Below are 230,686 nucleotides of genomic sequence, written 5' to 3'. Positions count from 1 at the left end.
CGGACCGACACCTCGCTGCCCGTCCCGGTACCGGAGAAGGCTCCTGCCCGGCGCACCGAGAAGGCGCCCGCGCCCCGCCGCCCCGACCCCAAACCGGTCAAGGCGAAAGACGCCAAAGAGCCCAAAGCCGTTTCGGTACGCCGTCAGAAACTCAAGTTCAGCGACCGCGACCCGGCGATGGAACTGGCGATCAGCGAGATCGCCGGGCACCTGACGTTCACCCAGAGCACCGTCACCGCGTGGTACCACCTGCCCGAGGTGCGCTGGGCGTTCCGACCCGACGCCGAACGCGAGGCGCTGCTCAGCGCGATCTCCGAGCAGTACGCCGGACTCGCCGGTTTCCGCCTGCACCTGCGCCGCACCACCCGGCCGTTCCCGGCCGACGAATGGGCCCGCACGGTCGACTCGTTCACGCCCAAACCGCTGCCCGACGTGCACGGCGGCACCTCCTGGTCCGACCACCTGGTCGCGGCGCAACGGCACCTGCTGTCGGTGAACCACGCCGAAGGCCAGACGTACCTCGGCGTGACGTTCGCGCGGCGGTCCCTCGGCGACACCTTCTCCGAACGGATCCTGCGCGTCTTCGGCCGGGGCACGTCCGACGGCGAACGGCGCAAGCTCGGGCGTACCGTCGAACAGTTCGACGAAGTGCTCAACGCGTTCGGCATGCGGGGCCGCCGGGTCACCCCGCAGGAACTCGAGTGGCTGCTCTACCGCTCGGTGGCGCTCTGCATGGCCCCGCCCGGCCTGCTCTCCCCCGTCTCCAACGGGCACTGGGAGACCGGTGACCTGCTCGCCCTCACCGAACAGGTGGAGCGCTACCGCACGCCGTACGGCTCGACGGTGAAACTCGTCAACCGGATGTCCGGCGAGGAACGACACGTCGCCGTCCTGTCCGTCGGCCGGATGGAACCGCTGGAGATCCCGGAGAAGCACGAGCCGTGGATGCACTTCCACGAGCGCCTGCCCTGGCCGATGGAACTCTCGTCCCGGATCGACATCCTCGGCTCGAACAGTTCCTTCAACAACCTCGAACACCGGCTCCGCATGATCCGGTCCCAGCAGCTCGACTACGCCGAACACGGCATCGACGCGCCCCCCGAGTTGGAGCGCCTCGCCAAGCGGGCCCTGGTGATCGGCGACGAGATGACCACCGGCCTGCCCACCGACTCGGCCCGCGCCCACGGCTGGCACCGGATCGCGGTCGGCGGCGCCACCCGCGAGGAATGCCTGGAACGGGCCCGGCGGCTCATCCAGCTGTACTCCCGGGAACTCCGCATCTCCCTGCAACACCCGAAGAACCAGGACCAACTGGCCCGGGAATTCATCCCCGGCGAGCCGATCGCCAACACCGGATACGTACGCCGGATGCCGGTCAAGCTGCTCGCGGCGGCCGTCCCCCAGGCGGCGTCCACGGTCGGCGACCGGCGCGGCGACCTGATCGGGCGGACCGCGGGCACCTGCCGGCGCCCCGTCTTCCTCGACCTGCACTTCCCGATGGAGGTGCGGGAACGCTCCGGACTCGGCGTGTTCGTCGCCGAACCCGGAGGCGGCAAGTCGACCCTGATGGGTGCACTCGGCTACCTCAACGCCCGCCGCGGCGTCCAGGTGACCCTGCTCGACCCGTCCGGGCCCCTCGCCCGGCTGTGCCAGATGCCGGAACTCCGGCCGTACTCGCGGGTACTGAACCTGACCGGCTCCGAACAGGGGACGCTGGCGCCGTACGCGCTGATCCCCACCCCGGTCCGGTCCGAGTTCACGACCGGCCCCGCCGGCGACCGGGAATACGAGATCGCAGTCTCCAACGCGCGGGCCGAACGCCGCATGCTCGTCCAGGACATCTGCTCGATGCTGGTGCCGCCGCAGGTCGCCAAGGAGGCCTCCACGGCCACCCTGCTCCGGCACGCGGTCCGACAGGTCCCGGCGGAGGAGACGTCCACGCTGGACGACGTCGTGCGTACCCTCCAGAACCTCGACAACGACGAGGGCAAAGAACTCGCCAACCTGCTCCTCGACACCGCCGAGATGCCGCTCGCACTGCTGTTCTTCGGGCACCCGCCGCCCCACCTGCTCGGCGCCGACTCGGCGCTCACCGTCATCACCATGGCCGGCCTGCGCCTCCCCGACCTCAAAATCGAGCGGGAATACTGGTCGGCCGAAGAATCACTGGCGCTGCCGATGCTGCACACCGCACACCGGCTCGCCGTCCGCCGCTGCTACGGCGGCTCCATGTCGTCCCGCAAAATGGTCGGCCTCGACGAGGCCCACTTCATGGAGGGCTGGCGTTCCGGGCGTTCATTCCTGGTACGCCTCGCCCGCGACTCCCGGAAGTGGAACCTCGCGGCGCTGGTCGCCTCGCAGAACCCGCGCGACATCCTCGGCCTCGACGTGCAGAACCTCGTCTCCACCGTCTTCGTCGGCCGTATCGCCGAAGACCAGGAGATCGCCTCCGAGGCACTCCGGCTCCTGCGAGTCCCGGTGCACGACGGGTACGAGGCGACCCTGGCGTCCCTCTCCCAGGTCGACACCTCGTCCCAGAACCGTCTGGGCTTCCGGGAATTCGTGATGCGGGACGTGGACGGGCGGGTCCAGAAGGTAAGAGTCGACGTGTCGTACGTCGACGGGCTCCTTGAACATCTGGACACGACACCGGGGGTGCCGCCGCCGGCGGTCGTACCGCTCCCGTCCGACCTGGAGGTTTGAGATGGTGAGGCGGGGGCTGGCACTGATCACGACGATGTTCGTGGTGGTCGTGGGGTCGATCGTCTGGGCGGTGGCGGCACCGCAGGGCGCGTTCGCGGCGCCGGCGCGCGCCCCCGGCGGCCTATGCAGCACCGAGGAGTGGTCCCAGGACATCCCAGGCTGCGTAAAACGCCTAGCAGCGGTCAGCAGCACACGGGCCCAATGCCTCGATCTCCCGGCGCCTAGTACTCCGGATTCAGGACTAGCGGGATGGTTCGCGGAACGGCCGTCTTCCTCCACTAAGCCTGGCCCTCAAGGCATCTATAGCAGATACGGCTACGCCGGATACAGCTATACAACTTACGACCTAGACAGCGCCTGTGCGGCAACTATCGTCGATACGGACCATAAGGTCGAGACGACCATAGCCAACGGCGAATTCATGATCGCAACAGCGATCATCGGAGCTTCTAACGCCCTTCGCGAACGCGCCTGGGACCCTCAGGAACTTTGGGGCTGGTCTGACCCCCTCGTCCAGCAGGCCACAACAGCGGTATACGAAAAAGTATTCACAGTATTCGGCACTATCACCTTAGCAATCATTGGCCTGTATCTAATTTGGCGCTCACGTCAGGCAGAGATGGGAGCAGCCACTACCACCGTCGGTTGGGCTATCCTAATCATGGTGGCGGTCACTGCAATCGCAGCCTGGCCTGTAAAATCCGCAAGCATTGCCGACCAGAGTCTCATAACAACGTTAAATGTTGTTCATGACGCCGTGGGACCAAGGCCTGCCGATGGCGATGCCAGCGCGGGCTGCAAACTGGGCAATCCCGATGCTTGCAAGGATAACCGGCCGCCCGCCGTCCGCGCGAGCGACACTGCCGCCGAAACCATGCTCTACAGGAATTGGCTGCGCGGAATTCTTGGATCAGCCGATAGCGAAACGGCTCAAAAGTACGGTCGCGCCCTCTATGACGCACGGTCACTAACCTGGGCTGAAGCACAGAGAATCCGAGAAAATCCCGACACTCGCTATGCGACATTGCAGGCCAAAGGCGATCAATGGCGAAAGGTCGCTGAACAGATCAAGAGCGAAGACCCTGAAGCCTACGAGTATCTTCAGGGCGTTAATGGAATGGAACGCATCGGGGCTGGTTTTATCGCAGTCCTCGCCGCAGCCCTCTTTGCCATGTTTGATCTGACTGCTTCGATCCTTGTTCTGCTTGGTTTCTTGATTTTTCGATGGGCCGTTATCGCTGCGCCTATTCTTGGCACGATTGGGTTGCTTCGGCCGGCCAGTGCTGGGATTCGGCGGCTGGGGAACGCGGTGGTGGCCGCGGTGTTCAATATTGCGATCTTTGGCACCGGCGCCGCGATCTACCTGTTCGCCGTTGATCTGATCATGAATACGGCCAGCCTGGCGGGCTGGTTGCAGGTGGTGCTGGTGTGGCTCACCGGCGTGGTCGGGTGGCTGCTCCTCCGGCCCTACCGGCGGATCACGCAGCTCGGCGGCAAGGACGGTGCGGCGGCGATCGCTTCCGGCGGGTCCTGGCATCGCCGGTTCTTCCGGGACATGCGGGAAGCGGCCAAGCTCGAAGTCGCCGAGGGCGGCGGCACGCGGGAGCCGACCTTCGGCAAGGACGGGCGGACCGTTTACGTCGAGCAGCGTTCGCTCCGGCCCGAGGCCCGGCTCGAGGACCCGGCCCACTCGTCCCGCCGTGAGATCGAGACCGTCGCCGCCCCCACGGCGTCGAGCCGTCCGGACGGCAACGAATCGGTGCGGGACGACGCCCCGGCCCGCAAGGAGCAGGCGGCTCCGACTCGTACAAGAGGCCGGTCTGAATGGTCCGAACCGGACGCCGGTGAACGCCCGACGTCATATGCGATCTACCGGCCCGAGACGGGTTCCACGACACAGGAGCCGGCTAGCCCCCGGGTGCGCTCCGAGGCCAGGTGAGGGACGTGCCAAAACTCCTCGAACGCGGCCTGACCGGACTGTTCCGGTCCCGGTGGGGCATCGGTCTCGTGCTGATCGTCCTGGTCTTCCTGGTGGTCGGCATCGGACGGCTGTTCTCGGACGGGAGCACCAGCCCGTCGCTAGGCGCGGGTAGTCCCGCGCCGGCGATCAGCGCCGACCCGGCCGAGGACGACAGTGTCGTCTCCAGCGTGACCCCGCCGACCCCGAAGACCAGCCCGGGTGGGGCACAGCCGGAGCAGGTCGCGTACGCGTTCGCGTCGGCCTGGGTGAACCACCAGGACGTCAGTGCCGAGAAGTGGCTGGACCGGCTACTGCCCAATGCCACGAAGAACCTGGCCGGGCAGTTGAGCGGCGTCGATCCGGCGGGTGTGCCGGCCGAACGGGTGATCGGCCGTCCGAGCCTCGCGGCGGTCAACAATTCGATGGTCAACGCTGTCGTCACGATGAACTCCGGCAAGCTCACCCTGCGGCTGGTCGCGCCCGACGGGCTCTGGCTGGTCGATGGCATCGACTGGGAAACGGCGTGAGAGTCCCCCGGCCGCGCAAGATCGTTCTGCTGGTCTCGCTGGTGGTGACCCTGGCCCTGCTCTGCTGCGGGGGCAGTGTCACCCTCATCGTCCTCGGCAGCATCTCCGACGAGAACCCCGCGATGCTGACCTCCGCGACGGGCTGCGGGGAGAACGGTCCGGTCGACCCCGATGCGAAGCTGCCCGAGTTGAGTTCCTACGGCGCGGCGCAGATGCGCAACGCCGCGGTCATCATCAACGTCGGCGCGGAACTGCAGATGCCGCCCCGGGCGTGGGTGATCGCGGTGGCGACCGCCATGCAGGAGTCCCGGCTGTCCAACCTCGGGCATCTCGGTGCGAAGAACGACCACGACTCGCTCGGCCTTTTCCAACAGCGTCCGAGTTCCGGATGGGGCACCCCGGACCAGGTCCAGGATCCGGTGTACGCGAGCACGAAGTTCTACAAGAAACTGAAGACCGTCGACGGCTGGCAGACGATGTCGCTGACCCGGGCGGCGCAGGCCGTGCAGATCAGCGCCTACCCGGACGCGTACGCCAAGCATGAGCCGATCGCCACCCAGATCGTCAACACGCTGGCGGACGGCGCGGCGAACGCGGCAGGTGATTCGGTAGCCATGGTCTGCGCGGCCGGCAGTCAGGTCGCCGCGTCCGGGTGGACGATCCCGCTGAAGGCGCCCGTCGGCTCCGCGTTCCGCAGCCCGGAACGCCCCAACCACCAGGGTGTCGACCTGAGCGTCGGCAGGTACACACCGATCGCCGCGGTGGCCAGCGGTGTCGTCTCGGTGGTCAAATGCGACGAGGACTTCCGCGGCCGGAAGACCTGCAACTCGGACGGATACCCTGGTAAGGGCGGCTGCGGGTGGATGGTGGAGATCCTGCACGCCGGCAATGTGATGACCCGTTACTGTCACATGGTGCAACGGCCTTTCGTCCGCGAGAACCAGCAGGTCGCCGCCGGCGAGATCATCGGCCGGGTCGGGACGAGTGGCAACTCGTCCGGCCCGCACCTGCATTTCGAGGTCCACCTGAACAACGACCGGTCCAGCACGGGCGCGATCAACCCGGTGCAGTTCATGCGCGAGCAGGGCGCGGCGTTGGGGAACGAAGGATGATGCGCGGATCGGTGCCGGACCCGTTCGCGGGGCACGAGGCGTGGGCTACGGAGTCGCCGCGTCCCATCGTGCCGGTGCCCGCCTCGATGAGCGGGTCGATGCGAGGTCGGCGGGTTCTCATCGGTCTGCCCGGTCACGGTTGGCGAGCCGATCTGCGCGCTGACGAGAAGGTAGTCCAGGGCAGCCGCACCTATGTGCCGGTCATTCCGGAGGCGGAATGGTATCGCGCGGAAGCCGAGCAGACCGAGGTGTTCGCCCCCTTGGTTCCGCTGGAGAGGGTCTGGGTCGAGGACTACGGCGTTTCCCTGGGGCCTTCCGGAATGGGCGACGAGGCGTCACTTCTCGTCTCCCTGGACGAGCCGCCACGGCGCAATCCGATAGCGGCCCTGGACGCTAAATCCTTGACCGGTCGTCGCGTAGTCGAAATGACCAGCGGCACAGATGAGCGCCGCGACCTACGGGCGGTAACTGAACTTCATACCAGCGATGACGGCAGCATCTGCGTACGCGTCACGACCGAGCTGGAGTGGTACCGCTGGGCCTGGGCAGGCAAAACCCCCCGAACCCTAGAAATCCCCGCCAACACCCTATGGGCCGAATAGCCCTATAGCCTTTCAGAAGAGCAGACTCTCCAACCATCGTCATCAACGACCCCAAACGACCACGAGTCAGAAATTTGCTCACTGCCGTCTGAAATAGATTTTGTTAAGTCAACATCTACCGTACCGATATTCCCATTGGTTGAAACCTTGAGATCCTCCCAGGCAACCTGAATACTTATGGAGTATTGAGATTCCCGGCTGATAATATCATTCTTATATTCAGAAATCTGAGAAAGATCTCCACCGGATTCGCATGCGTAAAGAGCAACCTGAGCCTCGTCACGGTTGACGAGATATGCGCGTAGGAAGTTATCTACTACGGCGTCGGGGGCGGTTCGCTTGATCTCGGTGGACTGGTCGTAGATCAGGAAGATGGCTCCTGCTCCGCCCAGGCAGAGCAACGCGGTGATGCCGCCGGTCAGGGCCAGCAGCAAGCGCGCTCGGCGGCTCTTCAACCGGCCCCGCCGCAGGCCCGCCATTCCCGGCTCGGACGTCACCACCGACTCAGCCCCTTCCCGACTCTCCCCACTCACGACACTAGTTCGTCCCGGTCAGATCTCGAGTGTCAGGAAGTCCGCCCGGAACCCCCAGTGCCGCTGAATCTCCACTATGGCCTCTTTGACCACGGCCAGGTCCTCCGACGGGACCGCCGAGCCGTCGTCCCAGTGTGGCGTCGCCGTCAGGTAGAAGCCGCAGCTCTCCATCCCCCGGTCCACCGGCAGGGTCATGCCGTGTCCCGCGTATTCCACGCGCATCGTCTCGCGGTCGACGCTGCGCAGGGTCACACCGGTGTCGGTGCGGGCCGCTTGGCTGCGGATGTCGTGGACGCCCATGCCACCTCCGTCCGGACTCACGAGAATCGGACCACGCGATACGCGAACCACCCGCCACGCGGACCACAGACCGCGGACCACAGACCGCGGACCGCGGACCACCCGACAAGTGGATCACCGGCGTGCCGACTGCCTGAACCGCGAAGTCCAGCACGGCCGAGACCGAGACCCCGCGACCGCCGGACGTCAGCGCACCGGCCGTTGGACCGCCGGCCATTGGACCGCCGGACATCAGGGCTCCGGGCATCAGGCCGCCGGGCATCAGGCCGCCGGGTCGATCACCGTCATCGCCGTGACCTCCTGGTTGCGGTCCAGCGCCTTGCGTTCGATCTCGTTCCAGATGCTGTCTGTTCGTGGGTTGTGCGTCCAGGCGGTGACCTGGCCGCTGGCGGATTCGGCATACCGTTCGGAGAGCCGTCCCCAGATGTCGCGGGCGTGGGTGGTGCGGACCGGTGAGTCCTCCTTGAAGAGCCGCATGTCGTCGAAGACGCGCCCGCCCGGCGTCTGCTCCAACGTTACCGACCGGATGCCGTCCGTGTTCGCCTCAGCATAGAGACGCATGCGGATGCCGTCTGCGGTGCGTCCGGAGTAGAACGTCGCGCCGTCCGCCGGGCTGCGGACGTCCGCCTGTTCCACCTCGCGCATCAGCCGGTGGAATGCCGAGTTCTGGCCGAAGTGCCGGGCCAGGTTCTCGGCGCCTTCGGCGGCGGCCCGGCCGCCCGCGGTCTGCAACAGGCCGGCGGCGCGGGTGAACGTCTGGGCGATCTCACCTTCCACCGTCTGCAGGGACCGGTGGACGATCTCGCGGCAGGCGAGCCTGGTGCCGGCGACGAAGACCGGGATCTCGGCGAGGGTGACGCCGGCCGTTGCGAACGCGGTCGCCGTCGCCTGGCCCACCTGGAACGCCAGGACGGTCAACTGGGCGATGAACGCGGTCTTGGCGGCCACGGTCACGCCGGCCATGGCGATCAGCCCGGCGCCGATCATCTCGGCGGCGAGGGCCGAGTCGGTCAGGTGCCGGCCGGGCCCGTCCGCGCCGTTCCACCAGCGTTCGAAGGCTTCGACGGAGGCGCCTTCGTTCTCCGTCCACACCCGCCGGGCCGCACTGTCGGCCTGGGTGGCGTGGGCGCGCAGGCGGGCGGCGTGCTCGATCCAGGCGCGTCCGTCGGCGTAGAGACGGTCCTCGTCGGCCTCCGGCCAGCTGAGGCCGATCCAGCTCAGCGGTTCGACGAGTTCCGGCGGCAACGTGATGGTCATGCCCACCCTCCTTTCCGGGGCTCGGCGCATGGGGTCGACGACGGGTGAGGGGCACAGGGTTGACGACAGGTGAAGGGCACGGGGTCAACGACGGGTGAACGGACTGCCTGTGAGGGTGGATACCGCCGAAACACGCTTCGAGTTCACCCCGACACGTTCGGTGTCACCACTGGCACGAAAGTGGCACCGGGTACGCAACGCGGCGCGTGGTCGGGTCTGGGATAGGTTTTATCCGCGGACAGGAGGTGGTAGCAGTGGCGGATTCAGCTCTGCGGGTCCGGCAGGCCGCTGCTCTGCACCGGCAGGCGGTGGCGACGGCGGATGCGGCCTCTGTCGCGCTGGAGGCGTTCGCTCCGACCGTTGCCGACCCGCGCGGACAGCATCGGCTCGCCGAACGGTTGCGGGTGGCGGCTGCCCAGTTGGCGCCCGGGTGGCTCGGCGCGCCGCTGGAGGCGTTGTCGCCGGCGACGCCGCTCAACAACATGACCATGCCGGGGTTCGTGCGGCTCGGGGTGGCGCAGCCGCTCGACGACGTCCGGTTCCCGGCGATCGTCCCGCTGCTCGGCACCGGTCATCTGACGATCGACGCGACGGCCACCGATCCTCGGGTGTTCGGCCTGTTGCGGGCTCTGCTGCTGCGGTTGTTCGCGGCCGCCCCGGCGGGTTCGTTGTTGATGCGCACGGTGGACGGGATCGGCGGCGGCGCGGTGTTCGCCCCGTTCGAGGAGTTGTCCGACGCCGGTCTGATGTCGCCGCCGGCGGTCGACCGGCAGGGTCTGCGTGACGTGCTGTCCGAGGCGGAGAAATGGCTGCGCCCGGTGCGCGCCGGGACGCCCGCCCGGCGGGCTCAGCGGGACCGGACGATGCTGGTGGTGATCGCCAGCCTGCCGGAGCTGACCGAGGGTGAGGAGTTGCGCCGGATCGCGGCGCTGGCCCAGCAGGGACCGGATTCCGGCCTGCATCTGATCGTGGCCGGCTGGCCGCCTCCGCCGTTGACCGCGGAGACCACGCAGGCGCCGCTGCCGCGGACCACGTCGGTCTCGGTCCGTAATCCGTATGCGATCGTCGGCGATCCGCCGGGTGGCACGTTCGGGTCGGAGCCTGCGGCGACGTGGCTGAACGCGCCGGTGTTCCTCGACGACGAGCCGCCGCCGCATCTGATCGCCGCGGTCTGCCAGGAGCTGGCCGCGGATTCCGCCGAGGCGTCCCGGGTGACGTTCACCGATCTGCTGCCGGACGCCGCCGAGGAGTTGTGGTCCGGGGACGCGGCGGCCGGGGTGGAGACGGTGGTCGGGCATCACGGTGACGTGCCGCTGGTGTTGCGGTTCAACGACTTGACGCCGCACTGGATGGTGGGCGGCCGGTCCGGTGCCGGCAAGACCGCGTTCCTGATCAACGTGCTCTATGGGCTCGGTGCCCGGTACGGGCCGGATCAGCTCGCCCTCTACCTGCTCGACTTCAAGGAGGGCGTCTCGTTCGCCGAGTTCGTGCCGACGCAGCGCGACCGCACCTGGTTGCCGCACGCGCGGGCGGTCGGTGTCGAGTCGGACCGGGAGTACGGCCTGGCCGTCCTGCGCGAGCTGGACGCCGAGATGGGCCGCCGCTCGATGGCGTACAAGAGGGCGGGTGTCTCCCGGTTCGCGGATCTGCGCGCGGTGGCGGCCGAGGAGGGGCGCGGTGGCCCGTTGCCCCGGATCCTCTGCGTCATCGACGAGTTCCAGGTGCTGCTGGCCGGGAACGACCCGATGGCCGCGGAGGCGGTGGCACTGCTCGAGTCGCTGGCCCGCAAGGGCCGCTCCTACGGGATACATCTGGTGCTGGCCAGCCAGACGGTGCTCGGTGTCGAGGCGCTCTACGCGAAACGTGACTCGATCTTCGGACAGTTCCCGGTGCGGATCGCGCTTCCGGGCGGCGGCGACGTGCTGGAGCCGACCAACGACTCGGCGGCGGGGCTGCCGATGGGCAGTGCGGTGGTGAACACCGCCGGTGGTCTGGGCGGTCCGCGGGGTGCGACCCGTGGTCACGAGCGGGTGGTGCGGTTCCCCGATCCGCACGCCGATCAGCGGTTGTTGAGCGATCTGCGGCACCGGTTGTGGGGCGCCCGCCAGCCGGAGGCACAGCCACCCCGGATCTTCGCGGGTTACGCGCATCAGCATCTGGCCGACGATCCGACGTTCCGTGCGGCGCTGGCCGGCCGGTCGTCGCGCCCGACGGCTCTGGTGGGCCGTGTGATCGACGTAGGGCTCTCCACCGCCTCCTTCCCCCTGGACTCCTCACCCGGGCGGCATCTGGCCGTCCTGGGCTCGCAGAGGGCCGGGGCGGACGTGCTGGACGCGGCGGCCCGCAGTGTGGCCGCGTGTCACGCGCCGCGCAGCACCCGGTTCGTGATCGCCTCGCTGGTCGCCGAGAGTGACGCGCTGGCCGAGGCGCTGGCCGCCGAGATCCGCCACCGGCAGGAGGTGGTCGTGGTGGACGCCGCCGGCCTGGCCGCCGAGCTGGACCCGGAACGTCCCGGCTACCGGGTGGTGTTCGGGATGGACGCCGCGCCGGCCGGGTCGCTGACCGGGCTGCGTCAGCTGCTCCGGGAGGGTCCGGCCCGCGGCTCGCACCTGTTGTCGTGGTGGCGGGGTGTGCGCCGCTTCGGCGAGGAGACCGGCGGCAGCATGGGCCGGGAGGACGTCGCCGGCCTGCTGTTCCTGAACGTGCCGCAGTCGGACGTGACGTTGATGTTGGGGCGCCCGGTGGACTGGCACCCGCGGGAGAACCGGGCGCTGCTGCACGACCGGCATGCCGACCGCACGGTGACCGTGGTTCCGTTCGTCCAGCCGGAGAGTGACGTCCCGTGACCAGACAGGGCAGGATGACCCCCGGAAGTGACGTCCCGTGACCGAACAGGCCGAACAGCGGGGCGTCGTGCCGGCGCAGGCGGCGCCACCGGCCGACGGCCCGTGGGCGGAGTACCTCGCCGCCGCCCGGGAGCTGGACGCGGTGCGCCGGGCGGCGAGTTCGGCGGCGGGCGAGCATGCCGCCACCGTCGCGGCCGCACGGCAGGAGCTTTCCGCGGTACGCGCACGGCTCGCTCCCCAGCGGGCCAGATTCGTGCGTGACGTAGGCGTACCCGAACATGATCTTTTTCCGCAGGCTGTCGATCAGGTCTCGGCTGACGCGGCGGTGGCCGGTGGACCGGCTGCCGTGCTGGCCGCGCTGCAGCAGGCCCGGCTCACCGCGGACGCCGCGGATCACGCCTTCATCGGTCCGCTGCCGTCCGGTGCGTCCCGGCCGTGGATGCGCAACCTGGTGATCTACGGGCCGTTCGCGGCGGTGGTGCTGCTGGTGCAGGTGGTGCTGTTCCTGCTCGTCGGTTCGCCGCCGGATTACGCGCTGGTGTGCGGCCTGAGCCTGCCGCTGCTGGCGTTCGGGCTGGGGTGGGCGACGATCGGTTTCGTGTACGGGGACGAGACCGTGCCCAGCGGTGAGGGTGTGCCGGTGGATCGCACGCCGGTGATGGGCGCCGTGGTGTGCCTGGTCCCGGTGCTGCTGACGTGTATGGGCCAGGGCCTGCAGAGCCTGTTCAGCTGAGAGGACACCCGATGGCGAACGTCGAAGAGGTCAAGGCGAGTGTCGCCGCGTCGGTGGACGGTGCCGGGCGCGCGGTGACCGGCATCCAGGGCGTCGCCGAGCAGCTGGATCAGTCGCTGGCGTTGCTGCGGATGACCGCGGTGGGGTCGTTCCACCCGGCGGCCGCGGCCGCCATCGCCCACCTGGAGCAGGCACGGACCAGGCTGGACGAGGCGACGCAGCTGGCCCGGGCCGCGATGGACTCGGCGAACCAGTTCCGGAGCATGATCTAGGTATCGGTCAGCGGGCGTTGATGAGCGCCATCGCCTCGGCGCGGACCTTGCCGTCGCTCTGGAAGGCACCGCGGACCGCGGAGGTGACGGTGCGGGCGCCGACCTTGCGGATGCCGCGCATCTCCATGCAGAGGTGCTCGCATTCGAGGACGACGATGGCGCCGCGGGCACCGAGTTTCGCCATCAGCAGGTCGGCGATCTGTGAGGTGAGGCGTTCCTGCACCTGTGGCCGGCGGGCGAAGACCTCGACGAGCCGGGCGAGCTTGGACAGTCCGGTGATCCGGCCGTCGACGCCCGGGATGTAGCCGATGTGGGCCACGCCCTTGAACGGCAGCAGGTGGTGTTCGCACATGCTCTGCACCTCGATGTCGCGGACCAGGACGAGTTCCTCGTGGTCCGCCTCGAAGGTGGTGGTGAGCACGGTGGCCGGGTCGACCCGCAGGCCGGCGAAGAGTTCGGCGTAGGCGCGGGCCACCCGGGAGGGGGTGCGCTGCAGGCCGTCGCGGTCCGGGTCCTCGCCGATGGCGAGGAGGATCTCCCGGACCGCCTTCTCGATCCGCCCGAGGTCGACGGCCTGCTCGACCGGCGTACCGGTGAGCTTGCCGTCGACCAGCCGGGCGGCGAGGTAGTCGAGTTCGTCGTGCGTGCTGATCAGTTACTGCCTTCCGCACCGTTGGCGCTGGGGTTCTGGCCGACCGCGATCTGACCGTCCGCCTCGGCCTGCGCCTTCAGCTTCTCCCGCTCGGCGGGGGTGAGCACCGGCGGCGCCTCGGACGGCAGGCGCTTGCCGAAGCCGTTGAAGGGCGACATCGGCGGGCGCTTCTGCACCCGGGCGCAGATCCGGTTCATGTCCTCCTGCGTGATGGTCTCCTTCTCGATCAGCTCGAGGACCATCGTGTCGAGGACGTCCCGGTATTCCACCAGGATCTCCCAGGCCTCGTCGTGGGCCAGCTCGATCAGGGCGCGGACCTCGGCGTCGATGTCGGCCGCGACCGAATCGGAGTACGCCTTGTCGTGCCCCATGCTGCGTCCCATGAACGGCTCGTCGCCGGTGGTGCCGTACTTGACGGCGCCCAGCTTCGAGCTCATGCCGTACTGGGTGACCATGGCCTTGGCCAGTCCGGTCGCCTTTTCGATGTCGTTGCCGGCACCGGTGGTGGGCTCGTGGAAGACGAGCTCCTCGGCGGCCCGGCCACCCAGCGCGTACGCCAAGGTGTCGATCATCTCGGCGCGGGTCTGGGTGTACTTGTCCTCGGTCGGCAGGACCAGCGTGTGGCCGAGCGAACGTCCACGCGGAAGGATCGTCACCTTGTGCACCGGGGCGGAGTGCGGCAGCGCGTACGCCACCAGCGCGTGTCCACCCTCGTGGTACGCCGTGATCTTCTTTTCCTTGTCGGACATCGCCCGGGTGCGGCGCTCGGGACCGGCGATGACCCGGTCGATCGCCTCCTCGAGGAACTCGTTGGAGATCGCCCGCTTCTCGTTCCGGGCGGTCAGCAGCGCAGCCTCGTTGATCACGTTGGCCAGGTCGGCGCCGGAGAAACCGGGCGTCCGGCGGGCCACCGAGGCGAGGTCGACGTCGGGCGTGAACGGCTTGCCCTTGGCGTGCACCCGCAGGATGGCCTTGCGACCCTCCATGTCCGGGTTGTCCACCGGGATCTGCCGGTCGAACCGGCCCGGGCGCAGCAGCGCCGGGTCGAGGATGTCCGGCCGGTTGGTGGCCGCGATCAGGATCACGCCGCCCTTGGTGTCGAAGCCGTCCATCTCGACGAGCAGCTGGTTGAGCGTCTGCTCGCGCTCGTCGTGACCGCCGCCCATGCCGGCGCCGCGGTGCCGGCCGACCGCGTCGATCTCGTCGACGAAGACGATCGCCGGCGCGTTCGACTTGGCCTGTTCGAAGAGGTCGCGGACCCGGCTCGCGCCGACACCCACGAACATCTCGACGAAGTCCGAACCCGAGATGGAGTAGAACGGCACACCGGCCTCACCGGCGACCGCCCGGGCCAGCAGCGTCTTACCGGTACCCGGAGAGCCGAAGAGCAGCACGCCCTTCGGGATCTTGGCGCCGAGAGCCTGGTACTTGGCCGGGTTCTGCAGGAAGTCCTTGATCTCGTGCAGCTCCTGGACCGCCTCGTCGGCGCCCGCCACGTCGGCGAACGTCGTCTTCGGCGTGTCCTTGGTGATCATCTTCGCTTTGGACTTGCCGAAGTTGAGCACCCGCGAGCCGCCGCCCTGCATCTGCGACATGAACAGCAGCAGCAGGACCACGAGGATCGCGATCGGAAGCAGGTTGATCAGCAGGCTGAGGAGGATGTTGTCGCCGGAGACCTGAGCGTCGATCGTGCCGGTGACCCGGCCCGCACTCTTGGCCTGGACGACGTCCTCCCAGATGGAGGAGGTCACCTCATACGGATACTGGGTCTCGATCTTGTCAGTCGTCTTGCCGTCGAACCGTTCCGAGGTCTCGAGGTCGATCTGGAGCGTCTGCTCCTTGTCCTTCTGGACGACCTGCTTGATCCCGGGCTGGTTCAGACGCTCAAGAGCGACCGAGGTATCTACCCTCTGGTAGCTGGGACCACTGGTGAAGAATGAGCTCAGCGCGACTACGCCGATGATCACCAGAATGATCCAGACCACCGGGCGGCGGAAGAAACGCGTACGTTCCATACTGTTGTCGGGCGCCAAGCGCCCGGACCCTCCTGATCGGCGTCCTGGTCACCTCAACGTCGCCGCCCCACCGGCGGCTGCCGGGTTCGGATACCCCGCGTCGTGGCGGTGAATCATTTTCCGGCCCCTCCGGCGCTCGTGACACCACGCCATCGGTCACTCGACCGTACACCGTAGGTGCCGTTTGCGAACCCGTGAGCCCGTAGGGCGAACTCCCCGTACCCCCATGGAAAGCAGGGCGGTTCAGGTGCAAAACCGCCCATAACCACCTTTACTGTGAACACGCTGGGAAAGCGGTTCAGCTACGGGCGTACACCTCGGGCTTGAGAACCCCGACGTACGGCAACTCCCGGTAACGCTCGGCGAAGTCCAGGCCGTAACCGACCACGAACTCGCTGGGGATGTCGAAACCCACGTACTTGACCGGGACCTGGACCTTCACCGCGTCCGGCTTACGGAAGAGCGCGACCACCTCGAGGCTCGCCGGCTGCCGCGACTCCAGGTACTTCATCAGCCAGGAGAGGGTCAGACCGGAATCCACGATGTCCTCGACGACCAGGACGTGGCGACCGGCGATGTCCCGGTCCAGATCCTTGAGGATGCGCACCACGCCGGAGGACGTCGTCCCCTGCCCGTAGGAGGAGACCGCCATGAACTCCATCTCGGTGGAGGGTCCATGCCGGCCCAGCGAACGGGCGAAATCGGCCATGAACATGACCGCGCCCTTCAGCACACAGACCAGAAGGATGCTGTCGGCAGCATCGGCGTGGTCCGCCGAAACCTGCTTCGCCAGCTCGTCGGTCTTCTCCCGGATCTGTTGCTCCGAGATGATCACGTGGTCGATGTCGGCGTCGTACCAAGAGCCAGCAGCCATGAGGTAAGCCTGCCGCATGGAGGTTACCGATCGTCGAACGGGGCCGGTTTCCGATCAGGAAACCTCACTTGATATGGGCCGGAACCACCCGTACGAGGTCATCGCAACGGCGCGCCACGACGATCCCGGCCGGCAGGTGAACAGGGCCCTGACCATGCCATTCGGACACCAGGGCGGTCATCGCCACCACATGTTTGTAGGCCAGCGCGCCACCGGGGGCACCGAGCTCCCGGGCCCAGCTGTGCAGTACCCGGCCGCGTACAGCGGGTGACAACGCGGTGAGTGACGGGATCGACAGCCCGGCCGCCGATCGCGACGCCTCCAGGGCCGTCACAGCCAGCTCGTCGAGGGCCGTGGTGTCCGCGGCCACCAGGGCCGCCGTCCGGGCCAGGTTGGCCAGCACCGCCGGTCCCAGGGCGGCGACCAGCGCCGGCAGCGCCGAAGCACGGACCCGCGACCGCGCGTACGCCGGATCGGTGTTGTGCGGGTCCTCCCAGGGCGCCAGGCCCAGAGCGGCACACGCCTTACGGGTGTCGGCCCGGGCCACGTCGAGCATCGGCCGCCGCAGCAGGTCCCGCCGCGCCGGCATCCCGGCCAGCCCCCGCGGGCCGGCACCGCGCGCCAGCGCCAGCAGCACCGTCTCCGCCTGGTCGTCGCGGGTGTGCCCGAGCAGGACCGCAGCCGCACCCAGCTCGGATGCGGCCGACCCCAGCGCCGTGTACCGCGCGGTGCGGGCCGCCGCCTCCGGGCCACCGGGCAGGCCGGCCACCGACACCGTCTCGATCCGCACCGGATCGAACCCGGCACCGCGGGCCCACGCGGCCACCGACCGGGCCCGCCGATCGGAACCCTCCTGCAAGCCGTGATCGACCGTCACCAGACCGGCCCGGCCACGCAGGAAACGAGTCGCCGAGGCGAGCGCCAGCGAATCCGCGCCACCCGAACACGCCACCAGCACCAGCGCGTCAGCCGGAAGGTCGGCCAGGCCACGGCGCACGGCGGTGCGCACGGCGGCGACCGGAGGAGGAATCCGGGCCACTGTCAGGCGATCCCGGGGCGGGGACCGTGCACTCGCGTCACCCACGCGTCCGGGTCGCCGATCTCCTCCAGCCGGGGCAGCGTCAACGGCGAGTCGAAGATCTTGTTGAAGCCGGCCATCCCGGCCCGCTCCACCACGCCGTGCACGAACTTGCGGCCCTCCGCGTACTGCCGCATCTTGACCTCGACGCCGAGGAGACGCCGGATCGCCTTCTCCACCGGGCTGCCGCTCTCACGGCGCCGGTTGAACTTGGCCCGGATCTCGTCCACCGACGGGATGACCGCAGGCCCCACGCCGTCCATCACGAACTCGGCGTGCCCCTCGAGCAGGGTCATCAGCGCGGTCAGCCGGTCGAGCACGGCACGCTGGCCGGGAGTCTGCACGATGTCGAGAACGGAGACCCGGCTCTCCGGGTCGCGGACCGCGTCGGAGATCGTCGACACGCTGCGGCGCAGACGCTCCAGAATGTGCTCGCTGCCCTGCGAGGCGTCCACGAACGCCTGCACCTCGCCGAGGAAGTAACCGCGCATCCACGGCACCGCGGTGAACTGGGTCCGGTGCGTCACCTCGTGCAGGCAGACCCACAGCCGGAAATCCCGCGGGTCGGCGTTGATCCGGCGCTCCACCTCGACGATGTTCGGCGCGTTCAGCAACAGCTGACCCGGCTCGCCGGAGAACACCTCGTACTGCCCGAGGACCCGGCCCGACATGTACGCCAGAATGGTGCCCGCCTGCACCCCGGTCACCCGGGAGCCGATCGCGTCGGCGAGCGCACCCGGCGTGTTGTCCCCGGTCAGGCGGCTGACCAGCGGGCTGATCACCTGCCGCAGGCCGGCGATGTTCACCTTCGCCCAGTCGCGGCGGTCGACCACCCGCACCGGCGGGACCTCGGTCTGCGAGGCCAGGCCGGTGTAACTCGCCACGTGCCCGGCGGCCTCGTCGGTCAATGCCCGCAGGTCGGCCACCACCCGGGTGGCCTCGTCGAGAGAGACCGCCGGTCCGGATTTCGACAGCGCGCCCGCGGTCGCGGCGGCCAGATCCCAGTCAACGAACTGCGCCATGCAGCCCACCGTACCCGCGTGACGCACCCGCCGTACTCCGGTGAAACCCCCGGATCAGGTCAGCAACCGCAGGCCACCAACCGGGCCGCCACCCTGTCCAGCGCCGACTTGGCGGTCTGCGCGTCCGGCCCGCCCTTGGCCATTATCGCGAAGGCGAGCACCCGCCCGTCCTTGGTGACCAGCACCCCGGCCAGGGTGTTCACGCCGCTCAGTGTGCCGGTCTTGGCCCGTACGACACCCTGCGCGCTCTGGTTCGGGGCCGGCGTCACGAACCGGGACCGCAACGTGCCGGACCAGCCCGCCACCGGCAGACCGTTGAACAGGTTGGTGAGCGCGGCGTTCTGCCCGCCGGCCGCCAGCCCCAACGCCTGCACCAGCGCGTTCGGGCTGATCGTGTTCTTCGCGGAGAGGCCGCTGGCGTCGTACAGGTAGACCTCGTTCGCGGGCAGGCCCAACTCGACCAGCTTGTCGTTCATCGCGTCCGCGGTGCCCTCGAAACTCGCCGGCTTGCCCGCGGCCAGCGCCACCTGCCGGCCGATCGCCTCGGCCAACACGTTGTCGCTCATCTGCAGCATCCACTCGATGACCTGCACCAGCGGCGGCGACTCGACCTTGCCCAGCTCGGTGCCGGGAGTCACCGTGGAGGCGCTCTCCGGCCCCGCCGAGACGGTCGGTGCCGCCGCCGACGCCGCCGGATCCCCGGCCGCCTGCGGTGCGACACCCTCGCTGACCTGCGACGTCGGCACACCGAGCAGCTTCGCGAACTCCCGGCCCGCGGAGAGCGCCGGATCCGAGTACCGCGGATCACCGCCGTACTCGTTGTGCACCGGACTGACCCGGCCCGCGTTGGTCATCAGCGACTGGATCCGGGCCACCTGGCCGTCGCCGATGTCCCCGGAACCCCAGCCGGTCGCGGTCTCGGTGCCGGTGAACAGCGAGATGTCCACGAGCACCTTCGTCGGCGCGGTACCACCCAGCGCCTCCTTCACCTGCTCGGCGAGCTCGTCCAGCCGCGCCGCGCCGGGGAACAGCGACTTGGCGCCCACCGACAACGAGGCGTCACCCCCACCGATGATCACCACTTCGCCCGGGTTCGCCCCGGCCACCACCCGGGTCTCCAGCCGGTAGGCCGGGCCCCGCGCGGACAGCGCCGTCAGCGCGGTCAGCAGCTTCGTCGTCGACGCCGGCGTGATCATGGTTTCCGCGTTCTTCGCGTAGATCACCGACTCGGTCGCCACATCCATCACCGAGACGTTCACCTCGGAACCGAGCGCACCCGCACTGACCAGCGGATCCAGCGCCGCCTTGATCGCCGCACCGTCCGGGGCCGCGCCGTCGGCGGTGGCCGCGGCCAGCACCGGCGTGGGCGTGGGGTCGGGCGTGAGCGACGGGCTGGGCGAGGTGGTCGCCTCGGCGCCGAGCCATCCGGCGACCGGCCCGGGCCGCACCACGAAGCCCACTGCCGCCACCGCGGCCAGGAGGACCACGACCGCAGAGACCAACATCAGCTTCGTACGCGGACCGCGCCCGCCCGCAGCCACCGGCCCGTCGCCGGTTCCCGGTCCGGCAGCGTTCCCACCGGCCCCCGCCGACGAGTAGGTCCCGGGCGCCGACGACCGGGCTCCCCCTACCGGGGCCGAGGCCCGCCCGTAGGTGTTCCCGCCCTGCGCAGTCCCCGGCGTCTCCTGAGCAGTGCCGGTCCCGCCCCTGCCGTCGCCCTCACCTGAGGCGGCGAACGGCGGGCGCTCCCAGGGGTTACCGGCCGGCTTGGCCGGTTCCCCCGCGAACGGCCCGGGATCCACGACCGACGTCGCGTTCCACGGTCCGCCGGCGCCCGGCCCGCTGGGCGGATACTCCCCCGGTCCGTCGGGCGAATACGCCCCTGGTTTGTGGGACGCGTCCTCGCCTGGCCTGTTGGGCGCGTTTTGCGTGTTTTCCTGACCGGCGAACGGCAAGCTCGCCCGCCCGGAACCCGCCTGGGGAAACTCGGACGGCCCGGCAGGCGGCACGGTAGCCCGTCCCGGCGCGGTAGGCGACGCCCCGGAAGCCGCAGATGCCCCGAATGCCGCGGACGCACCGGACGCACCGGACGGAGGAATCGTGGCGCGACCGGGCGTACTCGGAGCCTGACCTGCCTGACTTAGCTGGTTTGGCTGACCCGGCTGGTTCGGCTGACCCGGCTGACCGAGGTGGCTTGGCTGAGTCGGCTGGCCCGGAGGCGCAACCGTGGCACGCCCCGGCGTGGTCGGCTGGCCGAACTGACTCGGCTGGCCCGCGGGCGTCACGGTGGCACGGCCGGGTGTGGTCGGCGACGAACCGAACTGGCCAGGCCGGCCCGCGGGCGGCACGGTGGCACGCCCCGGCGTGGTCGGCGAGCCGTACTGGCCCGGCCGAGCAGCCTGACCGTGCTGACCGGGCTGACCGTATTGGCCGGGCTGAGCAGGCTGACCGTGCTGACCGGGCTGACCGTATTGGCCGGGCTGAGCAGGCTGACCATATTGGCCGGGCTGACCAGACTGGGCAGGCTGAGCGGGCTGACCATATTGGCCGGGCTGAGCGGGCTGACCAGGTTGGGCAGGCTGAGTGGGCGGGGTACCCGGCGTGGGCGACGTAGGCCGCACGGGCATGGGCACACTCGCCCGGCCCGGGAAGGACTGCTGAGGAGCACTCTGCTCAGGCACTGCAGGAGATGTCGGCGCAGGCGGTGCACTCGCAGGCGGCGGCACGAACGGAATGCTCGCCCGGCCCGGCGCGGAGGGCCGAGCCACGGGCGGCGGAGTCGTCACCGGAGGCTGCGGGGTTTGCGGTTGCGTACCCGGGGACTGCGGGCTTTGGGCAGCCGGAGACTGCGCGGCTGAGGACCACGCGGATGGGGCCTGCGGGGCCTGCGGGGCCTGCGGGGCCTGCGACTGCGGAGTCTGGGTGACCTGGGACTGCGGTGACGGTGAGCCGGGAGGCTGGGTTACCGGCGGAGTTGCGACCAGAGGCTGAGCCTGTGCCGACTGAGAACCCTGAGTCGGCTGAGGAGGCTGGGCCGGCTGAGGCTGAGCAGGGGAAGGCTGTCCAGCAGGCGACCATGTGACCGAAGGCCGGGCCGATGAGGTCTCGGGCGCCGCCTGCGGAGCGGTCGAGGGCTGGGCGGTCAGGGGCTGAGTCACCGGAGGCCGGCCCGCGGAGGGCTGGGCTCCGGGTGCCGGCGTGACCGGAGGCTGCGTGACCGAGGGCTGCGTAACCGGGGGCTGCGTGACCGGCGGCTGCGTGACCGGCGGCTGCGTGACCGGCGGCCGAGCGGGCGCGGACTGCGGCTGCGTGACTGAGGGCTGAGCGGTCGGGGACTGCGCAGACGGTGGTTGCGTGGCCGAGGGCTGCTCAGGGGCAGGCGGCGTGACCGGCGGTTGCGTGGGCACGGGCTGCGCGGGCGCGGATGGGACGGAGATGGGTCGGGTCGTGGACTCGGTGGTCCTGGGTGTGACCTGGATCGGTTGAGTCACCGGCGGCTGAGACCGACCGGCCTGCGACCCGGCTGACGTCTGTGCGGGGGACGGAGCTGACGACCGAGCCGGCGGCGGAGAAGTGACGGGGGGCTGCGCCGATCCGGAGGTCGGAGTCGCGGCTGGAGCCGACGTGGGGGCCGGGGTAGGCGCTCCCGGTGGGAACGCAGGTGAAGCAGGGGCTGGCGTTGGAGTCGGGGCTACGGGTGAGGCCGCAGCGGGACTCACGGTCGGCGCGGGACTCACGGTAGGAGCGGGACTCGAGGCCGCAGCGGAACTCACCACAGGGGCGGGACTCGGGGCCGCAGCAGGGGCCGGGCCCGGAGCCTGCACGACATTCGGAGCCTGCGCGGCGCTCGGAGCCTGCGCGGCACCCAGAGCCGGAGGTGGGTTCGCGGGTGCCGCCGGAGCGGGACTCGTGGCCGGACCCGGAACCGGAGACGGTGCCTCGGGGGCGTCGGCGCTGCCGGTCGCGACACCTGGGGCTTGCGCCGGCGTGAAGCCGGGGGTCTGCGCGGGTGCGGGGCTTTGCGCGGGTGCGGGGCTCTGCGTGGGTGCGGGGCTCTGCGTGGGTGCGGGGCTCTGCGTAGGCGTGAAGCCGGGGGGCGGCGCCGGAGTGGAGCTCTGCGTCGACGCGGAGCCTGAAGCCTGCCCCGGTGCGGAGCCTGGGGCGGCGCCGGGTGCGGGGGTGGTGTGGCCTGGGACGCCGGGGATGGATGACGGCAGACCGGACTGGCCGGACGGCCGAATACTCTCTTCGGGCCCGGTTTGCGAACTCGACACGCCCGGTCGGTCCGAGTTGTCGTGTGAATCTTCCCTCGTCATACGCCCCTCCTCGCCCGTGGCGTCAGACTTAGGGGAGACTAGCGACATCCGGCACACCGTCGCGCGCGGATCCTGCGGGCCTGCTCCATGCCCGTTCCCCCCGCCGACGGACCGGACTATTCAAGCGGGCAAGCAAAAGGGGAGCGAAATATGGATTTCGACGTTCTGGTTGAGATCCCCAAGGGGCAGCGCAACAAGTACGAGGTGGACCACAAGACCGGTCGCATCCGGCTGGACCGGACCCTCTTCACAGCGACACAGTATCCCGCGGACTACGGCTACATCGAGGGCACCCTCGGCCAGGACGGCGACCCGCTGGACGCGCTGGTGCTCATCCAGGAGCCGACGTTCCCGGGTTGCCTGGTCCGGGCCCGCGCCATCGGCATGTACCGGATGACCGACGAGAAGGGCCGCGACGACAAGGTCCTCTGCGTGCCGTTCGAGGACCCGCGTCAGGAGCACCTGCGCGACATCCACCACCTGGGCGAGTTCGACCGGATGGAGATCCAGCACTTCTTCACGGTCTACAAGGACCTGGAGCCGGGCAAGTCCGTCGAGGGCGCCACCTGGACCGGCCGTATCGAGGCCGAGGCTGAGATCCGCGCTTCCTTCAAGCGCGCCGAGGCCGCTGAGGCCGAGGGAGAGCACTGACGGACCGCTCCCACCGCACCGCTGACGACCGCACCTGCGGGGCTTCCACGCCTCGCAGGTGCGGTCGTTTGCGGTGCGGGCCGTCCCGGGATTCAGGATCGGCGGCCCGGATCACACCTGGCGCAACGAAACGGCGCCCGGGACATCGCCTGATGGTGGCGCCCCGCACTCGAACGACGTCACCCAGTGACGGATATCACTCATGACGGCGTACGGGGCCGGGCGTTTCAGAGGCCGGAGACCGCCGTGTAGACACCGGTGACCGCGCACGCCGCCGGAATGATCGTGATCATGACGAGCGCGTCCAGGACGTCGGCGGTCCGGGACAGGTGGGCGGGGGCCGGGCGGCCGGCCCGGGTCACGCCGATCGCGACGATCCCCAGGGCCACCGTGGTCAGCGCGCCGGTTGCCGGCAGGACCGGCAGTGCGGTGAGCAGCTCGGCCAGGCCGGCGGTGAGGGCGGCCAGTCCGGCCAGGCCGCCGGCGAGCAGGGGCACCCGGTGCCGGACGGCGGCGAACAACCGGGCGCGGAGCAGCAGCCCGGCCGCGCCGAGACCGATCATGACCCGGGTGGCCGGGGTCGCGGCCGCGGCCAGCACGGTGAACGCCGCCGCGGCGACCAGGGCGTGTCCGGCCAGCATGCCCGCGAGCAGGTCGTCGGCACGGGCGACGGCGGCCAGGACCGCCGCGTGGTCGAGCCGGCTGCGGGCGGCACGGGCCGCACGGACCTCCGCAAGACGTTCGTCCGCGATGCCAGCCGGAGGGTCCGGCAGATCCGGGAAGTCGGAGAAGTCCGGCCCGGGTGACGGGTCCAGGAGTGGACCCAACCGGGCGGACTGCACGGCGAGACGCGGCGACGCGACGATTCCGCAGGTCAGGACGGCGAGCAGGACGGCCGCACCGCCGGACACCGTGGTCACCGGATCGGTCAGGGCACCCACGACACCGAGCAGCCCGGCGGTGGCTCCCGCGGTGAAGAGCCGGATCCCGGCACCCACCCCGAGGCCGGCGGCCGCCGCGGCGAACACGGTCGCGACCGCCCCGGCGAGCAACTCCGCACCGCCCAGCCAGGGGAAGGCGACCGGAGCCCCGGGCGGATCGGACGCGGAGACCAGCAGGGCGGCTCCGGCGAACGCGTAGGGCAGCGCGGATCCGCCGAGGGCCACGGCCACGGTGCTCTGCGCGTACACCCGGGATGTGATCGTCGCGATCAGCGCGAGAAGCGTGGCCAGGCCCAGGCCCACCGCGCCGGCGCTCTCCCGCGGACCGGCGGTGGTCAGCGTGCCCAGTCCGAGGGCAAGGGGCAGGGCCGCGGCGATGATCGTGGTCGTGCGGGTGGCGGACGGCGTCCAGATCCCGCCGAGGCGCCGGGCACCGTCGGCGACCGCTTCGGCCGGGTCGTCGTGGTCGGGTTCCGGCCAGTCGGCATCCGCGGGGACGAGGTGGAGCACGTCGCCGTCGCGTACCCCCTGAGCCTGTAAAGGGTGACCGGTGGCGAGCGCGACCCCGTCGGCGCGCCGGAGCACCCACCCGCCGTGTTTCTCGCCCTCGTCGGCGAGGTCCGCGCCGAGTTCGTGGAGCAGGTCCGGCAGGAGTTCGGCCAGGGGCGCATGGTCGGGCAGCGCGACGTCGGCGCGGTGCTGCGCGGCCCGGACGGTGACACGGGCCAGACCGGCATTCACCAGGACATTCCTCCCCGCACGCCTAGGGAATCGACTGCCTTCTATCTAGCATGGATCCCGTGGGAACGGTGCCCGTGAAACGGTCCGCGCGACGGCCCGCGCCGACGATGCCGGCCGGGGAGATCGTCGTCGATCCACCGCCGGCCCTCGCCCGGCATCCGGCGGGACTGCAGCAGTGGCTGATGGCGCTGCCGATGCTGGGTGGCACCGTGGCGATGGCGATGATGATGGGCCAGGGCCGCGCCGGACCGTGGTCCTATCTGATCGGTGGCCTGTTCGGGATCTCGTCGATCGCCGTGCTCGCCACCTCGTTCAGCGCCGGTGGTGGCCCGCGCCGGGCCGAGGCCGCCGCCGCCCGGCGCGGATACCTGCGCTATCTCGCCGGACTTCGCCGCCGGATCCGGGAGACCGCACGGCGGCAGCGGGCCGGGCTGCGATACCGCCACCCGGACCCGGAGCAGCTCTGGTCCACCGTGGCGAGCCACCGTCTCTGGGAACGCCGCCCCTCCGATCCGGACTTCGCGGTGATCCGGATCGGAACCGGTCCGCAGATGCTCGCCACTTTGCTGATCGCCCCGCCGGACCGGCCGGCCGCGGAACGGGAACCGGTCACCACGAGCGCGCTGCGGCGGCTGCTGGACGCCTCCGCGGTGGTGCCGGACCTGCCGGTGGCGGTGTCGTTGCGGGCGTTCACCCGGGTGCTGCTCCACGGCCCGGGAGCGGCCGACCTGGTCCGGGCGGTGCTGCTCCAGCTGGCCGTGTTCCACGCGCCGGACGAACTGGTCGTCGCCGTCTGCGCGGCGCCCGACGACCGGGACCGGTGGGAGTGGGTGAAGTGGCTGCCGCACGCGCTGCACCCGTCCCGGACCGACGCCCTCGGGCCGCTCCGGCTGGTCGCCGACAGCGATCCGGAACTCGGGACGCTGCTCGGCGAGGTGCTCACCGGCCGGTCCCGGTTCCGGGCCGACGGGACCGGCACCGCACTGCCGCACGTGGTGATCGTCCGGGACGGCATGCCGGCGGAACCGGCCACCGACGGTCCGGACGGGGTGACCGTGCTGGACCTGCGAACGGCCCCGCCCCGGACGCCGGAACCCGGGACGCTGCTGCTCACCGTGGGTACGGACGGCGCGCTGACCACCGCGACGGCCGGGACGGTGACCGAGGACGGGCGGGCGGACGCCCTGTCGGTGGCGCAGGCCGAAGCCGTCGCTCGCAGGCTCGCACCACGGCGCCCGGTCGGCTCGGCCGATGCGGGCGGCCGGCCCGCGACCACCGACACCGGCCTGATCGAGCTGCTCGGGACCACCGACCCGGCGTCGCGCCCGGAACGGGACCGGCTGCGGGTGCCGATCGGCGCCACCGTCGACGGGACACCCGTCGAGCTGGACCTGAAGGAATCCGCCGAGGACGGGATGGGACCGCACGGCCTGATCGTCGGCGCCACCGGCTCGGGCAAGTCGGAACTGCTGCGCACCCTCGTGCTGGCGCTCGCCACCACACACTCCCCGGCGACGCTCAACCTGGTGCTGGTCGACTTCAAGGGCGGGCCCACCTTCGCCGGGATGGACCGGCTGCCGCACACCGCCGCACTGATCACCAACCTCGAGGACGCGCTGCCCCTGGTCGACCGGATGGCCGACGCGATCGAGGGCGAACTGACCCGGCGGCAGGAACTGCTGCGGCGGACCGGGAACCATGCGGGGCTGCGGGACTACGAACGGGCCCGGGCCGCCGGGACGGAACTGCCACCGCTGCCGTCCCTGCTGATCGTCTGCGACGAATTCTCCGAACTGCTGCAGCGCAAACCCGAGTTCATCGAGCTGTTCCTGCAGATCGGGCGGCTCGGGCGGTCGCTCGGCGTACACCTGCTGCTGGCCAGTCAACGGCTGGAGGACGGGCGGCTGCGCGGACTGGACACGCACCTGTCGTACCGGATCGGGCTGCGGACGTTCTCCGCCCTGGAGTCGCGGGTGGTGCTCGGGGTGCCGGACGCGTACGAGCTGCCCCGCTCCCCCGGCCACGGCTACCTGAAGTCCGGCACCGAGGAGCCCACCCGGTTCCGGGCCGCGTACGTCTCCGCCCCGCTGCGCCGCACCCCGGAACCGGCCACCGCCGACAGCCGGACGGTGCTGCACTGGACGACCCGGCAGGTTCCGGTCCTGGCACTGCCGGCCCGGCCGCTCACCGAGGAGACCGACGAGACCCTGGCCGACGTGCTGATCGCCCGGCTGGCCGGACAGGGACCGCCGGCCCACCGGATCTGGCTGCCACCGCTGGACCGTCCGCCCACACTGGACGACCTGCTCGGGCCGGTCGCGCCGGCACCCGGGCGCGGACTGACCACCGTGGACGCGTCGCTGCACGGCGCTCTGCGGGTGCCGGCCGCCCTCGTCGACAAACCCCGTGACCAGCGGCGGGATCCGCTGTGGCTGCGTCTCGGCGGGGCCGGTGGGCACATCGCCGTGGTCGGCGGCCCGCGCAGCGGCAAGTCCACCGCGATCCGGACGCTGATCTGCGGGCTGGCGCTCACCCACACCCCGGCCGAGGCGCACGTCTACTGCCTCGACTTCGGCGGTGGCGGACTCGCGGCGCTGCGCGACCTGCCGCACGTGGGCGGGGTGTTCGGGCGGCTGGAGGCGGAGGGCGTACGCCGGACGATCGGCGAGATGACCACCCTGATCACCGGGCGCGAAGCCGGGGGCGGGCAGCCGCGGGCCGACGTGTTCCTGGTGGTGGACGGGTGGTCGACGCTGCGCAACGACTTCGACGAGTGCGAGACGGCGGTCGTCGACCTGGCCACCCGCGGGCTCGCGTACGGGCTGCACCTGGTGGCCACGGCCGCCCGCTGGACGGACTTCCGGCCGGCCGTGCGGGACCTGTTCGGCTCCCGTCTGGAGCTGCGTCTCGGTGACCCGGCGGACTCGGTGGTCGGCCGGCGGGCCGCGCAGAGCGTGCCGGAACAGCGGCCGGGCCGCGGGGTGGTGGAGCATCCGGTCGACCGGGACAAGGGGCTGCACCTTCTCACGGCGCTGCCCGAGGTGACGTCGGAGGCGGGGACCGATGGTCTGGTCGGGGCGGTCGCGAAGGCCTGGGCCGGCCCGGTGGCCCCGCGGGTGCGGTTGTTGCCGGCGGTGGTCGCGTACCCCGACATCGACCCGGACCGGCCCGACGGCCTGCGCCTTCCGCTGGGTCTCGCGGAGACCGACCTCCGGCCGGTGACGATCGATTTCGCCGCCGACCCGCATTTCCTGCTCTTCGGTGACGCCGAGTGCGGCAAGTCCTCCTTCCTGCGCACCCTGGCGGCCACCGTGACCCGCCGTTTCCCGCCCGAGCGGGCCCGGCTGATCGTGATCGACTACCGGCGTTCCCTGATCGATCTTCCGGAGACCGAACATCGCATCGGGTACGCCGCACAGGCCTCCGCCGCCGAGGAACTGATGGTGTCGGTGGCCGGGTACATGCAGCGCCGCCGTCCCGGACCGGACCTGACCGCGCGGCAGTTGCGGGACCGTTCCTGGTGGACCGGGCCCGAGTTGTTCGTGCTCGTCGACGACTACGACCTGGTGGCGGCCGGCCCGGTGAACCCGCTGATCCCGCTGCTCGAGCATCTGCCGCACGCCCGCGACGTCGGCCTGCACCTGGTGCTCACCCATCGGGCCGGTGGCGCCGCCCGTGCCCTGTACGACCCGGTCGTCCAGCGGCTGCGCGAACTCTCCACACCGGGCCTGGTGATGTCCGGCTCACCCGAGGAGGGTGCGCTGCTCGGCACAGTCCGGCCCGGCACCCTCCCACCAGGACGTGGCCGCCTGGTCACCCGCCGTGAGGGAACGCGGCTGATCCAACTCGCCTGCCCGCCGCCCGTACCGGAATCCGAAAAATCAACAGACGCTGAGTGCGATTAGCCACAATCACACGCAGCAGCACGCCATCTCTGGGGAGTACCCTCCCTCCATCGACTGACGATCGACTGACGCCCGACGTCCGAGAATGGCGACCTGACCGTGTGCTGTGCTGACGAAACCATCCGGTCCCCGCGGCCGCGATGTCGCGCACCCCGCGACGGTGCCGGTTGCTGACCTCCGCCCGGCGGCTGACCGCCGCGACCCTGGCCGGCCTGGTCGCCCTCGTTCCCGCGGCCGCCCCCGCCACCGCCGAGCCCGGCTTCACCAATGACAGTTCGGTCCGCGGCGACCAGTGGCAACTGCGGACCCTCGACCTCGAGGACGCCTGGCTCTACGCCGACGGCACCGGCGTGACCGTCGCCGTCATCGACTCCGGTGTGGACGCCCACCATCCCGACCTGGAGGGCCAGGTCCTGACCGGCGTCGACCTGGTCGACGAGGACGCCGCGACCGTCACCGACCCGGTCGGCCACGGCACCACGGTCTCGGCCATCATCGCCGGGCGGGGCGACGACGACTCGGGTGTGGTCGGCATCGCGCCCAAGGCCAGGATCCTGCCGGTCCGGGTGCTCGACGAGGAGAACCGCTACGACGACGCGCTGATCGTGGCGCGCGGCCTGCGCTGGGCGGTCGACCACGGCGCGCGGGTGGTCAACCTGTCGCTCGGTGGCAGCGGGTCCAGCCCCACCCTGGCCGCCGCCATCGACTACGCGTTCGCCAAGGACGTCGTGGTGGTCGCCTGCACCGGCAACGCCAGCGCCTCGTCGACCGAGTCCAACGCCGGGGTGTGGTACCCGGCCCGGGAACCCGGCGTGGTCGCCGTCTCCGGGATGGAACGCGACGGCGAGACCCTCTGGTCCGGTTCGATCACCGGGCAGGAGACCGTCATCTCGGCGCCGGCCACCCAGCTCGTCGGCGCCCGCCCCGGTGGGTACTGGCGGGTGCAGGGCACCAGTTTCGCCGCCCCGATGGTCACCGCCACCGCGGCGCTGATCCGGTCCCGGTGGCCGGACATGCCGGCCGGCGAGGTGATCAACCGGCTGATCCGGACCGCCGATGACAAGGGCGCCCCCGGCCGGGACGCCGACTTCGGGTTCGGCATGGTCGATCCGGTCGCGGCGCTCACCGCCGACGTGCCGGCCGTGCTGAACAACCCGCTGGACAACACCCCGCCGGTGGGCGTCGCCAAGTTCGGCAGCGCGCCGGCCTCCGGACAGGCCCAGTCGGCGCCGGAGCAGAGCGGCGTCCCGGGCTCACCGGTGCGGGAGCAGGCGATCAGTGGCGGGCAGGCCGCGCCGGCGTTGTCCGCGGCGTCCACCGGCGGGCATCACAGCCGGTGGATCGCGATCCTGCTGTTCGTCGTGTCGGCGGTCGCCGCCGCGGTGACGATCCGCCGTTTCGCCGCGGCGACCGGCTGAATCACTCGGCCGGTCCCGGTCAGGCGCACTCGCCGGTGCGCACACCCTTGGTGTTCTGCTTGCCGGCCGCGGCCACCGGCGCCGCCTCGTCCGCGGTCAGTGCGAACCCGACGTTCTTGTCGTCCGCCGCCGCCGCGAAGATGACACCCAGCACGTCGCCACCCGGATCGATCAGCGGACCGCCCGAGTTGCCGCTGCGGACCAGCGACTTGATCGTGTAGATCTCCCGGGTCACGTCACCCGACTCGTAGATGTCCGGCCCGGTGATCTCGCTGACGTCGCGGACCCGGGCGGACTGCGCGTTGTACGGGCCGTCCTGCGGATAGCCCAGCACGATCGCGTTGGCCCCGGACACCGCCTCCTTCGCCACGAACGGCATCACCGGGGCGCGCAGTCCGGGGACGTAGAGGACGGCCAGGTCACGCTTCGGGTCGTACACCACCACGGTCGCCTCCAGCTGGCCGTTGGAGGTCTCGACGACCACCTCACGGGTGCCGGCGACGACGTGCGCGTTGGTCATCACGCGTTCGGAGGCGTACACGAAACCGGTGCCCTCGATCCGGCGTGAGCAGCTCGGGGCGGCGCCCAGGATCTTCAGCACCGACTTCTTCGACTCCTGCACCACCTTGGAGTTCTTCAACGCCGGGTCCGGCTCGGGCACCTCCTTGGCCTCGGTGCGGGCCAGGCCGCCGAACACGTCCGGGAACCCGTTGGTGTCCAGGGTGTCGCGCAGCTCGGAGGAGAGCGCCTGCGCCTGGGCCGGCATCAGCTCGTTGATCCCGCCGAGGATCGCGCTGCTGCGGACCTCCCGGTTGAGCCAGAGGAACGGGCTGGATCCCAGCGGCACCGCGACCAGCCAGGCGGCGAGCATCACGGCGACCACCGAGACGAGCGCCCCGCCGGCGTCGTCCATGTGCTGCAGCGGCCGGCTGAAGATGCTGCGGCGCAGGTTGGTGCCGAGCCAGCCGGCCAGGGTCTGCCCGAGGATCGCCAGCACCAGGATGACCGCGAGGGCCACCACCAGGCGGATCGAACCCTCGGCGAACTGCTGGGCGAGCAGCGGTCCCAGTTGCAGGCCGATCAGCACGCCGCTGAAGAAACCGCCGAGCGAGAGGGCCCCGATGACGAAACCCTGGCGGTATCCGCTGATCGCGAAGAGCAGCATCAGCACGATCAGGAAGACATCGACCACGGGCACTCACTTAGCGTAGAAGTCAGAAGCACGTCACGGCACCACCTCGTCGGGTGCTCCGCCACGGGCCGCCGGCACGGGTGCCGCGGCGTCGGGCAGTTCGACGATGCGGGCGGGCTCCCACGGACGCGACCATCCGGCCATGTCGAGCAGCGTCGCGATCACCCCCGCGGTGAAGCCCCAGACGAGCAGTCCCCGCACCTGGAAGGCGGGACCGATCCAGCCGCTGGGGTGTCGCACCCGGATACGGTTCGCGGGGTCGGCCAGTTCACTGACCGGCAGACGGGCGACGTGGGCGACCTCGGTGGCCTGCCGCGGATGCACCGGGTGCGGCGCCCGCCACCAGGCCAGCACGGGCCGGACGACGAAGCCGCTGACCGGGATCCACAACTCCGGCAGCAGGGCGAGCACCTCGGCGCTGGACCGGTCGAGGCCGACCTCCTCCTCCGCCTCGCGCAGCGCGGTGTCGGTGGCGTCGGTGTCGTCCGGGTCGGTGGCGCCGCCCGGGAAGGCCGGCTGTCCGGCGTGGTTGCGCATCGTCGCGGCACGCTGCAGGACCAGCAGGTCGGGGCCACCGGGGGTGTCCGCGGCCGGCTCGCTCTCACCGATCAGCACGAGCACGGCGCTGGCCCGGCCGCCGGTGCCGTTCGGGCGGCGCAGGCTGGTGAAGTCCTCGGTCCGGCACTGGCCGACCCGGGTGAGCAGCGGTTCGAAGAGGTCCGGCAGGCCGTCCGGCCGGGGCAGGACGTGGCCGCGGGTCATTGGCGCACCGTCACGCCGGTGTGCTCCTGGACGAGGCCGATCAGCGTGGGCACGTCGAGGGCGGTGCCGCGGTGGACGTGGGTCTTGCCCTCGGGTGACACGAAGACGGTCACCGGGAGAGTGGACTGCCCGAGGGCGGCGAGGAGTTTCTGCCCCGAGTCATAGAAGGTCGGGAAATTTACGTTGAAATCGGTTGCAAACGATGCGGCAGCGTCGCGGCGATCCCCCACGTCGACGCCGACGACCGTCAACTCCCCCGCGGTCCGGTCGGCCAGGCCCTGGATGACCGGGAGTTCCTCACGGCAGGGCCCGCACCAGGAGGCCCACAGGTTGATCACGGCGGGGGCGGGCAGGCCGCTCAGGTCGATCTCTTGACCGCCGGTGAAGCACGGGAGGGACAGATCCGGTAGATCCGATTTCTCGGAGACCGCCGCCGGACATGCCGCGAACGGTGACGGTGTCTCCGGCTCCTCGGCCGTGGCCGTGCACCCGGCCAGCACCATGGTGCTCACGACGACGGCGGCGAGCCTCCTCACGCTTCCTCCGGGGCCAGGACCGCCGCCACCGGCACCAACTCGGGATCCACCCCGGCGGCCACCGCCAGGTCCCGGGCCCGCGGACCCTTCAACAGTTTCGCCGCCGCGGCCGCCTCGGTCGGGCCGGTCCCGTACGACGGGCAGGCCGACGCGAGCGTGCAGGCCCCGCAGGCCGGTTTCAGCGCGTGACAGACCCGCCGGCCGTGGAAGATCACCCGGTGCGACAGCATCGTCCAGTCGCGTTTCTCGATCAGCTCGGCGACCAGGAACTCGATCTTCACCGGGTCTTTCTCGTCGACCCAGCCGAACCGGTTGGTCAGCCGCCGGAAGTGGGTGTCGACGGTGATGCCCGGAACGTCGAAGGCGTTGCCCAGGATCACGTTGGCCGTCTTGCGCCCGATCCCGGGCAGCGCGACCAGTTCCTCGAGTCGTCGCGGCAGTTGACCGTCGTGCCGGTCCAGCAGCGCCTGACCCAGCTTGATCAGTGAGTCGGTCTTGGCCCGGAAGAAGCCGGTCGGCCGGAGCAGCGTCTCCATCTCGGAGCGGTCGGCCGCGGCGTAGTCGGCGGCCGACCGGTATCGGCGGAACAGCTCGGGGGTGACCTGATTGACCCGCACGTCGGTGGTCTGCGCGGACAGGACCGTGGCGACGGCCAGCTCGAGCGGAGTGGTGAAGTCGAGCTCGCAGTGCGCGTCCGGATGGGTCTCGGCGAGCACCCGCGCCATCCGGCGGGCCCGGCGTTTGCGTCCGATCAGTGTCTCGGTCTTTCCACGCGGAGACGCTGTACGGGGTCGGGTCACCGGTAAAGAGTACGACGACCGGTCGACATCATCGGTCACGCGGAGCGCTTGATGACCCCGTCGTCACCGATCGTCGCAGCGGTGTCACCGAAGTCGTCGGCCGAGAGCCGGGCGACCATCTTGCGGCCCTGCTCCTTCTTGTCGCGAGTGGGCACTCCGGCGTCGTTCAGATAGGTGGACGCGAACGAACCCCCGGCGAACGCGCCCTCGCGGGTCAGCGAGACCTGCAGCACCCCGGCGTACTTCAGGTCGCCGTTGCGGGACAGCGTCCGGCCGCCGCCGGCGAAGTTCCCCAGGCTGTACGCGATGAGTTTCCCCTGGTAGAACTCCATGCCCCGGAGCACGTGCGGCCCGTGGCCGACGACCAGGTCGGCACCGGCGTCGACGACCGTGTGGCTGAACTCGATCGGGTCGCCCCGGTTCTCCCCGAAGAAGAGTTCGCTCCCCGGTTTCACGTGGGTCCGGTCCGCCCCTTCGGCGCCCATGTGCACCTGGACGACGACCAGATCCGCCTCACCTGCGGCACGTTTCACGACGGCCGCCGCAGCGGGAAGATCGTTGACGTTGTTCGCTCCCGCGTACGGGGAGAAGCCGATCACCGCGACCTTGATCCCCTTGACGTCCACGACGGTGATCTCGTCCTCGGCCCCGGTGTGTTCGAGACCCTGGCCCTCGAGCGCCTCGATGGTGTTGGCGTAACCCTTCGGGCCGAAGTCCTTGGAGTGGTTGTTCGCCGTGTTGAGCAGCTGGAAACCGGCGTCCTTGAGGTGCGCCGCGTAGGCCGGTGGCGCCCGGAAGGCGAAGCAGTTGGCCCGGGCCGGCGTGCCGCACTTGGAGGTGCCGGTGTCCTCGGTGATCGGCTGCTCGAGGTTGCCCATCACCAGGTCGGCGGCGAGGGAGTCGCGAACGGAGTCGAAGAATCCGTCGCCGTCATCGGCCGGAAGCCGGTTCGGCGCACTGCCCATGATGATGTCGCCGGTCGCCGACAGCGTGATCGACTCGACAGCCGCGGATTCGGCGATCGGTTTTCCACTGGCCGTCGCGGCCGTTTTCTCCGGTGCCGCCCATTGCGCGTCGGTCTTGGTGTTCCGCTTCAGCAGGACCATTCCCGCCAAACCGGCACCGACCAGCACAGAAAGGACAATCGTGATGGAAAGGATGGGCCGCTTGAAATTGCTCCGGCGATGGGAAGGGGGGTGCGAATTCATCGACCGGGACGATACCGTCGGCGAGCAAGCGGGATCGACCGACGAAAGGCCTGTCCTGATATGCCCGTACCGCTGAATTGTCACCAGCGGTCACGGCAAATCTGGTTACCGTCCGGTATCTGGATCAAGGGGTGGCCGCCCGTTTCCCGCCCGCGTGCGCCTAGACTGATCGAGCGCAGACGTTGCGCGTTTCGGAGGTGCGGCGATGGATGAGGTACTGGCTCGCAGCGGAATCTTCCAGGGAGTAGACCCGGAAGCTGCGGAGGCACTCGCCAAGGAGATGGACACGATCGAAGTCCGCAAGGGCGACGTGGTCTTCAACGAGGGCGAGGCCGGGGACAGCCTGTACATCGTGCTCTCCGGCAAGATCAAGCTCGGGCGCCGGGCGGCTGATGGACGGCAGAACCTCGTCTCCATCATGGGCCCGTCGGACATGCTCGGCGAGCTGTCGCTCTTCGACCCCGGCCCGCGGACGGCCACCGCCACCGCGGTGACCGACACCCGGCTGGCCCGGTTGAAGAAGTCGTCGTTGCGGCCCTGGCTGAACAACCGGCCGGAGATCGCCGAGCAGCTGCTGCGGGTGCTCGCCCGCAGGCTGCGCCGGACCAACGACGCGCTCGCTGACCTGATCTTCACGGACGTGCCCGGCCGGGTGGCGAAGAACCTGCTGCAGATGGCCGGCCGGTTCGGCACCCGGGACGGCGGTGTCCTGCGGGTCACCCACGACCTGACCCAGGAGGAGCTCGCCCAGCTCGTCGGGGCCTCCCGCGAGACGGTGAACAAGGCACTCGCCGACTTCGCCTCGCGGGCCTGGCTGCGCCTCGACGGCAAGAGCGTCATCATCCTGGATCCGGAGCGGCTGGCGCGGCGCGCCCGCGTCTGACCTCCGCCACCGCGCGCATAGGGGCTGTCCATTCGGACAGCCCCTTAAATGTGCTTGATCCACTCTTCTGTGCGACCGCACCCGGTAGACGGGTCCGTGTCGCACCCGCACAGCCGCTCGTTACGGAGGTGGCCGAGAGGCACCGGCGTGACAGGGAAGGGCGCGGCTTTGAACGCAGGCAGGGGCGTAGCGGGCACGGCAGAGGCGGTTCGGCCATGACCGTGCTCGACACCGCGCTGGACCCGCGCGATCCCGCGTATCTGGAGGGGCGCAGCACCACCCTGCAACGGCTCTCCGAGCTGGAGGCGGTGCTCGACGAGGCACGGGCCGGCGGCGGCGAGAAGTGGGTGACCCGGCATCACGCCCGGGGGAAACTGTTACCCCGAGAGCGTATCGAGATGCTGCTCGACCAGGACAGCCCGTTCCTCGAGCTGTCGCCGGTCGCGGCCCGCGGCTCGGAGTTCCCGGTCGGCGCCAGCGTGGTCACCGGCATCGGCGTGATCGAGGGCGTCGAGTGCGTGGTGATCGCGAACGATCCGACGGTCGACGGCGGGGCGGTCAACCCCTACACGGCTCGCAAGATCCGGCGGGCGGCGCGGATCGCCACCGTCAACCGGCTGCCGCTGGTCGACCTGGTCGAGTCCGAGGGCGCCGCGATCAGCGCCGGGATCGCCGGGGAGCTGAGCCGGCTCACCGCCGACCGGGTGCCGACGATCTGCGTGGTCTTCGGCATCACCACCGGGGACGCGGCCTACCTGCCGGCCCTCTCCGACTACACGATCATGGTGCGCGGGCACGCCAAGGTGCTCACCATCCACCCGCAGCCGATCCGCGGGGCCGCCAACGGGCACCCGGGCGTCGAGGTCCGCGGCACCCCGGTGGTCCCGGCCGGGCTCTCCGGTCCGGCCGACCAGCTCGCCGAGGACGAACGCGACGGCCTGCGGCTGGCGCGGCAGTGCGTCCGCCGGCTCAACTGGCGCAAGCAGGGGCCGCCGCCGCGCGACCAGCGCCCGGTGCCGCCCCGCTTCGACGTCGAGGGCCTGCTCACCCTGGCCGCCGTCGACCCGGCCGCATTCGAGCCCCGGGAGGTGCTCGCCCGGATCCTCGACGACAGCGACTTCGACGAGTTCAAACCCGGTCAGGGCGGCGCGCTGGTGGCCGGCTGGGGTGAACTGCACGGCTATCCGCTCGGCGTGCTGGCCACCCCCGGACCCTCGGGGTCGGCGTCCGACGCCCAGAAGGCGGTGCATTTCCTGCATCTCGCCAACGCGACCGCCACCCCGGTGCTCTTCCTGCAGCATGCCGGCGCACCACGGGACGAGGAGGCGGACGCGCGTACCACCGCGCCACTGGTGCACGCGGTCGCCAAGTCCGCCGTGCCGCACCTGGTCCTCACCGTCGGGAACGCGGAGAACCGGGTGGACCGTACCGACGAGCCCCGCTTCACCTTCAGCTGGCCCGCCCCGGGCCACACCCCGGCTGACGACGGCGTCATCGACCCCCGCGACACCCGAACTGTCCTCGGCCTCTGTCTCTCCGCGGTGCACAGCGCGGCCGTGGAGGGCGCCGGGCACGTCGGCGTGTTCCGACCCTGAAAGGGAGAGCAGTGATCCGACGACTTCTGGTGGCCGACCGGGGAGAAGTCGCCCGCCGGGTGTTCGCCACCTGCCGGCTGGTCGGCATCGAGACGGTAGCCGTCTACTCCGACGTCGATTCCCACGCTCCGCACGTCACCGAGGCCGACTACGCGGTCCACCTGCCCGGGAACACGCCGGCGGCGACGTACCTGCAGACCGCGGCCCTGATCGGGGCCGCTCAGCGCTCCGGGGCCAACGCGCTGCACCCGGGCACCGGCATGCTCGCCGAGGACCCGGACTTCGCCGCCGCGGTGGTCGAGGCCGGACTGATCTGGGTCGGTCCGCCGGCCGCCACGCTGCGCACGCTCACCTGCAAGACCGAGGCGAAGAAGCTGGTCGCCGAGGCCGACGTGCCGGTGCTGCCGACCTTCACCAGCCCGGAGGAGGTGCCTGGGTTTCCGGTCCTGATCAAACCGTCGAGCGGCACCGGTGGGGCCGGGATGCGGGTGGTGCGGGACGCCGCCGCTCTGGTCGAGGCCATCGCCTCGACACGCCGCGAGATCGGCGGCGAGGTCTTCTGCGAGCCCTACGTGAGCAATGTCCGGCACATCGAGGTCCCGGTCCTGGCCGACGTCCAGGGCGCGGTGGTGCCGTTCGGCGAGCGGGAGTGCTCGGTGCAGCGCCGCTACCAGAAGATCGTCGAGGAGACCCCGTCACCGGCCGTCGACCCGGGGCTGCGCGAGGAGCTGTGCCGGGCGGCGATCGTCGCGGTCCGCGCCCTCGGCTACGTCGGCGCCGGCGCGGTCGAGTTCCTCCTCGACGCGAACGGCGGCTTCTGGTTCCTCGAGCTCACCCCGACGCTGCAGGCCGACCACGCGGTCACCGAGTGCGTGTCCGGATACGACCTGGTTCGGCTGCAGCTGCTGGTGGCCGAGGGCGGCAGCCTGCCGATGCCCGGTCCGCCGCCGATCCGCGGGCACGCCATCGAGGTGCGGGTCTGTGCCGAGGACCCGGCCTACGCCTGGCTGCCGGCCGCCGGGACCCTGCACCGGTTCGCCGTGCCGGACGTGGCCGGATCGTTCCGCCCGCTACCCCAGCCCGGTCTGCGGCTGGACGCCGGGGTGACCGACGGCTCGGTCGTCGGCATGCACCACGACCCGATGCTGGCCAAGCTGATCGCCTGGGCGCCCAGCCGCCAGGAGGCCGCCCGGATGCTGGCGTCCGCGCTGGCCCGGGCCCAGCTGCACGGCGTGGTCTCGAACCGGGACCTGCTGGTCCGGGTGCTGCGGCACCACTCGTTCCGGGCGGGCGACGTGGACACCGGTTTCCTCGATCAGCATCCCGAGGTGTTCGCGCCGCTGCTCTCGTCGGTCGACGCGGTCCGCCTCTCCTGCCTGGCCGCCGCCCTGGCCGGTGCCGCCGCACGCCGCGCCTCGGCGCCGGTCCTGGCCTCGCTCCCGTCCGGCTGGCGCAACGTCCCCTCCGGCTCGCAGACCGCCGTCTACGACGGCCCGACCGGGCCGGTCGAGGTCGGTTACCGGATGAACCGCCACGGCGGACTCGCCGGATGGTGGGTCCGGGCCGTCGACCCGGAGGAACTCGACCTGGCCGGTCTCGGTCAGGCGCCGGTCGACGAACACCCGCCGATCGTGGTCGTCCAGGCGAGCGGCGAGCGGGTGGTGCTCAACGTGCAGGGCATCCGTCTGACCGTTCTCGTACACCGGGTGGGTGACGTCTCCTACGTGGACAGCCCGGAGGGGTCGGTCGCCCTCCGGGAGATCTCCCGCTTCCCGCTGCCCGCACCGGAGGCCTCCGAGAGCTCCCTGATCGCGCCGCTGCCGGGTGCCGTCCGCCGGGTCCTGGTCGTGCCCGGCCAGCGGGTCCGGGCCGGGGAGCTGCTGCTCACCCTGGAGGCGATGAAGCTGGAGCATCCGGTGCACGCGCCGTCCGCCGGCGTGGTGGCGTCCCTGCCGGTCCATCCCGGCACCGAGGTGGACACCGGCGAGCTGCTGGCCGTCCTGGAACCCGAGTAGCCCACCGCCGGCCGGTTCCGGTAGTGGTGGGTCACTCTGCCTCTCGGGTACGCGTCATCCACGGCACCCTGGCCCGCGGCGGGCCGCCTCTGCCCACTTCCGGCCGTCCCCGGCCGCCGGCTCATGTGCCCCGGTTCAGCTGAACCAGCGGCTGAAGAAGCCCTTCCGGCTCGTCGGGTTGTGCACCGTCGGGGTGTCGTCCTCGCGGGTCGGGGTGCTCGGCACGATCGGGCGGGGCCGCGGCGGCACGAACGTCGACGGGGTCGTCGAGCGGTAGACCGCGGGCTGCTGTGGCGTCTCCGGGTCGAGCTGGAGGTTGTTGAGCAGGTCGCGGAGTTCCTCGGCGGACGGGCGGCCGTTCGGGTCGTTGTCCATGCCGTAGCGCAGGATCGCGGTCAGGCCCTCCGGGACACCGGGCAGGTCCGGGATCGGGTGGTTGAAGAGGTCCATCAGGGTGATCAGGCTGGGGCTGCGGTCGGTCGCCCACCGGGGTGGTCGGCCGTGCATGACCGCGTAGAGGCTGGCGCACAGCGCATAGATGTCGGCGGCCCCGGACGGCGCGTCGTGGCGAAACGTCTCGGGCGGGGCGTACGCCGGGGTGAGGACCTCGAGGGTGACCGAGGAGTCGCGCATCTCGCCGAGCACCGCGAGACCGAAGTCGGCGAGCACCGCGGAATTGAACTCGGAGTAGAGGATGTTCGCCGGTTTGACGTCGCGGTGCAGCACCCCGTTGGCGTGCGAGTGCACCAGCGCGTCGGCGATCTTGATGCCGACGTCGCGGGCCTCGACCGGGCCGAGCGGGGAGACGCGCATGCGGTCGAGGTAGGACCCGTCGCACAGCTCCATGATCAGGTAGGGGTGCTGGTCGACCGTGACGCCGACGTCGAAGAGGTCGACGACGTGCGGGTGGGACGACATGCGCCCGGCGGCGCGCGCCTCACGCAGGAAGCGGGCCTGGTCCCGGGGGCTGTCCAGGGTCCGGTTCTCCACCTTGATGGCGACTTCTCGCCCGACGGAGTCCTGGGTGGCTCGATAGACGGTGGCGTAACCACCACGCGCCATAACCGACAAACCGGACATGCCTGGCACGTAAGGTACCGGCAAGGCGCCAGGCGGAGTCTCCGTCACATCAAAGAAAATACGCCAGCCGGATTCACGATCATCCTGGCACGTCAGACGCGTAGGCGACAGTTTCCTCCGGAGTCGGCCCGAACCCGGCCAGGAGCAGGGTGTCCTGCAGTTCCTCGGCCGCCGCACGCTCACTCGACTGCTCCGTCGAGTGGGCGAGCCGGACCGCCTCCTCCGCCGCCGCCCGCGCCTCGTCGCACCGGTCCGCCGCGGCCAGCACCCGGGCCCGGACCATCGCCGCGACCACACTGCTGCGGACGTCCTCCGCGGAGGCCTCACCAGCACGTTCGATCCAGGTCAGCGCCGACTCCACCCGCCCCTCGGCGAGCAACGCGGACGCGTACACCGCAAGAGCGTGCCGCCGCGAGAAGAGCAGCGACGGCGTCGACGTGTCACTCGCGATCGGTGCCAGCAGGCCGATCGCGGTCGCCGCATCGCCGGCCCGGGTCCGCGCCTCGGCCAGCAGCACCCGCGGCCCGACCTGCGCCGGAGCCAGCGGATTGTGCGGCTCGACCGCGGTCATCACCCGCCGTGCGTCGGCCTCCGCGGTCTCCAGGTCGCCGAGCTGCATCGCCACGAACCCGCGGAGCGTGCCGGCCATCCCGAGCAACAGCGGGTGGCCGGTGCGATCGGCGTACTCGAGAGCATCGGTGAGTAGGTCGAAAGCGTGATCCAACTCACCGAGACCGCGGGCGATCGCACCCCGGACCACCAGGGCGAGACCACGCCCCCAGTCGTCGGCGACCTCGTTGAACTCCCGGTACGCCCGGCGCGCCTGCCCGTCCGCCGCACCCAGATCGCCCAGCTCGGCGGCGGCGTACGCCTCGACCACCCGCAGGGTGCCGACCGCCCAGCCCTCACCGACCCGGTCCCCGAACGGCAGGAAGATCCGGGCCAGCCGGCGGGCCTCCTGCAGACGGCCGGCCAGCAGCCGGGCGAACGCCGTGGTGCCGCGCAGCCAGGCCCGGCCGACCGGATCACCCAGCTCGGCGAAGAGACGGGCGGCCCGGCCCAGCACCGCGTCGGTGCCGGCGAAGTCACCCCGGGTGGTGGTCACCCAGGCCAGGTTCTGCAGCGCCCAGGCCTGCCCGTGCCGGTCCCCGGCGGCCAGCGTCACCTGGTACGCCGCGGCGAACCGGCTGCTCGCCTGGCTGAGTTTGCCGGCCAGGAAGTCGGCCATGCCGAGGCGGCGCATCGCGTTGGCCCGCTCCGGCAGCAGCTGCGCCTCGGTGGCCACCTCGAGCGCCTCCTGCCAGGCGCTGACCGCGCGTCCCTGGTCGCCGAGAGCCTCGTAGGCCCGGCCGACCACGATCATCGACTCGGCGCGGCACACCGGGTCGTCCTGGGCGCTCACGGTGATCTTCTCGCCGTACGCCAGCGCCTCCTCGGCCCGGCCCAGGCGCAGCAGCGCACGGGCGTGCACCAGCTGATCGGGCAGCGGAAGGCCGTCGCGGGCCAGGGTGGTGGCGCGTTCCGCGTACTCGATGGCGGCGGCCGGTTCGATGTTGGCCAGCGCCCGGCGCGCCATCCGGCCCAGTGCCGCCACGGCCAGCGGCGCGACCTCACGGGCCGTCGCGTCCGGGCGCAGCCGCACCGCATCGGCCAGTTCCACCGCGCACTCGGCGTGGGTGGCGATGAACGCGTCCCGCTCGTTGTCGGTCAGGTTGAGCCGGACCGCGCCGTCATGACCGTTCCGGACCGTCTCCGGCGCGGCCCAGGAGGCGAGGTACGCGTGCCGCTCCGCCAGGTCCGCCTTGCCGAGGTTCGCATACGCCGCCTCGCGCATCAGCGGCGTGCTGAACTGGAACCCGCCCCGGGCCCGGTGCAGCATGCGCCGTTGCAGCAGTTCGTCGACCGCCCGTTCGAGCGGCTCGGTGACGCCCTCGTTGCTGGCCCGCCGCTCGTGCAGCGCCTCCAGCACCCCGCTGGGCACCGTCGTGCCGGCCACCGAGGCGTCGCGCAGCACCGACCGGGGTTCCGCCGGGAGCGCGTCGATGCGGGCCGCCAGGACGGCGGCGAGGTCACGGGAGAGCAACTGGCTGCCGAGTGATCCGGCGGCGAGCTGCCAGCGGCCGGCCGCGTCGGCGCCGACCGCCGGGGTCAGCGCGCCCCGCTCCATCAGCAGGGTGACCATCTCGACCAGGTAGAACGGGTTGCCCTGGGCGGTGGCGAGCAGCCGGTCGACGTCCTGCTGCGGCAGTTTCCCGCCGTTGAGATACGACGTGAGCAGCCGGGACGCGTCGGCCCCCCGCAGCGGCGGCAGGGTGTGCACCTCGGCGTCGGCGACCCGGGTCAGCGCGCCCGCGGTGCGCACCAGCTCGGGGCGGCCGAGCAGCAGCACCATGACCGCGCCCTCGAGCCGGGACAGGGTGCTGCCGAGCGCGTCGACGGTGGTGGCCGTGGCGTCGTGCAGGTCGTCCACGATCAGCAGCATCGGCGCCTCGACGGCGAGCGCGTTGAGCAGGTCGGCGACGGCGATCGAGATGGCCTCCGCGTCGACCCGTTTGGCGCTCGGCGGCCAGTCGGCGGGGGCGGCCGGGCCGACCGGGTTGGCCGGGGCGTCGCCGTAGCCGAGCAGGGCGAGCAGCCGGTCCAGGTCGATCTGGGCGCCGAGCCGGCCGGCCAGTTTGCGCAGGCGTTCCTCGACGACCGGTCGGCCGACCGTGGCGGTCAGGTCCTTGGGCAGGCCGGCCGCCTTGCGGACCAGGTCGGCCAGGGGTGCGTACCGGCGCCGTTCGCCGAAGGCGCGGCAGCGCACCCGCAGGACGCGGGCGCCGTGCCCGGCATACGGCCCGGTGCCGGGTTCGAACCCGGCGGCCAGGCGCTTGACCTCGCCGGCGAACCGGGACTTGCCGATGCCGGCCTCGGCGGTCATCACCATCACCCGGGGATTGCCCGAGTCGATCACCTCGGCGAGCCGGCCGGAGACCCGGCCCAGCTCGGTCTCGCGGCCCACGAACGGCGCCTCGTCGCCCAGACCGGACCGGGTGCCGGGGGCGTCGTGCAGGCCGAGCAGCTCGTAGGTGGGCACCGGCTCGCGCTTGCCCTTGAGCCGCAGCGGCCGCAGCTGCCGCCAGGACGCCACGTGCCGGGTGCCGGCGCTGGTCCGCTCGCCGGCGTAGACCGCGCCGACCGCGGAGGCGTCGGCCAGCCGGGCGGCGGTGTTCACCGTGTCGCCGATGACCGTGTATTCGATGCCGGCCTGCATGCCGGCGACCACCTCGCCGGTGTTGAGGCCGACGCGCAGGCCCAGCGGGGCGCCGCCGCCGCGCTCGTCGTCGAGCACCCGGCGGACCGCACGCTGCATGCTCAGCGCCGCGCGGACGGCCCGTTCGGCGTCGTCCTCGTGGGCCACCGGGGCGCCGAAGACCGCCATGATCCCGTCGCCGGTGAGCTTGTCGACGTGCCCGCCGAAGGTCTTCACCGCGCCGGCCAGGGCGGCCAGGACCCGGTCGGTGACCGCACCGACCCGTTCCGGGTCGAGGTCCTCCGACCAGGAGGTGAAGTCGGAGAGGTCGCCGAAGAGCACGGTGACGATCCGGCGCTCCGCGGCGGGCAGCGACGCCGCAGCCGGGAGGGCCGCACCGCAGTGGTGGCAGAAGCGGGCGCCGGGAACCGCGACGGTCCCGCACACAGGGCAGGTCACGGCCGGTCCAACCGGCCGGGACCGGTCGCTGATTCCCGATCACGGGCGCGCAGGTAGTCGAGTTGGGCGGCGGCCGACCACTCGGCCGCGAACCGCACGCCCGGATCGATGTCCGGATAGACCAGGTCGACGACCGCGGCCGGGGTGTCCGCACCGGCCGCCATCGCGGCCTCGACCTGGGCCAGCCGTTCCCGGCGATGCCCGAGATAGAAGTGGGCGCGCTCCGCGGTGTCGTCGCGGGCCGGTCCGTGGCCGGGCAGCATCAGCACTCCCGGGTACGCCGTGAGCAGTTCCAGACTGCCCAGATAGTCCCGCAGGTCGCCATCGGGACGGGCCACCACTGTCGTGCCCCGGCCCAGGATGGTGTCGCCGGTGAACATCACGCGGTCGTCCTCATGCTCGACGAGAAAACACACCGAATCACTCGTGTGTCCCGGAGTCTTCAGGACCTGTATTTCCAAACCGTTCCCGGTGAGCGGCCGGCCGGCGTCCAGGGCGTCACCGGCGAGGACCGGAATCCCGCCGAGGAGTTCGGCCAGCCGGGCCGCGCCCTCCACATGATCGTGATGACCGTGCGTGATCAGGATGTGGCCGACCGGGCCGTGCTCGGCGATCCGGCGCAGATGGCCCTCGTCAAGCGGTCCGGGATCGATCACGGCGGCGACCGGCTCTCCCGGCACCCGCAGAATCCAGGTGTTGGTGCCGTCCAGTGTCATCGGACCCGGATTGGGCGCACGCAGCAGCGTCACCCAACCCGGCAGCCTGTCGACGTCCACCGACTCAGGCTCAGCACCCCCCATGACCCGAATCGTACGTCGGTCCGTGGGCGATGGCCGAGACACGATGTCCGTTCCCGTCACCTTCGGTCACCAAAAGCGGCCGAATCACCGCAAGATCACGCCACTTCGGCGATGACCTCGACCTCCACCGGGGCACCCAGCGGCAGCTCGGCCACGCCGACCGCGCTGCGCGCGTGCCGGCCCTGCTCGCCGAGGACCTCACCGAACAGGTTCGACGCTCCGTTGATCACGGCCGGCTGACCGGTGAAGCCCGGTGCCGACGCGACGAACCCGGTCACCTTGACGATCTTGACGACCCGGCCCAGGCCGACGAGCGCGTCGATCGCGGCGAGCGCGTTCAGCGCGCAGATCCGGGCCAGGTCGGTGCCCTGCTCGGCGGTGACCTCGGCGCCGACCTTGCCGGTCAGCTGCAGCTTGCCGTCGACCATCGGCAGCTGGCCGGAGACGTAGACATGGTTGCCGGACTGGACGGCCGGCACGTAGGACGCCAGCGGCGGAACGACCGTCGGCAGCGTCAGGCCCAGCTCGGCGAGCTTGGCGAACGCGTCCACGCCACCCTCGCCGGCGACCGGCGTCGGGGCGGTCACGGCTTGGGCCGCTTCAGGTAGGCCACGAGCTGCTCGGGGTTGGGTCCGGGAACGACCTGGACGAGCTCCCAGCCGTCCTCGCCCCAGTTGTCGAGGATCTGCTTGGTCGCGTGGACCAGCAGGGGCACGGTCACGTACTCCCACTTCTGCATGCCTGAGCTCTCCTTATCCGTTCGGTTATCGGCACAGCTTAGGGCTCGGGAGACCGGGCGTTTGGTTAGGCTGAGCGAGAGAATGTACGCAAAGTGCACATGCCATAACGGAGGGCGACTTGACGCATATTGCGCGACATCGGGAGCGGGGCCACCCGGAACCGCTGCCGTCGCCTGAACCCGAGCCGCCGATGCCGTTCCCGCCCGGCGAGCCGATCCCGGCGCCGGAGCCACCGCACACCCTGCTCACCACCACGGTCGAGCATCCGGTCCTCACCGCCGACACGGTCGTCCAGCCCACGGTCGGCGGCGGGTTCCCGGCGTACCCGGTGGTCGATCCCACCGAAGTGATCTCGCACACCCCGCCGGCCTGGCCCGTGCACCACGGCACACCCGGCCAGCCGGATCCGATCTGGGCCGGGCCACCGGCCGAACGGCGCGACTCCAACCGGCGCTCGACCGTGTACCTGACGCTGGCGTTCGCCGCCACGCTGCTGCTCTGCGGGGGTGGGGCGGTCTCGGCGTACCTGCTGGTGCGCGACTCGGAGACCGGCGGCGCACCGGATCCGGCGACCGCGGTCAACCGGTTCCTCACCGCCGTCTACACGCAACAGGACCCGACCGCCGCGCGGGATCTGGTCTGCGGCAAGTCCCGGGACGAGTCGAAACTCGCCACCCGGGTGCAGCAGATCAGCGCGTACGCGCACGCGCACGACGGCGCGGTGTTCCGCTGGGACGAGCCGGTACTGGCCCGCGGCAACGAGGAGAAGGCCGAGCTCACGGTCCGGGTGGTGATGTCGACGGCGGACGAGCGCACGGCCGCGCAGAGCCTCGAGGTCACGGTCATCCGGAAGACCGGCTGGCTGGTGTGCGAGGTGTCCGGCTGACCACGGGCCGTACCGTGGGTACATGGGCGAACACCGGAACTGGCCGGAGCGGCTGCACGTGGTGACCGGCAAGGGCGGCACCGGCAAGACAAGCGTCGCCGCCGCCCTGGCCCTGGGCCTGGCCGCCGGCGGCCGGCGCACCCTGCTCGTCGAGGTGGAGGGGCGGCAGGGCATCGCCCAGCTGTTCGGCCTCGACCCGTTGCCGTACGCGGAGAAGCGGGTGGCCACCACCACCGGCGGCGGCGAGGTCCGGGCGCTTGCCGTCGACCCCGAGGAGGCCCTCCTCGAATACCTGGACATGTTCTACAAGCTCGGCGCGGCCGGCCGGGCGCTGCGCAAGGTCGGCGCCATCGACTTCGCCACCACGATCGCACCCGGTCTGCGCGACGTCCTGCTCACCGGCAAGGTCAAGGAGGCGACCACCCGGTCGCACGACGGCCGCCGGGTGTACGACGCGGTGGTGCTGGACGCCCCGCCGACCGGGCGGGTGGGCCGGTTCCTCAACGTCACCGAGGAGACCGCCCGGCTGGTCAAGGTCGGTCCGATCAAGACGCAGAGCGAGAGCGTCGCCGCCCTGCTGCGCTCGCCGATGACCGCGGTGCACGTGGTCACGCTGCTCGAGGAGATGCCGGTCCAGGAGAGCCTGGACGCGATCGGCGAGCTGACCGCACTGCAGATCCCGGTCGGCCGGGTGCTGGTCAACAGCGCCCGCCCGCCCCTGCTGCCGGCCGGCCGGGTCACCAAGGCGGAGATCAAGCGGGGCCTGGTGGCGGCCGGCCTGCCCGCCGCGGCGGCCACGGTGTCCCAGCTCGCCGCCGAGGCGCAGGCCCATCTGACACGCCGGGAGCTGGAGCAGTCGCTGCGGATGGAGCTCACCGAGCTGGGCCGTCCGGTCGTCGAGCTGCCGCTTCTTCCGGACGGTGTGGACCGTGCCGGGCTGGAACAGCTCGCCACCCACTTGATGCGGGCTTGATCAGGCGGATCCCGGATCTAGCGAACTACCCTGGATTGGTGGCTATGAGCGCTCCCCGCCTCACCGTTCCGAGCTTGAACGTCGACGGGCTCCTCGCCGATCCGGCGATCCGCATCGTGGTCTGCTGCGGGGCCGGCGGGGTCGGCAAGACCACCACCGCCGCGGCGCTCGGCCTGCGCGCGGCCGAGGTGCACGGCCGCCGGACCGTGGTGCTCACCATCGACCCGGCCCGCCGGCTGGCGCAGTCGATGGGGCTCACCGAGCTGGACAACACCCCGCGCCAGGTCAAGGGCATCGACGCCGGGCAGACCGGCGGTGAGCTGCACGCCATGATGCTCGACATGAAGCGCACCTTCGACGAGGTGGTCGAGCAGCACACCACCCCGAAACGCGCGCAGGAGATCTTCGCGAACCCGTTCTACCAGGCCATGAGCTCGACCTTCGCCGGCACGCAGGAGTACATGGCGATGGAGAAGCTGGGCCAGCTGCGGGCCGGTGACGAGTGGGACCTGATCGTGGTCGACACCCCGCCGTCGCGGTCCGCGCTCGACTTCCTGGACGCACCGGCCCGGCTGTCGCGGTTCCTCGACGGGCGCATGCTGCGGATGCTGCTGGCCCCGGCCCGGTCCGGCGGGCGGAGCATGTTCAGCCTGGTCACCGCGTCGTTCGGGCTGTTCTCCCGAGCCGTGCAGAAGATCCTCGGCGCCCAGTTGCTGACCGACCTGTCGGGCTTCGTCGCGGCGCTGGACTCGATGTTCGGCGGGTTCCGGCAGCGCGCCGATCAGACGTACCGGATCCTGCAGGACCCGCAGACCGCGTTCCTGCTGATCGCGGCCCCGGAACGGGACGCGGTCCGGGAGGCGGCCTACTTCGCCGAGCGCCTGGTGTCGGAGCGGATGCCGCTGGCCGGCCTGGTGGTCAACCGGATGCACGAGACAGCTCTCGACGGGTTCTCGGTGGCCGAGGCCGAGGAGGCGATCGAGCGGCTGACCGCCGAGGGCGGCCACGAGACCGCGGTCGACGTGCTGCGGATCCATGCCTCGCTGGTCCGGCAGGCCCAGCGGGAGACCCGGGTGGCGGCCGGTTTCACCGAGGCGTTCCCCACGGTGCCGGCCACCTCGGTCGCGGCGCAGCCCGCCGACGTGCACGACGTCGACGGGCTGCGGACGATCGGAGCTCTTCTGGCGTGATCAGCTCTCGGCGCCCGCTCAGCGGGTGGAGACGAGCACCTTGTCGGCGCCCTTCTCCCGCAGCGCGGCCTCGAACATCTTCCGCCAGCTCGCCACGTGCGGGTGCCGGCGCAGCAGAGCCCGCCGTTCCCGTTCCGTCATGCCTCCCCAGACGCCGAACTCGATGCGGTTGTCCAGGGCGTCGGCGAGGCATTCGTAGCGGACCGGGCAACTGCGGCAGATCCTCTTCGCCACGTTCTGCTCGGCTCCCTGCACGAACAACGCGTCAGGGTCGCCACTCTGACACGCCGCCATGCTGGGCCAGTCGCTGATCATCCCCATTGGTAAACGTCCCCCCTAGCTTTCACCCCCGAACGTCCCGCGGCCTCCGTGTCCCCCATGCCGCGCTGACGCCTGTGCGATGTCTCGCCGGACCATCATGCTCCGTAGTTGGGCGATTACGCAACGTTGTCCCTCAAATACGTATGGCCCGGTAGTTCCGGGCATAGCGGACGGCCGGGTCTGACTGAACGGGGGTACCTTTGGTGCAGATGGGGGAAAACCCTCCGCCGCTTGGGGTGACAGGGCACACTCGGATCGGGCAACGACGACCTTCTCGCCGGGCGGTCGCGTGCCTCGTTCGCGTACCCTGCTCGGGTGACCTCCTGGCTTCGCAGACGCGATCACAACATCTTCACGAACGCGACCTCGCTATTAGTGTGTGGCCTGCTGGCCGGCGTCGTCGTGGCCGCCGCGGCCTTCCCCGCCGCGGCGATGACCGGCCTGGCGGCCAAGGCCGGTGGACAGACCTTCGCCAACCTGCCCAGTGAGCTGAAAGACTTCAGCTCACCGCAGATCACGCGGATCTACGCGTCCGACGGTCGCACCCAGATCTCGCTGTTCTACGACGAGTTCCGCAGCGATGTCCCGCTGAAGGACATCTCGGTGAACATGCAGAACGCGATCATCGCGGCCGAGGACCGCAAGTTCTCCGAGCACAACGGCGTCGACCTCAAAGGCGTCGCCCGTGCCTTCGTGAGCAACAACCAGGGCGGCGCCCAGCAGGGCGCCTCCACCCTGACCATGCAGTACGTGCGGATGTCGCTGGCCTACTCGGCGACCAACCCGCGCGAGGTGATCGAGGCGACGAAGGACAGCCCGAAGCGCAAGATCACCGAGATGAAGTACGCCCTCCAGGTCGAGAAGCAGCTCTCCAAGGAGCAGATCCTCGAGCGTTACCTGAACATCGCGCCCTTCGGCAACCAGGCGTACGGCGTCTACGCCGCCAGCCAGGTCTACTTCAACAAGAAGCCGAAGGACCTGAGCATCGCCGAGGCCGCCATGCTCGCCGGCATGGTGAAGGCTCCGAGCAGCTTCAACCCGACCGTTCCGTCGGGCCACGAGCAGATCACCGCCCGCCGGGACAACTACATCATCCCCGGCATGGTCACCATGGGCGCGATCACGCAGGCGCAGGCCGACGAGGCCAAGAAGGAGAAGGTCCCGACCAAGGCGAAGAGCCTGGGCAACGGCTGCGCCTGGGTCGCCAAGAACCACTGGGGCTTCTTCTGCGACTACTTCTACCGCTGGTGGCTCAGCCAGGACGCCTTCGGCGCGACGTCGTACGACCGGGAGCGCCGGCTGAAGAGCGGCGGCTACAAGGTGGTCACCACGCTCGACCTGAAGGGCCAGGCCGGGGCGCGCAAGGAGATCACCGAGCGGCAGAAGGACACCGAGAAGAACGCGCTGCTGATCGCCGGTGTCGAGCCGGGCAGCGGCAAGGTCCGGATGCTCGCCACCAACCGCAAATACAAGCTCGACGACGCGGACGACCCGCAGAACAAGATCTCGTCAGACCCGAAGAAGGCGGCGAAGGGCGTCCGGGGCACCTACCCGAACACCACGAACCCGCTGCTGAGCGGTGGCGGCGACATCACCGGTTACCAGGCCGGATCGGTGTTCAAGATCTTCCCGATCATCGCGGGCCTGGAGGCGGGTCTGCCACTCGGCTACACGATCAACGCGCAGAAGACCTACAAGTCCGGCTACATCATTCAGCAGGGCTCGAAGGCCGCCTGCCCGGGAACGCACTTCTACTGCCCGCAGAACTCCGGCGGCGGCGGTGCGGGCGTCTACACCATGTGGTCCGCGTTCGCGAAGTCGATCAACACGTACTTCATCCCGCTCCAGGAACGGGTCGGCACCGACAAGGTCGTCGCGGTCGCCAAGCGCTTCGGCGTGCAGTTCCGTGAGGAGAAGGACGCGTACCGCGCCACCGAGGAGGGCGGCGTCAAGCAGTGGGGCGCGTTCTCGCTGGGCGTCATGGCGTCCACCCCGCTCGACATGGCGAACGCGTACGCAACCCTCGCCGGTGACGGCATGTACTGCGAGCCCACCCCGGTCGAGCAGATCACCACGAAGGACAACGAGAAGCTCGCCGTCGGCAAGCCGCACTGCATCCGGGCCACCACCAAGGACGTCGCCCGCGCCGCCCTGGACGCCGCCCGCTGCCCGGTCGGCGACTCGGCCCAGCTCGGCGCCTGCAACGGCGCGACGGCCGGCCCGACCCGCGGCATCGTGGGGCACCCGGTGTTCGGCAAGTCCGGCACCACCGACGGGGACAAGACCGCGTCGCTGATCGTCGGCACCACCAAGATCGTCGTGGCGGGCTACATGGTCAACCCGGACTACCCGGACCACAAGGACCACATGTCCCACCCGATCATCAACCCGACCGTGCAGTACACCGTTGCGAACTACATGAAGGGCAAGGACAAGCAGCAGTTCAAGAAGCCCAGCTCGAAGATCGCGAACGGTGAGCAGAAGTCCATCCCGGACGTCACCTGCGACTCGATCTCCTCGGCCAAGAACCGCCTGAAGGACGCCGGCTTCGACGTCTCCACCGGTTCCGAGGTCGAGTCGGACTGCCCGGCCGGCACCGCGGCGGGCACCAACCCGTCCGGCCGGACGATCAAGAACGGCGCCGTGGTGATCGAGGTCAGCAGCGGCAAGCCGGAGAAGGCCGACAAGCCCGACGACAACGATCAGCAGGGCGGCGGCGAACAGCCGGGCGGCCGGTAGCACCAGCCAGGACACCGGGAACGGGCGGGAGAGCTGATCTCCCGCCCGTTTCTCGTCGCGGCCGGCACCGCGTACCCCGGGAAGGTCTTGATCCGGGGTTTCTCAAGCCAGACGGCGGCGCACCTCGGCAGCCACCCGGCCGCCCTCCGCACGCCCCGCCACCGCGGCCTGAGCCGCCTTCATCGCCGGGCCCATCTGCGCCTTGGCGGTGAACCCGCCGGCCGCGAGCGCCTCCGCAACGATCTCGCCGATCTCGTCGTCGGTGAGCTGCTTCGGCAGATAACGGTCGAGGATCTCGCGCTCGGCCGTCTCCTTCGCCGCCTGCTCCGCCCGGCCCGCGTCGGCGAACGCCGTCGCCGCCTCCCGGCGCTTCTTCGCCTCCTTGGTCAGCACGGCCAGCACCTCGTCGTCGGAGAGCTCCCGGGCCTCGTCCCCGGCGACCTCGGCCGTCCGCACGGCGGACAGCGCCATCCGCAGCGTCGAGGTGGTCAGCTCGTCACGGGCCTTCATCGCGGTGTGCAGCTCGTCGTTCAGGCGGTCTTTCAACGTTCCCATGGACGGAGAAACTACCCTTGCGGGCATGCGCAAGCGCTCCCTTATTTCCGCCGCTGCCGCTCTGACCGCCATCGGCGGCGCGACCTTCGCCTACGCCTCATTGATCGAGCGCAACATGTTCACGCTCCGGCGCTTCGACGTCCCGGTGCTCGAACCGGACGCCGAACCGTTGCGCATCCTGCACATCTCGGACCTGCACATGATGCCCGAGCAGCGCCGCAAGCAGGACTGGGTGGCCGCGCTCAGCGGCGCCGACCCGGACCTGGTCGTGGTGACCGGCGACAACATGGCCTCACCCTGGGCGGTCCCGGGCGTGTTGCGGGCCCTCGACCCGCTGCTCGGCCTGCCCGGCGCGTTCGTCTTCGGCTCCAACGACTACCGCGGGCCGGTCTGGAAGAACCCCCTGCAGTACCTGCTGCCCGACCGGGAGTACGTGCAGGGCGCCGAACTGCCCGCCGAGGAACTCCGCGACGCGTTCGTCCAGGCCGGCTGGGCCGACCTCAACAACGCCCGGACCATCCTCAAAGCCGGCGGCCGCTCCATCGAACTGGCCGGCGTCGACGACCCGCACATCGAACGCGACGACTACGCCACCGTGGCCGGCCCGATCAGCGACGGCGCCGACCTGCACCTCGGCGTCACCCACACGCCCGCCTCCCGGGTCCTGGACGCGATGGCGGCCGACGGCTTCGCCCTCCTCCTCGCCGGTCACACCCACGGCGGTCAGGTGTGCGTGCCCGGCTACGGCGCCCTCACCACCAACTGCGACCTGCCCCAGGCGATGGCCAAAGGCCTGCACCGGTGGCCCGGCACCGACTCGTGGCTCCACGTCTCTGCGGGATTGGGCACACATCCCACCGCACCCATCCGCTTCGCCTGCCGGCCGGAGGCCTCACTCCTGACTCTGATACCTCGCTGACCTGGAGTTTTGCGTTTTTGGGGTACCGATTTCCATGGGGGCGGGAAGGTCGGCTAGTATTTACCTCGCAGCTCGGGGTGTGGCGCAGCTTGGTAGCGCGCTTCGTTCGGGACGAAGAGGCCGTGGGTTCAAATCCCGCCACCCCGACCAGGTTGCAGTGCAGGTGAGGGCCGGTCTCCGGAAACGGAGAACCGGCCCTGACTTGTTTCCGGGGTTGATCGGCCCTGACCTTGCTTCCGCCCGAGTCGGCCGTCTCCTGATAGGCGGACGAACTCGAACGGGCGAGCAAAGGAAAGCCGCCGCTTCGTGTCGAAGCGGCGGCCAGTAAATACCTACTTGTCAGGCTTATCGTGTAAACCGGCGGTTTGCGCCTTGTGGGCGGTTCCCGTCGACACGGCCGTTCACCAGGCCGATTTGACGCTGGACGGTCACTGTCGGTCGTTCACCGGCACGGTCGCTGTCGGTCTTTCCGCCGACACGGTCGCTGTCGGTCTTTCCACCGACACGGTCACTGCCGGTCTTTCACCGGCACGGTCGCTGTCGCGCGTCCGGCGGCGAAGGGATGCCGTGCCACCGCCCGTACGGCGATCGGAGCGCGAACCGCGCCACACGGCGGACCGTTCCGAGCGGCGATCAGAGCGCGAGCTGCGCCCGGGCCGGTACGCCGGCCACCACCGGGCCCACGGTGCGGGGTGCGGCCTGCTGAGGGACCGCGTAAGGGCCCAGCATCGACTCGACGGCGGGAGCCACCGGCGGGCGGTCACCCACCTGCATCAGGCGTGTGGCACGGGCGAGTGAGCCCGTCTCGCCGTCGCGGAAACCTTCCCGGTATCCACGCTCGTACCGCTCGCCGCGGCCGAGAGCGCGACCAAGAGCAAAACACGAGGAGCCGGCCAGGGCGAGTAGGAAGAGCATCGCGAAGGGTGTCACTGGTCTGTCCTTCCGGGCGCGAGCCACTAATTAGGCGAAAACTACCCCAAACAGACATAGGATGCGGTATCGGAGAGATCAAGTACGCCAACGGGTGACGACGAGGGGCGGCGTGTTCCCGTCACGGACGGCCTGACAAGCTTGAACCTTGTGACTGACTCCATCGACCTCGCCCGCCGGGTCCGCAGCGTGAGCCGTCTGACCGGCGAGTTCACCCTCCGCTCCGGCCGGACCGCCACCGAATACTTCGACAAGTACCAGTTCGAGGCCGACCCGGTCCTCCTCGACGAACTGGCAGAGCGACTCGCCATCCTCATCCCCGAGGGCACCGAGGTCCTCGCCGGACTCGAGATGGGCGGCATCGCGGTCGTCACCGCTCTCGCCCGGCACGCCAAGCTTCCCACCGCCTTCGTCCGCAAGCAGGCGAAGCAGTACGGCACGGCCCGCCTGGCCGAGGGTGCCGAGGTGGCCGGCCGCCGCGTGCTGGTCGTCGAGGACGTGGTGACCTCCGGTGGCCAGGTCGTCCTGTCCACCAACGACCTGCGCAAGCTTGGTGCACACGTGGACCACGCGGTCTGCGTGATCGACCGCCAGGAGGGTGGTGCGCAGGCGCTGGCCGCCGAGGGCATCACCCTGCGCCCGCTGCTGACCCGCGCCGACCTGGACGCGGCCGCGGAGTAACCGACCGCCGCAAACGATGGCGAGCGCCGGCCGGGCATTCTGCGGTCGGCGCTCGACGCTTTCCAGGCGGCTTCCAGGCGACGGTGACGGTGACCGGCGCCCGGAGAGCGAGCATCACCTGAAGAACGGGCCTTGTCCGAGAACGAGCGCTGTCCGAACGGCGGTCACCGCGACGAGCGGGAATCAGTCGAGGCTGTACCCCGGCGGGGAGCCGACGGGCGCGCCACGGCCTGGAGCGGGCAGACGGCCGCGCCACGCCGCAGCCACGAGAGGTGTGGTTCGGTTCGGGCGGTTCGGCGCGTACAAGAAGAAGTGCAAGAGAAAGAAGCTGAGCTCAGGAATCGCGGGTCTCCGCACGGACCCAATCCAGGTACGCCGGATTGCCGGCCAGGATGGGCAGGGCGAAGACGCAGGGCACGTCGTAGGGGTGTTCGGCCTCGGCACGGGCCACGATCGCCGGGACCAGGTCGAGGCGGGTGTGCAGGGCGACCCGGGACTCCGGATCGTCCTGGACGGCGCCGTCCCAGCGGTAGAGGGAACGGATCGCCGTGATCTGCTGCCCGCAGGCGGCCAGGCGGTCGGTGACCAGGGAACGGGTGAAGGCGGCCAGCCACTCCGGGTCGGCGGCCGTGATCACCACCTCGCAGACGTCCGGCATCTCGCTCATTTCCCGAACTCGGCGGCGATCAACTCGGCCACCTGGACCGTGTTCAGGGCCGCGCCCTTGCGCATGTTGTCACCGGTGACGAAGAAGGACAGGGCGCGCGGATCGTCCATCGCCCGGCGGATGCGGCCCACCCACGACGGGTCGGTGCCGACCGCGTCGATCGGCATCGGGAACTCGTCGGACTCCGGGTCGTCGACGACGATCACGCCGGGGGCGTTGCGCAGCACCTGACGGGCGCCGTCGGCGGTCACCTCGGCGGCGAAGACGGCGTGCACGGCGATGGAGTGGCCGGTCACCACGGGGACCCGGACGCAGGTGGCGGATACCTTCAACGCGGGCAGGCCGAGGATCTTGCGGGATTCGTTGCGGAGTTTCAGCTCCTCGGAGGACCAGCCGAGGGCGGACAGCTGCCCGGACCAGGGGACCACGTTGAGGGCGAGCGGCGCCGGGAACGGCCCGAGGTCGTCGCCGACGGCCTGCCGGACGTTGCCGGGGCGGGAGCCGAGCATCCGGTCGCCGGCGACCTTGGTGAGCTGGTCGTGCAGGGTGTCCACGCCGACCTGGCCGGCGCCGGAGGCGGACTGGTAGGAGGCCAGGACGAGTTCGCGCAGACCGTACTCGTAGTGCAGCGGGGCCACCGCCATGATCATCGTGGCGGTGGTGCAGTTGGCGCTGGACACGATGCCGCGCGGGCGGTGCCGGGCCACCTCACGGTTGGCCTCGGGCACCACCAGGGGTACGTCCGGTTCCATCCGGAAGGCGGCGGAGTTGTCCACCACGACGACGCCCCGCTCGACGGCGATCGGCGCCCACCGGGCGGACACCTCGTCGGGCAGGTCGAACATCGCCACGTCGACGCCGTCGAAGGCCTCCGGGGTCAGCTCGCCCACGGTCAGCTGCTCGCTGCGACAGGTCAGCATCCGGCCGGCCGAGCGGGCGGATGCGAGGAGCCGGATCTCGCCCCAGACGTTGCGCCGGGACGAGAGCAATTCCAGCATGACGGAACCGACGGAGCCGCTGGCTCCGACGACGGCGAGCGTGGGCTTCGCCATCGGCCGCTTTACCGGCCGGTGCCGCCGTAGACCACGGCCTCCTCGTCGCTGCCGAGCTCGAAGTGGTCGTGCACGGCTCGGACCGCGGTGTCGAGGTCGGTGTCGCGGCAGACCACCGAGACCCGGATCTCCGAGGTGGAGATCATCTCGATGTTGACGCCGGCCGCGCCGATGCAGGCGAAGAAGCCCGCGGCGACCCCCGGGTGCGACCGCATGCCGGCGCCGATCAGCGAGACCTTGCCGACGTGGTCGTCGAAGAGCAGGCTCTTGAACTTGATCTGGTCCTTGATCTTGTCCAGCGCGGCCATCGCGTTCGGCCCGTCGGCCTTGGGCAGCGTGAACGAGATGTCGGTGCGGCCGGTGCCCTCGGTCGAGATGTTCTGCACGATCATGTCGATGTTGATCTCGGCCTGGGCGACCGTCTCGAAGATCCGGCCGGCCGAGCCGGGCTCGTCGGGCACACCGACGATCGTGATCTTCGCTTCGCTGCGGTCGTGGGCGACCCCGGTGATCAGTGCTTGCTCCACGTCGAGGTCCTCCATCGAGCCGGTGACGAGCGTGCCTTCTTTGTTCGAGTACGACGAGCGTACGTGGATCGGCACCTTGAAGCGCCGCGCGTACTCCACGCATCGCAACATCAGCACCTTCGCCCCACCGGCCGCCAGCTCGAGCATCTCCTCGTAGGTGATCTGCTTGATGTGCTTGGCGTTGGGGACGATCCGCGGGTCGGCGGTGAACACGCCGTCCACGTCGGTGTAGATCTCGCAGACGTCGGCGTGCAGGGCCGCCGCCAGCGCGACAGCCGTGGTGTCCGAACCTCCGCGGCCCAGCGTGGTGATGTCCTTGGTGTCCTGGGAGACGCCCTGGAACCCGGCGACGATCGCGATCGCGCCCTCGTCCAGCGCGGTGCGCAGGCGGCCGGGCGTCACGTCGATGATCCGGGCCTTGCCGTGCGCCGAGGTGGTCAGCACGCCGGCCTGCGACCCGGTGTAGGACCGCGCCTCGTAACCCAGGTTGTGGATCGCCATGGCGAGCAGCGCCATCGAGATCCGCTCGCCCGAGGTGAGCAGCATGTCCAGCTCGCGGCCGGGCGGCAGCGGGCTGACCTGGTTGGCCAGGTCCATCAACTCGTCGGTGGTGTCACCCATCGCCGAGACCACGACGACCACGTCGTCACCGGCCTTACGGGCGGCCACAATGCGCTCCGCGACGCGCTTGATGCGCTCGGCGGTAGCCACCGACGAGCCACCGTATTTCTGCACCACAAGAGCCACGGCGAAACCAATCCTCCGGCTACACGTCGCCACCACCCTAGCCGCGCATCCGCGCCGCCTCGACATGCGATCCCAGAATCCGGCCTGCCACGCGCGACACGCCGGGTCCGACGGAGTGGTGCCGCGCGGCTTCCCGGGCCGCGGGACGAGAATGTCGCGATGCGCCTTGCTTCCGAGACCCGACGCGGTTTGTCCGTGTTGACCGTCGTCACGTTCCTCGCCCTGGGCCCGGCCGGGTGCGGCGGGGACGCGCCGGAGGCCGCGCCTGCCTCGGCCATCCCGGTCACCTCCACCGCGCCACCGAGTTCCGACGCCCGCAGCGCGCTGGCCGGGCTGGCCGCCCTGGGCCTGGACCGCCGGTACGCCGCCCTCTACCGCCTCGACGTCGGCGACGGCGCCCCGCGCGACGTGGTCGCGACCGTGGCGACCGACGGCAGCTGGCGGGTCGACATCCCGCGGGGCGCGCAGGCCGGCACCGCGGACGTGTCGGTGGTCCGCACCGCCGCCGGCGTCTACGTGTGCTCGCTGCCGTCGGTGACCAACCCGGTGACCTCCAGCTGTGTCCGGGTCGCCGAGAAGGGCGAGAAGGTGCCCCGCCGGTACGACCCGAAGGTGCAGCGCCTGTTCCGCCAGTGGCTGACCGTCTTCACCGACCGGCAGTCCGCACTCGCCGTCACCGCGGTGCAGCCGCTGGAGGGCGCCCAGGGCTCCTGCTTCTCGGTCGACTCGGTCTCGGCGTCGCTGGACGCGCCGGTCGACGTCGGCGTCTACTGCTACTCGGCGGACGGGCTGCTCACCGCGGCCCGGGTGGAGTACGGAGTGCTCACTCTGGTCAGTCAGGTCGCCGGGCCGGCCACGGTGCAGCTGCCGGGTGTGGAGGTGAGCGGTGAGCCGCTGGGCACGACCAGCCCGTCGCCGGCGCCGCAGCCGTCGTACAGTCTGGCGCCGCCGGCCTGACTTCCCACGATCCGGGCGAATGGTTCGCCACCCGGAAGTGGATCACGTAACGTGTGGGGCGACATGTGGCGCGCGTTCCTTCTCCTTCGCTGCCGCGACGAGGCCTCATCCCAGGCCGGCACCTCGTCGCGGAGTTGATGCACGCCGCCTGCTCGTCTTTTCTTCGACAGGAGCAGTCACATGTCCACCGACAACCCCTTCGCGACTCAGCGCGCCAGCGCCATGCCGTTCCAGCGCTACGAGGCGTACAACAAGCAGTTCGCGGTGCCGCTGACCGACCGGCAGTGGCCGGCGAAGGTCGTCGAGACGGCCCCCCGCTGGTGTGCGGTCGACCTGCGTGACGGCAACCAGGCGCTGATCGACCCGATGTCCCCGGAACGCAAGCGGCGCATGTTCATGCTGCTGGTGAAGATGGGTTACAAGGAGATCGAGGTCGGGTTCCCGGCCGCCAGCCAGACCGACTACGACTTCGTCCGCCAGCTCATCGAGCAGGACCTGATCCCGGACGACGTCACCATCCAGGTCCTGGTGCAGTGCCGCGAGCACCTGATCGACCGGACGTTCGAGTCGATCCGCGGGGCCAAGCGCGCGATCGTGCACTTCTACAACTCGACCTCGACGCTGCAGCGGCGCGTGGTGTTCGGCCTGGACAAGGACGGCATCACCGACATCGCCACCACCGGCGCCCGGCTCTGCCAGAAGTACGCCGAGATCCACACCCCGGACACCGAGATCTTCTACGAGTACTCGCCCGAGTCGTACACCGGCACCGAGCTGGAGTACGCGCTGGAGATCTGCTCCGCGGTCATCGACGTGATCGACCCGACCCCGGCCCGTCCGCTGATCATCAACCTGCCGGCCACGGTCGAGATGGCCACGCCGAACGTCTACGCCGACTCCATCGAGTGGATGCACCGCCACCTGCCGCGCCGGGACAGCGTCATCCTCAGCCTGCACCCGCACAACGACCGCGGCACCGCGGTGGCCGCCGCCGAGCTGGGTCTGCTGGCCGGCGCCGACCGCATCGAGGGCTGCCTGTTCGGCAACGGCGAGCGCACCGGCAACGTCGACCTGGTGACCCTGGGCCTCAACCTGTTCTCCCAGGGCATCGACCCGCAGGTGGACTTCTCCGACATCGACGAGATCAAGCGCACCGTGGAGTACTGCAACCAGCTGCCGGTGCACGAGCGGCACCCGTACGCCGGTGACCTGGTCTACACCGCGTTCTCCGGCTCGCACCAGGACGCGATCAAGAAGGGTTTCGCGGCGCTGCAGGCCGACGCGGACGCCGCCGGCACCCCGATCGAGGCGTTCACCTGGGGCGTGCCGTACCTGCCGATCGACCCCAAGGACGTGGGCCGCACCTACGAGGCGGTCATCCGGGTCAACTCGCAGTCCGGCAAGGGCGGCGTGGCGTACATCATGAAGGAGGAGCACAAGCTGGAGATGCCGCGCCGGCTGCAGATCGAGTTCTCCGGCGTCGTGCAGCACCACACCGACGAGGAGGGCGGCGAGGTCGGCCCGCAGCAGATGTGGGACATCTTCGCCGGCGAATACCTGGTCGAGCACCAGACCCGGACCGCCTTCACCGTCGAGAACTACAGCACGGCCACGGTGGACGGCAAGGTCGAGATCGACGTCGAGGTGTTCCACCGCGGGGTACGCCGTCCGCTGGTCGGTGTCGGCAACGGTCCGATCGCCGCGTTCGTGCAGGCCGTCGAGCCGCTGGGGATCAAGGCGCGGGTGCTCGACTACAACGAGCACGCGATGACCTCGGGCGGCGACGCGCAGGCCGCGGCGTACGTCGAGGTGGAGGTCGGCGACCGCACCGTCTGGGGTGTCGGCATCGACTCCAACATCGTCAGTGCGTCCATCAAAGCGGTGACCAGCGCGGTCAACCGCGCGAGCTGAGCTTCACCCCCTCGCGTGCCGCGATCTGCGGCGCGCGAGGGTCGCACTTACTCTGGGGTACGTGTCCCCTCGCGCAACTCCCTGGTTCCTGTTCGCCACCACCGCCGTTCTGCTGACCGGCTGCGACGTGGTCGTCGCCGACGACCCGGCCGCCTCGCCCGGTTCCGGTTCCACCGGCTCCGTCTCCGCCTCCGAGTCCGCCGCCCAGTTGGAGAAGCTGACCGTGGCCGCGGCCGGCTCGATGAAGGGCTACAGCCGGGAGAAGTTCCCGCACTGGCGGAGCGCCGGCAAGAACTGCGACGTCCGTGACACCGTGCTGGAACGCGACGGTGAGAACGTCAAGCTCGACGGTTGCAACGTCGTCGGCGGCACGTGGAAGAGCTTCTACGACGACAAGGTGCTCGACGAGCCGCTCAAAGCCGACATCGACCACATGGTGCCGCTGGCCAACGCCTGGCGCTCCGGCGCCGACAAGTGGGACAACGACAAGCGCGGCGACTTCGCCAACGACCTGGAGCGGCCGCAGCTGTTCGCGGTGTCGGCCACTTCCAACCGGTCCAAGGGTGACCAGGACCCGTCGACGTGGAAGCCGCCGGCGGAGTCGTCGTGGTGCGTCTACGCCAAGGACTGGATCACCGTGAAGTCCCACTGGGAGCTGACGGTCACGACGGCGGAGAAGGCCACTCTCACCGACATGCTGGAAAACTGCGACTGAGCGGGGATTTTCCTCGTTGTCCTCGGGGTAACCGCCGATGGGGTCCACCATCGGCGGAGGCCTACCGTCACTAAGGAGTCCGATGACCGAGGACACGCAGAGCCGGACCACCGACATCGTCCCCGGACCGGGTGGGGTGATGACGGACGAGGTCGGCGTGGTGACCGGCGAGTTGACGTTGCGCAGTGAGCTCGCCGGCGCCGACTACACCCTGCGGGTGCAGTACAAGGAGGCCGAGGAGTGGTACGTCGTGACCGGCGGCAAGGCCACCCTGTCCGACCCGGCCGATCTGGACGCCGTGCACGGACTGGCGGTCGGCCTGCTGAACCGGCCGGAAGGCTAACCCTCCCTTTACGCCGGCGTCCATAGGATCCCCCTGTCGCGGACACGCGGCATTCACGGGGAGGACCACCACCATGAAGCGCATCAACTGGCTGCCCGCGCTCGGAGCGGCTGCCGCCGGCACGCTCGCCCTCGCGGCGTTCGCGGCGCCCGCACAGGCCGCCACCACCGGTAAGGCCCACATGCCTCAGGACGGCTGGGTCAACTACATCGCCGCCTGGGGCCAGAAGAACAACGTCGTCGTCACCCGGTCCGGCAACACGATCATCATCGACGACGTGGTGAAGATCCGGGCCGGTAAGGGCTGCGTCGCGGTCAAGGGCGACAAGACCAAGGTCAAGTGCAAGTCCAAGGGTGAGCCCACGAAGATCCGGGTGCACCTGCGCGACAAGAACGACAAGCTGGTCAACAAGACCGACGTCGGCAGCCGGATCGACGCCGGCAACGGCAACGACCACATCACCCTGGGCGGGGGCGACGACGCCGTCTGGGCCGGGCACGGTTCGGACACCGTCTACGCCGGCGGCGGGAACGACACGATCTACGGCGACGGCTTCAACGCCGGCGAGAACCGGGGCGGCAAGCCCGGCAACGACGTCCTCAACGGCGGGGCGGGCGACGACCAGATCCACGGTGACGGCGGCAACGACAAGATCCGTGGCAACGCCGGGCGGGACAGCCTGGACGGCGGCGAGGGCAAGGACGACTGCGCACCGTCCAAGGCGGACACCGCCGCCCTCTGCGAGGCCTGATTCATCGAGCGCCACCAGGGCTGCCGACCGTTTCGTCCGGTCGGCAGCCTCATCATTCGCGTGAAGTTCAGATCCCTAACACTGATTTGACACCCGTACGCATAGCGTCCGGCCCATCGAGGTCGGGCATCGGTGTCCGGCTATCCGCCTTCGGGGGAATCAATGGCACGGTCACCATGGCTCGGGCGAGCCGGGATCACCCTGCTCGTCACCGCATCGGCCGGTGTTCTGACGGCCGCCCCGGCGCAGGCCGCTTCCACCGGCACTGCGACGTCGACCAGCACGGGTGTCACCTTCAAGGCCGCCTCCGGCAAGGTCAACAAGGTCACCCTCAGCATCTCCGGAAAGACGGTCACCATCGATGACCGCGTCGCCCTCAAAGCCGGAAAAGGCTGCAAACAAGTCAAGGGCGACAAAACCCGAGTCACCTGTACGCTCCTGAGCACCGCCTACCAGCCGATCCGGGTCCACCTCGGCGACCGGGACGACACGGTCGTCAACAAGTCCGGTGCCGGCATGTTCGCGTACGGCGGCTCCGGCAAGGACACCCTGACCGGCGGCACCGGCGGTGACGAGCTCTACGGCGAGTCGGGCGCGGACCGGATCCACGGCGACGGCGAGCACGACTACCTGGACGGCGGCACCGGCAACGACGTGCTGTACGGCGACGGCGGCTGGGACATCCTGTGGGGCGGCGGCGGCGACGACACCCTGTGGGGCGGCGCCGACGACGACCAGATGGCCGGGTCCACCGGCGACGACAGGATGCACGGCGACATCGGGAACGACGACATGTCCGGCGGCTCCGGCGCGGACACTCTCCGGGGCGACTCCGGCGACGACTACCTGAGCCCGGGCACCGGTGCGGACGTCATCCGCGGCGGCTCGGGCACCGACATGGTCTCCTACAGCGGCCACACGAAGCCGGTGACCGTCAACCTGGACGGCAGGAAGAACGACGGCGCCAAGGGCGAGGGCGACACCGTCGCCACCGATGTGGAGAACATCTACGGCGGTGAGGGCGACGACCACCTCACCGGCGACGGCCGGGCCAACCGGATCGTCGGCTGGTGGGGCGACGACGTCATCCGCGGCGGCGCCGGCAACGACGACATCGACGGTGACGTGGGCGCGGACCTGCTCTACGGTCAGGCCGGCGACGACCGGCTCGCCGGCACCGACGGCGAGGCCTGGGGCCAGCCGGACCTGCTGGACGGCGGCGCCGACACCGATTACTGCCACCTGCAGGACAACGACCGGCAGGCCGACTGCGAACAGGTGGTCCAAGGCTGATGGCACGTTCAACTCTGCTCGTCCGGGCCGGAGCGGTCCTGCTGGCCGCCTCCTCGGCCGGTCTCCTGGCCGCCACGCCCGCCCAGGCGGCGTCGGCCGGGAAGGCCCGGGTCGACGGCGCTGTCGTCCGGTTCATCGCGGCACAGGGCCAGACCAACAAGGTCACCTTCACCCGTTCCGGCCGGACCGTCACCATCGACGACCGGGTGCGGATCACGCCGGGCGCCGGCTGCACGGCGGTCAAGGGCGACAGCACCAAGGTCCGGTGCACGCTTCCCACGCTGACCGGTGCGGCGCTGACCGCGCTGCTGCGTGACCGGGACGACACGCTGGTCAACAAGACCGACATCGGCATCGACGGGATCGGCGGGGCGGGCCGGGATCGGCTGACCGGCGGGCCCGGCGACGACTACCTCAACGGCGACACCGGCGCGGACCGGATCGACGGTGGCGGAGGTGCCGACCGGCTGTACGGCGGCAACGGCGACGACCTGATCTACGGGCGGGCCGGTGACGACTTCATCGACGGCGGCCACGGCAACGACACCGCCTGGGGTGGCGCCGGCAACGACCTGCTGCGCGGCACCGGCGACCGGGACCGGCTGCACGGCGGCGCGGGCGCCGACGTGCTCTACGGCCACTCCGGCCGGGACGAGCTGTGGGGCGACGCCGGTGACGACACGATCCACGCCGGTACCGCGATCGACGTCGTCCGCGGCGGCGCCGGACGGGACTCCTGCTTCGTCGAGGCGAAGGACCGCACGACCGGCTGCGAACAGATCACACGTGAGAAGTAACGGGGACATGACACCACGCGTACACACGTCCTGGCTCGTCCGGGCCGGAGCGGTCCTGCTGACCACCGCCGCGGCCGGGCTGCTGACCGGCACGCCCGCCGAGGCCGCCTCCACCGGGTCCGCGAAGACCGACGGCAACGTCGTCACCTTCACCGCGGGCAAGGGCAAGACCAACAAGGTCACCATCACCCGCTCCGGCACGACCTTCACCATCGACGACCGGGTGAAGGTCAAGGCCGGTAAGGGCTGCAAGGCGGTCAAGGGCGACAGCACCAGGGTCAAGTGCAAGGTCAACGCGCTGAACCTCGGCGAGCCGCACGTGGTGAAGCTCGGCGACGGCAACGACACGCTGGTCAACAAGTCCGGCCAGTACCTGAGGGCGTACGGCGGGACGGGCCGGGACAAGCTGACCGGCGGTTCCTCCCGGGACTGGCTGTACGGCGAGTCCGGCAACGACGTGCTGTACGGCCAGGGCGCCGCCGACGAGTTGCACGGCGGCACCGGCGCCGACCAGCTGCACGGCGGTACGCACATGGACCTGCTGTACGGCGAGTCCGGCGACGACGTGCTGTGGGGTGGCCGCGACGACGACCAGATGTTCGGCGGCACCGGCGCGGACGAGTTCCACGGCGAATCCGGCCGCTTCGACACGGTCCGCTACGACGACCGGACCGTACCCGTCATCGTCTCGATCGGTGGCCGTAAGGGCGACGACGGCGCGAAGGGCGAGCACGACACCGTCCACACCGACGTGGAGGACATCCGCGGCGGCACGGGCGACGACCGGCTGACCGGCGGCACCGCGTCCGACCACCTTTACGGCGGGGACGGCGACGACATCATCCGCGGTGGTGACAACGACGACGGCCTGATCGGTGGCCCCGGCCGGGACAGGATCTACGGCGAGGCCGGCAACGACCAGCTCCTGGGCTTCGATGCCGGGAACTCGAGGGATCCGGACCTGCTGGACGGAGGCGTCGGGGGCGACTACTGCGCGTTCCAGGAGACGGTCGACACGGTCGTGAACTGCGAATACGCAGATCCCTACTGAGCATTCGGAAAGAACGACACATGACACCGCGCGTACGCACCTCCTGGCTCGTCCGGGCCGGAGCGATCCTGCTGGCCACGACCGCGGCCGGGCTGCTGGCCGGCACTCCCGCGAAGGCCGCCTCCACCGGGTCCGTGAAGTCCGTCGGCAACGTCGTCACCTTCACCGCGGGCAAGGGCCAGACCAACGGGGTCACCATCACCCGTTCCGGCACGACCATCACCGTCGACGACCGGGTGAAGGTCAAGGCCGGTAAGGGCTGCACGGCGGTCAAGGGCGACAGCACGAAGGCCAAGTGCAGGATCACCAAGTCGGGCCGCGACCCGGACCTGATCGTCCACCTGGGCGACCGCAGCGACACCCTGGTCAACAAGACCGACATCTCCATGACCGCGTACGGCGGTTCCGGCAAGGACAAGCTGACCGGCGGGTCCACCACCGACCGGCTGCACGGGCAGGGCGGCGCGGACCGGCTGTTCGGCAAGAGCGGCGACGACTGGCTGTACGGCGGCACCGGAAACGACGAACTGCATGGCGGCAGCATGGAGGACATCCTGATGGCCGGGCCGGGCAACGACACGTTGTGGGGCGACGGCCACAAGGACATGTTGGACGGCGGGACCGGCGCGGACGAGATCCACGGCGGCACCGGCGCCGACACCGTCCGGTACTGGGGCCGGACGGCCGCGGTCTCCGTCTCCCTCGACGGCAGGAAGCGTGACGACGGCCAGGCCGGCGAGCACGACACCGTGCACCGCGACGTCGAGAACGTCGTCGGCGGTGACGGCGACGACCGGATCACCGGCGACAGCGGGAACAACCACATCCAGTCCGGGGCCGGTGACGACGTCATCCACGCCGGGGCGGGCGACGACTACATCAACGGCGGTGACGGCGAGGACCGGATGTACGGCGAGGCCGGTGACGACAGTCTCTACGCCGCGGACGGCGACCTCAAGGGGAAGCCCGACCTGGTCGACGGCGGCACCGGGCGCGACGACTGCTACTTCAAGCCCACCGTGGACACCGTGGTGAGCTGCGAGATCGAGTATCACTACTGACCGGCAACGCCGCGGACAACATCATCGCAGGTAACGGGGGCGATGATGTGGTCCGCGGCGGAGCCGGCGACACCTGCTATGCGGTGGGCGACGACAGCGCGGTGAACTGCGAGCTGGTCGAGCAGTCCGCACGAATCGGATAGGAAATATGACACTCTCACCATGGTTCCGGCGGACCGGGGCGGTCCTGCTCACCACGGCTGCGGCCGGGGTGCTGCTGGCCACGCCCGCCGAGGCCGCCTCCACCGGGTCCGCGAAGTCCAACGGCACGGTCGTCACCTTCACGGCAGGCAAGGGCAAGACCGACAAGGTGGTCATCACCCTCTCCGGCAAGACCTTCACCATCGACGACCGGGTGAAGATCAAGGCCGGCAAGGGGTGCAAGGCCGTCAAGGGCGACAGCACCAAGGTCAAATGCAAGATCACCGGGTACGCGGACGAGGCGTCCCTCGTCGTCGACCTCGGCGACGGCAACGACTCCGTGAACAACAAGACCCACACCGAGATGACCGCCCACGGCGGCACCGGCAAGGACAAGCTGTACGGCGGCACCAACGAGGACAAGCTGTACGGCGACTCCGGCGCGGACCAGCTCTACGGCCGGGGCGACGAGGACCAGCTGTACGGCGGGTCGGGCAACGACCTGCTGTACGGCGGGGGACACACCGACTTCCTGCACGGCGGCACCGGCAACGACCAGCTGTGGGGCGGCGGCAGCTGGGACACGATGAACGGTGGGCCAGGCGCGGACGAGTTCCACGGCGGGACCGGCACCTACGACGGCGTCTCCTACAGCGAGCGGACCAAGGCGGTCTACGCCGACAACGACGGCCGGAAGCGTGACGACGGCGAGGCCGGCGAGCACGACACCATCTTCCCCGACGTCGAGCGCATCATGGGCGGAGCGGGCCCCGACCGGCTGACCGGCGGTCCCGGGAACGACTATCTCGACGGCAACGGCGGCGACGACGTCCTCCGTGGCGGCGCCGGCAACGACCACCTGTTCGGCGGGGGCGGCGAGGACGAGATGTACGGCGATGCCGGCATCGACGAACTGCTCGCCACCGACTCGACGGTCGAGGGTGAGCCGGACCTGCTGAACGGCGGCGCCGACAACGACAACTGCCTGTACCAGCCCAAGCTCGACACCCTGGTGGACTGCGAGTGGCTGTACGAGTACTGATCAGGTCATTTCTCATCGGGGAGAGGAGAACCATGTCGTTGTCACCCTGGTTCGCACGGACCGGAATCACCCTGCTCGCCACCGCGTCGGTCGGCGCCCTGTCGGTCGCACCCGCACAGGCGGCGTCGACCGGCACGGCCAAGAGCAACGGCGTCACCGTCTCTTTCACCGCCGGTGCCGGTAAGGCCAACAAGGTGGTCATCACGCGGTCCGGCAGCACGGTCACCATCGACGACCGCGTGAGGATCAAGCCGGGCAAGGACTGCAAGGCGGTCAAGGGCGACAGCACCAAGGTCAAGTGCAAGATCAAGGTGTCCGAGTTCAACCGTCTGATGGTCAAGCTCGGGGACCGCGACGACTCGGTGGTCAACGACACCGCCATCCCGATGACCGCCCTCGGCGGCACCGGCAAGGACCGGCTGATCGGCGGCTCGAACGCCGACTGGTTCCTCGGCGACTCCGGCCGCGACTACCTCGACGGCCGCGGCGGCTCCGACAACCTTGCCGGGAACACCGGCGACGACGAGATCCACGGGGGTGCCGGCAACGACTCCCTGGACGGCGACTCCGGCGCGGACAGGCTGTACGGCGAGGCCGGCAACGACTCGGTCCAGGGTGGCACCGGCAAGGACAGGCTGTGGGGCGGTGCCGGTGACGACAACCTGGACGGGGCCACCGGAGCCGACCTGATCAACGGTGGTGCCGGCCGGGACACGGTGAACTACCTGGGACGCACCAAGCCGGTCACCGTCGACCTGGACGGGCAGACCGGGGACGACGGCGAGGCCGGCGAGAAGGACACCGTCGGCGCCGACGTGGAGGACATCCTCGGCGGCAGCGGCGCGGACCGTCTCACCGGCAACGCCGCGAACAACCGCATCCAGGGCTGGTACGGCGACGACGTGATCCGCGGCGGCGGCGGCAACGACGTCCTGCTGGGTGAGAACGGCCGGGACCGGATCTACGGCGACGCCGGCGACGACCAGCTCGACGGCACCACGGTCCACGGCGCGGATGTTCCGGACACGCTGGACGGCGGCGCCGGCCAGGACACCTGCGTCGTCCGGCCCGAGGACACCCAGGGGAACTGCGAGCGTTGATGCCGGTGGCTACGGTCGGCCGGGTGCGTCTGACCCGTCTGGCCGTAGCCACCGTCCTGACCCTCCCGCTGGGCGTCACCACCGCGTCCGCGGGCCCGGGGCCGGACCCGCTGCCGATCTCGGTGACCACGGTGCTTCCCGCTCCGGCTCTGGCGCTGCCGGATCCACGGGAGGCGTTCCCGCTGGTACCCGACACCGTGATCGTCGCGTCCGGTCCGGCCGCCACGGTGGCCGGGCAGCTCGCCACGGCGTTCCGCCCGGCCACCGGGTTCGCCCTGCCGGTGGTCCCGGACGCTCAGCCGGGAGCGATCACGGTGCGGCTCACCGGGGGTGACAGCGCCGAGGGCTACCGGCTGGACATCGGTGACGACGGTGTCGAGCTGAGCGCCGATCGAGCAGCCGGGCTGTTCTACGGGGTCCAGACACTGCGGCAACTGCTCCCGCCGGAGATCGACGCGGCGACACCCCAGGACCGGGACTGGGTGATCCCGGGCGGCCACATCGTCGACGCCCCGCGGTTCGCGTATCGGGGCGCGATGCTCGACCTGGCCCGGCACTTCCACACGCCGGACGAGATCCGCCGGTACATCGACCAGATCAGCCGCTTCAAGGTCAACCACCTGCACCTGCACCTGGCCGACGACCAGGGCTGGCGGATTCAGATCGACAGCCGGCCCCGGCTCACGGCGGTCGGCGGCGCACCGGGTACCGGCGTCCGCGGGATCGGCGGCGGCTACCTGACCAAGGACGACTACCGGACCCTGGTCGCGTACGCCGCCGACCGCCACGTGACCATCGTCCCGGAGATCGACATGCCGGGGCACGTCAACGCGGCGCAGGTGGCGTACCCCGAACTGACCTGCGACGGGGTGGCGCCCCGCCCCCGCACCGACATCCGGGTCGGCTACAGCTCACTCTGCATCGGCACCGACGCCACCCGCCGGTTCGTCACCGACGTGGTCCGCGAACTGGCCGCGATGACACCGGGGCCCTACCTGCACATCGGCGGCGACGAGGCACACTCCACCGCGCACGCCGACTACCTGGCCTTCGAGGAGTGGCTGCTGCCGCTGGTCGCCGAGTACGGCAAGATCCCGTTCGGCTGGCAGGAGATCGCCCAGACCCCGGCGGCACGTGACGCGGTCGTCCAGTACTGGAACCACGAGGGTGATCCCGGGCCGACCGTCGCGTCCGGGGCGCAGGTGGTGCTCTCCCCCGCCGACAAGACCTACCTCGACATGCAGTACGACCTGCTCACCCCGGGTGGACTGCACTGGGCCGGCACGATCGAGGTCGACGAGGCGTACGACTGGGATCCGGCGGGACTGCTTCACGGCGTACCCGAGGACCGGGTCTTGGGGGTTGAGGCCCCGCTCTGGTCGGAGACCCTGACCGATCTGGCCGACATCGAGTTCCAGGCGTTCCCGCGGCTGCCGGCGATCGCCGAGCTGGGTTGGTCACCGCGGGCGACGCACGACTGGGAGTCGTTCCGGGCCCGTCTCGGCGCCTACGGACCGCGCTGGAAACAGCAGAACGTGCGCTTCTACGAATCTCCCCAGATTCATTGGTCGTGACGATTCGGCTTCACACCGACTTCACGGATCGCGTTCTAATTTGGACGAACGACCACGGGGAATCGAACACGGGGGAAACAAGAAATGTCTGAGACAAGTGCGCGCTGGACGTCCCGCATCGGCCTGACCGTTCTCGCCACCGCGGCGCTCGGGATGTTCGCGGTTCCGGCCCAGGCCGCGTCGGCCGGAGTCGTCCAGATCGGCTGGGACCCGAACGTTCAGGACGTCGCGGTCGTCCAGTACAAGGCTGCCAAGGGCAAGGCCAACACCGTCGTGATCAGCTTGAGCGGCCGGAACATCGTCGTCGACGACAAGCACCCGATCAAGGCGGGCAAGGGCTGCACGGCGGTCAAGGGCGACAAGACCAAGGTCACGTGCGGCGCCGGCGAGTACCTCCAGAAGGTCCAGGTCCACACCTACGACCGCAACGACAGGATCACCAACAACACCCGCCTGGCGCTGGTCGCCCACGGCGGCGCCGGAAACGACACGATCACCGGCGGGAGCAGCGCGGACTCCCTGTACGGCGGGGCCGGCAAGGACACGATCCACGGCCGGGGCGGCGCCGACTACGTGGTCGGCGACTCCGGTGACGACAAGCTCTACGGTGACGCCGGCAACGACGAACTGTACGGCGACACGGGCAGCGACACGCTCCACGGCGGCGCCGGCACCGACGCGCTGAGCGGCGACCAGGGCAAGGACAAGCTCTACGGCGGCGCCGGCAACGACTACCTGACCGGTGAGGACTGGAAGGGCGCCAAGACCAGGGACCTGCTCGCCGGTGACGCCGGCAGCGACTGGTGTCACGCCGACGCCAAGGACGTCAAGCGCAGCTGCGAGAGCTGAGATCCGACAGGGAACAGCGAGCTGACGCGAAATTCACCCGGCGTCATCCCATGCGGACCCGGAACCATGGAAATCAATTCTCACAGGGCAGAGGAAATGTCCGCAACGACGTCGAGCGGAACTGCGAGCGCTGATCAGTAATGGAAAACGGGGGCCGCTGATGCGGCCCCCGTTTCGTCATGCCTTCGTTGCCACCGGCCGCCGACCGGCCACCGCCTCGTCGTCGACCACCGGGAAGTGGCAGGCGGTCAGGTGCGAGGACGGGTCGTCAAGGCGCTGCGTCAGCGGCGGCTCCTCGGTCGCGCAGATGTCCTGTGCCTTCCAGCAGCGGGTCCGGAACCGGCAACCGGACGGCGGGTTGATCGGGCTCGGCACGTCGCCGGTGAGCAGCACCCGCTCCCGCTGCGCCTTGTCCCGCCGGCGCGGGTCGGGCACCGGCACCGCCGACATCAGGGCGACGGTGTACGGGTGCCGCGGGTTGTTGTACAGGTCGTCCCGGTCGGCGATCTCCACGACCTTGCCCAGGTACATCACGGCGACCCGGTCGGAGATGTGCTTGACCACCGACAGGTCGTGCGCGATGAACACGTACGTCAGGTCGAACTCGTTCTGCAGGTCTTCCAGCAGGTTGACGACCTGCGCCTGGATCGACACGTCGAGGGCCGAGACCGGCTCGTCGGCGACGATCATCTTCGGGCGCAGGGCGAGGGTCCGCGCGATGCCGATGCGCTGACGCTGACCGCCGGAGAACTCGTGCGGGTATCGGTTGTAGTGCTCCGGGTTCAGGCCCACCAGCTTCAGCAGGTCCTGGACGGCCCGCTTGATGCCGTGCTCGGTCTTGACGTTCTGGATCCGGAGCGGCGCACCGACGATCGTGCCGACGGTGTGCCGCGGGTTCAGCGACGAGAACGGGTCCTGGAAGATCATCTGCATGTCCCGGCGGAGCGGGCGCAGTTTCCCCTGGCTCAGGTGCGCGATGTCGCGACCCTCGAACTCGATCGACCCGCCGGTCGGTTCCAGCAGACGGGTCAGCAGACGGCCGGTGGTGGACTTGCCACAACCGGACTCGCCGACCAGGCCGAGGGTCTCCCCCTTGTAGACGCTGAAGTCGACGCCGTCGACCGCGCGCACCGCTCCGACCTTGCGGCGCAGCAGGCCCTTGGTGATCGGGAAGTGCTTCTCCAGACCTTTGACGGAGAGCAACGCTTCCTTACTCATGGGGCCTCCAACTTCGGTTTGACCTCTTCCGCCCAGATGCGCTGCCGCTCCTCGGTGGGCAGGTGGCATCGGACCAGGTGGTTACTGCCGCCGGCACGGGCCAGCTCGGGCACGACGGTGGCGCCGAGGCCGCCGGTGCGGTCCTCGAAGGCGCAGCGCGGGCTGAACGAGCAGCCCTGCGGCAGGTTGATCAGCGAGGGCGGGGAGCCGGGGATCGGCACGAGCCGCTCCTGGGTGGCGCGGTCCATCCGGGGCATCGATCCGAGCAGACCCCAGGTGTACGGGTGCTCCGGCTGATCGAAGATCGTGGTGGCGGACGCGTACTCGATGCACCGCCCGCCGTACATGACCAGCACCTCGTCGGCGAGTTCCGCCACCACACCGAGGTCGTGGGTGATCACGATCAGCGCGGAGTTGAACTCGGCCTGCAGGTCGTGCATCAGGTCCATGATCTGGGCCTGCACGGTGACGTCCAGTGCGGTGGTCGGTTCGTCCGCGATCAGCAGCTGCGGGTCGTTGACCAGAGCCATCGCGATCATGGCGCGCTGCCGCATGCCGCCGGAGAACTGGTGCGGGTAGTCGTCGACCCGGCGATCCGGCTGCGGGATGCCGACGCGTCCCAACATGTCGACCGCGTGCTTGCGGGCGACCTTCTTCGAGACGTTGTGGTGCACCCGGTACGCCTCGACGATCTGGGCGCCGACCGTGTAGTACGGGTGCATCGCGGAGAGCGGGTCCTGGAAGATCATCGCCAGCTTGTTGCCGCGCAGCTTCCGGACCGTCTCCCGGTCGGCCGAGACGATCTCGTCGCCGTCCAGCCAGATCTCGCCGGAGATCTGCGAGTTCCGGTGGTTGTAGATGCCCATGATGCCGAGGCTGGTCACCGACTTGCCGGAGCCGGACTCGCCGACGATGCCGAGGGTCTTGCCGCGCTCGAGCTTGAAGTTCAGCCCGTCGACGCTGCGCACCACGCCGTCGTCGGTCGGGAAGTGAATCTTGAGGTCCTTGACCTCGAGGAAAGCCTGCCCTTCCGGCATCAGCCCAGCCTCACTCTCGGGTCGACGACCGCGTAGAACAGGTCCACGATCAGGTTGGCGACGACGACGAAGAACGCCGCCATCAGGGTCACGCCGAGCACTTTCGGCAGGTCGTTGTTGGTGATCGCGTCGACCGCGTACTTGCCGAGGCCGGGCAGCGAGAACACCTGCTCGGTGAGGACCGCGCCGCCGAGCAGCAGACCGAAGTCCAGACCGAAGATGGTCAGGATCGGCGTGAGTGCGGCGCGCAGACCGTGCTTGACGGTGACGTCCCTCTCCCGCAGGCCCTTGGCCCGGGCGGTACGGATGTAGTCCTCACCCATCGTCTCCAGCATGCCGGCACGGGTCAGTCGCGCGTACTGGGCGGAGAACTGCAGGGCGAGCACGATCCACGGCAGCAGCAGGGCGTAGAACCACTCGCCGGGATTCTCCAGGAACGGCGTGTACGTGCCGCCGGGGGCGGTCCAGCCGAGCGTGTAGCTGAACAGCAGCAGGCCGATCATGCCGGTGAAGAAGATCGGCAGCGAGACGCCGGCCAGCGAGAAGGTCATCGCGGCGCGGTCCAGGAACGAGCCCCGGCGCAGCGCGGACAGCGTGCCGATGGAGAGGCCGAGCAGCATCCAGAGGATGGCGGCGCCGATCGCCAGCGACAGGGTCACCGGCAGCCGGTCGATCAGCTCGGGCCAGACGGCGTTGTGCGTGATGAACGAGTATCCGAAGCACGGCGCGGCGCAGTGCTCGACGGAGGCGCCCAGGTCGTAGTCGGCGCCCACGAAGATCGCCTTGACCCAGCTGCCGTACTGCACCCAGATCGGGTCGTAGAAACCGAGCTTCTCGGCGATGAGGTGGACCGTCTCCGGCGTGGCGGCACGGCCCACGTAGCGGGTCGCCAGGGTCTCCGGCGTACCGCCCAACAGGCGCGGAACCATGTAGAAAATCGAGAATGTAGCGGCGCTGATGATGAAGAGCAGCACGACTGCCGCAAAAAGACGCCTGATGATGTACGTGATCACAGAGTCCGGCTGGGACGGCCGGCCCGGGTCGCCCCGGACCGGCCGCCTGCTGCCTTCACCTACCTATCGAAGGTGGTCGTGAAAGGGTGGAAAAACTACGCGACACCGAGCGAGAGGTAGTCGTACATGCTGAACGCCTCGCTGACGAACACGTTGGAGAGGCGCTTCGGGCGGATGATCAGGCTCTTCGCCACGATGCCCGGGAAGATCACCGCTTCCTCCATGACCCGCTTGTCGATCGCGGCCCAGGCGGCCTCACGCTTGGCGGCGTCGGTCTCGGCGATCGCGGCGTCGAGCATGGTGTCGACCTCGGGGATCCGCACGCTGGTGTTGGACGAGCCACCGGTCTCCCGGATGACCCGGCTGTCCACGATCTGCGAGAGGAAGCCGAAACCGTCGTTCCAGTCCGCGCCCCAGCCGTTGACGACCAGGCCGAGGTTGTTGCTCTTCACGTAGCCCGGGTTGCCGGCGTACTGCGAGAAGTAGTCACCCTGCGGGAACGGCTTCAGCGTGAGCTGGATGCCGACCTTGCCCAGCGACTGCTGCAGCGACTCGGCGGCCGCCTTCTCCTTCGGGCGCTCGGCCCGGTAGGAGATGTTGGTGGCGAAGCCGTTCGGCTGGCCACAGGCGGTCAGCGCCTCCTTGGCCTTGGCCGCGTCACCGGTGTTGTCGGCGCCGGCCGAGTACAGGTCGACCTTCGCGGCACCCGGGATCTGCGGGGGCAGGACCGAGGTGGCGATCTCGCCGCCGGCCAGCGGGCCGCCGTAAGCGGTCTGGTAGCCGACGCGGTCCGCGGCGTACTCGACGGCCTTGCGGCAGTCGATGTTGTCGAACGGCGCCACGGTCGGGTTGATCGACGTGTACCAGAGGCGGGCCAGCGTCGGGTTGTCCGTCTGAGCCTTCAGGGCCGGGTCGCCGACCACGCGGCCGAGGGCGGCCGGCTGCACACCGGTACCGGTGATGTCGATGTCCAGGTCGCCCGAGAGCAGCCGGTTGTCGATGTCGTCGGCGTTGACGTTCAGCTGGACCTCGTACGCGTCCGGCAGCGCCTTGCGGAACGGGTCGGTCGCCTGGTCCCACTGGTCGTTACGGACCAGCTTGAAGTCCTTGCCGAGGTTGTTCGTCTCGAACTTGTAGGGGCCCGTGGAGATCACGTGCTCCTTGTACTTCGCGCCGGTGTCCTTGGCCTCCGGAACCGGGGCCGTCTGCGGGAGCGCCGCGATGTAGTCGAAACCACCGAACGCCGACTTCAGGTGGAAGACGATCGTCTGGTCGTCCGGCGTGGTGATCGCCGAATCGGTGTTGACGCCCTTGGACTTGTACGGGCCCTTGTAGCCCTCCGGCAGGTTGAGGAAGCCCTCGAAGTACGCCGGTCCGCTCGGGAACGTCTCCTTGTCCGTGGAGCGGAGCACCGCGTACTTCACGTCCTTCGACGTGACCTCGGTGCCGTCCTCGAACTTGACGCCCTTGCGGATCTTGTACGTCCAGGTCTTGCCGCCGTCGCTCGGCGTACCCATGCCCTCGGCCAGGTCGGGGGTCAGCTCGTTGCCCTCGGGACCCGGAACCGGGTTGAAGGTGAGCAGGCCACGGGCGTACAGGCGGAGGAAGTTCCACGAGTAGCCGTAGTAGGTCTCGCCCGGGTCGAGGCTGTCCCAGTCGCCGGCGTTCGCCAGCTTGATGGTGCCGCCCTTCTTCTCCGAGGCGTTGAACACCTTGGTCAGAGCGGCGTTGAACTCGGCCTTGGCGCCCGAGCCGCTGCTCGAATCAGAATCGCTCCCACCGCACGCGGCGGCGGAGAGCGTGAGCGCGAGTGCGGCCGTACCGGCCACCAGCGCCCTCGTCTTGCGCATCACTTGAAGCAACCTCCCTGGTGGAACGGTTCACTACGAACCGCACGGCTGGACGGAAAAGCTTTCGGCGTCACGTCAGCGCCGCCCCTTGGGATCGAGCGCGTCACGCAGGCCGTCGCCGAAGAGGTTGAAAGCGAGCACGGTGATGAAGATGGCCATGCCCGGGAAGAACATGAAGTGCCAGATCGTGTAGAAGCGGGCGGCCTCGGAGAGCATGCCGCCCCAGCTCGCCGTCGGCGGGCGGATGCCGACGCCGAGGAAGGAGAGGGCCGCCTCGAAGAGGATGTTCGTCGGGATCAGCAGCGTCGCGTAGACCAGGATCGGGGCCACCAGGTTCGGCAGCATCTCCTTGAAGATCACGTACGGCCCGCGGGCGCCGAGGCTGCGCGCCGCGTCGATGAATTCCCGCTCCCGCAGCGACAGGGTCTGGCCCCGCACGATACGGCCGATGTACGGCCAGGAGAAGAAGCCGATGATGAAGATCAGCAGTGCGATCCGCAGCGCGTCGCCGGAGAGGCCGAAGGCCGAGTCCGGGATGACGCCGGCCAGCGCGATCGAGAAGACGAGCAGCGGGAACGCCAGGAAGACGTCCATGGCGCGGCTGATCAGCGAGTCGACCCAGCCACCGAAGTAGCCGGCGACCACGCCGAGCGTCGCCCCGATCACGACGGACAGCAGCGTCGCCAGGAAGGCGATCAGCAGCGAGATCCGGGCGCCGTAGACGATCCGGCTGAAGATGTCACGACCGTTCTGCGGCTCGACGCCGAACAGGTGGTCGCCACTGATGCCGGTGCCGCCCTTGGGGGCCAGCGTGTTGACGTCGATCAGATCCTGGTGGAAGTCGTTCGGCGGCGAGCCGAAGAGCTTCACGATCAGGGGCGCGAAGATCGCGACCAGGATCAGGAAGATGACGACGTAGCCACCGGTCATCGCCACGCGATCCCGTTTCAGACGGGTCCACGCGATGCGCCCCAGGGAGCGACCCTCGATCGCCTTGCCGGGAACAGGCCCCGCTGCTGGGTCCGGTGCCACCGGAACCTGGTCCGAGACCGTGCCGGGTCCAACGACCATGGAGTTGCCGTCCCTCTCCCGGGCCGCCGCGCTCCGAGAGTCCACAACCAGCGCGCAGGGGTCACACCGGAGTCCCCGAGCAATGGCGATGGCCCCCGCAGCGAACGGCAACCGATCGGTTGTCGCTATGCCTCGAGTGCCGGCCCTCGCATCGGGACCGAGATCAGGTCACTCTGCGAGGGCACGCGACGACGGGTGTGCCGTCATCGAGAGGAACATTCACCTAGCTCGTGCTCCGGGTCAAGCTTGCGGACCGTACACGGATACTTCCGTGTCTCGCCCGTGATGTGACCGTGACCTACGCACTACGTAAAGGGAAAACACGACATAGGGGGCCCAGAAGGCATCAATTGGGCCCAAAACACTCGCACTGTGTTACCTATGTGTTACAGCTTGTAAATTCATATAGCCCGTCGTCCCTCGAATGCCCGACCGAGAGTGATCTCGTCCGCGTATTCCAGATCCCCGCCGACCGGCAGCCCACTCGCCAGCCGGGTCACCGCGATCCCCATCGGCTTCACCAGCAGACCGAGATAGGTGGCGGTAGCCTCACCCTCCGTGTTCGGATCGGTGGCCAGGATCAGCTCCTTCACCTCACCGGTCCCGAGACGCATCAGCAACTCACGGACCCGCAGGTTGTCCGGCCCGACACCCTCCAGCGGATTGATCGCCCCACCGAGCACGTGGTAGCGACCACGGAACTCACCGGTCCGCTCGATCGCGACGACGTCCTTCGCCTCCTCGACCACACACAACACCTCGTTGGTGCGGCGCGGATCCCGGCAGACCCGGCACAACTCCGACTCCGCCACGTTGAAACAGGTGGTGCAGAAACGGACCAGTTCCTTGACCTTGCGCAGCGCGTCGGCCAGCCTCTTCACATCCACCGGGTCGGCGGACAGGACGTGGAACGCGATCCGCTGAGCCGACTTCGGGCCCACACCCGGAAGCCGGCCCAGCTCGTCGATCAGATCCTGAATGGCGCCTTCATACACGGGATCAGAACCCCGGCAGGTTGAAGCCGCCGGTCGCCGGGCCCATCTTGCGGTCGGCGAGCTCACGCTGCGCCTCAGCGGCGTTGTGGATCGCCGCCAGCACCAGATCCTCAAGCGTCTCGACGTCGTCCGCGTCGACCACCTTCGGGTCGATCTTCACCGACTTGTACTCACCCAGCCCGGTGATCACGACGGTCACCAGGCCACCGCCGGCCGTGCCGGTCAGCTCCTCCTCGGCCAGCTCGGCCTGCGCCTGAGCGACCTGCTGCTGCATCTTCTGCGCCTGCTTCATGATCTGCTGCATGTTCGGCTGTGCACCGGGGCGCATGGCACCGCTCCTCAAACTCGTCATCTCGTCAACGTCACACGGCCGGACACGACCGGCGTCAATCGCCGTCCATCCCCGACCGCCGCCAGCGTAGCCGCCGCCCACTGCCACGACCCGCCAGCGCCGTTCCCTCTCACCCGTCTTACCCGCTACGCGGCCCGGGGAGACCTGAGCGTTCCGCGCACTCTTCTTCCTGTTGTACGAGACCCGGAGTCACCACCTGGTTCATAGGATTCGACCGCTCTCCCTTCTTTGCGGTAGTCCCTACCCGCACAAGGAGAGACGCCGAGCCCCCACTCCGCGCGCTGACGTCCGGCTCCCTCTCACCTCGACACCTTTCGCAGTCAGGTTCTGCGTGGTGATCTCGGGCGTCCAGCGCGCCTATTCACCACGCCACCCGGGGTGTGGTGAACAGGGGCGTCCAGCGCGCCCGAAATCACCACGCGGACGGGCCTCGCACCCTGACCACGAACGTGTCTAGCGGCAGCTCCTGGTGCGCCAACTCCCGGTGGGCGAAGTCGATACCTGGTCGCATCACTACTGTCCCGTCAGGTGGCATTACGCGTGTCCCGTCAGGTGGCACTACGCGTGTCCCGTCAGGTGGCACTACGCGTGTCCCGTCAGGTGGCACTACGCACCGGCCGCGCCGACCGCCGCCGGCGTCCCGCGGCCGGAGCAGCCGTCCGCCCCCGACAGACCCTGCACACCCGCCGAGAAACTCGATGAGCTCCTGAAGAGCAGTGATGCAACCGCCTCTTGACTCCAAGGGGCAGCGGTCGGCGCACCAAGGTCGGCGAACCGAACCGAACCGAACCGCACGGGATGGGACAAGACGGGACGGGACGGGACGGGCCCACCCTGGCGAAGTCCGCTCAGTCGGCGAGGGCCGCCACGCCACGTCACGTGGACCTTGGTGCGCCAACCATCGCGGGCGGCGGTCGACGCACCAAGATCGGCGCACCGAACCGAACCGCACGGGACGGGACAGGACTGGACTGGACGAGACGGGACAGGACGGGACGAGACGGGACGAGACGGGACGGGACGAGACGGGACGAGACGGGCCCACCCTGACGAAGTCCGCTCAGTCGGCGAGGACCGCCACGCCACGTCACGTGGACCTTGGTGCGCCAACCATCGCGGGCGGCGGTCGACGCACCAAGATCGGCGCACCGAACCGAACCGCACGGGACGGGACAGGACAGGACTGGACTGGACGAGACGGGACGAGACGGGACGGGACGAGACGGGCCCACCCTGGCGAAGTCCGCTCAGTCGGCGAGGGCCGCCACGCCACGTCACGTGGACCTTGGTGCGCCAACCATCGCGGGCGGCGGTCGACGCACCAAGATCGCCGAGCCGCGCCGAGCCGCGCGGGGGACGGGGCGGGGTGCGCGGGGCGGGGCGGGGAGGGGTGGGGTGGTGCGGGGTGGTGCGGGGCGGGGTGGGTCCGGCGTGGGGCGAGGCTGGACACCTGTCTGCGTGGTGACTTCGGGCACGCTGACCACCCGAAATCACCACACTGCTGTGGGGCGTGGTGATTTCGGCCGCGCTGAGCGCCCGAAGTCACCACGCAGACAGACCCCGACTGCGAAAGGTGTCCGGAGGACGTCCTCGTGGCCGGTGCAGTGGCCGAAGGCGTCAGACCGGGAAGGCGTAGTGATCTGGTGTCAGCTGGTCCGGAACGGTCAGAGCTCGCCGATCTTCTCGGCCCCGAACGCGTCGCGCAGAAGCTGCATGGCCTGCGCCTCGCCGCTCAGCCGGGCCGTCTTCTCGTCGATCACGTCGTCGGTGGGCTCGTCCCCCGGATCGAAGCCCTGGAAGCCACCGGAGGGCGCCCCGTCGTACTCGGGGTCGTACGGCGCTTCCTCGGTAGGCGTGCCGTCGGACCAGGCGGAACTGCCGGGCGCATTACCGGTGTTCGGTCCCGTCGAATCCGCCGGCCGGCCCGGAGGTGCGTTGCGGGCGTTGGCCAGCGCAGCACGCGCCGCCGAGGCCCCCTGACCGGTTCCACCGCCGACGCCGCCCCCACGGGCAGCCGCCCGGGCAGCCTCCATGGCGGCGGAGCGAACCGGCGCCCCCGGCCCCGCCGCCCCCGACGCAGCGGCAGCAGGTGAGGCCTGTGCAGGCCGTGCCGCCGCAGCAGCCCCCTGAGCCGACCGCGCCACGGCAGCAGCCGCAGCAGCCGGACCACCGGCCGAGCCGGCCCCCGGCGCTGAAGGCGCCCCCGCCGATGCCGATCCCGACACCGGTGCTGCCGACGTCGATGCTGCCAATCCCGACACCGGTGCTGCCGACGCCGATCCCGATGCTGCCGGCGGTGCCGAAGACGGCAGTGCCGAAGACGCTGGCGACATCGAAACGGCCGCTCCGCCGAACGCCGAGCCACCGCCCAACCCCGATGCCGGCCGAGCAGCCGACGACGGCCCCGAGCCTGTCACCGACCCGGAACTCGTTCCGCCCGCCGAACCCGCCCCCACTGCCGAACCGGAATCACCGGTGTCACCAGCTTCGAACCCGGCACCAGCAGCACTGACACCGCCAGAAGCCTCGGAAGCACCGAATGTTCCGGAAGCGTAGGGGTCTTCGTCAGCATCGGAAGCACCCACGGCATGGGAAGTCCCGGCATCGTCGAAGGCCGCAGCCCTGCCACCGATCTCCGAAGACTCGATCGGCTTCGCGAGCCCGGACGCGCCCTTGCCGGAAGCTCCGGTGCCCGGCTTGACCGGTTCGGGCCAGCCGTCGTCATCCACCGGAACAGCCCGCTGCGGGGTGGCACTGTCCGGCCGGACCGGTTCCGGCCAGTCGGAGTCGCCGCCCGCAGAAACAGCGGAAGCACCGCCCGCGGACATGGCGGAAGCACCGCCCGCGGACACAGCGAAGCCGCCGCCCGGCGAAACGCCGGCAACAGCGCTTCCGAACGGGCTGCCCTGAGTCGCACCGGCTCCGAAGCCCTGGCCCGCGAATCGAGCCGCCGACCCTGCCGAAGCGCCGCCGGACCGAGACTGGTCAGGCGCTGAGCGGTCAGGTGCTGAGCGGTCAGATGTCGAATGGTCGGGTGCTGGGCGGGCCGGTACCGGCCAGCCTTCGTCGTCGCTGTCGGCGGCGGGTGCGCGCGGCGAGCGGGACGGGCGGGATTCGGTCCGGCCGGTGTTGTGCTCGGGTGCGGCGGAGGCCGCCTGCCCGGACGTGCGGCCCTCCGGCATCCGGCGGCCCGTCGACTGGTCGCGGGACGGTGCGGTGTTGCGGCCACCGGCGTTGCGGGCGGCCACCGGCGCGTTCGGGTCGACGATCTCGCAGCGGATCTGCCATGAACCGGCGACGACGCTGCTCAACGCCTCGCTGATCTTCTCCCGGAACTCGAGGAAACGCTCCGCATAGCGCGCCGTCGGTGCGGTGAAGACCACCGTGTCACCGTCGAGGTCGCGGATGGCGATACCGCCCTGCTTCATCTTGCTGACCAGGTCCTGCTGCCCGCTGAGGGTCTGCCAGGCGTCACGGACCCGGGCCAGCCGCGATTCGGGCGAACTCGCGGCCTCGACAGGCTCCGGCGGCTCCTCGTCCCACGGCGGCTCGTCGTCGTAGTCACCCGAGGCCTGGGCAACCCCGGCCGGACGACCACCGGCGACCGGATGCCCGTCCTGCTCGCCGGACGCCCCCGAGCCGGCCCCGGAAGAGACCTGCCCGGCAGAGGAGTCCGACCCCGAAGGAGAGGCCGAGCCACCGGAAGAGACCGAAGCGTCGTCGCCCGGAGCACCGCCCCCGGCGACCGGCTCCGCCGAAACGCCGTCGTTCCCCGAAGCCGCCGAGCCGTCCGCCGAACCCGTGGGCGCGCCCGCCGGAGCGGCTGTCGTCATCGCAGGCGCAGCCGGAGACGTAGGCACGGCGGAAGATGCAGGCCGCCCACCCGGAGCCGCAGGACGCCGCGTGCCCGAACCCGAACCCGAGGCGGCAGCCCTGGCCGCAGCCTTCGCAGCAGCCAGTCCACCACCGGCACCACCACCTGGGGCGCCGCCACCACTCGCGACGCCGCCACCACCGGCGGGCAGCCCCGAACCGGCGACCGGCCCAACGCCGGAACCAGCCGCAGCCGCCGGCAGACTCGCTGACGACAGCTCACCGCCACCCCCGGAGGCCGCCGGAAGCACCATCCCCCGCTCCAAGCGGTCCAGCCGCTGAAGCAGAGCGCCCATCGAGTCGTCCGCACCGGGCAGGAGCATGCGGGCCGTGATCAGCTCGAGCAGCAGGCGCGGTGCGGTCGTCCCGCGCATCTCGACCAGGCCGGTGTGCACGATGTCGGCGCAGCGGGACAGCATCGCCGGGCCCATCCGGGAGGCCTGCGAGGTCATCGCCTCGAGCTGGTCGGCCGGGCCGTCGATCAGCCCTTTGGCGACCGCGTCCGGCACCTGCTGCAGGACGATCAGGTCACGGAGGCGTTCCAGCAGGTCGGAGGCGAAGCGGCGGGGGTCGTGGCCGGCCTCGGCGACCCGGTCGATCGCGGCGTAGGCGCCGGCGCCGTCGGCCGCCGCCAGCGCGTCGCACATCTCGTCGATCAGGGCGACGTCGGTGACGCCGAGCAGGGCGACCGCCCGCGGGTAGCTCACGCCGTCGTCGCCGGCACCGGCGATCAACTGGTCGAGGACCGACAGGGTGTCCCGGGCGCTGCCCCCGCCGGCCCGCACCACCAGCGGGAACACCGCCGGGTCGACGTGCACGCCCTCGGCTTCGGTGAGCTGCTGCAGGTAGGGACGCAGCACCGCGGGCGGGATCAGCCGGAACGGGTAGTGGTGGGTGCGCGAGCGGATGGTACCGAGGACCTTGTCGGGCTCGGTGGTGGCGAAGATGAACTTCACGAAGTCGGGCGGCTCCTCGACCAGCTTGAGGAGCGCGTTGAAGCCGGCCGACGAGACCATGTGCGCCTCGTCGATCACGTAGATCTTGTAGCGGCTGTTCGCCGGCGCGAAGAACGCCTTCTCGCGCAGTTCGCGGGCGTCGTCGACACCACCGTGGCTGGCCGCGTCGATCTCGATGACGTCGATCGATCCGGCGCCGTCGGTGGCCAGCGACTTGCAGGAGCCGCACACGCCGCATGGGTCGGGCGTGGGACCCTGCTCACAGTTGAGCGAGCGCGCCAGGATCCGGGCGCTCGAGGTCTTGCCGCAGCCGCGGGGGCCGGAGAAGAGGTAGGCGTGGTTGAGCCGCCCGCTGCGCAGCGCCTGCGACAGCGGTTCGGTCACGTGTTCCTGACCGATGACCTCGGCGAACGTGCGCGGCCTGTATTTCCGGTAGAGCGCGAGTGCCACTCCGACCCCTCTCAACGACCGCGCCATTGTCCGCCGGGGGTACGACAAGAACCAACACTGTCCCGCTGCCGTGGACCCGCGCCGGAACGCAAAGGACCCCTCGTGCACCCGTCAGAGCCCGCTTATCCTTGCTGCCTTCCGGCCCTGGGGAGGTTCACGAGATACACGCCGCACGAGGGGCTGCCCGCCACCTTACCCTCTCCGAGATCAGCCCCCGAGTGGGACCCCCGTGCGTGAGCTAACGTACGAAGGTCTGTACTCTGGCCCACGGAGGATTCGCCTAGTGGCCTAGGGCGCACGCTTGGAAAGCGTGTTGGGGGAAACCCCTCACGAGTTCGAATCTCGTATCCTCCGCCAGCAACACGAGTGAGGCCGGACCCCCAGGGTCCGGCCTTCTTGCTGTGTCCGCCACCTTCGCCGCGGTGGCAATCTTGGTCCTACCGCAAGTAGCATCCTGCTATGAAGATTAGCGTCAGCCTCCCTGAGGAGGATGTCAGGTTCCTCGACGAGCAGGGGACGAACCGGTCGGCAACCCTTCACGAGGCCGTCGCCCTTCTGCGTGACCGGCAACTCGCCGATCAGTACGCGGCGGCGTTCTCCGAATGGCACGACTCACCTGACGCCGAGCTGTGGGATGCCACGACCGCCGACGGACCCTTGTCATGAAGTGGGGCGACATCGTGCGAGTCGATCTGAACCCCGTGGTCGGCAGCGAGGCCGACAAGGTTCGGCCCGCGGTGGTCGTCAGTAACGACGGCGCCAACCAGGCGGCGGAGCGGTGGGGGCGCGGCGTCGTCACGGTCGCACCGATCACCTCGAACGTCAGTAAGGTCTATCCGTTCCAGGTGCTGATCGCCGCCGATCACGATATGACAGGCCTCTCGACCGAGTCCAAGATTCAGGTGGAACAGATCCGGGCTGTCGACGTCGCGCGCATCGGGCGGCAGCTCGGGCGCCTTCCGAACAGCCTGCACGAACCACTCCGCGACGCCTTGGCCCTGCATCTCGGCCTGAAGAGCAGCAGAGCCTTCTGACAGCGAGTCACTACCACCTTCGGGTTCGCGTGCGGTGAGCGGGTGGGCACCGGCAGCGAGAAAGCCCGGGACTATTCTCGGTCACGAAAACAGTGCGGGCGAGGGCCGGCTCCTGATCGGAGCCGGCCCTCGCCTTCTGTGTCGGTGCGGTGCGCTACTTCTTCTTGACCGTCACGGTCGCGCTGACCGCCTTGCCGTCGGTGTGGCCGGTGCGCCTGGCGATCACGGTCACCGTCAGCTTCTTGCCGGACCAGGCCTTCTTCAGGGTCAGCGTGGACGTGCGGGCGACGACCTTGCCGGCGACCCTCCACTCGTACGCGTAAGAGGTCGCCGAGGGCGACCAGGCACCCACCGAGACCTTCACCTTCTTGCCCACCTTGACCGTGCCGGTGATCTTCGGCTTCTTGGTCGCGGCCGGCGCGATGCCGTAGGCCACCGTCGTCGCGGCCGAGGCCACGGCGGAGGATCCACGGTTGGTGCGCTTGGCGGTCACGGTCACCCCGAGGCGCTTGCCGCGCTGGGCGGCGGGGATGGCGTACGCCGCCCCGGTAGCCCCCTTGATGGCCGCGCCGTTCGACGTCCACTGGTAGGTGTAGGACGTCGCCGCCGGGGTCCAGGTGCCGGTGACCGCCTTCACGGTGGCGCCGACCCGGACGGTCCCGCTGATCGTCGGCGCCTTGGTCGAACGCAGCAGTGCGGCCGAGACGCGGACCGCGCCCTTCAGCGTCGCCGTGGTGCCCCGCAGGCCGGACGTGACCGTGACGTCCCAGGTTCCCGCCTGCGCCTCGGTGATGTCGGCTTCGACGGTGAGCGCGGTGCGGAAGTTGTTGACGTTCCGGACCACCGCGGTGATCGGCTTCTGGCCGGCGCGGGTCAGGACGACCCGGTCGGCCGGGTCGAAGGAGGTGCCCACGAAGTACAGCGGCACCGGGTTGTCGTTGATCGTGTCCGGCTGGTCGACCATCGTCACGCTGAACGGCTCGTCGGCGCACGGCTGGTATTCGCAGGTGGTGGTCGCCCGGAACGGGATCGTCGCGGTGCTCGCGCCGGCGGTGATCAGCAGCAGGCCGTACCCGGACTGGTTGTCGATGCCGCAGGCCCGGTCGCAGGGCAGCGGAGAGCTGTCCGTGCTGTCGGTGGCCTTGAGGTAGTACGTCTCCGGGAGCTCGCTGCCGCCTCCGGTGTTGGTGGCGGTCAGCGCGAACCGGTGGGTCGGCTCGTTGAGCGGCACCGCCGCGCAGTACGCCGTCCGGCTCGCGTCGAGCGTCCCGGTGAACGGCCCGAATCCGCCGGGCGCTCCGGTGAGCTGGCGGGTGCAGGCTTCGGCGGGCTGGTCCGGGGTGCCCAGGTTCCAGGTGTTCAGCCGGTATCCGCCGACCGCGCCGGCCGGCATGATCACCTGGTAGGAGCTGGATCCGGTGACCCGGCATGGGGTGCTGGTGCATTTGAAGGCGCCGGTGCCGTCGGTGACCCAGCCGCCGCCGGAGACCCAGTAGCTGGCTTTCGCCGTGGCCGGGAACCGGTAGCAGGCGAGGTCGTCGGTGGCGGTGCGGGCGCCGGTGGTGGCCGGCCCGCCGAGCGTGGTGCCGACGGTCTGGCAGGCGGCGCCGACGGTCGGCTTGCGGGTGATCCGGAAGGTCGCGTCGTAGCGATTGCTGACCAGCACCGCGGTGTACGCCTTGCCGGCGTCGAAGCGGCACCGGAAGGTCTTGGTGGCGACCCGTGCCGCCACGTCCGACGAGGCGTTGCCGCAGACGATCGTGCCGGCGCTGTCCCGAACTGTCAGGGCGACTCCGGCCCGCGGCGCGACGTCCGTGGTCGTCAGCGTCGCGATGCTGACCATCTCGGAGGTCGCCTGCGCGGAGGCCGGGATGGTGTAGCAGGTGGCGAACCGGTCGGCGCCGAACCGCGGGGTCGCGCCGACGGTGTCGCCGTATCCACCGCGGGGCAGGACCGCGCAGTCGCCGAGCTGGTCCATCCGCTGGACGGCCACGCCGTAGTCGTCGACGCTGCCACCGCCCGCGCCGGCCGTGACCAGCACCCGGTACGGTGCCGGCCCGCTCAGCGTGCAGTTGGTGCCGCTGCAGGCGGCGGCACCGTCGGCGTCGACCACGGCGGTGGTGACCTCGGCGCCGCGGTAGATCCGCCAGGCCGTCAGCACGTTGATCCGTGCGCCGGCCGGTGTGTCGAGTGTCAGGCAGTCCGTCTCGCCCTCAGCGAGCGATCCGCGGTATCCGCCGTCGATCAGGCCCTGGTCGGAGACCGGTGTGCAGTTCGCCGGAATGTCGACCCGGGCGACCGGAGCGGCGGCGGCCTGAGCGGCCGGTATGCCGACCAGGAAACCCGATGTCAAAGCCGCACCGATCCATGCGGCCACTGTGCGTCTCACGACGACTCCCCCGTGCGTGTCCATGTAGCACGGATCTTGTCATCGGAGTCAATGTCCGCCTATTGATGTCCCATGATGCGGGAAGATCCAGGCCGGAGGCGACTACGGACCCGTAACGACCTCACAGGACACTCACAGTTGGGCGGCCGCTATGGCGTCGTCCACCTCAGGAAAAATAGCGAAATAACGGGCTAGACCGACCGTCTCCATCAGCTGCGCCAGGAACGGGCTGGCCGCCGCGAAGCTCAACCAGCCGCCGCGCGCCGCGATCACCTCCTTGCTGGTGATGAACGCGCTCAGCCCGATCGAGTCGCAGAACTTCAGTGCGGTGAGGTCCACGACGATTCTCGGCACCGGGCGCTCCAGCAGGACGTCGAGCTCGCGCTGGAGTTGCGCCGCGGTGTCGGCGTCCAACTCGCCGCGAAGGTGCAGCACGGCGACGTCGGAGCGGTGATCGGTGACTGTGGCCTGCATGGTGATGGCTTCCTACCCGTCGATGGGAACTCAGCCTAGATCCATTATTTCGCCACACATCGGACAGAGCGTGCGTCGGGATCATGGACCGCGGGCGCCCGGAAGCACGACGCCGGCGCAGGAATGCACGAGAGAGCCGGACCCGTTCGGGTCCGGCTCTCTCGTAAGGCTGGCCGAGACAGTCAAGCAGGAACGGCGCAGCCCAGGCTCTTGGCGGGCTCGGTCAGAGCTCGCGCCACCGCCAGCGTGGACCACGCCACGCGTCGGCCAGGATCATCGCGGATGCCCGGCCGGGACACTGTTGCACCTTGGACTTCCCGTCGGGGCCGCCCAACTGTGCCTCGACCTCCCAGCTGACGCCGTCCGTGCGGACGTAGACGTCCCGCCGCTGAAGACGGAGGTCCCCATTCCACCAGTGATGCTCAACTCTCACGTGACAAATCTAGGACACATATCGAAGTATCTGGGTGGGGCGATCCTGTGAAAGTTTCTCGCCGCCCGGTCGGAACCACATTGTCTGATCCGGTGTAATTGGCTCCGGTGACTTGCGCTACACCCTACGTCGCAGGGCCGTCCCCGATCGAGCACTCTCGGTGACCGAGCAATGTGATACCCCCAGGAAACACATACGTTACAAGAGCACCGCTGATCATGGAGAACGACCGAACGGCCGATCCACCGATCGTGCGTGTGGGGGAACCCGCCGAGAAACACGGAGGGTAATCAACGAGCCGAACCGGCCCGGAAAAGCCGGAAGCCCGGTCCTCGACGGACCGGGCTTCCGGTTTGGCGGTGGCGGAGGGATTTGAACCCTCGGAGGGCGTAAACCCTCACACGCTTTCGAGGCGTGCTCCTTAGGCCGCTCGGACACGCCACCGGTACGTACGTTACCTGACGCCGGAGCGCGCTTGACGCCGGGTCACCCATAACCCTGCGCCACCGCGCTGACCTGGCAAGATCGGCGACATGAACTACCGAAACGGAGATCTGGCATGAGCGTGCACATCGGCGGCAAGCCGGGAGACATCGCCGAGCGGGTGCTTCTGCCCGGTGACCCGATGCGGGCGAAGTGGATCGCCGAGACGTTCCTCGAGGACGCGGTCTGCTACACCGAGGTCCGCGGGATGCTGGGCTTCACCGGCACCTGGCAGGGCGTCCGGGTCTCGGTGCAGGGCTCCGGCATGGGCATGCCGTCGGCCTCCATCTACACCCACGAGCTGATCAACGACTACGGCGTGAAGTCGCTGATCAGAATCGGTTCCTGCGGCGCGCTCGCACCCGACCTGCACCTGGGTGACGTGGTCGCCGCGATCGGCTCCGCGACCGACTCCAACATGAACCGGTCCCGGTTCGACGGCCTGATCGACTACGCCCCGGTGGCCGACTTCGGCCTGCTGCGCACCGCGGTCGAGGCCGCCGAGGCGCAGGGCACCCCGATCCGGGTCGGCCCGATCCTGGCCGCCGACGCCTTCTACACCGACCGCCCCGACCTCTACGACTCGCTGGCCGACTACGGCGTGCTCGCGGTCGAGATGGAGTCCGCCGCGATCTACACGATCGCCGCCCGCTACGGCGCGAAGGCCCTGACCGTCCTCACCGTCAGCGACCACATCAAGCGTGGCGAGGCGATGGATTCGGCACAGCGCGAGAAGGGCTTCAGCAACATGGTCAAGATCGGTCTCGCGACCGCCATCGCTTAAGTCCTCCGGGGTACGGCCGGACCACCTCGCCCGCACGGGCCGAGGTGGTCCACCGCGCTCTCAGCGGAAGAAGTCCCGCAACTGCCGCGCGCACTCGGACTCCAGTACGCCGGCGTACACCTCGGGCCGGTGGTTGAGCCGGTTGTCGCGCACCACGTCCCACAGCGAGCCCACCGCGCCCGTCTTCGGCTCCCAGGCGCCGAAGACCACGACGGCGATCCGGGCCAGCACGATCGCCCCGGCACACATCGTGCACGGCTCCAGCGTCACGACGAGCGTGCAGCCCTCCAGACGCCACGTGCCGAGCCGTTCCGCCGCCCGGCGCAGCGCCAGCACCTCGGCGTGCGCGGTGGGGTCACCGGTGAGTTCCCGTTCGTTCCCGGCCGCCGCGATCTCGGCGCCGTCCGGCCCGAGCACGATCGCCCCGACCGGGACGTCCTCCGGCGAGGAGGACGCGACGGACATCGCCCGCCGCATCCATTCCTCGTGTCGCACGCGACGGTTCACGCCTCGCGCAACTCCTCCATCTCGTCACCACAGCCGATCCTCTGGCAGATCTCGGCGGTGATGTCGGACGGCAGCATGCCCTCCATGCCGCACAGGGCCAGCAGGCGCTGCGCGGTCACCCCCAGATCGGCAAGCAGCTCGGCGTCACCGACCGGGTCGGCGTCCGGATCGACCGGGGTGCCGTTGTCCTCGTCGTCGGTGGTGGCCAGGTCGTCCACACCGAGCGCCGGGTTCTCCACCTCACCCAGCAGCACCGCACCGATCCGCGACTCCTCCGCGTAGGCGGAGTCCGAACCGAAGACCCTCAGGTCCTCGCCCTCGTCCAGGCGAAGGATCGCAAGGTACTCGTCATCGCTCTCGACGAACAGCAACGCGAGATCCGCGTCCGCCTCGGTGTCCCGCAATGCGTCCACGACCTCGTCGATGTCCGCCAGGCCCGAAAGCTCCAGCTCCGACGCCGTCCAACCGCTCTTGCCCCGGGCGACGGCGGCAGCGAAAATCGACACGATTCCCCCAACACGACTCTTGTTCCTCAGCGCCTGACGGTAGCGGGTGGCGCGGCGGGCGCATCGCGCCACGCCTTGAGGGAGGTCAAGTCAGTTGGCGGGGCGACGCCGCGTGGCGATCAGCTCACGCAACCGCATGCCGTGCACCCGCTGGAAGGGGTTGGAATCACGCACCGACTTGGCGTGGGCGAGAGCCGCCAGCAGCTCCAGCCGGCGGCGGCAGCGTTCCGGGTCGAGCCGGTACGGCGAGGGGGCCATGGTGCCGAGCGTGAAGGAGTCGTGCGGCTTTCGTCAAGGGTCGATGAGCGCGCCGCTTCACCACAGCGGGAAGTCGTACGTCCCGATCCAGCGCAGGGCCACGAACACCATCGCCAGGGACAGGCCGAAACCGCTGGCCACGGCGATGCCGACGGCCACCCCGCGATCGCCGAGCAGGCTCAGGACCACGGCCACCAGCCAGGCGCTCGCGGCGGCGCCGATCGTCCACCACGCGTACGACATGAGGGAGCCGCCGAGGGCGCCGAAGAGGACGAACCAGGCCGTGGTGCCGGCCAGCCCGGCGAGCACCGGCAGGGCCGTCACCCGGTGCACCTCGCGGTAGACCGGGCGCGGTGGCGGCACGGCGAACGGCGCGGACTGCGGAAGCGGCCGCTGCGGTGGCGGGAGGTAACCCGCCGGCGGGGCGGCCGTCGTCCAGGGGCCCTGCTGCCCGTCGGCCATCCGTCGCCCCTCTCCGCCGTTCACACGGCCGGTCTCGCGTCCCTCGATGCAGCGTAGCCACACCGGCGCCGTCGTGGCGCCGGCCGGTGAGGATCGTCGCGAGGTCGGCGGACCGTCCCGGGTTCTGTCAGGATGGCGCGGTGCGATTCCTCCGTACCCTCTCCGGCCTGACCGCCGCGGCTGTCTGCCTGACCGCCTGCGGCTCCTCCGGCGGTGCGGTCTCCACGGCCTCCACGCCGCTGTTCGTGCAGCCCTCGGGGAGCACCCCGGCCTCGGCCCCGGCGGCCGGATCGGCCGCCGTGCCCGCGCCGAGCGCCACCACCGCCGACCCGGCCACCTCCTCCGCCCCGCCGAGCACGTCCCCGGCGCCGCCGGCGACCACCGAGGTGAAGTACGTCTTCCCGGTGGACGCGTCGAACGTGGATTTCCACACCACCCACTCGAAGTACCCGGCGACCGACATCTTCGTCGACTGCGGTGAGCGTTTCGTCGCCACCACCAGCGGCGTGGTTCTGGAGACGAGCCGCGCGGACAACTACGTCGAGGGCAGCGCCGACGGTCCGAACAACGGTGGTCTGTCGGTCTCGATCCTCGGTGACGACGGCGTGCGTTACTACGGCTCGCACCTGAGCAAGGTGCAGTCCGGCATCGAGGCGGGCGTCCGGGTGACCGCCGGCCAGCTGCTCGGCAGGAGCGGCAAGACCGGCAACGCCAACAACGTCTGCCACGTGCACTACGGCATCTCGCCGCCGTGCGCGAAGACCGGCGACTGGAAGGTGCGGCGCGGGGTGATCTGGCCGGCGACGTTCCTCAAGTCGTGGCGCAACGGCGGCCGGAAGAGCCCGGTCGCGACCGTCGCCGCCTGGGAGAAGAAGAACGACTGCAAGGCGTGACGATGCGGACAGCAGTGATCGGTCTCGGTCTCATCGGCGGCTCGCTGCTGCGGGCCTCCGCGGCGGCCGGCCACGAGACGACCGGCTTCGACGTGGACCCGGCGACCCGGGAGGCGGCCCGCGCGGCCGGTCACCGGGTCGCCGAGACGGTGGGCGCGGCGGTCGAGGGCGCCGACGTGACTGTTGTGGGCGTACCCCTCACGGTGTTGCACGAGGTGCTGCCGGAGCTTGCCGGGCACGACGGCCTGGTGACCGATGTGACCTCGGTGAAGGGCCCGGTGCGGGACCTGATGGCGAAACACGGGATCCGCCGGTTCGTGGGTGGGCACCCGATGGCCGGCAAGGAGACCTCGGGGTTCGCCGCGTCCGATCCTGATCTGTTCACCGGGTGTGCCTGGGTGCTCTGCCTGGAGCCGCACGGCACCGACCTGGGCGACTGGCTGACGCTGGCCCGGCTGTTCACCGGGATGGGCGCGCGGGTGGTGCCGGTGACCGCCGACGAGCACGACGACGCGGTGGCCGGCATCAGTCATGTGCCACACCTGGTGGCTGCGGCGCTGGCCGCGCCGATCGCGGCGGATCCGCTGGCCGGCGCGCTCGCGGCGGGTTCCTTCCGGGACGGCACCCGGGTGGCGGCGACGCGCGCCGCACTGACCGCGGCGATGTGCGGGGGCAACGCGAGCGCGGTGCATCGACGACTGCGATCGATCATCGACGACCTCACCGCGATGGCGGACGCGCTGTCGACCGGCGATCCGGTGTCGGCCCTGATCCCGCACCTGGAGCCGGGCGAGCGGGCCCGCAAGGCGTGGCCGGCCGCACCGGGCCGTCCGGAGACCGTCGTGACCGAGATCGAGCCGCTGCTGGCGCTCGGACGGTCCGGCGGATGGGTGACATCGGTGGGCGACGGCGACGTTCTCGCCCTGCGGCCGGAAAGTGGCCGCAATCGCTCCTAGCGTGGTGTGCAGACACCCACGAAGGAGCCCGTCATGCCTGGTCAGGTCCGTCCCGTCACCGATGAGCAGGATGGTCTGCTCGCCTACCTCGCCCAGATGCGCTACGTGCTGCGGCTGACCGCTTTCGGACTCACGCCGGAGCAGCTGCGAGCCACCCCGTCGGCCAGCACGCTCAGCGTCGCCGGGCTGATCAAGCACTGCGCGGCGACCGAGGAGAGCTGGATGACCACCGTGCGCGGCGAGGCGCAGCCGGTGGACTACGCGGCCTACGCCGCGAACTTCGTGATGGCCGAGGACGAGACGATCGAGGAGATCCTTTCCGGGTACGACCGGATCGCCGCCGAGACCGAGAAGACCGTCACCGGGCTGGCCGATCTCGATCACCCGGTGCCGATCGACCACTCGGTGCCGTGGAACCCGCGGGACGCCGACTTCTGGTCCCTGCGGTGGGTGCTGCTGCACCTGATCCAGGAGACCGCACGGCACACCGGGCACGCCGACGTCATCCGGGAGACCGTCGACGGGGCCTCCGCGTACCCGCTGATGGCGGCCGCCGAGGGGTGGCCGGAGACCGCCTGGCTCAAGCCCTGGACGAAGTCCTAGAGCTTCTCGCCGTGGTCGAGCCGGATCACCCGCCGGTCGGTGACGATCGCGGTCACCAGGTCGTGCGGGGTGACGTCGAACGCCGGGTTCACCGCCTCGCTCCACGCGGTGACCTCGGCCGAACCACGGTCCTCGATCTCCACGTCCGCGCCGGTGGCGGTCGCGACGTCGACCGTCGACTCCGGCGCGACCACGATGAACGGGATGCCGGCACGACGGGCGCCGAGAGCGTGCGAGTACGACCCGATCTTGTTGATCACGTCGCCGTCGGCGCAGATCCGGTCGGCGCCCAGGATCACCGCGTCCACCTCGCCGCGGGCCATCAGGAACGGGCCGGCCGAGTCCACCGCCACCCGGTGCTCGACGCCCCAGCTGCTCAGCTCCCAGGAGGTGAGCCGGGCGCCCTGCAGCAGCGGCCGGGTCTCGCTGGCGATCACCCCGCCCAGCCGGCCCCGCCGGTGCAGCTCGCCGACCACCCCGAGGGCGGTGCCGACGGTCACCGCGGCCAGCGCGCCGGTGTTGCAGTGGGTCAGCAGCCGGGCCCGCTCCCCGCACAGCTCGGTCACCAGATCCGCGCCGCGGGCCGCCATCGCCTCGGAGGCGGCGATCTCGGAGTCCCGGATCGCGCACGCCTCGGCCAGCACCGCGTCCGGTCCCTGCCCGAGCCGGCCCGCGGCACGCCGGGCGCCACCGGCCAGGTTGACCGCGGTCGGCCGGGCGTTCTCGATCCGGTGGACGGCCGCCTCGAGCGCGGCCGGGTCGTCGGCGTGGATCCGGGCCGCCAGGGCGACCCCGAAGGCCCCGGCCACACCGAGCGCGGGAGCACCCCGGACCGCCAGCGACTGGATGGCCGCGATCAGCTCCCCCACCGTGTGCAGCCGGAGAATCCGCAGTTCACCGGGGAGGGCCGTCTGATCGATGATCTCGACGGCCCCGTTCACCCAATCGATCGTCCGCATCCGACGACAGTAATGCCGGCCCTAGGCGTTCGCGCGCTCGTTGATCCGGTTCAGGACCTTCTCGAAGATGTCCCGGCTGTCCCCGATCGTGTCGCTGGTCCAGCGCTCCTTGAGGGTCAGCGAGGTGCCGTCGTGCAGGCTCAGCACCACGTTCATCGGCACCGTCTTGACGATCTGTGCGGCCGCCACGTCCTCGTACGCCACGAAGCGGTAGTGCGCGGCCAGCCGCTCCGGCCCGGCCGCGACCAGCGCCGCCACCCGCTTCTCGCCCTCGTTGGTGTCCTTCGGGGCCGGCACCAGCACCATGCCGCGGGTCAGCAGGATCAGGTCGGTCTCGTCGTCGCCGGCCCGCACGTTGGGCAGCGCGCCGATCACGTCCGCGCCGCTCGCGGTGGCCTTGGTCTCGACCACCCGGGCCGCCGCGACCTCGATGCCGGCCTCGGCCAGTTTCGCCCGGGCCTCACCGAGCGTCTCCGGGGCGACCGCCAGCTTCGCGATCGGGCTGTAGTCGACCGGCTCGCCGGCCGCGTCGACCAGCCGGGCCGGCTCGGACCACGAGTGCTTCCAGACGGCCGCGCCGGAACGTACCGCGGCCAGCTCGAACAGGTCGTCGAGCACGGCGGCGAACCGGGTGGCCGCCTCCTCGCGGCTCACGTTCGGGGCGAACTCGGCGGCCAGCTCACCGAGACGGCCGGCCTCGACCAGGCCGAGCACCTCGGCGAGTCCGGCCTCCGGGACCCCCAGCCGGCGGGCGGCCGCACGGAACACCCGGTCGGCACGGCGCTGACCGATCGCGATCAGTGAGGCGGCGGTGAAGTCGGGCCAGGACAGGACGGTACGCGTACCGAAGTCGATGACCTCGCTCTGCAGTTCCAGGGCGGCGCCGCCGAGCTGGGGCAGCAGCACCGAGGCGGGACGGCCGTCGGTCGGGTGTTCGGAGGCCGGTGCGGCCCGCATGGCGGCGATCCGCTCGCCGGGCGCCGGGTGCGAGTCCCAGCGGGACGTCTCCGAGTCCGGTTCCTCGTCGCGCAACTCCGCCAGTTCCTCGGTACGGGCGGCGTACAGCCGGCCGAACCCGCCGAAGATGTCGTCCGGGGCGTACCCGATCTCCCACCCGTACGCGACGTAGTTTCCGAAGTAGAAGTTCCAGGCGGAGGCGACGACCGGCAGGTCCCGCATGGTGCTGACGGCGGCGTCGACACCGGCGACCCGGACCGACGCGAGGTCCGCCTCGAGTTCCTGGCGACGGCCGACGGCGTTGCTCACCAGCAGATACAGGTAGCCGTACCCCTTGAAGACCCAGCCGAAGACGTTCCACTTCCCGACCCGGCTGAGGGTCTCGTGCATGGCGAGCCGCCCGCGGTAGGCGATCTCCGCCATCCGGGTGTGCGACCCGGAGTAGTGGCCGAGCTCGTGGGCGAGCACCGAGCGCATCTGGTCGACGGTGAACGTCTGGAGCAGCGGCATGCCGATGTAGAGGCGGCGGGTCCCGGCGATCAGGCCGAGCAGCCTGGTGTCCTCGCTGACCGCCGCGTTGACCTCGGGGACCAGCCGGATCTCGTCCGGGGCTCGGGTGCCGGCCTCGTCGGCCATCTCCCGGACCGTGGCCCACAGCTCGGGCGCCTGCTCGGGGGTGAGGATCAGGCCGTGCGGCTCGTCGGGCCGGGCCCGGAGCGCCCGCCAGAGTCCGGCCGCGATCGCGCCGACCGCGCCGAGCAGGATCCAGCTGAACTTGGCGGCGGCGAGGCCGCTGAAGTGGCCCCAGATCCAGAGGACGCCGAGCAGGGCGGCGGCGAACTGGACGAGGCCGAGTACGTAGAAACCGACGAGCATCACGACGGACAAACCGGCGCGCATGGCCGTAGACATATTCTTTTCTCCCCGTTGACCTGCCCGAAGAGCCCGGACAGCGGTGGGAAGATACCGGCCTCGATATACACCCAGCAAGATCCTTTCGGGGCCATAAGGTGGCAGGTATGACGTCGCGTGACCCGGTCGCCGATCTGCGGCGCATCGCGTTCCTGTTGGAGCGGGCGAACGAGGCCACCTACCGGGTCCGGGCGTTCCGGTCGGCGGCCGCCACCGTGGCGGCCACCCCGCCGGAGGACCTGCGGGCCCGGGCCGAGGCCGGCACGCTGGCGAAACTGCCGGGGGTGGGTGACGTGACCGCCCGCTGCGTCACCGAGTCGCTGGCCGGTGAGGAGCCGGTCTACCTGCGCCGGATCAGCGCCACCGCGGGCACCGACCTGCCCGCCGCGGCCGCCGCGCTGCGGTCCGCCCTGCGCGGCGACTGCCACGTGCACTCGGACTGGTCCGACGGCGGCTCGCCGATCGAGGAGATGGCGCTGGCCGCCGCCGACCTCGGCCACGAGTGGTTCGTGCTCACCGACCACTCACCGAAACTCACCGTGGCCCGCGGCCTGACCGCGGACCGGCTGCGCCGTCAGCTCGACCACGTGGCCGCGCTCAACGAGGCGCTGCCGGACGGCTTCCGCATCCTCACCGGGATCGAGGTGGACATCCTCGAGGACGGTTCGCTGGATCAGGAGGACGAGCTGCTGGCCCGGCTCGACCTGGTGGTCGGCTCGGTGCACAGCAGGCTGCGCGACGACTCGCCGCGGATGACCCGGCGGATGCTCACCGCGATCGCCGACCCGCACCTGGACGTGCTCGGCCACATGACCGGCCGCAAGGTCGCCACCACCGGCGAGGGCGACGCCGCGCACGGGAAGTCGCGGACCCGCCCGCCGAGCACGTTCGACCTGGACCGGGTGGTCACCGCCTGCCGGGAACACGACAAGGCCATCGAGATCAACTCCCGGCCGGACCGGCTGGACCCGCCGAAACGGATGCTCACCGTGGCGGTGGAGGCCGGCTGCCGGTTCAGCATCGACACCGACGCGCACGCCCCGGGTCAGCTGGACTGGCTGGGCAACGGGTGCGAGCGGGCCGCGCTGTGCGGTGTGCCGGCCGAGCGCGTGGTCAACACCTGGACGGCCGAGCAGCTGCTCTCCTGGACCGGTTCGCACGCCTGAAACCGGCGGTTACCGGACGCTCTCGTCCCGTAGGGTCGGCGAGGTGGGAAGAATTGACGAACTCGCCGATCGATACGTGGACGAGTGGGCCGAGCTCAACCCGACGGGCGCGACCGCCGTGGGCATCGCCGGCCACGACGACAAGACCGACGACCTCTCGCCGGAGGGCTACGCCGCCCAGGCCGAGCTGGTCCGCCGCACCATCAACGACCTGGACACCGTCGATCCGGTGGACGAGCCGGAGAACGTCGCCAAGGAGGCGATGCTCGAGCGCCTCGGCCTGGAGCTGACCCGTTACGACACCGGCTACGCGGCCACCGACGTCAACGTCATCACCAGTGGGCTGCACGGCCTGCGGATGACGTTCGACGTGATGCCGACCGAGGGCGAGGAGGCGGTCGCCAACATCGCGGCCCGGCTCAACGCCTTCCCGACCGCCCTGGAGCAGTACCGCCGGACCCTGCTGGAGGGCGCCGACAAGGGCCTGATCAGCGCCCGGGCCCAGCTCCTGGCGGTGGCCGAGCAGTGCGAGGCGTGGACCGACCCGACCCGGGACGGTTTCTTCCAGGGCCTGGCGAGCCGGCTCCGGGCGACCGGCGCGCTCGCCACCGAGCTGCAGCACGGTGCGGCCGCCGCCACCGCCGCCACCGCCGCGTTCGGGGTCTTCCTCCGGGAGGAGCTGGCCCCGCGGGGACGTGACAAGGAGGCGGCCGGGCCGGAGCGGTACGCGCTCGGCTCGCAGTACTTCCTCGGCGCCAAGGTGGACCAGCTGGAGACGTACCTCTGGGGCTTCGACGAGCTGGACCGGCTGGAACGCGAGATGCGCGCCGTGTCGGCGGTGATCGCCGGGAAGGGCGCCACCGTGGACGAGGCGGTCGCCGTCCTGGACGCCGACCCGGCCCGCAACATCGGCAGCAAGGAGGAGTTCCGGGACTGGATGCAGGCGCTGTCCGACCGGGCGATCTCCGAGCTGAACGGGACGCACTTCGACATCGAGCCGCCGGCCCAGAAACTGGAGTGCTGTCTCACGCCGACCAGCGACGGCGCGATCTACTACACCGGGCCGAGCGAGGACTTCTCCCGTCCGGGCCGGATGTGGTGGGCGGTGCCGGAGGGGCAGGCATCCTTCTCCACCTGGCGCGAGGTCACCACCGTCTACCACGAGGGTGTCCCGGGTCACCATCTGCAGGTCAGCCAGGCGTTGCTGCGGGCCGACTCGCTCAACCGCTGGCAGCGCCTGCTGTGCTGGTGTTCGGGACACGGCGAGGGCTGGGCGCTCTACGCCGAGCGGCTGATGGACGATCTGGGTTACCTCACCGATCCGGGTGACCGGCTCGGCATGCTCGACGCCCAGGCGCTCCGCGCGTGCCGGGTGATCGTCGACATCGGCATGCATCTGGAGCTGGAGATCCCGCGGGACAACCCGTTCGGCTTTCACCCGGGTGAGCGGTGGACGCCGCAGCTGGGCTGGGACTTCCTCCGGGCGCACACCCGCCAGCCGGAGGAGGTGCTGCGCTTCGAGTGGAAGCGGTACCTGGGGTGGCCGGGGCAGGCGCCGTCGTACAAGGTCGGCGAGCGGATCTGGCTGCAGGCCCGGGACGAGGCAAAGCGCCGTAAAGGCAGTGATTTCAACCTCAAATCGTTCCACCGCGATGCTCTGGACCTCGGGTCACTCGGGCTCGATCCGCTCCGAAAGGCACTGGCCAGGATTTGAGTCATTAGGGCCTCTCCGTATCCAAAACGGGACGGAGAGGCCCTCGTTTGCGTATGGGATCAACTACTCACAGTCATTTGTAACGCGAGCGCGAGTAGAGCAGCACTTACTGTGAAAGTCGAGTATCCGAGACGTAACAAATCCGAAGTAGAAGTCATATTCACGTCCTGCCTGCGGTCCGGATACGATCTGCCCGGCGCGCGTCACTTTGTTCTTGGAACCCGCCTGGACAGGAGCTTCACCCCGTCTCAGCGGTTGCTACAGCCAAGTGGGCGACGTCGCGTATCCACCGATCAGCCGAGCGAACTCTGACCCTTGGAAAGGGGTTTTCTGAGGTTTTCTCGGATAGATTGACCCAGATCGGTGCGCCCTCATGGCTACCGTCGGTAGCCACCATAGGCCCATCGCGTGTGCATGGCGGAGGACTAAAGCAATGTCAGTCTCGGTGTCCAGCCGGCGAAACCGTTTACGCTCCAGCCTCGCGGCGGTGCTGACGGTCCTCGTCCTGCTGCCGACCGCAGCCCTGTTCCTGCGAGTCCTGAGCGACAACTCGGAACAGCGGGACGAGACCCTGCTCCAGCAGCAGGGCGTGGAATACCTGACCGCCCTCTCACCGCTGGTCAGCGCGCTCGCCGAGTCCCAGGCGTCGTCGCTGCAGGGCGTCAAGGATGTGCCGCAGTCAGTGACGGCAGCCACCGCCCGCGTGACCGAGGTCGACGCGCGACTCGGTGACGTCCTCGGCACCACCCAGCGCTGGACCGGCCTGAAGGACAAGATCGGCCGGCTGCCGAGCGTCACCGGCGACGCCGCCGCGATCTACCAGGCCCACCAAGAGGTCACCGACCTGACCCTCGAGCTCTTCACCGCGCTCCGGCAGCGGTCGCAGCTCAACCAGGTCTCGCAGAACGACCTCTGGTATCTCCAGGAGGCCGCCACGGTTAACCTGCCGGAGGCCGTGACCTGGGCCAGCCGCATGAGTGACCTCGCGAACATGGCCGCCAACGCCAAGAAGGCGCAGAAGCCCGCACTGAACATCGCCGGCGCCACCGCCGTGCAGAACGTGGAGAGCGCCGTCAACGCGCTGACCGAGAACCTGCAGGCCGCCGCCGCCGACACCGAGAGCGCCACCCTCAGCGGCAGCCTGGTCAGTAACCTCGACTCCTTCCGCCGGGGCATCGAGGCCGCCAACCGCGGTGTCTCCGTCGCCGGCGTTCCGAACGCCGCCGCCCTGGCGACCGCGCAGGTCACCCTGCAAAAGGCCCTCGACGCGCTCAGCAACGTCGTCTACGGCGAGATGAAGAACCTGTACGACGACCGTCTCGACAGCGATGACTACCGCCGCATCGAAGCCTGGGGCCTGTTCGTGCTCGCGCTGGCCCTGATGGCCGCCGGCATCTACTGGGGCCGCGGCCGCGGTGCCGCGCCCGCCACCACCACCGGCGAGACCGGCCGCGAGGTGTCCGTCCAGAGCGACGCTGGCAACGGCTCCACCTACGGCGGCAACAGCCCCAACCCGTACGACCAGCCGAACTACGGCGAGGCCTCCGGCTACGGTGACGTCAACCGGCGGGAGCGTTCCAGTGCTCTTCGGTAAGTTCCGCATCCTGGGCAAGCTGGCCCTGCTGGTGCTGGTGCCCCTTCTCGGGGTCGTCGGCCTCAGTGTCCCGGTCATCTACGAGCGCGCCAACGCGGCGCGCATCGCCCAGGAGACCTCCGACACGGTCCAGTTGGCCACCCAGGTGAGTTCGGCCCTGATCCAGCTCCAGGAGGAGCGGCTCCTCTCGGTCGGCTACCGCCTCGGCCTCGTCGAGCAGCCCGTGCTCGTGGTGCAGAGCGCCGAGACCGCCGACGCGATCGCGATCCTCGACCGCACCGAGGGTCTCTCGCTCGAGATGCGCCGGGCCGTCAACATCGCCACCCGCCTCGACAGCACCCGGCAGAACGTGCTCAACGGCACGGTCACCCCGGTGCAGATCGTCGACCAGTTCACCAGCGTGGTCACCCCGCTGATCGACGGTCTGGGCCTGTCCACCAGCGCCGACCTGTCGACCGGCGTCGGCCGCCAGGTCTTCGCGCTCGAGCAGGCCATGCGCTCCGACGACCTGATCAGCCAGGCGTCCGGCTACCTGGCCATCGCGGCCACCGCCAAACCCGGCTCGCAGGACGCCGACCTGCTGCTCAACCAGTTCAACGCGACGTTCGCCGAGATCTCCTCGATCATTGCGTCGTCGAAGGTCTTCTTCACCGACGCGCAGTACAAGCTCTACCTGAACACCCAGGAAGCGTTCTCGTTCCGCATCGGCTCGAAGTTCATCACCGCCCTGCAGAGCAACCCGTCGACGGCGATCGCCACGCTCAACGTCGAGACGCTGTTCCCCTCCCTGCAGTCCGTCACGGTCCTCGGCTCGTTCGTCGAGAAGCGCGTGGCGAAGGACGTGGACGTCACCGTCACCGCCAACCGTGACAGCGCCATCCAACAGGCGCTGCTCATCGGTGGTGGCGCACTGCTGCTGCTGATCCTGGTGGTCACGCTCAGCATCTTCATGGCCCGCGCGGTCGCCCGGCCGCTGCGCCGTCTGACCGTCTCCGCCGACCGCATCGCCCGCGCCGCCGAGGCCGAGCTCGAGCGGGTGGCCGACGACGAGCAGGAAGCCGCCGTCCGCCCGATCCGCCTCGACCCGGTCGACGTGGAGGCCCAGGACGAGATCGGTGACCTGGCCCGCGCGTTCGACCGCGTACAGACCACCGCCGCCCGGCTGGTGGAACGCCAGGTGCTCGGCCGCCGAAACGTCGCCCAGATGTTCGGGCACGTCGGACGGCGTACCCAGAACCTGGTCGGCCGTCAGCTGTCCCTGATCGACGGCCTGGAGCGCCGCGAGACCGACAGCGACCGTCTCCGCGAGCTCTACCGACTGGACCACATGTCCAGCCGTCTGCGCCGGAACGCGTCCGCGCTCGTCGTGCTCTCCGGTGCCGCCGGCGCCAACGAGCACATGGCTCCGCTGCCGCTCTCCGACGTCGTCCGTCTCGCCCTGGGTGAGATCGAGGACTACACCCGTGTCGAGGTGGACATCCCGGAGGACATCGTCGTGGTGCCGGCCGTCCTGGCCGACCTGACGCTGCTCCTGGCCGAGCTGCTGGAGAACGCCACCACGTTCTCCCCGCCGCACACCAACGTCACGGTCAGCGCCGACGAACTGCGCGGCGGCGCCCGCCTCGCGATCATCGACCACGGCCTGGGTCTGGCACCCGAACGTCTGGCCGAGGAGAACGCCCGTCTGACCCGTCGTGAGCGACTCGACCTGGCCCCCACCGAGGTGCTCGGTCTGTTCGTGGTCGGCCGGCTCGCCCGCCGGCACGGCATCGAGGTCACCCTCACCGACACCCCGGACGGCGGTCTGACCGCCTGGATCGACCTCAACCCGTCGCACATGATCGCCCGCACGGAGAGCCTGGCCCCGGTGCCGGCCATCCAGACCGCGCACACCGCGGCCGCCGCGGTGCAGGCGCCCCCGGCGATGCCGGCCCCCGCCGAGATGCCGCAGATCCAGGCGCCGGAGTACGGCATGCGCCCGGTCTCGGCACAGCCGGCGATGGCCCCGGCCTACTCGGCGGCCCTGCGCGGCAACACCACCGAGGTCGCTATCGCCAGCTCGGCGGTCCGCTCGGTGCCCGGCAGCCAGCAGCCGTTCGACCCGAACAAGCTGAGCCGGGCGACCCACACGCTGGAGTCGTCGAACTCGTGGAACGCGTTCGGTGGCGGTGGCAGGGAGACCGCGGACCCGTACGCGGGACAGCCGGTCTACGATGCGGAACCGGTCTACTCGCCCGGCCCCGCATATCAGGAGCCGGTCTACACCACCGGTTCCGGCCTTCCGGAGCAGGCGCCCTCGTTCGACATGGGCACCCCGGTGGCGGGCCGGGTTCCGGCAGCGTTGCCGGAACTCCCCTCCGCCGCACCGGCCGGTCCGGTCTGGAGCCACGAACAACAGGCTGTTCAGCCGGCGTGGGGCCAGACACCGGCCGCACCGGCGGCATGGAACACCCCGTCGGCCCCCACTCCCTCCGAGGCGATCCCGATTCCGCACCAGCGTTCCGGCGACGACTTCACTGCACAGCCTCCGGCTGTGGAGCAGCCCGCCGCCACCCCACCCTCGCAGCGCAACGGCGCCGCGCCGCTGCGCCGGCGGGTGCCGGGCAGTCAGCTGCCCCAGGAGACCGCGCCGCAGCAGCACGCCAAGGCGCCGACCCAGGACGACGCCCTCGCGGCCCGCGCCGCCTTCGACGCGTTCGAGGCCGGCGTCAGCAAGGCCCAGTGGGACGTCGCGGAGACCAGCGCCACCATGCCGGCTCCGATGCTCGGCCGTCCCGACTGGGAGCAGCCGGCCATCGGCGGCCCGCAGTGGGACACCCCCGCGCCGAGCTCTCCGGCGCCCGCTCCGCAGTGGAACACTCCGGCACCGAGCTCCCCGGTTCCGGCTCCGCAGTGGAACACCCCGGCGCCGGCCGCTTCCTCGTGGGACGCTCCGGCATCGAACGGCGGCGTCCAGTGGAACGTGCCGTCGGCGGCCGCCGCGGCGCCCGCTGCCGCCGCTCCTCCGGCGCCCCCGGCTCCGCCCGGTGCTCCCGCCGGTCTCACCCGTCGTGTGCCCGGCGCCTCGCTGCCGAACGACGAGCCCTACCGCCCCACTCCACCGCCGGCCCCGGCTCAGCTGGACCCGGATGCCGCCCGAGCCCTGATGGATCAGTTCGAGTACGGCGTCGCACTCGCACTGAATGAAAGCCAGCCACAACACGAGGGACAACCGCGATGACTTCCCCTTACCCCCCCGCGCAAAGTCAGCTCAGTGCTGAAGCCAAGACCTTCAACTGGCTGCTGGACTCCTTCACCTCCGGTACCGCGGGCGTGATCGAGGCCATCGCGGTCTCCTCGGACGGTCTGCTGATGGCCATGTCCGCGATCAAGGACCGGCCGAACGCCGAGCGCCTCGCGGCCGTGGTCTCCGGCCTGACCAGCCTCTCCGGTGGCGCTGCCAGCTGGTACCGCCTGGGCGCCCTGAACCGCGTCATCATCGACATGGCGGACGGCTACCTGCTGGTCACGGCGATCAGCGCGGGTTCGGTGCTCGGCGTGATCGCCGACCGCTCGGCCAACCTCGGCACCCTGGCGTACGAGATGACGCTGTTCGCCACGCGTGCCGGCGGTGCTCTCAGCCCGCGCCTCATCGCCGAGCTCAAGAACGCCGTTCAGCAATGACCTACCCGGACCCCGACGACCCGGTAGCTCCGGCGCGCCCCGGAGTCCGGCCCTTCCTGCAATCCGGTCCGCAGCAGCCCTCGTCCGGCGGCTACACCCCCACCGGGGAACAGCCGCCGGTCGAGACGCAGGCCAACAGTTTTTTGCGCCCGTTCGTCATCACGTCCGGGCGGACCGATGGAGGCGACCCCGACATCGGTATGGAAACTCAGGTGACGATGGTGCACGGTGCGCCACCGTCGCGGCTATCTCCGGAAACCAGGGCGATCGTGTCCCTCTGCGAGGACAGTCCGATCTCTGTGGCCGAGATCTCCGCTCGCTTGCGCCTTCATCTGGGCGTCTGCCGAATCCTCGTCGGTGACCTTCGGGCCGCCGGCCAACTGGATGTCCACGTGCTGGACAACGACACACCTGACCCCGAGACCATCATGCGAGTGATCCGTGGACTTCGATCCATCAGCTAACCGCGTCGTCGGTAGCGCGCGCGTACAAGGCAGCGCGCCCAAGAAGGCTCCGGTCCCCGTCAAGATCATCGTGGCGGGCGGATTCGGCGTGGGCAAGACCACCACGGTCGGTGCCATCTCCGAGATCTCGCCCCTCACCACGGAAGCCGAGATGACCTCGGAGTCCGTCGGCATCGACAACCCCGGTCAGGCGACCATGAAGACCGGAACCACGGTCGCGATGGACTTCGGCGTTCTGACCATCGACCAGACGTTGAAGCTCTACATTTTCGGTACGCCGGGGCAGACCCGGTTCGCCTTCATGTGGGACGACCTGGTGAAGGGTGCCCTCGGCGCCCTGGTTGTGGTAGATACCAACCGAATAGACGACTGCTATCCGGCGGTCGACTACTTCGAGCGGGCTGGGCTTCCGTTCGTCGTCGGTATCAACACCTTCAACGGGCAGATGAACTACAGCGTCGACGAGGTTCGGTGGGCGCTGGCGGTTCGTGAGGACGTGCCGGTCATCTCGTTCGACGCCCGTTTCCGGGCGTCGGTGCGGGATGCCCTGCTGATCGTCCTGGACCAGGCACTCGACAAGGCGATCCGGATGAAGTCGTAGGAGGGTGTCGACCGGTCGCCCGGTCACGGTTCCCAAATCCCGTCCGGGGAGGGACAGTGAAAGACCGGGCGACCGCGTGAGGAAGAGGACGGTGACGTGCGAGGCGGACTGGACGACGCGCTCGACAAGCTCGCCCGGCGGGACGAGCTCCGGCGCCGCGCCACCGGAGACGGCAGCAGCACCCCGCCGGCGGTGACCGAGTTGGTCGAGGCGATCGCGGGTGTGGTCGCCCGTCATCCGAGCCTGAACGTCACGGTCGGCGTCGAGGGCGCCGGTGATCCGACTCTGCTGCACTTCGCCTTCGCCGACGGCGTGGTGCAGGTGAATGCCGACCACGCGGTCGCGGCACGGGCCGACGATGTCCCGCCGCCGCACGCCGACTTCGTGATCGACGTGGAGGAGCCGGAGGAGCCACCGGTCGCGTACGGCCCGCGGGGCCACCAGGACGATCAGGACCGGTTCGGCCCGACCGCGGATTACGACTATCCCGATCCGCCCACTGCCGAGAGCCCGTTCGTGGCGCCGGCGGCCCAGGCGCAGCACACCGGTGAACGCCCGTTCGTGGCGCCACCGGCCAACTGGCCCCGGCGCCCGGAGCCGTCCGCGACGCAGCCCGGTCAGCCGATCACGCCGGACCGGGTGCCGGGCGAGACGACCCGGGAGGATCTCGCGGCCCGCCTGGCGCAGGCTCGCGAGTCCGCACCGAACCCGTTCGCGGCCGCCGCCCCGCCGCCTCCGCCGACGACTCCGGCGGCGTTCAAGCCGCAGCCACCGCCGGCCTACATCGAACGCCCGGGTCCGGCGTCGCCCTACGCGGCGCCCGCTTCGGCACCGCCGTTCCCGACCGCGCACGCCGAACCGCAGCACACCGATGCGACGGGCGGCTTCGAGCAGTTGCGGGAGCCGATCCCGCTGCAGGTGGAGCGCCCGGAGGAGACCGAGATGGCGGCCCGCCGGCTGGCCGCTCTGCTCCGCAGCAATCCCAGCCTTCTGGACAACCCGCCCGAATAGCGACACCAGCACCGACAGGCCCCGGCCGCTTCCCGCGAGCCGGGGTTTCTCATGCCCGGAGTCATCACCCGATTACTCAGGGTGTCGGCATGAGCGATAACCCCACCGCAACCGTGAGGTCACTCTCCGCAGCATTCTCCGGCGGCGGGCCGAGGCCGCGAACCGAACCCCACGCGCCCGGTTTTGGACCCATTTGCCCTGCCTGAGATGTCTGGGTTCGCCCTTTTGGCCGGTCTCGCTCTCCGTTCGGGGATCACCTCTTGAGTGACGCTCGGTAGTTCCCTAATGTCCTATTACGTCCGAGGGAACGGGGGCCACCCGCCCCTCAGATCTCACGAACAGTGACCAGGGCAGAGGAGGCGACATTGACGGCGTCACAGGGCTGGCTCTTCGCGGTTGCGGGCTACGCGCTGCTGCTGGCCTGGCCGCTCTCCACGGTGGTCCTGGTCTGGTTCGGCGTCCGCTACGTCGGCACCCACCGCGCCAAGGTCGTCAACCGGGCGGTGGCCGGCGGCGACGCCCGCCCCGAGCACTTCTGGGTCATCGTCCCGGCCCTCAACGAGGAGGCCGTGGTCGCCAACACGGTCAGCGCGGCGCTCGGCCTGCACGGCCCGGCCGGCACCCTGGCCCGGGTCCTGGTCGTCGACGACGGCTCCGACGACCGCACTCCCGAGGTCCTCGCCGCCATCGACCACCCGCGGCTGCACATCATGCGGCGGGAGCTGCCCGAGGCCCGGCAGGGCAAGGGTGAGGCGCTGAACGCGGCGTACCGGCACATCAGCATGCTGACCGCGCAGGCCGGCGTCAGCCCCGAGCGCGTGGTCATCGGCATCATCGACGGCGACGGTCAGGGCAGCGAGAACATCCTGATCGAGGTCTCCCGCCTGATGCGGGACAGCAACGTCGGTGCGGTGCAGGTGCAGGTCCGGATCCGGAACCGCAACAAGATCCTCGGCGCGGTGCAGGATCTGGAGTTCGGCGCGATCGTCGACGCCTGCCAGAACCTGCGCGACGTGCTGGACACCGTCGGCCTCGGCGGCAACGGCCAGTTCAGCCGGCTCTCCACCCTCCAGTCACTGGGCACCGCCCCCTGGTCCAGCTGCCTGGTCGAGGACATGGAGCTGGGCCTGCGGATGCACCTGGACGGCGTCTCGATCCGCTACACCTCCCGGTCGAGCGTCACCCAGCAGGCGGTCGTCGACGTCCGCCGGCTCACCCGGCAGCGCACCCGCTGGGCGCAGGGCAACATGCAGTGCGCCCGGTACCTCGGCACGCTGTTCAGCTCGCCGCGGATCGCCCGGTCCGCGCTGATGGAGATCATGCATTACCTGCTCTCCCCCTGGGCCAACGCGATCGTCACCATCCTGCTGATGATCATGTTCGGGTCCGGCGCGCTGGGCCTGGCGATCGGCCACCCGGTGCTGTTCCTGCCGACCTGGGCCGCTCTCGCCGAGAGCATCGTCATCTGGGCGGTGGTCACCACCATCCCCGGCCTGATCTGGGCGATGGTCCACAAGTACAAGCGTGGCGACGAGGCCATGCCGCGCATGATGGTCGCCGCTCTGGCGTACCCCGCCTTCCTGGTCCTGGGTCTGGCCGCCACCTACCGCGCTCTGGGCCGTCAGGCCAGCGGCCGGCAGGGCTGGGCCAAGACCGAACGGCTCGCCGAGGAGCCGCTGGCAGCGCTCCCCACTGCTGCCTGATCCGAAATATCCCCTTAAATCCCCCGCTCCCCCTGCAGAAGGCTGGTCCCCCTTGTCCCTGCACGAGAACAACGACACCCTGCGCGAGAACAACCACACCCTGCGCGAGGTCCACCTGATCGGCGGCACCCGCCCGGAGGCCGTCAAGCTCGCCCCCGTCGCCATCGCCATGCGGGAGGCCGGCCTGCTCCAGCCGGTCCTGCTCGCCAGCGGCCAGCACCCCACGATGGTCACCCAGGCGCTCGCCGCCTTCGGCCTCACCCCCGACATCACCCTGCAGATCGACCGCGGCACCGGCGGCCAGGCCGAGCTGCTCACCGCGATGATCCGCGAGCTCGACGAACTCTGGTCGGTACGCACCCCCGCCGCCGTGATCGTCCAGGGCGACACCACCACCAGCCTGGCCGGCGCCCTGGCCGCGTTCTGGCGGCGCATCCCGGTCGTCCACCTGGAGGCCGGCCTGCGCTCCGGTGACCTCGAGTCACCGTTCCCCGAGGAGGGCAACCGCCGCCTGGTCGCCCAGGTCGCCGCCCTGCACCTGGCCCCGACACCACTCGCCGCGATGAACCTGCTGGACGAGAAGATCACCCCGTCCGACGTGCTGATCACCGGTAACACCGTGGTCGACGCCGCGCTGACGATGGCCGGCCGCAAGCTGCCCTTCGATAACGCCGCCGTGGCCGCCGCCCGGGCCGGCAGCACCAACCGGCTGGTCCTGGTCACCGCGCACCGCCGGGAGTCGTGGGGACAGCCGCTGGACCGGATCCTCACCGCCGTCAAGGAACTGATCGAGACCTACCCGGACATCGACGTGATCCTGCCGAGCCACCCGAACCCGGCGGTCCGCGCCCAGGTCGACGCCGCCCTCGCCGGGGTCGAGCGGGTGACGGTCACCGACCCGCTGCCCTACCCGGACCTGGCACGACTGCTGTCCGAGGCGTACCTGGTGCTCACCGACTCGGGCGGCATCCAGGAGGAGGCCCCGTCGTTCGGCGTGCCGGCACTCGTGCTGCGCGACGTCACCGAACGGGTCGAGTCGCTGGAGGCGGGCTGCGCCAAACTGGTCGGCTCGGACACCGGGCGGATCGTCGAGGAGGCGTCCGTGCTGCTGGACAGCCGGGTCCGCCGCGATGCGATGACCGCCGGCGGCAACCCGTACGGCGATGGTCTCGCCGCCCGGCGCACCGCCCAGGCCACCGCCGCTCTGCTGGGTCTCGCCGCCGTGCCCGACGCGATGCCCGTCCTGACCTCGACCGTCCTCACCTCCGGAGCCGTGGCCTGATGCGCGACAACATCGTCACCCGCCGTGCCGTGCTCGCCGGCGCGGGCGCCGCTGTCACCGCCACCGCGATCGGTCTGAGCACCGTCGAGGCGGACGCCGCCGTCCCGAAGGTCACCACCGCCGCGGCCACCAGTACCACGAAGACCGGCAAGGCCGCCCCCGGCGCCGGTGCGGCGAAGACCCTCGTCCTGTACGACACCACCGGCGACTACGGCTGGCTGGGCGAGGTCTACGCGACCCAGACCGCGAACCTGGCCTCGCACTTCGGCACGTGGACGGCGGCGCCGGTCTCCGGTTACCGGGCCGGCGACCTGAACGCGTACACCGCGGTGATCTATCTGGGTTCGACCTACGACGAGCCGCTGCCGGCCGCGTTCCTGACCGACGTGACCACCACGACCAAGTCGGTGACCTGGGTCTACAACAACATCTGGCAGCTCGCCAAGCAGGACGGGTTCGCCGCGAAGTACGGCTTCACCAGCGGGCTGTTCGACTTCGCCCAGGTCGGCGAGGTCACCTACAAGGGACGGTCGCTGACCCGCGGCTCGGAGAACAACTCCGGCATCATGAACCTGACGATCAGCGACGCCGCGAAGGTCACCACGGTGGCGACCGCGACCCGCGCCGACGGCACCACCTTCCCGTGGGCGGTGACCTCGGGCAACCTGACCTACGTCGGGGAGATCCCGTTCTCGTACGTCACGCACGACGACCGCTACCTGGTCTTCGCCGACCTGCTCTTCACCGTGCTGGGCAGCACCGCCGGCGAGCGGCACCGGGCGCTGGTCCGGATCGAGGACGTCGGACCGGACTCGGACCCGGACGAGCTGCGCGCCATCGCCGACTACCTGTCGTCGGTGAAGGTGCCGTTCAGCGTCGCCGTCTACCCGCGGTACCGGGACCCGAAGGGTGCGCAGAACGACGGCAAGGCCCAGGATTACACGCTGCTGAAGAAGCCGAAGGTCATCGCGGCGCTGAAGTACATGCAGTCCAAGGGCGGCACGCTGCTGATGCACGGCTACACCCACCAGTACGGTTCGGTGGCGAACCCCTACGACGGGGTCAGCGCGAACGACTTCGAGTTCTTCACCGCGCACGTGGACGACGCCGACCGGGTCGTCTACGACGGTCCGGTGGACGGTGACTCGGTCGCGTGGGCCACCTCGCGGATGCTCGCCTCGGGGGCGCTCTTCGTCGCCGCGGGTCTCGGCTCGCCGAAGATCTTCGAGTTCCCGCACTACGCCGCCAGCCCGGCCGACTACCAGGCGGTCCACGCGCTGTTCGGCAAGCGTTACGACCGTGGCCTGTACTTCCCCGGGGTGCTCACCGGCGCCAAATACGACTACACCCGCCAGTTCGGACAGTTCTTCCCCTACACCGTCCGGGACGTCTACGGCTCGGTCGTCGTGCCGGAGAACGTCGGCAACGTGGAGCCGACGGCGTACAACACGCACCCGGTGCGCCTGCCGTCCGACATCATCGCCTCGGCCGAGCGCAACCTGGTCGTGCGGGACGGTGTGGCGAGCTGCTTCTACCACTCGTACCTGGGCACCGATTACCTCAAGGAGCTCGTCACCGGCCTCACCAAGGTCGGTTACACCTTCGTGAGTGCCGATTCGATGCTCAACGGCTGATCCACCGCTTGAGAGGAACCCCCGTGAATGTGGTCGACTTCTGGATCCGGTCCTGGACCAGCGACGATCTGCCGGCCGCCCGCAGACTCCTGACGTCCGGCGCCGAAGCCGAGTGGAACTTCGACGCCCCGGTCGACGACGAGGAGCTGCTGCAGGTCCTGCACCGGATCGCCGCATTCGCGGACAAGGTCACCGTGGTGGCGCGTACCGATGCGATCGACGGCTCGGCCCTGGTCTACGACCTGGACGCGCCGTTCGGCACCGCCCGGATGGTGGAGTTCCTCGCGGTCGAGGACGACCGGATCCAGGAGGTGCGGCACGTCTACGACGTGACCGCGATCGACCGCTACTTCCCGGGTCTTTACAGCAACTGACGACGATCGCTCCAGGCGCGCCGGTCACTCTCTCCTTCAGGGGTACGAGTGACCGGCGTTCCCCGTCGGGGCATGAAACGTCAGTCGTGCCGTGGACCGTGCGGAAGTACCCGGCCGAACAGCGCGAACAGGGCCGCCCAGTGGCGCAGTTCGGCCTCCGGGTGGTGCATCGCGGTGTCCGACATGGTGAAGCCGTGCGGGGCGCCCTCGTACAGCTCCGACGTGTACGTGACGCCGGCCGCCTCCAGGGCCGCCTCGAGCGCCTTGACGTTCTCCGGTGTCATCGACCCGTCGTTGTCGGCGTGCGCGAAGTACACCTCGGCGGTGATCGAGCCGACGCCCAGGTGCGGGCTGTCCGGCCGGTCGGTGACGACGTGCCCGGCGTGGAAACTGGCCAGCACCGCGAACCGCTGCGGGTTGCTCGCGACCGCGACCAGGGCGTTCCGGCCTCCCATGCAGTACCCGAGGATGCCCGCCCGGACCGGTTCCACACCCTCCTGGGCCGCGAGGAAGTCCAGGTAGGCGGCGGTGTCCGCGGCCACCCGGGACGGCGTGAGGCTCTGCATCATCGGGCCGAGCCGGCCGAAAACGGCGCCGCGCCGCTCCACGTCGGTCAGGTCCTCGGGCTGCACCAGCGGGCTGCGGGCGTCCCGGTAGAAGAGGTTGGGGACCAGGACGGCGTACCCGCGTTCGGCGATCCGGTCGGCCATCTCCTTGATCCGTGGCCGGATGCCGAACGCATCCATGAACAGCAGCACCGGTGGGTACAGCCCCGGGGCCGCGGGCTTCACGAAGTACGCGTCGGCGGTGCCGTCGGCGGTCGGGACGTCGATGTCGATCTGCTGCATGGTCGCACCTCTCGCACCATTGGTCGTGATCGTGGGGACCGTAACACCGAGACGGAGCAAAACCGCAGGAACGTCGTATCCTGTGGCACATGGCCCCCCGGCTACGCGCGGATGCCCGGCGCAACCGTGTCGCTCTCCTCGCTGCCGCCCGTGAAGTCTTCGCCGAGCACGGACTCGACGCGTCGCTCGACGAGATCGCGCGGCGGGCCGGCGTCGGCAACGCCACCCTCTACCGCCGGTTCCCCAGCCGGCGGCATCTGATCGCCGAGGTCTTCGCGAGTCACCTGACCGCCGCGGTACGCCTCGCCGACCAGGCCGTCGAGCATCCCGACCCGTGGGCCGCGTTCGTCGGCTACCTGACCCGGATCTGCGAGCTGCAGGCCACCGACCGTGGCCTGGCGGAGCTGCTGGTCACCACCGCCTTCGACGACGACGAGCGGCTGGCCGTGCTGCGCGCGGCCGCCCAGCGGCGGTCGGTGGACGTGCTGACCCGGGCCCAGCGGGCCGGCCGGCTGCGCGCGGACTTCACCCGCAACGACATGTCGCTGCTGATGATGGCGAACGCCGGGGTGGCCCAGCACGCCGGCGATCCGCAGGCCTGGCGCCGGCAGCTGGCGCTCGTGATCGGCGGGCTCGCCGCCCGATGATTTTAAAGATCTTTAAGGCAACGACCCGGACTCCTTAAGCCGCCCGGTCGCAGAATCGACTCCCGTCGGAGTCCTTCGCGATCGGAGTTCCACCATGCAACGCAGCCCCCTGCGGCTCGCCATCTACGCCACGGCCGCGGTGCTCGCGGTCGGCGGCGGTATCGGCGCTGCGGTCGCCGCCACCGGGCCGGGCGGCACCGGAACCCTGACCGCGTCGTTCGCCAAGGACAGTGACTGGGGCACCGGCTACCAGGCCCAGTACACGATCACGAACGGCACCTCGGCGGCGGTCGAGGGCTGGAAGGTCGCGTTCGCGCTGCCGTCGAGCGCGAAGCTGGGCAGCTTCTGGGACACCAAGATCACGACGGCCGGCGGGGTGCAGACCGCGGAGGGCGCCGCCTGGAACAGCACCATCCCGGCCGGCGGCACCCTGTCGTTCGGTTTCATCGTCGCCGGCAGCGGCGACCCGACCAACTGCACGATCAACGGCGCGCCCTGCTCCGGCGGCACGGCGGTCACCACCGCCCCCACCGCGACCACCAGCCCGGCCGCTTCCCCCTCGAAGACCGCCACCACCGCGCCGACCGCCACCAGGACCACCACGGCCGCACCGGCACCGACCGCGACCAAGACGGCCACCGCCGCCCCGACGACCTCGGCACCCACCACCAAGGCCGGCGACGTGCTGGTCGCGCCCTATGTGGACATGGGTCTGCTGTCCAACGGCGCGACCACGCTCTCCTCGCTGACCAAGGGCGGCAACGTCACGTCGGCCAGCCTCGGCTTCGTCACCGGCGCCGGCTGCAAGGCGAGCTGGTTCGGCGCGTTCGACCCGCGCACCAAGGAGTTCGGCGGGCAGATCGACGCGATCCGGGCGGCCGGCGGCGACGTCAAGGTCTCCTTCGGCGGCGCGACCGGCGTCGAACTGGCGTCGGCGTGCACCAGCGTGAGCGCGCTGCAGGCCGAGTACCAGGCCGTCGTGGACGCCTACCAGCTCGAGTACATCGACCTGGACATCGAGGGCGCGGCCGTCGCCGACGGCACCTCGATCGCCCGCCGGTCCACCGCCCTGGCCGCCCTGCAGAAGGCGAACCCGGGCCTGAAGATCTCGCTGACCCTCCCGGTTCTGCCCGAGGGCCTGACCGCCGACGGCCTGAACGTGGTCACGTCGGCCAAGAACGCCGGTGTCGACGTCGACCTGGTCAACATCATGGCGATGGACTACGGACGGGCCGGCCAGGACTACGGCGACCTCGCCATCCAGGCCGTGAAATCCACCAAGGACCAGATCAAGTCGGTGTACGGGAACAGCGACGCGGCCGCCTTCGCCATGGTCGGCGTGACCCCGATGCTGGGCGTGAACGACGACAACGGGGTGTTCGGTCTGAGCGACGCCCGTGACCTGGTCGCTTTCGCCAACCAGAACCACCTCGGCATGGTCTCGGCCTGGGAGTTCCACCGCGACTTCAACGCCTGCACCGGCGCGCTCTTCCAGTGCACCAACGTCAGCCAGTCGTCGCTCGAGTTCACCAAGATCCTGGCGGGCTTCAAGGGCTGACCGGTGTGTTGACTTCAGGCGCGTAGGGCGCCCGAACTCAACACACGGCTCTGACCGACGCCACCGAGACAACGGCCCCGGGAGATTCTCCCGGGGCCGTTCGCCGTCACCACCCCAGTCAGGGCGTGTTGAATTGGGGCGCTGTAGACGCCCGAAGTCACCACACCCATCAGGGCGTGTTGAATTGGGGCGCTGTAGACGCCCGAAGTCACCACACCCATCGGGGTGTGTTGAATTGGGGCGCCGTAGACGCCCAAAATCACCACACCAGTCGGGGTGTGTTGAACTGGGGCGCTGTGGACGCCCGAAGTCACCACACCCATCGGGGTGTGTTGAACTGGGGCGCCGTAGACGCCCAAAATCACCACACCCATCAGGGCGTGTTGAACTGGGGCGCCGTGGACGCCCGAAGTCACCACACCGGTCGGGGTGTGTTGAATTGGGGCGCTGTGGACGCCCGAAGTCACCACGGTGGTTGGGGAGGTTAGTCGGCGAAGCCTCTGCCGGCCTGGGCGAGCAGGTCGGCCGCCAGGGTCCAGTGGTGGGTGCCGGCCGGATGCTCCAGCCAGGCGTTCAGGGCGATCCGCAGCGCGGCCAGGAAGGTCGCGGTCAGCAGCTTCGCGCGTACCCCCAAAGGATCTGCGGTCTGACCCACCCGGAGCGTGACCTCGGCGGAGATCTCCTGTTCCAGGACGGCGAAGACCTGCATCTGGGGCGAGGCCAGCGACGGGTGCCGGCGGATCAGGCGGCGCCGCGAGATCCACTCCGGGTCGAGGTCACCGAGCTGGTCGTAGAACTCCTTCGCGGCCGCGGTCAGCGCGGTCCACGGCGCCTCGTCCGCCGGACGGGCGTGCAGCATCCCGGCGAGCAGCCGCATCCGCTGGTAGTCGCCGTAGAAGAGCGCCTCCTCCTTGTTCGCGAAGTAGTTCGAGAACGTCCGGCGGGAGACACCCGCCTCGTCGGCGATGGCTTCGACGGTGACCTTCTCCGGGCCGTGCTCCAGTGCCAGGCGTAACGACGCGTCGTGCAGTGCCTGGCGGGTCGCGGCCTTCTTGCGCTCGCGGAGGCCGGTCTCGGTGGTCGGCGCGCTCATGACATGAGACTACCGGCGTGTGATTCAGTTCCCAATGAGAAAACTTGCGCAATGGGCAAGCCAGGCAGATAGTTGTATGCAGCAAGCATCGCGAGGAGGAACCGGTGTCCGACCAGGAGCTGATGGGCGCAATGCACGAGGTACTCAAAGCGTTCCGACTGGTCAAGCAACGCCCGATACCGACCGCCGACGGGCTTCCGGTCGGATCCCTCGGCGTGCTCGCCGCGATCCGCAAACGGGAGCACTGCCACATGAAGGAGCTGGCCGTCGAACACGCGCTCGACCCGTCCACGATCAGCCGAGCCGTCGCCGGCCTGGTCCGCGCCGGCCTGGTGGCCCGGGTCGCCGACCCCGCCGACGGTCGCGCCAGCACGCTGCACCTCACCGAGCAGGGCAACACCGTGCTCGACGGCACCCACGCCCACTACGAACAACGGCTGGCCGCAGCGCTGCACGACTGGACGCCGGACGAGATCGCCGTCTTCACCGCCTCGCTGAACCGCTTCGCCCACGACTTGATCGCCCAGGAAAACCCCACGCCCAGCTTGGAGGCCGCGCGATGAGCGCCCCAACCACGACCAGCGCCGGGCCCGCGCCGATGACACACCGCGAGATTCTGGAAGCCCTCTCCGGCCTCCTGCTCGTGTTGTTCGTCGCGATGGCCAGCTCGACGATCGTCTCCACCGCACTGCCGAAGATCATCGGTGACCTGAACGGCAGCCAGACCCAGTACACCTGGGTGGTGACCGCGACCCTTCTCACGGCCACCGCCACCACCCCGATCTGGGGCAAGCTCTCCGACCTCTACAGCAAGAAGCTGCTGGTCCAGATCGCCATCGTGGTCTTCGTGATCGGCTCGCTGATCGCCGGCTTCACCCAGAACACCGAGCAGCTGATCGCCGCCCGCGCGTTCCAGGGCCTCGGCATGGGCGGCGTGCAGGCGCTCGTCCAGGTCGCCATCGCCGCGATGATCCCGCCGCGGGAACGCGGACGCTACAACGGCTACCTCGGTGGCGTGATGGCCCTCTCCACCGTCGCCGGCCCGCTGCTCGGCGGCCTGATCGTGGACACCTCGTGGCTCGGCTGGCGGTGGTGCTTCTTCATCGGCGCGCCGTTCGCCGTGATCGCCCTGGCCCTGCTGCAGAAGACCCTGCACCTGCCGGTGATGCGCCGCGAGAACGTGAAGATCGACTACCTCGGTGCCGCCCTGATCGCCGCCGGCGTCAGCGTGATCCTGATCTGGATCTCCTTCGTCGACGACTCGTTCGCCTGGATCTCCTGGCAGACCCTCGCCATGGTCGGCGGCGGCCTGGTGCTGCTCGCCCTCGCCGTCTGGGTCGAGTCCCGGGTCGACGAGCCGGTGGTGCCCCTGCCGATCGTCCGTCAGCGCACCACCGCCCTGGCCATCATCGCCAGCCTCGCGGTCGGCATGGCCATGTTCGGCGGCGCGGTCTTCCTCGGCCAGTACTTCCAGATCGGCCGCGGATACAGCCCGACCCAGGCCGGTCTGCTGATGATCCCGATGATGTTCGGCATCCTGGTCTCGTCGACCATCTCCGGCCGCATGATCACCAAGACCGGCAAGATCAAGCCGCACGTGGTGATCGGCACGATCGTCCTGGTCATCGGATTCGCCGGGCTCTCCCTCCTCGACCACGACACCTCGCTCTGGTACATCGGGGCGGCGATGGCCGTCGTCGGCGTGGGCGTCGGCATGTCGATGCAGAACCTGGTCCTCGCGGTGCAGAACACCGTCTCGCTCAAGGACATCGGCGCGGCCAGCTCGACGGTCGCCTTCTTCCGCTCCCTCGGCGGCACCATCGGCGTCTCGGTCCTCGGCGCGGTCCTCGCCCGCCGGGTCTCCGACTCGATGACCGAACAGCTCACCGCGGCCGGCTACCCGGCCGGCAGCACCGGCGGCACCAGCAGCCTCAACCTGAGCAGCCTGCCCGAGGCGGTGCAGCACATGGTGCGGGTCGCGTACGGCGACGCCACCGGCCACATCTTCCTGATCTCGGTGGGCGTCGCGGTGATCGGCGTGATCGCGGCCTTCGCGATGAAGCCGACGATGCTCCGCTCGACCGTCGACCTCGCCCCGGCGAAAGCCAACGGCAAGGAACCGGCCCTCAGCAAGTAATCGCAGGTGAAAAGCGGTGCCCGGGTCCGGGGGGACCCGGGCGCCGCCGTGCATGTCGCTTCTCTCACTCCGCTACGACTGGGACAGGCCGGTCACCCAGAGCTAACCTCAGGAAACTGAGCGCTGATCTCTGGTTTCCCTCAGGGTGACATCGGCACTACCGATGGTCGCCTTCGTAGGGCTTGTGCGCAGGGTGGGGGAGAACCGTTGGATGGGTGTGTGATCGCCGCCGAGGCACTCGCCGCTGCCCTCCTCGACGTCGAGGACCAGCGATCCTGGGACGCCCGGGCCGAGATCGCCCGCGCCCTCGACTTCGAGCGGGAAGCCCAACGGCTCGGCGACGACCTGCTCGTCGCGCGGGCCCGGCTGCACCAGGCCAACATGCGGATGCGCTCCGGCGACATCGCCGGCGCCGCCGAACAGATCTGGCAGGTGTACGAGTGGGCCACCGACCACGGCGCCCGGACCCTGCTGTCGCGCACCCACCTGGTCTGGTCCTACATCCACCAGCACCTCGGCGACGCCGAACAAGCACTGGAACACGCGGTCCTCGCGGTCGAACTCCTCGACGACGACGCCACCACGCACATGCAGATCTGGCACCGCACCAAACTCGCCGACTGCCTGTGGGCGGCCGGCTCGATGGACGCCGCCCGGATCCGCTACGAACAGGCCGAGGAACTCGCGGTCCAGGCCGGCTCGCCGGTGCTGCTCTGCCTGCTGAACAACCGCGCCTACACCGAATACGACACCGGCAACCAGCACTTCGCCGAAGAGGTCGCCGAACGCCTGCAATGCCTGGCGGTCGACTTCGACATCGAACTCGAACCGGAATACCTCGACACCATCGGCGCCATCCAGATCGGCAACGGACGGTTCGAGGCGGCCGAGGAGACGATGCGGCTCTGCATCCAGCGGCACGCCTCCGGCAAGTACGACGACGCCGACGCCCTCGGCGGCTACCTGCTCACCCTCGCCCAGGCACAGCGCGGCATGGGCGCGTACGAGCGGGCACAGCAGAGCCTCGACTCGTCCCGCGAACTGTGCCTCGAACGGGAACTCGGCGAGCTGCTGGTCCGCGTCCACCAGGAGCAGGCCGAACTGTACGGCGCCCGCGGCATGTACGCCGAGGCGTTCGCCATGCACAAGGAGTTCTTCGCGGCGTACCAGAATCTGCACTCGCTGCAGCGGGAGGCCCGCGCCCGCACCCGGCAGGCGATGTTCGAGACGACCGAGGCCCGGCAGGAGGCGGAACTCTTCCGCGAGCAGGCCCGCCGCGACCCGCTGACCGGCCTGCACAACCGCCGCTACGTCGACGAACGCCTCCCCGGCATGATCGACGGGGAGTCGCCGCTCACCGTCGCGCTCGTCGACCTGGACCACTTCAAGCAGATCAACGACCGCCTCTCGCACGACACCGGCGACCAGGTGCTGGTCCGGGTGGCGGAGTTGCTGGAGAGCGGCCTCGACGAGGTGTGCCCGGACGGGTTCGCCGCCCGGATGGGTGGCGAGGAGTTCCTGCTGGTGCTCCCGGGGACGTCGGTGGCCCGGGCGACGGTGCTGCTCGACGACATCAGGCGCGCGATCGGCGGCCACGACTGGCGGGGCATCACCCGGAACCTTCCGGTGACCGTCAGCATCGGCGTCGCCGGGTCCGGTGAGGTTCCCAGCCGCACCCAGTCCGCCCTTCTGTCCACAGCGGACAGTTATCTGTACGCTGCGAAGCATGCCGGGCGGGACCGCGTCGTGTCGGCCGCCGACCACCACGGCGGCCCCCGAGGTTACGCCGGGCACGCCTCGGCAGCCTGACATCCGGACGTCGAGGCACAGACCGGTCGAACGCGGCCGCTAGTCTGGGTCAGGTCGAGACGCGAGGAGGCCGACGTGGCAGGTTCGGAGACTCCCCCACCCGGGGTCAACATCAACGTTCCGCATTCGGCTCGCATCTACGACTACTGGCTCGGCGGCAAGGACAACTTCAACATCGACCGCCAGGTCGGCGAAGCCATGATCCAGGCGATCCCGAGCCTGCGTTACATGGCCGGGGAGAACCGGAAGTTCGTCCACCGGGCCGCCCGCGACATCGTCGCCAAAGAGGGAATCACCCAGTTCCTCGACATCGGCACCGGCATCCCCACTCGGCCCAACCTGCACGAGATCGCCCAGGGCGTCGACCCGAGCACCCGTGTGGTCTATGTGGACAACGACCCGATCGTGCTGGTCCACGCCCGCGCCCTGATGCGCAGCACCGCCGAGGGCCGCAGCGAGTACATCTCGGCGGACATCCGCGACGTCAGTTCGATCCTGAACGAGCCGGCCCTCCTCGACACGCTCGACCTGACCAAGCCGGTCGGCCTCACCCTGATCGCCATCCTGATGCTGCTCGCCGACGAGGACGACCCGTGGGGCAAGGTCGACGCCCTGCGCGACGCCCTGCCGTCCGGCAGTTGCCTGGCGATCACCCACCCGACCGGCGATTTCAACCGCGCCGAGATGGACGCGGCGGTCACCGCGGCGAACGCCGGCGGCCTCACCCTGGTCGACCGCGGCAAGGACGACGTCGCCCGTTTCTTCGGCGACTGGGAGATGCTCGACCCCGGGCTGGTCCCGGTCTCGGCGTGGCGCCCCGAGGACCCGTCGGTCGACCCGAAGGCCGCCTATTACTGGGCAGGCGTCGCCCGAAAGCCCTGAGCACCTGCTCAGCACTGTCGTCGGTGACTCCGGCGGCCCTTCGCGGGCCGGTCTGCCCGGCGGCGCCCATGACGGACAGGCCATTCAGTGACGTGCTTGGCGGCCCCGTCTCACGGACCGCTCCGGCTCGCCCCATGCCCGGCTCGCCGGCGCACGCTGTGTCGCCTCGACTCGACTCGCTCCGGTCGGGTGCCCGCCGTTCATCATGCGTCCAGCATGGACCCTGCCCCAAGGGACGACTCAAGGCCCGAACCGCGCTACGGCCAGGGAGATCGCACGAACCTCGCGGCACCGGCCAGTCGGAGACGGCCGAAATTTGCCAGGTGACGGCCGTTGACTCGTACCGCTGAAAGAGCTGAAAGAGATCACTCACCCGGACCACACGCGGGACGGACCGGCTCCGCCTGGGTGTCGGCGGAACCGGTCCGTGTGCCCCCGGGAAGGTCTGACGGTGTGACCGGGTGGGCGGCTCAGCACGGGGAACCAAGCCGCCCACCCGGCGTCACACGTGCGTGTGCAGCGCCCGGAGACGCGGCCTTTTGCACGCTGGGGGGACCGGCACGCAGCCGGCGCGGATCAGCATCTCCCGGATCGCACCCTCGCGACCGGACAGATCGATCACTACGCCGCGCACGCCCAGCCAGGTATCGCCGTCGTGGGGGACCGGTTTTGCCCAGTTGACCTCGAGGAGGCGCAGGCGGACCGGTCCGATGCCGTAGCAGTAGTCGGACTCCGCGAACTCGAATATCGGGAAGCGGTGGCCGCTGGGGCGCAACCGCTCGCTGCGAACACGCGGTGCGGACGTCATCCATCTGGCGCGGGTCGCCGGATGTTCGGCAGGTCGCTGCCCCTGGCAGCGAACGAGCTCAATCACGCGCGTCGGACTCACCCTCCTCGGCAGTCGGCCGGGGGGCGTGAAACCCTCGCGGCCGGCTCAGCGCATACCTGACCCCACCGAAACGGTGCGAGATCGCGCTGGCTCGGGTGGATGCCGCGAACACGTCGTCCGCTATCGGCTCGTCCCGGAAGACCAGCGCCGGGTTGCCCCGGCACAGGCCTTCGAACGCGTCGGAGGCACTCGGATCGGAATGTTCCGGGCCGATGTTGGACATCGACATACTCGTCACCTCTCGCTCTGTCGCCCCCGCCAGGGAACCTCGCGCCGAGGCCGCAGACGTCGCTCCGCGACCGACCCATCACCCAAAGATGTCACCCTCCGTGACCTTCTTTGGGGTAGTACGTGCGTTATCATGCTCAGAATCACGTGACTACGCAAGGCCAGATGCACGTGCATTTGCATCTTCGCCCCTAAGAAGGCACGTGGGGAACCATCGAACCCTGGATCGATCGGCGATCCGGGGCATAGCAAGGGAGCTTGGAATGGCCTACGTGGTCAACGGCATGCCTGCCGGCCAACTTCAGGGCGTTACCTGGCAGAAGAGCGGTCGCAGCAACCCGAGCGGCAACTGCGTCGAGTGCGCCGTCCTGCCAGACGGTGACGTCGCGGTCCGAAACTCCCGGGACCCCGAGGGTGCTGCACTGATCTACACGCGTGCCGAGATCGTGGCGTTCCTCGGCGGTGTCCGCGACGGGGACTTCGACAACCTCGTCGCCTGACACGCATCACCGACCACGACGATCCGGCCTTCCGGGGCCGGATCGTCCGCAAGGCCTACTAGCTGGGATTTCCCACTTCCAGCAGCAACTTGCCGAGGATCTCCGTCGTGTGGTTCGGCGGCTCGGCGTCGATGCAGACGCGCTCCATCGCCATCGCGTAGTGGTCGACGTCCTCGCGCTTGTCCAGGTAGATGGCACTGGTGAGCTGCTCCACGTAGACCACGTCCGGGAGCTCGGGCTCAGGGAAACGCAGAATCGCGAACGGCCCGCCGGCTGCGGCATGGCCGCCCGCCTGGAACGGGATGATCTGCAGGCGGACGCTCGGCAGCTTGGCCGCCTCGATCAGGGCCTCGATCTGCGCCCGCATCACCTCGACGCCGCCGATCGGGCGGCGCAGCACGGCCTCGTCGATCACCGCCCAGAGCTGCGGACCACCCGCTCGGGTGAGTATCTGCTGCCGCTGACGGCGCACGTCGACCCGCCGGTTGATCTCGTCGGAGCTCGCGCCGGCGTGTCCCAGCATGATGACGGCCCGGGCATACTCCGGCGTCTGCAGAAGACCGGGAACAAACTGGATCTCGTACGTGCGGATCAGCGAGCTGGCCGCCTCGAGCCCCAGGTAGGCCTGGAACCAGTTGGGCAGGACGTCACCGAAGTGCTGCCACCAGCCAGGATTGTTCGCCTGGCGGGCGAGCGCGATCAGCGCGTCGCGTTCGGCGCTGTCGGCCACGCCGTACATGGTCAAGAGATCGGAGACGTCGCGTTCCTTGAAGCTGACGCGACCGAGCTCCATCCGGCTGATCTTCGACCCGGAAGCACGGATCTCGTATCCCGCGGCCTCCCGGGTGATCCCTCTCGACTCCCGCAGCTTCCGAAGCTGAGAGCCGAGCAGGATACGAAGCACGGTGGGGCCGCCGCCCGGCGCCTCCTCCTGCGTACCCGCGCTCACCTGACTCCTCGTCGCTGCCTCGTGACTGCAACTTGCAGCCTCACGCATCCTAGAGCGGAGATCGTCCGCCAGGAAACCAGCTCAAGCTTACCGGCCCAGTGTCGACGCGCGTTTGCGCGACGCAAATGCACGTGCATCCGGCCTTGCGAACGCACTGGATGACGAGCATGATAGCTGACAGACACGTACCAACTGATAACGCAGAGTGTCGAAAAGTTCGGCCGCTCGGCCGATGTGTTCCCAGTTGGTGTTGCCCGACGCCCGCCTCGAAGCCCCCTGGAGGCAAACGCATGTCGAAACTGGTGGAAACCACCTTCCCGTCCCTCACCCCGGCACAGCGCGACTCGGACGACGTCGCCCCGCCGGAGAGCTACCGCCCCGCCGACCCGGTGTGGGTCTACCGGGACGGCTGGCGGGCCGGCGTCATCGAGGCGGCATCCCCCCGCGCGGTGACGGTCACCTACCTTCCCCGCCGCCACCGTGGGACGGGCGTGGACACCTTCACCGCCCCCTACGTGACCTCGCGCGGCGACATGGACCCCACGCTCGACCACCGGGGCCTCTACCTGGTGCAGCGGAGCCCGCTGGCATGACCGGCGCCGTCACGGTCTCGGCGATCGTGGGCCTGCTCAGCCTCTTCGCCGGAGTCGCCCTCGGGTGGTATCTCCGTCGCACCAACGACTGGTGCCCGACGTGCGGCGAGCAGCTCACCTGCGGGGCGTGCACGGTGAGTGTGGACTGGCGGGAGCACTCGACCTCCGGCTCCGGACGCTGACGCCGGATCCGCTCCCGCACCGTGCCCGCGACGGCACGCAGAAACAGTGCGGAGATGACCACCCAGCGCAACACCGGGGGAAGATCCCGGATCGGGTCATGGGCCCACCGGCTGAGGATGCCACCGGGGCGCTCCTTCATGTGACGAGCTCATGCGCGAAGTTGTGTAGCTTTACATCCATGACAGCGGCCCCTCTGACCTGCAAGGAGCGCGACGCCGCGCTCCTGCGGGCCTTCGAGTTCCTCGGCCGCCGCTGGAACGCCGCGGTGCTCGGCAAACTCCAGGACCGCCCGGCCGGCTTCCGTGAGCTGTCACGGGCCATCGACGGCATCAGCGACTCGGTGCTCTCCAACCGGCTGTCCTCGCTGACAAGCGCCGGCCTGATCGTCCGATCCGTCGACGAGGGCCCACCGGTGTCCGTTTCCTACCAGCTGACCGAGGCGGGCCGTGCCCTGATGCCGGCCCTCGGGCACATCGCCGTCTGGGCCGACGAGCACCTTCCCTGATTCCCGTCCCGACCGTGATCGTGTTCACGCGCCCGGGTCATGGCTTTCTGCGCGAAAGTCGCTAGCTTTTTAGAAGTGGATACTCTTTCTGAAGCGGGCCTGACCCGGCCGCAGCTCGACGCCGCCGCCCGCGCCCTCCTCTTCACCGAGGCCCGGACGACCTCCCACTTCGCGTCGACGCCGGTCAGCGACGCGGAACTCGCCGAAATCTGGGACCTGGCGAAATGGCCGCCCACCCAGGCGAACCTGCAGCCGCTCCGGGTGCTCTACGTGCGTACCGCCGAAGGAAAAGCCCGCCTGATCCCGCACCTCAACGAAGGCAACCGGGCCAAGTCGGAGAGCGCCCCCGTCGTCGCGGTCCTCGCCCTGGACACCCGGTTCCACGAGTTCGTCCCGGAGGTCTTCCCACACGCCCCCGGCCTCAAGGACGTCTTCGAAGGCGACCTGGCCATGCGCCTGCAGGCCGGCACGTTCAGCGCGGCCCTGCAGGCCGGATACTTCATCATCGCGGCCCGCTCCATCGGCCTCGTCGCCGGCCCGATGACCGGATTCGACAAGGACGCGGTGGACGCCGACTTCTTCCCCGACGGACGCTACAAGTCCCTCGCGGTGGTCAACCTCGGCCACCCCGGCGACAACCCGTGGAAGGACCGCCTGCCGCGCCTCTCCGCCGACACCACGGTCCAATGGGCCTGATCTATTGATTTCCCCGGGCCCGGCGGTTTTCCACCGGGCCCTTTCGGGGTACGCCGCACAGCATGCGAATCGCGCTTGTGTGGACGGCCGCACCCCTGATGCTCCTGTACGGCGGCTGGATCGGGGTGCTGGGCGGAGCCCTGATCGCCCTCTACGGCGCCCACCTGCTGGCGGTGCGGCGCTCATCCTTCGCCTTCAGCTCTTGACCCGCATCAACTCCAGCGCTCCCCGGTGAGCCGCTCGTAGACCTCGACGTACCGGTTACGGGTGGCTTCGACCACCTCGTCCGGGATCTCCGGTCCGGGCGCGGTCCGGTCCCAGTCGCTGAGCTGCGACGACCAGTCCCGCAGGAACTGCTTGTCCAGGTACCGCGGCACGCTGCCCGGCGCCCACTCCGCGGCGTCCCAGAACCGTGACGAGTCCGGCGTGAGAATCTCGTCGCCGAGGGTCAGCCGCTTGTCCGCGTTGAACCCGACCTCGATCTTCGTGTCCGCGACGATGATGCCCTTGTCCGCGGCGATCTCCGACCCACGCCGGTACACCTCGAGCGTGACCCGGCGCAGTTCCTCGGCCAGCTCCTTGCCGACCCGCTCAACGGTCTGCTCGAACGTCAGCGGCTCGTCGTGACCACCCCCGACCGGCTCCTTGGTCGACGGCGTGAAGATCGGCTCGGGCAGCTTCGACGACTCGACCAGCCCCGGCGGCAGCGCGACCCCGGAGACCTCGCCCTCCCGGTTGTAGTCCTTGAGCCCCGACCCGGCCAGGTAACCCCGAGCGATGCACTCGACCATGACCATCTCGAGCCGTTCGACCCGGATGCCCCGCCCCTGGAACTCGGCCGGCACGTCGGTAGCCGAGATGACGTGGTTGGGGACGATGTCAGCGAGCTGCTCGAACCACCAGAGCGACAGCTGGGTGAGAATCTTGCCCTTGTCCGGGATCGGCGTGGGCAGGATGACGTCATAGATCGAGATCCGGTCGGAGGCGACGAGCAGCAGATCATCGCCGTCGGCGTAGACGTCCCGAACCTTGCCGGAGTGCAGAAGCTCCACGTGTTCCCCTAGGTCATGGCAGGTGGCGTGTTGCTTCACGCTATCTAACAGCGGTCAGGGCATGGGTCAGTCACTCCCTGAATGGAACGGCCACAGCCTGCACCTTTCGCCGGAGGCCTCCGGCCGAGGGCTGTGCCCCCCCCAGGTGGTGAGGCGATCCCCATCAAGGATGGCCAAACGCATAGTCTGGGGACAAGGTTGCATCAAGCTACGTTGCCTCCACCATTGGTCTACCAAGGTCGGTGAAGAGTGCTTCTTCGCGATTATCTCGTGGCTGTCGCCGAAGGATACGACTACCACGATGGCTTCGACACGGCTCAGCAACGCCTGCTGGCAAGGGCATCGACAGAGTTGCAAGACTATGGACCGGCGGATTTTGTCATCAAGGCCAGTGGAGGCCAGCCTCCACTGGGTGCCACCCTCACGCCATGGATCGGATTCTTCGATCCGGATGAGTCAGTAACCCCCATGGACGGCCTATACGTCGTCTGGATCCTCGACGCCACCGGGCAAAACTGGACTCTTCGCCTAAACATGGGCACAGAGAAACGTGGCCAGAACGTTCCGGCCGCGTATCAAGCGGGCACGGGATCGGGAAAGGAACAACAGCTCCTGGCCGCGCTTCGTGCTGAAGCCGATGCCATCAGGGGCGCGCTCCCCCATCGCATCGCCGAAGCGTGGGATAGCGCCGTGGCGCTGCACAGCACCGCTCGGCGGCAACGGCGTTACGAGGCCGCGACCATCCTGGCCCAGTCATACCCGGTCAGCAACCTCCCGAGCGACTCCATCCTCGAGGCTGATCTCCGCTCGATGTGCATCGCTCTCCAAGAGGCCGCCCAGGTGAAACGGCGCCTAGCGATCTTGGCACCGGGAACGATCTCCACCAGTAGCTCGACACTGGCGGACTCCAGCGCACGCGAGCTCGTATTCGATCCGGGAGTCGACAAAGTCTCGACAAAACTTCTACCCGAGCGTTCTATCACCCGAACCCCACGCCATGAAGATGGACTACGGCGATACGGTCTATGGCTGCAGAGCCGAGGATTCAGCCCTGCCACCAATGTTCATCCTCGGGACTTCATCATCCCCGGCACCCCCGAGTGGCTCGGCGAGTACAAAGTCGTCTACGGAAGCAACGTGGCCCGCGCAACCCGAGAGGCACACAGTCAACTCAAAGAGTATCGGCACTTTATCTATCCCCGCACCAATCCGCGACCAGGGATGGTGGCGGTTTTCAGCGACTCGGTCACCGACGAGCGGGTGACATGGCTTAATGCCGAGGGAATCGCCGTCGTCTGGAACAGAGACCATGAGTGGCATGGGTGTGCGATCGCTAGAAAAGCCGGACTGGGAAGTTAGCTAGCTAAATCACTCGATCGGGCATCAATCCTGCTTCCGGCTAACATGGTCGAGGCCAACGGTTCCTGCCCCGAGACGAGGACGCCCATGGCAACAAACTCCACCACACCCAGCACTGCGGCTGTAACCCTCCGCATCGAAAACAGCTACGAACTCTATGCGGATTCCACGACCACGGTGACCACAACGGTCCCGCTGCCCGTACCGCCCGTCGATACCGACGAGCGAACCGACTGGGAGTGGAACCACATCCACCGCCACACCGGCGTGGGCAACATCAACGGAAAATCCTGGTACGACGTGGAAGTCATCGATTCTAGCGATCCCGCGTTACTGGGCATGACTTTCGAGTTCGGCTACTAGGCGCGCTTCTCGAGCATCTTAGGAATGCGGCCAACGGGAGCACAAATGCCATTTGTGGCACGATAGCTATTGGCATAAAGGGCCACAGTGGACCTTTATTAGACCCACAAGGCGCTAACAAAAAAGCACCCACACCCTCCGAAGCAGCGTTCGCCTTAAGAAATCCGCCGCGGAGGGCCGGGATTCCACACATATGTTAGATAATTCAACTACTGCTTCGTGAGATCATTTTCTCGTCGATCTCCCTGAAGCCCTTTAAGATAATGTAGACCGCTTTCCATTCGGCCTGCGGGTCCAGGGTCGGGTCACCCGGAGGGATTTCACCTCCGGGCTCCCCCGGAACGGAGCGTGACAGTCTCCCGTCACTCCGCTCTTACCACCCTGGCCGTCATCAGAGGGTTACGGGCCCAGGCCCAGTGCGCGAAGTAGCGCGGGTGCTGCGTGATGAGGCATTCCCACACGATCCGCGCCTTGTGGCGTGGTCGTAGCCCGGGATCTCGTTCGACTTCGTATCCACCGTGACCTGGGCGATGACGATGCCGGTGCTGGTGTCCAACGCGGATAGCAGATGCGTTTGACGGCCGTCGGCCAGCCGGGCACCCCGCAGCGTCTTGCCGTCGACGGCGATCACGGTCCGGTAGCGGCGCGGCCGGCCGGCGACCGGCGCCGGTGCCAAGACCCTGCTGACCAGAGCGTCGTCGAGGCGGGTCAGCAGCCGCCACACCGTCGTGCCGACCGGCACGCCCCGGTCGAACCCGAGCCGCTGCTGATCCGGCTTGTCCAGGTCGTACAGCCAGTCGGCGATCGCCGCGAACGAGGTAGCGCCGGCCAGGACCGCGCAGACCGCGACGGCCAGCAACGCTGCCAGGAGATAGCGAACCCCGCGAGGGTTACGCGGGTCCGGGACCATACTCACAGCAGCCAGGAGCCCGCCGCGTTCACCGTCAGTGACCGGCGGTGATGGCGTGTCGATGCCAGGGGTTTTCACAGTCAGTACGGAGATCAGAGATGATGCCATCGGCGGGTGGAGTCCTCGGTGGTCGTGCAGCGTGAAGAACTCCATGATCACCTTGAGGGCTTCACCCGCTCCATCCGCCTCCATATAGGCCGATCACTCGACATCATCCCAGCTCAGAGCCTCCAGCCGCGAGAATGCAACGGCCCTGGTGTCGCCCGCCCTGATGGCCTTCCATCGCCGACTAGTCCCGTCCATCGGCGGGACGCGCGGCGGAGTGAGGGATACGGGACGACGATCGTCGAGCCCACCATGCAAGGCGAGATTCACGGACACCTGTACACGCAGTGCTGACGAAGGGCCGCTGGGAGCTAGTAAAAGAGCTGAGCCGTCGCGGCCAGGAAGCCGCGACGGCTCAGAACTAAACTAGTTGAGGGCCCAGACTAGTCTAGACGGGATCAGGAACCTGGGGATAGATCATGATTCCAGCCTTGTTGGGCTTACCTTCAAGCTTTGTAATACTGATCTTACCGGAAGCCAAAATTTTCACGAACGGCTTCGGCAGCGGATCGTCAGTCCGGAACGCGTTCCATGCGGTGATTAAAAAATAGAGATGTTCCGAGATCCGCAGCTGGTCGCGGCTCTTTTTCGCCTCGTTTTCGCGGAGATAGAACTGCTTGACTGGATCATCATCGCCATCAAACTCGATGTTATCCAACTTGGAGAAGAATCGAACAGTGTCGTCCATGTCGATGCTTCCGAGAAGGAGAGTGGCGAAGCTTGTCAGGCCAAGCGACATCAGATCGTTCACCTGATTCCACTGGCGAGCCATGGCGACCGCACCGGTGATGGAGAGTGCACCTTCAGGTAGCTTTTTCTGCTCGTCTACCCAGCTAGTGATTTCACTGTTGGTTACCTTACGGGCGCCGTTGACGCCTCGCCGAACTGGCCTGTGATGTCCTTCCGACCACAGGATGGCAGTCCTGGCCGCAGACGCCACTGCTGGATGATTAGTATCCACGCGGCCAGACAGCTTTAGTGCGTCAGCTCCAGTCCGAGCCGCGCTCGTGTCAATGACTTCCTGAACCGACGCCGGAACATTGCGAGCAACGAACAACCACATCGAGGTGCCGGATTCGATGATGGCGTGCAGACGGTGCTGCCCGTCGATCAGCTTACCCTTGGTGTCGAATGCAATTGACATGTGACTCGCCTGCCAGCGGCCGGCCTTCATGTCACTCGCCTGCGAGAGGTAGTGCGCCTTCCGGAGATTCCGGTTGGACTGGTTCTTGCCAAGATACTGTTCCGCTTTTTCCGGATCGATGAGCTCTAGCTCCATCGAAATTTCCGGCTTAACGGGTTCAGAAACAAGCGTCACTGTTCATCCGTTCCGCCCGACTCGGGGCGTTTTGCGATGCCTTTAGCAACCGACTGAAGCAGGCGAATCTGCCTACTTCCGTAGAACGCTACACCATTGCCATAGCTGCAGAAATATCCGACCAGGCATTTTTTGGAGGCACAGCAGCCAGTTCGGCAGCCATGCCGTCATCCCGAGATCGTCGAATCGGTTACCTCGGAGCGCGGCTCTCGCTCCGGCTGAGTTACCTATGGCACGACCGTAGAACGCACGTGCCGAATGGCAAATCAGGATCGCGACCTAGCCACAGCTACGAGCGACCCACCGGCAGACCACCCTTCACATGACCGATTCGAAGGACTAAAACTCCGCGTATCGGCGCTTGCTGCAACCTACGGGGTTGCGTCGCGGGCCGGGAGGACAAACGTTCCCCGGCCCGGCACGGTAGCCACCAGGCCTCGCTCGCGGAGAAGATCTACGGCCTTTCGGGCGGTGCCACGGGCGATGCCGAACTCCTGCTGCATGGTGGCTTCGCTGGGGATCGGCCGGTTCGGGGGCAACTCTCCGCCAGCAATACGGGCGGCGATCACGTCTGCCACCTGCACGTATACGGGAGTCATGCCGTCGTGGTCGATCATGGCACCGACGTTAGACGCACGCACTCGATCATGCTCGCTCGTGTACCAGTTTGAACGTCCCTGGACGGGCATGGACGGGCTAGCTATAGTCGGAGAGGACAGCGCGGCAGGATGAGCAATTCCGGCTCGTGGTCAAAGGCGAGGGCCCGGAGCAAGTGATGTTTGCTTCGGGCCCTCGCCTTCATTCTCCGCGAGACATGGCAAAGGCGGGCCCCCACGGCCGCCTTTGTCATGGTGCGGGTCAGCTGTTCAGGAGCTTCAGCATCTGCTGGACCTGGTCGGCTCGGGACTGCTTCACGCGTTCGGCGTATGCCTTGGCCTGGTCGTTGGCGCCCTTGTCGAGTTCGAGGTCGGCGAACTCGACGGCGTTGTGCTGGTGGGCCAGGAACAGGTTGAGGAACGCGGTCTCGAAGTTCGCCTTCTTCACCGTCTTCAGGGACGCGATCTCTTCATCGCCGGTGCTGGGCATGCCTCCGTGATCGGCGTGCAGGCTCACCCGCTCGTCCAGGGTCGTGGGCTTGTCCCAGGACGTCAGCCAGTTCTTCATCATGGCTGTCTCGTCGGACTGGGTGGCCTGGACCGCCTTCGCCAAGTCGACTACCTCCTGGCGGGAGGCTCGGTCGATGGCGATGTCGACCATCTGCAGGGCCTGATCCTGGTTGTCGATCAGCATCTGCAGGAACATCACGTCGGTGTCGTTGTACGTGTCGCCGGCGGTGATGTCGGCGGCGGCCTTGACGTTCTGGGTCTGCACCGGGGTGGACGACTTCTCCACGGCCGTGCCGCAGGCGCCCAGGAACAGCGGCACTGTCAGGGCCAGGGCTACCAGGCGGCGGTTCACAGCGGCAGCCACAGCGCGAGGGTCCAGATCGACGGCTCCCAGCTGCGGATCGACGAGTGGCCCTGCCGGCACTGGTAAGAAACACCCTCATAAGTCACTACATCGCCTGTTTTGTAGGACACGCCGGGCGCCCATTCCGAACCCCCGGAAGCAGGAGGAGCAGTAGTGGTGGCCGTAGCGGTGGCCGTCGGAGCAACCGTCGTCGGCGCCGTGGTCGGAGCCTTGGTGGCCGGCGCGGACGAAGCAGCCGGCGCGGACGAGGCAGCCGGCGCCGAGGTGGTGGGCGCGGACGTGGGCGTGGAGCCGCCGCCCGTACCGCCGATGTTGACGTCCACGCAGTTGTAGAAGGCGTTCACCGTGTCGCCGATGTTCCAGACTGCCAGCACCGTCTTCTTTCCGGAGAAGGCGCTCAGGTCGACCTTGTGCGAGACCGTCGCCTCGGGGATCTGGTTCTTGTCGTCGAACGAGGCCACCTCCTTGCCGTCCACGTAGTACACCCAGGTGGCGGTGCGGTGGCGGGCGGTCAGCACCCAGTTGAAGGTGACGGAGCTGCCGACCGTGGTGGCCGGCCAGTTGCGTGACTCGTCGTTGAGGACCGGGAAGGCGCCGTTGCCGCCGTTGCACTCCTTGGAGCCCTTAGGCGCTTCGACGCTCTGCGGCTCGAACTGGATGCCGCCGCAGTCGGTGACCGTGCCGGCGGCGCAGAGGGCCTGCCTGCTCGGCGGGGTCGAGACGTAACCGTGGGCCGAGGCGGGCGACGCGGCCACGGCCAGGCTGGAGGCGACCATTCCCAGGGTTGCCAGCGGATAGGCGATCTTCCTGCGCATGTCTGCTCTCCAAACTGTTCGGCCTTGCGATTACCAGGCAGAACATTAGGGAGGGCTGCCATAAGGGAGCCTTAAAGAGACCGGAAAAGCCTATGAAACCGGGGCCGCGTGCAGCAGGAACCCGACCCGGGCACCGCCGAGTGGGCTGCGGGCGACGACCAGCTGTCCCTGCAGTGTGTCGGCGGCGCGGCGGACGATGTCCAGGCCCAGACCGGTCGAACCGGCGCCACTGAAACCCCTGGTCACGGCAGCGTCGGGGTCGGGGATGCCGGGGCCGGCGTCGTCCACGAGCAGTCCGCTGGCGGAGACCATCACCCGGAACGCCACGCCTTCGTCGGTGTGGGAGAAGACGTTGCCGAGCATCGCGTCGACCACCAGGATCAGGTCGCTGCGGGACATCGGGAGCATCACCGGCTCGTTGCCGCCGATCACCTCCCACGGCCGTTCCTGATCCTCGGCGAGCACCGACCAGAAGGCCAGCCGGTCGGCGAGCACCTCGACCAGGTCGGACTTCTCGGCGCTGCGGGCCTCGGTGCCCAGCCGGGCGCCCGTGATGATCGCCTCCAGCTCCTCGTCGAGCAGGTCGCAGGCCTGACGCATCCGGTCGGCGATCGGGCCGGGCGGGATCGCCTCGGCGTCCAGGCGCAGACCTGTCAGCGGCGTACGCAATCGGTGGGAGAGGTCCGCGGCGAGTTCGCGTTCCCGGTCCAGGAGCCGGCGCATGTCTTCGGCCATGGTGTTGAAGGCGGTCGCCGCGTCGCGGAGTTCGCGCGGGCCGGTCGGGGTGAGGCGTCCGCTCAGGTCGCCGCCGCCTAGTCGGCGGCTGGCCTCGGCGAGTTGCCGGGTGGAGCGCACCAGTTGGCTGCCGAGCCGGTCGGCGAAGAGGGTCGAGCCGGCGACCAGCACGATCGCCAGGCCGCCGAGGGCGAGCCAGGCGGTCCAGACCCCGCGGTGGAGATCGTCGGTGGGGACGAAGACCTCGACGATGACGGTACGCCCGTCCGTGAGCACCGTCGGCTGGAGGTAGGCGATCCCGCCCGTGGTGTCCGCGGTGCCGGACCGGCCCTCCCGCGCGGCCCGGGCGATCATCTCGGTCCCCGAGGAGGAGGTGGCCAGGTGGGATGTGCCGATCGGGACGATGCCGGGCAGGTGCACGGCGAGCCGGCCGGCGCTGCCCGCGGAGGTGCTGGCCACCGCTTCGGTGAGGGCGAGCATGTCGCTGTTGACGCCGAGCACGGTCACCATGGCGGTGGCCTGCTGGCGCGCGTCGGAGATGGCCTGGTCGTGGGCGATCTGCCGGGTGGCGACGGCGAGCGGCACCAGGAAGGCGAGTGCCACCATCGAGGTGATCGCCAGCGCCAGCCGGTTCAGCGCCCACCTCACTGCGGATCGACCATCATGACGCCGACTCCTCGGACGGTGTGCAGGAAGCGGGGTTTGGCGGCGGTCTCCCCGAGCTTGCGGCGCAGCCAGGAGATGTGCACGTCGATGGTCTGTTCTTCGCCGATGCGGGCCTGCTGCCAGACCTGGTTCATCAGTTCCCGTCGGCTGATCACCTGGCCGACGCGTTCGGCGAGGTACGCCAGCACGTCGAATTCGCGGCGGGTGAGTTGCAGCGGTTCGCCGTTGAGTTCGACGCGGCGCTGCCGGGGGCGGATCACCAGCTCGCCCACCGTGATCGCGTTCGGCTGCTGTTCGGTGACGGTACGCGCCCGGCGCAGCACCGCCGAGATCCTGGCGAGGATGTGCCCGCCGGAGAACGGCTTGGTCACGTAGTCGTCGGCGCCGGCGCTGAGCAGGGCGATGATGTCCGACTCCGATCGGCGGGCGGTCGCCACGATCACCGGCACGTCGGAGACGGTCCGCATCATCCGCAGCGCGTCGGTGCCGTCGATGTCGGGCAGCCCGAGGTCGAGGATCACCAGGTCGGGCCGTTCCTGGGTGACGATCCGCAAGGCGGCGGCGGCTTGGCCGACCGGGCGTACGACATGTCCCGCATCGGTCAGCGCCCGCGTCAACGCGGCCGTGATGATGCGGTCGTCCTCGACCAACAGGATCATCGCCATGGCGCACAGGATAGGCGGTGGTGAGAGGATGGCCTCGTGCGATCTTCGAGGTGGCTCCCGGTGGCGGGCTGGTGTGTGGCCACCGCGACCAGCATCGTGCTGTCGTCGGTGGCGTTGTCGCCGGTGCTCGGTGCGGCCCGGGCGGAGGAGGGCGCGCTTCCCGATCTGGGTGCGCTGCCGGCCGCCGAGGTGGCGGTGACGACCACGACGTCCGCACCGGTGCGGACGCCGGAGAAGACGACGCCCCCCGCGGAGGAGCCGTCGAAGAGCCCGGCCGCGAAGCCGTCCCGGACAAGCCCGAAGCCATCCCCGTCGAAGAGCAGCAAAGCGCCCGAGGCCATCATCGAGGACGGCTGGACCGTCACTACCGGTGAAGACGGCGTGAAGACGTACGTCCGGTCGTTCAAGTGCGACGGCGGTCAGGTCGTCATCAAGATGACCAGTGAGGGCAAGGTCTTCCTGGTCACGGCCACGCCGGCGGATGGCTACACGGTGCAGAAGACCGGTTCCGACGTGAACATGGCGATCTATTTCACCTCGTCCGACAAGAACTTCATCGTTCACGCTCAGTGGTTCAACAACGCCCCGTTCGTGGAGATCAGCCAGATCGGGGCCTGACCCGCGTACCCGGGAGAAAGCCGCACAAGGGTTTTCCCCGATTCGGTGATGCCCGTCGATGCTTAACGTCTCTGCTCAAGTCACCAGGTGTGACCCGCCGTCCACGGACGGTTGAGCACCTGCCCGTCACCCCCGCGGGCAGGAGAGGAGCACGTGTGAAATCCCGTACCCCAGTCGTCATCGCTGTGACCGCCGCGACCGCGGTGGCTTCGGCGATGGTGGCGATCGCCGGACCGGCGACCGCCAAGAAGCCGCTCGACCCGGCCGCAGCACGTGTCGCGGCCGCCGACGCGGCGTCGGCGCTCGTGGCCGACCGCCCGGCGGCACTGCAGGCCAGTGACGGCGAGGCGTTCGTCCAGCACCAGGTGATCACCTCGGAGAACCTGCAGTACGTGCCCTTCGACCGTACCTACAAGGGTCTGCCGGTCATCGGTGGCGACTTCGTCGTGGTCACCGACAACTACGGCCAGGCGAAGTACACGTCGGTGGCCCAGAACGAGCCGATCGGCGCCCTCTCGGTCACCCCGAAGCTGTCCGCCGCCGACTCGGTCGCGATCGCGAAGGCCGAACTCAAGACGGTCAAGAACGTCGAGGGCACCAAGCTTGTCGTGGTCACCACGACCGGTGACCCGACGCTGGCCTGGGAGTCGACCATCAACGGCACCGGCGCCGAGGGCGTCAGCCGGCTGACCGTCGACGTGGACGCGGCCGACGGTTCGGTGCTGCGCACGTACGAGCACGTCACCGACGTGGCCGGCACCGGAACCGGGTGGATCAACGGCGCGGTCAGCCTGGACACCACGCTCTCCGGTTCGACCTACACCATGCGCGACCCGTCGATGACCACGCTGAGCTGCCAGAACGCGACCGGCAACGCGATCTTCAGCGGTACCGACAACGTGTGGGGCAACGGCACCGGCACCAACCGGGAGACCGGCTGTGTCGACGCGTTCTACGTCGCCCAGAAGCAGAAGGCGATGCTGAGCAGCTGGCTCGGGCGTAACGGCTTCAACGGCAGCGGTGGTGGCTGGCCGATTCGAGTCGGGCTGGCCGACCAGAACGCGTACTACGACGGCACCCAGATCCAGATCGGCTACAACACCTCGTCGCAGTGGATCGCCTCCGCCGACGTGGTGGGTCACGAACTGGGTCACGGCATCGACGACACCACGCCGGGCGGCATCTCGAACGGCAACACCCAGGAGTTCGTCGCCGACACCATCGGCGCGGCCACCGAGTGGTACGCGAACAACCCCAACGACGCCCCCGACTACCAGGTCGGCGAGGAGGTCAACCTGGTCGGCAGCGGCCCGATCCGGTACATGTACAACCCGTCGCTGGCCGGCGACGACAACTGCTACTCCAGCAGCACGCCGAGCGACGAGGTGCACGCGGCGGCCGGTCCCGGCAACCACTGGTTCTACCTGCTCGCCGAGGGCACCAACCCGACGAACGGGCAGCCGGCCAGCACCCGGTGCACCGGCTCCGGCGCGATCACCGGCGTCGGCATCCAGACCGCCATCAAGGTCATGTACAACGCGATGCTGATCAAGACGTCCAGCTCGTCGTACCTGAAGTACCGCACCTGGACGCTGACCGCGGCGAAGAACCTGTACCCGAGCGACTGCACGGTCTTCAACACGGTCAAGGCCGCCTGGGACGCGGTGAGCGTGCCGGCCCAGACCGCCGACCCGACCTGCACCGCGTCGACCAGCTCGCCGACCGCGTCGACCTCGCCGTCGACCACCACCTCGCCGAGCACCTGCGCGGCGGTCACCAACGGCACCGCGGTGTCCATCCCGGACGCCGGCTCGGCGGTGTACAGCGACATCGTGATCAGCGGCTGTGCCCGCAGCGCGTCGTCGACCTCGACGGTCGCGGTCAACATCACCCACACCTACCGCGGTGACGTGAAGATCGACCTGGTCGCGCCGGACGGTTCGACGTACGCCCTGAAGGCCTCGTCGAGCAGCGACAGCACCGACAACGTGGTCGCGACCTACACGGCCAACCTGTCCAGCGAGGCCGCCAACGGCACGTGGCGCCTCAAGGTGCAGGACGTCTACTCGGGCGACACCGGAACGATCAACAGCTGGACCCTCACGCTCTGATCGAAAAGCTCTGATCAGGTGGAGAGCGGGGGCGTCGCGCGGGCTCGCGCGGCGCCCCCGGCCGCATTGCGACGACCGACACATCACGGTTCGATCATGGACTCTGCCGTCCGGGGCCGCCCGGCCATAAGGTTCGTGCACGTGCACGCATACAGGGAAAACAGTGCACAGAGGAGGTTCACGGTGGCATACGGCGTCTACGGGGCGACAGCGCCCGGAGTTCTGGCCGACGTGTGGGGCCGGTCGGTGGTGCGGGACGTGGTCCTGACCGCCGGTGCGGCAGTGATGGTCGGCGTCGCCGCCCAGATCGTCATCCCGGTTCCGGGTTCGCCGGTGCCGATCACCGGGCAGACCTTCGCGGTGCTGCTGGCCGGGGCCACGCTCGGCGCGACCCGCGGTGCGGCGGGGATGCTGCTGTACGCCGTGGCCGGCGTCCTCGGTGTCCCCTGGTTCGCCGGTGCCGAGGCCGGATGGCCCGCCGCGACGGGTGGTTACCTTGTCGCGTTCGTGCTGGCCGCGGCGTTGACCGGGCAGCTCGCCGCACTCGGGGCGGACCGTCGGCCCTGGCACACGATCGGCTTGATGACGGCGGGCAGCGCGCTGATCTATCTGATCGGGGTGCCGTGGCTCGCCTTCGCAACGGGCATGGACCTGCCGACGGCCGTGATGAAGGGGCTCACCCCGTACCTCATCGGTGATGTTCTGAAGACGGCGCTGGCGGCGGCCCTGCTGCCCGGTGCCTGGATGTTGGTGAGCCGGCGCGGCGGCGAGGCCGAGCGCCGCTGAGTTGTGCACAGGCTGGGGACACAGCCTGTGGATAACTCGAACACCTGTGCGAACGCGGCTCGGGATGGCAGGATCACCGCATGCCCGAGCTGCGTCCCGCCTATCCCGTCCACACCGAGCGGCTCGCCCTGCGCCCGTTGACCGCCGCGGATGCCCCGGCACTGCACGCCTACCGCAGCATGCCGGACGTCTGCCGGTTCGTCCCCTTCGAGCCGATGACCCCGGACGTGATCGCGGACCGTCTCGCCTCGACCTGGCGGGCCACCGCGCTGACCGGCGAGGGGCAGGGCCTCTGCCTCGGCATCGAGCTGCGGCAGACCGGTGAGCTGGTCGGCGACGTGGTGCTCTTCTATACCAGCCGGGAACACCTGAGCGGCGAGATCGGCTACCTGCTGCACCCCCGGTTCGCCGGGCACGGCTATGCGACCGAGGCGGCCCGGGCGATGCTCCGGCTCGGGTTCGAGCAGATGGGCCTGCGGCGCATCACGGCCCGGCTCGACGAACGCAACGGCCCCTCGGCGGCGGTGGCCCGGCGGCTCGGCATGCGCCAGGAGGCCCGCCTGGTGGAGAACGAGATGTTCAAGGGCGAGTGGACCACCGAACTGCAGTTCGCGCTGCTGTCCCGCGAGTTCACCGGCTGACGCGGGCCCGGCGCGGCAGGCCGATGCGGGTGCGCACCCCGGGTGAGTAATGGACCAGCGGCGCACCTGCCGGATCCGGCAGGCCGGCCGCCGCGGTGAGATCCTGCCGGAGTTCGAGCAGTTCGGCCCGGTGCAGCGGCCAATCCGGATGCCAGACCTCGACGGTGATCAGCCTGCCGCCGACGGTGGTGTAGAGACGCCCGCGGGTGGTCAGGAAATGGTCGAGCTCGCCGAGCTCCGCCTCCGGGAACTCCGCGCCGGTGCGCACCCGGATCCGATACGACGCACCGCGCGGCTCGGCCCGCCGGACACCGCGGTAGTCGATCACGTCGCCGTCGGTGCGCAGCGACATCGCACTCCAGCGGTAGGGCAGGTTGAGTCCGGCCCGGGCCGCGATCACGGCCGGCAGCCGGGCCGCGTCGAGCGAGAAGAAGTAGATGCCGGGTTCACCGTCCGGCCCCCGCACGTACGTGCGCAGATTCGTCTCCGCGAAGGCCGACAACCACGGCAGCTCGGGCAGCCAGGGCGGTCGCACCTCGCGCATCATGAACGGGATCAGGCCCACCCAGACGTCGCTGCCGGCCGTGTCCGGAGTCAGGCCGGCCGGAAGCAGCCGGCGCACCGCCTCGGCGGGATAACGCCAGTGCAGGAACGTCAGCTGCCGCCACTGCTGGATCATCATGGCGGTCCGGACCCGGGGCATCGGCGGCGCGAGCATGGTGATCACCTCGAGCCCATTCTGGCAGCCCGGCACCACCGCCGTGGTGGTCGCCCGATGCTCACCAACCGGACGACCCGTCCCCGGTGTTCCTTCGCACCATGCCGCGGCAAAGGTCAGATGTCGAGGTTCTCCTCGATCCGCTTGAGCTGGTGCCGGGCCAGGGCCAGGTTGGCCCGGTCCTTGTTCAGCGCCAGATAGAGGAACAGTCCCTGCCCGGAGCGCCCGGTCAGGGGACGCAGCAGGTGATATTGCGTATCGAGCGTGACCAGGATGTCCTCGACGCTCTCCCGCAGGCCGAGCATCTCCATCGTGCGGATCTTCGCGCGGATCACCTCGGTGTTCGCGGCGGCGGCCACGGTCAGGTCGAAGATCTTGCTGCCGCCGGCGATCCCCAGCGCCATCCCGCTGCCCCGGTCGACCAGGGCGGCGCCGATCGCACCGTCGATCTGCATCGCGTCCTTCAAGGCCACATCCATGTCCGGCATCCCGGTTCCTCCCACGTCCATCGATCCGATACCGCCGAGAGTGGACGACCGGGCCGGGATGCGGTCGCACACGATGTCCGGCTTGCGGATAACCGACCGTGGGAGTTTCGTTACATGCGGTGCTCAGCTTGCAGACTTCTGCAAGTCGGCAACTGCGAGATCTTTCAAGAGCCGACCGTGGGTGTACGCGTAACCGCACCGACCCGACGCCGTTGGTTGGTAGAGGACCCACCCGTTCATCGGTCCATCGGCGTACGAGGCGGAGGGAACGCTGTGTCAGTGCCGCTGTACCAGGCGAAGGCCGAGATGTTCCGCACCCTGGGCCATCCGGTCCGCATCCGGGTGCTGGAACTGCTCCAGGACGGCCCGAAACCGGTGCGCGACCTCCTCGCCGAAATCGACGTCGAAGCGTCGAACCTGTCGCAGCAGCTCGCCGTCCTGCGCCGGGCCGGCATCGTGGCCTCGTTCCGCGACGGCGCCCTGGTGATGTACGCGCTCAGCACCCCGGACGTCGCCGACCTGCTCGCCGCGGGCCGGCGCATCCTCGGCGCGGTCCTCACCGACCGCGACGGACTACTGGTGGAACTCCGCGCGCAGCGACGCTGACAACCGTCTCTAATACTGCGGACAGCATTCGCCGAGGCGGCACTCAGCATCCGGCAGAAGACTCCCGATCATGGTGAAGGTCCTGTACATCGCCGGATGGGGTCGCAGCGGGACGACCATCGTCGACAATATCCTCAACTCGCACCAGACCGTCTTCTCCACCGGCGAACTGTTCTACCTGTGGCGGCGCGGGCTGATGCAGAAACGCAAATGCGGCTGCGGCGACCAGTTCACCCGCTGCGCCCTGTGGCGGGAGATCCTGCACGTGGCATGGGGCGACCGGCAGCCCGACCTGCGGCACCTGACCGACCTGCAGCAACGGGTCACCCGGGTACGCCACACCGGTGCCCTGCTGAGCGGCCCGCTCTCCGACGAGGCCGACGAGTACCGGCGCGTGCTCACCCGCCTCTACCACGCGATCGCCGAGGTCACCGGCGCCGAACTGATCGTCGACTCGTCCAAGGTCCCGTCCGGTGCCGCGCTGCTGCCGCAGATGCGCGACATCGAGCCGTACCTGCTGCACATGGTCCGCGATCCACGGGCGGTGACGTATTCGTGGATGAGCACCACCCCGCAGCCGGACCGGCGCAAACCCACCACGATGAGCCGGCACCGGCCGGCCGACAGCACCCTGCACTGGCTGGTCTGGAACGCGTACGCGGGACGGCTGGCCCGCACCTACCCGGGCCGTTACCGCCTGCTGCGCTACGAGGACTTCGCCGCCGCCCCGCGCGCGACGGTGGCGGGCCTGCTCGATTTCACCGGTGTGCACGGCGGCACCGACCCGTTCCTCGACGACACGACGGTGCTGCTGGCCGCCAACCACACCGTCTCCGGCAACCCGGGCCGCTTCCGCAGCGGCCCGGTGGAACTGCGCCCCGACGACCGGTGGCGCCGGGACCAGCCGATCGGGCCGCGCCTGACGGTCACCGCACTGGCGTGGCCGATGCTGCACCGATACGGCTACCCGGCGGTGACCGGCCGTCTCAGGGAACAGACGGCGGCGTGACGGTCAGGCCGTGGTCAGCTCGGTCAGATCCCGGAGCAGCTCGGACGCCGCGACCGCGGACAGCGCCGACAACGGCACCCGCCCCCGCCCGTCGGCGCCCCGGCCCGACCCGGTGCCGTCGTGCAGGTAGACGTCGGTGAGTTTCTGTTCGGGGAAGTGCGTGACATCGCCGACCACGATCCCCGGCTCCAGGTCGACGCCGACCTCGAGTCCCGGCGCGATGGTCAGCTCGATCCGCCCCTGGATCCCCGCGTCCTGAGGGCTCTCCCGCTGCCATCCGCGCCGTTCCAGACTCAGCACGCTGGTGGCCGGCACGGTGAGCTGCTCGAACCGGACCAGGTCGGTGCCGGCCGCCTCCTCCGCGGTCAGCGCGAACACCGGCCGCCCGAGCTGCGGGAACGGCTGCAGGATCTCGTAGTCGGCGAAGACCTCCGACCACGCCGCCAGGCTGTCGCCCAGGTGCAGCGGGTGTGGCACCCCCACGAGCGTGCCCGCCGGGATCGTCGCCGGCTCGTCCTCGACGGTGGCGAACGAGGAGTCCTCCGCGACCCGGAAGGACCCGGCCAGCGTGCCGGCCTCGTCGAAGACGCCCCAGACGAGCCGCCGGACGACGTGCCGGACCAGCGGATGCCCGACGAAGAGCCGCTGGAAGTCCTCGCCGGTCCAGCGCCGGGAGCCGACCATCGCCTGCTCCAGCCGCCGGACCAGGTCGGTGGCGATCGTCCGCACGTCTTTCTTCAGCGTGCTGAACGCCTGGTAGGCGGCCGGCGCCAGCTCCGCGTCGTCCCGGGCGCCCGGTTTCGGCAGGGCCTTGAGTCTCTTGCCGGTGCTGTCCAGCACGAACGGCCGGAGCTGCTCGTCGAAGCCCACCACGAACTGCCGCGGACCGTAGTCGAGGCGCAGGCTGCCGTCGGCATCCAGCCCCAGGTCGGGGACGAGACGATCGGCGAGCTCCTCCGAGCTGAGGCCGAGCCCGGCTGCGACCTCGGCCATCCGCTGCTCGGCGGCGCTGCGCAGCCCCTTGAACTTGGCGCGCTGCGCGATGCCGTGCAGGTGCATGAGGGCCACGTCGGTGCCGATGGCCGCCAGCACGTTGACGCCGGCCACCGCACGGGCGTGCCCGCCCTCACCGGGCCAGGCCAGGATCAGCGGGGTCAGGCGCCGGACCGTCTCGTCGTCGCCGAACAGGCCGAGCGCGTCGAGCGCCCAGTTCTCCTTGGCGGTGCCGCCGGTCGACGTCCAGCGGTGGAACACGCCCCACGCGAATTCCGCGAGGCTCGCCGGTTCGCACGCTTCGCGGACGATCTTCACCCCGGGGTACGGGTCGTCGAGCCGCGACACCGACAGGATCGTGACGAGGTGCGCCACCGATGCGGCGGGCAGCACCCCGGATCCGTCGCGCAGGTGGACCGGTGGCAGCAGGTCGGGCAGCGCCCACGCCGGGACGGCCGGTGGTTTCACCGGTAGGACGGACAGCGGATCGGTGGCGAGCAGTGTTTCGACGGCGTCCGCGGCCGCTGTCCCATATGACGAGGCGGCCGCCCGAACCGCAGCGGTCTGCCCGTTGGTGTGGAGGGCGAGCAGTGCCTGTTCGGCCTGGCGGCGGGCGGTGCCGGCCTTGCCCAGCGCCGGTGGCACCAGCGCCCGGGCCGCCTCCGCCGGATGCCGCAGCAGCCACTCCAGCGCGGTGCGCCGCAACGTTTTCAGGCGGGCCAGCCAGTCGGCGGCCAGCACCGCGATCCCGGGCGACGCGAACGGCATCAGCACCGGCGGCACGTCGGTCGCCCCGCCGGTGACCAGGGCGAGGATCGGCGGCAGGGCGTCGGCGCCGAGGCGGGCCGCGATCACCCGCATCCACGGCTCGGTGTACCAGGTCTCCTCGGAGCGCCAGCCCGACACCAGTGGCCGGGCCAGTTCCTCCGGGGCCTCGGTGAAGAATTGGAACGCCTCGAACCAGGAGGCCCGGCCTGCGGCGACACGGTCGGCGACCTGCTTCCAGCTGCGGCCGGGCGGGTCGAACCGGCGGACCGGCGTCTGCAGCCAGGCCTCCCGCTCGCCCGGCAGCCACCGCACGGTGGGCGGATCGTCGCAGGTCAGGCCGGTGATCACGACTGGTTTGGCGGGTTTGCCGGGGTGCAGCCAGGGCGGGTCGACGAGCAGCGGCGGCACCGCGGAGACCGGCGCGACCCGCATGCCCGCCGCGTCGTCGAGGATGCCGCGCACCCGGTCGGCGGCGGCCTCGCTCAGCTCCGGCAGCACCTCGGCGGCCAGCGCGGCGTGGGTGCGGACGAATCCGTGGAGCAGGTCGGCGACCGGGCGGTGTCCGGCCTTCTCGGCGAGGACACGCAGGGCCGGGGCCGGGAACCGGCCGGCCGCGTCGAGCAGCGCGGGTGCCACGTGCCGGACGCCGACGCGGTCCGCCAGCCCGGTCAGCACCTCGTCGCCGGGCAGCTGGACCAGCACGGTGAGCAGCCGGCGCTGCACCTCGACGTAGTGGGTCTGCTGGTCGAACCAGGTGAACAGGGCCGGTGCCGCGGCCGGCCCGATTCCGTCGACCAGGGTGGTCAGCATGGGCATCGAACCGAGGACGTCCCAGGTGCCGGCCAGCGGCGCCAACATCCGGGCATGGTCGACCGTGCTCACCGCGGTGATCAGGGCGGACGCGCGGTAGTCGTCGGTGTCACCGACCGTGGACAGCACGTCCTGCTCGACCCAGTCGGTGCGGCCGGGAACCAGCACCGAGGTGCCGGCCCGCTGGTAGGCGTGGCCGGCGCGGTAGGGCTCGAGGACCGCGACGATCGCGGTGAACTCCTCCTCGGGCAGGGCGGCGAGCGCCGACCGGACCCGCAGCAGAACCTCCACCGGCAGGTCCAGCTGGTAGCCGCTGGGCCGCCGCTCGCCGGGGTGCATGCCGCGGACCCCCGGGCTGTCGTTGCCGGTCAGGACGAACCGGTTGGCCCGGTCGTCGAGGATCAGCGCCATCAGCTGGACGGCCGCCTCCGCGGCGAACCGGGTGCCCCGCTCGGCGATCCACAGATCGGCGAAGACGCCGGCCTCGCCGCGCCGGTGCCAGTGACGGTTGAGGGACGCGGCGACCGCGGCGGCGCCGGCCGGTGGTGCGGCTGGATCGCCGGCGAGCCACGCCAGCCCGGCCGCCCGCAGATCCTCGGGGGTGGTGCCGGACTCCAGAACCGCGCGGACCCGCCCGGGCGCCCGCTCCAGCTCGGCGTCGACGAGCGAGCGGGCCTGTGGGTCGGGAGTGAACGAGCCGGCGCCGGCACTGCCACGACGTGCGTAACGGAACCGCCGCCAGGCGGCCGGGAACACGAAGTCGGGGAAAGTCGGCACTGCTCTCACCTCGTCGTCCGGCGTCATCAGGTGGCGCGAAGATTAGCCGGAGGGTACGACAGAATCGAGCGATGACCGAGAACCCCCGTGAACGTCGCATGCTGGCCATGCGTTCGTGCGAGCGGATCCTCTCCGGGGTACGCCCGGCGACGATGCGTGAGCGCCTCACCGATCTGGCCCGCGGCGGCGACCTCGACGGACTGCCCGACCGCTACGGCAACGGGCCGGTGTCCATCCTGGAGGAACGGGTCGCCGCGCTGCTCGGCATGGAGGCAGCGGTCCTCTTCCCGACCGGCACGATGGCGCAGCAGGTCGCGGTCCGGTACGCGGCCGATCACGGCGGGGTTCCGTCGATCGCCCTGCATCCGCTGGGGCATCAGGAGATGCACGAGGGGCATGCGTACGCGACCCTCTCCGGCCTGCGCGCCGTCCACCCGACCACCGAACCCCGCAACCCGACCGCGGCCGAGATCGCCGAACTGGGCGAGCCGGTCGGGACGGTCGTCGTCGAGCTTCCGTTGCGGGACGCCGGTTTCGTGCTGCCGACCTGGCCGGAGCTGGTCGCGTTGTGCGCGGAGATCCGGTCTGCCGGTGCCCGGGTGCACTTCGACGGCGCCCGGCTCTGGGAGTCCGCGCCGTACCTGGGGCACACCCTGCCGGAGATCGCCGCGCTGGCCGACAGCGTGTACGTGTCGTTCTACAAGAGCGTCGACGGGATCAGTGGCGCGGCGCTGGCCGGCAGCACCGCGCTGGCCGCCTACGCCCGTGACTGGCGGCACCGGTACGGCGGGGACGTCTTCCAGCAGTGGCCGGCCGTCCTGGCCGCGCAGGCCGGGCTGGACCGGGAGCTGCCCCGTTTGCCGGACTACGTGCGGCACGCCCGGATCGTGGCGGCGGCGCTCGCCGAGGTGCCGGGCGCCCGGGTGTTCCCGTCACCGCCGCACACCCACCAGTTCCGGCTCTTCCTGCCGTACCCGGCCCGGGCTCTCGACGATGCCGTGCTGGCCCTGGCCGAGCAGGAGCGGATCTGGTTCGCCGGTGGCTGGCGGGACACCGAGGTCCCGGGGTACGCGATGACCGAGGTCACCGTCACCGAGCATTCCCTGGACTGGACGGCGGCCGATGTCGCCGAGGCCGCCGTCCTGTTCCTGGAAAGGGTCGCCCGCTAGGGGACGGGTCAGAGCTTGCCGGCGCCCGCGCCCGCCTTGACGGTGGCGGCGACGGTCCCGGTCGCGTCCAGGGTCACCGTGTAGGGCGCCTTGGTGAACGTGCCGGTCTTGGTGATCACCGGCTCCGCACCGCCGAAGTCGTTGCCGGAGATGACCGCGGCGCCGTCCTCGTCGGAGTCCTGCGTGGTCCAGACCGGCAGCTTCACGTCGACGAACACGTTGTTCTCCACCAGGCACTGCGAGTTCATCAGGCAGTGGATGCCGCTGGTCTTGGCGTTGGTGAACAGGTTGTTGTACAGGTGCACGGTGCCGAAGCGCAGGCGCGGCAGCCGGGAGGCCACGTTGTCGAACCAGTTGTGGCTGTAGGTGATCCGCAGCTTGCCGGTGTCCTCGGCGGCGTTGTTGTCGCTGTGGCCGAGCAGCGAGCCCTTCGAGTGGTCGTGCAGGTAGTTCCAGGAGACCGTGACGAGGTCGGTGGCGTGCGTCAGGTCGAGCATGCCGTCGTAGAAGTCCTTGTCGTGGCTGGTGTCGTTGAAGAGCTCGTTGTGGTCGATCCAGATGTGGTCCGACTTCTGAACGGCGATCAGGTCGACCGGCGCCACCGCGAACGAGATCTTCAGGTTGCGGACGACGACGTTGCTGGCCTTCTTGATGAAGATGCCCGCTCCGGTCAGTCCGGCGTTGGAGCCGACACCCACGATGGTCTTGTCGGAGGAGACGACGACCTGGTCGCTGCCGTCACCCTTGAGGACCGTGGAGATCTGCAGGATCTTCTTGCCGTCGGACGCCGCCTCGGTGACCAGCTGGTCCAGCGAGGTGATCTTCACGGTGGTGCCGCCGGCGCCGCCGGTCGTGCCCGCGCCGAATCCGATCGGGCTGTTCTCGAAAGTGCCGGCCGAGGTGGCGGGCGTGGAAGCCGAAGCGGACGGAGAAGCCGAGGCGGAGGCGGAGGCCGAAGCAGGGGCCGAGGCAGTGGCAGTGGCAGTGGCGGAGGCTGCGGCCGAGGCGGTGGGAGAGGCCGTGGCGGACGATGAGGCCGAGACCACCACGTCGTCGAACTGCGCGGTTCCGCTGTACGTCTGGAGCCCGATCCGCCCCTTCGCGGACGTGGAGGCCGTCCCGCTCAGGATCGACGCCCCGTTGACCGAGCCGGTGAGCTTGTCGCCCTTGACGGTCAGGCCCAGCGTGTACTCCTTGCCGGACGTGACGGTCAGCGCCGCCTCACCCAGCACGGTCGCGGTGCCGGACTTGACCGACTCCAGGCGGACCTTGTTCGCACCGGTCACCGCCAGCCGGTAGAAGGTGGTGGAGCTGGTGGCCCGGGCGACGATTCCGGCGTACCCGTCGGCGGCGATCGACCGCGGCTCGATCGCGGCCTGGACCGTGTAGTCGGTCCAGTCGGCCGATCCGGCGAACTGCCGGGACAGGGTGGCCCCGGTCTTGGCCTGCTGGAGAGACTTGTCGCCGTCGCCGGCGATCGACCAGGTGCCGCCGGACTTCTCCCAGCCCGCGGTGTCGCCGTCGGAGAAGTCGTCCGAGAAGGAGGGGACCGCAGGGGTGTCGGCGAACGAGGTCGCCGCGAGGCCACCCATGCCGGCGACCACGGCCGCCATTCCGGTCGCGAGGACGACCTTCCTCTTACGGCCGCTCTTCTTCGGTGCGTCTTCCATGGGGTTTCCTTTCGCCGGAACGGACACCCACATGTGGATCACCAGGCCGGAGAGGTTGCCCGCAGTATGCTGTGACGCCGGTCACCTGCTGCGGAGTGCCAACCGCCCCCTTGTCCGACAGGGGGTCGGATGCCTACGCTGCCAGCAGCAGGAAAGCGCTTTCCCGAGGACAGTACGGAGTGACTGCCCGGTAAGGCGACAGGCAGCGAGGAGGAGTCCGCATGGCAGCACGCAGATCGATCGGCATCGTCATCAACGGCGTGACCGGTCGGATGGGATACCGGCAGCACCTGGTCCGTTCCCTGCTCGCCATCCGGGAGGAGGGCGGTGTCCCCCTGCCCGGCGGCGGGCATATCTGGCCCGAGCCGATCCTGGTCGGCCGCGACCCCGACAAGCTGGCCGCCATCGCGGCGCAGCACGGCCTCACCGAGTGGACCACCGACCTGGCCGAGGCGCTCGCCCGCCCGGACGTGGAGATCTACTTCGACTCGCAGGTGACCGCGCAGCGGGAGAAGGCGATCCGTCAGGCGATCGCCGCCGGCAAGCACGTCTACACCGAGAAGCCGCTCGCCGAGAGCTCCGCCGCGTCGCGGGAACTGGCCGAGCTGGCCGCCTCCGCGGGCGTGCGCAACGGCGTCGTGCAGGACAAGCTGTTCCTGCCCGGCCTGCGCAAACTCAAGCGCCTCATCGACGGCGGCTTCTTCGGCCGGATCCTGTCGGTGCGCGGCGAGTTCGGCTACTGGGTGTTCGAGGGCGACTGGCAGGTCGCCCAGCGCCCGTCCTGGAACTACCGGCTCGCCGACGGCGGCGGCATCGTGATGGACATGTTCCCGCACTGGAACTACGTGCTCGAGGAACTGTTCGGCGCGGTCCGCAGCGTGCAGGCGACCACCTCCACACACATCACCGAGCGGGTCGACGAGCGCGGCGAGAAGTACACGGCCGACGCCGACGACGCCGCCTACGCGATCTTCGAGCTGGAGGGCGGCATCGTCGCCCAACTGAACTCGTCCTGGGCGGTCCGGGTCAACCGCGACGAACTGGTCGAGTTCCAGGTCGACGGCACGCATGGCAGCGCCGTGGCCGGCCTGCGTGGCTGCAAGATCCAGCACCGAGCCACCACGCCGAAACCGGTGTGGAACCCGGATCTGCCGCTCACCGGCAAGTCGTTCCGCGACGAATGGTCCGAGGTGCCGGACAACGACGAGTTCGACAACGGCTTCAAGGTGCAGTGGGAGGCCTTCCTGCGGCACGTGGTCGCCGACGAGCCGTTCCACTGGGACTTCGCCTCCGGAGCCCGCGGCGTGCGCCTGGCCGAAGCCGGCCTGCAGTCGGCGCGCGACGGCCGTCGCATCGAGATCGAGAACGCCTGAGATGGCGACCGTCGATCTGCCCGGCGGGCGGACCCTCACCCTCACCTCGCACAACGCGTGGGAGAAACCCACAACCAGAGCACAGACCCGGATCGCGTACGCGGCCGCGCACGTCGTCGCCGACCCCACGGCCGAGAACGCGCCCGGTGCGCCGGCGGTGCTGGACTGGGAGACCACTCTGGCGTTCCGCCACCACCTCTGGTCACACGGACTGGGCGTGGCCGAGGCGATGGACACCGCCCAGCGCGGGATGGGCCTGGACTACACCGCGACCCGGGAACTGATCCGGCGCAGCGCCGCCGAGGCGAAAGCGGCCGGCGGACTGATCGTCGCCGGGGTCGCCACCGACCAGCTGCCGGTCGGGGCCGCGACTCTGGAGCAGGTTCGCGGAGCGTACAAGCAACAGCTGAGTGACGTGGCAGAAGCCGGCGCCAAGCCGGTGTTGATGTGCAGCCGCCACCTGGCGGCGACCGCCCGGGACGCGGCCGACTACCTCGACATCTACCAGGACCTGCTGGCCGAATCGGATCAGCCGGTCGTGCTGCACTGGCTGGGCACCGCCTTCGACCCGGCGCTCGAGGGCTACTGGGGTTCGCCCGATGTGGACAAGGCCACCGAGACGCTGCTGGAGCTGATCGCCGCCAACCCGGCGAAGGTCGACGGCGTCAAGGTGTCGCTGCTCGACGCGGACCACGAGATCCGTCTGCGCCGCCGTCTGCCGGACGGCGTCCGCCTCTACACCGGCGACGACTTCAACTATCCGTCGCTGATCCGCGGCGACGACCAGGGCCACTCGGACGCGCTGCTCGGCATCTTCGCCGCGATCGCCCCGGCGGCCGCGGCCGCGCTGAACGCCCTCGATCGCGGTGATCTGGCCGAATACGATCGGATCTTCGCGCCCACGGTGCCGCTGTCCCGGCACATCTTCAGCAAGCCGACGTTCTACTACAAGACCGGCATCGTCTTCCTGGCCTGGCTGGCCGGCCACCAGAACCACTTCACCATGGTCGGCGGCCTGCAGTCCGGCCGGTCGGTGCCGCACTTCGCCGAACTGATCGAGCTGGCGGACGCCGCGAACCTGCTGCCCGACACCGACCTGGCGGCCCACCGGGCGAACCGCTTCTTCGAGGTGACGGCCGGATGAAACGCTTCTCCTTCAACCAGATCACCGCGAAGTTCTGGGACCTCGAGGACATGGTCGCCGGCTGCGTCGAAGCCGGCGTCGACAAGGTGGCGCTGTGGCGCGAACCGGTCGCCGAATACGGTCTGGACCGCTCCGCCGGCCTGGTCCGCGACGCCGGCCTGACCGTCACGTCGCTCTGCCGCAGCGGCTTCTTCCAGGCCCCCGACTGGTTCGACGACAACCGCCGGGCGATCGACGAGGCACACGCCCTGGACACGAAAGTCCTGGTCCTGGTCTCCGGCGGCCTGCCCGGAGGCTCGAAGGACCTGGCCGGCGCCCGGCAGCACGTCGCCGACGCGATCGGCCGGCTCGTCCCGCACGCGGCGGCCGCCGGCGTCACCCTGGCCGTCGAACCCCTGCACCCGATGTACGCCGCCGACCGCTGCGTGATCAGCACCTGGGACCAGGCCCTGGCCATCGCCGAACAGCACCCCGTCGGCCAGGTCGGCGTCACCGTCGACACCTACCACCTGTGGTGGGACGACACCGTCCTCGACAAGATCGCCCGGGCCGGCGACCGCATCGCGATCTACCAGCTGGCCGACTGGGCCACCCCGCTGCCGGCCGGCGTCCTGACCGGCCGCGCCCTGCCCGGCGACGGCGTCATCGACATGCGCCCGTTCCACGACGCGGTGGCGAAGGCCGGCTACACCGGCCCGATCGAGGTCGAGGTCATGAACGACGCCCTGTGGGAGCGCCCCGGCCGCGAGGTCCTGGCCGCCACCATCGACGGCTACCAGGGCTGCTTCTAGTCGGTTCTCACAGAACTCCGGTTCACGGTCAACGGCGCCCGTGAACCGGCCCTCAACGCCCGTGAACCGGCCCTCAACGCCCGTGAGCCGACCCTCAGGGCGTGGTGACGGTCAGGTCGGCGAGGATCGCCTCGCAACTGCGCAGCACCACGGCGGCAGCCCGCCGCTGCGCCGGGGTTCGGGAGCCCAGCGCCGCCTCCTCGCGCCAGAGTTCGGCGCTGCTTCCGGCCGCCGCCCAGATGTCGTCGACGGTCGCCTCGGTGGGCAGCCCCAGCCGTTCACCCAGGCTGGTGCCCGCGCCGCCGAGCAACCGCAACGCCTCCAGAGCCGTCTCGGCCGGCAGCTCCACCCGGCCGGATCGCAGCGCCGACAGCAACCGCATCTCGGCGTAGTCGTGCGCCCCCGCCATCAGCAGTTCCAACTCGGCCAGCAGCTGGGGTGACGGCGGCAGGAGTTCCGTGCGCAGGATCTGGTCGAGGACGATCAGTGCCGACCGCGCCTTGAGAGCCGCCCGCCGGGCCACGAACAGCTCCCCGATCGAGGCCTGCAGTTCCTTCAGTCCACTGTGTTCGTGCAGCCGGTCGGCGAGTTCGGCGCGGGTGGTGGAGCCGGTCCGGGTGAGGGCGAGCGCGAGCCGGATCCCGCCCAGCCCGAGGCGTCGCAGCAGGGCGATCCGGGCCTGCTGGTCGACGACGGTCAGCGAACCGGCCGCGGTGAACCGGTCGGTCGACAGCAGGAACGGGTCCGCCTCCGCCTTCGGCAGGGCCGCGATCCGGGCGATCACCAGGTATTCGTCGTCGCGCAGGGTGCGGGCGGCATGGCCGATCATCGGGGACACCGCCACCACGTCCTGGCAGAGTGCGCCGATCGCCGGTTCGCGGCGCCGGCGGCGGGCGGCACGCCGGGCCTCCAGCAGCCCGCCGGGGAGCCCGTCGCCGTGGGTGTCCGCCTTGGTCAGGACGACCATCGCGTGCACCGGATGGATCGACGGGCCGCGCAGTCCCCGGCCGGCGCCCAGGAATCTCAGGTCCGTCTCGCCGATGCGTGGCGTGAGCAGCAGGACCGCGTCGGCTTCCGGCAGGATCTGGCCGGGTGGCACCGACGGCGGGGTGTCGATCAGTTCGGTGCGCCGCAGCACGCGGCTCGGCCACTGCACGACGGCCCGGGACATCGCGGTGTCCGCGCCGAGCTGGAGTCCTCCGGGACCGCGAGTGACCGGGACCTCGTAGGGCCGGCCCTGCTCGGGGTGGCACCACGCCCGGGGCTGGGTGCCGTCCCGGTAGGTGACGAACGTGGCCGGATCCACCGGTGCGATCTCCTCGCCGACCAGCGCGTTCACCAACGTCGACCTACCGGTCCGGGCCTCGCCCACGACGGCGAGGCGCAGCGGGCCGGCGAACCTGTCCAGGGTGTGGCGCAGCCGTCCGGCGGCCCGCGGGTGACCGCGGTAGACGTGCGCCGCCTGGGACAGCAGGGCGTGGGCGCGCTGTTCCAGGTCGCCGCCGGTCACGCCCGGGCCCGATCGCTGAGGGCCAGCGCCTGCGTGTTCAGCTCGGTGAGCCGGGCCAGTTCGGTGCGCAGGTTCCGGCCGCGCAGCTCACGGGCGGCCGTGTCCCGGTCCGCGGCGGCCTTGGCGTCCCGCAGCGACTCCATGGCCGCTTCCTGCAGGTCCTCGGTGACGGCGGTGAAGTGGTCGCGGAGGGCTCGCTGCACCCGCCGGACGCTGTCCCGGGCGTCCTTGTTGAGTTTGGTGAAGATGTCGTCGACGTACTGCCGGACCGCGACGCGCGCCTCGGCCTGGCGCCGTTTCAGCAGCGTCTTGCTCTCGTCGCGGACGCTCTTGCCGCCGAACAGCGCGCCGCCGCCGATCGAGATCGGGTTGATCAGCGACATCCCGGCCAGGGTGGTGGCGAGACCGAACATCACGATGCCACCGTACGAGCCGCGTAGCCCGATGAAGAGTTTCTGCCCGGGGGTGAACTCGGCGACCGGCGGTGCGTCCAGTCCGGAGAGACCTGCCAGCGAGTCGCGGCCGACGGTCGGCGCGGCCGGCGGCAACACGTCACCGGCGTCCTCGGGGAACATGTCGGCGGTGCGGCGGGCCATCCACTCGGTCCGCTCGGTCAGCCAGGACATGCTGGTCCGTGCCAGGTCCTGCAGCGACTGCCGCAGCCACGGCTCGAACTCGTCCCAGCTCTTCGCCGGGTCGGCGGTGGTGAAGAACTCGTCCGCCTCGGCGAGCAGCGCCTTCACCCGGTCCCGCAGGTCGTGTTCGATGTCCGACATCAGGTCGGTGACCTCGTCGGAGAGCCGGTTCTGCCAGCGGACCGTGGATTTGCGCAGTTCGTCGAGGCGCCGGTGGGTGGCCTGCAGGTGGGCGACCGTCTCCGAGGAGCCGTCGTCGTCCTGGTTCGCCAGTTCGGCGTGCAGCGGCACCGCGAGTTCCTGGAGCGCCATCCGGCTGAGTGCCCCGGCTGCGGCCCGGGCCAGCCGGTCCGGTTTCGCCTCGACCATCTGTCGCAGGTAGACGATCAGGTCGGTGAACCCGGACTCCTTGTTGAGGGCTTCGTCGCCGGCGCGTACCGCGTGCACCCGCAGCGAGGAGGAGACGGCGGTGACCGCCGCGGCGATGCCGGCCCGGTTCAGTCGCTGCCGGCTCTCCGCCAGGTCGTGACGCCAGTCGGCGGTGTAGTCGGCTTTGGTGAGGACCACGAGCAGGCCGGGGAAGACCTGGCTCAGCGCGGAGACGACACCGAGTTCCGCGTCGCTGAGCTGCCGTCCCGCCTCACAGGTCCAGAGGACGAGGTCGGCGCCGGCCCGGTCGGCGAGGTCCCGCGCCTCGGCCACGGAGTGCAGTGCCGGGCCGTCGATCAGGACGAGTCCCCCGGCCAGCAGGGACCGCGGCACGGCGACGTCGACGTGCACCGGCGCGCCGGCCGGCAGTGTCGCCGCGGCCTCGGCCAGGGACGCGCCCAGTCGTTCCGGGGCGAGTGGGGTGCGGGCCTGCATGCCGACCGCGACGGTCCAGTCGACGGTCGGTGACTCGCGCCGGATCAGGTGTGCCGCCGGAGCGGCGGCATGCCGCACCACGACGGGAAGCGTGGCATCACCGTCCGGCAGGATGCCGCACACCGGCGCGTTGATCAGCGCGTTGACGAGTCGGCTCCGGCCCTGCTGCGCGGTGCCCGTCACCAGCACCCGCAGTTCCGGGTGCAGCAGACGCCCGCGCCGGCGGGTGAGCTGTTCGGCCAGGTCGGGACGGCCGTGGGTGTGGCAGGTGCGGATCACCGCGTCGATGGTGTCCATCCACCACGGATCAGCGCCGGACCCGGCCCCCCGCAGCGGGTCGAGTGCCGATCGTTGACGCGGAGCCAGGGAAGTGGGACCCGTCGGTGCCGTCGTCCCGGCTTCCCAGTTCGTCATCCGTGTCCGTCAGCCTCTCCGCGTGGTACTTGGTCCCCCGCCAGGGACCGTAGTCGCCGCTACATGCTGCCGAACACGCCGGCCGTGCCCGCCGTGTCCGCCTGCTCCGTCTCCGGAACGTCCGTGTCGGTGCCGCCGGACAGCAGGCCGGTGACACCGTGCAACGTGCTGTCGACGCCGGTGACCGCGCCGGTCACGGTGTCGCCCAGACCGTCGACCGCATCGATCGACGTGGTCACGTCGAGGTCCGACTTGACCAACGATCCGACCGAAGAGGTTGCCTCGTTCACCCCGGTGACGTCAAGGAGCCCGGAAGTCGTGGGCAGCAGCGGCGACGAGATGTCGGTCACCGCGTCGAGCGTGCCGCCGACGCTCACGCCCGCACCGCTGTCCCACGGCCCGGCCTCCGTGATCCCCACCGACGTGCTGGTCGCCGACTCGACGACCGGGGTGGTCACCGCGCTGTCCAGGTCGAGGGCCGGGTCGTTGTCGGCCGACAGCCCGCCGACCGACGCCGATGTGCCCACGCCCAGATCGAAGGTGCCGGGCAGGACCGAGACCTGGGTGAGCCCGTCGACGTTCAGGCCGAGGACGGTGGCGTTGACGTTGCTCATCGCGTTGACGTCGACGAGGGTGTCCGGCGTGACCTGGGCGGTGATCGCCTGCAGCTGGGCGACCGCGCCGGCGACGTCGAGGCTCGCCACCCCGGTGGTGAGCCCGTCGATCCCCTCGGCGCCGGTCAGTCCCGAGACCGGGGCGGAGTCGAGCACCAGGGGAAGCACCTGCTGCACGTCGGCCGCGGTGACGTCGCTCAGCCCGGCGTGCTGCAGGGTAGCCTCGGGATCGATTTCGAAGGCCGAGCGGGCCGCCGGGTCATAGATCAGGTTGAGGACGAAGTCCTGCAGGGTGGGTGAGGTCATGGCGAACTCCTTGACGCTGCTGCGCGGATAGAGACCGGACGGCGCGGGCCCGGCGCCGAGTTGAAAGCTACAGCGGTCGCCGCCATCCGGTATCGGGGTCGATTCCCCAACCCCGAACGCCTGGTCATTAGGGGATTAGGGGATCTCCGGTCCGCGATTTTTGGGGGGACGGTTCTCCCCCGCCTTTTGGTACGAACGTGAGGTACCGACATCTGAGGAGATGAACACGTGCCCTACGTGCTGGGAGTTGACATCGGTGTCGGCACTGTCCGAGCGGCGGTCTGCCGGCGTTCCCCCGAGGGGGAGCGTGGCGGCTCGGGGTGGGGGCCGGCCCAGCCGGTCTCCCTGGGTGTCCGTTCGCCGATGGTCGCCTCCGCCCTGCGGATGACCGGTGACGGCACTGTCGTTCCCGCCGAGGTGGGCCAGTACCCGGCCGACGCGGTGGGCGGCTACCTGAACCGGGTCGGCGATCCGCTGCCGATGCACTTCGCCGGCGGCTACTTCCCCGCGCACGGGCTGACCGCCGCGATGGTCCGCTGGGTGGTGGACCGGGTCTGGGAGCTGATGGGTGAGCCGCCGATGCGCGTCGCCGTGGCGCACCCCTCCACCTGGGGCGGCGGCCGTCTGGGGCTGCTGCGGGCCGGGCTGGACGAGGCGGACCTGGCCGGTGCCGTGCTGGTGACCAGGGCCCGGGCCATCGTGGAGTGTCATCAGGCCGCCGGCCGGGCGTCCACCGGCGGCGGGCTGTTCGGCGTGTTCCGGCTGGGCGGCTCCACCGCGGAGGTGGCGCTGGTGGCCCCGCAGCAACCGGGCCGGATGGAGCTGCTCGCCGCGGCGGAACTCAACGACGTCGGCGGTTTCGAGGTCGAGGGCCTGACCCCGGCCGAGGCCCAGTCCGTGCTCCGTCCCACCGTCGATCTCGCGGGTGCTCTGATACGCAGCCGAGGACATGCTCCCGGCGATCTTTCGGCAATTCTGATCGGCGGCGCGGATGGCACCGTATGTACCTACGTGTCCGATCTTCTCAGCGTCGATTTCCCGGTCCCCGTCGTCCGTGACCCCCAGCCCCGGATGACGGTCGCGATCGGTGCGGCGCTGGCCGGGCGGCCGCCGTCCCGCCGGAACCAGCCGGCCGTGGTGGCACCCACCGACGCGTTCGCCGTGCTGCCCGCCGCCCCCGAGCCGATGGAGATCACCCGGGTCCGGGGCACCGCCGGCGAGTGCCCGCCCCGGCCGCCGGTCACCCGCGTCCCGGTGCGGGCGGAGAGCGGATGAGCGCGCCGGTGATGAACGCCCGGTCCGCCGCCGCGGACCTGCTGGCCAGGGTGATCGCCGACCCGTCCGCGCCGGTGCACGCCGTCGTCGTCGCCCCCGGCGGTTACGGCAAGAGCACCCTGCTGCGGCAATTGGCGGACGCCTATCGCGGTGCCGGTGTGCCGGTGGCCGGCCCCTGGCCGTCCCGGGCGCCGGACACCGACCACGTCCTGTTGATCGACGACGCCCACCTGCTCACCCCGGAACACCTCGATGAGGTACGCGACCACGCCGCGCGCCCGGGTGCCCGCGTCGTCGTCGCCCACCGGCCGCACCCACGACGGCCGGAACTGGTGCGGCTGGTCGAGGCGCTGCGCCGGGGCGGACCGGCGATCGCCCTTCCGGCGCTCACCACGGAGCAGGTCGCCGAACGCGTACCGGCCGAGGTCGCCGCCTTCGTCACCGCGCAGACCGCGGGCATTCCGCGATACGTGGCCCGGATCGCCGACGCCCTCGCGGCCGGTCCGCCCGTGCCACCCGGCCCGCCACAGGTCCCGGTTGCGGCGCTGGCACCGTTCGCCGCCGACCTGGACGAGCTCGAGCCACGCGTACGCATGCTGCTGCTCGCCGTCGAGGCCGGCGCCGGCCTCTCCTTCGATCTGATGGCCGCCGTTCTGGAGGACGGCGCCGACGTGGCCGACCTCGTCGACGAGGGCCGCGCCACCGGCATGCTCGCCGCCGACGGCACGCTCGTCCCGCTGGCCCAGCGAGCCATCGCCGTCCTGGGCCCGATCGGTCAGCGCATCGACGTGCGCCAGCGCCTGGCGGCCCGGCAACTGGCCCGCGGCGGCCCGGTGCTGTCCCTGATCCGCCCGCTGTTGCAGGTCGCCACGGGCCCCGGCCTGGTGCCCGGTGCGGCCGGCAGCAGTCTCGGCCCGGTCTACGAGGCCGCCGGTGAGGAGGCGCTCGGCGACGATCCGGCGCTGGCCGCGGAGTTGTTCGAGGCCGCCGCCGGTGCCGGCCGCACCACCGCGGCCCGCCGTGCCCTGGCCATCGCGCTCGCCGGCGACCTGGACCACGCCTCCCGGCTCACCGACCAGGTCCTGTCGGCCGGCACGCCGGAGCAGCGGGCGGAGGCCGCGTACGTGGCGGCCGCGGTCCTGGCGCACCGCGGTCAGACCACTCAGGCGGTGCGGCTCTACGAGTGGGCGGGTTCCGGCGTGGCGGCCGGGTTCGCCGCTGTCGGGCTGGTCGCGACCGGCCGTCTCGCCGAGGCCGAACGTCTCGTCCGCCCGGACGAGACGTCCGCCCGACCGCCGACCTCGCTGAGTGCGGCGGCCACCCTGATGGCCCGCGGTACCGCCGAATCGGTCACCGGTCCGCCGGCCGCCGCACTGTCCACCCTGGTCCAGGCCGCGGCAATGATCATTCCGGCGGGTCCGTCGACGCTGTTGCCGGACAGCCCGGCCGCGGTCGGCGCCCTGGTCGCCATGCACTGCAGCGAACTGGACGTCGCCGAGTCGCTGCTGGTCCGCGCCGAGCGTCACCAGACCGGTGGCGCCCTGCTGGCCGCCCGGCACCGGCTGCTGGGCTCCTGGATCCTGCTGTTGCGCGGCCGGCTGTCCGACGTCGAGCAGCGTCTGCCCGAACCTGGTGGCGTCGCCGCCCCGGAGGGCCGGGACTCCCTGTTCGGCAGTGCGCTCCGGGTCGGCCTTGCCCGCCGCAACGGCGACCTGGTCGGTCTCCGCAGCGCCTGGCCGGACGCCTGTCAGGCCCTGATCGGCCAGCCGGTGGAGTTGTTCAACCTGCTGCCGCTGGGCGAACTGGCGGTGGCCGCGGCCCGGCTCGGTGAGCTTCACCGGGTCGCCGGGCATCTGGCCGAGGCCGACCGGCTCCTCGCCGAGCTAGGCGACCCACCACTCTGGTCGGTCGTTCTGCACTGGTTCCGGTTGCAGGCCGCGATCCTGGCGGACGACCGGGTCACCGCCCGTCAGCACGCCGACCGTCTGGTGGAGTTGCGCGACGCCGGGGCGTACGCCGCGGCCTACGCCGACGCCGCCACGGTCTGGCTTGACGTGCTCGCCGAACGCGCCGACCCGGAGTCGGTGCTGGTCGCGGCGCGCGGGCTGAACCTCGCCGGGCTCGCCTGGGACGCGGCCCGGCTCGCCGGGCAGGCCGCGATCCGCACCTCGGACCGCAAGGCGATGGCCCTGCTGCTGGAGTCCGCCCGCGTCCTGCAAGATCGTGGAGCACGACCCGAGACCAGCGCGGCACCGGTTCGGGCCGCGAACCCCGGCCAGCAACTGCTCAGCGCCCGGGAACGCGAGGTGGGCGCGCTGGTCCTGGCCGGAATGACGTACAAACAGATCGCCGACCGGTTGTACCTGTCGGCGAAGACCGTGGAGCATCACATGGCACGCATCCGGCAGCGACTGGGCTGCGCCGACCGTCACGAGCTGCTCAGCCGGCTTCGCGAGATCATCGGCGACCCGAAGAGCGGCCTGTGAACCGGCGCACCCGGCTGTTCGGCGCCGGACTGCTCGTGGCGTTCTGGGCCGGTGCCGCCGTGCCCGCCGCTCTGGGTGCGGTCGAGGCGAACGCCTTCCGGGCCGCGGCCGAGGAGCGGGAGCAGACCGTCGACGAGGTGATCCTGGCCCTGGAGGCGGAGCGGCGGGTGTCCGTCGCCCACAGCACGGACACCGCGCTGAACGCCCAGCGGGCCGAGACCGACGAGGCGGTCGGACGGCTGCGGCAGGCGGCGTCGGGTCCGGCCACCGACGGGCTGTCGGCCCGGCTGAACGACCTGCCGGCCGTCCGGGCGTCGGTCGACGACGGGGACACCGCGCGCCAGCGGATCGTCACCGCGTACTCCGAGGTGATCAGCGCGTCCTCCCCGGCGGACGTCGTGACCGCGGACGCCGGGATCAGCGCTCTGAGCCGTTCCCGGGAGATCCTGGCCGAGGAGGACGCCCTACTGGCCGCCGCGGCGGCCGCCTCCGCCGGGCCGACTCCGGCCGACCGGACCCGGGTGGCCAGGCTCTCCGGTGCCCGGCGGGCCCTGCTCACCGCCGCGGGCGGGGCCCTGCCCGCCGACGCCACGGAACGCCACCGGCAGTTGTCGGCCGGCACGGCGGCGACCCAGCTGACCCGCTTCGAGGACGCCTTCGCGGCCGACGCCGGCGACGCCCCGGACCCGGCCGTCTGGGCGCCCGCGTTCAACGAGCTCAACACGGCTCTCTGGGACCTGCGGGACAGCGCCGGCGACGAGGTGGTGGCGGCCGCCACGGCCCGCGCGGTGACCGCCACGGTGTGGGCCGGGACGATCGGCGGTGTCGGGTTCATCGCCCTGGCCGGCTGGCTGGTGGTGGCGTTGCGCCGCCGGTCCGCCGAGACCGCGGCCCCGGTGCCGGCCGCCGGCCCGGTCCGCTCCGGGCCACGGCTCGCCGACGAACTGCTGCGCGACCTGGGACGCCGCAACCAGGGCCTGGTCCAGCGGCAGCTGCGCCTGCTCGACGCGATGGCCCGCCGGTCCGGCGACCCGGAGACCCTCGCCGATCTGCGACGGGCCGGGGAGTTCGCGGTCCGGCTCCGGCGCAACGTGGAGAAGGACGTCACCCTCACCGGCGGCACCCCGGAACGCCCCTGGTCACGGCTGGTGGCGGTGGACGAGATCATTCAGGAGGCGGCCGCCGAGATCGCCGATCACGAACGGGTGACGGCCACCGAGGTGGAGTCCGGCTATCTGGCCGGGACCGCGGCGACCGATCTGACCCATCTGCTGGCCGAGTTGATCGAGAACGCGACCACGTTCGCACCGGCCGACTCACCGGTGGTGGTCGCCGGGCAGCACGAGCCCGACGGCTACCTGGTGACCGTCTCGGACATCGGGCCGGGCATGACCGACGACGACCTGGCCACCGGCCACGAGATGATGGCCGCCTCCGAGCCGCCCGGCGCCTGGTGGGGGCTGTGGGCGGCGGGCCGGTTCGCCGACCGGCAGAAGGTCGTCGTCCGCCTCCACAACAACCCTGACGGCGGGCTCACCGCCGCCGTGCTGATCCCGGCGACGGTCGTGACCGGCCGCCCGGACAGCCTGGACACCCGAACCGATCTGCAGGCGGTCACCGAATGACCAGGAAACGCCGCACCCCGGCAGACGTGGTACGCGACACCGCATGGTGGCTGGCCACCGCGTTGCTGACCGGTCCCGCCCCCGAACCGCGCATCCGGGCCGCCGGGGCTCCGGCCCGTCCTCGCCGGGCCGGGCGTCTCCTGCTGGTCGCGGGGGTGCTGGCAGCCGTGTCGATCACGGCGGTGCTGGTCGTGGTCCAGCTGAACCGGCCCGGTCAGGGCGATGTCCAGCCGGATCAGGCGGCAGGCTTGCCGGGTTTCCGGGACGGGACCGGCATCTCCGCGACCTCCGACGCCCAGGCTCCAGCGGCCGGGGCCCCGGCGGTGACCTCGTCGTCGCCGTCACCGTCCGCGTCGGTGTCCGCGAGCGGCGCCGCCTCGTCGGCACCGGCGCCGGCATCACCCTCGTCCGGCGGTGCGGTGCCGAGCAGCGGTACGGCGCCGGAGGCGGTGCCGCTCACCGCCGGGTACACCACCACGCCGTACGTGGCGGGGCTGCTCGGCTACAAGACGCGGGTGGCGGTCGGCAATCCCGGCACGGTGGACCGGACCGGCTGGACGCTCGCCGTGACGATGCCCCGGTCGACGCTGCGGATCGACAACGTCAAGGGTGCGTCGGTGACACAGCAGGGCGCGGTCTGGACGTTCGTGCCGGACCCGGCGAGCGCCGCGGTCACCGCGGGTGGGCAGGTCGAGGTCTCCTTCGACGTGTACGGCGCGACGCTGATCGATGCGGCGCCGTCGGACTGCAGCATCGACGGGGAGCCGTGCACGTCGTCATGACACGAGCAACGGCGGCGTAGGACGGGCCCGGCGGGCGCAGAACGGGCCCGGCGGGCGATCAGCCGAGCGCGTCGGGTGGGCACGAGGCCGGGTATGGCGGATAGGTGTGGCGGAAGTGACTGAAAAGGATCATTCAAGGCGACACCCGTCACAGTTGGGGTAAATGCCCTGGATGCGGCTTTCGGCAGGGATAACTTCGAGAACGTCTCCGGTTCTCCTGTCCGTCCCCCCGCGTCTAGTAGAAGGCTTCCGTTGTTCCGTTCGCTCCTCCAGCACCCGAATCCGATCATCCTCGTCACCATCGGCCTGCTCCTCGGCGCGCTCGTCAGCGCGCTGCTGCGGCGCACCGCCCGGCCCGCGGTCGCCGCCGTCTGGCGGGCCGTGTTCGCCCGGCTGCGGCCGCATGTGCCGAAACGACTGCGGCGGGTGGTCCGGTGGTGTGCTGAACGGGTCGAGCCCGCCACCGTCCGGTCGATCCTGGTCACCGCGGTCGCGGCCGGCGGCGCCTGGTTCGCGGCGGAGACGCTGCACATGGTCGGGCCGGTCACCGCGGCGATCTCCGCGACGCTGTCGGTGCAGATGAGCTCGCACGCCTCGATGCGGGAGGGCGCCCGCCGGCTGATCGGCACACTCGCCGGGATGGCCGTCACCGTCGTCGTGTGGGGGACGTTCGGGCTGAGCCTGTGGACGATCGCGATCATCGCCGGATGCGGTCTCGCCGCCGGGCGGCTGCTGCGCCTCGGGGACAGTTCGGTCACCGTGCCGTTGACCTCGCTGGGCATCCTGGTCGCCGGCAGCACCGTCACCGAGTCCTTCGTGTGGCAGCGGGTCGCCGCGACCGGCCTGGGCATCCTGGTCGGCATGATCCTGTCACCGCTCGTCGGCGGCATGACCCCGCTGGAACGGGCCCGGGAGCGCCTCGCCCACCTCTCCGCCGAGATCGCCCGTCTGCTCGGCAACCTGGGCACCGGGGTCCGCGACGGCTACGACCGGGAGCAGGCCGCCGCGTGGCTGGCCCGGTCCCGGGAACTCGACGAGGACCTGGCCGAGGCCGGCGCCGCCGTCGACGAACTGCTCCGGCAGGCCCGCTGGTCGCTGACCACGCCGGTGGCCCGGGTGGCGCCCCTGCAGCAGACCCTGCGGGCTCTCGAGCACGGGGTGCACCAGGTCAACTCGGTGGCCCGGTCGATGTTCGACGCCGCCGTCACGCCGCGGGCGGCCATGGTGCCGGAGCAGATCGGCTCGGTGCTGACCGCCGCGTCGGAGGCGTTCGCCTTCCACGCGACCGTGGTGGCGGACCGGCAGGCCAACACCGCCCGGGACGCGGAGAACCTGCACAAGCTGCTGGAGACGTTGCGCGAGGAGCGGCAGCGGACCCTGCGGAAGGTACGCACCGAGGTCGACGACACCGGCGTGCTGGTCCTCACCGGTTCGATCATCACGGACGTGGACCGGATGGCCGGCTCCCTCGAGTTGTCCGCGCCCGCGCTCACCGTCGGCGTGCAGGCGCCCGGCCCGGGCATCCCGGCCGTCTCCGAGGTGCTCCCGACCGTCCGTCTGATGCTGAAGAAGAAGGCACTCGCCAAGACCGCCCGTTAGCGGCGCCGTACGCGATCCTGGTGCGGTGACCACCGTCCGAGGGGGGACCCGCACCAGGATCGGCGCAGGGTTCAGGCAGCGGCGGGGGTGCGGTCCTCGGGGAAGATCAGGCCCATCTCGTGGAAGATGCCGCCGTTGAGGCGGAAGGCCAGCTGCGCCTCGGCGACCGCCGTCTCCAGCTCGGCCTCGGAGAACGGCAGGGCGTCCAGCCGCTCGCGGTAACCGGTCTTGTACGCCCGCGCGTCCGGAATGGCCTCGAAGCGGTAGAACATCGTGCCGGCCTGCTCCAGCCCGTACACCCCGGAGAGGGTCCGTCCGATCATCTGGCCGCCACTCAGGTCGCCCAGGTAACGGACGTAGTGGTGGGCGATGAAGTGCGGCCGCGACGTGGAGCAGTGTTCGCGCAGGTGGTCGGTGTAGCGCCGGGTGGCGTCCAGCTGGGCGATCTCGGACTCCCAGCCGGGGCCGTACAGCTGCGCCAGGTCGGCCTCCAGCGCCGGCACCCGGGCCAGCGCGGGGTCGGCGAACGGGCCGGCCACGTCGTCGTCACGCCATCGTTCGGCGGCCTGTTCGAGTACGCGGTAGATGTGCAGGTATTGCGCGGTGAGTTGGGCGAATCCGGCGATCGGCACCGTGCCGGAGGCCAGCCGGGTGATGAACGTCCTGGTCTCGGCCTCGCGGTGCTCAACCATCGTGGCCCGGCGGATGCGGGCGGCGAATCCGGTCATGTCGGCTCGTCCTTCCTGATCAACGGTGTGGCGGGGAGGCGGCACGACACCGATGTCGTGTTCATCGTCCTCATGAAGTGGTGACGGTGTCCAGACCCGCGGCCCGCTTGCGGCGGACTTTCCGGGCGTATCGGAAGGCCAGGGCGAGCAGCGCCACACCGAGCAGCGCGACCAGAGCCCACGGCCAGGCCCAGACACCGGTGGCACGGGTCACGGTCGGCAGCTTCTGGTCGAAGCTGGCCGGCACGACGTCGACCTGCGCGGCGAGTCGCACGGTCGGCTGCACCCCGAGGATCTTCTCGGTGATGGTCACGGAACCGCCGGGCAGCAGTTCCGGAAGTTCCAGGTCTTCGGTACGCGCCAGCTCCCAGCCGAGCGGCCCGACGACGCGGACCGAGCCGGCGCCGGTGAGACGCAGGTTCCCGGTGTTGCGGACGAGATACCGCACGGTCATCACGCCGCCGTCGGCCGGGTTGGCGGCTTGCGCGTACTCCAGGCGTACCGTGTCGATCGCCAACGTGGGCGCGACCGCGCCCGCCACGGTGAGATAGACGCGGGCCGCGACCCGGCGGTCCACCAGCACCTTCTGCCCCTGGGCGTCGACCGATTCCTCGGCGATCGAGGCGACGATGCCACCGGCGTGGTCCCCGGGGGTGGCGTCGGTCGGCACGGTCACCGAGAACGGGATGTCCAGGCGGGTGTTCGCCGGCACGGTGTACGCCCGCGCGCCCAGTGTCACCCAGGAGCCGATGTCGGTGGGCTGTTGCGCGGCCGGCAGCAGCGCGAACGAGCCGTCCTCGGTGTTGTACGCGTCGGTCCCGTATACCGTGAAGGTCAGTTTCCCGGCGGTCAGGTTGGTGACGCCGACGTAGTCGGTGAACGTCTCGCCGGGGGCCGCCCGCGTGATGATGTAGTCCCGCCCGTCCGGCCCTTTCGCCGTCGACGGCTGCACGGACCAGCGCAGGTCGGAGTCCTTGGGCGCGGCCTGGGCCGGTGCCGGTGCGAGGACCAGGAGAAGAACCGCGGCCAGCACGCCTCGGACTTTCATTTCACTCCTTACGATGGGGCCGGGCCGGCCGGGAATCGTTGCGGAATCCCCGGCCGGTTCCCCCACCCGTGGATCAGGCGAGCGTCAGGGTGAGCACGGCGCTGTACTCACCGGCGGCGCTGGACTCGGGAACACCGAGGTTCAGCGTCGCGCCGCAGGTGGAACTGCCCAGGCTGCCGCCGGTCTCGGCGCTGCACAGCGTGCGGCTGGTGCCGAGGCCGGTGCCGGGGGCGACCGGGTCGCCGGCCGACACGGCGTTGGTCACGCCGCCGGCCGCCTTGAGGGTGCTGGTGGTGACCGCTGCGGTCGGTTCCCAGCCCAGGTTGGCCGCGGGGATGTTCCCGCCGCCGGCCGACGTGAAGTCGGTGACCTGGCCGACCAGGTCCCAGCCGGCGTTGGTGCCGCGCAGGTCGCTGACGGTGACGGCGTTCAGGGCGCCGGTCGCGGTCTGGCCGGGCGTCGCCGCGGAGAGCGAGACCGCCGAGCCGGCCGACGTCAGGGTCAGTGCGCCACCGGCGACAGCTGCCTTGATCGTCTGAGCGGCGGAGCCGTTGCCGGTGCCCGGTTCCGTCGGATCCGTGGGGTCCGTCGGATCCGTGGGGTCCGTCGGATCGGTCGGGTCCGTGGGATCGGCCGGGTCGGTCGCCTCGTCGGACGCCGTGGCGTTCACCGGGTCGAGAGCGGTGCCGGCCGAGTAGAAGCCGGCGAACGCGCCGGCCCCGTTCGCGGTCAGCGTGGCGCCCAGGCCGGCGAACGACACGTCGCCGTCGGTGACGGTCGGCGCGGTGGTCACCAGGGTGGCCACCTCGGCCTGGTCGAGGTGCTGCTCGGTGGTCCCGTTGTTGGCGACCAGATCCACGTCGGCCAGTAGCGACCCGGTGCCGTCACCGTTGACGACGAGGGTCGGGTCGGCCAGTGTGATCTCGAACATGTGCGCCGGGTACGAGAAGACGACCGTCCCCTTGTACTTGACCGTGGCCGTGCCCGCCGAGGCGTCGTAGGTGCCACTGGCGGCCGGGAAGTCGAACGTCCCGTCGGCGTTGCGGCTCGCCCCGTCGGTGGTGGCGATCGGCGGGGTCCCGTTTCCGGTGGAGACGTACGCCCGGAACGAGGCCTTGAAACCCCAGTCCAGGCTGCCACCGGCGACGTCGACCGGGGCGGCCGCGGCGGGCGAGGCTCCGGTCAGCACTGTGGCGGCGCCGAGCGCGAGCGCGCCGGCCCAGAGGCCGACCCGATGCGGGCCGTTGATTGTGCCCATGCTCGTTTTCCTTCCGAATAGGGCAGTGCTCGCTAGTACGAGCGAAGTTAGGCTAGCCTCACCTAATCTCGCGATCAAAAGCAAGATCGCATCGGTTTGATTTCGGTGGAGGCGAGGGTGCGCATCGGCCGGAGAGCCACAGTGGTGGCTCTGGCGCTGTTGGTGACGGTCATGACCGGGACTCCCGCGTCGGCCGCGAAACGGCTGTCCGTCTCCAAGACCGAGAACCTGTCCCGCAGCGGGGAGACGGTCACCGTCACCGGCAGCGGCTACAACGTGGAGAAGGGCATCTACGTGGCGTTCTGCCTGGACAACGGGCCGGGCGTGCTGCCGTCCCCGTGCGGGGGCGGCGCCGACATGAGCGGCGGCTCCGGCTCGTCGGTCTGGATCTCGTCGAACCCCCCGTCGTACGGCGAGGACCTGGCCAAGCCGTACGGCAAGAACGGCTCGTTCTCGGTCTCCCTCAAGGTCAGCCAGATGATCGGTGACATCGACTGCGCCGTCCGCGGCTGCGCGATCGTGACCCGGGCTGATCACACCCGGACAGCCGACCGGTCGCAGGACAAACGGGTCTCAGTCCGGTTCGCCCCGGAGAAGACCAGCGGCGGCACCACCACGACGGCCGCCCCGGCCGTCACCGGCAATGCCACCACCAAGGCACCGACCGGGAAACAGACCACGCCGGTCGGGCCGCCCACCGGGAAGCTCGCCACCGCCGCGCCCTCGCTGGAGGCCGCCGCGGTGGAGCAGTTGCAGGTGGCGCAGCCCGCACTGAACCGGACCAGCACCGCGACACCACTAGGCCACTGGTGGGCGATCGGCGGCGCGTTCCTCGTCGGCATCCTCGCCGCGTCCCTCACCGGCCGGGTCCGCCGCCGCAGGCAGGAGAAGACCGCATGAAACGAGCCGCCCTCCTCATCGCGGCCCTGACACTCACCGCCGGCTGCACCTCGGTCAGCGAGATCGGGCCGGAGACCGAACCGGCCGCGGCCGGCGGCGCCTGCGGGGTGACCACGGCGAAACTGGCGGACGAGGACGTCACCCCGCTCTCCCCCGCCCCGGCGCCGCGACTGCCGGTCACCGTGGACTCCGCGGACAAGCGCAAAGTCACCGTCACGAGCGCCGACCGGATCCTCGCCGTCAACCTCTACGGATCACTCGCCGAGATCGTCTTCAGCCTCGGGCTCGGCGACCGGGTGATCGGCCGCGACACCTCCACCACCTTCCCCGCCGCGGCGAAGCTGCCGCTGGTCACACCGCAGGGACACGACCTGTCGGCGGAGGCGGTCCTCGACCTGAACCCGACCGTACTGCTCGCAGACGACACCATCGGGCCGGCCACCGTGCTCGACCAGATCCGCGACGCCGGCATCCCGGTGGTGATCGTCGACGACGAGCAGTCGCTGGAGACCATCCCCGAGCACATCCGGGCCGTCGCGGGCGCACTCGGCGTCCCCGCAGCGGGCGAACAACTGGTCACCCGGGTGCAATCGGAGATCGAGGCGGCCGAGAAGACCGCGCCCGCCCAGGGCGAGCCGCTACGGATCGCGTTCCTCTACGTCCGCGGGACGGCCGGGGTCTTCCTGATCGGCGGCGACGGCGCCGGCTCGGACTCGATGATCGAGGCGATCGGTGCGGTGGACGCCGGCACCGCGGCCGGGCTGAAGAAATTCCGGCCGCTGACCAGCGAAGGCCTGATCAACGCGGCACCGGACGTGATCCTGGTGATGACCGAGGGCCTGAACAGCGTCGACGGGGTGGACGGGCTGCTCGAACTGCCGGGCGTCGCGCAGACCCCGGCCGGGATCAACCGGCGGATCGTGGACATGGACGACGGGATCCTGCTGAACTTCGGCGCGCGGACCGGCAAGGCGGTCGAAGCACTGGCCACGGCGGTCTACGGGCCGTGCCGGTGAGCTCCGCCGTTTCCCGGCGGGAGCCGGCGATCCGATCGACGAGCCACGGGAGGCGCAGCGCGTACCTCATCGTGGGTTTGATCTTTGTTCTGGTGGTGATCTGCCTGGTCGCGGCGGGACGGGGGCAGGTCCCGATCTCCCCCGCCGAAGTGGCCGGTTCGCTGCTGCACCGGATCGGGATCGATCTCGGCCCGCTGCCCTCGGCGGTACAGGGTGAGAACGCGTTGTGGCTGGTCAGGTTCCCGCGGGTGGTGCTCGCGGTGGTGGTCGGCGCGGCACTCGGCTGCGCCGGCGCACTGATGCAGGGCGTCTTCGGCAACCCGCTGGCCGAGCCGGGCGTGGTCGGTGTCTCCGCCGGCGCCGCGGTCGGTGCGGCCGCGGCCATCGTCAGCGGCGTCACCTTCCTCGGGGCCTGGACCACCGCGGGCGCCGCCTTCGCCGGCGGTATGATCACCACCTTGATCGTGTACGCGATGAGCCGCGCCGACGGCCGCACCGAGGTCGTCACGCTGGTCCTGACCGGTGTGGCGGTCAACGCCACGGCGGGCGCGCTGCTCGGTCTGCTGATGTTCCTGACCGACGACGACGGTGTCCGGGCGATCGCCTTCTGGCAGCTGGGCAGTCTCGCGCAGGCCACCTGGGGTGCGGTTTCGATCGCCCTGCCCGGCGCCCTGACCGGCATCGGCGTGGCCCTGCTGCACGCCCGCAAACTCGACCTGCTGGCCCTCGGCGAACGACCGGCCCGGCATCTCGGCGTCGACACCGAACGCCTGCGGATCATCGCCATCGTCGCGACCGCCCTGCTCACCGCGTCGGCGGTGGCGTTCACCGGGATCATCAGCTTCGTCGGGCTGGTCGTGCCGCACCTGATCCGGATGGTCGCCGGGCCGGGACACCGGGTGCTGATCCCGGCGAGCGCACTCGGTGGCGCGGTGGTCGTGGTGACCGGTGACCTGATCGCCCGGACCGCTGTCGATTACCAGGAACTACCGCTCGGGGTGCTGACCGCGGTGGTCGGCGGGCCGGCCTTCTTCTGGCTGCTGCGCCGCACCCGGGCCCGCGCGGGAGGCTGGGGATGAGAGCGACCGGGGTGACCGTCGGTCTGGGCGGGCGGTCCGTCGTGGACGGTGTCGACCTGCACGCCGATCCGGGCGAGGTGGTCGCGCTCGTCGGGCCGAACGGCGCCGGGAAATCGACGCTGCTCGCCGCGCTCGCCGGGGACGTCACGCACGGCGGGCGGGTGGAGATCTCCGGCAAGGGGGTACGCGAATACCGGCCGCTGGAGCTGGCCCGCCTCCGGTCGGTGCTCCCGCAGAAGGCGACGCTCTCGTTCCCGTTCGCCGCGGGTGAGGTGATCGCGATGGGCCGGGCCCCGTGGGCGGGGTGCCCGGAGGCGGCCGACGACGCCGCGGCGATCACGGAGGCGATGCGCCTGACCGACACCGCCACTTTCGCCGAACGACCGTTTCCGCAGCTCTCCGGGGGTGAGCAGGCCCGGGTGGCGCTGGCCCGGGTGCTGGCCCAGCGCACACCCGTGCTGTTGCTCGACGAGCCCACCGCGGCGCTCGACCTGCGGCATCAGGAACTCGTGATGGGCGCGGCCCGGGCACGGGCCTCGGCGGGCGCCGCGGTGATCGTGGTGCTGCACGATCTGGGGCTGGCCGCCGCCTACGCGGACCGGGTCTGTGTGCTGGAGGCCGGGCGGGTCCGGGCCGTCGGCGACCCGGACGAGGTGTTCACCGGCGAACTGCTGAGCGCGGTCTATCAGCATCCGGTCGAGGTGATGCCGCATCCGCGGTCGGGGGCGCCGCTCGTCGTCCCGGTCCGGGAGTTCCGGTCCGGGAATCCAGGTCCGGACCTCCCGGACCGGGACTGAGAACGGCCCGCCGCGGTGTTCCCGCGACGGGCCGTTGCCGGTCTATCCGATTCAGTTCTGCGCCGCGCGGAGAGCCTCGACGCGCTTGAGGCCCTCGGCCACCTTCACACTGCCGGCGCCGACGCTGCTCGCCGAGAAGTCACCCTCCTCGAGCCACTCCTGCGGAACCGCGGTGAGCTCGCAGTTGACCGAGGTGCTTCCCTCCACCGCCAGGCAGATGTCGCCGGCCTCGGCGTGCGCGCCGCCGTCGAGCTTGTCCTTGGCGGTGGTGCTGCCGGTCGGGAGGAAGTCGTCGTCGAGGTCCTCGCCGATCAGGACGTCGTCGCCGGCGTCACCGTACAGCGTGTCGGTGCCGGTGAAGCCCCACACGAGGTCGTCGTCGGTGCCGCCGAAGAGCCGGTCGTTGCCGTCGTCGCCGGAGACGATGTCGAGCCCGGCGTCGCCGAAGACCGTGTCGTTGCCCGGGCCGCCGAGCGCCATGTCGTCGCCCGCACCCGAGTAGAGCTTGTCGTGGCCCTGCTCGCCCAGGAGGATGTCCATGCCGGCGCCGCCGCTGAGCGTGTCGTCGCCGGTGTTGCCCCAGATCTCGTCTTCGCCGGCCTCGCCGTAGATCGTGTCGTTGCCCGCGCCGCCGTCGAAGAGGTCGTCGCCCGCGCCGCCGTAGACCTTGTCGTTGCCGGCGTTGCCGTCGATGTTGTCGTTGCCGGTGCCGCCGTAGAGCACGTCGTTGCCCGCGTTGCCGACGATCCGGTCGTTGCCGGTGCCGCCCTTGAGCGTGTCGATCCCCGAACCGCCGTTCAGGGTGTCGTTGCCGGAGCCGCCGTCGGCGACCAGCGCCACCCCGGTCTTGTTGGTGACCTTGTCGTTCTTGTCACCGAGGTTGGCCGTGATCTTGGTGGTCTTCTTGGCGGTGGTGCACTTGACCTTGGTCTTGTCGCCCTTGACCGCCTTGCAGCCCTTGCCCGCCTTGATCGCGACCTTGTCGTCGAGGGTGACGGTGCGGCCCTTGATCGTGATGACCAGGTTGTTCGCCTTGCCGGCCGCGGCCGTGAAGGCGACGGTCGAGCCGGACACCTTGGCGGAGCCGGTCGAGGCCGCCTGAGCGGGCGACGCCAGGAACGCGGTCGAGGCGACCGCTGCGGCGGCGGCACCGATCAGAGCGAGCTTCCTACGCTGAAGCAAGAACATGGATTCCCCCGTCGAGGTGGCGATCGTCGTTGTTCGATCGACAGCAGAACGGTACCGTAGCGACGCAAGGCTCGCGTCGTCCGTCCATATCGGAATTCGAGCCCTTCGGATGATCATCGCCTGCACGCCGGAATCCACTTTCGTCCGATCCGGGCGGCGGCCGCCCGGACGAAAAACTGCACAGACGGCAAACAGGCAGCTCACAGGGCAGATTCCGGTATCACTTGAAACTAATGATCAAAAGTTTTGATCCGGCCGTGGGAACGCTCCCGTATTCGGGGCCGAAGCGCACAGCTCGTTCCTCGGAAGGCGTAGGTTCCCATGTACAGGTCCCGGTTCAAGAACCCTCGCACCACTGCTCGTCGCTGGCAGGCCGGCGCGGTCGCGGGGGTCGCGGTGGCAATCGTCGGTGTGGGACTCGGTGTCGCCTCGGCCGCCGAGGCGTCGCCCACGGTGAACTGCTCGCCGCTGAAGATCACCGTCAACGTGCCGTCGCAGGCCACCGATGAGGTGAAGCGCAACCTCGAACTGCTGAACACGCAGATCGACGAGGCCAACGCGCGCATCGTCAGCACGAAGGGTCAGGGCGGCCCGAACTTCATCCAGAACGCGATCGTCGGCCCGCTGCAGAGCAAGCGGTTCGCCACGATCAACCGCATCGAGACGGCGATCGGCCGCAACGCCGCCAAGCCGGACCTGAACGCCGAGGGCCTCTCGGTCTGCTCGCTCAACGCGAACGGCGGCGCGTCGGTCAAGAACCCGACGTCGTTCCCGACCGCCGCGGCCGGTAACACCGGCAACACCGGCAACGCGGGCGGCAACACCGGCAACAACGCCGGCGGCAACGACAACGCCGGCGCGAACACCGGCGTCGCGACCGTCAACTGCCCGCAGGTCGCCGTCACCGTGGCCGTGCCGCAGCAGGCGCAGGCCGAGGTCGTCCGCAACCTCGAACTGCTGAACACCCAGATCGACGAGGCCAACGCCCGGATCAAGAGCACCGTCGGACAGGGCGGCAAGAACTTCATCCAGAACGCGATCCTCGGCCCGCTGCAGAGCAAGCGATTCGCCACGATCAACCGCATCGAGACCGCGATCGGCCGCAACGCCCCGAAGCCGAACCTGAACGCCGAGGGCCTCTCGGTCTGCTCGCTCAACGCGAACGGCGGCACCTCGACCAAGAACTCGACGAGCGTCACCGTCCGCCAGGCCGGCCAGAACGCCGCCGGCACCGGTGCGGCCCCGACCGTGAACTGCCCGGCCGTGAAGGTCAACGTCACGATCCCGGCGCAGGCCCAGGCCGAGGTCACCCGCAACCTGGAGCTGCTGCAGACCCAGATCAACGAGGCGAACACCCGGATCGTCAACACCGTGGGCCAGGGCGGACCGGCGTTCATCCAGAACGCGATCCTCGGCCCGCTGGCGGACAAGCGATTCGCCACGATCAACCGGATCGAGACGGCGATCGGCCGCAACGCCGCCAAGCCGAACCTGAACGCCGAGGGCCTGTCGGTCTGCTCGCTCAAGGAGTGACCCACCCCTGATTCACGGGCCCGGCCGGCGGAGAACAATCCCCGGCCGGGCCCGTTCGTCTTCTCAGCCGGGCACGACGTCGGTCACCGGCTGCCAGCCCGGACCCGGCTCCGCCACGACCGCCGGCCGGCCGTCGATCCGGGCCGCGGCCACCGCCGCGAGCGGCAGCAGGAGCAGCGCCGCCCCGGGCACGATCGACAGGCCGTCCGCCGGGTAACCCGAACCCTCGACGATGAACAGCATGTTCGGCGCGAAGGCCCCGAGGTACAGGCCGGCCAGGAAGAGCACGACCACGCCGGGGATCCCGGCCAGCGTCAGCGCGGTCCACACCGCGACCGTCCGGCCCCGGCGCCGTGAACGATGACGGCGCAGCAGCCAGAGGACGACCACCGCGACCGGGACGCCGGCCAGCGCGCCCCAGAGGCCGTACCCGGTGTCCTCGGAGCCGGTGTCCACCGGGTAGGTCCCGGCCGCCACGACCAGCGCGACCGGCAGCACGATCAGGGTGATCGCCGCCCACACCGGAAGCCGGTACCGGCTGAGCACCACCGCGGGGACCATCGCCAGCAGCACCCCGAGGACGGCCAGGCCGGTCGTGGTGATCTGCAGGCCCGCGGGGAGGTACGGGTGGTTCACCCCGGGCGTGCCCTGGGAGAGGATCAATGGCCCACAGGCGGCGGCGAGCACCGCACCCGCGGCGACCCGCCGGCGCAGTGCCCCGGCGATCCGGGGCTCGTCGAGCCGGCCGCCGGCGACGAACCACGCCAGGGCGATCGCCACCGCACCGAGCAGCAGCGTGATCTGCAGACCCGTCGCGCCGGTCGGCTGGAGCCGCATCAGCACACCGTTGAGGGCGAGCAGGTTGACGGCGAGCACCACCGCGGACGGCGTCGCGCGCCGGCGGTCGGCGGCCGCGATCAGCATGCCGAGGGCGGCGATCAGGATCGCCGTCCAGCGCAGCTCGGCCACCCACAGGTAGATCTCGCCGTCGCCGCCCGGCATCGGGGCGTTCCGGGAGACCACCGGCATCGCCGGGTCGAGGATCGCCAGCGTGTACGCCCACGCCACCACGCCGAGCGTCAGGCACGCCGATCCGACGGCGACGACGGCGGCCGGCATCGTGACGGCCGGCTCCTGCTCCGCGGTGGCGGCGACGGGCATCCGGCGGGGCAGTGGCCGGACCGCGGCCAGTCCGAAGGTCAGCGCCAGCGCGGCGAGTGCGACGAGGGTGACCGCCCACGGTCCGAACCAGTAGAAGGCCCGGCCGCTGAGCCCGTCCACGATGACCTCGTACTCCGGGGTGGGCGTGCCGTACAGCAGGGACGCCTCGGCGGCCCGCAGGCCACCGGAGAGTCCGTCCGCACTGGACACGACCATCGGCAGGGTCCCGGCGACGGCGGCGAGCACGCTGATCAGCGGGGTGCCGAGCAGGATCAGGAACACGGCGGTCCGGCGCCGGGCCCGGACCGCGGCGACGCCGAGGACGGCGATCGCGGGCGCCCAGACGACCAGGGCCACGAGCAGGCCGACGACGAAGACCCACTCCTGGCCGGTCACCGCAAGCAGGTAGATCACCGGCGCGAGCAGCAGGGGAGCGAAGAAGACCGAGGTGGCCGGCCCGAACCGGTCGATCCGGTCGATCGGCATCCGGCGGCCCAGCCAGCGGCCGGCCGGCACGCACACCAGGATCGCCACCGCCCCGTCGATGAGGGTCACCGGCCAGGTCATCGGCGTCATCTCGACGCCGAGAGGCGCGAGCAGCATCATGCTGACCGAGAAGGTCGAGGTCAGGAAGCCGAAGATGAGCAGCCCGGCGAGCATCAGCGCGGCGGCCGGGGCCATCGGGCCGGTGGTCTCCGACCAGCCGCGGGGCGCGCCGCTGCGGTCATGCACCGGCGGGGCGGTGAGCAGGCTGAACGCGAAGGCGAACGCCTGCCGCGCGCCACCGGGCTCGGCCTCGATCGCGGCCATCTCGGCGTGCCACTCACGGGCCATCTCGTCGCGGATCTCGGCCGGCCAGCGCCGGGCGGCAGCGTCGACGGCCCAGCGGGTCAGCCCGTGCAGCGCGCTCACGCGGGACGCACCTTGGCCGACGGGCTGTGCGTGCGGTCGAGCTGCTGCCGCAGGGCCGCGATCTCGGCGCGGGCCGCGACCAGGCCGTCGGGGGTGAGGCGGTAATAGCGGCGGGCCGGGCGACCGGCGGCGACCGGATCGATCTCCTCCCACACGGCGTCGACCCAGCCGGCGTTCTGCAGGCGCAGCAGGATCGGGTAGAGCGTGCCGCTGGGATGTCCGCTGGCACGCATCAGATCGAGACCGTAGCGGTCGGCGTCGGGGTCTTCGAGGAACGCGACCAGCACCTTGATCACAGCCGCGGTCACCCGGAACGGGGGTGTCATGCGGGACACCGTAGCCCACCCTCAGCCGTTTTTCTACATAGGGTGTGAGCTGTTAGGCTGCCTCCGTGATCGCGACGACCTCGAACCGGCCGAAATCGGTCTTCGGCGATCACTCGTTCCGCAAGGACTTCTACCAGTAGTCGCCCGTCGCACCCCGACGGCCACCACTACCGGAAGAGAAGACCCCATGTCACTGATCGACCTGCACCGGCACCTCGAGGGCACGCTGCGCGTGTCCACCACTGTGGAACTCGCCCACCGCTACGGCCACCCGCTGGCCACCGCCGACGACCCGGAGGACCTGCTGGTCGCCCGCGGCCCGCTCGGCGGCCTGATCCCGTACCTCGCCAAGGTCGACGCGGCGCCGTCCGCGTTCCAGACCCTCGACGACTGGCAGCGCGCCGCCCGCGAATGCGTACGGGACGCCGCCGACGACGGCCTGGACTACCTCGAGGTGCGGTTCAGCCCGGCCTTCATCGCCCAGGAGACCGGCCTGGCCCCGGAGGCGGTCATCGACGCGGTCGCCGACGGCGTCCACGCCGCCTCCCGGGAGTCCGGCCTGCCGGTCGCCCTGATCGGCATCCTGCTCCGCGACCTCGGGCCCGAGCAGGGCACCGCCCAGATGAAGACCCTGCTGACCAGGCAGGACCTGTTCTGCGCGGTGGACATCGCCGGCAACGAGGCGGGCGTGCCGGCCGCCGAGTTCGCCGACCCGTTCCGCCTGGCGCGCGACGCCGGCCTGCACGTCACCGTGCACGCGGGCGAGGCGGCCGGGCCGTACAGCGTGTGGGACGCGGTGCGTCATCTCGGCGCCGAACGGATCGGCCACGGCATCCACGCGGTCGAGGATCCCGCCCTGCTCGAGCACCTCGCCGAGCACCGGATCACGCTCGAGGTCTGCCTGACCAGCAACCTGCACACCAGCGGCGCCCCGAGCTACGCCGAACACCCGGTGCGGCGGCTGCTCGCGGCGGGCGTGCCGGTCGCGCTCTGCACCGACGATCCCCGCACGTCGGCGATCACCCTGTCCGGCGAGTACCGCGACGCCGCCCCCCGGGCCGGCCTGTCGTCCTCCGATGTGGAGCTGATCCAGGACCATGCCCGCCGGGCGGCGTTCGCTCTCCCCGGGAGCTGATGCTCAGCCTTTCTCACCAGCGGACCGGGTCACTTCATTCAACCGACGGCGTACGCCCGAACGACGGTCGCCTCGGTGTAGCCACCACCGGAATAGGTGGCCCGGGTCCGCAGGGACACCCCACCGGACGCGGGGTTCCTCACCAGCACGGTCCACGTCCCGCCGACCTTCTTGACGGTCGTCGCCCGCCAGGTCTTGCCGTTGTCGGTGGACACCTTCGCGGTGACCTTGGTGACCTTCGGGTTCGCGCCCTTCTTGGTGTCGCCGAACCGCAGGAGCCGGTTGAGCTTCACCGCCACCTCGGTGGTGCTGCCCGCCTTGGCCTGGTTGTTCAGGTTCAGCCCGATGGGGACGATCTGCACCGCGTAGACCGGGGCCAGCACCGAGCTCTTCGGCTTGGCCTTGAAACGGTAGGTGACGGCGGTCTTCGGCGACAGCAGGGCGCCCGGGAGGCGGACCTCCGGGTAGTAACGGCTCGCGTCGACGGAGAGGGTGTACCAGCCGGCTTTCTTGACCGTGTAGCCCAGGTACACCGCCTCGTTGGTCCAGCCCTTGTCCTTGGCCGTCTTGACCGTCTTGCCGCCGAAGACCAGTTTCGCCGTCGCCTTCTCGCCGACGGCGTACGCGTAGCCGCCGGTGGCGAAGGCCGGGTCCTCGAACATCTCGCCGATCGGGTAGTTGATCCGGCCACTGATCACATGCGGCAGGGTCGAGCCCGGTCCCCAACCCGCGCCGTAGAACCGCAGGCCGTAGATCTTGCCGCCACTGACCGTCCGGTTCGCGGACTCGGCGGCCACAGTCCGGGTGGAGCCGTCCTTCGCGGCGGCCGAGGAATCCGACTCGATGGTCCACTTGCCGGCGGTCAGCCGCAGCTTCGTCCGGACCGGCTGGTCGGTGCTGCCGAGACCGGCGTGCAGGCCCTGCCCGCACCCGCTGCCGCCCGGCCGGGCGGAGAGCTGGTGGTAGGAACCGCCGTCCGGTCCGCGGCGGGTGTCCACGGTGACCGCGGCGAGGCTGGACACGGCGTACGTCCTGCTCGGCTTGCTCGGCACGCCGACGGTCTGGTGCAGCACCGCGTAGTTCTCGCTCATCGTCGAGCCGTCGTCCCAGTGGCCGAGCGCCGCGTAGCCGTACTTCGTGGACGTGGTCGGGACGACGTAGACCGCGTCGTTGTCGAACGTGCTGGTCTCTACCGAGTAGCCGCCGTTGGCGCTCCTCGTGCAGATCCGCACCTCGGTCTGCGCGTAGAGACCCTTCGGCGCCGGGTTGATCGCCAGCGAGACCTTCTTGCCCTTACGGGCGTCGATGGTCAGCTTGCTCTTGCCGGACACCTTCACCGTCTTGCCGGCGAGGGTGGTGGTGCGCCCGGTGCGAATCGACGTGATCACGGTGTACGTGCCCTTGGGCAGCTTCTTGGCCTTGCCGCCCTTCAGCGTGTAGCTGGAGTTGGTGGCGAGGTTGACCGCGGTGGCGGTGACGCCGGCCTTGACGCCGTTGCGGTTCAGAGCGGTGAGAGTGAGGGTGTTGCCGGCCGCCTCGGCCGGTGTGCCCATGCCGAGCAGGAGGGCCGGGACCATGACGGCTCCGGCCAGATTACGCAGAGAGAACATCCACCGATCCCCGTGAGTGGAATGTGGCCGCCGACCGCTTCAGGAAGCGTCGAGACGGTATCGTCCTGCCATCCTCGCATATCTATCCCCCGCTCGGCACCACCCAGGTGGTATCGGGACCATCGGCACTCGCCGCCGGACGACACCGCGGTCCGGGCGACGTACGCCGAACCGAAAGGCCCCGGCCCCATCCCCCGCGCGGGGGATCCGAAAGTGCTTCCCGCACGGGGATGGGGTGGGCCCTCCCGATCCATAAAGTCGTGTTCATCAGAACGAACGGCGACTGAAAAGGACCGGGAAATGAACGCGATCGTCACGGCACTGAACCCGCAAACGCTCCGGCGATTCCGTTTCCCGATTCTTCTCGTCGCGATGGTCGCGGTGCTGTCGGCGACCCGGGGGATCAACGTCCTCGCCGAGGTCCACCCGATCGCGGCGCTGGTCGCCGGATTGGCCACCAGTGCCGCCGCGATCGCCGGCTACACCTGGCTGGCCCGCCGGGTGGAGGGCCGCGAGGACGTCGCCGAATTCGACCGGAAAGCAATGTGGTCCGGCCTTCGCAGGGGCACGCTGATCGGTTTCCTCTGCTTCACCGCGACCATTCTCATCATCGGGATGTTCGGCGGCTGGGGCCGGATCACCGCGGGCTCGATCGGCGCCTTCCTCACCATCGCCGGCTCGATGACCAGCGTCGCCGTCAACGAGGAGATCCTGTTCCGCGGAGTGATCTACCGGATCCTCGAGGAGCGCACCGGCAGCGTCATCGCGATCGTGACCTCGTCCGTCCTGTTCGGCCTGACACACCTGGTGAACGAGAACTCCACGATCTCCGGCTCCCTCGCGATCGCCCTGGCCGGCGGCACCCTGACCGCGCTGAGCTACGTGCTGACCCGCTCGCTCTGGCTCCCGATCGGCGTGCACTTCGCCTGGAACACCACCGAGCTGGGCATCTTCGGCACCGCCACCTCGGGCACCGAGGGCGTCCCCGGCCTGTTCCACCTGACCATGGACCCGACCGCGTCGACCACCCTGACCGGCGGGACGTTCGGGCCGGAGGCCAGCGTGGTCGCCATGCTGGTCTGCCTGGTCCCGGCGGTGTGGATGTTCCGCAAGGCCCGCCGCGACGGCCTGCTCCGTAAGCGCCCCTTCTGAGTCGCCACCTCTACCGCCACGGGGCGGCTCCCTTCGGGGGGCCGTCCCGTTCCCGTCTCGGGTTGAAGATGCGGGCGTTCGGCGGGCGGGGCAACGACCAGCTGTACGGCGGGAACGGCCACGACCTGATCACCGGCGGGAACGGCGCGGACCGGATCGAGGTGGCGCCGGCGTTCTCGACGGTGGCGCGAACACCGACGTGTGCCAGGGCAGGGTGTCCGACACCCATGATCGCCTGCGAGACCGAACAGGCCTGGTAGACGCCGGACGGATTCAGGAGAGCCGGCGCCGGTGCTTCTCGTTCTCCTCGAGCGCTTCCGCGAGCTGGTCCTCGAGGATGATGATCCGGCAGGCCGCTTCCAGAGCGGTGCCGTCGTCGACCATCTGCCGCGCGCGGGCGGCGAGGCGCAGCTGGTACCGGGAGTAGCGGCGGTGTCCGCCGGCGGAGCGCAGCGGGCTGATCAGTTTCGCCTCGCCGAGCCGGCGCAGGAAATCCGGCGAGGCTCCGATGATCTCCGCGGCGCGGCCCATCGTGTAGGCGGGGTAGTCGTCGTCACCGAACATGTCGTCGGGTGGGGCCATGCACTCCTCTTCTTCCATGACGAGGGCCCCGGCGTCGGAACGCCGGGGCCCAGGGACTAGTGGGTCGAAAACACCATCTGCCGGCTCGTTCGCCGGTTTGTCGTTTCCGCATCCGCCGGTATGTGCGGCTTGGGATGCGAGGATCGCATGAGCGTGACCGAAGACCACCTTTCGTTCGATGGATACTGCGGTGTCCCCCACCCGGATCGATGACACGATCCATTCAGCGGGCGATCCAACGGTGTCTTCCCCTCCCTTTCCTCTGACTTCGTTTCTGAGTCGCTGTCGTGCTGCTCGACGGCGAGGGAACCCCACGCGACTTCATGGCTCCACACGCGTGCGACGAGCTTTTCACTGCCAGGTGAAGCCCTGAACTGACATCAGCCTCACCTGCGGTGCCGAGCGAGCCTCGAAGCGATCCGGGCCCTGCTTGACGCTCGGTCACATCGTCTCGGTCTTTGTTTACCTCCGACTTCGACAACAGGAACGTTACCCGGCTTCGTCGAGAATTTCTACCTCCTCCGTCATAGTTTTTCTCGGTGGCCCGTCGAGGTCATCCGCCCGGGGGCGCACACCGCCGGCTTTCGCGCACCGCCCCGCCCCCGGTCCGGGAGCATGGCGGCATGACACGTCGCTGGCTGTTCGCCGACCAGCTCGGCCCGCACTTCCTCGACGAACCCGGCCAGAAGGTGCTGCTGGTCGAGTCGAAGGCGGTGTTCCGGCGGCGCGCCTTCCACCGGCAGAAGGCCCACCTCGTCCTCTCCGCGCTGCGGCACCTGGCCCGGTCGGACCGGGTCCGCCTGGTCCGGGCCGAGACGTACGCGCAAGCCATCACCGAACCGGTCAGCGTCTGCCACCCCACGTCCCGCGCCGCCCGCGGTCTCGTCCGCCGGCTGCCGGACGTCGAGATGCTGCCGCCCCGCGGTTTCGTCACCTCGCCCGGCGACTTCACGGCCTGGGCGAACGGACGGGACCACCTGCGCCTGGAGGACTTCTACCGGCACGCCCGCCGCCGCCACGACATCCTGATGGACGGTGGCGAGCCGGCCGGCGGCCGCTGGAACCTGGACGCCGACAACCGTGAGCCGCCACCGCGGGGCGCCGCCCGCCTCGGCGTCCCCGCCCCACCGGAGATCGTCGAGGACGAGATCGACGCCGAGGTCCGCGCCGACCTGGACCGCTGGCAGCACGACGAGGGCATCACCTTCGTCGGCTCCGACGGCCCGCGTCTGTTCCCGGCCACCCGGGCCGAGGCCGTGGCCCGGCTGCGCCACTTCGTCGAGCACCGTCTGCCCACCTTCGGCCCGTACGAGGACGCGATGCTCGCCGGTGACCCGCTGATGGCGCACAGCCTGCTCAGCCCGGCGATCAATCTCGGTCTGCTGGACCCGCTCGAAGTGATCGAAGCGGCCGAGTCCGCGTACCGCGCCGGGACGGTGCCGCTGGCCGGCGCCGAGGGTTTCATCCGGCAGATCCTCGGCTGGCGGGACTTCGTCTGGCATCTCTACTGGTATTTCGAGCCGGACTACCGGGCGGCCAACGAGCTGCACGCGCGCCGGGAACTGCCCCGCTGGTTCGCCGACCTGAACGCCGACGCGGTCGAGGCCCGCTGCCTGTCGGACGTGCTGGCCGGGGTCCGCGACCGCGGCTGGGTGCACCACATCCCCCGGCTGATGATCCTGGGCAACTACGCGATGCAGCGCGGCTGGCGTCCCGGGGCGGTGGCCGACTGGTTCCACCGCTGCTTCGTCGACGGTTACGAGTGGGTGATGACCGCCAACGTGATCGGCATGAGCCAGTTCGCCGACGGAGGCCGGATGAGCAGCAAGCCGTACGCCGCCGGCGGCGCGTACGTGCACCGGATGAGCGACTACTGCCGCGGCTGCCGGTACGACCCGAAGGTGCGTACCGGCGACACCGCCTGCCCGTACACCGCCGGTTACTGGAGTTTCCTGGCCCGCCACGAACCGGAGCTGGCGGGCAATCACCGGATGCGCCGGCCGTTGCAGGGGCTGGGCCGGCTCTCCGACCTGGACGCCCTGCTCGAGCAGGAGAGACTCCGCGGTTCGCGAGCACCGTGAGCGGTCACTCCGGGATCGACTGGCCGCTCTTCTCGGCGAGCTTGCCGTCGGCGAAGCAGAAGCGCCACAGGTCGGGACCGGCGTCCTCGAGCGGCGCGAACGTGTAGTAGACGCAGGAGGAACCGGCCGGCGCCCCGTTGCGGCCCTGGTCGTCGCCGTACAGGTCCTTCTCCGCGATGTCACTGAGCGGCTCGGGCAGCGCGTCCCGGACCGTCTTCTCGTCCGCGCCGACCTTCTGGGCGTCGAACTGTTCCTGCGTGACGCCGGCGTCGACCAGTTCCCGGCCCAGGTTGAACCACTGGTATCCGGTCCAGCCGAGTCCGCCGCACAGGACGACGAGCACTGCCGTGACGATGATGGCGACTTTCCGCATGGCGTTCCTCCAGGAATGGTGTTCGCTGTGTCGGAAGTAGCCTCCCGAGAATCGGATCGGGAATCGTCAGTGCTTCGTGGGAACCCGGCGGGCGCGCTGTATGCCGAAAGTCGTACCGGCGGTCATGCGTCCGGCAGACGTCTCCCCGGGTACGAGCCGGAAGGCTTCCTCCCATGACGACGCTTCTCGCGACACCGCCGCAGGCCGTGGCCCCCGCACCGGTGCCCTACCACCTGCTCGCCCGGACCGGCAGCCCCGGCCGGTGGCGGCCGATCGCCGGCACCTTCGTAATCCTTTTCGGACTGCCGCTGATGCTGGCTGGGGGCATGGGCGCGGCGGACGCGATCGTGACGCTGGCCGGCGGGCGGGCCGAGGAGGTGCTGGGCGGCGCCGCCGGGGAACTCCCCCGCACGCTGCTCACGCTCGGCGCACTGATCCCGATGACCCTGCTCGCCGCGTGGTGGGTGCAGCGCCGCCGGCCGGGCACCGTGTCGTCGGTGGCGGGCCGGCTGCGGTGGCGCTGGATGACCACGTGCGCGCTGGTAGCCGTACCCATGATGGCGTTGAATCTCGGGTTTGTGGCTCTTCTCCCCGGTGCCGGGCTGGAGAGCGGTCCGGCGGACGGGTCGCGGATGCTGGTCGGGGCGGTCGTGGTGATGCTGCTGGTGCCGTTGCAGGCGGCCGGTGAGGAGTACTTCTTCCGCGGCTGGCTGCTGCAGGCGTTCGGGTCGTGGATGCGCACGCCGTGGCCGGGTGTGGTGGTGTCGTCGGTGCTGTTCGGCCTGGCACACGGCCTGGGTTCCGGCTGGGGCCTGGCCGCCATGGTCCTCTGCGGGCTGGTGCTGAGCGTGCTGACGATCCGGACCGGTGGGCTGGAGGCCGCGATCGGACTGCACGTGATCAACAATGTGGCGGTGTTCGGACTCCTGATCGTCACCGGCGCCGTGGACGCCGCCGACCGGCCCGTCGCCGCGACCGAGGCCATCGCCGACATGGTGATGATGGCGCTCTACGGCCTGGCGGTCCTGTGGCTGGCCCGCCGCCGGCAGCTCACGTGATGGCCGGGCTGCGAGCCGGGCTGCGAGCCGGAACGGCCCGGTTGCGAGCCGCCGGTGGCTGGCGCCTCGCCTACGAGACCGTCCTGGTCCTGGCCGTCACCGGTCAGTCGCTGATCTCCGTCATCGTCGTCCCGGTCCACGCCCTGGCACCCTGGCTGATCGGCGTCATGACGCCGGCGGCGGTGCTGTCGCGCCGTCGCCTCCCGCTCCCCGCCTACGCCGCAGCCGCCCTGACCGGCCTGGTCACCGGCGGTCAGGGCTGGGTGTCGCTGCTGGTGATGAGCGCGTCGCTGGCCTACCAGGCGGCCCGGTGGTGGCAGGTCGCGGCCGGGCTCGCTCTCGGCGCGGCCTGCTTCGCCGGCGGCTCCTGGTGGTGGGAGGAACGACCGGACCTGCTCAGCCTGATCCTGCTCACCGCGGCGTTCACGCTGGTCGCGGTGATTCCGGCGGGAGTCGCCCGGGTGGTCCGGCGCCGCCGGGTGCTGATGTCCGCGATGCACCGGCGCAACCTGCAACTGCACTCCCAGCAGGGCGAGGTGGCCCGGCAGGCGCGGGCCCGGGAACGCACCCGGATCGCCCGTGACCTGCACGATTCACTGGGCCACAAACTGACCCTGATCTCGCTGTACGCGAGCATGCCCGAGCAGGACCCGGCGATGCTGCGGGAGACGTCGGCGGCCGCGATGACCGAACTGCGGCAGATCCTGGGCCTTCTCGGACAGGACGAACAGGCCACCGCGCCGTCGCTGGACCGCCTCGACGACCTCGCCGACCAGGCCCGCGCCTCCGGCACCCCGGTCGAGATCCTCCGGGAGGGCACGGCCCGGCCGCTGTCCCCGCTGATCGAGCACGCCGCCTACCGGGTGATCCAGGAAGGACTCACCAACGCCCTGCGGCACGCGCACGGCAGCCGGGTGGTGCTTTCGCTGCGGTACGAGCCGGACGCCGTGATCGCCGGTGTCACCAACACCGCAGGCCGGCCGGTCGTGCGGCACACCTCCGGTCAGGGGCTGCTCGGGCTGACCGAACGGATCCGGGTCGCCCACGGCGTGCTCTACCACGGGCCCACCCCCGACGGCGGTTTCCGGCTGGCCGCGACCCTGCCGTACGCCAACGGCGGCACCGGCCCGGCCGCCGTTCCGCCGCCGGTCCCGGACGGCCCGGACTTCGCCGACCTGGTGGCCCGCGACCGCCGGCGTTCCCGGTTCGTCCTGATCACGGCCACCGTCGGCGCCGCCGGGGTGCTGACGGTCTGCTGCGCCGGCCTGTGGGCGTCCACCCGGTTCGCCTCGGTCGACCGGGAACTCTACGACACAATCGGGGTCGGCCGGCCCGAACCGGAGGTCCGCGACCTGCTGCCCGACCCGGACACCGCGATCATCGGCGCCACCGGCGGCCGGGAGGTGCCGGGGGCCACCTGCGTCGACTACGAGGGTTCGATCCTGGAACAGCTCGAGGAGGAGACCGAGACCGGGACGACACGCGTCTACCGGTTCTGCTTCCGCAACGGCGCCCTGGTAGACAAGCAGGAATTCCTGGACCGCCGGTGAGGGGAGCCGCGATGACCGCGCCCATCCGTGTGCTGCTCGCCGACGACGACCGGCTCGTCCGCGCCGCCCTCGAGACGATCCTGCGGCCGTTCGACGACATCACCCTGGTCGCGCAGGCCGGCGACGGCCGCCAGGCCATCGACCTGACCCTGCTGCACCGGCCCGACGTGGTGCTGCTGGACATCCGGATGCCGATGATGGACGGTCTCGCCGCGCTGCGCGAGATCCGGCGCGGCAGCCCGTCCGTGCAGGTGGTCATGCTGACCACGTTCGGCGAGGACGACTACGTCGGCCAGGCCCTGACCGGCGGCGCGGCGGGCTTCCTGCTCAAGGACTCGGCCGCCGACGAACTCCCGCACGCGATCCGCGCGGCCGCGGCCGGCAACGCCTACCTGTCGCCGAAGGTCACCCGCCAGGTCCTCAACCGCCTGCCCGCCCCGGCGCCGGCCGCACCCAGCGAGGACCTGGCCAGGGTGCGGGCCCTGAGCGACCGCGAGCGCGAGGTGCTGGTGCTACTCGCCCAGGGCCTGTCGAACGCCGAGATCAGCACACGGCTGTTCGTCACCGAGGGCACAGTGAAGACCCACCTCTACCGCGTCTTCACCAAGATCGGCTGCGACAACCGGGTGCAGGCCGCGATGCTGGCACAGCGGGCCGGCCTCCTCGGCTGAGACCTGTTCGTTCCGGATCCCGATCAGCGACGTCAACCGCTGACCGGATGTGAATCACCGCGATCGGCGGGTCCCGGGGATGCCGGGCCGCGCCGCAGCGACCCCCGGCACGCGGGTGGCCGGGCACCGGTCGGCGTCACTTCTTACCGGGTCAGGCCCTCCGCCGGCGCCACCCGCGCCGCCCGGCGAGCCGGGAGCAGACTCGCCAGCACCCCGGTCACGACCGCCGCCACCACCAGCACCGCCAGCTGTCCCCACGGTAGGCGGATCACCGGGTCGGCGGTGGCGCCCACCGCCGCCGCCACCCCGGCCAGCCCCACCGGCACGCCGACCACGACACCCGCCACCGTCCCCAGCACCGTGATGGTGACCGCCTCGACCGCGAGCATGGCCCGCAACCGGCCCCGGCGGGTGCCCAGCGCCCGCAGCAGGGCCAGCTCCCGGGCCCGTTCGACCACCGAGAGCCCGAGCAGGTTGGCGATCCCGAGCAGCGCGATGACCACGGTCACCGCCAGCATCCCGACCGAGAGTCCGAGGAGGATGGCGAGCACGTTCGCGATGTCGCCGCCCTCGGTGATCCCCCCGCCGACCTGCACCTGCACGTCACGGGCGGCCACCGCGTTCACGTCGGCGGCCAGCCGGTCCCGGTCGAACCCGGCGGCCGCGACACCCCACACCGCCGTCGGGGTGGTCACGATGCCGTCGCCGAGCGCCCGTTGCCCGACGACACCGAGCAACTGCCCGGTGGTGTCGGCCAGCCGTGACGCCCGGACGGTCAGAGCGAGACTGCGTTTCCCGACCGTGACGGTGATCGGTGCGCCGTCGGCGAGGCCGAGCTCCGCCAGGTAGGCGGCCGGCAGCAGGACGACCGGCTGGTCCACCACCTGCGGGGCCACCCGCTCGGCCAGCTCGGCGCTCGGCACGGCCAGCAGCTTCGGCGTGGCCTGGCCGCCGTCGGGGAACCGCGCGGCGACCGTGCCGACCGTGCCGGAGGCCACCAGCCCGTCGACCTCGGCCAGTGCCGCCACCGTCGCCCCGCTGATCGCGGTGCCGTCGGTACGCAGTCCGGCCGCCACCGGGTACCGCGCCTCCAGATCGGTGTACACCGTCGCCCGCCCGCTCGTGGCCGCCACCGCCAGGGCGGTGATCAGCGCGGCGCCGACGACGACCGCCATCGCCGCCGAAGCGGTCCGGCGCGCGTTCTGGCTCAGGCTCGTGCCGGCCAGGCCGGCGGCCACCCCGAACCGTTCCAGCAACCGGGCCACCGGCGACAGCAGCAGGCCGATCAGGCGGGGCAGCGCCGCCAGCAACCCGGCCGACAGCAGCACCCCGCCGGCCATCGCCAGCGGCAGGGAGGCACCGGCCGCCGCCACCGCGAGCAGCGCGCCGCCCACGGCCGTGACCACGACACCCACCACCAGGCGGGGTCCGCCCCGGACCGCACCGGCCGGAGGCTCGGCGGCGTCCTGCAACGCCCGCACCGGGGGGATCCGGGTCGCCCGCCGGGCGGGCAGCCAGGCGGCGAGCACCGTGGCCAGCACGCCCACCAGCGCGCAGAGGAACAGCATCGGCAGGCTCACCCGCAGGCCGCCCCCGTTGATCTCCAGCAGGTCCGCGCCGAGATAACCGGCGCCCACCCCCGCCGGCACGCCCGTCACCGCACCGGCCACGCCGGCGATCGCGGCCTCCACCAGGACGACCCGGTTCACCTGCTTCCGGCGTCCACCGACCAGGCGCAGCAGCGCGATCTGCCGGACCCGCTGCACGACGATCACGTGGAAGGTGTTCGCGATGACCAGCACCGCCGCCAGCAGCGCCACCGTCGCGAACGCCAGCATGAGCACGACCAGCTGCCCGTTTCCACCGGCGAACCGGGCGGCGGCCTGGTCCGCGGCGGAGGCGGCGCTGCCCGCCGTGATCCCGGGCCCCAGCACCGGCCGCAACCCGCTCAGCACTTCGTCGAGCCGGCTCGGGTCGTCGACCAGCGACAACGCCGCCGCCGGCACGTCACCGGCGAAGAACGCCGGATCCGCGTAGAACCGGAAGTCCGACCCGGTCAGCGGCCGGAACCCCAGATCGGCCGCCCCGGTGACCGTCACCGGGACGGGGGCCTGCGCCCCCTGCCGGAACGTCAACTCGACGCCGATGTCCACCCCGAGATCGTCGAGCGTGCGCTGGTCGGCCACCACCTCCCCCGGGCCCGCGGGCCAGGCGCCGCGATCGAGGGCGAACCAGCGGACCTCCGGGGTGGCGGCGACACTCTGCACGTTCGCGGCGCCCCGCCGGGAGCCACCGAAGACGGTCACCGTGCGGGCGTACTGCGGGTCCACCGACCGGATTCCCGGGACGGCGGCTGCGGCCTCGTACCATCGCGGGTCGGTGATCGTCTCATCCGCGTCCAGGACGATGTCGGACGTGGTCAGCGGGGCCGCGGCGGTCCGGCGCAACCCCTCGCTGGAGGTGGCCGCGAACGTCGCGGTCGCGGCCAGGAAACCGGTGGCCAGTGTCACCGCGGCGACGATCGCGATCAGCCGGGCGGGATAGGTGCGCAGCTGCGACCAGGCGAGTGCGAGAACCATCGTCACACCGCCACCGAGGCCATCGCGGCCAGGATCTGCTCCCGGCCCGGATGGCGCAGTTCCGCGCGGATCCGGCCGTCCGCCATCACCAGGACACGGTCGGCGTACGTCGCGGCGCCCGGATCGTGGGTGACCATGATGATCGTCTGGCTGCCGTGCCGGGCCGCGTCTCGCAGGCCGCTGAGCAGGGCGCGTCCGGTGGCGATGTCCAGCGCGCCGGTCGGCTCGTCGGCGAAGACCACCGAGGGCTTCGCCAGCAGCGCCCGGGCCACCGCGACCCGCTGCTGCTGGCCGCCGGAGAGTTCGGCCGGGCGATGCGACAACCGGTCGCTGATCTGCAGTTCCTCGGCGATGCGGCGCACCTCGGCCGGGTCGGGCCGGTGTCCGGCGAGCCGCGACGGCAGCACGATGTTCTGCTCGGCGGTCAGCGTCGGCAGCAGGTTGAACGCCTGGAAGACGAAACCGACCCGGTCGCGGCGCAGGTCGGTCAGCGCGTCGTCGTCCAGCCCGGCCAGCGAGGTGCCGGCCAGGCTCACCGTGCCCTCGGTGGGCGTGTCCAGACCGGCCAGCAGGTGCATCAGCGTCGTCTTGCCGGAACCGGACGGGCCCATGATCGCGGTGAACTCACCCGCGAGGAAGCCCGCGGAGACCCCGTCCACCGCCGCCACCGTGGCCGGGCCGGTGCCGTACGTCTTACGGACGTCCTGGCAGCTCACCATCTCGGCACGTGTCGTCTGCATCGTCACCGCACCCACGCTAGGAAACGGGACGGCGCGGCACATCCGACCACGGGATACGTGTTCGGCGCCGGAACCCATACCTGGGTATCGGGTCCGGTGCCGGGCCGCGGCCTAGGGTTGGTGGCGTGGTGGGACGAAGTGGACGGATGATCACCGGCGATGCCCTCGTCGCCGCCGCGGTGATCGGATGCTGCCTGCTCCTCGGGCTCGCCGGGCAGGACGAGTGGTACTGGTCGGCGGCGGTGAGCGTACCCATGCTGCTCCGCCGCACCGCGCCGCGCGCCTTCCTCGCCCTGGTCGCGATGATCTCCGGCGCGCACCTGCTGGTCTCGCACAGCTTCATGTTCCCCGGCGACCTGGTCGCGCTGGTCGCGGTGCACGCGACCGCGGCGTATGCGCCCGGCCGCTCCCGCCACGCCGGTCTGCTGATCGGCGCCGCGGGGGCCGCCGTCGTCGCCGCCCAGGCCCTGCACGACCGGCAGCTCGGGGCGGGCCTGCCCGCCATCCTGATCCTCGCCACCACCCTGGCCGCCTGGTCGACCGGCATCATGCAGCGCCAGCAGCGGGCCGCCGTCCGCGACGCCGACCACCGGCGTGCCCTCGCCGAGCAGGACAGCGCCACCCGCGCCCAGCTCGCCGTCCACGAGGAACGCACCCGCATCAGCCAGGAGATGCACGACATCATCGCCCACTCCCTGGCCTCGATCATCGCCCAGGCCGAGGGCGGCAGGGTCGCCGCGCGTGCCGACGCCACCATCGCCGGCCCGGTCTTCGACCGGATCGCCGGCCTCGGCCGGGAGGCCCTCACCGACGTGAAACGGTTGCTCGCCGTCGTCGATCAGGACGATCTCCACCGGTACGCGAAAGGCCTGTCCGAGCTGCCCGGCCTGCTGTCCGGGGTGACCGCCGCCGGCCTGAAGGTGACCGTCGTGACCGGCGGCCCGGAGCAGGCGCTCGCCCCCGGCATGGACCTGGCGGTCTACCGGATCGTCCAGGAGTCCCTGACCAACGTGCTGAAACACGCGCCCGAGCACCGGGCCGAGCTCCGTCTGGAGTGGACGCCGTCGCTGTTGACGGTCACGGTGACCAGCCCGCTGCCACCCGGCGGCGGGCACGAACCGGTCGACGGCCGCGGCCTGTCCGGCATCCGCCAGCGCTGCTCGATGTTCAACGGCGACTGCACGATCACCGCGGACCGGGACCTCACCGTGACGACCACCTGGCCGCTGGCCGCCGAAGGAGCACCGGCATGATCGACGTCCTCATCGCCGACGACCAGGACCTGGTCCGCGCCGGATTCGCCATGGTCGTGGACGCCGCACCGGACATGCGCGTGGTCGCCACCGCCGCGACCGGCGCCGAGGCGATCGACCTGGCCGCCCGGCACCACCCGGACGTGATCCTGATGGACATCCGGATGCCCGGCACCGACGGCATCACCGCCACCAAGGCGATCCTGGGAGCCGGCGGCCGGCCGCCGAAGATCCTCGCTCTGACCACCTACGACAGCAACGACTACGCGACCCGCATCCTCGACGCGGGCGCCAGTGGTTACCTGCTCAAGGACACCACGGCCGAGGGGCTCACGGCGGCCGTCCGCAGCGCGTACCACGGCGGTTCGGTGATCGCCCCGACCACGACACGCAACCTCGTCGCGGCCAGGGCCGACCCACCGGTGCCGCGGGACCCGGCGCCGCTGGACACCTTCACCACGCGGGAACGTGATGTGTTCGACCTGATCGTCGCGGGGGCGAACAACGCGGAGATCGCCCAGAGGTTGCATCTGGCGGAGGTGACGGTGAAGACCCACGTGGGCCGGGTTCTGGCCAAACTGGGTGTCCGGGACCGCCTCAACGTGGTCGTCTGGGCGTATCGCAACGGCGCCGCCCGCTGACCATGGGAGCCCTGATGTCCGCAGCGGATCGGTGCGCTCGACATCATGCTGTGGCCCGCTTCGGATCACCGGCGGGCGACGGTTGCGCACCCCGTCCGGCGGACGTGGTCGCCACCGCCGGTGGCGCACCGGGTGACGGGTGCTACCTCCGCCGGTCGGTGCCGGTTTCGGCGGTCACGGCGAACGGGTTGCGCAGCCGGTGCATCGCCGTCTCGCCGCAGTCCGAGGCGTGCAGCTCAGGGCTCTGCTCCTTGGTGCCGAGCGGGGCGAGGAACAGCGACGGCCCGCCCTCGACGGGTGCCGGCCCCTGAGAACGGGGGGTGCCGGCGACCGGCTGGGCGCCTGACGCGCCGGGCACGACGGTAATCATGGACATGCACTTCCTTTCCTCGTGCGGCACGCCGGTAAGAGCAGGTGCCGCACGTCACGGACAATCACGAGAACAAATCTGAACGAATGAGGTCGAGGAATACCGAACGGCGGCCCGCTGAACCAGTCGGGCCACCGTTCGGAGATCGCGAATCAGAGCGTGCGAACATTTCCGCCGGCAGGCCCGGCCGACCCTGGGTGATGTCGCTGCTCCGCGAACTCGCAGGCTGCCGCGTTGGACACCGGCGCCGGATCCGGCACGAACGAAAAAGCGCCTGGATGGATCATTAAAGTCCATCAGGCGCTGGAAACGTCTACGGAAATCAAACCTGCAACTCGCCCACCGTAGCACAGTGAACGGGGCCGACCTTCGACAATTCCACCCGGGATTCGGTTCAGCCGTTTTGCGGCCGCCCGCATCCCCGCCCGGATTCGCCGCGCCCGCGGGCCGGTCCGCGAGGATGGGCAGGTGGATGTCGAGTCGGCTCTGGTTTTCGTCCTCGCCGCTGTCGGTGTGGTCGCCGTGGTGCGGTGGGTCGCGGGCCGGACCGGGCTGCCCGCCGCGGCACTGCTGCCCATCATCGGGATCGGTTACGCCCTGCTGCCCGGCCCCAACATCACCCTCGATCCGGAGATCATCCTGACGCTCGTCCTGCCGCCGCTGCTGTACAGCGCCGCGCTGGACTCGTCGATGCTCGCGATCCGCCGCAATCTGCGTACGGTGATCAGTCTGTCGGTCGTTCTGGTTCTGCTGACCACACTGCTGATCGGCCTGGGTTTCGCGTGGTTCGTCCCGGGGGCGACGCTCGCCGCCGGCATCGCGATCGGCGCGGCCGTCGCACCACCGGATCCGGTGGCCGCCCTGGCCGTCGGGCGCCGGGTGGGGCTGCCGCCGCGCATCATCACCCTGATCCAGGGCGAGGGGCTGCTCAACGACGCCACCGCCCTCACCATTCTGAGCGTCGCGGTCGCCGCCGCCTCCGGCGACAGGTTCTCGGCACCGGCGGCGCTCGGCCGGTTCCTGATCGCCGCGGTGGGCGGCGCCGCCGTGGGAGTGCTGGTCGCGTACGCCGTGCGCCTGCTGTCCCGGCCGCTCAGCGGTGATCCGATGCTGGCGAACGCCGTCTCGCTGGCCACGCCGTTCGGTGCTTACCTGCTCGGTGAGCACGTCCACGTCTCCGGCGTGCTGGCGGTGGTCGTCGCCGGGCTGATCGTCGGGCATCACACGCCGCGGTCCGCCTCGAGTGCGGGCCGGCTGCAGACGAGCGCGGTCTGGCGACTCGTCGACTTCATGCTCGAGGGCCTCGTGTTCCTGCTGATCGGTCAGCAGTTGCCGGAGGTCATCCGCGGGCTCACCGGGTACGACACCGGCACCGTCGTCGTCGCCGTGGTGATCACCGTGGGCGTCGTCCTGCTGTTGCGGCCGTTGTGGCTGCTGTCGACCCTGCTGCTGCCCGCCGCGCTGCACGCCCGGTGGAGCAGGGGCGAGCCGGCCGGGGAGGCGCCCGCGCGGTGGACCGGCCGGGAGGTCGTCGTCCTCTCCTGGGCCGGCACCCGGGGCGTGATCAGCCTCGCCGCGATCTTCACGTTGCCGGTGGTCACCGAGGCCGGTGCCCCGTTCCCGGCCCGCGACCTGCTGCTGTTCTGCACCTTCGTCGTCGTCCTCGTCACCCTGGTCGGCCAGGGCCTCACGTTCGCGCCGATCGTCCAGCGGCTCGGCCTGCCCGCGGACGACAACGATCAGGCCCGCCTCCGCAACGAGGCCCGGTCGGCGTCCGTCGAGGCCGCCCTCACCGCCCTCGGTGACCTGGAGAGGCAGGAGCACGACGACATCAGCGCCCCGGTGATCGAGACGATGCGCGAGCAGCTGCGGACCCGGCTGAGCCGGTATCAGGACCGGCTCGTCCTGTTGCGCGAGACGGACGAGGCGGACGGTCCGCCGGTGTCACCGGGGTACGAGGCCGCGCTGCACGTACGACGAGTGGCCCTCGAAGCGCAGCGGGACGAGTTCCTCCGCTGGCGTGATGCCGGCCAGCTGTCCGACGAGGGCCTGCGCGTACTGGAACGTGAATTGGATCTTGAGGAGCGCATGCTGCCCGACCGGCCGCCCCGCCGCTGAGGCCCCCGGTTCAGGAGCCGGCCGTACCCTCGTTGAACCGTCCCCGGCGGAAGATGTCGTGTGTCATGCCGGCGCGGTAGTCGTCGATGAACCGCGACAGCGAGTCGATGTCCCGGGTCATGCTGGCCCGTCCCGCCGCCAGTTCCGCCGCGGCCGTCTCCTGGAGACGCTGGGATTTCCGGCCGATGGCGTCGACGGTGTCCTGCGCCTCGTGCAGGGTGCGGTCGGTCCGCTCGCGGGCCTCGGCGAGCAGCCTGCCGGATTTCTCCTGGGCCTCGTGGAGATAGCCGTCGGCGGTCCGCTGCGCCATCCGCAGCACCGGCTGCACCGACGCGTCGCCACGGGCGGTGTCGGATGTGGCGGCCGAGCGCCGGGCCTCGTCGAGTTGATGCCGTGTGAGCCGGGCGTGCTGCTCGGCGCGTTCACAGGCGCGCCGGGCACGGTCGAGGTCGACGGTCAGCGCGGACAGCTGCGCCGCGGCCGCCCGGTCCTGCCTGTCGGATCCCGCGGCGGCGAGCTGGTTCTGCAGCGCGCTGTTCTCCTCGAGAAGGCGGATCATCTCGCCGGTGACCTCGTCCAGGAGCGTGTCGACATGGTCCTCGTCGTAGCCACGCCGGCCGAAGGTTGCCTTTCCGAACTCCGTGTTGTGAATGTCGGCCGGTGTCAGGGGCATGAAGCTCCTCGGGTGGCATCGAAGTAGCTGGACATCGCAAGGCTACGTCGGTCGCCTCCCCATGACGGCGCCGCACCGGGCCCACCGGCCGATGAGCTACTTGATGATCATCGACGTCATGGTCTGCATACTGACCGTTGCCGGTAGCGGCGGGAGACGAGTCGATCGACCGCGGAATGAGTGATGGTGCAGAAGACTGAGCAGGAGCGGCTGCAGGTCGCGCTCGACGCGGCCGAGATGGGAACCTTCGTGTGGTCGGCACGGGAGGACCGCGGAGAGCCCGACGCTCGCATGCTGGAGTTGTTCGCCCTGCCGTCCGACGGGGTGCTGTCGCTCGCCACAGCGCTGGATTCGATGATCCACCCCGAGGACCGGCAGCGGTACGGAACGGCGGTGGCGGCGGCGTTCGACCCGGGCGGCTCCCGCCTGCTGAGCCAGGAGATCCGTGTCGACCGGGGAGACGGCTCGTACCGGTGGGTCATGGTGACCGCCCGCGCCTACTTCGAGGGTGACCCGCCCCGACCGGACCGGCTGGTGGGGGTCGCCGCCGACATCTCCCGGCGCCGGGAGATCGAGGATGCGCTGCGGGAGAGCGAGGCCCGGTTCCGCCAGGTCGTCGAGGTGACCCCGCAGCTCATCTGGGTCGCCCGGCCCGACGGCGCCGTGGAGATGCTCAACCCGAGCTGGTCCACGTTGATCGGTGGGACGCCGCACACCGCGGACACCGACCGTGCGCTGCTCGGCGGGGCCGTCCATCCCGGTGAGCGCGACGGGTTCCTGGCCGCCTGGGACGGGCACCGGGATCCGCCCGCCGTCTTCGAGTGCGAGGCGCGGCTGCGGCACCGCGACGGCGGTCACCACTGGTATCTGATCCGGGTCGTCCCCTTCCAGGACGACAGCGGTGATCTGGTGCGCTGGTTCGGCGTGGCCACCGACATCGACGCGCAACGCCGGGTCGGCGAGCTCGCCCTGGCGGAGCAGACCAGGGCCCGCGACGAGGAACACCGCATCGCCCTGGAGCTGCAACGGGCGTTGTTGCCGGCCCGCACCGTGGCGCCGCCCGGGGTCTCGATCGCGGCGCGGTACGAAGCCGGCAGCGCCACGCTGGAGGTCGGTGGCGACTGGTACGACACCTTCGAGCTGCGCGGCGGCACTGTCGCACTGACCGTGGGCGACGTCGTCGGGCACGGCCTGGCCGCCGCGACGGCGATGGGGAAGATGCGGGTCGCGATGGGCGCGCTCGCACCGCACGTGCCCGGCCCCGGGACCCTGCTGACCCACCTGGACGGGTTCGTCGCGGTCAACGACGAGATCCCGTTCGCCACGGCCTGCTACGCCGTCTTCGATCCGGCCACCCGTGAACTACGGCACGCGTCGGCCGGGCACCCGCCGATGCTCGTGGTCACGGCCGGCGGCGACGCCCGGTGGCTGGACGACGGCCGGTCCGCCCCGATCACCGGCCGGGACTTCGGATCACGGCCGCAGGCGAGCGACACCCTCGAACCCGGCGCCCTGCTGGTGCTCTTCTCCGACGGCCTGGTCGAGCGGCGCCGCGAACCGATCACCACCGGCCTGGACCGGCTCCGCGACGCCACCGTCGCGCTGCGGCACGCACCGGTCGGCGAGGTGTGCGACGGTCTGCTGACCGCGCTGGGCGTCGCCGAGCACCGCAACGACGACGTCGTCGTGCTCTGCCTGCGGGTGCCACCGGCGCCGTTCCATCAGACGATGGTCGCGGACCGCCACGGCCTGTCCCGGCTCCGCCACGCCTTGAGTGCCTGGCAGCGCACCCTGCCGGGCCTCGACCGCAACGACGACGACCTGCTCATCACCGTGAACGAGGCGTGCGCCAACGCCATCGAACACGCCTACCGCGAGGACCCCACCGGCACCATCGAGATCGACGTCCGGTACGAGCCGGACGGCTCGTACCTGGCGACGGTCCGGGACCACGGCACCTGGCGGACCCCCGGCGAAGCGGGCACCAGCCGCGGACGGGGCCTTCCGATCATCGACACCCTCAGCCACGACTTCGAGCGACACTCCACCGCCGACGGCACCCTCGTCCGGTTCCGCGTGCCTACCCGGGAAGCAAGCCGATGACCGACCCCATCGCGGACGTCACCACCAGCATCCACGAGACCGGCGTGCACGTCCGGGTCACCGGCGAACTCGACATGTCGAACGCCGGCACCGTCGGTGACCGGATCCGGGCCGCCGGAACCAGCACACCGGTCGATCTCGACCTCAGCGACATCGAGTTCCTCGACAGCAGCGCGCTGCACATGCTCCAGCAACTGTCCGCCGCGTTCGACCGGGACGGCGGCCGGCTCACCGTCGCCGTCGCGCCGGGCTGCATCGTCGAACGCCTGCTCACCATCACGCACATGGACGCCTACCTGAACATCCGGGAATCACAACCCGGAACCTGACGGTCGCGGGCGGCCCTTCCCTGCCGGCTACCTCTCCCGGCCCGACGGTCAACGGCCGCGCCGGGCCGGGACTGGACCTACATCTCACCCGTCGACGCGGCGAAGAGGCAGGTGATGGCCGCCCTGCCGCACCACTACGGGCGACTACGCCGAGGACGAGGGCGTGCACCGCCCCCACCGGCCGGGAGAGCTGCGCGATCGTCAAGGGCTGGTACCGGATCGGCGTGGACGGCCACGACAGCGGGCCCGCCGTAGTACACGGCGGGCCCGGGTCCGGGGAACTCAGAGAGCGTCGGCGTTGATGTGGCCGCGCAGCTTCGTCAGGGCCTTGGTGAGCAGCCGGGAGACGTGCATCTGGGAGATGCCGATCTGGTCGGCGATCTGCGACTGCGTCATGTTGCCGTAGAACCGCAGGGTGACGATCTTCTGCTCGCGCTCGTCGAGCTGCGCCAGCGCAGGGCCGAGCGTGGCGCGCATGTCGACGGCCGCGTAGTCGTCGGTGTCGCTACTGATCATGTCGCCGAGTTCGGCGTTGCCGTCCGGGCCGACCGGCGTCGACAGGCTGGTCGCGTTGTAGGCGCGGGCACCTTCGAGGCCTTCGAGGACCTCTTCCTCGGTGATGCCGATGTGGGCCGCGATGTCGGCGACGGTCGGCGGCCGGTTCAGCGTGTGGGTCAGGGTGTTGTTGGCCTCGGTGATCCGCAGGCGCAGCTCCTGGAGCCGGCGCGGCACCCGGATCGACCAGGTGCGGTCGCGGAAGTGCCGCTTGACCTCACCGAGGATCGTCGGGATCGCATAGCCGGCGAAGTCCACACCGTACTGCGGGTCGAACTTGTCGATCGCCTTGATCAGCCCGATCGTGGCGGTCTGCACCAGGTCGTCGGTGGGCTCACCGCGGCCCGTGTAGCGGTTCGCCAGGTGGCGGGCCAGCGGCAGCCAGGCCTCGATCGTCCGGTCCCGCAGAGCGGCCCGGGACGGGTGACCGGCGGGCATCGCGGCCAGCGCGTTGATCAGATCGCCCGCGACGTCAGCCTGACGCTCACTGGTGATCACGTCACTCTGCGCAGCGACGTCACTCTGCGCAGCGGCCGAGCGGGTCGTCGTGTCGACGGATGCTGTGGTCATGTCGTCCTCCGGTTGCCTCCGCCAGCCCGGATACCCGTTCGGCAGCACGAGGTTAGCCGAAAGGTCAGGCATAAAGCTAGCCGAAAGTATGAGTTACCGTCAGTGCCCGATACGCCACTCTCCGAGGTGACCACGGCCGCGCGCGTGCCAGACACGGACCTCGTCGTGGAAGGCGAGTCTCTGCGCCACTATTCGCACCGGTGGTGGGGGTAGGGTGTGGGTGTCTATTGACTCAAGCCGCCCTGGTCCTCGGCGTCTACGCTGGGAAGGGGCGCCCGTGTCGGCATTGACGTGCGGATCGTTCCGGCCCCGCACAGACGGTCCGGCATCGTGACCTCGCCTGCTGGCGGTGATGAGCATGATGCACTCGTCCGGCGTCTCCTCGACGCCCAGCCGGTTGATGCGGGTCTGTTGCAGCGGATCTGCCTCGCCACCGTCGAGGCGCTGTCGGCGAGCGGGTCCGGGATCAGCGTGATGACCGCTGACGGGATGCGTGGGGTGTGCGCGACGTCGGATCCGGTCAGCGAGCGTGTCGAGGAGTTGCAGTTCATCCTCGGCGAGGGGCCCTGCATCGATGCCTTCGCCGCTCGCCGCCCGATTCTCACAGCGGATCTGTCCGATGGTGCCGACTTCCGCTGGCCTGTTTACACTCCGGCCGCCCGCGACGCCGGGGTCCGCGCCGTCTTCGCCTTCCCGTTGCAGGTCGGTGCCGCCCGGCTCGGAGTCATGGACGTCTTCCGGGATCGGGTGGGCCCGTTGACCGGCACGGAACTGCAGCTGGCGTTCACGCTCGCCGAGCTCACCGTGGAGGCCCTGCTGAACCTGCAGCAGGGTGACATCTCCGCTGGTGACGGTGCCATGGCGCTGGACTTCGGACGCCGGGCCGAACTGTTCCAGGCCCAGGGAATGGTCATGGTCCAGTTAGGGGTATCCATCGGTGAGGCTCTGGTACGGATACGGGCTTACGCCTTCGCCGAGAACCGTCGCCTGGAGGATGTCGCCCGCGACATCGTGCAGCGGCGACTGCGATTGGACGGTTGATACGTATGAGCGGCTGTTTGGGTACTGGATCACCGGGAGGCAGGGCATGAGCGGCGTTTCGGCTGAACGACTCGCAACCGTTTTCGTGGAGGTCGCCGACACGCTGGTCGACGAATTCGATCTCCTCGATTTCCTGCACATGCTCACCGACCGGGCCCGCAGCCTGGTGGACGCGGCCGCCGCCGGACTGATGCTGGCCGACGAACGGGGACGGCTGGAGTTCATGGCCGGATCGGACGAGAACGTCCGCCTGATCGAGCTCTTCCAGTTGCAGACTGATCAGGGCCCCTGCCTGGAGGCGTACCGGACCGGACAGCCGGTCATCAACATCGACCTGGCGTCGGCGGCAGGCCGCTGGCCCCGTTTCGCGCCACGGGCCTCGGAGGCGGGCTTCCGGTCCGTACACGCCTTCCCGTTACGACTGCGTTCCCAGGTGATCGGTGCCCTCAACATCTTCGGCAGCACCACCGGCGGCGATTTCAGCGCCGCCGATGTGCCGATCATGCAGGCTCTCGCCGACGTGGCGACCATCGGCCTGATGCAGGAACGCGCGATCCGCCGTAGTGAGGCGCTGACCGAGCAACTGCAGGGGGCGCTGAACAGCCGGATCATCATCGAGCAGGCCAAGGGCGCTCTCGCACAGGTCCAGGACATCGGCGTCGACGAGGCGTTCCGCCGGATCCGCGCCTACGCCCGCAACCACAACCGGCGGCTCACCGAGGTCGCCGAGCTGGTCGTCACCGATCTGGCGTCGCTGCCCGGTCTGACACGGCCCTGACCGTCACCGGCCGGGGTGGCCCGGCCGGTGAGCGGAGCAACGTGGCGAACTCCCGTTGCGCGTACCCGGTCCGCGGCCCTTCGCCGTCCGGCTCGAGATCGGTGCGGGTCTCCACCGCCCGCCGCCGCGCGATCGCGACGATCCAGTCCGTGGCGTCGACGTCCGGCTGAATGCGACAGCCCGCCAGCCACCACACCTCCAGATAGGTGGCCGCGAGTATCTCGTCGCGCCATGCGCAGTCCGGCAGGAGTTCGGCCAGCAGGGCGCCGACGGCCACCGACGTCCGCTCGACCAGGGCACGGAACGCGGGCACACTGCCCCGCGAGACCGCTTCGAGCAGCACGGCGTCGCTCGAGTCGCCGCTGACAGTGGTGGAAGGTGTTCCTCCGGCCGGGCCGTCGCCGACGTCCGTCATGGTGCTCCAATTCAACGGCGAGTGGGAGTGCCGCCGAGGTCTGGAGCGACATGCGTGGATCCTGCGCCTGATGATGCTACGGCTTCAGCGTGTCCCGGACCGCCGGTCGTCCCCCGGGAGAGGGCCGCGTTCCTTACCGCGGAACCACACGTGAACGCACGGATTCCTCGTTCGGCACGAGTCGTGCCACGGCGTGGCCGCGGGTAGGGTGAAGGGACTACCGGCTTTCTCGACGTCTCCTGACGAGCGCATCGCGCCCGCCCTTTGATGGCGCGGATGTCGCCGACAGGAAGGCACACCGATGAATCCGACGGCCGATTCCGCACGACTACGACTCGCCGACCCAGCGTCGCGGGACACCGTCCTCGACGGAGCGTGGTGGCCCCGCTCCTCCGACCCGGCAACCGAACTCCCCGCCCTGCTGGAGGCGCTGTCCGCTCTCCGCGGCGTGATCACGCATGTGCTGCTGAACCCCGCCGAGTGGGACCTGCCGCGCCCGAGCCGGGCGAGTGGCCGCTCGTCGGCCCGGCTCGGCTGGTACACCTCACAGCCGGCCGGGCTGATCACCGTCATCAACGACTTCGGGAGGGACCGCTTCGACCTCCTCGTCATTCCTCCGGACGCCAGCCCGGCCTCGGCCGACACCGCCTCGGCCGCAGCCGCGGACGCTGACGACAGACGCCACACCCCGGAGCTCCTCGCCATGGTCGAGCACGCCGGCTGATCGGCAGGCGTCGTCGCCGGCCGGCGGGAGTGCGACACCGCCCGCCGGCCGGCGACGTCACGCGGAAACCGTCGCCCAGACGACTTTGCCACCATGGGCCGGTATCGCACCCCACCTCGCGGCGACCGCATGCACCAGCATCAGTCCCCGCCCGCCCTCGACGACCGGAAGCCGTGGACCCGCATGGGTGGACTCGACCAGACGCGGATAACGGGTGTCGCCGTCCCGGACGGCCAGATGCAGATCCCGGCCGCGCCGAAGCACGGTGAGCACGAAATCCGTACCGGCGTGCTCGACGGCGTTAGCGGCCAACTCCGACATGACCAGTGCTGCGTCCTGTCGCAGATCGTGCAGCTGCCAGGTATGACACGCCAGCTCCACCAGGTCACGTGCCGCCCGCACGGAGACCGGGACCGGCGCCAGGCGGGTCTGCCACCGGTGACTTCGTCTCAGCCTGCCGACGACCGCGGCCCGTGCCTCGCCCATCGTGGCGAACAGCGGCAACGGGTTCCCCTCGTGATGCCGCAACCGGTAACCGAGCATCGTCGCCGGCGGGACGCACAACGCCAGACCGACCGGCAGCGCGCCACCCCGCGCCTCCCGCTGTGCCGCCAGCCAGTACCGCAAGCTCAGCCCATGCCGATCACTGAAGTCACGCAGATCGATGATGATGGCCTCGGACGGACCGGCGAGGCAGAGTCCCAGTCCGGCGGTGATCTGCTCGCCGAGCTGCTGTGACCAGTGACCGTGCACCTTGATCTCGACCACGCTGCTGCTCGCGTCGGCGACGACACCCACCGACACCCCACGGCGATCGGTGACCGTCGCCACCAGGTACGGCGATCGAAGGGACGGTGCTCCCCCGCGCCGCTCCACGGCGGTCATCGGCCGCCGTCGCCCGCACCGGGACCGGGACCGGGTGGGAGACGGCGCCACACACCCGGTGACGTGGCCGGCATGGGGGACACGGGAGGTGTTACGGAATCCACGGCTGCTCCAGGGCACCTACTCAGAAGTGGTGCGCCACCTGGGTCCGGAGCAGCGAACGGCGATGGGACACCGCCGTGTCCCAACGGTATACCGGCAGGTCGATGATCGCAGTTGAGCTCATAAATCTCACAAACCGACCCGGCACCGTCACGATGCGGGACTCGCGGCCGACGCGCATGAGGCCGGACACGGATCCGTCCGATGTCGAGCACGGCTCGGGTGCGCTGGGCCCGTACCGGGGACGGTCGAGGTCATTCCACCGGGCCGGGCTCGTCCCCGGAGTCACCCAGCCGGCCGAAAGGCTGCATGCCGGTCAGGTCGGCCAGCATCCGCGCCGCGCCGGAGATCGCCACCACCCGCACCCGCAGGCCGCGAGCGCCGGCTCGATCCTGAAAGCTGATCAGTGCTCGCAGCCCGGCCAGATCACAGAAACTCAACTGGGAGAGATCCAGCCACAACACATGCCCTGGCTGGTCGAGTGAGCCCATCAACTGCTCGGTCACCGTGTCGGCCACGGGCCGCGCCAGTTCGCCCGCCACGACGACCAGGATCACTCCGTCGCCCGGCAGATGCACCGTCACCCACGCCTGCGGACCGAGATCCGACACCGTCATCGTGAGCACCGCCTCGCCACCACCGACAGCGGGACACCGGTCACGGCCGTCCGCCGTGGCACCGTCGCCTGCCGCTGCAACGTTCGGGACGCCTGCGAGACATCAGCACCCCGACGACACACGCATCGTAGTCCCGATCCGGGAGGCAAGCCATGACACGGCGGGCGTACGAAATGTCCGTCAGCGCTCACCACGTCGCGCTACTGTGACCCGCATCGTACGGGCATCACCATGGCCGCCCCTCGCACGCAGATCCACAGGCCCGTTCCGTACGCGTCGAAATCGCTGCCCCGGACCCTGGTGGCGCTGCCAGCCATTCGAGGAGCAGCGATGTACCAGCACGGCGCCGAGGGTTTCGGCGGAGCGCGTCCGGGCCATGTCTGGCACCTGATCCGCACATACGGCCCGGACCTGACCGGATTGTGCCGGGCGGGCTCGGCGCTCATGCCGGATGTCGCGGGAATCGGCATCTCGGCCGGCCCGGAGGGCGACCCGTTCCCACAGATCCGGTTCAGCAGCGACCAGGGCAGCGCCGGCATCGAGGCCGCCCAGGAGACTCTGGACGACGGCCCGTGCCGCGACGCCACCGCCACCCGCCGATCGGTGCACGCCCCCGATCTGAGCGATCCGTGGTGGCGTGAGCACTGGCCGCGGTTCACCCCGGCAGCACTGCACTCCGGCGCGCGGGCGGTGTTCGCTCTGCCCCTGCACGCCGGCGGCGTCCGGTATGCCGGAGCCGTCGACCTGTACCGGCGTACACCAGGTGATCTCTCTCTCGCCGACCAGGCCACCGCGGCGGAACTCACCGCCGCGGCCACCGAGTTGCTCACCCTGGAACGCTTCGGCTTGGACTGGACCGGCGCCTTCGCCGATGCCCGGCTGGCCCCTTCCGGAGCGGGTACGCCGATCGCCCTGACCTCGCGGCGGACCGTTGCCGCTGCCGCCGTGCCGCCACTGGTCCGCTGGTTCGACCAGGCCTCGATGGCGCGGGTGCGCATCCGGGCCCACACCGCCAGCACCCGGCACGGCCTGGCCCGTGCGGACGCGGACCGATTCGCGCTGGCCGTGCACGAGACCATGGCCAATTCCGTGCAGCACGGCGGAGGCTTCGGCCAGCTGCTGCTGTGGGGCCGCGACGATCGCCTCTGGTGCGAGATCAGCGACCACGGCGCCGGCATCGGCACGACACTGCGATCCGCTCACGCCGACCGCCCCCCGGCCGGCGTCCGGAAGCGACAGGTCACCGGATTCCAGCTCATCGAACGCGCCTGCACCAGCATGGACATCACCACGGACGCCACCGGAACCCGGGTGAGGCTGAGCTACCACAACGACGCCGGCGGTTCCGGACACCGCTGAGAGGGCCATGTCACGGCGGCACCGCGTCACCGGCGAAGAGCACGGCCCGAAGCGCTGTTCGGCCCATCGGGTCGTTCAGGCGTACTCTGACGGATGTCGCTCCAGACTCCGGCGGCTCGAGACCCTCACCGGTGGGCCCTATCCGTGGGCCCCGTCCAAGGGCAACGTTCGAGCGGAGACAATGGTCATCATGAGGGCGACGGTCGTCGCGGCGCTCCGCGAACGCGGCCAGCCGATCCGAGCCGATTTCGTCGAACGCGAGTTGCCGGACCGCATCGATCCGTCACGTCATGGCGGGCTGCTGGCCATGCTTCATCTCGATCTCTCCACATTGGCCGAGCCCGACCAGGGGTGAGGTTCGGCGTTTGCTCCTCGGCTGTGGGATCCGACAAGACGAACGGTGCTTCCGGCGTTGATACGCCGGCGCCGTGTGAGGCCCCGTCACGTGATCCGCGGCGGGCCGACCGACAGAGGGCACAGCTCATGACCATCAAGTACGGATTCCTCAGTACCCATCCGCCCACCCGCTGCGGCCTGGCGACGTTCAACTCCGCGCTCGCCACCCACCTCGGCCGGTCCGCGGCCGCGGTCGGCATCGTGCGGGTCGCGGCGCACGGCGACGACCCCACGCCCGAGGACGGTGTGGTGCACACCTGGACGGCCGCGGCACCGGCCGGGTGGCGCGACAGCGCGGAGGCGCTGAACGGTTTCGACATCGCCGTCATCCAGCACGAGTACGGCATCTACCCCGGCCGTGACGGCGGCGAGGTCCTGTCCGTGCTGCGCCGGCTCACCGTGCCGAGCCTCGTCGTCCTGCACACCGTGCTCACCCATCCCACCCCGAACCAGAAGTCGCTGCTCGAACAGATCGTGGCCGCCGCCAGCGCGGTCGTGACCATCACCCGGGCCGCCCACGACCGGTTGATCACCGGCTACACCGTCGACGCCGCGAAGATCTCGGTGATCCCGCACGGAGCCTTGGACTACGCCGGCCCGCCGAGCCGCCGACACCCGGAGTCGCACCTGCTGACCTGGGGTCTGCTCGGGCCGGGCAAGGGAATCGAGTGGGCGCTGCGCGGCCTGGCCCGGCTACGCAACCTCGAACCCGCACCCGTCTACACGGTGGCCGGCCGCACCCACCCCAAGGTCGCCGAACTCCACGGGGAGGAGTACCGGGCCGGCCTGCACCGGCTCGGCGCGGTCCTCGGCATCGCGCACCAGGTGCGCTACCAGTCGGCCTACCTCGACGACGAGGCGCTCGGAACACTGATCCGCTCCGCCGACGTCGTCGTGCTGCCGTACGACTCCACCGAGCAGGTCACCTCGGGCGTCCTCGTCGAGGCCGTGGCGGCACGGATCCCGGTCGTGGCCACCGCCTTCCCGCACGCGGTGGAACTGCTCACCGACGGGCCCGGCCTGCTCGTACCGCACAAGAATCCCGCGGCCCTCGCGACCGCCGTGCGGCGCATCCTCACCGAGCCTGCCCTGGCCGCCACACTGCGCGGCCGTAACGGCCACGCCGAACCGGCACTGCGCTGGCCCGCCGTGGCCCAGCGATACCACGAACTGGCCGCGACGCTCGTCGCCGACCGCAACCTGATCACCACGGTCGGTCCGTGACCGCACAGGCCGTCAGCACGGCCCCGGACCCCGACCCGGCCCTGTCCGCCATCCCCTTCACCCATCTGGCACGGCTGACCGACGACACCGGGCTCTTCGAACACGCCCGGCACACCATCGCCCGCCGCGAGCACGGCTACTGCACCGACGATGCCGCCCGGGGCCTGGTCGTCACCGGCCGCGAGGCCGACCCGTCCGCCGAGGTGCTGCGGCTCGCGGAGTGCTACCTGACGTTCCTCACCCACGCGCAGGACGCCACCGGCGCCTTCCACAACCGGCTCGGGTTCGACCGGGTGTGGGCCGACGAACCCGCCGTCGAGGACTGGTGGGGACGCGCCCTGTGGGGCCTCGGGACCGCCGCGGCGCGCTGCCCGGCCCCGTGGATCCGCGAGGAAGCCCACCACGCTTTCGCCCAGGGCGCCTCCCGCCGGTCCGGCAACCCCCGGTCCATGGCCTTCGCCGCGCTCGGAGCCGCCGAACTGCTCCGCGCCGGCTCCGGCGGCGAACCGGCCCTTTCGCTCCTGTCCGATGCCGTGACGGTGATCGGCCATCCCGGCCCCGATCCGCACTGGCCGTGGCCCGAGGAACGGCTCACCTACGCCAACGCCGCTCTCGCCGAGACTCTCATCGCCGCCGGTGATCTCCTCGACGATCCCCCGGTCCTGGCCGCCGGCCTGCGAATGCTCACCTGGCTGCTGGACATCCAGACCCACGACGGCCACCTGTCGGCACTGCCCGCGGCCGGCTGGCGACGCGGAACCACACGACCACGGTACGACCAGCAACCGATCGAGGTCGCGGCGCTGGCCGACGCCTGCGCCACCGCCGCCACCATCACCGGCGCTCGGACCTGGCGTGCGGGCGTGGACCGGTGCATCGCCTGGTTCCTCGGTGACAACGACATCGGCCAGATCATGTGGAACCCGGCGACCGGCGGTGGTTACGACGGGCTCACCCCGCTCGGACCCAACCTCAACCAGGGTGCCGAATCGACTCTCGCCCTGATCGCCACCCTCCAGCACGGCGTCTCCCGGTGACGACAGCCGGGAGACGTGGACGCGTCGACACCGTTCGGGCCGGCCGCGGACGTCGGGGAGATCAGGCCGCGGCCATGAGCTGAACGTCGGTGAGCGCGCCGGTCATCGCGTGCAGCCGCTGGACCGGCACGTGCCGCCGCAGAATCGGGAACTCGTCCAGTTCCTCGCGAGTCAGGTGCTCCAGGACGGCCCGGTGCAGGGCGGTGAATCCCCGGCGGAAACCCGGGTCCTCCGGGCCGAGATCGTCAAGCGTGTTCAATGCCAGCAGGAGCGCCGTCTCCTCGGTCAGGCGCATCGTTGCGATCAGGTCGGCGGCGACGCTCACGTTCCTGACCGCTGGATGGACGACCGCTCGTTCGCCGAACTCGTGGCGGTGCACAGCACGGGAGAGCACGGCGAACCGATGCCCCCGGTCCCGGTCACCACTGCGCTCGACCGCGGCGCACAACCGCCGGATCTCGTCGTGTTCCCCTCGCAGGACGTCGACGACGTCGGAGAACATCATGAGCGTCCTGCCTTCCGGCGGAGGCCGTCCTGTGGGCCGCCGGGCCCCCCTTCAACGGCGGCCCACAGGACGTCTTTCCTCGAAGAAAGCTCACGACGGCAGGAGTTCCGATTCGCCCACCGGCGAACGACGGGACAATTCATGGCCTGGCTCCTCAGTGCTGTCGCCTGCCGTACACGAAAGAACCGTGGAGGGGCGAGGACCGATGTCGAGCCGCGGAGTCTGGACGGCCGAGCCACCGAGACAGCGGTGGCGGTGTCGTGGCGATACCCCTTCCACGGCCCGGTAAACCGGCATCGTGAAGAACGGTCTCGTTTGCCGGCCGCGCAACCGGGTACTGGGGATACACCGAGTTCCGCCCCTGTGATCCCGGCGGCCGTCCAGACTCCCGCGGTCCTCCCTCGCCGCAACCGGCCTGTCCGCGCGATGTCGTCGCCTCGTCATCGTCGGCCGACAGGCTCCAAGGAGTCGCGCCATGAGCACCTCCACCGCCACCGTCGCCGTCGCCCTGCCCGGCCCCAAACCCATGATCGAGGCACCTCAGTCACGCGTGGCCGTCGCGATGCTCTGGGTCTTCGTCGTGGCGCCGTTCGTCGCACTGTTCGCCGCCGTACCGATCGCGTGGGGGTGGGGACTCTCCGCGCTCGACGCCGGCATGGCGGCCGTCGGGTACCTGATCGCGGTCGCCGGTGTCACGGTCGGTTTCCACCGCCACCTCACCCACGGCTCGTTCAAGGCCGTCCGGCCGCTGCGCCTGGCTCTGGCCGTGGCCGGATCCCTCGCCGTGGAAGGACCCCCGACCAGCTGGGTCGCCGACCACCGGCGGCACCACGCCTTCACCGACCGCGAGGGTGACCCCCATTCACCATGGCGGTACGGCACCGGCGTCCGCGCTCTGGCCAAAGGCCTGTGGTACGCCCACTGCGGCTGGTTCCTGAACCCCGAGGTCACCAACAAGGCCCGTTTCGCACCGGACCTGCTCGCCGACCGTGGCATCCGCGTGATCGACAGGCTGTTCCTTCCCCTGATCGCGTTCTCGCTGTTGACCCCCACGGTGATCGGTGGGCTGGTCACCGGCACCTGGGCCGGCGCCCTGACCGCGTTCTTCTGGGCCGGGCTGGTCCGGATGGCCCTGCTGCACCACGTCACCTGGTCGGTCAACTCGATCTGCCACGTCGTCGGCGAGCGCCCGTTCGACAGCAAGGACAGGGCCACGAACTTCTGGCCGCTGGCGATCCTGTCGTTCGGCGAGAGCTGGCACAACAGCCATCACGCCGACCCGACCGGCGCCCGGCACGGTGTGCTGCGTGGACAGATCGACCCCGCCGCCCGTCTCATCTGGATCTTCGAGAAGCTCGGCTGGGCCCGCGACGTTCGCTGGCCGGACCCGGCCCGGCTCACCGCCCGCCGCAACGACACCTCCAGCGCTCCGCTCCGCGGGGCGGCCTGACGGCATCGTCCGCTCCATGCTCCACCTTCCGAACGGCGTACCCGCCATCCCGCAGGGGCATCTCATCGAAAGCGAGTCACCACGATGACCGTCATCACCAGCCGCACCGAGCCGGCACCACGATCGGCGGTCGTCTTCAACCCGTCGAAGATCGACGACTTCGACGGGCTCCGGCACACCGTCGACGACACGCTGTCGCGGGCCGGCTGGCCGGCACCGCGCTGGTACGCCACGACCGAGGACGACCCCGGGCTCGGTCAGACACGCGCGGCCATCACATCGGGTGCCGAGGTCGTGTTCGTCTGCGGCGGTGACGGAACGGTGATGTCCGCGGTGTCGGCGCTGGCCGGTACCGAGGTGTCGATGGCCGTCCTGCCCGCCGGCACCGGCAACCTGCTCGCGGCGAATCTCGGCCTGTCCACCGATCTGGCCACCGGTCTCGCCGTCGCGCTGGACGGTGGCCTGCGGCTCCTGGACGTCGGCACTCTCGACGGGCGGCACTTCGCCGTGATGGCGGGCATGGGCTTCGACGCGCACATGCTCGATGCCACGTCGGACACGGCGAAGAAGCACATCGGCTGGCCCGCGTACGTCCTCGGCGCGATGAAGCATCTCAAGGACCGGCCGATGCGGGTCACCATCCGTATCGACGGTGGCACACCGATGCGCCGACGGGCCCGCTCGGTGCTCATCGCCAACGTCGGCCGGCTGCAGGGCGGGCTGCGGTTGCTGAGCGAGGCCCAGCCGGACGACGGGGTCCTGGACATCGCCGTCCTGACCCCCAACACGCTACGCACCTGGATCGCACTGGGGTGGGGGCTGATCCGGCACGACAGACGGGTTCCCGCGCTCGAGGTCTTCCGCGGCAGCCGGATCGAGGTGATCAGCGACCGCGCCCAGCCCCGTCAGCTCGACGGCGACCTCATCGAGGCCGGCGACCGGCTGACCGTCGAGGTCCTGCCGCAGGCGCTCTGGCTGTGCGTGCCCGAGCCGGCCGACCACCCCGACCTCAGCGTCGACGCCGGCGCCGCCGGTTCGGCGCACCCATGACGGTGACGGCCTTTCACCGGTTGGGGCTCAAGGCCTGTGCCCATCTCGGCACGAGAGAAACAATCCGTGCCGGAATACCGGGAAGAGATTAGAGTCGATGATGCGGCTCACATAGGCGGCCGTTGCCCCGGACCCCGGCATCCATTCAGCTGAATGCCGGGAAATTATGATCACGAAATCCAGAAGCACCGCGTCGGACGCCCTCGCCTCCTATGACGACCATGGGGACCCGGACGAACTGTTGATGGCGATGGCTGCCCTGCCGGCCGGGCATCCCGCCCGGGCGGCGTTGCGGGATCGGGCGATCGTGGCATGGCTACCGATGGCCCGTCGGCTCGCCGTCCGCTACTCCGGCCGGGGAGTGCCGATCGACGACCTGGTCCAGACCGCGGCCGTCGGCCTGATCCGCGCCGTGGACCGATTCGACCCGGACTTCGGCATCGACTTCGTCGGATTCGCCATCCCGACCGTCCTCGGCGAGCTGAAACGCTACTTCCGCGACCGGACCTGGATGATCCGGGTACCGCGCCGGCTGCAGGAACTCCGGCTGGCGATCAACACGGCCAACGAGGAGCTGACACACCGCCTCCATCGCCCGCCGACGACCGCCCAGATCGCCGCGCACCTCGACATCACCGACGAAGCGGTCCTGGAGGCCGTCGAGGGCGCCCGCGCGTACAGCGCACTGTCACTCTCGATCTCCGTCAGCTCCGGGGAGACCGCCGAACTCGGTGACGCGCTGGGCGAGGTCGACCAGGCTTTCGCCCTGGCGGACGCCCGGATCGTCATCATTCCCGCGTTGACCAGACTCGACGAGCGGGAACGCCGGATCCTGACCCTGCGTTTCTACGGCAACCTCACCCAGGCGGCGATCGCCCAACAGGTCGGCGTCTCCCAGATGCACGTCTCCCGGCTGATCACACGAGCCCTCGGCCACCTCCGCCACGAACTTCAGCAGGATTCCCGTACGCCGTGACGTCGGCCCGCCCCATGCCGGTGGCCGGTCCTCTCCGCCCGGTGCGGCGTCACGTCTGCGGTACGAGTGCGTGTTCCGTGCCGGTGGCCGGTCCTCTCCGCCCGGTGCGGCGTCACGTCTGCGGTACGAGTGCGTGATCCGTGGCGGCGGCCGGTGTCGCGGGGACGGGATGCCGGGTCAAGCGCGGGTTGCGGTCGTACAACCAGGCGGTGAGCAGGCCGAGGGCAACGCCGGCGGCGGCACCGATGCCCAGCCGGATCCACGCGTGGCTGAGGCCCGCCGCACCGCGCGCGTCGAAGAACAGGATGGCGCGGACGCCGTCGAGGACGGGGTGCATGGCGGTCACCGTGGTGAGCGAGCGCAGCCAGCCGGGGAGTGCCTCCACCGGGACGGTGGGACCGGAGGCCAGGGAGAGCGCCACGAAGAAGAACGTGTTGATGAGCGCACCGGGGCTGCCGAACGCCGCGAAGACCGACAACGCGCCGGCGCCGACGGCGACGATCGTGGCGGTGAGCAGGAGCCACAGCTGGACCGGGTGGCCGACCGGCACGCCGATGACCTTCGTGGCGACGAGTTGGAGCAGGCCGGCCGCGGCCGGGGCGGCCCCGGCGAGGACCGCGAATTTGGCGAGCAGCGTCGTGACCCGGCCCGCCCACCGGTACGGGCGGCGGCTGGTCAGCGGACCGAGTTCGCTGGGGGCGAAGCCGATCGCGGCGTCCAGCGACGGGTGGATCGTCGACGCGCCGATGAAACCGATCAGGATCGCGACCAGGGCCAGGTAGAACGGGGTCAGGCCGTACCCGGACTCGGCCGGCAGCGGCTGGTCCGGCACGGTCGACACGGTGAACGGTTCCTGGAGCACCAGGGCCTGTGCGGGGGTGAGACCGGTGCCGGCCGCGGCGCGCAGGCGGTCGCCGAGTGCCCGTCCGACGGCGGTGAGGACGGGGTCGAGGTTGCCGCTGACCAGGCCGACCGCCAGGCTGCCGTCGCCGGCGTTGGTCCGCACGGTGACCACCGGCCGCACGATCGCGCCGCCGCCGGTCAGGGTGGACAGCGACCGATCGAAATCGGCGGGGACGACCACGGCCCCGTAGATCTCGTCGTCGGCGAAGCGGGTGGACATCTCAGCGGCCGTCATGGTGATCACGTCGAGCTTGTCCGGGTCGACGCCGGTACGGATGGCCTCGGCGAGCGCCTCGGCGGCGCCGCTCGTACCGCCGGCCTCCTGTGGGGTGAGCACCAGGCCTACCGGCAGGTTCCGCAGGTGCCCCTGGGGGTCCGCGATGCCGCTCAGATAACAGGCCGGAAGGGCCAGGCTCAGCAGCACGATCATGATGACCGGAATCCGCCAGACGCGCGGATTACGGAAGTGGCGAAGTCGCATGGCCGTCACCGTTCGTCGAGGTCCCGGATGTGACGGGACCGTTCAACGAGATTTATACCGGCGTAGGTAAACGTCTGTAAACCGATGCGCTCGACGTCACAGTAAACGCGTGTAAAGTGTCGGTGTGACGAGAACCCAGAACACCCGGGGCCACGGCGCGCGACTGCGCGACGAGCTGGTGGAGGCCGCCTTCACCGTGCTGGACGCGCAGGGCCCCGCAGGCGTGACCCTGCGCGCCGTGGCGCGCGCCGCCGGAGTCACCGCACCCGCCGTCTACCGGCACTTCGCCGACCTGCCCGAGCTGATGGCCGAGCTGCGGCGGGGCACATTCGCGGAGGTCATCCAGGTCACCGCCGCAGCCGAGGCCGGCCTGCCGGAGCCGGCCGACCGGCTGCTGGCCCGGGCCCGCGCCTACGTGGAACTGGGCCTCGCCCACCCGGCCCGATACGCGCTGATATTCATGAACGTTCCGGGTTCCGACCTGATGGCCGGCACAGCCCTGAACCAGATGGTGGAGCTGATCGCCGCCTGCGCCCGCAACGGCTCCTCGGCCGCCACGGACCCGCGCACCGACGCGATCCACCTGCTGGCCGCCCTGCACGGCATCGTCGGGACGAGACTCTCCGCACCCGGCCTGCCCTGGCCGCCGCTGGAACAGACGGTCACCGACGTCACGACCCGGCTGACACTGCTGCGCTGAGCCGGTGCACGCGAAGCCTCATCCAACCCCGGTGCGTGCCGGACGCCTACGCCCGGCACGATGACCATGACCGATGAGACGCCACTCAACGCCGCGAGCGTGCCCTCGCGGCGTCCGGTCGCTGCGGCATCTCGCCGAGCACGTCGACGAACAGGGCCTCGCGCAGCGCGACCTCGCGCGGGTCGTCCCACAGGTGAAAACCGAGCCGGTTCATGGCATAGGCGAAGCCGATACCCGTGTCCGGGTCGGCGAAGGCGAACGAGCCGCCCAGGCCCATCGTGCCGAACGCCGTGCCGGACGCGGATCCGAAACGGAACGCGGGGAACGGCTTCACATATCCCAGCGAATACTGGGTGGGCAGGCGCAGCACCTGATCGGCGAGCCCCCGCGATGGCGCCTCCGCCGGGCTCTTCAGCGCGTCGAGCGTCGACGCGCTGAGACCGAGCTCGGCGCCACCGGCGGCGGCATCGCCGTAGAGCCGCGCGATCGATCCCACCCGGCCGATACCGTTGACGGCCGGGATCTCCGCGGCCTGCACATCGGGCCGGTTGATGTTCTCCGGGACGCCGAGCACCCGCGGATTCTGGAAAGCGCGGGCGGTCAGGCTCCACGGATTCGCGAACGCCAAGGCGAAGGCCGGCGGCATCGAGGTGACGTGCAGCATCATCTCCCAGGTCCGGAAGCCGTGGATCCGGGCGATACGGCTGCGATCCGCGTGCTCCGGCAGACCGATGTGGAACTCGAGGCCCAGGGGCGCGGCCACCTCCTCCGCGAAGAAACGGCCCAGGTGGCGTCCTTGCGGATCGACCCGGCTGACGAGTTCACTCTCGTACCAGCCGAGCGTCTGCCCGTGATAGCCGTGCCGCTCACCCGGCGTCCACGCCGGCCGCTGCTCGGCCAGCGCCGCGGCCAGCGTCGCCGAGCCGGACAGGTCGGCCAGGTCGAGCGGACGGTCGATCACCGGTAGGCCCGCCTGGTGTGACAACAGCTGACGCACCGTGACCTCGGCCTTGCCGGCGGCTGCGAACTCGGGCCAGTAGGTGGCCACCCGCTCGCCGTAATCCAGCAGGCCGCGGGCGTGCAGCACGGCGACTGCCATCGACGACACACCCTTGCTCGTCGAGAAGACCGGCACCATCGTGTCGTGCTCCCACGGATCGCGGGTCACGCCGTCACGGTAACCGCCCCACAGGTCGACCACCTTCCGACCGTCGCGATAGACCACACAGGAAGCGCCGATCTCCCACCCCCGCGCGAAGTTGCGCCGGAACGCGTCGGCGACCGGACCGTACCCCTGCTCCACATCACCGCGGACCATGGCCGCCGGCACCTGAACTCTGAGCCCCACTCGAACTCTCCTCATCCGCAAGACACCGAACGGTGCCATCCGGCACGGGGCCGTACCAGGGATCGGCAGTCCCTGGCTCACCCGCCTAAGATCACGAAGTGAACCGCGAAGAGTTGGCAGACTTCCTGCGACAGCGCCGGGCGGCCCTCACCCCCGTTCACCGCACCACCCGCCGAACCCGTGGTCTACGGCGTGAGGATGTCGCCGAGCGCGCCTACATCTCGATCGACTACTACACCCGGCTCGAACAGCGGCGCGGCCCTCGCCCGTCCCCGGAAGTGGCGTCGGCGCTCTCCCGGGCGCTGGACCTGACCGTCGACGAGCGCGACCACCTGTTCCACCTGATCGGCCACAACCCGCCCCGGCAGACCACGAAGATCGACCGGGTCGATCCGGGCCTGCGCCGGGTGCTGAACGCGCTCGACGGGAATCCCGCGATGGTCATCTCGAACCTGGCCCACACCCTGCTGCAGAACCGGCTCTGCCTGGAATTCTTCGGTGACCAGACGCAGTACACGGGTCTGGCCCGGAGCGGCTACTTCCGGTGGTTCATGATGCCGGAGGAACGCAGCAGCTATCCCGACGACATCCACGCGGCCCAGAGCGCGACCTTCGCCGCGAGCGTCCGGGCCGCGGCGGACCTGGAACCCGATCCGACCGAGGCCGAACAGATGATCGCGACGCTGCTGGCCGAGAGCCCCGAATTCCGCGGTCTGTGGGACGACCACGAGGTACGCCTCTGCCGTCAGGAGACCACGTCACTGCTGCACCCGACGGCGGGGCGGGTGGACTTCGACTGCGAGGTCATCTTCAGCCACGACCAGCGACAGCGGATGCTCGTCTTCACCGCCCGCAACGACGAGGACCTGCGCAGCCTGGTCACCTCCGGCCGGCCGGGCGACATCGCGGGATGACGCCCTCCGCGGATGTCGCGAGCCTGGACGACCGGGCCCCGAACGCCTGACCAGCCTCGAACAGGTCCTCGAGCATCGCCTGGGACCGCGCTGGGAGCGACTCGGCGGGAAAGAACCGTCCGCAGATCTCGCTAGACACGTTTCGTGGTAAGGGTGCGAAGCCCATCCGCGTGGTGATTTCGGGCGCGCTGGACGCCCCAAATCACCACACCCCTGGCGGTGTGGTGAATACGGGCGCGCTGGACGCCCCAAATCACCACACCCCTGACGGTGTGGTGAATACGGGCGTGCTGAGCGCCCGAAATCACCACAGAGGCAGACCCTGACTGCGATTAGGTGTCTAGCCGCCCGGATGCGCGGCGTCGGGGACGGTTCCGGTGAACGGGGCCGGGACGGTGCGGTGCACGAACGTGTCCGCGGCGTGGTCGAGTTGCTGGGCTCGGGCGAGTCCGGTCCGCACTCGAGAGCGGCGCTGCCAAAGTCGGCACGTTACGTTCGAACATCCGCCATGCCCGCGCCATGCTCGTCGCCATGCTCGACGACGATCCGACCGTGCGGGGAGGCAACGATGGATCGTGCCAAGGAGACCGAACTCGATCAGCTCACGAAACGTGCATCCGAGGCCGCGGTACGAGCCCTGGACGCCCGGGTGGACGTCCAGGGCCGGTTACACGACCTGCTGCGTTCAGTGGGTATCGACCCCGATGACGCTCGTGCCGGTGGCCGCTAGCCGGCGAAGGTTTCGCAGGAGACCAGGGTGACGGCGTCCCAGCGGCCGTGGCACTCGTCGGTGTTCGGGCCGCCGTCGAGGAGGTTGACGCCGTAGTAGGTGAGGAGGGTGTCGTCGCCCGCCTCGCCGTACAGCTTGTTGTCGCCCTCGCCGCCCCACAGGGTGTCGTTGCCGGCGCCGCCGCGGATGACGTCGTTGCCCGTCTCGCCGGAGATGGTGTTGGCCGCGGCGTTGCCGGTGAGGGTGTCGTTGCCGGCGCCGCCGTTGAGGCGTTCGACGTCGGCACCGACGGTGTCGTGTTCGCCGGCGATGCCGTCGTCGCGGGACGCGCCGTTCAGGGAAATCGTGAGGGGCTTCTTGTATCCCTGGTAGTCGACCAGGTCGTTGCCGGTGCCGCCGAGCAGGACGTCGGCGGAGACCCTGCGGTCGTCGGGGTCGCCGTACAGCTGGTCGTCGCCGGCGCCGCCCTCGATCCGGTCTGCGCCGTACCAGCCGTTGAGGAAGTCGTTGCCGTTTCCGCCGTACAGCTTGTCGTTGCCGCTGTCGCCGAACAGGTCGTCGTTGCCGTTTCCGCCATGGATGACGTCGTTGCCGGCGTGGTCGGGCGCGGTGGTGCAGTCGCTGTCGCCGAGGACCCGGTCGTTGCCGTCGCCCGCGGAGACGTAGTCGGCACCGTCGCCGGCGTAGATCAGGTCGTTGCCGGCCTTGCCATAGATCTTGTCGTTGCCGGATTTCCGCGCGCACATGTCGTCGCCGTACAGGACGTCCGCCTTCGGGCCTCCGACGATCTTGTCGTTGCCGGGGCCGCCGTACGCCTCCATCTTCAGATCGCTCTTGTTGACGATCGAGTCGTTGTGGTCCCAGGTGTTGACGAGGGCCTTGACGGGCGCCTTCTTCGTCGTACAGCGGACCCGGGTCTTGTCGCCTTTGACCTGCTTGCAGCCCTTGCCAGGCTCGATCGCCACCCGGTCGTCGACGGTGACGGTTCGCCCGGAGCGGGTGATCACGACCTTGTTGGTGACGCCGGTGGCGGCGGCGAAGAGAACCGTCGTACCGCTCACTCGGGCGGAGCCGTAGCTCGATGCCTGGGCCGGGCCGCCGAGGCCGGCGGCGATGACGGCGGCAGCCGTGATCACGACCGCCGACCGGAATGTGTGGATCAACAAACCATCTCCCGATGTAGATGTCGCGAGCATCATAGGAGCAGAGAAGGCCACCGGCAGGTCGGCCCAGCGATGGGAAGACCGGGTTGAGACCCTCGCCGACGGCGGACCCACAGCGGTGATGTCGAGGGGTCGAGCAGGGCGGCGATCTGGGGTGACCTCGGTGGTGTCGGCCGGAGACTCGGACCCATGCGACAACCACGGCGGCGTCGTGGTTGTCGCATGGCGGCGAACAGTTGCACGTCCAGGCCGGTACTGGCGTGGGTGTTACGGACGGTCTTACTGTCCGGGGCGAGCCCGGTTCCGGCGGTGGTCGTCGGGTGGTGAACCAGGTGCAGATCAGCCGGTCCATGACCGCGGCGTCGACTCTCGGCCAGCCAGCGCAGGGTGTCACGACCTGATGGGATTCGGATACCCAGGACGGGATGCCGGCGGGCGCCCGTGGCGTCGACCAGGGGTTACGGGAGTTCCGCAACCCGGTCGGCGGCCTACCGGAACTACCGGACACAACGAAGATCAACGAAATTTGCTTTGGCTCTGTCCCCGAGGCCGAAGCCTCGGGGCCGCACATCTTCATTAACTCGGCGACTGGGCCGCCGTTCGACACCCTACTCGGAGGCTAGATCCAGCGGGGTGCTCTCGAACCACGAAATAAGATCAGCCTCTTCGATCGAATCCAGTCTCACCGTTGGCCTTGAAGACTCTGATTGGAGTATTTCCGGCCATTATCTCCGATAGCCTATCCTCTTCGATGTAGCCTTTTCCGTTATACGGGAAAAGCCACGAGTCTCCTTCATCCTTGATGTAATCATCCAGGATGACAACCTCGAACGACATTTGAGGACGCACGTTCAGATCGAGAAAATTCTCAGCTTTCTGGTGAGCTTCTTCTGCGCTCAGAACCATTACTTTACCCCTTTCTTGTAAATACGACGATGAACCTCTTGAATCCGTCTCCCAGGTTCGCAGCCCGCCGGACCGGCCATCAAGGAATCTAATGACTCCCATCGCCGGGCTCACCGCCTACCTCGACGTGCGCCACCGCTGGCAACAGGTCAACGGCAACACCTGGCCGAACACCGGACTGTTCTTCGTCCGCCCCGACGGACAGCCCTGACACCCCCAGACCATCAGCGCCCGCTTCGACCACCTCGTCAAAACCAGCGGCCAACCACCGGTACGCCTCGACCTCCGCCGCCCCAACGCCGACGACGCCGCCAACCTCATCCCCCGCAAAGCCGCATAGCCCAGCCCCACACGAAGCAGAGGTCAGCGCACACCGGAATCGCGCTGACCCTGCTCCGTTCGCCGCGCCCCGGCATTCTCGGATGACGCCTCGTCGGCAAACCCGCTGTTGTCGAGGAACAGCTGCAAGAGGTCCGCGAGCACGTCGATGCGGTCCTGTCCGAGGAAGGCATGACTCCGCTCGGCAAGGTGGTCGGCGACCCGCTCGGCCAACTGCTGGGCAGCGTCCTCGTCGCTGTGCTCGACGGCTGCGCCCGACGGCTCTCCCGGCCGCCGGTCACGGATCCAGGCCTCCACCTCGTGCGCCCACCAGACCCGGCCCATCGTCAACTCATGAAACGGCGCCGGGAAGTCCGCACGATCGGCCAACCGCTGAACCCACTGCCGCGACACCCCGAGCCGAACCTCGATCTCTCGCACGCCCACCAACCGCAGAACTCCGCCCAGTCGATCGGGCACACGCGTGCGCTTCACCGAACACCTACCGCTCGTCGTGGCCGCGAGCCGTCGCACCGACCCGGTTGTTCCACGCGACCGCGGCCGGTCACCTCCGCAACGAACCGGCGTAACGCCGCCGGCACGTGTTCCGGATGCGGCCGCAGAAAGATCACGCCACGCCGTTCATCGAGACCCAGCCCGTCGATGTCCAACGGAATGCCGTCCAAGCTGATCTGCACCTCAGCCTCGACCCCGATAGCGGTCAGTGCCGCGATCAACTCACCTCGCGAGATCACACCCCACCCCACTTCGCTCTTGTACGAACTCAGGCGTTACGCATCCGTTCGACCACCTCAGGCAGCGCCTACAAGGTTCAGCGGTGCTCCGCATTCGGTCCTCGCCGGCCTCTCGGAAGGCATCCCGGGCCGACGCGGACGGCGCTGACCAGTTCCGGGCGCGTGGCGCCGGGCTGACGGGTCGGCAGCCGCAGCGTGCGGGAGAAGATCACCGCCGCGTTCTCTCTGCGCCAACAGGGGCCCAAGGAGTCACAGGCCAGACATCGTCCGGTCGCACTCGACGTCACGTGCTGATCGAGGATCTCCTGAGCACACCTGAGCTGCTCTTCTGCCGAATCTGCGTAGTACGTGGTCCCGGTCATCACACCTCCCGATCAGATGGGCGCGCGGCGACTCGCATGCCGTCAGCGACTGAATCTCGTCGATCTGTGCACATGTGCACGCTTGCACATTCTCAGCACCGAGTACAGGGCCGCGACGGCGATTGGGCGATATGTCCGCTATGACAAGCCGAAAGAGGGCCGACCCGATGGGCCGGCCCTCTTTCGGAAGCGTCGCGGTTAAGCCAGGTCGAACTCCCCGTCATGGGCTCCGCCGATGAAGGCGGACCATTCCGCTCGCGTGAAGGTCAGCACCGGGCCTTCCGGGTTCTTCGAGTCCTTCACCTGCACGTGGGTCGAATTGTGACGAACCATCACGCAGTTGGCCTGGTTGCCGCTGCGCGTGCTCTTACGCCAGTCTGTGAACTGCATGGCCCGTTCCTCTTTCACGCTTCGTCCACAAGCGAACGAAGGAAGGCAAGTGTCGCGTCAGGAGTCTCGGCCGCCGCTCGGAGCCGGTCGAAGACCACGACGTAACGAGCGAGATCCTCAAGATCTCCCAGCCAGAGATCACTCGTCTCGGACTCGACGCTCACCATATCGTCCTGCTCAGGGTCATCGAAGCGGTAGAGGGCGAAGCTGTTCAACGCCGCGGACAGGTACTCGACCTCGGCATCGAAACGCAGCACGCGCAAGGTGACGTTCTCCAGCGAGGCCACGTCGATCAAGTGACGGATCTGCTTCGTCATCACCGCCGGCGGCGCGGTACGTCGGCGAAGCACCGCCTCGTCGAGGACGGCCTCGTACTCGACACCACGGTCAAGGATCTTCTGTCGCTCCGCCCGGCCCTCCACCGCCGCCGTCAGGTCGAAGTCCTTGACCGCGTCCCGGTCGCTGAACCGCTGGCGAATGTAGTCCGGGTGCTGCAGAAGACCCGGCACGTACACCAACGCATGCTCACGGATCCCGAGAACGCTGGACTCCATCTCCGCGAAGCCCATCTGACGAGCCGGCATCCCCGCGAACGCCCTCCACCAGCCTCGCGCGTTCGCCTCACGAGTCAGCGACACCAACCGGTCATGCGCCTCGCCGCCCACCCCATAGGCGTCAAGAAGATCCATGACCTCGCCGACATCGGGCCGCACCTTCGCGGTCTCCAGACGCGACACCTTCGAGTGGCTCCAGCCCATGAGGCCGGCGACATGCGTCACCGACCAGTCCTTGGACTCCCGAAGTTTGCGCAGCTCGTTACCCAGACGGAGACGCTTGCCGATAGGACCTTGACCAGCGGGCATGCAGGCAGCGTACCGACCCTGCCGATAGAGGCCGACTTCAATTCGACTGCCGACCTCACCCGTCGATCCGGGCGAGCGGCTCGTCATCGTCCCCCGGTCGACGATGATCGCAGCGAGGGCGGACATCACCGATGCATGATCTCTTCGATGGCCGAGTCGGCGAGCGGCTCGGCCTCGATGAATACTGGGCCGACTTCGAGCAGCGGTTCTGGAAGACCGGTTCACCGGGCTTCTGGAAGCTGGAACGTCAGCAGCACTTCCAGGAACCGGGTGACGAAGGCTGGAAAGCCTTCGCGCAGAGCCGGTGGGACGAGGCGATGCGGATCCTCCAGGAGCGTCGCGACGAGTTCCACGATTACTACCGGAAGGTGGCGAAAGCCGGCTTCGCCACACGCCGGGTTCGGGTCGTCGAGGAGCCGTTGACCCCGTACCTGCAATGGGAAACGTGTTGAACCTGCGGCACGAATACGGCGGTCTCACCCGCGTGATCGGCCCCAAGGCGATCCAGGCGGCAGAGGCCGGCGGCCTGCTGCCCGAGCTTTACACCCTCGGCGCGCAGACCATGTACGAGGCGATCTATGACGCTGACGGCGTGCTGGAGGCGGCACGTCGCTGGCACGATCCGGCCCTGATCAACCGGTGTCAGGCGTTCATCGCCGCGCTGTACGGCAACGGTGAGCCGCTCGACGAGTACTTCGCTCGCGCGGTCGCACCCTTGGAGCCTCCAGCGGAAGTGTCGCGCATGGCAGGAACCATAACGCCCCTCGACCAACAACACGGTAGCGCGTATTCACGAGCGTAACTAGAATGGTTCGTTTGGGGTTTTCGTGTCCCGGCATGGGCGATTCGGAATCTAAAAGTTAACCCGCCGCGAGCCCCGGTGAATGCGCGGCCGTCCCGGCGGTCAGCCCGGCGCGCCGATCGCCGGCGGCACAGCGCCCTGCCCACGCACCTGCACCGGCTGGTCGTAGCGGTCGTTCATCTTCTCCTGCACAGCGTCGACCTTCTCGCCGTCCACCCCGACCTTGATCGTCCCGTCGGCGTCCACACTGACCGTGTTCAGCACGACGCCCTGGCTCTCCCAGTAGCCACGGTCGGCTTCGACACGGTCGAGGATCGCCTGGATCTGCTTACCCGAGTACGGCACGTCGAGGATCTCGACGCACGCGTCGGTGAACTCGCCGGTCACCCACCTGTCGAAGGCGTCGTTGGCCTTGCGGAACACCCGCACCCGGTCGGTGATCTCCACCGCCGAGAACGAATCCGCGTAGTCGGCCTCCCCGGTGACCCGCAGCCGGTGCGCCACCTCGTCGAGCGCCGCCGGCTCCGTCGACGCCTTGCTGGTGTCGCAGCCCGCGGTACTCGCCGTCACCGTCAGCGCCGCCGCGACGGGCATACCCGTGCCGCCGTCACCGCCGGACGTCACCGCCGGTACACCGACGAGCAGACCGGCGGTGACGGCGAGCGCCGCCGCAGCTGACGCGCCGGCCATCCGGGTGCGCCGGACCCGCGCCGCGACGGCCGCCATCCGGTCGCGGGGCTCCGGAAGTACCGGCACCGCCGCGTGCAGCAGTGTCCGCATGTGCTGTTCGTCGCTGGTCATGCCGTGATCTCCTCGGCTCGCAGGTGCTGCAACTGAGGGTCGGCGCGCATCGCCGCCAGGGCCCGGACGGTCTGGGTCTTGACCGTCGCCTGCGAGCAGCCGAGCATCTCGGCGGTCTCGGCGACCGACAGGTCATCGAGGAACCGCAGGACCACGATCGCCCGCTGCTGGCGAGACACCCGGGCCAGCGCGCGTTGCACGGCGTCGCGGTCGGCTGCCTCACCGGCCAGGTCGCCGGCGTGCGCGCGTTCCGGCAGGGCCCCTGTCGGCTGTTCGGCTCGCCATTTGCGCCGCCACCACGTCGCGTAGGTCGTGAACAGCATCCGCCGGACGTATGCCTCGGCGTCGCCGGCTTCGATGCGCCGCCAGTGCCGCCATGCCTTGGCGAGCACTGTCTGCAGCAGGTCTTCGGCTCGCCCGGTGTCCCCGGTCAGCAGCCACGCCGCGTGGAGCAGCCGGTGACTGCGAGCCGAGACGAATTCGGCGAACCCTTCTGGTGCCTGCATGCCCCCGCCTTCCCTCACCTGCATATACGACCTGAGGTTCCCGATAGGTGAACATGCCCGGCGCACTGATTTTGCGTGCCGGGTTGCGACACGATCGCCGACGGCGCGCTCCCAGGGCAACGGCCGGCCGGGAAGTGGTCCGGTTCGTCGCCGGTTGGTGCAAGTGTGGAGGCGCTACCCTCTCGTTTTGCTTGAGCCGCCGGAGGGGCGGGGCGGGTGTGGGCGATGGTGCAGTCATGGTGGCCTTCCTTGAAGGCGGGCATGCCTGCGCCCCCGTCTCCGGGGTGCGCAGGCATGCAGCCACACAGCGGAGACGGGTAGGCGATCAACCCGGAACGTCCCGATCAGCTAGATCGAGGCGTCGGGGTGTCGCACCCGTGTAGTGCTCGGATCAGAAGGTGGTAGGCCCAGGCCGACCTGCAGGCGGCCGCGACGCTCGACGCCGCCTATCCCGGCGTCAAAGACGCCGACACCCTCCGACGGGCACTCGCTGAGCAGCAGGACCCTGGTATCGGCGACGCCGCGTTCGCCGACGTCACCGAGCCGACCCAGTTCCTGCGGAACCCGGAGTAGGCGATCGGGATCGAGATGTGGGCGATCAACCCCATGGTTGACCTCATCAGCCCCGCGGCATGGCTACGCAGACAATCATCTGGGTCTTCGGCCACGACCCCCTCGAGGGCTGGGCGAGCCAGTTCACCGGCGACTGGAAGACGACGCTTGGGGCGGCACGCCCCCTCGCATTGGACTCCCGTCCCCTGACGCACCCCGCAGTCGCCCACCACCATCGACAGCCGCTGAGCCACCATCTGGCCTGGTCGCGTCGGCACCGGATGACCGAGCCCGCAGCCGGAGAGGCTGGCAGCCCCTTCGGACCAGGCCACATCCGGGGCACTACGGCGTCACAAGGCGGCCGATCACCACCGGATCACCGCATCCCATATAACGGGATTTGTGGGCTCAAAAACGGGAAACAAAAACGCCGGGACCTGCGTTTCCGCAGGTACCGGCGCTAATTACTCGGTGCGCCCGAAGGGACCCGAACCCCTAACCCTTCTGATCCGTAGCCGGCGAGCCGAACACTCCAGCTCAGGAGACATCAGGAACGGTGGTCAACAGCCATGCGATGGGTTGCGCACCGCTGGGGTCCGGCTCGTACTCACCGGTCTCGACGTTGAGGCTGTGCCGGTGCACGGCAGTGACGCTGTCGCGCTCGACGATCCAATAGTGCGGAATCCCAGCCTTCGCATACTCCGCCTTCTTGATCACCCGGTCGATCACCTCGGAACCCCGGGACACGACCTCAGATCCACCGTGCGTGCACGTAGTGCTCGATGTCGACCCGCATCTTTTGCAGTCGGTCCAGCGCTTGGTCAGCCCGCCACCGCAGGAATCTCTGAGATCGGCATCAGTGCGCATCGTGATTGCCAGCAATACCAACCGCGATACGCCACGTCATCAGAACGGACAGGTTCACAGCACGCGCGGGCTGAGCCGGGCGGTGTCGCTGCCGTAGCCGACCAGAAGGTCACCATCCGTAGTGGCGGCGATACTGATCGGCATGCTCGGTAGAGTCATCGGCGGTGTGAGGTCCTCGCCGGTCAGCAAGTCCGTCAGCGAGATCGTGCCGTCCTCGTGTGCCAGATATACCTGTGGCCAGGCCCGCACCGTGGCCAGGGTTGCGTCTGTCAGCCGTCGGATTCCGGCGCGTACCGTGTGCCCGCTCGTGTCGAGGACTCGTCCGCGCGTGACGATGTAGGGGCCGCTCACGGTGAGTACGACGTCGTCCTCACGGGCGGGGATGACGGTCGGTCCTATACCCAGATCGCCCGCGTCGTGGATCCGGAATCGTTCGCCGGTCACGCAGGTGACCACCACGTCACGGCCGTAGCGGGTGCCCACACCGAAGCCCGAAGGCGCCGGCCCCGCAGGTGGGGTCCATTCGTCCTGCGGAGCGCCGTCGCAAGTCCGCCACGTTCGTACCCGGCCGTCCCCGGTGATCAGTAACGGGCCGACCACCGCCAGACGTCGGACGAGCCGTTGCCCGGTGTCGATGGGCGGGTGGTACTGCTGGCCGGTCGTGAGGTCCAGTAGCCGTACGAGCGGGTCACGCCGGTCGGGTTCGCCGGCGCCGGTTGCCGCCACGATTGCCGGGCCGTCCGTCCACGCCGTCAAGGCTCTGGTGTTCACGACCGCGGTACGCGTGGGCGGGTGCAGAAGACGGCCATCCGCGGTATCGCGAGCCAGTAACGTGCCGGCGGCATCGGCGCTGACGACGACATCCGCGCGGGCCCGGGTAATCCCGATGATCCGCGCGTCGTGTCCCGGTTCCCGAGACGTCGGCCGGGTCGGATCCCACAACACGACACTGCGGTCCTCTTTCGAGGAGGTCAGCAGATAGGTCCCTGACGCGGCCATCGTGGACGCGGCGACCGGGCCCGCCAACGGCGGACCTACCGGGGCTGACGTGGCTTGTTCGTACAGCCGGACACGCCATCGGTCGGACACGGCCAGAACGCCACCGACCACCGCGATCCGCTGGCGGCGGCCTTGCTCGGGACGCCCGGCCGGAGTCGGTATCACCTCGCCGACCGCAGCACCGGTTCGTACGTCGAAGGTATGGATCCCGCCGCTCTGGTCGACGGCGGAGACAAGATCACGGCCGGTCGCTGTCCCTAACGCGACAGACCGGATCCCATCGATGCTCGGCGGCCCGACGAGCCGGCTCCGTTCATGGCTGTCCAGGTCATGCAGCGCAAGACCGTCGAGGCCGGCCAGCAGCACCAGACGGCCGTCACCGAGCCGGCCGGCCGTGATCGTGTGCCCGTCCGGCAGTTCCGGCCCACCGATCGGACGTCCGGACGGCAGTGACCAGCGTTGAACCCGGTTCCGGCCGTTACGCGTCACCATCTGCGGGCCCTCTGCGGCGTCCACCACGACAATCTGGTGTACCTGTCCGATGCCGGAAACCTCGCCGATCGGTGTTCCGTCCGTGGCGTCCCAGATCCGGAACCCGTCGGTGTGCCCGCTCAACAGAATCCTGCCCGCAAACTCTAGGCAGAGGGGCTCACCGGGCGCTGTCCACAGGTTTTCATTGTCGATGTTCCGCACTTGGATGCCGGAGCCGCTACCGACGGCGATCAGTGCGGTGCTGGTGTCTATTGCAGATGTCTGAACGGGTCCGGTCTGCCAACGTCGAACTATCCGGGGGTCGTCATCGGTTGTGCTGGCCCAGATTACTTCCCACGGCGCATCGAGTTGCATCATCACATTCTAAGGAGAGGGGCCGATGGAGCGGCCCCTCTCCTTAGAATGTTTACCAGGCGTCCCAGACGGCCGTACCGGCTCCGGGGAACCCGGCATCGCCGAGTGCCTTACGTGCGACCTCCTCGATCGGGCGGAAGCCGGGCAGGTTGTCGTTCGGCTTGTAATGACCTGAGTGGTTGGTGATCTCGGTGAGAATTCCGCTTTCGTTGAGCTCGAACGTTCCGGCCATCCACACCGACTGCCGTTCCGACAGGCTGGTGTGACCTGGCCACAGCGTTCCCTCGCGGGGGTCGTTCTGCTGGAATTCGTTCTCGAAGCGGCTGCCCGCGATGGCGCGGACTTGGCCGCCCGGCATTACCACATAGAAGTGGCGTTCCCCGGCTGTCGCACCAGTAGCAGACGTAATCCACTCACCTGAGGGCATGGTCGACTGTGGGTCTGGTTCGACGATCGGGAATACCCGGTTGGGTAGGCCGCCAGATCCACCAGTTCCACCAGATCCCGTCGGCTTGGTACCGAGCGGGTCGGTGAGCATCGTCGGCTGGTTGTTGACGTACGTGTACGGGTTGGTGTCACCGGACGCTAGTCCTAGCGGGTCTCGGCTTAGGAACCGCTGGGTGGCCGGAGAGTAGAACCGGTTGCGGTACTGGTAGAGGCCGCTGCCCTCGTCCGCGCGCCCGGTGAACCGGGCTGGGTTGCCCTGATCGTCACCGGTGACGGTGGTACTGCCGAACGGATCGTAGGTGTATTCAGCGGCCACCGCGGTGTCGGCAGAGGCGATCGTGCTGCCCAGAGCATCGGTCAGCAGCGACCTGGAGTTGCGGGCGAACACCTCATCAATATCGCCGGTCAACAGGTTCGTCGTCGATGTTCCGGTGGTCTCGCGTATGACGTTGAGCCCGTCATACAGATAGGACGTGGTCGTCCCGCTTGCCGTCCGGGTGTTCTGACGGCCTAGGGCGTCATACCCGAAGGTCGTGGTTGCGGTGGCTGTGAGCTGCCCGCGGGCATTCCATGTGTAGGTTCCGCCGCTGTCGGCGGTGACGTTGCCGTCAGGGTCATATGTTGTGCCGGTGTGCTGGTCAGCGGCGTCGTATGTGGCGGCGGTCGTAGCGGCTGGCAGTGCCACTCGCCCATAGCTGCCATCCACGTGGATGCGCCGGCCCAGCAGGTCGAGTTGGTACGTGATGGCGCCCAGCGTGGTGGTTCCCTGGGCGTACCCGATACGGGTCACACCACCGGCATCGTCGTAAGTGTAGGACTGGGTGATTCCGGCTGGCAGCGTGAGCGACTGGCGCCTTCCGAGTGTGTCGTAGCCGATGCTCACAGCCTCGCTGCCACGCGTGACCGAGGTGAGTTGGTCGGCGTTGTTGTACGCGTACGTCGTCTGACTTTGACCTGAGGCTGTCATCGTGGCCCGGCGGTCTGCCGCGTCGTAGGTGTAGGCGACCTGTCCCTGCGGACTGAGTACCGTCTGCGGCCGGCCGAAGACGTCGGGGGTGATCGTTGTGGTGCCGCCGGCCGAGTCATCCACGGACCGGATCTGATTTCCGGCGTCGTACTGGTATGCGGTCGTACTCTCCTGCGTAGTGCCGGAGACGCCGTAGCGGGCTAAGACGAGCCGGTCGAGGTCGTCGTAGGCGAACGCGGTGGCCTTACCGCTCGGTTTGGTGGTGGTGGTGACGTTGCCGTTGCGGTCGTAGGCGTGGACGGTGGCCCGGTTGAGCGGGTCGGTGATCTTCGTTAGCCGGTCGCTGGTGTCCCAGTCGTAGACGGTGGTGTGGTTGCGCGGGTCGGTGACTTTGTGAAGGTTGCCGTTCGGGTCGTACTCGAAGGTGGTGACCCGGCCGATCTGGTCGACCGTGGACAGCACCTGCCCGGCACCGTCATAGGTGAGGGTGACCGTGTTGCCGGCCGCGTCGACGCCGCCGGTGGAATGGCCGGCAGCGTCGGTGAAGCTGCGGGTGACTCGGCCGAGCGGGTCGGTGACCGTAACGGGATCGCCCAGCGCATACCCGAGGGCGGTCGCCTTGCTGGTGTTGTCGGTGATCTTCGTGGCCTGGCCGGCCTCGTTGGTGTCGATGGTGGTGACCCGGCTCATCGGGTCGGTGACGGTGTGCAGGGCGCCGTCGGTCTGGTAGCTGTAGACGACCGCGTGAGAGAGCGGGTCGGTGATGCGTGACACCTGGTCGTAGGGGCCGTCGTGGTCGACGGTGGTTACCCGCTGGTCGGAGGTGCCGGCCAGCTCGGTGACGGTGTGAACGTTGCCGTTGGTGTCGTAGCCGTACTCGGTGCGCCGGTTGAGCGCGTCGGTGACGGCGGTGATCCGGTTGCTGGTCGTGTCGCGGGTGATGTTGACGGTTTGGGCGCTGCTGGTGCCGTAGGCGGCGGTGTCGGAGGTACTGAATCCGGCACTGTTGAAGGTCACCCGGCGTACGTGGCCGCGGGGGTCGGTGACGTCGGTGTAGCCGGAGGCGTAGGTGAACTGGTAGAGGCCGCCGTCGGGGTTGGTCTGGGTCTGGACCCGGCCGCTGCTGTCGTAGGTGTTGTTGACGTAGATGGTCCCGCGGGCGTCTTCGATCGTCTTGAGGCGGCCGGACTCGTAGGTGTAGGTCGTGACGCCCTGGTTGACGTCGGTGATCGTTTCCAGACGTCCGTCACTGGTGTAGGTGTAGGTGACGGCGTGTCCGAGGATGTTCTCTGCCCTGGTGACCCGGTTTGACGAGTCGTACGACAGCTTGATCCACTTGCCGTTGGGTGAGGTGATCTGGGTGATCGGCCCGTTGGCGTGGATGTAGCCGTTGGGGTCCGGGGCTGCTGGGCCGCGGGTGAGGGTGACGGTGTTGCCGAACTTGTCGCGGATTTCTTGCAGTGGTGCTTCGTTGCCGAAGACGTAGGTGGTGCCGTCGCGCAGGGCCAGGTCCCAGCCGTCGCCGTTCCACTTCAACGTGGAGGCGTTGAATTCGGTGGGGGTCGCGTCGGCGACGAAGACGGCGTTGAGGAAGTCGTACGGGCCGGTGCCTCCCGGTGAGACGCGGTGGAATCGGACCCGGCCGCCGTCGGGGGTGAGTAGCCAACATTCCAGGAAGGTGTCGGCGCTGCGGTAGAGGTCAAGGCTGTAGTCGAAGTTGGCGCCGATGCCGAAGGTCCGCCGGCCGGTGTCGCTCTGCTGGTAGGTGCGCGTGACGCTGATCGGGATGATGTCGTCGACGATCAGGTCGGTGTGCTGGTCGTGGATCAGACCGGTGCGCAGGTCGACCGGGTCACCGTCGAGGACGCTGCCGCCTTGCAGCCTGGCCAGTCCCGGGGGTTCGTCGGTGTTGGGCGTGATCAGCATGGCACCGGTGAACTGGTACACCTCGGTGCCCTTGTTCGGCTCGACCCGTTTGCCGTCCTGGCTGACGGTGCCCTTGCCGTAGACGTACCAGCCCTTGCCCGCGGGGTCGTAGTGCCAGAAGTCCATCGACGCGCCGGGCTGGGCGTGGGTGAAGTTCGGGTAGATGACCCGTGCTCCGGCAGGGAACACGTACGAGCTGCCGGGCTGCACGGTGAAGTAGCTCGGCACCTTGGAACGGGGTAGCGGGAACGGTGTGCGGTCGACTGGGATCGCGGTGATACCGAGTTCGGTGACGACCTGGCCACGCGTGTCGCGTACCACCGAGCCGGCCGGCAGCCGGACCTCGAGCCCGGGAATCGCCGGGTTCTTGACGACGACCTCGTGTTGGGCCGGCGATGCGAACTTGACGGTGTGTGCGGTGTCCAGCCGTGACAGCCAGATCGTGTACGGCAGCACCGTGGTGGCTTTGTCGGTCAGGTCGACGCCGATGTCATGCAGGCCGAAAGCACGCCCGGATGTGCTGGCCGTGGCTCCGTCCACGCGCAGGACACGGTGGCCGCTGGGCACGCCGGTGAGCAGGAATCGCCCGTTGGCGTCGGTGGTGGTCGTGGTCCCGTCGATACCGACGGTCACCTTTGCCAGCGGCTTGTCCTCGAGGGTGAGGATGCGTCCGCTGAGCGCGGTGACATCGGTGGCGGCCCGCAGCGGCTGCGGGTCGGCGAGGGCGGAGGCCCTGCCGGTGGTCCAGCTGCCCCCGGCGAGGGTTTCCCGGCTGGGGCGCCAGTTCTCCCCTGCCCCGGGGATGGGCGGCGGCTGAGGGCCGGTCGCGGATCGGGGTGCGCTAGGAGAGGTACGCGCCTTTGACTTGGCGACCGCTGTGGTCTTCGCCGTCGGCGGAGCGGTCTTGGCCGGTGGTTGCGGGATGACCGACGGGGGCACGGTCGTTGGCGCGACCGATGTGGCGGCGGCCGCGGTGCGCGTGGTGAGGGTTGCCGTGGCGGAACCGGAGGCGGAGTACGGGTTGATGGTGATGTCGTAGGTGCCGGTCACCGGTAGCGTGGTGATGCTCTGGGTGGCGGCCCCGGTGAGGTCGGCCAGCACGGTGCCGTCCGGACGGCGAACCACCAGGTTCGGGTAGTACGTCATCGTGACGTTCGTGTAGGACAGGGCCAGGTTCTGCCCGGCGGTGCCCGCGTAGGTGAGGTAGGTGCTCTGCCCGATCCGCGAGGCCGTGACGGTCTTGGCGGTGTTGAGTGCGAGCGTCCCGCCGTTGGTCTGCGCCGATGCCGTCATGACGACGGCCCCGCCGCCGCGATCGGAGGCCACGAAGTCGATCTGGTAGGTGCCTGCGCCGAATGCCGGAAAGCTGAGGGCGCCGGTCTTGGTCAGCGCGGTCTCGTAGAGCGGGGTTCCCGACGCGGTCGAGACACGGACGATGAGCGTGCTGGAGGTGAACGTCCAGCCGGTGAACCCGAGCGACAGCCGCTGTCCGGCCGTCAGCGTGACCGTCGTGTCGAGGTACCGGCCGCCCGCCGGCAGCGTGAATGTCGGTGCGGTGCCGGTCAGCGAGGTGGCGCCGCCGTTGACGCCGAGGATGGGGGTGAAGGTCAGTGCCCCGGTCTCGGCGTAAGGCTGGAGAAGCAGCGAGTATGTGCCGGTGCTCGACAGTGCCGCGAGGTCGATCAGCGTTCCGCGCAGCAGGCCCTGGAAAAGGACGCTGCCGTCAGGGTTGTACAGCGTGGCGTTGATGGCATTGGTGAACGTGTAGC

General features: G+C 70.0%; 204 protein-coding genes, 3 tRNA genes, 1 other RNA gene and 1 pseudogene (2 of these 209 running past the window's edge). 114 read left to right on the top strand and 95 right to left on the bottom strand.

Annotated features, from left to right (window positions below):
- The 5 genes in view from QSK32_RS27735 to QSK32_RS27715 are tightly spaced (at most 5 nt apart) and all read left to right on the top strand, a layout consistent with a single transcriptional unit that may run on beyond the window.
- Positions 1 to 2,703, top strand: the 3' portion of a protein-coding gene (locus QSK32_RS27735) for an ATP-binding protein (RefSeq protein ID WP_425394661.1). The gene continues 198 nt to the left of window position 1, outside the view; the window shows 2,703 of its 2,901 coding nt (coding positions 199–2,901); its start codon lies off the left edge, out of view; it ends in the stop codon at positions 2,701 to 2,703.
- 1 nt (position 2,704) lies between these two features.
- Positions 2,705 to 4,642 (top strand): MFS transporter, encoded by a 1,938-nt coding sequence (locus QSK32_RS27730; protein WP_502872561.1) that lies wholly within the window; start codon positions 2,705 to 2,707, stop codon positions 4,640 to 4,642.
- Positions 4,643 to 4,647: 5 nt separating this feature from the next.
- Entirely contained in the window at positions 4,648 to 5,190 is a 543-nt protein-coding gene (locus QSK32_RS27725) for a hypothetical protein (protein ID WP_045744121.1), read from the top strand.
- The gene (locus QSK32_RS27720) at positions 5,187 to 6,302 is read left to right on the top strand and encodes a M23 family metallopeptidase (RefSeq protein WP_285473564.1); all 1,116 of its coding nucleotides are present in this window, start codon (positions 5,187 to 5,189) and stop codon (positions 6,300 to 6,302) included. Before QSK32_RS27725 ends, QSK32_RS27720 begins: the two co-directional genes overlap by 4 nt.
- The gene (locus QSK32_RS27715) at positions 6,302 to 6,904 is read left to right on the top strand and encodes a hypothetical protein (protein ID WP_285473575.1); all 603 of its coding nucleotides are present in this window, start codon (positions 6,302 to 6,304) and stop codon (positions 6,902 to 6,904) included. Before QSK32_RS27720 ends, QSK32_RS27715 begins: the two co-directional genes overlap by 1 nt.
- Positions 6,905 to 6,906: 2 nt before the next feature.
- Here the strand turns inward: QSK32_RS27715 and QSK32_RS27710 are convergent, their stop codons facing one another.
- The 3 genes from QSK32_RS27710 to QSK32_RS27700 form a co-directional block, all read right to left on the bottom strand.
- On the bottom strand, positions 6,907 to 7,404 hold the full coding sequence (locus tag QSK32_RS27710; protein ID WP_285473563.1) for a hypothetical protein: 498 nt from the start codon (positions 7,402 to 7,404) through the stop codon (positions 6,907 to 6,909).
- Positions 7,405 to 7,455: 51 nt separating this feature from the next.
- Positions 7,456 to 7,737: a hypothetical protein gene (locus QSK32_RS27705; protein WP_045744080.1), complete on the bottom strand. Its 282-nt coding sequence runs from the start codon at positions 7,735 to 7,737 to the stop codon at positions 7,456 to 7,458.
- A gap of 261 nt (positions 7,738 to 7,998) precedes the next feature.
- The gene (locus QSK32_RS27700; RefSeq protein WP_285473562.1) at positions 7,999 to 8,994 is read right to left on the bottom strand and encodes a WXG100-like domain-containing protein; all 996 of its coding nucleotides are present in this window, start codon (positions 8,992 to 8,994) and stop codon (positions 7,999 to 8,001) included.
- Between the two features lie 245 nt (positions 8,995 to 9,239).
- Between QSK32_RS27700 and QSK32_RS27695 the strand changes: the two genes are divergently transcribed.
- The 3 genes from QSK32_RS27695 to QSK32_RS27685 are packed head-to-tail and all read left to right on the top strand — an operon-like array spanning position 9,240 to position 12,845.
- On the top strand, positions 9,240 to 11,840 hold the full coding sequence (locus QSK32_RS27695) for an FtsK/SpoIIIE domain-containing protein (RefSeq protein ID WP_285473561.1): 2,601 nt from the start codon (positions 9,240 to 9,242) through the stop codon (positions 11,838 to 11,840).
- 37 nt (positions 11,841 to 11,877) lie between these two features.
- Positions 11,878 to 12,573 (top strand): hypothetical protein, encoded by a 696-nt coding sequence (locus tag QSK32_RS27690; protein ID WP_285473560.1) that lies wholly within the window; start codon positions 11,878 to 11,880, stop codon positions 12,571 to 12,573.
- An 11-nt stretch (positions 12,574 to 12,584) separates the two neighbouring features.
- Positions 12,585 to 12,845, top strand: a complete 261-nt coding sequence (locus QSK32_RS27685; RefSeq protein WP_045744083.1) for a hypothetical protein — start codon at positions 12,585 to 12,587, stop codon at positions 12,843 to 12,845.
- Positions 12,846 to 12,852: 7 nt separating this feature from the next.
- Here QSK32_RS27685 and folE read toward each other — a convergent pair whose 3' ends face one another.
- From folE to QSK32_RS27650, 7 genes are all read right to left on the bottom strand, one after another.
- Entirely contained in the window at positions 12,853 to 13,500 is a 648-nt protein-coding gene (folE, locus tag QSK32_RS27680) for a GTP cyclohydrolase I FolE (protein ID WP_045744084.1), read from the bottom strand.
- Positions 13,497 to 15,512, bottom strand: a complete 2,016-nt coding sequence (ftsH, locus tag QSK32_RS27675) for an ATP-dependent zinc metalloprotease FtsH (RefSeq protein ID WP_285473559.1) — start codon at positions 15,510 to 15,512, stop codon at positions 13,497 to 13,499. The genes folE and ftsH overlap by 4 nt, the downstream gene beginning before the upstream one ends.
- Positions 15,513 to 15,810: 298 nt before the next feature.
- The gene (hpt, locus tag QSK32_RS27670) at positions 15,811 to 16,386 is read right to left on the bottom strand and encodes a hypoxanthine phosphoribosyltransferase (protein WP_045744125.1); all 576 of its coding nucleotides are present in this window, start codon (positions 16,384 to 16,386) and stop codon (positions 15,811 to 15,813) included.
- A gap of 64 nt (positions 16,387 to 16,450) precedes the next feature.
- A complete protein-coding gene (tilS, locus tag QSK32_RS27665; protein WP_285473558.1) occupies positions 16,451 to 17,425 on the bottom strand; it encodes a tRNA lysidine(34) synthetase TilS in 975 nt (324 codons plus the stop codon).
- A 2-nt stretch (positions 17,426 to 17,427) separates the two neighbouring features.
- Positions 17,428 to 18,486, bottom strand: a complete 1,059-nt coding sequence (locus QSK32_RS27660; protein WP_045744126.1) for an Rv3626c family coenzyme F420 biosynthesis-associated protein — start codon at positions 18,484 to 18,486, stop codon at positions 17,428 to 17,430.
- A 59-nt stretch (positions 18,487 to 18,545) separates the two neighbouring features.
- Entirely contained in the window at positions 18,546 to 19,991 is a 1,446-nt protein-coding gene (gene dacB / locus QSK32_RS27655) for a D-alanyl-D-alanine carboxypeptidase/D-alanyl-D-alanine endopeptidase (RefSeq protein WP_052720718.1), read from the bottom strand.
- 776 nt (positions 19,992 to 20,767) lie between these two features.
- Positions 20,768 to 21,028 (bottom strand): hypothetical protein, encoded by a 261-nt coding sequence (locus QSK32_RS27650; RefSeq protein ID WP_285473557.1) that lies wholly within the window; start codon positions 21,026 to 21,028, stop codon positions 20,768 to 20,770.
- A gap of 1,924 nt (positions 21,029 to 22,952) precedes the next feature.
- On the opposite strand from QSK32_RS27650, the gene QSK32_RS27645 reads away from it, so the two are divergent.
- The gene (locus tag QSK32_RS27645; protein ID WP_045744088.1) at positions 22,953 to 23,453 is read left to right on the top strand and encodes an inorganic diphosphatase; all 501 of its coding nucleotides are present in this window, start codon (positions 22,953 to 22,955) and stop codon (positions 23,451 to 23,453) included.
- A gap of 227 nt (positions 23,454 to 23,680) precedes the next feature.
- On the opposite strand, the gene eccD is transcribed toward QSK32_RS27645, so the two are convergent.
- The gene (gene eccD / locus QSK32_RS27640) at positions 23,681 to 25,135 is read right to left on the bottom strand and encodes a type VII secretion integral membrane protein EccD (protein WP_285473556.1); all 1,455 of its coding nucleotides are present in this window, start codon (positions 25,133 to 25,135) and stop codon (positions 23,681 to 23,683) included.
- A 59-nt stretch (positions 25,136 to 25,194) separates the two neighbouring features.
- Here eccD and eccCa point away from each other — a divergent pair, with 59 nt between their 5' ends.
- Both eccCa and mycP read left to right on the top strand, forming a co-directional pair.
- A complete protein-coding gene (gene eccCa / locus QSK32_RS27635) occupies positions 25,195 to 29,040 on the top strand; it encodes a type VII secretion protein EccCa (protein ID WP_285473555.1) in 3,846 nt (1,281 codons plus the stop codon).
- A gap of 140 nt (positions 29,041 to 29,180) precedes the next feature.
- Entirely contained in the window at positions 29,181 to 30,458 is a 1,278-nt protein-coding gene (gene mycP, locus QSK32_RS27630) for a type VII secretion-associated serine protease mycosin (RefSeq protein ID WP_502872560.1), read from the top strand.
- 19 nt (positions 30,459 to 30,477) lie between these two features.
- On the opposite strand, the gene QSK32_RS27625 is transcribed toward mycP, so the two are convergent.
- From QSK32_RS27625 to QSK32_RS27605, 5 genes are all read right to left on the bottom strand, one after another.
- A complete protein-coding gene (locus QSK32_RS27625; protein WP_083449207.1) occupies positions 30,478 to 31,656 on the bottom strand; it encodes a MarP family serine protease in 1,179 nt (392 codons plus the stop codon).
- A 27-nt stretch (positions 31,657 to 31,683) separates the two neighbouring features.
- A complete protein-coding gene (locus QSK32_RS27620) occupies positions 31,684 to 32,412 on the bottom strand; it encodes an NUDIX hydrolase (protein WP_285473553.1) in 729 nt (242 codons plus the stop codon).
- Positions 32,409 to 32,948 (bottom strand): TlpA family protein disulfide reductase, encoded by a 540-nt coding sequence (locus QSK32_RS27615; RefSeq protein WP_052720720.1) that lies wholly within the window; start codon positions 32,946 to 32,948, stop codon positions 32,409 to 32,411. The genes QSK32_RS27620 and QSK32_RS27615 overlap by 4 nt, the downstream gene beginning before the upstream one ends.
- The gene (gene nth, locus QSK32_RS27610) at positions 32,945 to 33,673 is read right to left on the bottom strand and encodes an endonuclease III (RefSeq protein ID WP_502872562.1); all 729 of its coding nucleotides are present in this window, start codon (positions 33,671 to 33,673) and stop codon (positions 32,945 to 32,947) included. Before nth ends, QSK32_RS27615 begins: the two co-directional genes overlap by 4 nt.
- A gap of 110 nt (positions 33,674 to 33,783) precedes the next feature.
- Positions 33,784 to 34,956, bottom strand: a complete 1,173-nt coding sequence (locus tag QSK32_RS27605; protein WP_285473551.1) for a CapA family protein — start codon at positions 34,954 to 34,956, stop codon at positions 33,784 to 33,786.
- 205 nt (positions 34,957 to 35,161) lie between these two features.
- Here QSK32_RS27605 and QSK32_RS27600 point away from each other — a divergent pair, with 205 nt between their 5' ends.
- From QSK32_RS27600 to QSK32_RS27590, 3 genes are all read left to right on the top strand, one after another.
- A complete protein-coding gene (locus tag QSK32_RS27600) occupies positions 35,162 to 35,839 on the top strand; it encodes a Crp/Fnr family transcriptional regulator (RefSeq protein WP_045744094.1) in 678 nt (225 codons plus the stop codon).
- Positions 35,840 to 36,054: 215 nt separating this feature from the next.
- Complete coding sequence (locus QSK32_RS27595) at positions 36,055 to 37,434, top strand: carboxyl transferase domain-containing protein (protein WP_045744095.1); 1,380 nt, start codon at positions 36,055 to 36,057, stop codon at positions 37,432 to 37,434.
- Between the two features lie 11 nt (positions 37,435 to 37,445).
- Entirely contained in the window at positions 37,446 to 39,449 is a 2,004-nt protein-coding gene (locus tag QSK32_RS27590; protein ID WP_045744096.1) for an ATP-binding protein, read from the top strand.
- A 135-nt stretch (positions 39,450 to 39,584) separates the two neighbouring features.
- On the opposite strand, the gene QSK32_RS27585 is transcribed toward QSK32_RS27590, so the two are convergent.
- The 5 genes from QSK32_RS27585 to sp36 all read right to left on the bottom strand — a co-directional run bounded on the left by QSK32_RS27585 (position 39,585) and on the right by sp36 (position 45,762).
- Positions 39,585 to 40,577: a protein kinase domain-containing protein gene (locus QSK32_RS27585; protein WP_045744097.1), complete on the bottom strand. Its 993-nt coding sequence runs from the start codon at positions 40,575 to 40,577 to the stop codon at positions 39,585 to 39,587.
- A 31-nt stretch (positions 40,578 to 40,608) separates the two neighbouring features.
- Positions 40,609 to 44,223: an adenylate/guanylate cyclase domain-containing protein gene (locus QSK32_RS27580; protein ID WP_045744098.1), complete on the bottom strand. Its 3,615-nt coding sequence runs from the start codon at positions 44,221 to 44,223 to the stop codon at positions 40,609 to 40,611.
- Positions 44,220 to 45,023 carry an MBL fold metallo-hydrolase gene (locus tag QSK32_RS27575; protein WP_045744099.1) on the bottom strand — a complete coding sequence of 268 codons (804 nt, stop codon included), beginning with the start codon at positions 45,021 to 45,023 and terminating at the stop codon, positions 44,220 to 44,222. The genes QSK32_RS27580 and QSK32_RS27575 overlap by 4 nt, the downstream gene beginning before the upstream one ends.
- 95 nt (positions 45,024 to 45,118) lie before the next feature.
- The gene (locus QSK32_RS27570; RefSeq protein ID WP_245674060.1) at positions 45,119 to 45,610 is read right to left on the bottom strand and encodes a RidA family protein; all 492 of its coding nucleotides are present in this window, start codon (positions 45,608 to 45,610) and stop codon (positions 45,119 to 45,121) included.
- Positions 45,607 to 45,762 (bottom strand): Sp36 family protein, encoded by a 156-nt coding sequence (sp36, locus tag QSK32_RS27565; protein WP_157411184.1) that lies wholly within the window; start codon positions 45,760 to 45,762, stop codon positions 45,607 to 45,609. Before sp36 ends, QSK32_RS27570 begins: the two co-directional genes overlap by 4 nt.
- A 119-nt stretch (positions 45,763 to 45,881) precedes the next feature.
- Here sp36 and QSK32_RS27560 point away from each other — a divergent pair, with 119 nt between their 5' ends.
- Genes QSK32_RS27560 through bagB form a run of 3 tightly spaced genes read left to right on the top strand, consistent with a single transcriptional unit; the run spans position 45,882 to position 48,812 of the window.
- Complete coding sequence (locus tag QSK32_RS27560; RefSeq protein WP_157411185.1) at positions 45,882 to 46,649, top strand: Rv0361 family membrane protein; 768 nt, start codon at positions 45,882 to 45,884, stop codon at positions 46,647 to 46,649.
- Positions 46,650 to 46,671: 22 nt separating this feature from the next.
- Positions 46,672 to 47,622 carry an ATPase BagA gene (bagA, locus tag QSK32_RS27555; protein ID WP_285473550.1) on the top strand — a complete coding sequence of 317 codons (951 nt, stop codon included), beginning with the start codon at positions 46,672 to 46,674 and terminating at the stop codon, positions 47,620 to 47,622.
- Positions 47,623 to 47,666: 44 nt separating this feature from the next.
- Complete coding sequence (gene bagB / locus QSK32_RS27550) at positions 47,667 to 48,812, top strand: ArsA family ATPase (RefSeq protein WP_045744101.1); 1,146 nt, start codon at positions 47,667 to 47,669, stop codon at positions 48,810 to 48,812.
- An 18-nt stretch (positions 48,813 to 48,830) separates the two neighbouring features.
- On the opposite strand, the gene QSK32_RS27545 is transcribed toward bagB, so the two are convergent.
- On the bottom strand, positions 48,831 to 49,133 hold the full coding sequence (locus QSK32_RS27545; RefSeq protein ID WP_041832981.1) for a WhiB family transcriptional regulator: 303 nt from the start codon (positions 49,131 to 49,133) through the stop codon (positions 48,831 to 48,833).
- 315 nt (positions 49,134 to 49,448) lie between these two features.
- Between QSK32_RS27545 and QSK32_RS27540 the strand changes: the two genes are divergently transcribed.
- A complete protein-coding gene (locus tag QSK32_RS27540; protein WP_285473549.1) occupies positions 49,449 to 51,872 on the top strand; it encodes a transglycosylase domain-containing protein in 2,424 nt (807 codons plus the stop codon).
- 102 nt (positions 51,873 to 51,974) lie between these two features.
- Here the strand turns inward: QSK32_RS27540 and QSK32_RS27535 are convergent, their stop codons facing one another.
- Entirely contained in the window at positions 51,975 to 52,427 is a 453-nt protein-coding gene (locus QSK32_RS27535; RefSeq protein WP_045744103.1) for a GatB/YqeY domain-containing protein, read from the bottom strand.
- 25 nt (positions 52,428 to 52,452) lie between these two features.
- Here QSK32_RS27535 and QSK32_RS27530 point away from each other — a divergent pair, with 25 nt between their 5' ends.
- Both QSK32_RS27530 and QSK32_RS27525 read left to right on the top strand, forming a co-directional pair.
- Positions 52,453 to 53,346, top strand: coding sequence for a metallophosphoesterase (locus tag QSK32_RS27530; protein WP_045744104.1), 894 nt, complete (start codon positions 52,453 to 52,455; stop codon positions 53,344 to 53,346).
- 73 nt (positions 53,347 to 53,419) lie between these two features.
- Positions 53,420 to 53,496 (top strand) — tRNA-Pro (locus QSK32_RS27525).
- Positions 53,497 to 53,979: 483 nt separating this feature from the next.
- Here QSK32_RS27525 and QSK32_RS27520 read toward each other — a convergent pair.
- Positions 53,980 to 54,276: a hypothetical protein gene (locus QSK32_RS27520; RefSeq protein WP_045744105.1), complete on the bottom strand. Its 297-nt coding sequence runs from the start codon at positions 54,274 to 54,276 to the stop codon at positions 53,980 to 53,982.
- Positions 54,277 to 54,426: 150 nt separating this feature from the next.
- Here QSK32_RS27520 and pyrE point away from each other — a divergent pair, with 150 nt between their 5' ends.
- On the top strand, positions 54,427 to 54,957 hold the full coding sequence (pyrE, locus tag QSK32_RS27515; protein WP_045744106.1) for an orotate phosphoribosyltransferase: 531 nt from the start codon (positions 54,427 to 54,429) through the stop codon (positions 54,955 to 54,957).
- Positions 54,958 to 55,291: 334 nt separating this feature from the next.
- On the opposite strand, the gene cutA is transcribed toward pyrE, so the two are convergent.
- From cutA to QSK32_RS27500, 3 genes are read right to left on the bottom strand one after another with little or no spacing between them, the layout of a single operon-like run.
- Positions 55,292 to 55,624, bottom strand: coding sequence for a divalent-cation tolerance protein CutA (cutA, locus tag QSK32_RS27510; RefSeq protein WP_045744107.1), 333 nt, complete (start codon positions 55,622 to 55,624; stop codon positions 55,292 to 55,294).
- The gene (locus tag QSK32_RS27505; RefSeq protein ID WP_045744108.1) at positions 55,621 to 56,676 is read right to left on the bottom strand and encodes an aspartate-semialdehyde dehydrogenase; all 1,056 of its coding nucleotides are present in this window, start codon (positions 56,674 to 56,676) and stop codon (positions 55,621 to 55,623) included. The genes cutA and QSK32_RS27505 overlap by 4 nt, the downstream gene beginning before the upstream one ends.
- Positions 56,677 to 56,684: 8 nt before the next feature.
- Entirely contained in the window at positions 56,685 to 57,950 is a 1,266-nt protein-coding gene (locus tag QSK32_RS27500; protein WP_045744109.1) for an aspartate kinase, read from the bottom strand.
- A 195-nt stretch (positions 57,951 to 58,145) separates the two neighbouring features.
- Between QSK32_RS27500 and QSK32_RS27495 the strand changes: the two genes are divergently transcribed.
- From QSK32_RS27495 to QSK32_RS27435, 13 genes and pseudogenes are all read left to right on the top strand, one after another.
- Complete coding sequence (locus tag QSK32_RS27495; protein WP_285473548.1) at positions 58,146 to 58,907, top strand: hypothetical protein; 762 nt, start codon at positions 58,146 to 58,148, stop codon at positions 58,905 to 58,907.
- Positions 58,908 to 59,087: 180 nt separating this feature from the next.
- Positions 59,088 to 60,818: a 2-isopropylmalate synthase gene (leuA, locus tag QSK32_RS27490; RefSeq protein ID WP_045744111.1), complete on the top strand. Its 1,731-nt coding sequence runs from the start codon at positions 59,088 to 59,090 to the stop codon at positions 60,816 to 60,818.
- 61 nt (positions 60,819 to 60,879) lie between these two features.
- The gene (locus tag QSK32_RS27485) at positions 60,880 to 61,533 is read left to right on the top strand and encodes an HNH endonuclease family protein (protein WP_045744112.1); all 654 of its coding nucleotides are present in this window, start codon (positions 60,880 to 60,882) and stop codon (positions 61,531 to 61,533) included.
- A 43-nt stretch (positions 61,534 to 61,576) separates the two neighbouring features.
- A pseudogene (locus QSK32_RS27480) lies at positions 61,577 to 61,876 on the top strand (hypothetical protein); the annotation flags it as partial.
- Positions 61,877 to 61,949: 73 nt separating this feature from the next.
- Positions 61,950 to 62,627, top strand: coding sequence for a calcium-binding protein (locus QSK32_RS27475; RefSeq protein ID WP_052720726.1), 678 nt, complete (start codon positions 61,950 to 61,952; stop codon positions 62,625 to 62,627).
- A gap of 162 nt (positions 62,628 to 62,789) precedes the next feature.
- Complete coding sequence (locus QSK32_RS27470; protein WP_285473547.1) at positions 62,790 to 63,920, top strand: calcium-binding protein; 1,131 nt, start codon at positions 62,790 to 62,792, stop codon at positions 63,918 to 63,920.
- Positions 63,920 to 64,717, top strand: a complete 798-nt coding sequence (locus tag QSK32_RS27465) for a calcium-binding protein (protein ID WP_285473546.1) — start codon at positions 63,920 to 63,922, stop codon at positions 64,715 to 64,717. Before QSK32_RS27470 ends, QSK32_RS27465 begins: the two co-directional genes overlap by 1 nt.
- Before the next feature lie 7 nt (positions 64,718 to 64,724).
- Positions 64,725 to 65,768, top strand: a complete 1,044-nt coding sequence (locus QSK32_RS27460) for a calcium-binding protein (protein ID WP_285473545.1) — start codon at positions 64,725 to 64,727, stop codon at positions 65,766 to 65,768.
- Between the two features lie 20 nt (positions 65,769 to 65,788).
- The gene (locus QSK32_RS27455) at positions 65,789 to 66,829 is read left to right on the top strand and encodes a calcium-binding protein (protein ID WP_285473544.1); all 1,041 of its coding nucleotides are present in this window, start codon (positions 65,789 to 65,791) and stop codon (positions 66,827 to 66,829) included.
- 148 nt (positions 66,830 to 66,977) lie between these two features.
- A complete protein-coding gene (locus QSK32_RS27450) occupies positions 66,978 to 68,012 on the top strand; it encodes a calcium-binding protein (RefSeq protein ID WP_285473543.1) in 1,035 nt (344 codons plus the stop codon).
- Between the two features lie 32 nt (positions 68,013 to 68,044).
- Positions 68,045 to 69,112 (top strand): calcium-binding protein, encoded by a 1,068-nt coding sequence (locus QSK32_RS27445; RefSeq protein ID WP_285473542.1) that lies wholly within the window; start codon positions 68,045 to 68,047, stop codon positions 69,110 to 69,112.
- Positions 69,113 to 69,135: 23 nt separating this feature from the next.
- The gene (locus QSK32_RS27440) at positions 69,136 to 70,686 is read left to right on the top strand and encodes a beta-N-acetylhexosaminidase (RefSeq protein WP_285473541.1); all 1,551 of its coding nucleotides are present in this window, start codon (positions 69,136 to 69,138) and stop codon (positions 70,684 to 70,686) included.
- Positions 70,687 to 70,770: 84 nt separating this feature from the next.
- Positions 70,771 to 71,535 (top strand): calcium-binding protein, encoded by a 765-nt coding sequence (locus tag QSK32_RS27435; protein WP_052720739.1) that lies wholly within the window; start codon positions 70,771 to 70,773, stop codon positions 71,533 to 71,535.
- Between the two features lie 177 nt (positions 71,536 to 71,712).
- Here QSK32_RS27435 and QSK32_RS27430 read toward each other — a convergent pair whose 3' ends face one another.
- The 9 genes from QSK32_RS27430 to ffs all read right to left on the bottom strand — a co-directional run bounded on the left by QSK32_RS27430 (position 71,713) and on the right by ffs (position 84,535).
- Entirely contained in the window at positions 71,713 to 72,753 is a 1,041-nt protein-coding gene (locus QSK32_RS27430; RefSeq protein WP_045744114.1) for an ABC transporter ATP-binding protein, read from the bottom strand.
- Positions 72,750 to 73,790 (bottom strand): ABC transporter ATP-binding protein, encoded by a 1,041-nt coding sequence (locus QSK32_RS27425; protein WP_045744115.1) that lies wholly within the window; start codon positions 73,788 to 73,790, stop codon positions 72,750 to 72,752. The genes QSK32_RS27430 and QSK32_RS27425 overlap by 4 nt, the downstream gene beginning before the upstream one ends.
- Entirely contained in the window at positions 73,790 to 74,803 is a 1,014-nt protein-coding gene (locus tag QSK32_RS27420) for an ABC transporter permease (RefSeq protein ID WP_045744116.1), read from the bottom strand. Before QSK32_RS27420 ends, QSK32_RS27425 begins: the two co-directional genes overlap by 1 nt.
- A gap of 95 nt (positions 74,804 to 74,898) precedes the next feature.
- Positions 74,899 to 76,653, bottom strand: coding sequence for an ABC transporter substrate-binding protein (locus QSK32_RS27415; protein ID WP_045744117.1), 1,755 nt, complete (start codon positions 76,651 to 76,653; stop codon positions 74,899 to 74,901).
- 75 nt (positions 76,654 to 76,728) lie between these two features.
- A complete protein-coding gene (locus QSK32_RS27410) occupies positions 76,729 to 77,724 on the bottom strand; it encodes an ABC transporter permease (protein ID WP_083449212.1) in 996 nt (331 codons plus the stop codon).
- Between the two features lie 401 nt (positions 77,725 to 78,125).
- A complete protein-coding gene (gene recR / locus QSK32_RS27405) occupies positions 78,126 to 78,719 on the bottom strand; it encodes a recombination mediator RecR (RefSeq protein ID WP_045744118.1) in 594 nt (197 codons plus the stop codon).
- Positions 78,720 to 78,723: 4 nt separating this feature from the next.
- A complete protein-coding gene (locus QSK32_RS27400) occupies positions 78,724 to 79,023 on the bottom strand; it encodes a YbaB/EbfC family nucleoid-associated protein (RefSeq protein WP_045744141.1) in 300 nt (99 codons plus the stop codon).
- Positions 79,024 to 80,735: 1,712 nt separating this feature from the next.
- Positions 80,736 to 84,350 carry a DNA polymerase III subunit gamma and tau gene (locus tag QSK32_RS27395; protein WP_285473540.1) on the bottom strand — a complete coding sequence of 1,205 codons (3,615 nt, stop codon included), beginning with the start codon at positions 84,348 to 84,350 and terminating at the stop codon, positions 80,736 to 80,738.
- An 88-nt stretch (positions 84,351 to 84,438) separates the two neighbouring features.
- Positions 84,439 to 84,535: signal recognition particle sRNA small type (gene ffs, locus QSK32_RS27390), an RNA gene on the bottom strand.
- Between the two features lie 84 nt (positions 84,536 to 84,619).
- Between ffs and QSK32_RS27385 the strand changes: the two genes are divergently transcribed.
- The 3 genes from QSK32_RS27385 to QSK32_RS27375 all read left to right on the top strand — a co-directional run bounded on the left by QSK32_RS27385 (position 84,620) and on the right by QSK32_RS27375 (position 85,384).
- Positions 84,620 to 84,707 (top strand) — tRNA-Ser (locus QSK32_RS27385).
- A gap of 102 nt (positions 84,708 to 84,809) precedes the next feature.
- Positions 84,810 to 85,016, top strand: a complete 207-nt coding sequence (locus QSK32_RS27380) for a DUF8778 family protein (protein ID WP_045747210.1) — start codon at positions 84,810 to 84,812, stop codon at positions 85,014 to 85,016.
- Complete coding sequence (locus QSK32_RS27375) at positions 85,013 to 85,384, top strand: type II toxin-antitoxin system PemK/MazF family toxin (protein ID WP_285473539.1); 372 nt, start codon at positions 85,013 to 85,015, stop codon at positions 85,382 to 85,384. Before QSK32_RS27380 ends, QSK32_RS27375 begins: the two co-directional genes overlap by 4 nt.
- A gap of 154 nt (positions 85,385 to 85,538) precedes the next feature.
- On the opposite strand, the gene QSK32_RS27370 is transcribed toward QSK32_RS27375, so the two are convergent.
- The 4 genes from QSK32_RS27370 to QSK32_RS27355 all read right to left on the bottom strand — a co-directional run bounded on the left by QSK32_RS27370 (position 85,539) and on the right by QSK32_RS27355 (position 89,124).
- On the bottom strand, positions 85,539 to 87,773 hold the full coding sequence (locus QSK32_RS27370) for a hypothetical protein (protein WP_157411494.1): 2,235 nt from the start codon (positions 87,771 to 87,773) through the stop codon (positions 85,539 to 85,541).
- A gap of 132 nt (positions 87,774 to 87,905) precedes the next feature.
- The gene (locus tag QSK32_RS27365) at positions 87,906 to 88,247 is read right to left on the bottom strand and encodes an STAS domain-containing protein (protein ID WP_045747213.1); all 342 of its coding nucleotides are present in this window, start codon (positions 88,245 to 88,247) and stop codon (positions 87,906 to 87,908) included.
- Positions 88,248 to 88,470: 223 nt separating this feature from the next.
- The gene (locus QSK32_RS27360) at positions 88,471 to 88,680 is read right to left on the bottom strand and encodes a hypothetical protein (RefSeq protein ID WP_083449600.1); all 210 of its coding nucleotides are present in this window, start codon (positions 88,678 to 88,680) and stop codon (positions 88,471 to 88,473) included.
- 354 nt (positions 88,681 to 89,034) lie between these two features.
- Positions 89,035 to 89,124: transfer RNA gene (locus tag QSK32_RS27355), tRNA-Ser, on the bottom strand.
- A 115-nt stretch (positions 89,125 to 89,239) separates the two neighbouring features.
- Between QSK32_RS27355 and deoD the strand changes: the two genes are divergently transcribed.
- Complete coding sequence (deoD, locus tag QSK32_RS27350; RefSeq protein WP_045747214.1) at positions 89,240 to 89,947, top strand: purine-nucleoside phosphorylase; 708 nt, start codon at positions 89,240 to 89,242, stop codon at positions 89,945 to 89,947.
- Positions 89,948 to 90,007: 60 nt separating this feature from the next.
- Here the strand turns inward: deoD and QSK32_RS27345 are convergent, their stop codons facing one another.
- The 4 genes from QSK32_RS27345 to QSK32_RS27330 all read right to left on the bottom strand — a co-directional run bounded on the left by QSK32_RS27345 (position 90,008) and on the right by QSK32_RS27330 (position 91,680).
- Complete coding sequence (locus QSK32_RS27345) at positions 90,008 to 90,442, bottom strand: nucleoside deaminase (protein ID WP_425394689.1); 435 nt, start codon at positions 90,440 to 90,442, stop codon at positions 90,008 to 90,010.
- Positions 90,443 to 90,450: 8 nt separating this feature from the next.
- The gene (locus QSK32_RS27340) at positions 90,451 to 90,960 is read right to left on the bottom strand and encodes a tRNA adenosine deaminase-associated protein (RefSeq protein ID WP_045747216.1); all 510 of its coding nucleotides are present in this window, start codon (positions 90,958 to 90,960) and stop codon (positions 90,451 to 90,453) included.
- A 90-nt stretch (positions 90,961 to 91,050) separates the two neighbouring features.
- Positions 91,051 to 91,218: a hypothetical protein gene (locus QSK32_RS27335; protein WP_169792549.1), complete on the bottom strand. Its 168-nt coding sequence runs from the start codon at positions 91,216 to 91,218 to the stop codon at positions 91,051 to 91,053.
- 57 nt (positions 91,219 to 91,275) lie between these two features.
- Positions 91,276 to 91,680 (bottom strand): hypothetical protein, encoded by a 405-nt coding sequence (locus QSK32_RS27330; protein ID WP_052721132.1) that lies wholly within the window; start codon positions 91,678 to 91,680, stop codon positions 91,276 to 91,278.
- Between the two features lie 140 nt (positions 91,681 to 91,820).
- Between QSK32_RS27330 and QSK32_RS27325 the strand changes: the two genes are divergently transcribed.
- From QSK32_RS27325 to QSK32_RS27315, 3 genes are read left to right on the top strand one after another with little or no spacing between them, the layout of a single operon-like run.
- A complete protein-coding gene (locus tag QSK32_RS27325) occupies positions 91,821 to 92,573 on the top strand; it encodes a M23 family metallopeptidase (protein ID WP_285473538.1) in 753 nt (250 codons plus the stop codon).
- Positions 92,574 to 92,575: 2 nt separating this feature from the next.
- The gene (locus tag QSK32_RS27320; protein WP_285473537.1) at positions 92,576 to 93,529 is read left to right on the top strand and encodes a prephenate dehydrogenase; all 954 of its coding nucleotides are present in this window, start codon (positions 92,576 to 92,578) and stop codon (positions 93,527 to 93,529) included.
- Positions 93,530 to 93,562: 33 nt separating this feature from the next.
- Complete coding sequence (locus tag QSK32_RS27315; RefSeq protein WP_045747219.1) at positions 93,563 to 94,132, top strand: DinB family protein; 570 nt, start codon at positions 93,563 to 93,565, stop codon at positions 94,130 to 94,132.
- Here the strand turns inward: QSK32_RS27315 and mtnA are convergent.
- Both mtnA and QSK32_RS27305 read right to left on the bottom strand, forming a co-directional pair.
- On the bottom strand, positions 94,129 to 95,091 hold the full coding sequence (gene mtnA / locus QSK32_RS27310; protein WP_045747220.1) for an S-methyl-5-thioribose-1-phosphate isomerase: 963 nt from the start codon (positions 95,089 to 95,091) through the stop codon (positions 94,129 to 94,131). The genes QSK32_RS27315 and mtnA overlap by 4 nt on opposite strands.
- Positions 95,092 to 95,112: 21 nt before the next feature.
- Positions 95,113 to 96,960 (bottom strand): M48 family metallopeptidase, encoded by a 1,848-nt coding sequence (locus QSK32_RS27305; RefSeq protein WP_045747221.1) that lies wholly within the window; start codon positions 96,958 to 96,960, stop codon positions 95,113 to 95,115.
- 107 nt (positions 96,961 to 97,067) lie between these two features.
- Here QSK32_RS27305 and QSK32_RS27300 point away from each other — a divergent pair, with 107 nt between their 5' ends.
- The 12 genes from QSK32_RS27300 (at position 97,068) to QSK32_RS27245 (ending at position 112,166) form a co-directional block, all read left to right on the top strand.
- Entirely contained in the window at positions 97,068 to 98,126 is a 1,059-nt protein-coding gene (locus QSK32_RS27300) for a PHP domain-containing protein (RefSeq protein WP_045747222.1), read from the top strand.
- 43 nt (positions 98,127 to 98,169) lie between these two features.
- Positions 98,170 to 99,840 (top strand): DUF885 domain-containing protein, encoded by a 1,671-nt coding sequence (locus QSK32_RS27295; protein WP_045747223.1) that lies wholly within the window; start codon positions 98,170 to 98,172, stop codon positions 99,838 to 99,840.
- Between the two features lie 487 nt (positions 99,841 to 100,327).
- Positions 100,328 to 101,434 (top strand): hypothetical protein, encoded by a 1,107-nt coding sequence (locus tag QSK32_RS27290; protein WP_285473536.1) that lies wholly within the window; start codon positions 100,328 to 100,330, stop codon positions 101,432 to 101,434.
- On the top strand, positions 101,421 to 104,654 hold the full coding sequence (locus QSK32_RS27285; protein WP_285473535.1) for a sensor histidine kinase: 3,234 nt from the start codon (positions 101,421 to 101,423) through the stop codon (positions 104,652 to 104,654). Before QSK32_RS27290 ends, QSK32_RS27285 begins: the two co-directional genes overlap by 14 nt.
- Positions 104,651 to 105,097 (top strand): roadblock/LC7 domain-containing protein, encoded by a 447-nt coding sequence (locus tag QSK32_RS27280; RefSeq protein WP_045747226.1) that lies wholly within the window; start codon positions 104,651 to 104,653, stop codon positions 105,095 to 105,097. Before QSK32_RS27285 ends, QSK32_RS27280 begins: the two co-directional genes overlap by 4 nt.
- On the top strand, positions 105,094 to 105,561 hold the full coding sequence (locus QSK32_RS27275; RefSeq protein ID WP_045747227.1) for a DUF742 domain-containing protein: 468 nt from the start codon (positions 105,094 to 105,096) through the stop codon (positions 105,559 to 105,561). The genes QSK32_RS27280 and QSK32_RS27275 overlap by 4 nt, the downstream gene beginning before the upstream one ends.
- Complete coding sequence (locus QSK32_RS27270) at positions 105,539 to 106,162, top strand: GTP-binding protein (RefSeq protein WP_083449601.1); 624 nt, start codon at positions 105,539 to 105,541, stop codon at positions 106,160 to 106,162. Before QSK32_RS27275 ends, QSK32_RS27270 begins: the two co-directional genes overlap by 23 nt.
- Before the next feature lie 96 nt (positions 106,163 to 106,258).
- Positions 106,259 to 107,173, top strand: coding sequence for a hypothetical protein (locus tag QSK32_RS27265; protein WP_285473534.1), 915 nt, complete (start codon positions 106,259 to 106,261; stop codon positions 107,171 to 107,173).
- 365 nt (positions 107,174 to 107,538) lie between these two features.
- Positions 107,539 to 108,876 (top strand): glycosyltransferase, encoded by a 1,338-nt coding sequence (locus QSK32_RS27260; protein ID WP_045747229.1) that lies wholly within the window; start codon positions 107,539 to 107,541, stop codon positions 108,874 to 108,876.
- A 52-nt stretch (positions 108,877 to 108,928) separates the two neighbouring features.
- Positions 108,929 to 110,158, top strand: a complete 1,230-nt coding sequence (gene wecB, locus QSK32_RS27255) for a non-hydrolyzing UDP-N-acetylglucosamine 2-epimerase (RefSeq protein WP_245674288.1) — start codon at positions 108,929 to 108,931, stop codon at positions 110,156 to 110,158.
- Entirely contained in the window at positions 110,158 to 111,792 is a 1,635-nt protein-coding gene (locus QSK32_RS27250; RefSeq protein ID WP_285473533.1) for a DUF2334 domain-containing protein, read from the top strand. The genes wecB and QSK32_RS27250 overlap by 1 nt, the downstream gene beginning before the upstream one ends.
- 23 nt (positions 111,793 to 111,815) lie before the next feature.
- The gene (locus tag QSK32_RS27245) at positions 111,816 to 112,166 is read left to right on the top strand and encodes a hypothetical protein (protein WP_045747231.1); all 351 of its coding nucleotides are present in this window, start codon (positions 111,816 to 111,818) and stop codon (positions 112,164 to 112,166) included.
- Positions 112,167 to 112,246: 80 nt separating this feature from the next.
- On the opposite strand, the gene QSK32_RS27240 is transcribed toward QSK32_RS27245, so the two are convergent.
- Positions 112,247 to 113,014 (bottom strand): dienelactone hydrolase family protein, encoded by a 768-nt coding sequence (locus tag QSK32_RS27240; RefSeq protein WP_045747232.1) that lies wholly within the window; start codon positions 113,012 to 113,014, stop codon positions 112,247 to 112,249.
- 89 nt (positions 113,015 to 113,103) lie between these two features.
- On the opposite strand from QSK32_RS27240, the gene QSK32_RS27235 reads away from it, so the two are divergent.
- Entirely contained in the window at positions 113,104 to 113,661 is a 558-nt protein-coding gene (locus QSK32_RS27235; RefSeq protein ID WP_045747233.1) for a TetR/AcrR family transcriptional regulator, read from the top strand.
- 94 nt (positions 113,662 to 113,755) lie between these two features.
- Positions 113,756 to 115,219 (top strand): glycoside hydrolase family 18 protein, encoded by a 1,464-nt coding sequence (locus QSK32_RS27230; protein ID WP_285473532.1) that lies wholly within the window; start codon positions 113,756 to 113,758, stop codon positions 115,217 to 115,219.
- A 484-nt stretch (positions 115,220 to 115,703) separates the two neighbouring features.
- Here the strand turns inward: QSK32_RS27230 and QSK32_RS27225 are convergent, their stop codons facing one another.
- The gene (locus tag QSK32_RS27225) at positions 115,704 to 116,312 is read right to left on the bottom strand and encodes a TetR/AcrR family transcriptional regulator (RefSeq protein ID WP_045746714.1); all 609 of its coding nucleotides are present in this window, start codon (positions 116,310 to 116,312) and stop codon (positions 115,704 to 115,706) included.
- Positions 116,313 to 116,416: 104 nt separating this feature from the next.
- On the opposite strand from QSK32_RS27225, the gene QSK32_RS27220 reads away from it, so the two are divergent.
- The 4 genes from QSK32_RS27220 (at position 116,417) to QSK32_RS27205 (ending at position 121,140) form a co-directional block, all read left to right on the top strand.
- Positions 116,417 to 116,875 (top strand): MarR family winged helix-turn-helix transcriptional regulator, encoded by a 459-nt coding sequence (locus tag QSK32_RS27220; protein ID WP_285473531.1) that lies wholly within the window; start codon positions 116,417 to 116,419, stop codon positions 116,873 to 116,875.
- On the top strand, positions 116,872 to 118,449 hold the full coding sequence (locus QSK32_RS27215; protein ID WP_285473530.1) for an MDR family MFS transporter: 1,578 nt from the start codon (positions 116,872 to 116,874) through the stop codon (positions 118,447 to 118,449). Before QSK32_RS27220 ends, QSK32_RS27215 begins: the two co-directional genes overlap by 4 nt.
- A gap of 207 nt (positions 118,450 to 118,656) precedes the next feature.
- Positions 118,657 to 120,258, top strand: coding sequence for a tetratricopeptide repeat-containing diguanylate cyclase (locus QSK32_RS27210; protein ID WP_045746716.1), 1,602 nt, complete (start codon positions 118,657 to 118,659; stop codon positions 120,256 to 120,258).
- Between the two features lie 75 nt (positions 120,259 to 120,333).
- Entirely contained in the window at positions 120,334 to 121,140 is an 807-nt protein-coding gene (locus tag QSK32_RS27205) for an SAM-dependent methyltransferase (protein WP_045746717.1), read from the top strand.
- Between the two features lie 502 nt (positions 121,141 to 121,642).
- Here QSK32_RS27205 and QSK32_RS27200 read toward each other — a convergent pair.
- Positions 121,643 to 121,948, bottom strand: coding sequence for a hypothetical protein (locus QSK32_RS27200; protein WP_285473529.1), 306 nt, complete (start codon positions 121,946 to 121,948; stop codon positions 121,643 to 121,645).
- A gap of 572 nt (positions 121,949 to 122,520) precedes the next feature.
- On the opposite strand from QSK32_RS27200, the gene QSK32_RS27195 reads away from it, so the two are divergent.
- A complete protein-coding gene (locus QSK32_RS27195) occupies positions 122,521 to 122,757 on the top strand; it encodes a DUF397 domain-containing protein (protein ID WP_045746720.1) in 237 nt (78 codons plus the stop codon).
- 58 nt (positions 122,758 to 122,815) lie between these two features.
- Here the strand turns inward: QSK32_RS27195 and QSK32_RS27190 are convergent, their stop codons facing one another.
- A complete protein-coding gene (locus QSK32_RS27190) occupies positions 122,816 to 123,706 on the bottom strand; it encodes a Sco1979 family transcriptional regulator (protein WP_045746721.1) in 891 nt (296 codons plus the stop codon).
- Between the two features lie 290 nt (positions 123,707 to 123,996).
- Between QSK32_RS27190 and QSK32_RS27185 the strand changes: the two genes are divergently transcribed.
- The 5 genes from QSK32_RS27185 to QSK32_RS27165 all read left to right on the top strand — a co-directional run bounded on the left by QSK32_RS27185 (position 123,997) and on the right by QSK32_RS27165 (position 125,889).
- Entirely contained in the window at positions 123,997 to 124,299 is a 303-nt protein-coding gene (locus tag QSK32_RS27185) for a hypothetical protein (protein WP_045746722.1), read from the top strand.
- Positions 124,296 to 124,481: a hypothetical protein gene (locus QSK32_RS27180; RefSeq protein WP_045746723.1), complete on the top strand. Its 186-nt coding sequence runs from the start codon at positions 124,296 to 124,298 to the stop codon at positions 124,479 to 124,481. Before QSK32_RS27185 ends, QSK32_RS27180 begins: the two co-directional genes overlap by 4 nt.
- 179 nt (positions 124,482 to 124,660) lie before the next feature.
- A complete protein-coding gene (locus QSK32_RS27175) occupies positions 124,661 to 124,987 on the top strand; it encodes a winged helix-turn-helix transcriptional regulator (protein ID WP_045746724.1) in 327 nt (108 codons plus the stop codon).
- 75 nt (positions 124,988 to 125,062) lie between these two features.
- Entirely contained in the window at positions 125,063 to 125,683 is a 621-nt protein-coding gene (locus QSK32_RS27170; protein ID WP_211275561.1) for a malonic semialdehyde reductase, read from the top strand.
- A gap of 62 nt (positions 125,684 to 125,745) precedes the next feature.
- Positions 125,746 to 125,889, top strand: a complete 144-nt coding sequence (locus QSK32_RS27165) for a hypothetical protein (RefSeq protein WP_157411446.1) — start codon at positions 125,746 to 125,748, stop codon at positions 125,887 to 125,889.
- Between the two features lie 6 nt (positions 125,890 to 125,895).
- Here the strand turns inward: QSK32_RS27165 and QSK32_RS27160 are convergent, their stop codons facing one another.
- Positions 125,896 to 126,735 (bottom strand): phosphoribosylaminoimidazolesuccinocarboxamide synthase, encoded by an 840-nt coding sequence (locus tag QSK32_RS27160; protein WP_045746726.1) that lies wholly within the window; start codon positions 126,733 to 126,735, stop codon positions 125,896 to 125,898.
- A 249-nt stretch (positions 126,736 to 126,984) separates the two neighbouring features.
- Between QSK32_RS27160 and QSK32_RS27155 the strand changes: the two genes are divergently transcribed.
- On the top strand, positions 126,985 to 128,094 hold the full coding sequence (locus tag QSK32_RS27155) for an MrcB family domain-containing protein (RefSeq protein WP_285473528.1): 1,110 nt from the start codon (positions 126,985 to 126,987) through the stop codon (positions 128,092 to 128,094).
- 45 nt (positions 128,095 to 128,139) lie between these two features.
- Positions 128,140 to 128,457: a hypothetical protein gene (locus tag QSK32_RS27150; protein WP_285473527.1), complete on the top strand. Its 318-nt coding sequence runs from the start codon at positions 128,140 to 128,142 to the stop codon at positions 128,455 to 128,457.
- A 391-nt stretch (positions 128,458 to 128,848) separates the two neighbouring features.
- Here QSK32_RS27150 and QSK32_RS27145 read toward each other — a convergent pair whose 3' ends face one another.
- The 7 genes from QSK32_RS27145 to QSK32_RS27115 form a co-directional block, all read right to left on the bottom strand.
- The gene (locus QSK32_RS27145) at positions 128,849 to 129,520 is read right to left on the bottom strand and encodes a transposase family protein (RefSeq protein WP_285473526.1); all 672 of its coding nucleotides are present in this window, start codon (positions 129,518 to 129,520) and stop codon (positions 128,849 to 128,851) included.
- Between the two features lie 340 nt (positions 129,521 to 129,860).
- Positions 129,861 to 130,790: a hypothetical protein gene (locus QSK32_RS27140; RefSeq protein ID WP_285473525.1), complete on the bottom strand. Its 930-nt coding sequence runs from the start codon at positions 130,788 to 130,790 to the stop codon at positions 129,861 to 129,863.
- A 371-nt stretch (positions 130,791 to 131,161) separates the two neighbouring features.
- On the bottom strand, positions 131,162 to 131,407 hold the full coding sequence (locus tag QSK32_RS27135) for a GntR family transcriptional regulator (RefSeq protein WP_285473524.1): 246 nt from the start codon (positions 131,405 to 131,407) through the stop codon (positions 131,162 to 131,164).
- Between the two features lie 241 nt (positions 131,408 to 131,648).
- Complete coding sequence (locus QSK32_RS27130; protein WP_285473523.1) at positions 131,649 to 132,260, bottom strand: DUF305 domain-containing protein; 612 nt, start codon at positions 132,258 to 132,260, stop codon at positions 131,649 to 131,651.
- Positions 132,245 to 133,075: a lytic polysaccharide monooxygenase gene (locus tag QSK32_RS27125; RefSeq protein ID WP_285473522.1), complete on the bottom strand. Its 831-nt coding sequence runs from the start codon at positions 133,073 to 133,075 to the stop codon at positions 132,245 to 132,247. Before QSK32_RS27125 ends, QSK32_RS27130 begins: the two co-directional genes overlap by 16 nt.
- Positions 133,076 to 133,165: 90 nt before the next feature.
- A complete protein-coding gene (locus QSK32_RS27120; RefSeq protein ID WP_285473521.1) occupies positions 133,166 to 134,458 on the bottom strand; it encodes a HAMP domain-containing protein in 1,293 nt (430 codons plus the stop codon).
- Positions 134,455 to 135,141 carry a response regulator transcription factor gene (locus QSK32_RS27115; RefSeq protein ID WP_045746734.1) on the bottom strand — a complete coding sequence of 229 codons (687 nt, stop codon included), beginning with the start codon at positions 135,139 to 135,141 and terminating at the stop codon, positions 134,455 to 134,457. Before QSK32_RS27115 ends, QSK32_RS27120 begins: the two co-directional genes overlap by 4 nt.
- A gap of 36 nt (positions 135,142 to 135,177) precedes the next feature.
- On the opposite strand from QSK32_RS27115, the gene QSK32_RS27110 reads away from it, so the two are divergent.
- The 4 genes from QSK32_RS27110 (at position 135,178) to QSK32_RS27095 (ending at position 139,297) form a co-directional block, all read left to right on the top strand.
- Positions 135,178 to 135,759 carry a DNA mismatch repair protein MutL gene (locus tag QSK32_RS27110; RefSeq protein WP_285473520.1) on the top strand — a complete coding sequence of 194 codons (582 nt, stop codon included), beginning with the start codon at positions 135,178 to 135,180 and terminating at the stop codon, positions 135,757 to 135,759.
- Between the two features lie 155 nt (positions 135,760 to 135,914).
- Positions 135,915 to 137,870, top strand: a complete 1,956-nt coding sequence (locus QSK32_RS27105; protein ID WP_285473519.1) for a M4 family metallopeptidase — start codon at positions 135,915 to 135,917, stop codon at positions 137,868 to 137,870.
- A 183-nt stretch (positions 137,871 to 138,053) separates the two neighbouring features.
- A complete protein-coding gene (locus QSK32_RS27100) occupies positions 138,054 to 138,656 on the top strand; it encodes a biotin transporter BioY (protein ID WP_045746737.1) in 603 nt (200 codons plus the stop codon).
- A gap of 80 nt (positions 138,657 to 138,736) precedes the next feature.
- Positions 138,737 to 139,297, top strand: coding sequence for a GNAT family N-acetyltransferase (locus QSK32_RS27095; RefSeq protein WP_285473518.1), 561 nt, complete (start codon positions 138,737 to 138,739; stop codon positions 139,295 to 139,297).
- On the opposite strand, the gene QSK32_RS27090 is transcribed toward QSK32_RS27095, so the two are convergent.
- Positions 139,287 to 140,015, bottom strand: a complete 729-nt coding sequence (locus QSK32_RS27090; RefSeq protein ID WP_045746739.1) for a YqjF family protein — start codon at positions 140,013 to 140,015, stop codon at positions 139,287 to 139,289. The genes QSK32_RS27095 and QSK32_RS27090 overlap by 11 nt on opposite strands.
- A gap of 116 nt (positions 140,016 to 140,131) precedes the next feature.
- Positions 140,132 to 140,503 (bottom strand): hypothetical protein, encoded by a 372-nt coding sequence (locus QSK32_RS27085; protein ID WP_045746740.1) that lies wholly within the window; start codon positions 140,501 to 140,503, stop codon positions 140,132 to 140,134.
- 273 nt (positions 140,504 to 140,776) lie between these two features.
- Between QSK32_RS27085 and QSK32_RS27080 the strand changes: the two genes are divergently transcribed.
- Positions 140,777 to 141,109 carry an ArsR/SmtB family transcription factor gene (locus QSK32_RS27080; protein ID WP_045746741.1) on the top strand — a complete coding sequence of 111 codons (333 nt, stop codon included), beginning with the start codon at positions 140,777 to 140,779 and terminating at the stop codon, positions 141,107 to 141,109.
- Positions 141,110 to 141,179: 70 nt separating this feature from the next.
- Complete coding sequence (locus QSK32_RS27075; protein WP_285473517.1) at positions 141,180 to 142,118, top strand: sulfotransferase; 939 nt, start codon at positions 141,180 to 141,182, stop codon at positions 142,116 to 142,118.
- A gap of 3 nt (positions 142,119 to 142,121) precedes the next feature.
- Here the strand turns inward: QSK32_RS27075 and QSK32_RS27070 are convergent, their stop codons facing one another.
- The gene (locus tag QSK32_RS27070) at positions 142,122 to 145,466 is read right to left on the bottom strand and encodes a DUF4132 domain-containing protein (RefSeq protein WP_285473516.1); all 3,345 of its coding nucleotides are present in this window, start codon (positions 145,464 to 145,466) and stop codon (positions 142,122 to 142,124) included.
- A 71-nt stretch (positions 145,467 to 145,537) separates the two neighbouring features.
- Here QSK32_RS27070 and QSK32_RS27065 point away from each other — a divergent pair, with 71 nt between their 5' ends.
- Positions 145,538 to 146,635 carry a threonine aldolase family protein gene (locus QSK32_RS27065; protein WP_045746744.1) on the top strand — a complete coding sequence of 366 codons (1,098 nt, stop codon included), beginning with the start codon at positions 145,538 to 145,540 and terminating at the stop codon, positions 146,633 to 146,635.
- Positions 146,636 to 146,643: 8 nt separating this feature from the next.
- On the opposite strand, the gene QSK32_RS27060 is transcribed toward QSK32_RS27065, so the two are convergent.
- A complete protein-coding gene (locus tag QSK32_RS27060) occupies positions 146,644 to 148,305 on the bottom strand; it encodes a pectate lyase family protein (RefSeq protein WP_285473515.1) in 1,662 nt (553 codons plus the stop codon).
- A 221-nt stretch (positions 148,306 to 148,526) separates the two neighbouring features.
- Between QSK32_RS27060 and QSK32_RS27055 the strand changes: the two genes are divergently transcribed.
- Genes QSK32_RS27055 through QSK32_RS27045 form a run of 3 tightly spaced genes read left to right on the top strand, consistent with a single transcriptional unit; the run spans position 148,527 to position 151,613 of the window.
- Positions 148,527 to 149,678 (top strand): Gfo/Idh/MocA family protein, encoded by a 1,152-nt coding sequence (locus QSK32_RS27055; RefSeq protein WP_045746745.1) that lies wholly within the window; start codon positions 148,527 to 148,529, stop codon positions 149,676 to 149,678.
- A 1-nt stretch (position 149,679) separates the two neighbouring features.
- Positions 149,680 to 150,822 carry a dihydrodipicolinate synthase family protein gene (locus tag QSK32_RS27050; RefSeq protein WP_045746746.1) on the top strand — a complete coding sequence of 381 codons (1,143 nt, stop codon included), beginning with the start codon at positions 149,680 to 149,682 and terminating at the stop codon, positions 150,820 to 150,822.
- On the top strand, positions 150,819 to 151,613 hold the full coding sequence (locus QSK32_RS27045) for a sugar phosphate isomerase/epimerase family protein (protein WP_045746747.1): 795 nt from the start codon (positions 150,819 to 150,821) through the stop codon (positions 151,611 to 151,613). The genes QSK32_RS27050 and QSK32_RS27045 overlap by 4 nt, the downstream gene beginning before the upstream one ends.
- 94 nt (positions 151,614 to 151,707) lie before the next feature.
- Here the strand turns inward: QSK32_RS27045 and QSK32_RS27040 are convergent, their stop codons facing one another.
- The 3 genes from QSK32_RS27040 to QSK32_RS27030 all read right to left on the bottom strand — a co-directional run bounded on the left by QSK32_RS27040 (position 151,708) and on the right by QSK32_RS27030 (position 155,956).
- A complete protein-coding gene (locus QSK32_RS27040) occupies positions 151,708 to 153,123 on the bottom strand; it encodes a P-loop NTPase family protein (protein WP_285473514.1) in 1,416 nt (471 codons plus the stop codon).
- The gene (locus tag QSK32_RS27035) at positions 153,120 to 154,919 is read right to left on the bottom strand and encodes a P-loop NTPase family protein (RefSeq protein WP_285473513.1); all 1,800 of its coding nucleotides are present in this window, start codon (positions 154,917 to 154,919) and stop codon (positions 153,120 to 153,122) included. Before QSK32_RS27035 ends, QSK32_RS27040 begins: the two co-directional genes overlap by 4 nt.
- 176 nt (positions 154,920 to 155,095) lie before the next feature.
- Positions 155,096 to 155,956 (bottom strand): IniB N-terminal domain-containing protein, encoded by an 861-nt coding sequence (locus QSK32_RS27030; RefSeq protein WP_045745698.1) that lies wholly within the window; start codon positions 155,954 to 155,956, stop codon positions 155,096 to 155,098.
- A gap of 228 nt (positions 155,957 to 156,184) precedes the next feature.
- Between QSK32_RS27030 and QSK32_RS27025 the strand changes: the two genes are divergently transcribed.
- The 5 genes from QSK32_RS27025 to QSK32_RS27005 all read left to right on the top strand — a co-directional run bounded on the left by QSK32_RS27025 (position 156,185) and on the right by QSK32_RS27005 (position 163,723).
- Entirely contained in the window at positions 156,185 to 157,231 is a 1,047-nt protein-coding gene (locus tag QSK32_RS27025) for a hypothetical protein (protein WP_157411328.1), read from the top strand.
- Complete coding sequence (locus tag QSK32_RS27020) at positions 157,228 to 159,717, top strand: LuxR C-terminal-related transcriptional regulator (protein WP_285473512.1); 2,490 nt, start codon at positions 157,228 to 157,230, stop codon at positions 159,715 to 159,717. The genes QSK32_RS27025 and QSK32_RS27020 overlap by 4 nt, the downstream gene beginning before the upstream one ends.
- Entirely contained in the window at positions 159,714 to 161,342 is a 1,629-nt protein-coding gene (locus tag QSK32_RS27015) for a sensor histidine kinase (RefSeq protein WP_285473511.1), read from the top strand. Before QSK32_RS27020 ends, QSK32_RS27015 begins: the two co-directional genes overlap by 4 nt.
- A complete protein-coding gene (locus QSK32_RS27010) occupies positions 161,339 to 162,124 on the top strand; it encodes a cellulose binding domain-containing protein (RefSeq protein WP_285473510.1) in 786 nt (261 codons plus the stop codon). The genes QSK32_RS27015 and QSK32_RS27010 overlap by 4 nt, the downstream gene beginning before the upstream one ends.
- A 252-nt stretch (positions 162,125 to 162,376) precedes the next feature.
- Positions 162,377 to 163,723, top strand: a complete 1,347-nt coding sequence (locus QSK32_RS27005) for an FUSC family protein (RefSeq protein WP_285473509.1) — start codon at positions 162,377 to 162,379, stop codon at positions 163,721 to 163,723.
- A gap of 71 nt (positions 163,724 to 163,794) precedes the next feature.
- On the opposite strand, the gene QSK32_RS27000 is transcribed toward QSK32_RS27005, so the two are convergent.
- The 3 genes from QSK32_RS27000 to QSK32_RS26990 all read right to left on the bottom strand — a co-directional run bounded on the left by QSK32_RS27000 (position 163,795) and on the right by QSK32_RS26990 (position 166,757).
- Positions 163,795 to 164,451, bottom strand: a complete 657-nt coding sequence (locus QSK32_RS27000; protein WP_045745703.1) for a biliverdin-producing heme oxygenase — start codon at positions 164,449 to 164,451, stop codon at positions 163,795 to 163,797.
- Between the two features lie 70 nt (positions 164,452 to 164,521).
- Positions 164,522 to 165,499, bottom strand: coding sequence for a WxL protein peptidoglycan domain-containing protein (locus QSK32_RS26995; protein ID WP_285473508.1), 978 nt, complete (start codon positions 165,497 to 165,499; stop codon positions 164,522 to 164,524).
- Positions 165,500 to 165,572: 73 nt separating this feature from the next.
- A complete protein-coding gene (locus QSK32_RS26990; RefSeq protein ID WP_285473507.1) occupies positions 165,573 to 166,757 on the bottom strand; it encodes an HtaA domain-containing protein in 1,185 nt (394 codons plus the stop codon).
- Between the two features lie 171 nt (positions 166,758 to 166,928).
- On the opposite strand from QSK32_RS26990, the gene QSK32_RS26985 reads away from it, so the two are divergent.
- From QSK32_RS26985 to QSK32_RS26970, 4 genes are all read left to right on the top strand, one after another.
- Positions 166,929 to 167,657, top strand: a complete 729-nt coding sequence (locus tag QSK32_RS26985) for a hypothetical protein (RefSeq protein ID WP_285473506.1) — start codon at positions 166,929 to 166,931, stop codon at positions 167,655 to 167,657.
- Positions 167,654 to 168,673, top strand: a complete 1,020-nt coding sequence (locus QSK32_RS26980; protein ID WP_285473505.1) for a heme/hemin ABC transporter substrate-binding protein — start codon at positions 167,654 to 167,656, stop codon at positions 168,671 to 168,673. The genes QSK32_RS26985 and QSK32_RS26980 overlap by 4 nt, the downstream gene beginning before the upstream one ends.
- A 71-nt stretch (positions 168,674 to 168,744) precedes the next feature.
- On the top strand, positions 168,745 to 169,752 hold the full coding sequence (locus tag QSK32_RS26975; protein WP_245674173.1) for a FecCD family ABC transporter permease: 1,008 nt from the start codon (positions 168,745 to 168,747) through the stop codon (positions 169,750 to 169,752).
- Positions 169,749 to 170,549 carry a heme ABC transporter ATP-binding protein gene (locus QSK32_RS26970; RefSeq protein WP_285473504.1) on the top strand — a complete coding sequence of 267 codons (801 nt, stop codon included), beginning with the start codon at positions 169,749 to 169,751 and terminating at the stop codon, positions 170,547 to 170,549. Before QSK32_RS26975 ends, QSK32_RS26970 begins: the two co-directional genes overlap by 4 nt.
- A 51-nt stretch (positions 170,550 to 170,600) precedes the next feature.
- Here QSK32_RS26970 and QSK32_RS26965 read toward each other — a convergent pair whose 3' ends face one another.
- Positions 170,601 to 171,737 (bottom strand): calcium-binding protein, encoded by a 1,137-nt coding sequence (locus QSK32_RS26965; protein ID WP_285473503.1) that lies wholly within the window; start codon positions 171,735 to 171,737, stop codon positions 170,601 to 170,603.
- Between the two features lie 321 nt (positions 171,738 to 172,058).
- On the opposite strand from QSK32_RS26965, the gene QSK32_RS26960 reads away from it, so the two are divergent.
- Entirely contained in the window at positions 172,059 to 173,270 is a 1,212-nt protein-coding gene (locus tag QSK32_RS26960) for a hypothetical protein (protein ID WP_285473502.1), read from the top strand.
- Between the two features lie 63 nt (positions 173,271 to 173,333).
- Here the strand turns inward: QSK32_RS26960 and QSK32_RS26955 are convergent, their stop codons facing one another.
- Both QSK32_RS26955 and QSK32_RS26950 read right to left on the bottom strand, forming a co-directional pair.
- The gene (locus tag QSK32_RS26955) at positions 173,334 to 175,343 is read right to left on the bottom strand and encodes a hypothetical protein (RefSeq protein WP_285473501.1); all 2,010 of its coding nucleotides are present in this window, start codon (positions 175,341 to 175,343) and stop codon (positions 173,334 to 173,336) included.
- Positions 175,340 to 175,669: a PadR family transcriptional regulator gene (locus QSK32_RS26950; protein WP_045745709.1), complete on the bottom strand. Its 330-nt coding sequence runs from the start codon at positions 175,667 to 175,669 to the stop codon at positions 175,340 to 175,342. Before QSK32_RS26950 ends, QSK32_RS26955 begins: the two co-directional genes overlap by 4 nt.
- Before the next feature lie 187 nt (positions 175,670 to 175,856).
- Here QSK32_RS26950 and add point away from each other — a divergent pair, with 187 nt between their 5' ends.
- A complete protein-coding gene (gene add / locus QSK32_RS26945) occupies positions 175,857 to 176,804 on the top strand; it encodes an adenosine deaminase (RefSeq protein WP_045745710.1) in 948 nt (315 codons plus the stop codon).
- Positions 176,805 to 176,842: 38 nt separating this feature from the next.
- On the opposite strand, the gene QSK32_RS26940 is transcribed toward add, so the two are convergent.
- Positions 176,843 to 178,414 carry a hypothetical protein gene (locus QSK32_RS26940; RefSeq protein WP_045745711.1) on the bottom strand — a complete coding sequence of 524 codons (1,572 nt, stop codon included), beginning with the start codon at positions 178,412 to 178,414 and terminating at the stop codon, positions 176,843 to 176,845.
- 300 nt (positions 178,415 to 178,714) lie between these two features.
- Here QSK32_RS26940 and QSK32_RS26935 point away from each other — a divergent pair, with 300 nt between their 5' ends.
- Positions 178,715 to 179,566 carry a CPBP family intramembrane glutamic endopeptidase gene (locus QSK32_RS26935; protein ID WP_052720953.1) on the top strand — a complete coding sequence of 284 codons (852 nt, stop codon included), beginning with the start codon at positions 178,715 to 178,717 and terminating at the stop codon, positions 179,564 to 179,566.
- 68 nt (positions 179,567 to 179,634) lie between these two features.
- The gene (locus tag QSK32_RS26930; protein ID WP_045745712.1) at positions 179,635 to 179,826 is read left to right on the top strand and encodes a hypothetical protein; all 192 of its coding nucleotides are present in this window, start codon (positions 179,635 to 179,637) and stop codon (positions 179,824 to 179,826) included.
- A gap of 13 nt (positions 179,827 to 179,839) precedes the next feature.
- Here the strand turns inward: QSK32_RS26930 and QSK32_RS26925 are convergent, their stop codons facing one another.
- On the bottom strand, positions 179,840 to 180,148 hold the full coding sequence (locus QSK32_RS26925) for a MerR family transcriptional regulator (RefSeq protein ID WP_045745713.1): 309 nt from the start codon (positions 180,146 to 180,148) through the stop codon (positions 179,840 to 179,842).
- 623 nt (positions 180,149 to 180,771) lie between these two features.
- Between QSK32_RS26925 and QSK32_RS26920 the strand changes: the two genes are divergently transcribed.
- Entirely contained in the window at positions 180,772 to 182,229 is a 1,458-nt protein-coding gene (locus QSK32_RS26920; protein WP_285473500.1) for a cryptochrome/photolyase family protein, read from the top strand.
- A 4-nt stretch (positions 182,230 to 182,233) separates the two neighbouring features.
- Here QSK32_RS26920 and QSK32_RS26915 read toward each other — a convergent pair whose 3' ends face one another.
- Positions 182,234 to 182,602, bottom strand: coding sequence for a hypothetical protein (locus QSK32_RS26915; RefSeq protein WP_285473499.1), 369 nt, complete (start codon positions 182,600 to 182,602; stop codon positions 182,234 to 182,236).
- A gap of 173 nt (positions 182,603 to 182,775) precedes the next feature.
- Between QSK32_RS26915 and QSK32_RS26910 the strand changes: the two genes are divergently transcribed.
- The 3 genes from QSK32_RS26910 to QSK32_RS26900 are packed head-to-tail and all read left to right on the top strand — an operon-like array spanning position 182,776 to position 185,881.
- Entirely contained in the window at positions 182,776 to 183,660 is an 885-nt protein-coding gene (locus tag QSK32_RS26910) for a CPBP family intramembrane glutamic endopeptidase (RefSeq protein WP_045745716.1), read from the top strand.
- The gene (locus QSK32_RS26905; protein ID WP_285473498.1) at positions 183,660 to 185,210 is read left to right on the top strand and encodes a sensor histidine kinase; all 1,551 of its coding nucleotides are present in this window, start codon (positions 183,660 to 183,662) and stop codon (positions 185,208 to 185,210) included. Before QSK32_RS26910 ends, QSK32_RS26905 begins: the two co-directional genes overlap by 1 nt.
- An 11-nt stretch (positions 185,211 to 185,221) precedes the next feature.
- A complete protein-coding gene (locus tag QSK32_RS26900) occupies positions 185,222 to 185,881 on the top strand; it encodes a response regulator transcription factor (protein WP_285473497.1) in 660 nt (219 codons plus the stop codon).
- Positions 185,882 to 186,024: 143 nt separating this feature from the next.
- Here the strand turns inward: QSK32_RS26900 and QSK32_RS26895 are convergent, their stop codons facing one another.
- Both QSK32_RS26895 and QSK32_RS26890 read right to left on the bottom strand, forming a co-directional pair.
- Complete coding sequence (locus tag QSK32_RS26895; RefSeq protein WP_353050990.1) at positions 186,025 to 188,466, bottom strand: FtsX-like permease family protein; 2,442 nt, start codon at positions 188,464 to 188,466, stop codon at positions 186,025 to 186,027.
- The gene (locus QSK32_RS26890; RefSeq protein WP_285473495.1) at positions 188,463 to 189,206 is read right to left on the bottom strand and encodes an ABC transporter ATP-binding protein; all 744 of its coding nucleotides are present in this window, start codon (positions 189,204 to 189,206) and stop codon (positions 188,463 to 188,465) included. Before QSK32_RS26890 ends, QSK32_RS26895 begins: the two co-directional genes overlap by 4 nt.
- A 140-nt stretch (positions 189,207 to 189,346) precedes the next feature.
- Between QSK32_RS26890 and QSK32_RS26885 the strand changes: the two genes are divergently transcribed.
- Both QSK32_RS26885 and QSK32_RS26880 read left to right on the top strand, forming a co-directional pair.
- A complete protein-coding gene (locus QSK32_RS26885) occupies positions 189,347 to 190,453 on the top strand; it encodes a sensor histidine kinase (RefSeq protein ID WP_285473494.1) in 1,107 nt (368 codons plus the stop codon).
- The gene (locus tag QSK32_RS26880) at positions 190,450 to 191,094 is read left to right on the top strand and encodes a response regulator (RefSeq protein WP_045745721.1); all 645 of its coding nucleotides are present in this window, start codon (positions 190,450 to 190,452) and stop codon (positions 191,092 to 191,094) included. Before QSK32_RS26885 ends, QSK32_RS26880 begins: the two co-directional genes overlap by 4 nt.
- Before the next feature lie 142 nt (positions 191,095 to 191,236).
- On the opposite strand, the gene QSK32_RS26875 is transcribed toward QSK32_RS26880, so the two are convergent.
- Positions 191,237 to 191,470, bottom strand: a complete 234-nt coding sequence (locus tag QSK32_RS26875) for a hypothetical protein (protein ID WP_157411333.1) — start codon at positions 191,468 to 191,470, stop codon at positions 191,237 to 191,239.
- Between the two features lie 462 nt (positions 191,471 to 191,932).
- Between QSK32_RS26875 and QSK32_RS26870 the strand changes: the two genes are divergently transcribed.
- A complete protein-coding gene (locus tag QSK32_RS26870; protein WP_083449398.1) occupies positions 191,933 to 193,582 on the top strand; it encodes a Na+/H+ antiporter in 1,650 nt (549 codons plus the stop codon).
- 10 nt (positions 193,583 to 193,592) lie between these two features.
- Here QSK32_RS26870 and QSK32_RS26865 read toward each other — a convergent pair whose 3' ends face one another.
- Positions 193,593 to 194,255 carry a DivIVA domain-containing protein gene (locus tag QSK32_RS26865; RefSeq protein ID WP_052720955.1) on the bottom strand — a complete coding sequence of 221 codons (663 nt, stop codon included), beginning with the start codon at positions 194,253 to 194,255 and terminating at the stop codon, positions 193,593 to 193,595.
- A gap of 183 nt (positions 194,256 to 194,438) precedes the next feature.
- Between QSK32_RS26865 and QSK32_RS26860 the strand changes: the two genes are divergently transcribed.
- Positions 194,439 to 196,358, top strand: coding sequence for a SpoIIE family protein phosphatase (locus QSK32_RS26860; protein ID WP_285473493.1), 1,920 nt, complete (start codon positions 194,439 to 194,441; stop codon positions 196,356 to 196,358).
- Positions 196,355 to 196,687, top strand: coding sequence for an STAS domain-containing protein (locus QSK32_RS26855; protein WP_285473492.1), 333 nt, complete (start codon positions 196,355 to 196,357; stop codon positions 196,685 to 196,687). Before QSK32_RS26860 ends, QSK32_RS26855 begins: the two co-directional genes overlap by 4 nt.
- Positions 196,688 to 196,969: 282 nt before the next feature.
- Here QSK32_RS26855 and QSK32_RS26850 read toward each other — a convergent pair whose 3' ends face one another.
- A complete protein-coding gene (locus tag QSK32_RS26850; protein ID WP_245674175.1) occupies positions 196,970 to 197,680 on the bottom strand; it encodes a SigB/SigF/SigG family RNA polymerase sigma factor in 711 nt (236 codons plus the stop codon).
- A gap of 462 nt (positions 197,681 to 198,142) precedes the next feature.
- Between QSK32_RS26850 and QSK32_RS26845 the strand changes: the two genes are divergently transcribed.
- Together QSK32_RS26845 and QSK32_RS26840 are read left to right on the top strand one after the other, a co-directional pair.
- Positions 198,143 to 198,853, top strand: a complete 711-nt coding sequence (locus QSK32_RS26845) for a GAF and ANTAR domain-containing protein (RefSeq protein ID WP_285473491.1) — start codon at positions 198,143 to 198,145, stop codon at positions 198,851 to 198,853.
- Between the two features lie 46 nt (positions 198,854 to 198,899).
- The gene (locus tag QSK32_RS26840) at positions 198,900 to 199,631 is read left to right on the top strand and encodes a GAF and ANTAR domain-containing protein (RefSeq protein ID WP_285473490.1); all 732 of its coding nucleotides are present in this window, start codon (positions 198,900 to 198,902) and stop codon (positions 199,629 to 199,631) included.
- On the opposite strand, the gene QSK32_RS26835 is transcribed toward QSK32_RS26840, so the two are convergent.
- Positions 199,591 to 200,046: a sigma-70 family RNA polymerase sigma factor gene (locus tag QSK32_RS26835; protein WP_285473489.1), complete on the bottom strand. Its 456-nt coding sequence runs from the start codon at positions 200,044 to 200,046 to the stop codon at positions 199,591 to 199,593. The two genes, QSK32_RS26840 and QSK32_RS26835, sit on opposite strands and share 41 nt — an antisense overlap.
- A 301-nt stretch (positions 200,047 to 200,347) precedes the next feature.
- Between QSK32_RS26835 and QSK32_RS26830 the strand changes: the two genes are divergently transcribed.
- On the top strand, positions 200,348 to 200,770 hold the full coding sequence (locus QSK32_RS26830) for a DUF5994 family protein (protein WP_285473488.1): 423 nt from the start codon (positions 200,348 to 200,350) through the stop codon (positions 200,768 to 200,770).
- Between the two features lie 57 nt (positions 200,771 to 200,827).
- Here QSK32_RS26830 and QSK32_RS26825 read toward each other — a convergent pair whose 3' ends face one another.
- Entirely contained in the window at positions 200,828 to 201,655 is an 828-nt protein-coding gene (locus tag QSK32_RS26825) for an ATP-binding protein (protein WP_285473487.1), read from the bottom strand.
- A 356-nt stretch (positions 201,656 to 202,011) separates the two neighbouring features.
- On the bottom strand, positions 202,012 to 202,374 hold the full coding sequence (locus tag QSK32_RS26820; protein ID WP_285473486.1) for an STAS domain-containing protein: 363 nt from the start codon (positions 202,372 to 202,374) through the stop codon (positions 202,012 to 202,014).
- Positions 202,375 to 202,704: 330 nt separating this feature from the next.
- Here QSK32_RS26820 and QSK32_RS26815 point away from each other — a divergent pair, with 330 nt between their 5' ends.
- From QSK32_RS26815 to QSK32_RS26800, 4 genes are all read left to right on the top strand, one after another.
- Positions 202,705 to 203,733 (top strand): ATP-binding protein, encoded by a 1,029-nt coding sequence (locus tag QSK32_RS26815; protein ID WP_285473485.1) that lies wholly within the window; start codon positions 202,705 to 202,707, stop codon positions 203,731 to 203,733.
- Between the two features lie 190 nt (positions 203,734 to 203,923).
- Entirely contained in the window at positions 203,924 to 204,088 is a 165-nt protein-coding gene (locus tag QSK32_RS26810) for a hypothetical protein (RefSeq protein WP_169792509.1), read from the top strand.
- A 128-nt stretch (positions 204,089 to 204,216) separates the two neighbouring features.
- Entirely contained in the window at positions 204,217 to 205,353 is a 1,137-nt protein-coding gene (locus tag QSK32_RS26805; protein ID WP_045745730.1) for a glycosyltransferase, read from the top strand.
- Positions 205,350 to 206,390 carry a glycosyltransferase gene (locus QSK32_RS26800; protein ID WP_285473484.1) on the top strand — a complete coding sequence of 347 codons (1,041 nt, stop codon included), beginning with the start codon at positions 205,350 to 205,352 and terminating at the stop codon, positions 206,388 to 206,390. Before QSK32_RS26805 ends, QSK32_RS26800 begins: the two co-directional genes overlap by 4 nt.
- 61 nt (positions 206,391 to 206,451) lie before the next feature.
- Here QSK32_RS26800 and QSK32_RS26795 read toward each other — a convergent pair whose 3' ends face one another.
- A complete protein-coding gene (locus QSK32_RS26795) occupies positions 206,452 to 206,895 on the bottom strand; it encodes a hemerythrin domain-containing protein (RefSeq protein WP_052720960.1) in 444 nt (147 codons plus the stop codon).
- Positions 206,896 to 207,370: 475 nt separating this feature from the next.
- On the opposite strand from QSK32_RS26795, the gene QSK32_RS26790 reads away from it, so the two are divergent.
- From QSK32_RS26790 to QSK32_RS26780, 3 genes are all read left to right on the top strand, one after another.
- Positions 207,371 to 208,345: an acyl-CoA desaturase gene (locus tag QSK32_RS26790; protein WP_285473483.1), complete on the top strand. Its 975-nt coding sequence runs from the start codon at positions 207,371 to 207,373 to the stop codon at positions 208,343 to 208,345.
- A gap of 84 nt (positions 208,346 to 208,429) precedes the next feature.
- The gene (locus tag QSK32_RS26785; protein WP_045745733.1) at positions 208,430 to 209,395 is read left to right on the top strand and encodes a diacylglycerol/lipid kinase family protein; all 966 of its coding nucleotides are present in this window, start codon (positions 208,430 to 208,432) and stop codon (positions 209,393 to 209,395) included.
- 244 nt (positions 209,396 to 209,639) lie between these two features.
- Complete coding sequence (locus QSK32_RS26780; protein ID WP_245674176.1) at positions 209,640 to 210,371, top strand: SigB/SigF/SigG family RNA polymerase sigma factor; 732 nt, start codon at positions 209,640 to 209,642, stop codon at positions 210,369 to 210,371.
- A gap of 112 nt (positions 210,372 to 210,483) precedes the next feature.
- Here QSK32_RS26780 and QSK32_RS26775 read toward each other — a convergent pair whose 3' ends face one another.
- Positions 210,484 to 211,755: an ABC transporter permease gene (locus QSK32_RS26775; protein ID WP_045745750.1), complete on the bottom strand. Its 1,272-nt coding sequence runs from the start codon at positions 211,753 to 211,755 to the stop codon at positions 210,484 to 210,486.
- A gap of 124 nt (positions 211,756 to 211,879) precedes the next feature.
- Between QSK32_RS26775 and QSK32_RS26770 the strand changes: the two genes are divergently transcribed.
- On the top strand, positions 211,880 to 212,455 hold the full coding sequence (locus tag QSK32_RS26770; RefSeq protein ID WP_052720962.1) for a TetR/AcrR family transcriptional regulator: 576 nt from the start codon (positions 211,880 to 211,882) through the stop codon (positions 212,453 to 212,455).
- An 85-nt stretch (positions 212,456 to 212,540) separates the two neighbouring features.
- Here QSK32_RS26770 and QSK32_RS26765 read toward each other — a convergent pair whose 3' ends face one another.
- On the bottom strand, positions 212,541 to 213,803 hold the full coding sequence (locus QSK32_RS26765) for an EstA family serine hydrolase (RefSeq protein ID WP_045745735.1): 1,263 nt from the start codon (positions 213,801 to 213,803) through the stop codon (positions 212,541 to 212,543).
- Positions 213,804 to 213,901: 98 nt separating this feature from the next.
- On the opposite strand from QSK32_RS26765, the gene QSK32_RS26760 reads away from it, so the two are divergent.
- Both QSK32_RS26760 and QSK32_RS26755 read left to right on the top strand, forming a co-directional pair.
- The gene (locus tag QSK32_RS26760) at positions 213,902 to 214,717 is read left to right on the top strand and encodes a helix-turn-helix transcriptional regulator (RefSeq protein WP_285473482.1); all 816 of its coding nucleotides are present in this window, start codon (positions 213,902 to 213,904) and stop codon (positions 214,715 to 214,717) included.
- A gap of 568 nt (positions 214,718 to 215,285) precedes the next feature.
- Positions 215,286 to 215,447 carry a hypothetical protein gene (locus QSK32_RS26755; RefSeq protein ID WP_157411216.1) on the top strand — a complete coding sequence of 54 codons (162 nt, stop codon included), beginning with the start codon at positions 215,286 to 215,288 and terminating at the stop codon, positions 215,445 to 215,447.
- Here QSK32_RS26755 and QSK32_RS26750 read toward each other — a convergent pair.
- The 5 genes from QSK32_RS26750 to QSK32_RS26725 form a co-directional block, all read right to left on the bottom strand.
- On the bottom strand, positions 215,444 to 216,610 hold the full coding sequence (locus QSK32_RS26750) for a calcium-binding protein (protein WP_285473481.1): 1,167 nt from the start codon (positions 216,608 to 216,610) through the stop codon (positions 215,444 to 215,446). The two genes, QSK32_RS26755 and QSK32_RS26750, sit on opposite strands and share 4 nt — an antisense overlap.
- Positions 216,611 to 217,267: 657 nt before the next feature.
- Entirely contained in the window at positions 217,268 to 217,516 is a 249-nt protein-coding gene (locus tag QSK32_RS26745; RefSeq protein WP_285473480.1) for a YrhB domain-containing protein, read from the bottom strand.
- A gap of 363 nt (positions 217,517 to 217,879) precedes the next feature.
- Positions 217,880 to 218,275 (bottom strand): helix-turn-helix transcriptional regulator, encoded by a 396-nt coding sequence (locus QSK32_RS26735; RefSeq protein ID WP_285473479.1) that lies wholly within the window; start codon positions 218,273 to 218,275, stop codon positions 217,880 to 217,882.
- 874 nt (positions 218,276 to 219,149) lie between these two features.
- A complete protein-coding gene (locus tag QSK32_RS26730; protein ID WP_045744626.1) occupies positions 219,150 to 219,341 on the bottom strand; it encodes a DUF397 domain-containing protein in 192 nt (63 codons plus the stop codon).
- A gap of 14 nt (positions 219,342 to 219,355) precedes the next feature.
- The gene (locus QSK32_RS26725) at positions 219,356 to 220,330 is read right to left on the bottom strand and encodes a helix-turn-helix domain-containing protein (protein ID WP_285473574.1); all 975 of its coding nucleotides are present in this window, start codon (positions 220,328 to 220,330) and stop codon (positions 219,356 to 219,358) included.
- A 5-nt stretch (positions 220,331 to 220,335) separates the two neighbouring features.
- Here QSK32_RS26725 and QSK32_RS26720 point away from each other — a divergent pair, with 5 nt between their 5' ends.
- Both QSK32_RS26720 and QSK32_RS26715 read left to right on the top strand, forming a co-directional pair.
- Positions 220,336 to 220,656, top strand: coding sequence for a DUF6879 family protein (locus QSK32_RS26720; RefSeq protein ID WP_285473478.1), 321 nt, complete (start codon positions 220,336 to 220,338; stop codon positions 220,654 to 220,656).
- Positions 220,650 to 221,006, top strand: coding sequence for a DUF6879 family protein (locus QSK32_RS26715; RefSeq protein WP_285473477.1), 357 nt, complete (start codon positions 220,650 to 220,652; stop codon positions 221,004 to 221,006). The genes QSK32_RS26720 and QSK32_RS26715 overlap by 7 nt, the downstream gene beginning before the upstream one ends.
- A 102-nt stretch (positions 221,007 to 221,108) precedes the next feature.
- Here the strand turns inward: QSK32_RS26715 and QSK32_RS26710 are convergent, their stop codons facing one another.
- The 5 genes from QSK32_RS26710 to QSK32_RS26690 form a co-directional block, all read right to left on the bottom strand.
- On the bottom strand, positions 221,109 to 221,807 hold the full coding sequence (locus tag QSK32_RS26710; RefSeq protein WP_285473476.1) for a hypothetical protein: 699 nt from the start codon (positions 221,805 to 221,807) through the stop codon (positions 221,109 to 221,111).
- Complete coding sequence (locus QSK32_RS26705; protein ID WP_285473475.1) at positions 221,804 to 222,313, bottom strand: SigE family RNA polymerase sigma factor; 510 nt, start codon at positions 222,311 to 222,313, stop codon at positions 221,804 to 221,806. Before QSK32_RS26705 ends, QSK32_RS26710 begins: the two co-directional genes overlap by 4 nt.
- 1,089 nt (positions 222,314 to 223,402) lie before the next feature.
- Entirely contained in the window at positions 223,403 to 223,732 is a 330-nt protein-coding gene (locus tag QSK32_RS26700; RefSeq protein ID WP_285473474.1) for a Uma2 family endonuclease, read from the bottom strand.
- A gap of 54 nt (positions 223,733 to 223,786) precedes the next feature.
- On the bottom strand, positions 223,787 to 225,577 hold the full coding sequence (locus QSK32_RS26695) for a WD40 repeat domain-containing protein (protein WP_285473473.1): 1,791 nt from the start codon (positions 225,575 to 225,577) through the stop codon (positions 223,787 to 223,789).
- Between the two features lie 52 nt (positions 225,578 to 225,629).
- Positions 225,630 to 230,686 carry the 3' portion of an RHS repeat-associated core domain-containing protein gene (locus tag QSK32_RS26690; RefSeq protein ID WP_285473472.1) on the bottom strand. The gene runs 1,399 nt beyond the window's last position, so the window shows 5,057 of its 6,456 coding nt (coding positions 1,400–6,456); its start codon lies beyond the right edge, outside the window — the gene reads right to left on this strand; it ends in the stop codon at positions 225,630 to 225,632.

Source organism: Actinoplanes sp. NBRC 101535 (assembly GCF_030269225.1).
Taxonomy (GTDB): domain Bacteria; phylum Actinomycetota; class Actinomycetes; order Mycobacteriales; family Micromonosporaceae; genus Actinoplanes; species Actinoplanes rectilineatus.
Note: the sequence above shows the minus strand (reverse complement) of the source record. Positions and strands in the feature narration are given on the sequence as shown.

Excerpts from the sequence above, each read along its gene's own strand:
- QSK32_RS27730 (WP_502872561.1), top strand. The coding sequence starts at position 2,705 with ATGGTGAGGCGGGGGCTGGCACTGATCACGACGATGTTCGTGGTGGTC.
- QSK32_RS27715 (WP_285473575.1), top strand. The coding sequence starts at position 6,302 with ATGCGCGGATCGGTGCCGGACCCGTTCGCGGGGCACGAGGCGTGGGCT.
- QSK32_RS27705 (WP_045744080.1), bottom strand. The coding sequence starts at position 7,737 with ATGGGCGTCCACGACATCCGCAGCCAAGCGGCCCGCACCGACACCGGT.
- QSK32_RS27700 (WP_285473562.1), bottom strand. The coding sequence starts at position 8,994 with ATGACCATCACGTTGCCGCCGGAACTCGTCGAACCGCTGAGCTGGATC.
- QSK32_RS27685 (WP_045744083.1), top strand. The coding sequence starts at position 12,585 with ATGGCGAACGTCGAAGAGGTCAAGGCGAGTGTCGCCGCGTCGGTGGAC.
- ftsH (WP_285473559.1), bottom strand. The coding sequence starts at position 15,512 with ATGGAACGTACGCGTTTCTTCCGCCGCCCGGTGGTCTGGATCATTCTG.
- hpt (WP_045744125.1), bottom strand. The coding sequence starts at position 16,386 with ATGGCTGCTGGCTCTTGGTACGACGCCGACATCGACCACGTGATCATC.
- QSK32_RS27660 (WP_045744126.1), bottom strand. The coding sequence starts at position 18,486 with ATGGCGCAGTTCGTTGACTGGGATCTGGCCGCCGCGACCGCGGGCGCG.
- dacB (WP_052720718.1), bottom strand. The coding sequence starts at position 19,991 with ATGTTGGTCTCTGCGGTCGTGGTCCTCCTGGCCGCGGTGGCGGCAGTG.
- QSK32_RS27650 (WP_285473557.1), bottom strand. The coding sequence starts at position 21,028 with ATGGTCAGCCCGCTCAGCCTGCCCAGTCTGGTCAGCCCGGCCAATATG.
- QSK32_RS27645 (WP_045744088.1), top strand. The coding sequence starts at position 22,953 with ATGGATTTCGACGTTCTGGTTGAGATCCCCAAGGGGCAGCGCAACAAG.
- mycP (WP_502872560.1), top strand. The coding sequence starts at position 29,181 with ATGTCGCGCACCCCGCGACGGTGCCGGTTGCTGACCTCCGCCCGGCGG.
- QSK32_RS27620 (WP_285473553.1), bottom strand. The coding sequence starts at position 32,412 with ATGACCCGCGGCCACGTCCTGCCCCGGCCGGACGGCCTGCCGGACCTC.
- nth (WP_502872562.1), bottom strand. The coding sequence starts at position 33,673 with ATGGCGCGGGTGCTCGCCGAGACCCATCCGGACGCGCACTGCGAGCTC.
- QSK32_RS27605 (WP_285473551.1), bottom strand. The coding sequence starts at position 34,956 with ATGAATTCGCACCCCCCTTCCCATCGCCGGAGCAATTTCAAGCGGCCC.
- QSK32_RS27600 (WP_045744094.1), top strand. The coding sequence starts at position 35,162 with ATGGATGAGGTACTGGCTCGCAGCGGAATCTTCCAGGGAGTAGACCCG.
- QSK32_RS27595 (WP_045744095.1), top strand. The coding sequence starts at position 36,055 with ATGACCGTGCTCGACACCGCGCTGGACCCGCGCGATCCCGCGTATCTG.
- QSK32_RS27575 (WP_045744099.1), bottom strand. The coding sequence starts at position 45,023 with ATGGGGGGTGCTGAGCCTGAGTCGGTGGACGTCGACAGGCTGCCGGGT.
- sp36 (WP_157411184.1), bottom strand. The coding sequence starts at position 45,762 with ATGCAGAAGTGGGAGTACGTGACCGTGCCCCTGCTGGTCCACGCGACC.
- bagA (WP_285473550.1), top strand. The coding sequence starts at position 46,672 with ATGGGCGAACACCGGAACTGGCCGGAGCGGCTGCACGTGGTGACCGGC.
- bagB (WP_045744101.1), top strand. The coding sequence starts at position 47,667 with ATGAGCGCTCCCCGCCTCACCGTTCCGAGCTTGAACGTCGACGGGCTC.
- QSK32_RS27545 (WP_041832981.1), bottom strand. The coding sequence starts at position 49,133 with ATGGGGATGATCAGCGACTGGCCCAGCATGGCGGCGTGTCAGAGTGGC.
- QSK32_RS27535 (WP_045744103.1), bottom strand. The coding sequence starts at position 52,427 with ATGGGAACGTTGAAAGACCGCCTGAACGACGAGCTGCACACCGCGATG.
- QSK32_RS27530 (WP_045744104.1), top strand. The coding sequence starts at position 52,453 with ATGCGCAAGCGCTCCCTTATTTCCGCCGCTGCCGCTCTGACCGCCATC.
- cutA (WP_045744107.1), bottom strand. The coding sequence starts at position 55,624 with ATGAGCGAGATGCCGGACGTCTGCGAGGTGGTGATCACGGCCGCCGAC.
- QSK32_RS27505 (WP_045744108.1), bottom strand. The coding sequence starts at position 56,676 with ATGGCGAAGCCCACGCTCGCCGTCGTCGGAGCCAGCGGCTCCGTCGGT.
- leuA (WP_045744111.1), top strand. The coding sequence starts at position 59,088 with ATGTCCACCGACAACCCCTTCGCGACTCAGCGCGCCAGCGCCATGCCG.
- QSK32_RS27475 (WP_052720726.1), top strand. The coding sequence starts at position 61,950 with ATGAAGCGCATCAACTGGCTGCCCGCGCTCGGAGCGGCTGCCGCCGGC.
- QSK32_RS27470 (WP_285473547.1), top strand. The coding sequence starts at position 62,790 with ATGGCACGGTCACCATGGCTCGGGCGAGCCGGGATCACCCTGCTCGTC.
- QSK32_RS27465 (WP_285473546.1), top strand. The coding sequence starts at position 63,920 with ATGGCACGTTCAACTCTGCTCGTCCGGGCCGGAGCGGTCCTGCTGGCC.
- QSK32_RS27460 (WP_285473545.1), top strand. The coding sequence starts at position 64,725 with ATGACACCACGCGTACACACGTCCTGGCTCGTCCGGGCCGGAGCGGTC.
- QSK32_RS27455 (WP_285473544.1), top strand. The coding sequence starts at position 65,789 with ATGACACCGCGCGTACGCACCTCCTGGCTCGTCCGGGCCGGAGCGATC.
- QSK32_RS27450 (WP_285473543.1), top strand. The coding sequence starts at position 66,978 with ATGACACTCTCACCATGGTTCCGGCGGACCGGGGCGGTCCTGCTCACC.
- QSK32_RS27445 (WP_285473542.1), top strand. The coding sequence starts at position 68,045 with ATGTCGTTGTCACCCTGGTTCGCACGGACCGGAATCACCCTGCTCGCC.
- QSK32_RS27435 (WP_052720739.1), top strand. The coding sequence starts at position 70,771 with ATGTCTGAGACAAGTGCGCGCTGGACGTCCCGCATCGGCCTGACCGTT.
- QSK32_RS27430 (WP_045744114.1), bottom strand. The coding sequence starts at position 72,753 with ATGAGTAAGGAAGCGTTGCTCTCCGTCAAAGGTCTGGAGAAGCACTTC.
- QSK32_RS27425 (WP_045744115.1), bottom strand. The coding sequence starts at position 73,790 with ATGCCGGAAGGGCAGGCTTTCCTCGAGGTCAAGGACCTCAAGATTCAC.
- QSK32_RS27415 (WP_045744117.1), bottom strand. The coding sequence starts at position 76,653 with ATGCGCAAGACGAGGGCGCTGGTGGCCGGTACGGCCGCACTCGCGCTC.
- QSK32_RS27410 (WP_083449212.1), bottom strand. The coding sequence starts at position 77,724 with ATGGTCGTTGGACCCGGCACGGTCTCGGACCAGGTTCCGGTGGCACCG.
- QSK32_RS27400 (WP_045744141.1), bottom strand. The coding sequence starts at position 79,023 with ATGCAGCAGATCATGAAGCAGGCGCAGAAGATGCAGCAGCAGGTCGCT.
- QSK32_RS27380 (WP_045747210.1), top strand. The coding sequence starts at position 84,810 with ATGAAGATTAGCGTCAGCCTCCCTGAGGAGGATGTCAGGTTCCTCGAC.
- QSK32_RS27375 (WP_285473539.1), top strand. The coding sequence starts at position 85,013 with ATGAAGTGGGGCGACATCGTGCGAGTCGATCTGAACCCCGTGGTCGGC.
- QSK32_RS27365 (WP_045747213.1), bottom strand. The coding sequence starts at position 88,247 with ATGCAGGCCACAGTCACCGATCACCGCTCCGACGTCGCCGTGCTGCAC.
- deoD (WP_045747214.1), top strand. The coding sequence starts at position 89,240 with ATGAGCGTGCACATCGGCGGCAAGCCGGGAGACATCGCCGAGCGGGTG.
- QSK32_RS27335 (WP_169792549.1), bottom strand. The coding sequence starts at position 91,218 with ATGGCCCCCTCGCCGTACCGGCTCGACCCGGAACGCTGCCGCCGCCGG.
- QSK32_RS27330 (WP_052721132.1), bottom strand. The coding sequence starts at position 91,680 with ATGGCCGACGGGCAGCAGGGCCCCTGGACGACGGCCGCCCCGCCGGCG.
- QSK32_RS27320 (WP_285473537.1), top strand. The coding sequence starts at position 92,576 with ATGCGGACAGCAGTGATCGGTCTCGGTCTCATCGGCGGCTCGCTGCTG.
- QSK32_RS27315 (WP_045747219.1), top strand. The coding sequence starts at position 93,563 with ATGCCTGGTCAGGTCCGTCCCGTCACCGATGAGCAGGATGGTCTGCTC.
- mtnA (WP_045747220.1), bottom strand. The coding sequence starts at position 95,091 with ATGCGGACGATCGATTGGGTGAACGGGGCCGTCGAGATCATCGATCAG.
- QSK32_RS27305 (WP_045747221.1), bottom strand. The coding sequence starts at position 96,960 with ATGTCTACGGCCATGCGCGCCGGTTTGTCCGTCGTGATGCTCGTCGGT.
- QSK32_RS27300 (WP_045747222.1), top strand. The coding sequence starts at position 97,068 with ATGACGTCGCGTGACCCGGTCGCCGATCTGCGGCGCATCGCGTTCCTG.
- QSK32_RS27280 (WP_045747226.1), top strand. The coding sequence starts at position 104,651 with ATGACTTCCCCTTACCCCCCCGCGCAAAGTCAGCTCAGTGCTGAAGCC.
- QSK32_RS27275 (WP_045747227.1), top strand. The coding sequence starts at position 105,094 with ATGACCTACCCGGACCCCGACGACCCGGTAGCTCCGGCGCGCCCCGGA.
- QSK32_RS27250 (WP_285473533.1), top strand. The coding sequence starts at position 110,158 with ATGCGCGACAACATCGTCACCCGCCGTGCCGTGCTCGCCGGCGCGGGC.
- QSK32_RS27240 (WP_045747232.1), bottom strand. The coding sequence starts at position 113,014 with ATGCAGCAGATCGACATCGACGTCCCGACCGCCGACGGCACCGCCGAC.
- QSK32_RS27235 (WP_045747233.1), top strand. The coding sequence starts at position 113,104 with ATGGCCCCCCGGCTACGCGCGGATGCCCGGCGCAACCGTGTCGCTCTC.
- QSK32_RS27230 (WP_285473532.1), top strand. The coding sequence starts at position 113,756 with ATGCAACGCAGCCCCCTGCGGCTCGCCATCTACGCCACGGCCGCGGTG.
- QSK32_RS27225 (WP_045746714.1), bottom strand. The coding sequence starts at position 116,312 with ATGAGCGCGCCGACCACCGAGACCGGCCTCCGCGAGCGCAAGAAGGCC.
- QSK32_RS27215 (WP_285473530.1), top strand. The coding sequence starts at position 116,872 with ATGAGCGCCCCAACCACGACCAGCGCCGGGCCCGCGCCGATGACACAC.
- QSK32_RS27200 (WP_285473529.1), bottom strand. The coding sequence starts at position 121,948 with ATGACGTCCGCACCGCGTGTTCGCAGCGAGCGGTTGCGCCCCAGCGGC.
- QSK32_RS27195 (WP_045746720.1), top strand. The coding sequence starts at position 122,521 with ATGGCCTACGTGGTCAACGGCATGCCTGCCGGCCAACTTCAGGGCGTT.
- QSK32_RS27185 (WP_045746722.1), top strand. The coding sequence starts at position 123,997 with ATGTCGAAACTGGTGGAAACCACCTTCCCGTCCCTCACCCCGGCACAG.
- QSK32_RS27180 (WP_045746723.1), top strand. The coding sequence starts at position 124,296 with ATGACCGGCGCCGTCACGGTCTCGGCGATCGTGGGCCTGCTCAGCCTC.
- QSK32_RS27175 (WP_045746724.1), top strand. The coding sequence starts at position 124,661 with ATGACAGCGGCCCCTCTGACCTGCAAGGAGCGCGACGCCGCGCTCCTG.
- QSK32_RS27165 (WP_157411446.1), top strand. The coding sequence starts at position 125,746 with ATGCGAATCGCGCTTGTGTGGACGGCCGCACCCCTGATGCTCCTGTAC.
- QSK32_RS27150 (WP_285473527.1), top strand. The coding sequence starts at position 128,140 with ATGGTCGAGGCCAACGGTTCCTGCCCCGAGACGAGGACGCCCATGGCA.
- QSK32_RS27145 (WP_285473526.1), bottom strand. The coding sequence starts at position 129,520 with ATGGAGTTCTTCACGCTGCACGACCACCGAGGACTCCACCCGCCGATG.
- QSK32_RS27135 (WP_285473524.1), bottom strand. The coding sequence starts at position 131,407 with ATGATCGACCACGACGGCATGACTCCCGTATACGTGCAGGTGGCAGAC.
- QSK32_RS27125 (WP_285473522.1), bottom strand. The coding sequence starts at position 133,075 with ATGCGCAGGAAGATCGCCTATCCGCTGGCAACCCTGGGAATGGTCGCC.
- QSK32_RS27115 (WP_045746734.1), bottom strand. The coding sequence starts at position 135,141 with ATGGCGATGATCCTGTTGGTCGAGGACGACCGCATCATCACGGCCGCG.
- QSK32_RS27095 (WP_285473518.1), top strand. The coding sequence starts at position 138,737 with ATGCCCGAGCTGCGTCCCGCCTATCCCGTCCACACCGAGCGGCTCGCC.
- QSK32_RS27090 (WP_045746739.1), bottom strand. The coding sequence starts at position 140,015 with ATGCTCGCGCCGCCGATGCCCCGGGTCCGGACCGCCATGATGATCCAG.
- QSK32_RS27085 (WP_045746740.1), bottom strand. The coding sequence starts at position 140,503 with ATGCCGGACATGGATGTGGCCTTGAAGGACGCGATGCAGATCGACGGT.
- QSK32_RS27075 (WP_285473517.1), top strand. The coding sequence starts at position 141,180 with ATGGTGAAGGTCCTGTACATCGCCGGATGGGGTCGCAGCGGGACGACC.
- QSK32_RS27065 (WP_045746744.1), top strand. The coding sequence starts at position 145,538 with ATGACCGAGAACCCCCGTGAACGTCGCATGCTGGCCATGCGTTCGTGC.
- QSK32_RS27060 (WP_285473515.1), bottom strand. The coding sequence starts at position 148,305 with ATGGAAGACGCACCGAAGAAGAGCGGCCGTAAGAGGAAGGTCGTCCTC.
- QSK32_RS27055 (WP_045746745.1), top strand. The coding sequence starts at position 148,527 with ATGGCAGCACGCAGATCGATCGGCATCGTCATCAACGGCGTGACCGGT.
- QSK32_RS27050 (WP_045746746.1), top strand. The coding sequence starts at position 149,680 with ATGGCGACCGTCGATCTGCCCGGCGGGCGGACCCTCACCCTCACCTCG.
- QSK32_RS27045 (WP_045746747.1), top strand. The coding sequence starts at position 150,819 with ATGAAACGCTTCTCCTTCAACCAGATCACCGCGAAGTTCTGGGACCTC.
- QSK32_RS27035 (WP_285473513.1), bottom strand. The coding sequence starts at position 154,919 with ATGGACACCATCGACGCGGTGATCCGCACCTGCCACACCCACGGCCGT.
- QSK32_RS27030 (WP_045745698.1), bottom strand. The coding sequence starts at position 155,956 with ATGACCTCACCCACCCTGCAGGACTTCGTCCTCAACCTGATCTATGAC.
- QSK32_RS27020 (WP_285473512.1), top strand. The coding sequence starts at position 157,228 with ATGAGCGCGCCGGTGATGAACGCCCGGTCCGCCGCCGCGGACCTGCTG.
- QSK32_RS27010 (WP_285473510.1), top strand. The coding sequence starts at position 161,339 with ATGACCAGGAAACGCCGCACCCCGGCAGACGTGGTACGCGACACCGCA.
- QSK32_RS27000 (WP_045745703.1), bottom strand. The coding sequence starts at position 164,451 with ATGACCGGATTCGCCGCCCGCATCCGCCGGGCCACGATGGTTGAGCAC.
- QSK32_RS26995 (WP_285473508.1), bottom strand. The coding sequence starts at position 165,499 with ATGAAAGTCCGAGGCGTGCTGGCCGCGGTTCTTCTCCTGGTCCTCGCA.
- QSK32_RS26990 (WP_285473507.1), bottom strand. The coding sequence starts at position 166,757 with ATGGGCACAATCAACGGCCCGCATCGGGTCGGCCTCTGGGCCGGCGCG.
- QSK32_RS26985 (WP_285473506.1), top strand. The coding sequence starts at position 166,929 with ATGACCGGGACTCCCGCGTCGGCCGCGAAACGGCTGTCCGTCTCCAAG.
- QSK32_RS26980 (WP_285473505.1), top strand. The coding sequence starts at position 167,654 with ATGAAACGAGCCGCCCTCCTCATCGCGGCCCTGACACTCACCGCCGGC.
- QSK32_RS26970 (WP_285473504.1), top strand. The coding sequence starts at position 169,749 with ATGAGAGCGACCGGGGTGACCGTCGGTCTGGGCGGGCGGTCCGTCGTG.
- QSK32_RS26965 (WP_285473503.1), bottom strand. The coding sequence starts at position 171,737 with ATGTTCTTGCTTCAGCGTAGGAAGCTCGCTCTGATCGGTGCCGCCGCC.
- QSK32_RS26960 (WP_285473502.1), top strand. The coding sequence starts at position 172,059 with ATGTACAGGTCCCGGTTCAAGAACCCTCGCACCACTGCTCGTCGCTGG.
- QSK32_RS26950 (WP_045745709.1), bottom strand. The coding sequence starts at position 175,669 with ATGACACCCCCGTTCCGGGTGACCGCGGCTGTGATCAAGGTGCTGGTC.
- add (WP_045745710.1), top strand. The coding sequence starts at position 175,857 with ATGTCACTGATCGACCTGCACCGGCACCTCGAGGGCACGCTGCGCGTG.
- QSK32_RS26940 (WP_045745711.1), bottom strand. The coding sequence starts at position 178,414 with ATGTTCTCTCTGCGTAATCTGGCCGGAGCCGTCATGGTCCCGGCCCTC.
- QSK32_RS26935 (WP_052720953.1), top strand. The coding sequence starts at position 178,715 with ATGAACGCGATCGTCACGGCACTGAACCCGCAAACGCTCCGGCGATTC.
- QSK32_RS26930 (WP_045745712.1), top strand. The coding sequence starts at position 179,635 with ATGCGGGCGTTCGGCGGGCGGGGCAACGACCAGCTGTACGGCGGGAAC.
- QSK32_RS26925 (WP_045745713.1), bottom strand. The coding sequence starts at position 180,148 with ATGGCCCCACCCGACGACATGTTCGGTGACGACGACTACCCCGCCTAC.
- QSK32_RS26920 (WP_285473500.1), top strand. The coding sequence starts at position 180,772 with ATGACACGTCGCTGGCTGTTCGCCGACCAGCTCGGCCCGCACTTCCTC.
- QSK32_RS26915 (WP_285473499.1), bottom strand. The coding sequence starts at position 182,602 with ATGCGGAAAGTCGCCATCATCGTCACGGCAGTGCTCGTCGTCCTGTGC.
- QSK32_RS26910 (WP_045745716.1), top strand. The coding sequence starts at position 182,776 with ATGACGACGCTTCTCGCGACACCGCCGCAGGCCGTGGCCCCCGCACCG.
- QSK32_RS26905 (WP_285473498.1), top strand. The coding sequence starts at position 183,660 with ATGGCCGGGCTGCGAGCCGGGCTGCGAGCCGGAACGGCCCGGTTGCGA.
- QSK32_RS26900 (WP_285473497.1), top strand. The coding sequence starts at position 185,222 with ATGACCGCGCCCATCCGTGTGCTGCTCGCCGACGACGACCGGCTCGTC.
- QSK32_RS26885 (WP_285473494.1), top strand. The coding sequence starts at position 189,347 with ATGATCACCGGCGATGCCCTCGTCGCCGCCGCGGTGATCGGATGCTGC.
- QSK32_RS26880 (WP_045745721.1), top strand. The coding sequence starts at position 190,450 with ATGATCGACGTCCTCATCGCCGACGACCAGGACCTGGTCCGCGCCGGA.
- QSK32_RS26875 (WP_157411333.1), bottom strand. The coding sequence starts at position 191,470 with ATGTCCATGATTACCGTCGTGCCCGGCGCGTCAGGCGCCCAGCCGGTC.
- QSK32_RS26865 (WP_052720955.1), bottom strand. The coding sequence starts at position 194,255 with ATGCCCCTGACACCGGCCGACATTCACAACACGGAGTTCGGAAAGGCA.
- QSK32_RS26860 (WP_285473493.1), top strand. The coding sequence starts at position 194,439 with ATGGTGCAGAAGACTGAGCAGGAGCGGCTGCAGGTCGCGCTCGACGCG.
- QSK32_RS26855 (WP_285473492.1), top strand. The coding sequence starts at position 196,355 with ATGACCGACCCCATCGCGGACGTCACCACCAGCATCCACGAGACCGGC.
- QSK32_RS26850 (WP_245674175.1), bottom strand. The coding sequence starts at position 197,680 with ATGCCCGCCGGTCACCCGTCCCGGGCCGCTCTGCGGGACCGGACGATC.
- QSK32_RS26840 (WP_285473490.1), top strand. The coding sequence starts at position 198,900 with ATGAGCGGCGTTTCGGCTGAACGACTCGCAACCGTTTTCGTGGAGGTC.
- QSK32_RS26835 (WP_285473489.1), bottom strand. The coding sequence starts at position 200,046 with ATGACGGACGTCGGCGACGGCCCGGCCGGAGGAACACCTTCCACCACT.
- QSK32_RS26830 (WP_285473488.1), top strand. The coding sequence starts at position 200,348 with ATGAATCCGACGGCCGATTCCGCACGACTACGACTCGCCGACCCAGCG.
- QSK32_RS26825 (WP_285473487.1), bottom strand. The coding sequence starts at position 201,655 with ATGACCGCCGTGGAGCGGCGCGGGGGAGCACCGTCCCTTCGATCGCCG.
- QSK32_RS26820 (WP_285473486.1), bottom strand. The coding sequence starts at position 202,374 with ATGACGGTGTCGGATCTCGGTCCGCAGGCGTGGGTGACGGTGCATCTG.
- QSK32_RS26815 (WP_285473485.1), top strand. The coding sequence starts at position 202,705 with ATGTACCAGCACGGCGCCGAGGGTTTCGGCGGAGCGCGTCCGGGCCAT.
- QSK32_RS26810 (WP_169792509.1), top strand. The coding sequence starts at position 203,924 with ATGAGGGCGACGGTCGTCGCGGCGCTCCGCGAACGCGGCCAGCCGATC.
- QSK32_RS26805 (WP_045745730.1), top strand. The coding sequence starts at position 204,217 with ATGACCATCAAGTACGGATTCCTCAGTACCCATCCGCCCACCCGCTGC.
- QSK32_RS26795 (WP_052720960.1), bottom strand. The coding sequence starts at position 206,895 with ATGATGTTCTCCGACGTCGTCGACGTCCTGCGAGGGGAACACGACGAG.
- QSK32_RS26790 (WP_285473483.1), top strand. The coding sequence starts at position 207,371 with ATGAGCACCTCCACCGCCACCGTCGCCGTCGCCCTGCCCGGCCCCAAA.
- QSK32_RS26785 (WP_045745733.1), top strand. The coding sequence starts at position 208,430 with ATGACCGTCATCACCAGCCGCACCGAGCCGGCACCACGATCGGCGGTC.
- QSK32_RS26780 (WP_245674176.1), top strand. The coding sequence starts at position 209,640 with ATGGCGATGGCTGCCCTGCCGGCCGGGCATCCCGCCCGGGCGGCGTTG.
- QSK32_RS26775 (WP_045745750.1), bottom strand. The coding sequence starts at position 211,755 with ATGCGACTTCGCCACTTCCGTAATCCGCGCGTCTGGCGGATTCCGGTC.
- QSK32_RS26755 (WP_157411216.1), top strand. The coding sequence starts at position 215,286 with ATGGATCGTGCCAAGGAGACCGAACTCGATCAGCTCACGAAACGTGCA.
- QSK32_RS26745 (WP_285473480.1), bottom strand. The coding sequence starts at position 217,516 with ATGGTTCTGAGCGCAGAAGAAGCTCACCAGAAAGCTGAGAATTTTCTC.
- QSK32_RS26730 (WP_045744626.1), bottom strand. The coding sequence starts at position 219,341 with ATGCAGTTCACAGACTGGCGTAAGAGCACGCGCAGCGGCAACCAGGCC.
- QSK32_RS26725 (WP_285473574.1), bottom strand. The coding sequence starts at position 220,330 with ATGTCCGCCCTCGCTGCGATCATCGTCGACCGGGGGACGATGACGAGC.
- QSK32_RS26720 (WP_285473478.1), top strand. The coding sequence starts at position 220,336 with ATGCATGATCTCTTCGATGGCCGAGTCGGCGAGCGGCTCGGCCTCGAT.
- QSK32_RS26710 (WP_285473476.1), bottom strand. The coding sequence starts at position 221,807 with ATGACCAGCGACGAACAGCACATGCGGACACTGCTGCACGCGGCGGTG.
- QSK32_RS26705 (WP_285473475.1), bottom strand. The coding sequence starts at position 222,313 with ATGCAGGCACCAGAAGGGTTCGCCGAATTCGTCTCGGCTCGCAGTCAC.
- QSK32_RS26700 (WP_285473474.1), bottom strand. The coding sequence starts at position 223,732 with ATGCGCACTGATGCCGATCTCAGAGATTCCTGCGGTGGCGGGCTGACC.
- QSK32_RS26695 (WP_285473473.1), bottom strand. The coding sequence starts at position 225,577 with ATGCAACTCGATGCGCCGTGGGAAGTAATCTGGGCCAGCACAACCGAT.